Consider the following 228,102-nt stretch of genomic DNA (forward strand, 5'->3'; position numbering starts at 1 on the left):
GTATTCGCCGTCCTGGATGCGCTTCAGAGCGTTGCGCATGGCCTGACGGGATTCGGCGTTGATGACCTCCGGACCGGTTACGTATTCACCGTACTCGGCGTTGTTGGAGATCGAGTAGTTCATGTTGGCGATGCCGCCTTCGTACATCAGGTCGACGATCAGCTTCAGCTCGTGCAGGCACTCGAAGTAGGCCATTTCCGGCGCATAGCCAGCTTCGACCAGGGTTTCGAAACCGGCTTTCACCAGCTCGACGCAGCCACCGCACAGTACGGCCTGCTCACCGAACAGGTCGGTTTCGGTCTCGTCCTTGAAGGTAGTCTCGATGATGCCGGTACGGCCGCCGCCCACGCCGCAAGCGTAGGACAGGGCGACGTTCTTGGCGTTGCCGGAAGCGTCCTGGTAGATAGCGACCAGGTCAGGGATACCGCCGCCCTTGACGAACTCGGAGCGCACGGTGTGACCGGGAGCTTTCGGCGCGATCATGATCACGTCGAGGTCAGCGCGCGGTACGACCTGGTTGTAGTGGATGGCGAAGCCGTGGGCGAAGGCCAGGGTGGCACCCTTCTTCAGGTTCGGCTCGACTTCTTCCTTGTACAGCTTGGACTGGAACTCGTCCGGAGTCAGGATCATCACCAGGTCAGCAGCGGCAACAGCTTCCGGCACGCTCTTGACGGTCAGGCCGTGGGCCTGGGCCTTGGCAACAGTAGCAGAGCCCGCGCGCAGGCCGACGGTTACGTCGACACCGGAGTCTTTCAGGTTGCAGGCATGGGCATGGCCCTGGGAACCGTAACCGATGATGGCAACTTTCTTGCCCTGGATGATCGAGAGGTCACAGTCTTTGTCGTAATAAACTTTCATGTTCCTGACTCTTTTATAACGAAAGGGATGGGGTGCGCGCACCGCGACAAGGGCACATTAAGCGATCTGACACATTGCGTAAAATGATATATTCGCAACGCAATGTGCCGATATGCGAAATACTCATGGACAGCCACTCCCTCAAGCTCTTTCTTTCCCTGGCAGACAACCTGCACTTCGGCAAAACCAGCCGCGAGCAGCATGTCAGCCCCTCCGCGCTCAGTCGCAGCATCAAGCAACTCGAGGACGAACTCGGCGCACCACTGTTCGTGCGCGACAGTCGCTCGGTTCAGCTGACCCGCGAGGGGCAGCAGTTCCGCGAATACGCGAGCGAGGCCATGAGCGGCTGGCATGCCATCCGCCAACGACTCATGCAGGACCAATTGGACCTGCACGGCGAACTCTCCCTGTATTGCTCGGTGACGGCGAGCTACAGCTTCCTCTACGACATCCTGAGCAGCTTCCGCCTGGACTACCCCCGCATCGAAATGAAGCTGCACACCGGCGACCCCGCAAAGGCCGTCGAGCGGGTGCAACAAGGGCTGGAGGATCTTGCCATCGGTGCCCGACCCGACAACCTGCCAGCCGGCGTCGACTTCCAGTCGATTACCCGCTCGGAGCTGCGCTTCATCGGCCCACAGTCACCTCAACTGCTGACAGAAGAACAACTGAGGCAGCCCACGGCGCAGAACTGGAAGGACGTGCCGATGATTCTCTCGGAAGAAGGCCTGGCCCGAACCCGGACCGACCGCTGGCTGAAAAGCCACGGCATCAAGCCGCGCATCTATGCCCAGGTGAGCGGCAACGAGGCCATCGTCAGCATGGTGAGCCTGGGGTTCGGTATCGGCGTGGTTCCGCAGATCGTGCTCGACAACAGCCCACTGACCGCACGCATCCGCATCTACGATATCCAGCCGCCATTGGCCGCCTACGACATCGGCCTGTTCGCCCTGGAAAGACGCCTCAAGGCCCCGCTGATCGCAGCCTTCTGGAATCGCCGCCAGTAAAATCCGGGCAATAAAAAACCCCGCACCAGGCGGGGTTTTTCATGACTGCGATCAGATAGTCAGCACTTTGTCGCCACGGGAAATCCCGGTGACGCCACTGCGTACGGTTTCCAGGATCGAGCTGGTGCCGATAGCCTGGATGAAGCTGTCCAGCTTGTCACTGGTACCTGCCAGCTGGATCGTGTAGACGCTGGACGTCACGTCGACGATCTGGCCACGGAAGATGTCGGTGGTGCGCTTGACCTCGGCACGCTGGGCGCCGGTAGCCTTGACCTTGACCAGCATCAGTTCGCGCTCGATGTGGGCGCTCTCCGACAGGTTCACCAGCTTGACCACTTCAATCAGCTTGTTGAGGTTCTTGGTGATCTGCTCGATCACCTCATCGTGGCCGATTGTGGTGAGGGTCAGACGCGACAGGGTCGGGTCTTCGGTCGGCGCCACGGTCAGGCTTTCGATGTTGTAGTTGCGCTGGGAGAAGAGGCCGACCACGCGGGACAGGGCGCCCGGCTCGTTCTCCAGCAGCAGGGAAATGATGTGTCGCATGTTCAGGTCCGCTCCGTCTTGCTCAGCCACATGTCGCGCATGGCGCCATCCCGAATCTGCATCGGGTAGACGTGTTCGCTGGAGTCGACCTGGATATCGAGGAACACCAGACGGTTCTTCAGCGAGAACGCCTCTTCCATCTTCGCTTTCAGATCCTTCGGATCGGTCACGCGAATGCCGACGTGGCCATAGGCCTCGGCCAGCTTGACGAAGTCAGGCAGCGATTCCATGTAGGAGTGCGAGTAACGGCTGTTGTATTGCATGTCCTGCCATTGGCGGACCATGCCCAGCGTACCGTTGTTCAGGTTGACGATCTTCACCGGCAGATCGTACTGCAGGCAGGTAGACAGTTCCTGAATGTTCATCTGGATACTGCCCTCACCGGTCACGCAAGCGACGTCGATTTCCGGGAAGCTCAGTTTGATACCCATGGCAGCGGGGAAACCGAAGCCCATGGTCCCCAGGCCACCGGAGTTGATCCAGCGATTGGGCTTGTTGAAGCGGTAGTACTGCGCGGCGAACATCTGGTGCTGGCCCACGTCGGAGGTGATGTAGGCATCGCCCTTAGTCACTTCCCACAGGGTTTCGATCACGCTCTGCGGCTTGATGATGCTGCCGTCGCCCTTGTCGTAGGGGAACAGGTCGCCACCGGCGCGCCACTCGTCGATCTGCTTCCACCAGGCTGCAACGGTCTCCTTGTTCGGGGTCTCGCCGATTTCCTTGAGGATGGCGACCATCTCGGACAGCACGCTGTCCACCGGCCCCACGATCGGAATGTCGGCCTTGATGGTCTTGGAGATCGAAGCCGGGTCGATGTCGATGTGGATGACCTTGGCGTTCGGGCAGAACTTGGCAGCACCGTTGATGACGCGGTCATCGAAGCGCGCACCGACCGCCAGGATCACGTCGCAGTGGTGCATCGCCAGGTTAGCGGTGTAGCTACCATGCATGCCGAGCATGCCGACGAACTGGCGATCGGTACCCGGGAAGGCGCCCAACCCCATCAGGGTGTTGGTAACCGGCAGGTTGAGCATCTTGGCCAGCTCGGTGAGCTGCTCGGACGCGTTGCCCATGATCACGCCACCGCCGGAGTACAGGATCGGGCGTTTGGCGGCCAGCAGCATCTCGGCAGCCTTGCGGATCTGGCCGGAATGGCCACGAACAGCTGGGCTGTAGGAGCGCAGCTTGACCTTCTTCGGGTAGCTGTATTCGAACTTCTGGGTCGGATCGCCCATGTCCTTCGGGATGTCGACGACAACCGGGCCCGGGCGGCCGGATTGAGCGATGTAGAACGCCTTCTTGATCACCTCAGGGATTTCCGAGGGATGCTTGATGATGAAGCTGTGCTTCACGATCGGGCGGGAGATACCGACCATGTCGGTTTCCTGGAAGGCGTCGGTACCTACCATGTTGCTCGGCACCTGGCCGGACAGGATCACCATCGGGATGGAGTCCATGTAGGCAGTAGCGATACCGGTAACGGCGTTGGTCGCGCCAGGGCCGGAAGTCACCAGCACCACACCGGGCTTGCCGGTGGCGCGGGCGTAACCGTCTGCCATGTGGGTAGCAGCCTGTTCATGACGGACCAGGATGTGGGTCACTTCATTTTCTTTGAACAGGGCATCGTAGATATGCAGGAGGGCACCACCCGGGTACCCATAGATGTACTTAACGCCTTCGTCACGCAGCGAGCGGACGACCATTTCAGCGCCAGATAAAAGCTCCACGTTTTTCACCTCTAGAACGCCAGAAAACCGCCCGCGACCGGACGGCCTGAATAGGTTTGCTTGCAGGCAGCGCGTGAGCGACTGGTGGTCGCCGACTACGTCAGCTGCTGACTGAACAAGCATTGGGTCGGCCCCTGAGAGTTGTTGCGGGGCTTTCCCACCCAGCGCGAGGTAACGCGTTGCGGGTGAAACAGGTCGGCGCGGGTGTGCACCTCATCGACTGCTACAGCTTCCGACTTGCGGCCGGCCCACTGGAACAGCGAACCTTGGATTCTTCGGATTCAGGCGATGCAAGTCAAGTGATCCGTTGAGGAATCTTGCTTGGATTGCTGTGACGCGACGCAGGATCAAGCCTGGCGGCTTTTGGTTATAGTTACGCGAGGGTTCTCCGCCATCAAAAGGAAATCGCATGCATCGCATGATTCTCGCCGGCAGCCTGCTGCTGGCACTGAGCGCTTCCGCCCTGGGCGGCCAGGTCTACAAATGGGTGGATGCTCAGGGCGTCACCCATTTCGGCACACAACCGCCCGAAGGCCAGGAAGCCACCAGCGTGAATACCTCGGTGCCCAAGCCACGCCCGAGCCTGCCGCGTCTGGACAGCGAATTGAGCACACCTGGAACCGCCCTGCCCGAGCGCAAGCCGGTAGGCGACCAGAAGGCTATCGATGAGAAAGTGAAGGCGGAAGTGGCGACCCAGAATGCCGAGCGCAGCAAGTACTGCGACACCGTCCGCACCAACCTCGCCCAACTGCAGAACAACCCGCGACTGCGGGCAGACGTCAACGGCGAAACCCGTCGATTGAGCGAAGAAGAGCGGCAGTCCCGGATCAAGGAAGCCGAAAAGGCAATCAGCGATAATTGCGACTGAGGCCCTGCCTCAGTTCGCCTGCCCTATCAGCCGGTCGAAGGCGCCCAGCGCGTCCAGCAGCCTGCTCACGTCGGTGAGCCGCTCCCGGTAGACCTCCTCCGCCATGACGCGGATCCCCGATGCGTGAGGCAAGCCCAGATCATTCTCAAGAATGACCTTCATACGCGGCAGAAAAATCCACTGCAGCCACTCTTCGAACGCCAGGGTATCCACGCAGAATGGAGCCTGGCTGGCCAAGGCATCCGCACTTGGCGGCACCTCAGCCCACCAGCCAAGGCCACGCAACTCCCGTTCGATGAGCAGGAGCTGGTCAGCCACGTCAACGCAGCGCGGATCCATCAGAGATTGACCTTGGCCTTTTCACGGGCGAGCGCGGCGCCGGACGGATCGCCCTGCCCTTCGCGGGAGCGTGCGATCAGATCCCACAGGCTTGCCTGCATGGCCGGGCGGCCATTGGCGTAGGTCAGGGCGCGACGGGCGAACTGCTCGGCCTGGGCGGCATCGCCCTGGGCAAGGCGCACTTCGGCCAGGCGGTAGAGAACCTGCGGTTCACGCGGCGCAATTCGCTGGGCCCGTTCCAGGCTGGCCGCCGCGCCGTTGAGATCGCCACCGCCCTGCTGTTGCTGGGCGGTGGTCAGCAGCGCCAGCACCGGACCATCGAGTTGCTCGTCGGCGGCCAGGCCGCTGGTGTTGCCGGGAATGCCGCTCGGCGCGCTCGGAGTCGGAGCGCTGTAGCTCGGCGAAGCATAGCTGGGGGCGCCATAGGCCGGCGCGCTGGGCGCGGCTGCCGGGCCGCTTGTGATCGGGCCGGGAGTGATGCCGCCGCCGGTGATGCTTCCGCTGATCGGCGCACTGGAGGCCGGAGCCGCAATTGGTGCGCCGGAGCTGGCGCCCGGCACCATGACTACGACACCCGATTCTTCAGGCAGACTGCGCGGCGCTGCAGCAGGCGCCTGGTTGTAGCCACCACGACTGGAAGCACCCTGCTCCAGTTCGGACAAGGGGGCACCGGAGTCGACCACGGGAATGGCGCCGCGCTGCGGGGTCGCGCAGCCGGCCAGCAAAGTGAAGGCCGCAAGGGCGGGAATCCAGGCTTTACTCACGTTTCATCCTCTCGGTTCATTGCATCCAACCGCGAACCCAGTCCATCACCGAGTCCACGGGTGCGCCCAGGCCGCACGGTGCGCCAGGGACAGGTTCGCTACCACGAATGTAAGGCATCTGCATCGCACCCGGGCAGCTTGGGTCCGATCCCTGGCCACTGTGCGGATCGATCCACGCCTGCACCACGTTATCCGGCATCGGCATATCCAGCGGCAGCGGGTCAGCCTTGCGCATGAAGCTGGTCCAGACCTGTAGCGCGCCGGTAGCACCGGTCAGCGGCGTCTTGCCGTTATCATCGCGCCCCAGCCAGACCACTGCCAGCAGGTCCTGGCTGAAGCCGGCAAACCAGCTATCCCGCGAGTCGTTGGTGGTGCCGGTCTTGCCCGCCAGGGTCAGGGACGATGGCAGCTGGCTGTACACCGAGCGCGCGGTACCTTCGCGCATCACCCGTTGCATAGCGTTCTGCACCAGGTAGATGGCGCCAGGATCGAAGCGCTGCTGAATCTGGAAAGGATAGCGCTTGAGCGGTTCACCTTCACCCGTCAGCACGCTGCGAATCGCCCGCAACGGAGTATTGAAGCCGCCGTTGGCCAGGGTCTGGTACATGGTCGCCACCTCCATCGGGCTCAGCGCGCCAGCGCCAAGGAGCATCGAGGGGTAGGCCGGCCACTCGCGAGAAACGCCAAGTCTCTCAAGGGTTTTGAGCACATTGGGCACGCCCAGTTCCAGGCCCAGTTTGGCAGTCGACAAATTGTAGGAATTCGCCAGCCCCTGGTACAGGTAGATGGTTCCATGGGCCCGGCGGTCGTAGTTCTGCGGGCGCCAGACCTGGCCGTCCTGCCCTTTCACGGAGAAGGGCTCGTCGGCCACCCAACTGGTCAGGGTGTACTGGCTGGGACGCTCCAGCGCGGTGAGATAGACGGCTGGCTTGATCAGGGAACCAATGGGGCGTACCGCGTCCACAGCACGGTTGAAGCCCGCGAAGCGAGGCTGGCGGCTGCCGATGAGCGCCTGGATCTCACCGGTTTCCGGATTGCTCACGACCATGGCCGACTCCACCTGATCAACACCCTTGCGCCCAGACAGGCGTTTCAGGGTCTCGTTCAGGGCGGTTTCCGCCTTGGACTGCAGGATGGGGTCGAAGCTGGTGAAGATGCGCAGGCCTTCTTCGGTCAGGTCCTCTTCACGGTAGTCCTCCCGCAGCTGGCGCTTCACCAGATCAAGGAATGCCGGGTAGGAGCTGTCGGCCAGGCTGCCGCGCTGGGTCACCCCCAGGGGTTTCTGCTTGGCGGTCGCGGCCTCTTCGGGCGTGATGACGCTCTGCTCGGCCAGCAAGTCGATCACCAGGTTGCGGCGCTCAAGCGCGCGCTCGGGGAAACGACGCGGGTTGTAATACGAAGGCCCCTTCACCATGCCAACCAGGAGGGCGATCTGGTGAACCTTCAGCTCCGACAGCGGCTGGCTGAAGAAGTACTGGCTGGCCAGGCCGAAACCGTGGATGGCGCGTTGGCCGTCCTGGCCGAGGAACACCTCATTGAGGTAGGCCTCGAGGATCTCGCGCTTGTCGTAATGCAGCTCCAGCAGCACCGCCATCATGGCCTCGGTGGCCTTACGGGAAATGCTGCGCTCACTGGTCAGGTAGAAGTTCTTCACCAATTGCTGAGTCAGCGTACTACCGCCCTGGCGCAGCTCGCCGGCGGTCGCGTTGATCCAGAAGGCGCGGGCGATGGACTTCGGGGACACTCCGTGGTGATTGAAGAACTCACGATCTTCGGTGGCCACCAGGGTTTCGACGAGATAAGCCGGCACCTGATCCAGCTTGATCAGCACACGGTCTTCATGGTGCGCGGGATACAGGCCGCCGATCAGCAGCGGTTCCAGACGGGCCACAGCCAGGTCGGCACCGTTGGCCTGGGTCAGACCGGCAACATAGTCGCCCGAGAAGCGCACGCGAACGCGCTGGGCCGGTTCGGCACCTTCATAGAACTGGAAACCGCGGGTGTTCAGCTCGACGGTGCCGCCGGATACCGATGCTGCGCCAGGGCCATTGGACAGGCTTTCACGTCGATATCCCAGGGCATCCAGCTCCTTGAGGAAGTCGTCCTTGGACAGCTTCAGGCCGACGAACAGCTCCAGCGGCCGGGCATAGACCTTGGCGGGCACAGTCCAGCGCTTGCCGGAGAATTTCTCCTGCACCACGGCATCGAGATAGATAGCAAAACCGGCCAGCACCACCAGGCCTACCAGGCCCAGTTTTACGGCCCAGCCCAGCCATGGGCGAAAGCCACTGGAACGGCGTTTAGAGCGGGATTTGGGGGATCGGGGACGTGTCATGGCGGCGCATTATACGCACTTTATCCACAGCCAACAGGCACGCCCTGACGGTTTGCAGCCCGGCCCTCAGCGGCGATAATGCGGGCCTTCAATAGCGAGTGAACAAGGAACGCCCGTGAGCCAGCCCCTGATAGCCGCCCTGCAGAATCCCGCGCTCTACCCGCATCCGGTGGACCGGTTCCAGGTGATCGAGACGCACATATCCTGGGTGCTGCTGACCGGCAGTTATGCCTACAAGATCAAGAAGCCGGTGAACTTCGGCTTCCTCGATTTCACCAGCCTCGACTCGCGCCAGCATTTCTGCGGCGAAGAGCTGCGCCTCAACCAGCGCCTGACGCACGACCTTTATCTGGAAGTTCTGCCGATCACCGGCAGCTCCGAAGCGCCGCAGCTCGGCGGTGAAGGCCCGACCTTCGAGTACGTGCTGAAGATGCGTCAGTTCCCCCAGGACAACCTGCTCAGTGCCCTGCAGGCCCGTGGCGAGTTGACCCCCGCACACGTCGACGCCCTGGCAGGGCAGATCGCCAGTTTCCACCTTGCCGCTCCGCAAGTTGCGACCGAGCACCCGCTGGGCACGCCCGATTCCGTGATGATGCCCGTCCGCCAGAACTTCGAGCAGATCCGCCCGCTGCTCAACGACAAAGCCGACCTGCAGCAACTGGACGCCCTCGAAGCCTGGGCCGAAAGCAGCCACGAGCGCCTCAAGCCCCTGCTGGCACGACGCAAGCAGGAAGGGTTCATCCGCGAATGCCACGGCGACATCCACCTAGGTAACGCCACGCTGATCGATGGCCAGGTGGTGCTCTTCGACTGCATCGAGTTCAACGAGCCCTTCCGCTTCACCGACGTCTACGCCGACATCGCGTTCATTGCGATGGACCTGGAAGATCGCGGCCTCAAGTCCCTATCCCGCCGCCTTGTCAGCCAGTATCTGGAACACACCGGCGACTACGACGGCCTGGAGCTGCTCAACTTCTACAAGGCCTACCGCGCGCTGGTACGGGCGAAGATCGCTCTGTTCAGCCTGGCCCACCAAGCCGATGCCGTGCAGAAGGCCGCCACCGTCCGCCAATACCGCAACTACGCCGGCCTGGCTGAAAGCTACAGCGCCATTCCCTCGCCATTCCTCGCCATCACCCACGGCGTCTCGGGCTCGGGCAAGAGCCACGTGGCCCTGCGCCTGGTGGAAGCCCTCGGCGCCATTCGCCTGCGTTCGGACGTCGAGCGCAAGCGCCTGTTCGGCGAGCAGCAGAGCGAAGCTACCGGTCTGCAAAGCGGCATTTACAACGCCAACGCCAGCACGGCCACCTACGAACGCCTGAACCAATTGGCCAACGCCGCGCTGCACGCCGGCTTCCCGGTGGTCATCGATGCCACCTTCCTCAAGCACGACCAGCGCAAGGCAGCGTGCAAGGTCGCCGAGGAGACCGGCACGCCCTTCCTGATCCTCGACTGCCACGCCCCGGCGGCCGTGATTGAAGCCTGGCTGGCCCAGCGCCAGACCGAAGGTCGCGACCCGTCCGACGCCACGATGGACGTTGTGCGCTCCCAACTGGCCAACCGCGAGCCGCTGGATGGCCATGAGCTCACCCAAAGCAAGCGTATCGACACCGATCAGGCCTCAAGCCTCGACGGCCTGGTGGAGCTCATCCGCCAACACCTGCCGGGCGTCTGAGCCCAACCACGTCGCGCCGGGCAACATCCGGCGCGGCTTCTATACTGCCGGCAGAGTCACTCTCGGCCGCGTAGCCGGAGCCCGTTCCCAATCGCCAGCACGTTCTAGCGGCCAGGCAATACCTGCCCCCACAAGAAGCGACCAGGAACCAGCCCTATCGCATCAGCAATGATCGTTTTCCGCGCATGGAACGCACGAGGATGGAGCGATAGCACAAGGCCACACGACACGAATGGCCGCTACACTTATCCACAGCCCTGTCCCTCTCGTGCACTGTCCCAATGCAAGGAGGCTCGATGAACGACGAACTGCAACACATGAAGAATCTGGGGAAAACGTCAGCGCAATGGCTGCACGCCGTCGGTATCCACAGCGCCTCGGACCTGCGCAGGCTTGGTGCCGTGAGCGCTTACAAGGCCGTCCGCGCGCGGGGATTCAGAGCGTCCAAGGTACTGCTCTATGCGATCGAAGGTGCCCTGCTGGACGTGCACTGGAACGATCTGACGCCCGGCCACAAGGCAGAACTGAACCACCAGCTGGATACTCCAGTCGCCCACAACAAGAGCTAGCTCACAACCTCCACCGAGAGAGATTTACGGGCTTGGCCAAGGTCCCTATTGTTTCAGGGACCTTCGTGTGTCACGCCATTCCAGTCAGTTCAAGGAATTACTGCCATGTACCTACTCGGGGAGCAACCGGCCTACGCCGACCAGCTGATCAACAGACTGCAAAGCATCCCTGGGCAGCTGCTCGACGGACTGGAACCCGGCGGGCCAGCCGTACGTCTGGATCAAATCGATGACCTGTCGCCGCAGTTGCCAGGCAACCAGCTGTTCTTGATCGAGAACGGCCTGCTGCATGCCATCGTCGACGAACGCCCGCTCTTTTATCTGCAAGAAGGCGACCTGGTGGGCCTGCGCCAGGGCATCGACCTGCCCTCTTGCCGCTACAGCAGCGATGAACCCATCAGCCTTCTGCCGTTCAATCGCAGCGACGTGTTCAAGCACATCTACGGCAACGAGAAACGCCAGGAACTCTTCATCCAGTACCTGGTGGGCCATACCGCCCTGCTCTCGGATGTCGTGGCGCGCCTGAAACAGCCGGATGTGCGTCCATCCACCGGCTTCCAGCATTTCTCAGCGGGCGAAGAACTGATCCGCCAGGGCGACGAAGCCGACCATGTGTTCATCATCATCGAAGGACATGCCGAAGCCTTCGTCGATGGACAGAAGGTGGGCGACGTACAGAGGGACGAAATCTTCGGTGCCATGGCCGTGTTCACCCGCGAGCGCCGCAGCGCCACGGTGATCGCCAGCGAGGCCTGCACCGTGATGGTGATTCCCAAGGAGCAGTTCCTCAGCCTGATGCAGAGCAATCCGCGCATCGCCCACAGCCTGATCGAGAGCATGGCGCGGCGGATCGACCTGCTGAACAAGGAAGTCACCCAACTGCGCTTGTCACCCGACAGGGCCTGATCCGGAAAGCAGCGACCCCGGCCATGTGCCGGGGTTTCTGCTTTCCGGGGGCGATTACGGCTCACGAAAAAAATGTGGATCGACGCTTGACTCGAAAATGAGAATTGTTATTATTCGCACAACTGATCGCGAGATCAGCCGGTAAGCTGGGAGACCAAGCAGTCGGACTCTTCAGGTTATCTCCTCATCAGGCTAATCACGGTTTTTGACCCGGCAAATTGCCGGGTCTTTTTTTGCCTGCGATTTACCTCGTGCTGAACCTTCAGCGCGCCGGTGCCATCTGTTCGGGCATGCCGGCGCAGTGGTCGATCGGTGGCAGCGCCGCGGTGTACCAGACGTAATCAGCGGTGCCCTGCTCCACCGGCTTGCCCACCTCGGAAAGCATCAGCACCACATTGCCTTTGGCCTTGCCCAGATCAGCCAGGTGCAAAGGCACGCCCAAGTCGCGGCGCACATGGAAGGCTCCGGCGAACAGCAACGCGGGAGCAGGCGCGGCCAGCAGGCGCTCGGCCATGCGCCGGTCACGCTGCTGCTGCACGGCCAGCATGGCAGGCATCTGGGATTCCGGCAGCAGGCCACAGTGGGATTCGCGAATCTGCTCAAGCAATGGCCCACGCACTTTGTCAGCGGTAGACAGCGTGCCCTGCAGGGCCGGGCGCTCCTTGTAGATGCGCGTGATCTCGCTGCGGTCGAGGTTGGCGGCCAGCAGCGGGTAAGGTTGCGTCAGTGCATGCCGCACGATCGGGCCGTAGAGCGTCCAGTCCCAGTTTTTCTGCCAGGCCAGAGCGCCGGGCAGGTCCGCCGACAGTGGCGCCTTGCGCACTCCATCCACCTTGCCCTGCTGCCCAGGTTCGAGCATCTCAAGCAGCAAACTGCCCTGCTCGCGACGGGCCTCCAGCGCTTGCAACAGCCAGAGCTGCAGAGTGTGATGGTCCGGGTTGTCGTGCTGCTCTCCAATCAGCACTCGCGGCTGGGCGGCAAGCCGTTCCACCAGGTGCTCCGGGGTCAGCCGTTCACCACTGCGCAGATCGCGAATCACGCCCAGTTCAGGATGATCGCGGCCTTCTGGGCTCTGCCATTCGGGCAGCGGCGGCAGGCTCTGGCAGGCAGCCACCAGGCCGAAAAGAGAGAGCAAAAGAAGACGCATGGGAAATCCTTGTTCGAATCAACGGGCGACAATCAGGGGATGGCCCCGCTCCGGGTGACGTTGCACCAGCACTTCCAAGCCAAACACTGCCTTGAGCGGTCCAGCTTGCAGCACCACTTCCGGTGGCCCCAGCAAATGCGTCCGGCCATCGGCGAGCAGCAGCAAGCGGTCGCAGTAACGCGCGGCCAGGTTCAGATCATGGAGGATCACCAGCACCGCCACGCCCCGATCGGCAAAGGTACGCACGGTTTGCAGGGTGATGTGCTGGTGCAACGGATCGAGCGCCGAGGTCGGCTCGTCGAGCAGCAGAATCTGCCCGGCAGTTCCCGGCCAGAGCTGCGCCAGCACCCGAGCCAGGTGAACCCGCTGACGTTCACCCCCCGAGAGCGCCAGGTAGCTGCGCCCGGTCAGGTGGCCGGCATCGGCGGCCGCCAGCGCTTCGGCAACCACTTCGGCATCCCGTTCGCGCCCCGTGTCGTGGGGCATACGGCCCATGGCCACGACCTCCTCGACTCGAAAGGCGAAATTCAGGGTCGAGCTTTGCGGCAATACGGCCAGGCGTCGCGCCCGCTGCGGGCCATTCCAGCCCTTCAGGGCACGGCCATCCAGGCTGACCTCGCCTGCCGCTGCCGTAACTTCGCCACACAAGGCGCCCAGCAAGGTGCTCTTGCCAGCGCCGTTGGGGCCCAGCACGCCAAGCACCTCGCCGGGTTGCAGTTCCAGGTCGATGCCCGTCAGCACCTGCTTGCCGCCGCGCAGCACGTCCAGTTGTTCCACGCGCAGCATCAGGGACGACCTCGCACCAGGAGATAAAGGAAGAAGGGGGCCCCGATCAGCGCGGTGACGATGCCTATCGGCAGTTCAGCCGGCGCCAGCACCAGGCGCGCCAGCAGATCGGCCAGCAGCATCAGACTGGCCCCGGCCAGGGCCGACGCCGGCAACAGCACACGGTGATCCGGCCCTGCGACCAGGCGAACCAGATGCGGCACCACCAAGCCGATGAAACCGACAAGTCCAGCCGCGGCCACCGCCGCACCGACGCCAAGGGCGGTGCAGAACACCAACTCGCGCTTCAGCCGTTCGACATCGAAGCCCAGGTGGCGTGCCTCGGACTCGCCCAGCAGCAGCGCATTCAGGGCCTTGGCCCGGCGCGGCAGCCAGAAGACCACGACGAGGGTCACGATCAGCAGCGGCCAGAGTCGGGAGTAGCTGGCACCGTTGAGGCTGCCCATGTTCCAGAAGGTCAGGCTGCGCAGGGTGGCGTCGTCGGCCAGGTAGGTGAAGAGGCCGATCACGGCGCCAGCCAGTGCAGTCAGCGCAATGCCGGCTAGCAACATGGTCGCCACATTGGTCTGACCGTCGCGCCGCCCCAGGCGATAGACCAGCACGGTGACGCCCAGCCCGCCGACAAAGGCGCAAATGGAAAGCAGATACGGGGCGAAGACCTCCGGTAACCCGCCCAGCGCGGCCCCGCCGACAATCGCAACAGCCCCGCCCAATGCAGCACCGCTGGAAACGCCCACCAGTCCGGGGTCAGCCAGCGGATTGCGAAAGAGACCCTGCATGGCGACGCCAGATAACGCCAGCACCGCGCCGACTGCCAGCCCAAGCAGGGTACGGGGCAGGCGAATCTGCCCGACGATCAGCTCGGCCTGCTCCAGCCCTTCGCCGGAAAACGGCAGACCGGCCATGCGCAATGCTGCGCGCAGGGTTTCCCCCAGGGGCAGGCTGACCGGCCCCAGCGCCAGCGACAGCCACAGTGCCAGTAGCAAGAGAGCGCCCAGGGCAATGAACAATGGGCGGGAATGAACAGGCGCGATCATGGCTGGCTCGGGCTTTTCTCGGTCAGGGCCGGAGCCGAAGGATAGAAGCCCGCGGAGAGCGCAGCCATGCCATCAGGCAGGCGCGGCCCAAGCCCGCCCACCAACAGGGTCGGATCCAGGCTGAGCAGGCGACCTTCGCGCGCGGCGCGGGTGGTAGCCAGCGCCGGGTTCTGTTTGAGCAGTGCCGCGCGGGCGGCGTCGCCTTCCAGGCGGCGATCGGCGATCACCACCACGTCGGGATTGAGCGCGGCCAGGGCCTCGCTGGAGATAGCCTTGTAGCCCTGGTGGTCGGTCAGGTTTTGTCCGCCAGCGCGTTCGATTACCCAGGCGGCCGAGGTGTCCTTGCCGGCCGCCAGCGGGCTGCTGCCAGCATGGCCGAGCAGGAAGAGCACTTTCGGCGCCACCTGCGTCTGCTGCACCTTCGCCACCCAGTCAGACTGGCGCTGCAACCGTTGGCGGTAGTCCGTGAAGGCCTGGGTGGCACGCGCCTCATCGCCCAGCAGAGCGCCGATCAACTTGAGGTTTTTCTCCAGGGTGGAAAGGTCAGCGGTCGAGGCCAGGTGCTCGACGCGAACCCCCGTGGCACCGACCTGCGCCAGCACCGGCGGTGGCCCCATCTCTTCAGTTCCGACGAGGATGTCCGGACGCAACGAGAGAATGCCCTCTGCCGCCAACTGCCGCTGGTATCCGATGCTGGGCAGGGCCTTCAACGCCTCGGGGTGCTGGCTGGTGGTGTCCACGCCGACCAGCTTGCCTTGGCCGCCCAGGACCACGACCCACTCGCTTACAGAACCACCGGCACTGACCCATCGCTGGGGAAGCGCTTCGGCCGCAGCGGCCTGCTGAGAAAACACGATGCCCGCGCAAAGGCTGGCCAGACCGACAACTAGACGCATCGAAAACAACTCCATCGCTGAATGCGGGAAACGCCAACGCCCTGCGTTCGCAGGGCGTTGGCCTGCACCGGGGGCGTATCCCCCTGGCTGTTCGAACTCAGAGCGCCGATGCGCTTTCCGCCAGGGCTCGCCAGTCTTCCCGCTCAGGAATACCGGGTTTGCGGGCGCCGAACAATTGCACGACCAGTTGCCCTTCAGCGTCGAAGGCCTCCCAACTGGTGATCACGCCATCGGTGCTGGGCTTGCGCACACGCCAGAGCTCGACCACGCCGGCGGTCTGCAGGTGCAGGTTGAACTCTGGATCAAGCACATTGAACCAGGTATCCAGCCATTTCAGGTTGCTGACGGTGCCGCTATGGATCTGGATGCAGTGACGGTTGCCGACGAACACCATGATCGGCACGTTGCGCGCGCCTGCTTCCTCCATCAGGCGCGGCAGTTCGGCGGTGTCGAGTTGCTCGGCCCACTCACTCCCGGCCAGGCGCAGCGCCTGGATGCGTTCGGCGCCGTGTTTCTTCAGCAGGGCAAAGAAGTGGTGAGTGTCCTTAAGCGCCGCCCAGCCTTCGCGCAGGGCAGCCACATCGATCTCGGCATCGGGCTTGGCTACAGCGGGCTCAGGCTGCGGGCGAAGCTCCAGCCTGGTGCTCTGTTCCTCGGCGCGGAAGCGCTCCACCAGCGGCTCCCAGGCCGCCAGCTCACTGTCGTCGGTGAGGAACACCTTGTGCACGGCGTTACCTTGCTGGTCGAAGATCTGGATACTGCGCTGGGTGCCACGCGGTGTATCCTCGGCCACCGCGAATACGCTGGTCCAACCGCCCATGAACAGGCGCAAGTCGATATCCGCCGACACCACCAGGCCCATCTGGCCGTTGGCCGCAACCGACACCTCACGGTAGTAGCCCTTGCGCTCATGCACGCAGTGCTCGTTGCGGGTCAACGCCATGATGTAGCCCAGCTCGCCGAGGGCGGGCAGCAGGTCGGCCCAGTCAGGGCGCAGGCGCACGGCATCGACGCCGAGGCGGCTGGCGGTCAGCTCAGCCTCACTGACGAACAGGCGCCGGGCAGCATCCCGGGCGCGCAGGCGAGGCTGCTCGGAACGCAGCGTCTGCCAGGTCTGGTAGAGGGGGGAGACCGGGCTGGAGATCGAAGTTTGCAGGCTCATCTGAAGCTCCTTGTGATTCAGCGACACGAATTGCATGGCACCGCAGTCTGTCAGGTGACACTAGATAATTGATAATGATTTGCAATTATCCATCAGCGCTACTAGGGTCGGCACCCGACTCACAGACGCGTTCGTCCGTATGACCTGACGAATGAGCGCGGCAATCGCGGAAAAGTCGCTAGCACGGTGGAGCGGCCGGCTTCATGCCGAGATGATCCGCCTGACCTCTCAGCACAGGGATGTGCCCCTCTTGGCAAGCCACGGCGACGCGCGATAATGCGCGCCTGCCGTGGAGATGCCGATGATCCTGCTCTGCCGCCCCTTTGAACTGGCCGAAGGCCAGAGCCGGGGCTTTGTCGTTGATGGCCTGAAACTCTTGCTGGTGCGCCGGCATGGCGAGGTCCATGCCTATGAGAACCGCTGTCCGCATCGCGGCATCCCGCTGGAGTGGATGCCGGACCAGTTTCTCGACCACAGCGGCAGCCTGATCCAGTGCGCCACCCACGGCGCACTCTTTCTCATCGAATCCGGTGAATGCGTGACTGGCCCCTGCGTCGGCGATGCCTTGCAACCCGTGGGCTGCAAGGAAGATGTCGAGGGGATCTGGCTGCTGGGAGGCGCCTGAGCGTCAGAGTCTGACATCGAGGCGACGACAGACGCGGACCTCTTCCGGCCTCAGCTCAACCCCATAGGCCAGCACTTCGACACCGGCAGCAACGGCCTCACGCAGGGCCGCCGCATAGGCCGGATCGATTTCCTCGGCCGGACGCACGACCTCGATACCTGACAGGTTCACGCAGTAAAGCTGCACGGCGCGCACGCCATCACGGGCCAATGCGGCCAGCTCGCGCAAGTGCTTGCTACCACGCTGGGTGACGGCGTCGGGAAAGGCAGCGACGGGCGTGCCGTCGAACCCGAGGGTGACGCTCTTGACTTCGATGAAGGCCGGGCCGGCAGGAAATTCCAGACGGAAGTCGGCACGGCTGTTCTCCAGTCCATAAGCCACTTCACGCTTGAGGGCGCTGAAACCGGCCAGCTCACGGATGACGCCCGCCTGCAGCGCCTCTTCCACCAGCGCATTGGCGCGGGCGGTGTTCACGCACGCCAGCCGGCCCTGCGGGGTCTCGGCAATCTCCCAGGTACCGGGCAACTTGCGCTTGGGATCGTTGGAGCGGCTGAACCAGACCCGACAGCCTTCGCTCATGCAATTGAGCATCGAGCCCGTATTGGGGCAGTGAATCGTCAGCTGTTCGCCCGATGCCGTCTCGATATCAGCAAGGAACCGCTTGTAACGCCGGAGGAGCCTGCCCTCTTCCAGCGTCGGGACGAACCTCATTGCACCGCCCAGGTTTTCAGGCCACGGGCCAGACGCTGCACGGCTTCTTCGAGGCGCGGCAGGCTCTGTGTATAGGCGAAGCGCACGTGCTGCCCGGCCAGATGTCGGCCGAAGTCCAGTCCAGGAGTAAAGGCCAGGTACTCGGTCTCGATGAAGTGGCGGCAGAAGGCGTAGGCGTCGCCACCGAAGTTGGAAATATCCGCGTACAGATAAAAGGCGCCTTCAGGTTCCACGGCGATTCTAAAGCCCAGCTCGCGCAGCGCTGGCAGCAGGTAGTCGCGGCGATGGGCGAATGCATCCCGGCGCTGCTCGAGGATTGCCAGCGTGTGCGGCTGGAAGCAGGCCAGGGCGGCGTGCTGGGCCATCGACGGCGCGCTGATATAGAGGTTCTGCGCCAGCTTCTCCAGCTCGGGCACAGCGTTCAACGGCGCCACCAGCCAGCCGAGACGCCAGCCGGTCATGCCGAAATACTTGGAGAAGCTATTCAGCACGAAGGCATCATCATCCACCTCCAGCACACTGCTGGCGTCCATCCCGTAGGTCAGGCCATGGTAGATCTCGTCCACCACCAGGTGGCCGCCACGCGCCTTGAGCGTCTGCGACAGAGCCGCCAGTTCGTCGGCATGCAGGACCGTGCCGGTCGGGTTGGCCGGCGAAGCGACCAGGGCCCCCACGCTGTCGGCATCCCAGTACCGCTCGACCAGATGCGGCGTCAGCTGGTAGCGCGTTTCCGGCCCCACCGGCACCAGTTGCGCGCCACCCTCGACCAGCCGCAGGAAGTGGCGATTGCAGGGATAACCGGGGTCGGCCAGCAGCCAGTGCTTGCCCGGGTCCACCAGCAGACTGCTGGCCAGCAGCAAGGCGCCGGAACCGCCGGGGGTGATGAGAATGCGTTCAGGGTCTATGTTCAACCGATAGCGCGATGCGTAGAAGCCGGCGATGGCTTCGCGCAATTGCGGCAAGCCACGAGCAGCGGTGTAACGGGTATGCCCGGCGGCCAGGGCAGCCTGCCCGGCCTGGACGATAGGCTCGGCAGTGGTGAAGTCCGGCTCGCCGATTTCCAGGTGGATCACATCGTGACCAGCTGCTTGGAGTTCGTTGGCACGGGCCAGCAGAGCCATGACGTGGAAGGGTTCGATGGCGCGGCTGCGCGCACTGTAGGACTGAGCCATGGGCCTTCCTTTATTAAGGCAAAGAGAGGATTCTAACCAATGGTCCTTGGACGCTGCAGCATGCGTGATGTCGGGGAGTAGCGCACCCGGATTTGATCTGGTAAGTTCGCCCGCTTGCAGCCGCAGGGCCGGCATCGCCGGCGATGGACCATAATCCTGCGCAATGGATTAAGAAAGTGAGAGGCGGCCATCCATGCCCACCAATGCAAAACAACAGAACAGCCAGTTGATTCGTGGCTTCGTGCCCTACCAAGAGACCAAGGGCGAGGAGTACATGAGCGACCGCATGCGCGCTCACTTCACCAACATCCTCAACAAATGGAAGCAGGAGTTGATGGAAGAGGTGGACCGTACCGTGCACCACATGCAGGACGAAGCCGCGAACTTCCCCGACCCGGCCGATCGTGCCAGCCAGGAAGAAGAGTTCAGCCTGGAACTGCGTGCCCGTGATCGCGAACGCAAGCTGATCAAGAAGATCGACGAGACCCTCCAGCTGATCGAAGACAACGATTATGGCTGGTGCGACTCCTGCGGCGTCGAGATCGGCATCCGTCGTCTGGAAGCCCGCCCCACCGCCACCCTCTGCATTGATTGCAAGACCCTGGCGGAGATCAAGGAAAAGCAGCTCGGCTCCTGATACCGAAACGGGGCGCCAACGGCGCCCCGTTGCTTTAGGGCCCCGCCCCAATGACGTCCCCCGCCTACATCGGGCGCTTCGCCCCAACGCCCAGCGGCTACCTGCATTTTGGTTCGCTGGTCGCTGCCCTCGCCTCCTATCTCGACGCCCGCGCTAACGGCGGCCGCTGGCTGCTGCGCATGGAAGACCTCGACCCACCACGAGAGGTCGAAGGTGCCCAGACGGCAATCCTCCGCACACTTGAAAGCTACGGCTTCGAGTGGGACGGCGAAATGGTTCGCCAGAGCAGCCGCCATGACACCTATGCCGAGGTGATCGACCGCCTGTACGAAATGGGCCTGGCCTATGCCTGCACCTGCTCGCGCAAGCAGCTGGAGAGCCATCAGGGCATCTATCCCGGCTTCTGCCGCAACGCCCAGCACCCCCAGCACAACGCTGCCATCCGCATCCGCGTGCCGGAGCTCGAGTACCACTTCGTCGACCGCGTACAGGGCGAATACCGCCAGCATCTGGGCCGGGAAGTGGGAGACTTCGTTATTCGCCGCCGCGACGGCCTCTACGCTTACCAACTGGCTGTGGTGCTGGACGACGCCTGGCAAGGTATCAACCAGGTGGTGCGCGGCGCCGACCTGCTGGACTCCACGCCGCGCCAGCTCTACTTGCAGGAACTGCTGGGGTTGAGCCAGCCGCGTTACCTGCATGTGCCGCTCATCATCCAGCCGGACGGCCACAAGCTCGGCAAGTCGTATCGCTCACCGCCGCTCCCTGCCGACAGCGCCGGCCCGCTGCTCAATCGTGCGCTACGCGCGCTCGGCCAGAAGCCTCCCGCCGAACTGGCGGGCGCAAGTCCTCGCGAAGTGCTGGGATGGGGGATCGCACACTGGGATGCCGAGCTCATCCCGCGTAGCCGGACACTGGCCGAAGCGCAACTGCGCTAGGGGCACTCGCGGCGCCGTGGTGCTTTCGCTACCATCGCCGCAGACACGACGAGATTTGTGGCATGTACATCTATCGACTGGTCCTGCTCCTGGTGGTGGGAATCTACCTGTTCTCTCCCGCCATCATGGATTGGTGGATCGACCCCAATGGCGCCTGGTACCGTCCCTACCTGCTGTGGCTGATCCTGATCGTGGTGACCTTCATTCTGCAGAGTCAACGCGATGCTGATGAGCTTTAGCCTCACCCAGCTGATCCTGATCAGCGCGGCTTACCTTCTTGCTCTGTTCGGCGTGGCTTGGCTCAGTGACCGGGGCTTCGTGCCACGCTGGATCATTCGCCACCCGCTGACCTACACCTTGTCGCTCGGCGTTTATGCCAGCGCCTGGGCGTTCTATGGCACGGTGGGGCTGGCCTATCAGTATGGCTACGGATTCCTTGCCAGCTACCTGGGCGTCTCGGGCGCCTTCCTGCTCGCGCCGGTGCTGCTCTACCCCATCCTGCGCATCACCCGGACCTACCAGCTCTCATCGCTGGCCGACCTCTTCGCCTTCCGCTTCCGCAGTACCTGGGCCGGTGCCCTGACCACGGTGATCATGATCATCGGCGTATTGCCGCTGCTGGCCCTGCAGATCCAGGCCGTGGCCGACTCCATTGGCATCCTCACACGCGAGCCGGTACATAACCGCGTTGCCCTCAGCTTCTGCGCCCTGATCACCCTCTTCACCATCCTCTTCGGCGCGCGCCATATCGCCACCCGTGAGAAACACGCCGGCCTGGTGTTCGCCATCGCCTTCGAATCGGTGGTCAAGCTGGTGGCCCTGGGCAGCATCGGCCTCTATGCCCTGTATGGTGTGTTCGACGGTCCACGCGAGCTGGAGCTCTGGCTACTGCAGAACCAAGAAGCTCTCTCCACGCTGCACACACCGCTACAGGAAGGTCCCTGGCGCACCCTGCTGCTGGTGTTCTTCGCCTCGGCGATCGTCATGCCGCACATGTACCACATGACGTTCACCGAGAACCTCAATCCGCGCGCCATGGTCAGCGCCAGTTGGGGCCTGCCGCTGTTCCTGCTGCTGATGAGCCTGGCGATCCCACTGATCCTCTGGGCCGGCCTCAAACTGGGGGCCACCACCAACCCGGAATACTTCACCCTGGGCCTGGGCATCGCCGTCAATAATCCGGTGCTCGCGCTGCTCGCCTACGTCGGCGGCCTTTCCGCCGCCAGCGGTCTGATCATTGTCCTCACACTTGCCCTTTCCGGGATGGCACTCAACCACCTGGTGCTGCCGCTATATCAACCGCCGGCCGAGGGCAATATCTACCGCTGGCTTAAGTGGACCCGCCGCACGCTGATCGCCTTCATCATCATGGCCGGCTACGGCTTCTACCTGCTGCTGGGTGCCGAGCAGGATCTATCCAACCTCGGCATCGTCGCCTTCGTCGCCACCCTGCAGTTCCTCCCCGGCGCGCTCTCGGTGCTTTACTGGCCGACCGCCAACCGCCGCGGCTTCATCGCTGGCCTGCTGGCGGGCTTCATCGTCTGGCTGTTCGCCATGCTGCTGCCGCTGGTGGGCAACCTGCAGGGCGTCTACCTGCCGCTGTTCAACGCTATCTACGTGCTCGACGACACCAGTTGGCACATCGCAGCCATCGCCTCCCTCGCCGCCAACGTGCTGATCTTCACCCTGGTATCGCTCTTCACTGAAGCCAGCACCGAAGAACGCAGCGCCGCCGAGGCCTGCACCGTGGACAACGTCCGCCGACCGCAACGACGCGAACTGGTGGCCAGCTCACCCCAGGAATTCGCCACCCAACTGGCCAAGCCCCTGGGCGCGAAGACCGCACAAAAGGAAGTGGAACAGGCGCTGCGCGACCTGCACTTGCCCTTCGACGAGCGCCGGCCCTATGCCCTGCGCCGCCTGCGCGACCGCATCGAAGCCAACCTCTCCGGCCTGATGGGCCCCAGCGTGGCCCAGGACATGGTGGAAACCTTCCTGCCCTACAAATCCGGCAGCGAGGGTTACGTCACCGAAGACATTCACTTCATCGAAAGCCGGCTGGAGGATTACCACTCACGCCTCACCGGCCTTGCCGCCGAGCTGGACGCCCTGCGCCGCTATCACCGGCAGACCTTGCAGGAACTGCCCATGGGCGTCTGCTCCCTGGCCAAGGATCAGGAAATCCTCATGTGGAACCGCGCCATGGAAGAGCTGACCGAGATTCCGGCTCAGCGCGTGGTGGGGTCGCGCCTGTCCACCATCGCCGATCCCTGGAAGGGCCTGCTGGAAGGCTTCATCAACCTGCCCGATGAACACCTGCACAAACAGCGTCTGACCCTGGACGGTCAGGCCCGCGCACTGAACCTGCACAAGGCGGCGATCGAAGAGCCCCTGGCTCCAGGCAGCAGCGGCCTCGTACTGCTCGTGGAAGACGTGACCGATACGCAGTTGCTGGAAGACAAACTGGTGCACTCGGAGCGCCTGGCTTCCATCGGGCGCCTGGCGGCCGGTGTGGCCCATGAGATCGGCAACCCTATCACCGGCATCGCCTGCCTGGCGCAGAACCTGCGCGAAGAACGTGAGGGCGATGCCGAGATCAAGGAACTCAGCAGCCAGATCCTCGAACAGACCAAGCGCGTGACCCGCATCGTCCAGTCACTGATGAGCTTCGCCCATGCCGGCGGCCGCCAACAGGCCAGCGAACCGGTTTGCCTGGCGGAGGTGGCACAAGATGCAATCGGGCTGTTGTCGCTGAACAAGCGCAGCGTCGAGGTGAACTTCTTCAACCTCTGCGAGCCGCACCACATAGCCGAGGGCGATCCGCAGCGCCTCGCCCAGGTCCTCATCAACCTGCTGTCCAACGCCCGCGACGCCTCGCCTGTTGGCAGCGCCATCCGTGTGCGCAGCGAAGCTTCGGAGCACACCGTTGACCTCATCGTCGAAGACGAAGGCAGCGGGATTCCGAAGGCGATCATGGACCGCCTTTTCGAACCTTTCTTCACCACCAAGGACCCAGGGAAAGGGACCGGCCTTGGCCTTGCACTGGTCTATTCGATCGTGGAAGAGCATTATGGACAGATAACCATCGAAAGCCCGGCCGACTCCGAGCACCAGCGCGGCACCCGAATCAGGGTGACGCTGCCTCGTTTTGTCGAAGCGACATACGCCGTGAGCTGAGACCGTCTAGAGAGCCGAATTAATGCCACATATTCTGATCGTCGAAGACGAAACCATCATTCGCTCTGCCCTGCGACGCCTGCTGGAACGCAACCAGTACCAGGTCAGCGAGGCGGGCTCCGTTCAGGAAGCCCAGGAGCGATACAGCATTCCCGGTTTCGACCTGATCATCAGCGACCTTCGCCTGCCTGGCGCTCCCGGTACCGAACTCATCAAGCTGGCCCAAGGCACCCCGGTGCTGATCATGACCAGCTACGCCAGCCTGCGCTCGGCGGTGGATTCGATGAAGATGGGTGCGGTCGACTACATCGCCAAACCTTTCGACCATGACGAAATGCTCCAGGCCGTGGCGCGCATCCTCAAGGAGCGCCAGGACGCCAAGTCCGCCCCCGGCGATCGCCCGACCGCCAGCCGTGGCGGTGACAAGGCCGCAGCCGCCAACGCCGACGGCGAGATCGGCATCATCGGTTCCTGCCCGGCGATGCTCGAGCTCTATAGCAAGATCCGCAAAGTGGCCCCGACCGATTCCACCGTCCTGATCCAGGGCGAGTCGGGCACCGGCAAGGAGCTGGTGGCGCGCGCCCTGCACAACCTGTCCCGCCGCGCCAAGGCTCCGCTGATTTCGGTGAACTGCGCAGCGATTCCGGAAACCCTCATCGAGTCCGAGCTCTTCGGTCACGAGAAAGGCGCCTTCACGGGGGCCACTGCCGGTCGTGCCGGCTTGGTAGAAGCGGCCGACGGCGGCACCCTGTTCCTCGACGAGATCGGCGAACTGCCCCTGGAAGCCCAGGCGCGCCTGCTGCGTGTCCTGCAGGAGGGCGAGATCCGCCGTGTCGGTTCCGTGCAGTCGCAGAAGGTGGATGTCCGCCTGATCGCCGCGACCCACCGCGACCTCAAGACTCTGGCCAAGACTGGCCAGTTCCGCGAAGACCTCTACTACCGCCTGCACGTAATTTCCCTGAAGCTGCCCGCCCTGCGCGAGCGCGGAAACGACGTGCTGGAAATCGCCCGCTCTTTCCTCACGCGCCAGTGCACGCAGATGGGCCGCGACAACCTGCGCTTCGCCTCTGACGCGGAACAGGCCATCCGGCACTACAGCTGGCCGGGTAACGTGCGTGAACTGGAAAACGCCATCGAGCGCGCGGTGATCCTCTGCGAGAGCCCCGATATTTCGGCGGACCTGCTGGGTATCGATATCGAGCTGGATGACCTGGACGACGAAGACTTCAGCGACGGCCTTCCACAGGCCCAGGCCAACAACACCGCCCACGAGCCCACCGAAGACCTGTCCCTGGAAGACTACTTCCAGCACTTCGTGCTCGAGCACCAGGACCACATGACCGAAACCGAGCTGGCCCGCAAGCTGGGCATCAGCCGCAAATGCCTGTGGGAACGCCGCCAACGCCTGGGCATTCCGCGCCGTAAATCGGGTGCTGCCGCCAGCCCTTGAGCGGCCGGCGCAGGTGACAACCGGGGAACACCTCAAGTTCCCCACATTGTTACCCCGCCTAACATCACGTAACAAAGCCGGGTTCAAAGGTAACGGAAACCCGGCTTTTTTTTGCCCATCGCTCAGGCCGACAACCTCGCAAACCATTGATTTACAAGGAAACGCAAAAGTTGGCACGGCATCTGCTTTATATCTGGCACAACAACAATAACAACTGCTGAACCCACAATAAAAACAAGACGTATCGACTCCAGCACAATAAAAACAAGACAGCGGAGGCGCAGCTAACTGATTCTTTTGGAGAGGAGTTGCCTTTGGGGCTCGCCCCACAGCCAGACCGAGAACAATAAAACTGTCCTGAGACAGCACCTGTACTGGTTGGGTCATGGAATGATCACGGCACCATCAGCGTCCAAAGCAATCCGTTTGCTATTAACCCTCGGTTGGAGGGCATTTCCAGAGGCAGAAAGCCTGCTGGAGCGGGTCGAACAACAAAAACACCAAGCCCGACACAATAAAAACAAAGCACGCACCAATTTGGGGGGGAGCTTCGGCTCCCCCAGTAGCTTTGACACCTGTCAGACCTTTCCTTCAACATCCCCCCTCTCAGTGCTAGAATCCGCGGCCATCGTGCGCCCATATCCTTTTCTGGCCGACCATCCCGCAAAACAGTGCATCCCATGCTGAAGAAGCTGTTCCAGTCTTTCCGTTCTCCCCTTCGCCGCGCGCAACATCCGCGCAGCACTCCCGAAGTACTGGGTAACAATCAGCATTCGCTGCGCCGTTCGGACATCAGCCGCAACGCCGTCATGGTCGTCGAGCGCCTGCAGAAGGCCGGCTACCAGGCATATCTGGTGGGGGGCTGCGTTCGCGACCTGCTGCTGAACCTGCGCCCGAAAGATTTCGACGTGGCCACCAACGCCACCCCGGAACAGGTCCGCGCCGAGTTCCGCAACGCACGGGTAATTGGCCGCCGCTTCAAACTGGCCCACGTGCAGTTCGGCCGAGAGATCATCGAGGTCGCCACCTTCCGCGCCAACCACCCGCAAGGCGAAGAAGACGAAGACAGCAGCCAGGCGTCACGCAACGAAAGCGGGCGCATCCTCCGCGACAATGTCTATGGCAGCCTGGAAGACGACGCCCAGCGTCGCGACTTCACCATCAACGCGCTGTATTACGACCCGACCACCGAGCGCATCCTCGACTACGCCCACGGTGTGCACGACATCCGCAACCGCCTGGTGCGCCTGATCGGCATTCCTGAGCAACGTTACCAGGAAGACCCGGTGCGCATGCTGCGTGCCGCGCGCTTCGCCGCCAAGCTGGACTTCGAGATCGAGAAACACAGCGCCGCACCCATTCGCCGCCTGGCCCCGATGCTGCGCGAAATCCCCTCCGCACGCCTGTTCGATGAAGTGCTCAAGCTGTTCCTGGCCGGCAAGGCCGAACGCACGTTCGAGTTGCTGGTGGAGTTCGACCTCTTCGCGCCTCTGTTCCCGGCCAGCGCTGCCGCGCTGGAGCGCAACCCCGAATACACCGGGCGACTGATCCGTCAGGCACTGATCAATACCGACGAGCGTATCCGCCAGGGCAAGCCCGTTACCCCGGCCTTCCTGTTCGCCGCGCTGCTCTGGCCCGCCCTGCCCACCCGCGCCGCGCAACTGCAGGAGCGCGGCATGCCGCCGATCCCGGCCATGCAGGAAGCCGCTCATGGACTGATCATGGAACAGGTCCAGCGCACTGCGATTCCAAAGCGCTTCAGCATTCCGATCCGCGAAATCTGGGACATGCAGGAACGCCTGCCACGACGCAGTGGCAAGCGCGCCGACCTGCTGCTGGAAAACCCGCGTTTCCGCGCTGGCTACGACTTCCTACTGCTGCGCGAAAGCGCTGGCGAGAAGACCGATGGCCTGGGCGACTGGTGGACCGACTACCAGGACGCCAGCGACAGCCAGCGCCGCACCATGATTCGTGACCTCAACGCCAAGGACGACCAACAGCCCTCCGGCCAGCGTCGTCGTCGCGGTGGCAGCCGCCGCCGTCGCGGACCACGCGGCGATGGCGCCCCCAGCACCTCGGGCGATTGATCATGGATCGCGTATACATCGGCCTCGGCAGCAATCTCGCCGAACCTGTTTCCCAGCTGCGTGGTGCCTTGGCATCGCTGGGCGAGCTACCGCATACCCGGCTCGCAACGGTTTCATCGCTCTACACGAGCGACCCGCTCGGCCCGCCGGACCAGCCGCGCTACGTCAACGCCGTCGCCGCCCTGGATACCGAACTGGAGCCGCTCCAGTTGCTGGATGCCCTGCAAGCCATCGAGCTGTCCCAGGGACGCGTACGCAAGGACGAGCGCTGGGGCCCGCGGACCCTGGACCTGGATATCCTCCTGTTCGGCCAGCGCCAGATCGAAGAGCCTCGCCTGCAGGTGCCGCATTACCACATGCACGCCCGCGCTTTCGTGCTCTACCCCCTGGCGGAGATCGCCGGCGACCTGCAACTGCCCGATGGGCGCCCGCTGCAAGCCCTGCTGGACGCCTGCCCGTTTGAAGGCCTCGAGCGTCTGCCCAACCTGGCGGTAACGCCGTAACAGGTCGGTAACACCTGCAATTGACTTCATGCCCCCCCATCGGGACTATAAGCGTCCCGTTGCCCCGCGCCGGTGCAAACCGGCGCCGATGAGGACGTTTTCATGCCTGATGTGACCCTGACCACCTTGCAAGAGCTCAAGCTGAAAGGCGAGAAGATCGCCATGCTGACAGCCTACGACGCCACCTTCGCTCAGGCGGCCTGCCAGGCCGGCGCGGATGTGCTGCTGGTGGGTGATTCCCTTGGCATGGTCCTGCAAGGCCATGACAGCACACTGCCGGTCAGCATGGCCGATATGGCCTATCACACGGCTTCCGTGAAGCGCGGTAACCAGGGCGCGCTGATCATCAGCGACCTGCCGTTCATGGCCTACGCCAACCTCGAGCAGACCTTCGCCAATTGCGCCGCCCTGATGCAGGCTGGCGCCCATGTGGTCAAGCTGGAAGGCGCGGCCTGGCTGGCCGAGCCGATCCGCCTGCTGGCCGAGCGCGGTGTTCCGGTCTGCGCCCACTTGGGCCTGACCCCGCAAGCCGTGAACATCCTCGGTGGCTACAAGGTCCAGGGCCGCCAGGAAGCCCAGGCGCGCCAGCTGCGCGCCGACGCCATGGCCCTGGAGCAGGCGGGCGCCGCCATGCTGCTGCTGGAGTGCGTCCCCAGTGAACTGGCCGCCGAAATCACCCAGTCGGTGAAGATCCCGGTCATCGGTATCGGCGCCGGCAGCGCCACCGACGGCCAGGTACTGGTCCTGCACGACATGCTGGGCCTCTCCCTCACCGGTCGCGCCCCCAAGTTCGTGAAGAACTTCATGGAAGGCCAGACCAGCATCCAGGCTGCCCTGGCGGCCTACGTCAACGCCGTCAAGAACGTTACCTTCCCTGCTGCTGAACACGGATTCTCCGCATGATCACCGTCAAGACCGTCCGCGAACTGCGTGCCGCCGTTGCCCGTGCACGCAGCGAAGACAAGCGCATCGGCTTCGTGCCCACCATGGGCAACCTCCACGCCGGGCATGTGGCCCTGGTGGAGAAGGCCAGCCAGCGCGCCGATTTCGTGGTCGCCAGCATTTTCGTCAACCCGCTACAGTTCGGCCCCAGCGAAGACCTTGCCAAGTACCCGCGTACCCTCGTCGCCGACCAGGAGAAACTGGTCGCTGCCGGCTGCCAACTGTTATTCCACCCGGACGTGGAGGAGATGTACCCGGACGGCATGGAAGGTCAGACCCGCGTCAATGTCCCACTGGTCTCCGATGGTCTCTGCGGCGGTAGTCGTCCCGGTCACTTCGAAGGCGTCGCGACGGTCGTCAGCAAGTTGTTCAACATGGTCCAGCCCGACCTCGCGGTGTTTGGCGAGAAGGACTTCCAGCAACTGGCGGTGATTCGCAAGCTGGCTCGCGACCTGAACATGCCCATCCAGATCATGGGCGAACCCACCGTTCGAGCCGACGACGGCCTGGCGCTCTCCTCGCGCAACGGTTACCTGGACGAGGCCCAACGCGCGGCAGCGCCTGCGCTCTACCGCACCCTGCAGCAACTGGCCGTGGCCATCCGCCAGGGCCGCCGCGATTTCGCCGCGCTGGAGCAGGAAGGCCAGGCCGAACTGGCCAAGGCCGGTTTCCGCCCTGACTACCTGGAAGTCCGCGAAGCGCTGAACCTGCGCCCCGCAGGCAGCCAGGACCAGCACCTGGTCATTCTGGGCGCCGCCTTCATGGGTAACACCCGCCTGATCGACAACCTTGCCTTCAACCTCGAAGCGCAAGCCTGATCCGCCGCCTGCCGCAGCCTTGAACCCCCACGGGGGTTCGGGCAAACTCAGCCGCCGCCCGCATCCCGACGAGGAAAAGCCATGCACGCCATCATGCTCAAGGCCAAACTGCACCGTGCCGAAGTCACCCACGCCGTGCTCGATTACGAAGGCTCCTGCGCCATCGATGGTGAATGGCTGGACCTCTCCGGCATCCGCGAATACGAGCAGATCCAGATCTACAACGTCGACAACGGCGAACGCTTCACCACCTATGCCATCCGCGCCGAAAACGGCTCGCGGATGATTTCGGTCAACGGCGCGGCAGCGCACAAGGCCAAGGTTGGTGATCGTGTGATCATCTGCGCCTACGCCCACTACAGCGAAGCCGAACTGGCCAATTTCAAACCGCGTATGCTGTACATGGCTCCGGGCAACGAACTCAGCCACACCAGCAACGCGATTCCGGTACAGGTTGCCTGAAACCGGAACACTGCCTGACCCGAAGCCCGGACCCTTCCGGGCTTTTTCATACGTCGCACACAGGTACGCCATGGATCACCACCTGACGCCGCTCGATGTCACCCAACTGCCCAGCTGGACCGCACTTCACCAGCACCGCCAAGACCTTGCCGGCTTCAGCCTGCGCGAGGCCTTCGCCGAGGATTCCGAGCGCTTCAAGCAATTCAGCCTCAGCGCCAGCGGCCTGCTGCTGGACTTCTCGAAGAACCTGATCCGCACCGACACCCTTGCCCTGCTGGTCAAGCTGGCCGAGGAAGCGCAACTGGGCGATGCCATCAAGGCCATGTTCCGGGGTGACGTCATCAACACCTCCGAACGCCGCCCGGCCCTGCACACGGCCCTGCGCCGCCCGATCGGCGACAAGGTGAAAGTGGATGGCATCGACGTGATGCCCGAAGTGCACCGCGTGCTGCACCAGATGACCGAACTGGTGGGCTACGTGCACAACGGCCTGTGGCGGGGCTACACCGAAAAACCCATCACGGACGTGGTGAACATCGGCATCGGCGGTTCCTTCCTTGGCCCGCAGCTGGTCTCCGAAGCGTTGCTGCCGTTCGCCCAGAAAGGCGTACGCTGCCATTACCTGGCCAATATCGACGGCAGCGAATTCCGCGAACTGGCCTGCCGCCTGAACGCGGAAACCACCCTCTTCATCGTTTCCAGCAAATCCTTCGGCACCCTGGAAACCCTGAAGAATGCCCAGGCCGCCCGCGCCTGGTACCTGGCCCAGGGTGGCAGCGAGGAAGAGCTGTACCGCCACTTCATTGCCGTTTCCAGCAACAAGGAAGCGGCGGTGGCCTTCGGCATCCGCGAAGAGAACATCTTCCCCATGTGGGACTGGGTCGGGGGACGCTACTCGCTCTGGTCCGCCATCGGTCTGCCGATCGCCATGTCCATCGGCATCTCCAACTTCAAGGAACTGCTGTCCGGCGCCTACAGCATGGACCAGCACTTCCAGAGCACCCCGTTCGATCGCAACATTCCGGTCGTCCTGGGCCTGCTCGGGGTCTGGTACGGCGACTTCTGGGGCGCCCGCAGCCACGCGATCCTGCCCTACGACTACTACCTGCGTAACTTCACCGACCACCTGCAGCAGCTGGACATGGAGTCCAACGGCAAGAGCGTGCGTCAGGACGGCGCGCCGCTCAGCGCCGGCACGGGCCCGGTGATCTGGGGCGGCGTCGGCTGCAACGGCCAGCACGCCTACCACCAACTGCTGCACCAGGGCACACAGCTGATCCCCGCAGACTTCATCGTTCCGGTTTCCAGCTACAACCCGGTGGCCGACCACCATCAATGGCTGTTCGCCAACTGCCTGTCCCAGAGCCAGGCGCTGATGCTGGGTAAGTCACGCGCGGAAGCCGAGGCCGAACTGCGCGCCAAAGGCCTGCCGGAGGAAGAAGTGCAACGCCTGGTGCCGCACAAGATGGTGCCCGGCAACCGTCCGAGCAACACCTTGGTGATGGAGCGCATCAGCCCGCGCCGCCTGGGCGCGCTGATCGCCATGTACGAGCACAAGGTCTATGTGCAGAGCGTGCTCTGGGGCATCAACGCCTTCGACCAGTGGGGCGTGGAACTGGGCAAGGAACTCGGCAAGGGCATCTACTCGCGCCTGACCGGCCAGGACGACGCCCCGGCCGAAGATGGCTCAACCCAGGGCCTGATCGACTTCTTCCGCGCCCGGCATCGCGGCTGACCCAAATCGCTCCCACAGGCCAGTTCGTGCCTTGTGGGAGCGAATTCATTCGCGAATCCCGACCTACCGACAGAATCACTGACGTTGCTCGCTCGGTGTCAGCGCCAGTGCCTGCACGAACGCCCGGCGCAGGTTGTATTCGTTGCCGAACCCTGCCCTTTGCGCCTTTGCGCCTTGCGCTCGAGCGACGACGCCCGACTAGTCGCGACACAGCTGGAGTACCCACGACGCTGAACGATTCGGCGGGGTCGGCGCTCAAAACTCCATGGACAACCCTTGAACCCGGCAGCGGCTTGGATGCACCCTTGTCGCCATCTCGGCTTTACAACAACAAGGACCCGCCATGTACGAGATCAGCCTTCACCCCGTGCCAGACGCTGTGCGCAAGCACGCCCTCATCGACAACGATGCCTACCAACGCCTGTACCAGCAGTCCATCGAACAGCCCGAGCTGTTCTGGGGCGAGCAGGCCACCAGTTTCCTCACCTGGTTCAAGCCCTGGGACCAGGTGCACCGCAGTGACCTCGCGAAAGGCGAGGCCGAGTGGTTCAAGGGCGGCAAGCTGAACGTCGCCTACAACTGCATCGACCGCCACCTGGAGCAACGTGGCGAACAGGTAGCCATCATCTGGGAAGGCGACAACCCCGGCGAATCCGCGCAGATCACCTACCGCAAACTGCATAGCCACGTCGCGCGTCTGGCCAACGTGCTGAAGAGCCGTGGCGTGAAGAAAGGCGACCGGGTCTGTATCTATATGCCGATGATCCCCGAAGCGGCCTATGCCATGCTGGCCTGCGCACGCATCGGTGCCGTGCATTCGGTGGTGTTCGGCGGTTTCTCCCCGGACGCCCTGCGCGACCGCATCCTCGATGCCGACTGCCGCACCGTGATCACCGCGGATGAAGGCGTACGCGGTGGCAAGTACGTGCCGCTGAAGCAGAACGTCGACAAGGCGCTGAAGGACTGCCCTAACGTGTCTTCGGTGGTGGTGGTGCAGCGCACCCAGGGCACGATCGACTGGGCCGAAGGGCGCGACCTCTGGTACCACGAGGCCCTGCATGACGCCAGCGAGGACTGCCCGCCGGAGTGGATGGACGCCGAAGACCCGCTGTTCATCCTCTACACCTCAGGCTCCACGGGCAAACCCAAGGGCGTGCTGCACACCACCGGCGGCTACCTGCTGGGCGCAGCGATGACCCACAAGTACGTGTTCGATTACCACGAGGGCGATATCTACTGGTGCACCGCGGACGTGGGCTGGGTCACCGGCCACAGCTACATCGTCTATGGCCCGCTGGCCAACGCCGCCACCACCCTGATATTCGAAGGCGTGCCCAACTACCCGGACACCTCGCGCTTCTGGCAGGTGATCGACAAGCACCAGGTAAACATCTTCTACACCGCCCCCACCGCACTCCGCGCGCTCATGCGTGAAGGCGAAGAGCCGGTGAGGAAGACCTCGCGCAGCAGCCTGCGCCTGCTCGGCAGCGTCGGCGAGCCGATCAACCCGGAAGCCTGGGAGTGGTACTACAACGTGGTGGGCGACCGCCGCTGCCCCATCGTCGACACCTGGTGGCAGACCGAAACCGGCAGCATCCTCATCACCCCGCTGCCCGGCGCCACTGCACTCAAGCCGGGTTCAGCCACCCGCCCCTTCTTCGGCGTGCAGCCGGTGCTACTGGATGAGAAGGGCATGGAAATCGACGGTGCTGGCTCGGGCGTACTGGCGATCAAGGCCAGTTGGCCGAGCCAGATCCGCAGCGTCTACGGTGATCACAAGCGGATGATCGACACCTACTTCTCCGCCTACCCCGGCTACTACTTCACCGGCGACGGCGCCCGCCGCGACGAGGACGGCTACTACTGGATCACCGGCCGCGTCGATGACGTGATCAACGTATCCGGCCACCGCATCGGCACCGCCGAGGTAGAGAGCGCCCTGGTGCTGCACGACGCGGTGGCCGAAGCCGCCGTGGTGGGCTACCCGCACGACCTCAAGGGCCAGGGCATCTATGCCTTCGTTACACCGATGAAGGGCCTGGAGCCCACCGAGGAACTGAAGAAGGAATTGCTGGCCATGGTCAGCAAGGAGATCGGCAGCTTCGCCAAACCCGAGTTGATCCAGTGGGCACCGGGCCTGCCCAAGACCCGCTCCGGCAAGATCATGCGCCGCATCCTGCGCAAGATCGCCTGCAACGAACTGGATAACCTCGGCGACACCTCCACCCTGGCCGACCCGTCGGTGGTGCAGAACCTCATCGACAAACGCCTCAATCAGTAAGACCCGCCAAGGCGCCAGCCCCCCTCGGGAGCTGGCGCCTTTCGCCTGGAAGCGCTCCCCCATGGAATTCATCCGCCGCCGCATAGAAAGCCAGATCATCGGCCTCACCGGTCTCGCCCTTGGCCAACTCGACTTCGAAAACCCCAAGGGAGACCCCGGCCTGTTCGGCCCGGACTCGCTGACCTGGAAGGTCCACGGCGATTTCACCTCGATGATGATCGGCGGCATCAGCGCCCTGCTCCTGCAAATGCTGCATCCCCTGGCACTCTCCGGCGTCTGGGACCACTCCAATTTCCGCCAGGACATGCTCGGCCGCCTGCGCCGCACCGGCCAGTTCATCTCCGGCACCACCTATGGCACCCGCAAGGACGCCGACTGGCTGATCGACAAGGTACGCACCATTCACTCGCACGTGACGGGCACCGCTGCCGACGGCCGCCCCTATGCCGCCAGTGACCCGGACCTGCTGACTTGGGTACACGTGGCCGAGGTCAGTTGCTTCCTCAAGGCCCACCTGCGTTACCTCAACCCGCACCTGTCCGGCGAAGACCAGGACCGTTACTACGCCGAGATCGCCCGGGTGGCCGAGCGCCTGGGGGCCCGCAATGTGCCGAAATCCCGCCAGGAAGTGGCGGACTATCTCGACGCCATGCGCCCGCAGCTGCGCTGTGACGAGCGCAGCCTGGAGGTGGTGCGCATCCTCCTCGGCGCACCAGCCCCCAGCGCCATGGCCAGGCCCTTCAGCATCCTGATGATGCAGGCCGGCATCGACCTGCTGCCGGACTGGGCCAGCGCCATGCTCGGCCTGCACCAGCGCCCCTGGCAACGTCGTGTCGTGCGGGACCTGGTCTGGCGCGTGGCACCGCTGCTGCGCTGGGCCATGCGCAATGGTGCCGTCCATCGCGCGCGCCGCCGCATGGGCCTGCCGCCCCGCTGAACACTTGGCCGGAGGGCGGTCCGCTTCTGCCGACGCCCCCACGACAGATTCGCTTTGTTAAACTGCGCGCCCCTTTTTACGAGACGCCGCGCATGTCCTCCGCTCTCCTCCAGGCGCTGCGCGCCGCGCTCGATAACCGCCACACGCTGCTGGCCGCGCTCCATGCCCAGGGCACCGACTGCTACCGGTTGTTCCATGGCAGCCAGGAAGGCGCTCCGGGCCTGACCATCGACCGCTATGGCCCGCAGCTGATGGTGCAAAGCTTCCACCAGCCACTGGAGCGCGAGTCCCTGCTGGCACTGGTCGCCGCCGTGGAGGTGTTCCTCGGCGAGAAACTGCTGCTGGTCTACAACGACCGCTCACAGGGCAATTCGCGGATCGATCGCCGCGACCCGGTCTATCAGGCCGAAGACGCTGCCCTGGAAGACCTGGTGGGCCACGAGTGGGGCCTGAGCTACCGGGTGCGCGGACGCCACGCCGGCCAGGACCCGCTGCTCTTCCTCGATCTGCGCAACGCCCGCGGCTGGGTGAAAGACCACAGCGCCGGCAAGTCGGTGCTCAATCTCTTCGCCTACACCTGCGGCATTGGCCTTTGTGCCGCCGCTGGCGGCGCCAGCGAGGTCTGGAACCTGGACTTCGCCGAAGGCAACCTGGCGGCCGGCCGCGAAAATGGGGCCCTTAACCCGGAGCTGCCGCCCATGCACTTCGTGCAGTCCGACTACTTCCCAGCCATTCGCCAGTTGGCCGGTCTGCCCATCGCGCGCCGCCACGGCCAGAAGCTGCCCAGTTACCCGCGCCTGGAACAGCGCCAGTTCGACCTGGTGTTCCTCGATCCGCCGGCCTGGGCCAAAAGTGCCTTCGGCACCGTGGACCTCCTGCGCGACTACCAGAGCCTGCTCAAGCCGGCCCTGCTGGCAACCGCAGACGACGGCGTGCTGATATGCAACAACAACCTGGCCAAGGTGCCCATGGAGGAGTGGCGCGAGCAGGTGCTGCGCTGCGCGCACAAGCTGGGCCGCCCCGTGCGTGACTGCCAGCAACTGGCGCCCGCCACCGACTTCCCCTCCCAGGATGCGCGCCCACCGCTCAAGACCCTGGTCCTGCAGCTTTGAAGGCCGCTCAATAACGAGAGCCACCCGTCAGGCGGAACCCTGAGGCCGTGCCATAATCCAAGGCACTCTTTGCCGGGATAGTTGACGCCTCATGTACAAAGGATTGAAACGGGCCGCCTGCGCCCTGCTGATCGTCGTAGCCCTCTACAGCCTGCTTGGTTTTCTGATCATCCCCGGGGTCGCCCTGCGGGTGGCCAACCAGCAGTTGGCCCAGTACGCCACAGTCCCCGCGCACCTGGAACGCATCCAGCTCAATCCCTTCAGCCTGGAGCTGACGCTCTGGGGCCTGCACATCGGTGACGACAAGACCGAGCAGGCCGGTTTCGAACGCCTCTATGCCAACCTGCAGCTGGACAGCCTCTGGTCCGGCGCCCTGCACCTGGCGGACGTGGAACTGGACAAGTCGACCACCCAGGTGCTGTTCGCCAAGGACGGCACGCTCAACCTGACCCAGCTGTTCAAGCTGCCACCCAGCGAGCCCAAGCCGGAAGAGCCGGCGAGCGAGCCGTTCCCCCTGCGCATCGATCGCTTCAAGCTGAGCGAAGGTGGCCTGCACTTCGAGGATCTGCGCCCCAGCGAGGCCATCGAATTCGTCTACGACTCCCTGAACCTTGAGTTGCACAACCTCAGCACCTTGCCCGACGACAATGCCGAGATGTCGCTGGTGGCGACCGGGCCGTACGGCGGGCGCATCGACTGGGAAGGCCAGATCAGCCTGGTGCCATTCAGCTCCAGCGGTCAGTTAAAGCTCACCGACGGCCAGATGAAAGGCTTTTGGCCCTATGTCCGCGATGCCGTGCCGCTGGTCCTTGAGAAGGGCGTGGTGAGCCTGTCCACCGACTACAGGCTGAACCTGGCCGAGGGCACCCAGCTCAACCTGGAAAAGATCTGGATCAAGGTCGCGCCGTTCGCCATCAAGGCGCCGGACAACCGGCCCCTGGTAAACCTGGAGGTGCTGGAGGTCAGCGACAGCTCCCTGGACCTGGTCAAGCAGGAGGTGGTGATCGGCAAGATCCACAGCCAGAACCTGGAGACCTGGGCTGCCCGCGAGACGGACGGCCAGCTGGACTGGCAGAAGCTCTTCGCCAGCGAAGCCAAGCCGGCCACCAAGGCCGAAGAGAAGCTGGCCACCGAGCCAACCGATGCCAAGGCCGTGCCCGGCAACCCCTGGGTGGTCCTGCTGCGTGATGCCCAGCTACGCGGCTACAAGGTGCATCTGGCCGACCGGGTGCCGAAAGACCCGGTGCAACTCGAACTCGGTCCGCTGAACCTGGACCTCAAGGATTTCGACAGTCGCGGTGAATCGCCCTTCAACCTGAGCCTCGACACCGGTCTGGGCAAGCAGGGCAAGATACAGGCCGTGGGCCAGGTCCAGCTCAAGCCCACCACCGCCAAGCTGCAAGTGCAGACCCGCGACATCGACCTGCGTGTGGCCCAAGCCTATCTCAGCCCGCTCGTGCACCTGGAATTGCGCAGTGGCATGCTCGACAGCGACCTCAACGTCGACCTCAAGAGCACCGAGCCGCTGGCGATTGGTATCACGGGCCGCGCCCTGGTGAACCAGTTGCACACCCTGGACACCATCAAGGAACGTGACTTCGTCAAATGGCAGCAGTTGCTGGCCGACGGCCTCAACTACCAGCATGGCGACAGCCTGAACATCGACAAGCTGAGCCTGAGCCAGCCTTATGCTCGCTTCATCATCAACGAAGACCTGACCACCAATGCCAGTGACCTGGTGATCAAGCAGCCGGCGGACGCGACCGCCCACACGGCCGCCAAACCGGCTGAACCGGCCGGCAAGCCCTTGGGTATCCGCATTGGCGGAATCGAGATCAAGGACGGCTCGGCCAACTTCGCGGACTTCAGCCTGACGCCGAACTTCGCCACCGCCATCCAGCAGCTCAACGGCGAGATCGGCACCCTGGACAACCGCAATCCCAAGCCGGCCAAGGTGGCGGTGAACGGCAAGGTGGACCGCTATGCGCCGGTGACCATCAAGGGCAGCCTGAACCCCTTCGATCCGCTGGACAGCCTGGACATCGCCACCAGCTTCAAGCGCGTCGAGCTGACCACCCTGACGCCCTACTCCGGCAAATTCGCTGGCTACCGCATTCGCAAAGGCCGTCTGAATCTGGACCTGCACTACCAGATCGAGAAAGGCCAGCTGAAGGCGGACAACCACCTGGTGCTGGAGCAACTGCAGCTCGGCGAACAGGTTTCCAGCCCCGACGCCGTAGACCTGCCGGTGCGCCTGGCAGTGGCCCTGCTGAAGGACACCGAAGGCAAGATCGACATCCAACTGCCGGTGGCCGGCAACCTCAATGATCCGCAGTTCAGCGTGGCGCCCATCGTCTGGCAGACCCTGCGCAACCTGGTGCTCCGTGCCGTACAGGCGCCCTTCAATTTCGTGGCCGGCCTGGTCGGCGGTAGCAGCGAGGATCTTGGCCAGGTGCCCTTCCCGGCCGGTAGCAGCGAACTGGACGCGGAAGCACAGAAGTCCCTGGACACCCTGGCGGAAGCGCTGAAGAAGCGCCCGACCCTGCGCCTGGAGGTGGAAGGCGCCAGTGCCAAGGCCGCCGACGGCCCGCTGCTGGCCGAGCAACGCCTGCAGCGCGAGTACCAGAGCACCTATTACAAGATCGCCCAGCGCCGTGGCGACAAGGTGCCAGCCGAAGCCGGGCAGATCGAGGTTCCGGAGGACGAGAAGGCGCCAATGCTGGAAGGCATCTACCGCACCCGCCTGAAACAGCAGCCACCCGCTGAGTGGAAGGAACTGGACAGCGAGCAGCGCACGGCCAAGCTGCGCGACGCGGTACTGGTTTCCTGGGCCCAGAGCGACCTGCTGCTGCGCCAGTTGGGCCAGGCCCGCGCCGCCACCATCAAAGACTATCTGGTGGACCGTGGCGGCCTTGCCGATGACCGTATCTTCCTGCTCGACGTCAGCCTGGTGGACCCCAACCAGGCCGGTGAAGTCATCACTCCGCTGCACCTGGACAGCGAGTAGGAGCCCCTCATGCGCATGCTGCCGTTCGCCCTGCTCGCGCTCACCCTGGCCACCCCGGCCGGGGCCGAGACCCTGCGCTGCGGCAGCAAGCTGATCAGCATTGGTGACCGGACCTTCGAAGTCCTGCAGAAGTGCGGCGAACCGGTGCACCGCGATCAGGTCGGCTATACCCTGGGCTCCTACGACCGCCGCGAGTTCACGGTCGAGGAATGGGTGTACGGACCCAACAACGGCATGCTCAGCATCCTCACTTTCGAAGGCAATCGGCTGGTACGCATCGAAACCCGGCGCAGCCGCTGACGCCCCGGAACGCCCGGTGTAGGCTGTAGCCTTCTCCCCGCACTTCGGAATCCCCCGTGAAACTCCGCGCGTTCCTATGCCTGTTCCTGCTCCTGGGTCTGGTCGATGCCCAGGCTTCCTCGACCCTGCGCTGCAACAGCAACCTGATCAGCCTCGATGACACCACCAGTGAAGTGCTGGACAAGTGCGGAGAGCCAGTGAGTCGCGCCGATCTGGGCTACAAGGAAGTGGTCGACGAGTACTACCGGCGCAACGAAGTGCGCGTCGAGGAATGGGTCTACGGCCCGCGCAACGGCATGTACCAGTTCCTCCGTTTCGAGGGCAATCGACTGCGCAATATCGACAGCAAACGCGGCAACTGACAGCTTCTCGGGCGGAATGCTAGGCTCTGCGCCTTGTATACCCCCGGACAGGATGCCCGCCCCATGAAAGCCCTTGCTTGCGCCTTCGCAGCCTCCCTTCTCCTGGCCTCCCAGGCCAATGCCAGCACCTTCCGCTGTGAAAGCAAGCTGGTCAGCCTGGGGGACCGCAGTGTCGAAGTGCAGCGCAAGTGCGGTGACCCCGCCTCCCGCGACTTCATCGGCTACTCGGAAACCGCCAGCGGCCGCCAGGAGATGCAGGTAGAAGAATGGGTCTACGGCCCCACCAACGGCATGTATCACTACCTGAGATTCGTGGGCGGCCGCCTCAGCGAAATCGACAGCAAGCGCAACTGAGCCGCTGGCCATGATCATCCTGCCTGCCGATCAACCCCTGGACTGGCGACGCCCGCCCGTCATCACCCTGCTGCTGATCCTGCTCAACACCCTGATCTACATCGTCTACCAGGGTGGCGACCAGGTGCGGGTCGAGGAGGCCCGGCAGTTTTATCTGGATGGCGGCCTGCTCAACCGCGAGCGCGCGCTGTTCATCGATCATCGTGCCGAACGCGAGAAGTACGATGCCGACCACCGTCGCGCACTCGACGGCCTGCGCCGCCAGGACCTGGCAACGATCATTCTCCATGACCTCGAATTCGAAGACTGGCTGCACCGTTCACCGGCCTACCAGGCCGATCCCGCCTGGCAGCAGGCGCGGCAGAAGGCTGAAGAAGCGCGGGACAGGATCAGCGCCCAACGCTTCGGCTTCATCCCCAACAAGTTCAGCGTCCAGGGGCTGTTCGGCGCCATGTTCCTGCATGGCAGCTTCGACCACCTGCTGGGCAACATGGTGTTCCTGTTCATCTGCGGCTTTGCCCTGGAGGCGGCCCTGGGGCGCTGGGTCTACCTCGGCCTCTATCTGGCCAGCGGCCTCGCCTCGCACCTGCTCTGGTGGGCACTGGACCCGGTCTGGGTGTCTGGCGTCGGCGCCTCGGGAGCGGTTTCCGGCCTGATGGGCATGACCATCGGTGTCTATGGCCTGCGCAAGATCAAGTTCTTCTACTGGCTTGGCCCGCTGATTGGCTACTTCAAGGCACCCGCCCTGTGGATATTCCCCGCGTGGCTCGGCAAAGAGCTGTATGGCGTCCTGCTGGCCGATGATCACGTCAACTACTACGCCCACCTGGGTGGGCTCGCCTTCGGTTTCCTCGCCACATGGCTACTGCATCGGGTGGGCTTCATCAAGGTCGACAAGGCCTACCTGAACAAAGAAGACCCCGACGCTCCCTTCAAACGTGAACTAGCAGCCCTGGACCAATTGATAGGTCGTTTCACCCTCGATCAGGCCGCTCCGCGCGGGCTCGACCTGCTGCAACGCTATCCTGGCCGGCTGGAGCTGTTGGAGCGATGCTATCCACTGGCCAAAAGCCGGCAGGACAAAGCCCTGCTGGGCGCGGTTTTGAAACAGTTGTTCAGCCTGCCGGAACAGACCGCATCACTTCCTCTGCTGCAGAAGCTCGCCGATGATGTCGCCGACCCGCAGCAACGGCTGCTGCAGCATCCGGCCGTGCTCCTGCACCTGCTGCAGCGCTTGCTCAAGGCCGGTGACAGCCCCCGTGCCCTGGCACCCTGGCGCCGTCTCTGCCAGACGAACCCTTTGCCGCCACAGCTCCCCGGATTGACCCTGCAGCTGGCCAAGCAATTGGGACAGCGCCAGGATCTGCGCGGGGTCGGCGAACTCCTTCAGTACCTGCGCCGGGCCTTCCCCGAGGCGGAGCAAACCCGCCAACTGGCGCTTTACCAGCAGCACCTGGCACGCTGACAAAGAAAAGCCCAGCGAATGCGGGTAATGCTTTCTCCTCTGCGCGACCGGGCCTCACCAGAGAGGCCCGGCCCGGGGGTTCACTCAGAGGACTTCAGGCCGTCGGCAGAAACCGCGTTAACGCCCTTGATGTTCTTGGCGGTTTCGATGGCCAGGTCACGCTCGGCATCGGTCTTCACCACGCCGGACAGTGCAACCACGCCCTTGTTGGTTTCGACCTTGATGTCCATGCCGCTGAGGTTCTTGTCAGCCAGGAAGGTGGATTTGACCTTGCTGGTGATCCAGGTGTCCGAGACAGCCTCTTCGGCCTTCTGAACGGTGTTGCTGGCGGCCAGCATGGGGTGTCCGCTGGTTTCTGCGTAGGCGCCAGTAGCGAACGGCAGGCTGATGGCGGCGGCAGTGACAGCGGCAAAGGTCCACTGGGTGAAAGACTGTTTCATGAGGTGGTTCTCCTCTCTACTTCGGAACATCTGCAGCAAGCTCCTGGCTGCAGGCTCACAAGGAATGGGGCAAGGCCTGTGCCAGCTTTTAGAAGAATGAAAAAACACCGGAAATCAGATAGTTAGCCGCAGAAAAACACCACCGTTTACGTGCAGTCTGCAAGTTCGCCCGCCGGCTCCCTTGCAGACTGCACGATGAAATCGCGCTCAACGGCCGGCGTCGCTCAACTTGGCGATGGTTCCCTCCAGCGCCGCGACCTGGTCCAGCAGTGGCGAAGCCGGGTATCGGGCGCGGATGTAGGCCAGCAGCTTCCGCGCCGAATCCAGCTGACCAAGGCCCTCGGTAAAACCGCGGGCGGCCAGCAGGTAGGCGCGGGGAATGTGGGGGTAGTCGGGGAAGCGCTGGTGCAGGTTGCGCAGCAGGCTCAGGGCTTCACGCACCTTGTGGCGATCCAGCAGGGCGGCAGCCACCTGCTCGCAGACCAGCGCTTCAGCCGGCAGAAAGTCGTCCTTGAACTGACGGGCATTGAGCAACGCGGTAGCGGCCAGAGCGGGGGTCTGGCGCGCGGCCAGCGGCAGGTAGTGATCCACGTGGCGCAGGCAACGCTCGCGAGCCCCCAGACCGAACAGCAATTGGTGGTAACGCTCGTTCAAGCGCAGATCATCGGGATCGCGCTGCAACGCGTTGGCGAGGGTTTCCAATGCGCCGTCACTCTGCCCTTCCTTGAGGCGAATCTCGGCTTCGGCCAGCGCCCTGCGGCGACGCCAGTCGTTCTCCGGCAATCCCTGCTGGGTTCCTTCTTCAGCAACGGCGAACCCCAGGGCGCCCTGATACTGGAAGACGGCGTAGCCCATCATGTTGCACATCACCACGCCGAAGTAGCCAAACAGGAAGGTGGCTATCGGTACCAGGACCACCTTGGGCAGGCCCCCGGAAAGCATCCAGGCCACGTAGCTGGGGGACTGCCAGAGGATGAACAGGAACGCACAGAGGATCAGGTAGCGCCAGCCCATGGCCTTGATCACTTCGCCCACCTGGTCAGGGCTGAGCGCCGCCCCCAGTTCCTTGCTCAGTGCCAGGCGAATGATGCTGGCGGGCAGCAACAGGACGATGGCGATGTTCACGCCCCAGAAGATCGTCTCGCTGTGGAAGTCCGCCGCCAGCCAGAGCGCGCCGAAGGCGATGATGAAAATCAGCATCTGCTTGAAGAACAGCGAGAGACCCTCGCCAGTAAAGGCGCTGACCAGGCCAGGTGCCTCCCGTGCGCCTTCACTGCTCGCTTCGATCACGCTGTGGAAGTACTTGGTGGCCACACTGAGCAGGGCGACCCAGAGAATCAGCGAGCGCGGCATGAACAGGCCGGCCAGGGCGAGCAGCGCGCAGAAGGCCAGCGGGTTGGCCTGCAGGCCATAGGCAAAGAACCGTGGTAAACGTTCCCAGAACGGTTGGGCGGTATTGGCCGCGCCAAGGAAGGTCAACTCGGAGCGGCACAGCGGACAGACCGGGCTGTCGTCCGGGGCGTCCGAGTTGAGCGGGATACAACAATCGCCAAAGTAGCGCTGGCACGGCACGCACTGCCAGGTCGAGGGTTGGGCGGGGTGGTACTGGCAGAGCGTCTTGTCCATGACTGTTCCAGGCACGATGGCGGTTCGCCATTGTCCAGGCAAAAAAAGAGGGCCCGCAAGGGGCCCTCTCTTTCATCGACTGGCGATTATCAGACGCCCGAAGCCTCGGCGGCTTCTACGTCCTTCATCGACAGCTTGATGCGGCCGCGGTTGTCCACGTCCAGAACCAGGACTTTGACTTCCTGGCCTTCCTGCAGCACGTCGGTGACCTTGTCGATGCGCTTGTCGCTGATCTGCGAGATGTGCACCAGACCATCCTTGCCCGGCAGGATGTTGACGAAGGCGCCGAAGTCGACGATGCGCTCGACCTTGCCCACGTATACCTTGCCGATTTCGGCTTCAGCGGTGATGCCCAGGACGCGCTGACGTGCAGCCTCGGCAGCTTCCTTGGTCTCGCCGAAGATCTTCACGCTGCCATCGTCTTCGATGTCGATGGAGGCCTTGGTCTCTTCGCAGATCGAGCGGATGGTGGCGCCGCCCTTGCCAATGACGTCGCGAATCTTATCGGTGTCGATCTTCATCGCGATCATGGTCGGAGCGTTGGCCGACAGCTCGCTACGGGACTGGGCGATGATCTGGTTCATCTGGCCAAGGATGTTCAGGCGCGCTTCCAGAGCCTGCTCCAGGGCGATTTCCATGATCTCTTCGGTGATGCCGTTGATCTTGATGTCCATCTGCAGCGCGGTCACACCCTTGGCGGTACCGGCTACCTTGAAGTCCATGTCGCCCAGGTGGTCTTCGTCACCCAGGATGTCAGTCAGGACGGCGAACTTGTCACCTTCCTTGACCAGGCCCATGGCGATACCAGCAACCGGCGCCTTCATCGGCACACCAGCGTCCATCAGGGCCAACGAGGCGCCGCAGACGGAAGCCATGGAGCTGGAACCGTTGGACTCGGTGATCTCCGACACAACGCGGATGGTGTAGGGGAACTCGTCGCCTTTCGGCAGCATGGCGGAAACGCCACGACGGGCCAGGCGACCGTGGCCGATTTCGCGGCGACCGGCGCTGCCCATACGGCCGCACTCACCCACCGAGTAGGGCGGGAAGTTGTAGTGCAGCATGAAGGCGTCCTTGCGCTCGCCTTCCAGGGTGTCCAGCAGCTGGGCGTCACGGGCGGTGCCGAGGGTGGCAACGACCAGGGCCTGGGTTTCGCCACGGGTGAACAGGGCGGAACCGTGGGTCTTGTCCAGCACGCCGACTTCGACCTTCAGCGGACGGACGGTACGGGTGTCACGGCCGTCGATACGCGGCTTGCCGTTAACAATGTTTTCGCGAACGGTGCGGTATTCCAGCAGACCGAAGGCGTCTTTCACTTCACCAGCCGGGAACTGACCTTCTTCCTCGCCAACGAAGCGGGCGATGACCTGGTCACGCAGCTCGTCCAGGCGGTTGTAGCGGTCCTGCTTGATGGTGATGGTGTAAGCCTGGGAGATGGCCTCGCCGAACTCGGCCTTGATAGCGCTGAGCAGAGCGGTGTTCTCGGCAGGCGCGCTCCAGTTCCAGCTCGGCTTGCCAGCTTCGGCAGCGAATTCCTTGACCGCATTGATCACGGACTGGAATTCCTGGTGGGCGAACAGAACGCCACCCAGCATCTGATCTTCGGTCAGCTCTTGAGCTTCGGATTCAACCATCAGCACGGCGTCTTCGGTACCGGCAACGACCATGTCCAGGGCGGAGGCTTTCAGCTGCTCGTAGTTCGGGTTCAGCAGGTAGCCGGTTTCTTCGTGGTAGGCCACGCGAGCGGCGCCGATCGGGCCATTGAACGGGATGCCGGAAATGGCCAGGGCGGCAGAGGTACCGATCATGGCAGCGATGTCCGGATCGGTCTTCTTGTTGGTGGATACCACGGTGCAGATGACCTGAACTTCGTTCAGGAAACCTTCCGGGAACAGCGGGCGGATCGGACGGTCGATCAGGCGCGAGGTCAGGGTTTCCTTCTCGGAAGGACGGCCTTCACGCTTGAAGAAGCCACCGGGGATGCGTCCGGCTGCGTAGGTTTTCTCCTGGTAGTGAACGGACAGCGGGAAGAAACCCTTGCCTGGGTCGGCCTGCTTGGCGCCAACCACGGTCACCAGTACGGTGACGTCTTCGTCCATGGTGACCAGAACGGCACCGGAAGCTTGACGGGCGATACGGCCAGTCTCGAGGGTAACGGTCGATTGACCGAACTGGAACTTCTTGATTACCGGGTTCACGGTGTTTTCCTTCTCTGTGTTGCCTTGGGGGAAATCGTGGGAGTGGCGGGAGTCGGACCCGAATCAATCCCTGAAAAAGCTTGAAGCCGGAAAGCCGAAAGCTGGAACGATGTCCAGCTTCCGGTTTCCAGCTTCAAGCGCGTCTGTGTCGCTTAGCGACGCAGACCCAGACGACCGATCAGGGCGCTGTAACGAGAGGTGTCCTTACCCTTCAGGTAGTCCAGCAGCTTGCGGCGCTGGTTAACCATGCGGATCAGACCACGACGGGAGTGGTGATCTTTACCGTTGGCCTTGAAGTGATCCTGCAGCTTGTTGATGTTGGCGGTCAGCAGGGCAACCTGCACTTCCGGAGAACCGGTATCGCCTTCAGCTTGCTTGTACTCGTTAACGATCTGGGCTTTTTCAGTAACGCTCAGTGCCATGATGGGCTTCCTCTGAGGTAATAGGCCGGGACCTTCGCCCCGCGTTCAAAAGAGAGGAGTGACCGTGCCTATTAACAGCCACCCTCGGATCGGTCATTCCGACCGAATCAGTCGACGCGGCGCTACGCGCCCGTCATCGCTCACTTCACCGATACCGATGAAGCGACCGGTGTGATCCTGTACTCGCATCATTCCGAACTTCGGCGCTTCCGGAGCCCGCACCGGCTGGCCGTGAAGCCAGTAGTAGGCGCTGTGCTCAGTCAGCTGAATCAGCGGCCAGTGCTCCAGGCCACTGTCGACCGGCAGGAGGAACTGGTCCAATGCCTCATTGCCGCCTTCGGCATGGGCCTTCTCCAGGGCTTCCAGGCTGATGGCCTGGGCCAGTGCGAAGGGGCCCGCCTGGGTCCGGCGCAGCTCCGCGACGTGCGCCCCACATCCCAGGACCTGACCGAGATCCTCGACCAGAGTGCGGATATAGGTGCCTTTGCTGCAGGCTACGGCCAATCTTGCCTGGCTGTTTTCACAGGCCAGCAATTCCAGGCGCGCAATAGTAACAGAACGCGCCTCACGCTCCACTACTTCACCAGCGCGCGCCAGCTTGTAGAGCGGTTGGCCATCCTTCTTCAGTGCCGAGTACATCGGCGGTATCTGTTTGATTTCGCCACGAAAACGCGGCAGCTGCGCCTCGATTTCCTCACGACCAACGGTCACTTCGCGACGCTCCAGCACCTCGCCCTCGGCGTCGCCGGTGGTGGTGGTGACACCCAACTGGGCCAGGGTTTCGTATCCCTTGTCGGCATCCAGCAGGTACTGGGAGAACTTGGTCGCCTCGCCAAAGCACAACGGCAGAACGCCTGTCGCCAGCGGATCGAGGCTGCCGGTGTGCCCCGCCTTCTCGGCATTGAGCAACCAGCGGACCTTCTGCAGCGCAGCGTTGGAGCTCATGCCGCGAGGCTTGTCGAGAATCAGCACGCCGCTGACATTGCGGCGAATACGTTTTACCTGGGCCACGCCATCACTCTCCGTCGCTGCCCGGGTGCTTGCGGTCTTCCGCAACCGCGCGCTCGATCAGCGCAGACAGCTCGGCACCCCGGCGAATACTGGCGTCGTAATGGAAATGCAGTTGCGGAACGCTGCGCAGCTTCATCGCCTTGCCCAGCTGCATACGCAGGAAACCGGCGGCATCCTGGAGGATGTCGAGGTTCAGTTTGACCTTCTCGACATTGTCGTCCTGGCCCATCACGGTGATGAACACCTTGGCGTGGGACAGGTCACGGCTCACATCGACCGCGGTGATGGTCACCAGACCCAGGCGCGGGTCCTTGATTTCACGCTGGATCAGCAGCGCCAGTTCGCGCTGCATCTGGTCGCCGATGCGCTGGGTACGGCTGTATTCTTTAGCCATTTCGTTTCACTCATGAACGCTAAAAGCCGAAAGCCAGGAGTGGAAAGCGATGGCTTCCAACTCCTGGCTCCCGGCTTGTGGCTAGCGCGGCACTTACAGCGTGCGCGCCACCTGGACCTTCTCGAAGACTTCGATCTTGTCGCCGACTTTGACGTCGTTGTAGCTCTTCACGCCGATACCGCACTCCATGCCGGCACGCACCTCGGACACGTCGTCCTTGAAGCGGCGCAGGGATTCCAGTTCGCCTTCGAAGATCACCACGTCGTCGCGCAGTACGCGGATCGGACGGTTGCGGTGTACCAGACCCTCGGTAACCATGCAGCCAGCGACCGCGCCGAACTTCGGCGAGCGGAACACGTCACGCACCTCGGCGATACCCAGGATGTTCTCCCGGACTTCGCTGCCCAGCATGCCGGACAGTGCTTTCTTAACGTCTTCGATGATGTCGTAGATGATGTTGTAGTAGCGCAGGTCCAGACCTTCCTGCTCGACGATCTTGCGCGCACCGGCATCGGCACGCACGTTGAAGCCGAACAGCACGGCGTTGGACGCCAGCGCCAGGTTGGCGTCGCTCTCGGTGATACCACCTACGCCGCCACCAACAACACGTACCTGGACTTCTTCGTTGCCGATGTCGGACAGGGCGCCCTGCAGGGCCTCGAGAGAACCACGCACATCGGACTTGAGCACGATGTTGAGGGTCTTCTTCTCGTCCTGGCCCATGCTTTCGAAGATGTTCTCCAGCTTCGAGGACTGCTGGCGAGCCAGCTTGACTTCGCGGAACTTGCCTTGACGGAACAGCGCGACTTCGCGGGCCTTCTTCTCGTCGGCAACCACGGTCAGGTCGTCACCGGCGTCCGGCGTACCGTCCAGGCCAAGGATCTCGACCGGGATCGACGGACCGGCTTCTTTCACCGGCTTGCCATTCTCGTCAAGCATGGCGCGAACGCGACCATAGTTGACGCCGCAGAGAACCATGTCGCCCTGACGCAGGGTACCGTCCTGTACCAGCACGGTAGCCACCGGGCCACGGCCCTTGTCCAGGCGGGATTCGACCACTACGCCACGGCCAGGGGCCGACGGAGTTGCGGTGAGTTCCAGTACTTCGGCCTGCAGCAGCACGGCCTCAAGCAGATCTTCAACACCGGTACCGGCCTTGGCCGACACAGGTACGAACTGGGTATCGCCGCCCCACTCTTCCGGAATCACATCCAGCGCGGCCAGGCCATTCTTGATGTTGTCCGGGTTGGCTTCGGGCTTGTCCATCTTGTTGACCGCAACCACGATCGGCACGCCGGCCGCTTTCGCGTGCTGCACGGCTTCGATGGTCTGCGGCATCACGCCGTCGTCAGCCGCCACCACCAGGATGACGATGTCGGTGGCCTTGGCACCACGGGCACGCATCGCGGTAAACGCGGCGTGGCCGGGGGTGTCGAGGAAGGTCACCATGCCGCGATCGGTTTCAACGTGGTAGGCACCGATGTGCTGGGTGATGCCGCCGGCTTCACCGCTGGCCACCTTGGTTCGGCGGATGTAGTCCAGCAGCGAGGTCTTGCCATGGTCGACGTGACCCATGACGGTCACGACCGGCGCACGCGTCAGAACCTCACCTTCGAACTTCAGGGATTCGGCCAGCTGATCTTCAAGGGCGTTCTCGTTGACCAGCTTGACCTTGTGGCCGAACTCTTCGGCGATCAACTGAGCGGTCTCGCGATCGAGCACCTGGTTGATGGTCACCGGAGTGCCCATCTTGAACATGAGCTTGACGACTTCGGCGCCCTTGACTGCCATCTGTGCGGCCAGTTCGGCCACGGTGATGGTCTCGCCAATGCTGACTTCACGCACGATAGGTCCTGTTGGGCTCTGGAACCCATGTTGGTTACGCTTTTTCAGCTTGGACTTGCCGCCACGCCCACCACGACGACCGAAGGAATCGCTTTCCTCTTCGGTGCTGCGCGGGGCAACGCGGGGAGCCGGAGCCTTTTCCTTTTCCTTGAGCGAAGGACGGTGCTGCGCGTGCTTGCGGTCGCGGCGATCATCTTCGTCGCGAGCGCGCTCAGGACGCGGCGCTTCCTTCTTGCGATCTGCGGCAGCTGCAGCTGCAGCCGGCGCAGCAGCACCGGCCTGAGCGGCTACCGGGGCACTTGCAGGAGCGGCTACAGGCTCGGCGGCCGCAACCGGGGCGTCGGCCCTGGCAGGCTCAACCGCCTCCTTCGCACGCGCATCCGCTTCGCGACGGGCAGCCTCTTCGGCGCGCTGACGCGCCTCTTCCTCGGCCTTCAGGCGAGCGGCTTCTTCCGTTGCGCGCTGCTCCTCGAGCTCACGCTGACGCTCAGCCTCGATCTCGTCGGGGCTGCGCTTGACGTAAGTCTTCTTCTTACGGACTTCAACGTTGATCGTCTTGCTGCCAGCAACCCTCAACGTGGTAGTGGTCTTGCGCTGCAGGGTAATCTTGCGCGGCTCTTCCAAGCGTTCGCCGTGGCTGCTCTTGAGATGGGCCAGCAGAGCCTGTTTCTCGTTGTCAGTCACAACTTGCTCGGAGCTGGTGTGCGGCAATCCCGCCTCGCGCATCTGCAGCAGCAGGCGCTCCACCGGTGTATCGACCACTTGGGCCAGTTCTTTCACCGTGACTTGCGTCATGCACTTCTCTCCTCAGGCCGCGAAACTTACTCGAACCAATGGGCTCGGGCGGCCATGATCAGCTTGCCGGCACGCTCTTCGTCCATGCCGTCGATGTCGAGCAGGTCGTCAATCGACTGCTCGGCCAGGTCTTCGCGGTTAATAACGCCACGTACAGCGAGTTCAACAGCCAGGTCCTTGTCCATGCCTTCAAGGGAAAGCAGGTCTTCGGCAGGCTGGGCATCCGCCAGTTTCTCTTCGGTCGCGATAGCCTTAGTCAGCAGGCGGTCCTTCGCACGCGCACGCAGCTCGTTGACGATTTCCTCGTCGAAACCATCGATGCTGAGCATTTCTTCCATAGGCACGTAGGCGATTTCTTCCAGGCTGGTGAAGCCTTCTTCTACCAGTACCTGAGCCAGCTCTTCGTCCACTTCCAGTTCTTCGACGAAAGCACGCAGGATGTCGCCGGTTTCGGCTTGCTGCTTGGCCTGGATGTCCGCTTCGGTCATCACATTCAGGGTCCAGCCAGTCAGCTGACTGGCCAGACGCACGTTCTGGCCGCCACGGCCGATGGCCTGGGCCAGGTTGTCCTCGGCAACGGCGATGTCCATTGCATGGGCATCTTCATCGACGATGATCGCCACCACCTCGGCCGGAGCCATGGCGTTGATCACGAACTGCGCGGGGTTGTCGTCCCACAGGACGATATCGACGCGCTCACCGCCCAGTTCGCCGGATACGGCCTGGACGCGGGAACCGCGCATACCGATGCAGGCGCCCTGCGGGTCGATACGCTTGTCCTTCGAACGGACGGCAATCTTGGCGCGGGAACCCGGATCACGGGAGGCAGCCATCACTTCGATCAGCTCTTCGGCGATTTCCGGCACTTCGATGCGGAAAAGCTCGATCAGCATCTGCGGCGCAGTGCGCGACAGGATCAGTTGCGGGCCACGGTTCTCGGTGCGAATTTCCTTCAGCAGGGCGCGTACACGAGCGCCGACGCGGAAGGTTTCACGGGCAATGATGTCTTCGCGGGCCAGCAAAGCTTCGGCGTTGTTGCCCAGGTCAACGATCACGTTGTCACGGGTGACCTTCTTCACGGTGCCGGAAATGATGTCGCCCAGCTTCTCGCGATAGGCTTCCACCACCTGCGCCCGCTCGGCTTCACGCACCTTCTGCACGATGACCTGCTTGGCGGTCTGCGCGGCAATGCGGCCGAACTCGATGGACTCGATCTTCTCTTCGATGATGTCGCCAATCTTGGCGTGCTCATCGCGTTCCTGGGCCTGGTCGAGGGTCAGCTGGATAGCCGGATCCTCGAAATCGTCCTCTTCGACCACAGTCCAGCGACGGAAAGTGTCGTAGATGCCGCTGTGACGATTGATCGCCACGCGCAGGTCGACCTCGTCCTCATAACGCTTCTTGGTAGCGGTGGCCAGGGCCAACTCCAGCGCCTCGAAAATCACGCCAGCCGGTACACCCTTTTCGTTGGATACCGACTCAACAACCAGCAGTACTTCTTTGCTCATCGTACGCCTCGCCTTTCGCAATCCATTGGATCCGCGGGATCCGCGTCTCAGTCAAAACGGGGAATGATGTTGGCCTTGTCGATCAACTCGATCGGCAGGAGGAACTCGCGGTCTTCGATGAGAACCACCACGTCCTGCTCCTCCACCCCGCGGAGAAGCCCCTGGAAATTGCGTCGACCTTCGAACGGAGAACGCAGCTTGATCTTGACCAGTTCACCGGCGTGGGCCGCAAACTGTTCAAGGGTGAACAGCGGACGATCCATGCCTGGCGACGATACTTCGAGGGTATATTCGCTGCTGATCGGGTCCTCGACATCGAGTACACCACTGATCTGCCGGCTGACCTTCTCGCAATCGTCGACCAGAATGCCGTTCTCGTGATCGATATAAATCCGTAGCAGCGAATGCCGCCCTTGAGACAGGAACTCGATGCCCCAGCACTGATAACCGAGCGCTTCGACTACCGGGGCCAACAAGGCCTGCAACTGTTCTAGCTTGCTCGACACCTGATCGCCTCTCGCATGCTGTGCAAATAAAAAATGGGCGAAACGCCCATCCCTTCAAACCGCCTGATCTGTGATCGGAGGTCAACTGTCCAGCTAGCAAAAAGCCCCTAAAAAGGGGCTTCGCGACTACTGGTTGCGGGGGCTGGATTTGAACCAACGACCTTCGGGTTATGAGCCCGACGAGCTACCAGACTGCTCCACCCCGCGTCAAAGCTGGTGCGAGAGTATACGGCCAGCACCTTGCGTGGTCAACCGAACATCCCGCCAAAAAGAAAGCCCGCATTGCTGCGGGCATCTCTTTATATGGTACCGAGGAGGGGACTCGAACCCCTACAGCCTATGGCCACTACCACCTCAAGGTAGCGTGTCTACCAATTCCACCACCTCGGCAAAACTTGCCTTACTTCTGCTCTGGAGCCTGAGGCACATCACTCGACTGAGTGGCCGGCTTCTGCTCTTCAAGCACCGGCACATCGTCAGCTGCCGGTTTTGCTGGCTGAACTTCGAGAGCCGCCGGATCCGGCAGACCTACATTGCTCAGCGCTTCAGCCTTTTCCTTAGCGAAATACGCTAAGCCCAAGCTGGTAATGAAAAAAACCGCGGCGAGTATACCAGTAAAGCGACTCAGAAAGGTAGCAGAACCCTGGCTTCCAAAAACAGTTGCCGAAGCACCCGCACCAAACGAGGCGCCAGCATCCGCGCCTTTACCCTGCTGAACCAGCACCAGACCTACAACGCCCAGAGCAACCAGCAAGTGAACAACAATAACGACAGTTTCCAGCATCTTGTCAGCTTCCTGCGGCGCGACAGATCGCACCGAACTCATCTGCATTCAGGGAGGCACCACCAATGAGCCCCCCATCGATATCCGGCATGCCGAACAAATCAGCCGCACTGGCTGCCTTCACACTGCCGCCGTACAGAATCCGTACACCGCGAGCCACCTCAGCATTCACCGCCGAAAGCTGCGCGCGAATCGCTGCATGAACCTCTTGCGCCTGCTGCGGTGAAGCTGTCAGCCCCGTACCTATCGCCCAAACAGGCTCATAGGCAATTACCGCTTGCGCAAACGCGCCCACACCAAGCCCTTCGATCACGCTTCCCAGCTGACGCCCCACAACCTCAAGCGTCTTGCCAGCCTCGCGCTCCTCACGGGTCTCACCGACACAAAGCACCGGGACCAGACCACAAGACTGAGCAGCAGCGAACTTGCGACTCACGATTTCGTCACTTTCGCCCAGAATCAGGCGACGCTCCGAATGACCAACCAGGACCAGCTTGCAACCCACATCCACCAACTGGCTCGCTGCGATCTCTCCAGTGAGGGCTCCCTGCACTGACTCTACCGCACAATTCTGCGCACCTACGGCAACTGACTTGCCGTCCAGGCCTTGAATGACCTGATTGATGTACAGACAGGGCGGCATTACCGCAACTTCAACACCAGAAGGCAAGGCCAATTGGCGCAAGCCCTTGATCAGCTCTGCGACGCTGGCGCGGGTACCGTGCATTTTCCAGTTACCGGCTACCAGAGGTCGGCGCATGCTTTATCTCGTCGATCAAAGTGGGCGCAGATATTACCCAAGAGATCTTCAACTAGCAAGACAAATCAAGCACATACCTCTTTCACGACCTTCGCCAGCTCCTCGGCATAGCCGCGCACGAGCTTCTCGTCGTCGCCCTCGACCATCACCCGCACCAACGGCTCAGTGCCCGACTTGCGCAGCAGTACCCGACCACGACCGGCCATCTGCTCGGTGACCCGCGCAGAAGCGTCCTTCACCGCCGGATGATTCACCGGATCCACGTCCCCACCGGCATAACGAACATTGATCAGCACTTGCGGGCACTTGCGCATCCCCTGCCGTGCTTCGGCAAGAGACTGACCACTGCGCTGCAGGGCAAGCAACACCTGGAGGGCGGAGACGATCGCGTCGCCCGTGGTCGTGAAATGATTGCAGACGATGTGACCGGAGTTTTCGCCGCCGAGGTTCCAGCCATGGGCCTGCAACTTACTCATCACATAGCGATCGCCGACCTTGGCTCGAACGAACGGAATATCGAGCGCCTTGAACGCCAGCTCCAGGCCCAGGTTACTCATCAGGGTGCCTACCACGCCGCCACTCAACTTGTCGCGACCATGAAGATCCCGGGCGATCAGGTAGATCAGTTCATCGCCATCCACCACGGCGCCGGTATGGTCGACCATCAGCACCCGATCGCCATCACCATCAAAGGCGATGCCAAGGTCCGCATTCTGGGCAACCACGGCTTCCTGCAGGCTACCCATGTGGGTGGAGCCGCAGTCGTCGTTGATGTTGAGGCCGTTGGGCTGCGCCGACAGCACACTCACCTGGGCGCCCAACTCGCGAAACACGCTGGGAGCGACCTTGTAGGTGGCGCCGTGGGCACAATCGACGACCAACTTGAGACCGGCGAAATCGGTATTGATCGGCGTCGTGCTCTTGCAGAACTCGATGTATCGGCCCGCCGCATCGTTGATCCGGGAAACCTTGCCCAGCTGAGCCGAGTCGACCACCGTCATCGGCTGATCCAGCAGCTCCTCGATCATCAGCTCGACTTCATCGGAGAGCTTGGTGCCCTTGCCGGAGAAGAACTTGATGCCGTTGTCGTGATGCGGGTTGTGCGAGGCACTGATGACAATGCCCGCATCAGCCAGGAAGGTACGGGTCAGATAGGCAATAGCCGGAGTCGGCATGGGACCAAGGAGCATGACGTCCGCGCCAGCGGCCAGCAAACCAGCTTCGAGGGCCGACTCGAACATATAGCCGGAAATCCGGGTGTCCTTGCCAATCAGAATGCGGCACTTGCCCTGCTTGCGGAACGCCATGCCCGCAGCCCATCCAAGCTTGAGCATGAAGTCCGGGGTAATCGGGAATTGCCCAACACGCCCGCGAATACCGTCGGTGCCAAAATACTTTCTGCTCATGAAATGCTCCGTGTTTTCTTATTCCGCCGCTTGCACCGCGGCGATCATGCGTACGGCGTCGACGGTTTCCGCCACATCGTGTACGCGCAAGATGCAGGCGCCCTTCGCCACGGCAAGGGCGGCCAGGGCCAGGCCGCCGTACAAGCGCTGATCAACCTCCCGCCCAAGCGTCTGGCCAATCATGCTTTTACGTGAAACCCCGACCAGCAACGGACGTCCCAGCTCGTGCAGGGCTTCCATATGCTTGAACAAGCTCAGATTGTGGGCCAGGGTCTTGGCAAAACCGAACCCCGGGTCCAGGACGATCCTGTCGACAGCCACACCCACGTCGGTACAGGCCTTCATACGCTCAGCGAGAAAGTCGCCCACTTCCCGCACGACGTCCTGATAGCGCGGGTCCTGCTGCATATTGCCGGGCTCTCCCTGCATGTGCATCAGGCACACCGCCAAACCGGTATCAGCCGCGGCATCCAGCGCGCCGTCCCGCCGCAAGGCACGGACATCGTTGATCATTCCAGCCCCCAGACGAGCGCCTTCGCGCATCACGGCTGGAGTAGAAGTATCGAGTGAAATTACAACGTCCAGTTCGCGAGCAATGAGCTCGACGACCGGGGCCACTCGCTCCAGCTCCTCGGTCGGAGAAACCACGCGAGCACCGGGCCGGGTCGACTCGCCCCCGACATCGATCAGGGTCGCCCCTGCGGCCACCATCTCGGCAGCATGCCGCAACGCAGCATCGCGACCGCTGAAACGGCCGCCGTCGGAAAAGGAATCAGGGGTGACGTTGAGGATGCCCATCACTTGCGGCTGGGCCAAATCAAGAACCCGGTTGCCGCAAGGCAACCGGGTCTGGTACTGCACTGACTTCATCAACAGGCCTTAGTGTTCGCCAGCTGGCCCGCCAATGGGGGTTTCAGGGCGCCTGGCGTCCTCACGCGGGGCCGGCGTGCCGGAGGAAGTACCCGAACCACCCTGCCAGTCCTTGGGCTCGCGAGCGACGCGGCCTGACATGATGTCATCGATCTGCTCGGAGTCGATGGTTTCGTACTTCATCAAGGCCTCGGCCATCATGTCGAGCTTGTCGCGGTTCTCCACCAGCAGGCTCTTCGCGGTGGAGTAGCACTCGTCGATGATGCGACGCACCTCCTGGTCAATCAGCTTCGCGGTCTCACCAGACAAGTTTGCGTGCTGGGAACCAGCACTGCGACCGAGGAATACTTCACCCTCCTCTTCCGCGTACATCAGCGGCCCGAGCTTTTCGGACAGGCCCCACTTGGTCACCATGTTCCGGGCGATCTGGGTGGCACGCATGATGTCGTTGGAGGCACCCGTGGTGACGCCGTCGAAGCCCAGGGTCATCTCTTCGGCGATACGGCCGCCGAACAGCGAGCAGATCTGACTGGTCAGCGCACGCTTGGACAGGCTGTAACGGTCTTCCTCAGGCAGGAACATGGTCACGCCGAGGGCGCGGCCGCGAGGAATGATCGACACCTTGTAGACCGGATCATGCTCAGGCACCAGCCGACCAACGATGGCATGGCCAGCCTCGTGGAACGCGGTGTTGAGCTTCTCTTTCTCGGACATGACCATGGACTTGCGCTCGGCGCCCATCATGATCTTGTCCTTCGCCAACTCGAACTCTTTCATTTCCACCACGCGCTTGTTGACGCGAGCGGCGAAGAGCGAAGCCTCGTTGACCAGGTTTGCCAGGTCGGCACCGGAGAAGCCCGGGGTACCCCGCGCGATGACCGCGGCATCGACGTCGTCACCCATCGGCACCTTGCGCATGTGCACCTTGAGGATCTGTTCGCGACCACGGATGTCCGGCAGACCGACCACCACCTGACGGTCGAAGCGGCCCGGACGCAGCAGGGCCGGGTCCAGAACGTCAGGACGGTTGGTAGCGGCGATGACGATGATGCCGTCATTCATTTCGAAGCCGTCCATCTCCACCAGCAACTGGTTGAGGGTTTGCTCGCGCTCGTCATGACCGCCGCCCAGGCCGGCACCACGATGGCGACCCACGGCGTCGATCTCGTCAATGAAGATGATGCAGGGCGCGTGCTTCTTCGCCTGATCGAACATGTCGCGGACGCGGGATGCACCCACACCGACGAACATTTCAACGAAGTCGGAACCGGAGATGGTGAAGAACGGCACTTTGGCTTCGCCAGCGATGGCCTTGGCCAGCAGAGTCTTGCCGGTACCGGGCGGGCCGACCATCAGGACGCCACGCGGGATACGACCCCCCAGGCGCTGGAATTTGCCCGGATCACGGAGGAACTCCACCAGCTCGCTGACCTCTTCCTTGGCCTCATCGCAACCCGCGACGTCGGCGAAGGTGGTCTTGACCTGGTCTTCAGACAGCAGGCGGGCCTTGCTCTTGCCGAAGCTCATCGGGCCACCGCGGCCACCGCCACCGCCCTGCATCTGTCGCATGAAGAACATGAACACGGCAATGATCACCAGGATCGGGAAGCTGGCCACCAGCAGCTGAGTCCAGATGCTCTGCTGCTCAGGCTGTTTGCCCTCGATGATGACGTTGTTATCGATCAGGTCGCCGATCAGGCCACCATCCTGAATTGCCGGACGAACGGTCTTGAAGGGCTCGCCATCGTTGCGCTTGCCGGTAATGACGAAGCCATCCACGGTCACGCGCTCGACCTTGCCTTCTTTAACCTGCTCGATGAATTCCGAGTAGTTAAGGGTCTGCGGTTCGCTCGGGCTGGAGAAATTGTTCATCACCGTGACAAGCACAGCGGCGATGATCAGCCACAGGATCAGATTTTTTGCCATATCGTTCAATTAGCTACCCTCTGGAACGGGCCCCTTCCTGGAGCGCACCCCGCATGACGGCTGGTGATTAACCGGCCTAACTTACTACACAACCCCTGCCCCTGGCAGGCGCCGTCTGTAACCCTTTATGAGGCCTTGCGGTCTCCATTCATCCGCCTGCCTCTTTGCAAGGGACCGACAAGTCAGGTCCCAATGCAGTCTATTCCCCGCGAAAGCCTCGCGCGAGCAAGTATTGCTCACGAGAGCGATCACGCGACGAAAGCGGCTTGCGCATCTGAACCCTGTCGAACTTCTCACGCACTTGCTTGTGGTAGACGTCGAAGCCTTCGCCCTGGAATATCTTGATCAAAAAATCGCCCCCCGGGCGCAGCGCACGCCCTGCGAGGTCAAGTGCCAACTCGCAGAGATACATGGCCCGCGGCTGGTCGGAAGCCCTCACCCCACTCATATTGGGGGCCATATCGGAAATCACAAGGTCTACCGGTTTCACCCCAATCGCTTCGAGGATGCGCGAGAAGACTGCATCATCCGTAAAGTCGCCCTGAATGAAGGTCACATCGGGGATGCTGTCCATTTCCAGGATGTCGGACGCTATTAGCCGGCCGCGGTCGCCGATCACCCGGCTGGTGACCTGGGACCAGCCGCCCGGCGCAGCGCCAAGATCGACCACCGTCATGCCAGGCCGCAAGATACGGTCCTTCTCCTGGATTTCGAGCAGCTTGTAGCTGGCACGGGAACGATAACCTTCCTTCTGCGCCATTTTGACGTAAGGGTCGTCGAAGTGTTCTTTCAGCCAACGCTGGCTACTCTTGGAACGGGCCACGGGATACCTCTTGTTCGGCTGTGCGCCCCGGAATCACTCGGGTAAACTAGCAGCCTTTTTTCGCAGGGGTCTGATTATGGCGCTCTCACAGGAGCACAAGAAGCAATACAAATCTATCGGTCACCATCTGAAACCGGTATTGACGGTGGCAGAAAACGGTCTGACCGAGGGCGTGCTGGCCGAGCTTGAGCGCGCGCTGAACGATCACGAACTGATCAAGGTCCAGTTCCGCATCACCGAACGCGACGATCGCCGCGCCCTGATCGAGGAACTCTGCGCCGCCGGCAACTGCGAGTTGGTCCAGGTCATCGGCAAGATGGCGCTGGTCTATCGTCGCAATCCCAAGCCGAACCGCAACCTGTCCAACATCAGCCGCTTCAGCGGTCTTTGAGTCTCCCGCCAAGGGCGCGCGCTCAGCGCGCCCGCCCCTCAACCAGCTTCGCCGGCATGGGCTGAATGACCAGCAGCAGGCCGCAGAAGGCCAGCGACAAATAGCTGAAGCTCAGCCAGTAAAACGCCTCCGGCCTCCAGAAGCGCACCAGCAGAAACACCGCCGCCAAGGCCAGCACCGCAGCCAGCAACTGCCCACGCCCGTCACGCCAGAAACGCGAAAGCCCCGCAGACTGGACCAGCAGCAGGGCCTGGAGCAATGCACAGAATCCAGCGAACGCCACCAGCAACGGCCGCAGGCTAGCGGCCACTTCCTCCACGAGCATCGGCGCCAGACCTATTCGGTCCAGCGCCGGCAGCATGACGAAGTGCAGCAACCAAAGGCCGCCGACCCAGAAGGTCTGGGCCAGCTGCCAGGCAATGGCGCCGGCCCGAAACGGTGGACGCTCAGACGTGGCGGACTTCGACAATCTCGTACTCGACGATGCCGCTCGGAGTCTTGACCGTCACCACGTCCCCTTCTTCCTTGCCCACCAGGGCGCGGGCGATGGGGGAGCTGACCGACAACTTGCCCTGTTTGATGTCCGCTTCGTCGTCACCCACGATCTGGTAGGTCACGGCCTCGTCGGTTTCGACGTTGGCGATATCCACGGTCACACCGAAGATCACCTTGCCGGTATGGGGCAGCGACGCGACATCGATCACTTGGGCGTTCTGCAAGCGCCCCTCGATGTCCCGAACACGTGCTTCGACCATGCCCTGCTGTTCGCGCGCGGCATGGTATTCGGCGTTTTCTTTCAGGTCGCCCAGTTCACGCGCTTCAGCGATGGCCTGGGTGATCTGCGGACGCATTACGGTTTTCAGGTGTTTCAGTTCGTCTTCCAGGGCTCGAGCGCCCTGGACGGTCATCGGAAATTTGGTCATGCCTTGATTCCTGCATGGAGATCCTGCAGCCGGCGCACGGTCTTCTCGGGACCGAACTTGAGCGCCTCACAGATCGCCTGACCAGCCGCGATTGTGGTGGTGCAGTAGATCTTGTGCTGCAGAGCGTTACGACGGATCGAGTAGGAGTCAGCAATGGACTGACGCCCCTCAGTGGTATTGATGATGAGGGTAACCTCATCGTTCTTGATCATGTCAACGACATGGGGACGGCCTTCCGTCACCTTATTCACTCGACGGACCGGCAGGCCGGCCGCCTCGATCACTTTGGCGGTGCCGGAGGTGGCGACCACTTCGAAGCCCAATTCGATCAGGTCGCGCGCGACCTGGGCCACCATGGGCTTGTCATCTTCACGCACGCTGATGAACACGGTACCCGTGTTCGGCAGGATTTCGCTGGCGCCCAACTGGGCCTTGGAGAAGGCTTCGCCGAAGGTATCGCCGACGCCCATCACCTCACCGGTGGACTTCATTTCCGGGCCGAGGATCGGGTCGACACCCGGGAACTTGGCGAACGGGAAGACCGCTTCCTTGACGCTGAAGAACGGCGGAATGATTTCAGTGGTGAAGCCGATTTCCTTGAGGCTCTTGCCAGCCATTACGCGGGCCGCGACCTTGGCCAGCGACTCGCCGACGCACTTGGAGACGAACGGCACGGTACGGGACGCACGCGGGTTGACCTCGATGACGAAGATATCTTCGCCCTGTACGGCCATCTGCACGTTCATCAGACCGACCACGCCGAGCTCCAGGGCCATTTTCTTGACCTGCTCGCGAATCTCGTCCTGGATGTGTGCCGGCAGGGAATACGGCGGCAGCGAGCACGCGGAGTCACCGGAGTGCACGCCGGCCTGCTCGATGTGCTGCATGATCGCGCCGATTACGACGGTCTCACCGTCACACACCGCATCGATGTCGACTTCGATCGCGCAATTGAGGAAGTGGTCCAGCAGCACCGGGCTGTCGTTGGACACCTTCACCGCCTCGCGCATGTAGCGCTTGAGCTCTTCTTCCTGATAGACGATTTCCATGGCGCGGCCACCCAGCACGTAGGACGGGCGAACCACCAGCGGGTAGCCGATGACCTTGGAGTGAGCCAGGGCCTCGTCTTCGCTGCGCGCGGTGGCGTTGGCCGGCTGGCGCAGGTTCAGGCGCTGGACCATCTGCTGGAAGCGCTCACGGTCTTCAGCGCGGTCGATGGCGTCCGGGCTGGTACCGATGATCGGTACGCCAGCCTCTTCCAGGGCACGGCAGAGTTTCAGCGGGGTCTGGCCGCCGTACTGGACGATCACACCTTTCGGCTGCTCGACGCGGACGATTTCCAGCACGTCCTCCAGGGTCACCGGCTCGAAGTACAGGCGATCGGAGGTGTCGTAGTCGGTGGAAACGGTTTCCGGGTTGCAGTTGACCATGATGGTCTCGTAACCGTCTTCACGCATGGCCAGCGCGGCGTGCACGCAGCAGTAGTCGAACTCGATGCCCTGGCCGATGCGATTGGGGCCGCCGCCAAGGATCATGATCTTCTCGCGGCTCGACGGGTTGGCCTCGCACTCTTCCTCGTAGGTCGAATACATGTAGGCGGTGTCGGTGGCGAATTCGGCCGCGCAGGTGTCAACGCGCTTGAAGACCGGCAGCACCTTCAGCTTGTGACGGTGGTTGCGCAGATTCTTCTCGGTGACGCCGAGCAGCTTGGCCAGGCGGGAGTCGGAGAAGCCCTTGCGCTTGAGCTTGCGCATCAGGTCAGCGTCGATCCCGGAGAGGCCGAGGGTCTTGACCTTCTCTTCGTCCTTGACCAGGTCCTCGATCTGCACCAGGAACCACTCGTCGATACGGGTCAGGTCGAAGACTTCTTCGATGGTCTTGCCGGCGCGGAAGGCGTCAGCCACGTACCAGATACGCTCGGCGCCCGGCACGGTCAGCTCGCGCTTGAGGATGCCTTCGGCTTCCGGATCGTTCAGATCCAGCTTGGGATCGAAGCCGGCAACGCCCACTTCCAGACCACGCAGGGCTTTCTGCACGGACTCTTGGAAGGTACGGCCGATGGCCATGACTTCGCCCACGGATTTCATCTGGGTGGTCAGGCGGGCGTCGGCTTTCGGGAATTTTTCGAAAGCGAAGCGCGGGACTTTGGTTACCACGTAGTCGATGGCCGGTTCGAACGAAGCCGGGGTGCGACCGCCGGTGATGTCGTTCTGCAGCTCGTCGAGGGTGTAGCCGACGGCCAGCTTGGCGGCGATCTTGGCGATCGGGAAGCCGGTGGCCTTGGAGGCCAGGGCCGAGGAACGCGATACGCGCGGGTTCATCTCGATTACGACCATGCGGCCGGTGTTCGGGCAGATGCCGAACTGCACGTTGGAACCGCCGGTTTCCACGCCGATCTCACGCAGCACCGCCAGGGAGGCGTTGCGCAGGATCTGGTATTCCTTGTCGGTCAGGGTCTGCGCCGGGGCCACGGTGATGGAGTCGCCAGTGTGCACGCCCATCGGGTCAAAGTTCTCGATGGAGCAGACGATGATGCAGTTGTCCTTCTTGTCGCGGACCACCTCCATCTCGTATTCCTTCCAGCCGATCAGCGACTCGTCGATCAGCAACTCGCTGGTTGGCGACAGGTCCAGGCCACGAGCGCAGATCTCTTCGAACTCTTCACGGTTGTAAGCGATGCCACCACCGGTGCCGCCCATGGTGAAGGAGGGACGGATGATGCAGGGGAAGCCGACCTTCTCCAGCACGCCGTAGGCTTCTTCCATGCTGTGGGCGATACCCGAAACCGGGCAGGCCAGGCCGATGTCCTTCATGGCCCGATCGAAGCGCGAGCGGTCTTCAGCCTTGTCGATGGTGTCGGCATTGGCGCCGATCATTTCCACACCGAACTTCGCCAGCACGCCATGGCGCTCCAGATCCAGCGCGCAGTTCAGCGCGGTCTGGCCACCCATGGTGGGCAGCAGGGCGTCAGGACGCTCTTTCTCGATGATCTTGGCGACAGTCGCCCACTTGATCGGCTCGATGTAAGTGGCGTCGGCCATGGCCGGGTCGGTCATGATGGTGGCCGGGTTGGAGTTCACCAGGATGACGCGGAAGCCTTCTTCCTTCAGGGCCTTGCAGGCCTGAGCGCCGGAATAGTCGAACTCGCAGGCCTGGCCGATCACGATGGGGCCGGCACCGAGGATCAGGATGCTCTTGATGTCTGTACGCTTGGGCATGGGACTCTCGTTGCAATAATCAGGACAGGGTTGCGGTGGCCAGCTTCACGCCAAAGCCGACGAACAGGGCGCCGACGCCGCTGGAAGCGCCGGCAGCCAACCGTTGCCGCCGGCGGAACCAGGCCGCCAGACGCACACCGGAAAAAATCAGGAAACTCAGGTAAAGGGCGCTGATGACTTCGAGGATCGCGCCCAGCACCAGGAACGACACCCCGGGGTAGGCGTATCCCGGGTCGACGAACTGGATGAAGAAGGACACGAAGAAGAGGATCGCCTTGGGATTGGACAGACTCAGCAGCAGCGCCTTGCGGAACGGCTGATTGACGTCCATTTCCTTCGCCGGAACAGCGTGCTCGACCGGCTGGCGCAACTTCTGCCAGCCACCCCGGAGCATGCCGACGCCCAGATAGAACAGGTAGGCCGCGCCAACGTACTTCAGGCCGAGAAACAGCATCGGTTCGGCCTTAAGCAGTGAGGCGATTCCCAGTGCCGACAGCAGCATCAGGATCGCATCACCGAGGAACACCGCGCTGGCCGCCCGGTAGCCGGCGCCCACGCCGCGCTGGGCGGCGGTGGCGAGCACGAACAGCGAGTTCGGCCCCGGCAGCAGGACGATGAACAGCGTACCCAGGACATAGGTCCAGAGGTCGGTGATCCCCAGAGTCGGCATCATCTTCGCAGGCCTCTTCAGCGGTCTCAGCGACGCTCAGCCATCGCCGCGATGAAGCGGTCGAACAGCGGCGCCACGTCGTTCGGGCCAGGACTGGCTTCCGGGTGACCCTGGAAGCTGAAGGCGACCTTGTCGGTACGCTCGATACCCTGCAGGGTGCCATCGAACAGCGACTTGTGGGTGGCACGCAGATTGGCCGGCAGGGTCGACTCATCCACAGCGAAACCGTGGTTCTGGCTGGTGATCATCACCACGCTGGAATCCAGGTCCTGCACCGGGTGGTTGGCGCCATGATGGCCATGGCCCATCTTCACGGTCTTGGCACCGGAGGCCAGGGCCAGCAACTGGTGACCGAGGCAGATGCCGAAAACCGGAGTCTCGGTGTCGAGGAACTCGCGGATAGCCTGGATGGCGTAATCGCACGGCTCGGGGTCGCCAGGGCCGTTGGACAGGAAGATACCGTCCGGATTCAGCGCAAGCACTTCACTGGCCGGGGTCTGGGCCGGCACCACGGTCAGGCGGCAGCCACGGGCCACCAGCATACGCAGGATGTTCAGCTTGACGCCGAAGTCGTAGGCCACCACGTGATACGGCAGGTCGCTGGCAGCAATTTCCGGATGGCTGTCGGTTTCCAGATTCCACACGCTGGAGCGCCACTCGTAACGCTCCTCGCAGGACACGACCTTGGCCAGGTCCATGCCTTTCAGGCCAGGGAAGCTGCGCGCCAGTTCCAGTGCTTTCTCTTCGGTGGCGTCATCACCCACGAGGATGCAGCCATTCTGCGAACCCTTTTCGCGCAGGATGCGGGTCAGGCGGCGAGTATCGATGCCGGCAATGGCAACGGTACCGTTTTCTTTCAGGTAATCCGGCAGCGACTGCTTGCTACGCCAGTTGCTTGCGAGCAGCGGCAGGTCGCGAATAATCAGGCCGGCGGCCCATACACGACTAGCCTCGGCGTCCTCCGGCGTGGTGCCGGTGTTGCCGATGTGCGGATAGGTCAGGGTGACGATTTGCTGGGCATAGGAAGGATCGGTAAGGATTTCCTGATAGCCGGTCATGGCAGTGTTGAACACTACCTCACCGATGGTATGGCCATCGGCCCCAATGGCGTCGCCGCGAAAAATGCTGCCGTCGGCAAGCGCGAGTATGGCTGGCTTAGTCAAGAAGACCTCCCGTAGATCAAGGCTGAAGCAAACGCAGGTTGTAAAAAAGCGGGATGACGTTGATACCGTCACCCCGCTTTTTTATCTGAGCCATTTCTGCGTAACTTTTAGTGGACACACTAAAGCTGCAGTTTATAGGAATGCGTCATTTCGGTCCACCCGAAAGACATCCCATCTAACAATCCAGCGATCGCGCGAGCTAGAGAGCAACAAGGCGGAAACAGCTGAGGAAGCGGAGTTTACGACTGTAAATGAGCATTCCGAAGCTGTTGCCAACGCCGTTACTCCGACGCGCAGCCGATCGCGCATCAGCGAAGACCGAGCACATCCTGCATGTCGTACAGGCCCGCGCCCTGCCCTTCAAGCCAGAGCGCAGCACGCACCGCGCCCCGAGCGAAGGTCATGCGACTGGAGGCCTTGTGGGTAATCTCGACGCGCTCACCGTCCGCAGCAAAGAGGACGGTGTGATCGCCCACCACGTCACCTGCACGCACGGTGGCAAAGCCGATGGTGTCCCGAGCCCGCGCACCGGTCTGACCTTCCCGACCGTACACAGCCACCTTGGACAGGTCGCGCCCCAGCGCGTCGGCCACCACCTCCCCCATGCGCAGCGCAGTGCCGGACGGCGCATCCACCTTGTGGCGGTGGTGCGCTTCGATGATCTCGATGTCCACCTCATCACCCAGCACGCGAGCGGCGGTATCCAGCAGCTTGAGGCACAGGTTCACGCCGACGCTGAAATTGGCCGCGAAGACGATCGGGATTTCCCTGGCGGCAGCCGCCAGCAGCGCCTTCTCTTCAGCAGAGAAACCGGTGGTGCCGATCACCATGGCCTTACCGGCCTGACGGCAAACCTCCAGATTTTTCAGGGTCACTGACGGATGGGTGAAATCGATCAGCACGTCGAACTCATCGGCCACCTTGGCCAGATCGCCCGACAGCGGCACACCGATTCGCCCCAACGCAGCCAGCTCACCGGCATCGGCGCCGACCAGGGTGCTGTCCGGACGATCGATGGCGGCAGTCAGACCGGCGCCCTGCGCCTGCTGAACCGCCTCGATCAGGTTCTTGCCCATGCGCCCAGCGGCGCCCATCACAGCAATACGTCGCATAAAAGTAAGCTCCAAGCTGGAAGCCCGAGACAGGAGGGCGCCCCCGAGATGCGCGACCCCGGCCTCCGCCCTCCAGCTCATCGTTTAGAGATCGCCGAAGAAGCGCTTCATGCCTTCGAACCAGCTGCTGGCCTTGGGCGAATGGGAGCCATCGTCCTGCAGCGACTTGCGGAACTCCTCAAGCAGTTCGCGCTGGCGCTTGTCCAAGTTGACCGGTGTTTCCACCACCACCCGGCACATCAGGTCGCCGGCACCGCCGCCACGAACCGGAGCCACGCCCTTACCACGCAAGCGAAACAGCTTGCCGGTCTGGGTCGCTTCCGGAATCTTCAGCTTGACCCGGCCATCCAGGGTCGGAACTTCAAGTTCGCCCCCCAAGGCAGCGTCTGCAAAGCTGATCGGCACTTCACAGTAGAGATGCTTGCCATCGCGCTGGAAGATCGGGTGCTCACGCACATTGACCACGACATAGAGGTCGCCGGCCGGCCCGCCCAGGGCGCCGGCTTCGCCTTCGCCGGTGAGGCGGATGCGATCCCCGGTATCGACACCGGCCGGCACCTTCACCGACAGCGTCTTGTGCTCTTCCACGCGCCCCTGGCCATGGCAACTGCCGCAAGGGTCGCTGATCATCTTGCCGCTACCGTGGCAGCGCGGGCAGGTCTGCTGCACTGAGAAGAAGCCCTGCTGCATGCGCACCTGACCAATACCGCCGCAGGTGGTGCAGGTGACCGGGCTGGTACCCTTCTTGGCCCCCGAGCCATCGCAGGTCTTGCAGTTGACCAGGGTGGGGACGCGAATGGTCACCGTGGTGCCGCGCACCGCCTCTTCCAGATCCAGCTCCAGGGTGTAGCGCAGGTCGCTGCCACGCTGCGGACCGCCACGCTGGCCTCCACGCTGTCCACCGAAGAAGTCGCTGAATACGTCACCGAAGATGTCGGAGAAGCTGGCGCCACCGAAGCCAGCACCGGCGCCCGCGCCCATCTGCGGGTCTACCCCCGCATGACCGTACTGGTCGTACGCCGCACGCTTGCTGGCGTCGGACAACACTTCGTAGGCCTCGTTGGCCTCTTTGAATTTATCCTCGGACTCCTTGTCCCCCGGATTACGGTCCGGGTGGTGCTTCATCGCCAGCCGGCGATAAGCCTTTTTCAGCTCGGCCTCGCTGGCGCCACGCTCAACACCGAGGATCTCGTAAAAGTCACGTTTAGCCATAGGTTTCCTGCACTCTCGAATTCACCAGCCCCAGACGCGCCAACGCGGGAGCAAGCTCCCGCGTGACGGATCAGGCGTACGGGGCGAAAGTCCCCGCACGCTGAGGCGGAAGCAAGCGTGACACTTACTTGTTTTCCTTGACCTCTTCGAACTCGGCGTCAACGGCATCGTCGCCAGCCTTGTCCGCGCCCGAGGCTTGCGGCTGTTCACCGGCCTGGGCCTGATCGGCGTACATCTTCTGTGCCAGCGGGGTGGAGGCCTGGGACAGTGCGTTCATCTTGGCTTCGATCTCAGCCTTGTCGTCGCCCTTCACAGCCACTTCCAGCTCACCCAATGCTTTCTCGATGGCAGCCTTCTCCTCGGCGGTGGCCTTGTCGCCAGCCTCGGTGATCATCTTGCGAGTGGCATGGACCAGCGCGTCCCCCTGGTTGCGGGCAGCGGCCAGCTCTTCGAACTTGCGGTCTTCCTCGGCGTTGGCCTCGGCATCACGCACCATCTGCTGGATTTCTTCCTCGGACAGGCCGGAGTTCGCCTTGATCACGATGGACTGTTGCTTGCCGGTGGCCTTGTCCTTGGCGGACACGTGCAGGATGCCGTTGGCGTCGATGTCGAAGGTCACTTCGATCTGCGGCACGCCACGCGGAGCTGGCGGAATCTCGGCCAGGTCGAACTTGCCCAGGGACTTGTTCTGAGTAGCCTGCTTGCGCTCACCTTGCAGCACGTGAATGGTCACGGCGGACTGGTTGTCATCGGCAGTGGAGAACACCTGCGACTTCTTGGTCGGGATGGTGGTGTTCTTCTCGATCAGCGCGGTCATCACGCCACCCAGGGTTTCGATACCGAGGGTCAGCGGGGATACGTCGAGCAGCAGTACGTCCTTGACGTCGCCGGCCAGCACCGCGCCCTGGATGGCAGCACCGATGGCGACAGCTTCGTCCGGGTTCACGTCCTTGCGCGGCTCTTTGCCGAAGAAGTCAGCGACTTGCTTCTGCACCTGCGGCATACGGGTCTGGCCGCCAACCAGGATCACTTCCTGGATGTCGGACACGTCCAGGCCGGCGTCTTTCAGGGCAATGCGGCAAGGCTCGATGGTGCGCGCAACCAGGTCTTCCACCAGGGCTTCCAGCTTGGCGCGGGAAATCTTCACGTTCAGGTGCTTCGGACCGGTCTGGTCTGCAGTGATGTACGGCAGGTTGACGTCGGTCTGCTGAGCGGAGGACAGCTCGATCTTCGCCTTCTCGGCAGCTTCCTTCAGACGCTGCATGGCCAGGGGATCGCCCTTCAAGTCCATGCCGGACTCTTTCTTGAACTCTTCAACGAGGTAGTCGATCAGGCGCAGGTCGAAGTCTTCACCACCGAGGAAGGTGTCGCCGTTGGTGGCCAGCACCTCGAACTGGTGCTCGCCGTCGACTTCGGCGATTTCGATCACCGACACGTCGAAGGTACCGCCGCCCAGGTCATAAACGATGACGGTGTGGTCACCCTTGGCCTTATCCATGCCATAGGCCAACGCAGCCGCGGTCGGCTCGTTGATGATGCGCTTGACGTCCAGACCGGCGATACGGCCGGCGTCCTTGGTGGCCTGGCGCTGGCTGTCGTTGAAGTAGGCCGGAACGGTAATCACTGCTTCGGTCACCGGCTCGCCGAGGTAGTCTTCGGCGGTCTTCTTCATCTTCTTCAGCACTTCCGCAGAGATTTGCGGTGGCGCCATTTTCTGGCCCTTCACCTCGACCCAGGCGTCACCGTTGTCGGCCTTGGCGATCTTGTAAGGAACCATCTTGATGTCTTTCTGTACGACGTCTTCTTCGAAGCGACGACCGATCAGACGCTTCACCGCGTACAGGGTGTTCTGCGGGTTGGTCACCGCCTGACGCTTGGCGGACTGGCCCACCAGGGTCTCGCCGTCGTTGGTGTAGGCGATGATGGACGGCGTGGTGCGAGCGCCTTCAGCGTTCTCGATCACCTTGACGTTGCCGTTCTCCAGGATGGCCACGCAAGAGTTGGTGGTCCCCAGGTCGATACCAATGATTTTGCCCATATTCTCTCTCCCGAAACTTTGGATTCTCCGCGGCCTCGTTTTACGGACCGCGGCAGCACATAAACGCTTGATCTAACAGATGGGGGCCCGAAGCCGGATTTCAAGCCTGCTCGTCAATCGACGGCGGCGTGGCACTCGGTGCCTTGCTGACCACCACCATGGCGGGGCGCAGCAGGCGACCATTGAGCAGGTAGCCCTTCTGGAACACCTTGAGCACGCTACCCGGTTCGACATGAGTGCTTTCTTCCATGGCCATGGCCTGGTGGTGCTCAGGATTGAAGGGCACACCGTGGGGGTCCACAGCTTCCAGCTGGTGACGCTTAAGTGTGTCGTGGAGCAGCTTGAGGGTCAGCTCCATGCCTTCGCGCACCGCCTTGACCGTCTCGTCGGTAGCACTGGACAGCTCCAGGCCGCGCTCCAGGCTGTCGACGACCGGCAGCAGGTCGTTGGCGAACTTTTCCAAGGCGAACTTGTGCGCCTTCTCCACATCCTGCTCGGCACGGCGGCGGATGTTCTGCAGCTCGGCGGCAACGCGCAGCGACTGATCCTGGGCCGCAGCCAACTGCTCTTCCAGCACCTGCACGCGGGTGGCGAGATCTTCGCCGGATGCGGCTTCAGCAGCAGGATTCGCTTCGGGGGTCTGGGTATCCAGGGTCTGTTCGTCGGCCATGCTTTCCTCCTCATACAAGACAGCTGCGGGCAATGACCCGCCGATATGTCCGCCTATATGGGGGCCGCAATTTGTCGGTTCAAGGGGTAAAGGCAATTGTCAGCCAGAAAACAAACACTGTATAAATAGCCAGCCATCTCAGCGCGGGAGTCGCACCATGCTGGTACACCTGTCGATCCACAACTACGCCATCGTCGAACACCTGGACCTGGAGCTCGAAGGCGGCATGTCCGTGATCACCGGCGAAACCGGCGCCGGCAAGTCGATCATGCTCGACGCACTCGGCCTGACGCTGGGCGATCGCGCCGACAGCGGCGTGGTGCGCCCCGGCGCCGACAAGGCCGACATCCTCGCCAGCTTTGATGTCAGCAGCATTGCCGAGGCCCGCGACTGGCTTGCCGAACGCGATCTCGAACAGGATGGCCCGTGCATCTTGCGTCGCGTAATCACCGCCGAAGGCCGCTCCCGCGCCTACATCAATGGCACCCCTTGCCCGCTCGGCGACCTGAAGAGCCTCGGCGAACTGCTGATTGATATCCATGGCCAGCACGAACACCAGTCCCTGCTCAAAGCCGACACCCATCGCCGCCTGCTGGACGAATTCGCCGGTTCCAGCGACCTCGCCCGCCAGGTGCAGTTGGCCGCCCAGCGCTGGCGGCAAACCCGCCAGGAGCTGGAACGCCTTTCCCGCGCCGGCGATGAACAGCGCGCCCGCCACCAACTGCTGAGCTACCAGCTGGACGAACTGGAGAACCTCGCCCTGGGCGAGAACGAGCTGGAACAGTTGGAGCAAGAGCACAAGAACCTAACCAACGCGGAGAGCCTGCTGGCCGCTTGCCGGCAGGTCACCGACATGTGCAGCGAGAGCGATGCCGGCAACGTGCTCAGCGCCCTGACCGCCAGCCTCAATCGCCTCACCGCCTTCCACGCCCAGCCCGGCGCACTGGCAGAGGCGGTCAATTTGCTCTCCAGCGCACAGATCCAGGTCGAGGAAGCCATGGGCGAGCTCAATCGCTTCCTCGATCATTTCGACGCCGATCCGGAACGCCAGCAGACACTGGAAGAACGCCTCGACAGCATCTACACCCTGGCGCGCAAACACCGGGTCCAGCCGGGCGAGCTGGCAGAGCTTCAACAGAAACTGCTGGATGAACTGGAAGCCCTCAACGCCGACGATGAGGCCGCCGAGCGTCTGGCCGAGGAATTGGCCGCCTATGAGCGTCACTACCGGGAGAAGGCCGGCGAATTGAGTCAGCTGCGCGCAAATGCAGCCGGACGACTGGCCGGAGCAGTGGAGGCGGAAATGCAGCGCCTGGGCATGCCCGGCGGGCGCTTCAGCATCCAGCTGCACGCCGGCCAATCGGAAGAGCCCCAGCAACACGGCCTGGAACAACTGGAATTCCTGGTCAGCGCCAACCCCGGCCAGCCGCTCAAGGCCCTGGCCAAAGTGGCTTCCGGTGGCGAGCTGTCGCGTATCAGCCTCGCCATTCAGGTCATCACTGCACAGACCTCCCGCGTGCCTACCCTGGTCTTCGACGAAGTGGACGTAGGCATCGGCGGCCCCACCGCCGAGGTAGTGGGCCAGCTGCTTCGCCGCCTTGGCGAGCGAGGCCAGGTGCTCACCGTCACCCACCTGCCACAAGTGGCCGCCCAAGGCCACCACCACCTTTTCGTGCACAAGGAGCGCGGCACCGAAGAAACTCGCACCGCAGTGGCCAAGCTTCAGGAGGCTCTCCGCATCGAAGAGATCGCCCGGATGCTGGGTGGCGTCGACCTTACCGAGGAGTCCCTGGCCCACGCCAGAAAGATGGTGACCAGCGCCCAGCACTGATCACCCGTAAAGAAAAAGGCGACCTGAAGGTCGCCTTTTTTGTACGCAATGCGCTTACTTCTTCTTGCGCACGTAAAGCACCAGGTTGTGGTCGACCAACTCGAAGCCACGCTCCTTGACGATCTCCTTCTGGCGCTTCTCGATTTCCGGATCGAAAAACTCGATCACTTCACCACTGTCCACGCACACCATATGGTCGTGGTGACCGCTGTCGGCCAGCTCAAATACAGCATGGCCGCCGTCGAAGTTGTGGCGCACCACCAGGCCCGCCGCTTCGAACTGGGTCAGAACCCGGTAGACAGTGGCCAGGCCGACATCTTCACCGGCTTCCATCAGGGCCTTGTAAACGTCCTCCGCGCTCATGTGGCGTTGCTCGGTGGAATCGAGCATCTGGAGGATCTTGACCCGAGGCAAGGTCACCTTCAGGCCGGCTTTACGCAGTTCGTTGTTTTCAACCATGGTCGGCTTTCTCGAGGAATGCGGCTTTCGCAGCTTCCCTTAATGCAGGTATGATCGGGACTTTTGATGCCCAGCCAAGATAGTGGAAGTCTCCCCTTGATGCAAAACACCAAGCTCCTGCTGACCAGCCTCTCATTCGCAGGCTTGCTCGCACTCGCCGGTTGCTCGTTTCCCGGGGTCTACAAAATCGACATCCAGCAGGGCAACGTCGTTACGCAGGACATGATAGACCAGTTGAAGCCCGGAATGACCCGGCGTCAAGTGCGGTTTATCATGGGCAATCCCCTGATCACCGACACCTTCCACGCCAATCGCTGGGATTATCTCTACAGCATCCAGCCGGGCGGCGGTCAGCGCCTGCAGGAACGCGTCAGCCTGATGTTCGACGGCAACGACCAACTCATCGGCCTGGCCGGCGACTTCATGCCCGGCGTGAGCCGTGACGAAGCGATCCTCGGCAGCGAAAGCACCACCACCCAGGCCAAGCCGGAACAACCGGCCGAGCAGCCCAAGGCCGAAGAGCCGGCCGCACCGGGCTCGCTGCTGGAGAAGATCCAGAAGGAAGTGGACAGCGCAGAACCTGTACCCGTCCCGATTCCGGAACCGCTGGAAACTTCGCCGCAATAACACGCGGCAACAAAAAAGCCCGGGCCTTGGTCCCGGGCTTTTTCATGGGCGGGAATCAGGCGTCCCGCTCGCCAGCACGAACCTGGGCCGCCTTGGCCGCGCGCTGCTTGCGCACTTCCTTGGGATCGGCAATCAGCGGCCGGTAGATTTCGAGCCGATCCCCCTCCTCCAACAACCGCTCTTCCGGCCTGGGCAGCGCCTTGCCGAAAATCCCGAGCGGGCAGCCGGCCAGATCCACATCCGGAAACTTCGCATCCAGACCCGAGCGCAGGACCGCTTCGCGAGCATTGATCCCCCTGGGCAACGCCAGGCGCATCAACTCCTGACGTCCGGCCAGCGCGTAGACCACCTCGACCCAGATCACGCCCTCAACCATAAAGCTGCTTCGCCCGCTGACAGAAGGCATCCACCATGGTGTTGGCAGCTTGAGTGAACAACGGCCCCAGGGTGGCCTTAATGATCGGGCCGGCGTAGTCGAACCGCAGGTCCAGGCTGATCTTGCAGGCCGTGTCGCCCAGAGCCTTGAAATGCCAGACACCGTGCAACTGGCTGAAAGGGCCCTCCTCCAGGTTCATCTCGATGGTCTTGCCATTGTGCAGCTTGTTACGCGTCACGAAGCGCTGGCTGAGACTGCCCTTGGAGACTTCGAGGCGGGCGAGCATATGGCTCTCGCTCTCCTCCATCACGCTGGCGGCGGAACACCAGGGCAGGAATTCCGGGTAGCGCACCACATCGTTGACCAGGTTGTAGAGCGCCTGTGCGGGGTATGGCAGCAGGGCGGAGCGCTGGATATGGGTGGTCATCTTGGCCTCGAACGGGGTTCCGGGCCACGTCGCGCGGGCAGGCGCAGGGCCGGGCTGATCAAAAAAGTGCCGCATTGTCGGGGATTCAACGACATCGCTCAAGCCTACGCCGCCGTAGCCGCGCCGTCTGCGACTCCCTATAATGCGCCGCCTATGGCTAAGCAAAAGAAACATCCGGAAGGCACCATCGCCCTCAACAAGAAGGCGCTGCACGACTATTCCATCGAACAGAAATTCGAAGCCGGGCTGGCACTCGCCGGCTGGGAAGTGAAGAGTCTGCGCGCCGGAAAGGCACAGCTGGTGGACAGTTATGTGCTGCTCAAGGACGGCGAAGCCTGGCTGCTCGGCAGCCACATCACCCCACTGAAGACGGCCAGCACTCACGTGATTGCCGACCCGGTGCGCACCCGCAAGCTGCTGTTGCACAAGCGCGAGCTGGGCAAACTGTTCGGCGCGGTGCAGCAGAAGGGCTACGCCTGCGTGGCGCTGTCGATCTACTGGAAGAAGCACCTGATCAAGTGCGAGATCGCCCTGGCCAAGGGCAAGAAGGAATTCGACAAGCGCGCCACGGAGAAGGAGCGCGATTCCGACCGCGAAATTGCGCGGGCCATGCGCACCAAGGGCAAGGAATAAGCCCTACCCAGAAGAACGCCGGGCACTGCCCGGCGTTTTTGTTTGCCTCAGATACCCTGCCGCCGCTGCGCGCGAGCCAGCCGCTGGGCTTCCAGCTGCGACTCTTCCAGCACTTCCTGCACGTACTGGATGTGCTGATGGGATATCTCCCGCGCCTCCTCGGCACGCCCCGTTATGATCGCCTCGTAAAGCGCACGGTGCTGCGCGGTCAACATTCCGCGAGTCTCGCCTCGCTGCAGGTACATCCCGCCGATGTTGGTCACCACATTGTGCTTTAGCAGGTCGAACAGCCCGCGAATGGTGTGCAGCAGCACAGCGTTGTGGCTGGCCTCGGCAATCGCCAGGTGGAAGCGCGCATCCGCCGCCCCCTCATCCGCCCGGGTCGCCTTGCTGCCCGGCGCATAACAGGCCTGCAGCGTCTCAAAGGCCTCGGTCAGCCGCTCGTGGTCCACCGGCGTCGCCCGTTGAGCCGCGTAGTAGGCACAGGAACCCTCCAGCGTATGACGAAACTCCAGCAGGTCGCGCTGGGCTTCCGGGTTGCTTTCCAGTAGCTGCAGCAACGGATCGCTGAAGGTCGCTCCCAGCTCGGCCGTCACATAGTTGCCACCACCCTGACGACTGACCAGCAACCCCCTGGCCACCAGTTTCTGGATCGCTTCACGCAGCGAAGGACGCGACACGCCGAACTGCTCGGCCAATGCGCGCTCAGCCGGCAGGCGCTCACCCGCCTTCAAGGTGCCTTCGAGGATCATCGCCTCGAGCTGGCTGACGATATCGTCCGACAAACGGCGCTGACGTACCTGACCGAATCCCATTGCTCTACCCACCCTTCCACGCCACCACGGGCGGCCTTCTGACACGGCGCCTGCGGCGCGCGACGCGGCAGCCTAACCAGCCCGCCTGCCCCGCACAAGAAGCGCACATTCCAGCCGCCGCTCGACCAAAGTCGCAACGCGGCAAATTGACACAAGGATAGCTCGGCTTTTACTCTGAGCCGTCGATTTTGTAAATTGGTCTTACCAATTTAACCGACATACAGCGCCGACTCGGTCTTCGCCTGCCGCAGCGCCACAAGCGCAACGGTCTCCGCCCGATCCGGCTAACAGGCACTCCAAAAAATAATTAGGGAGCCACCCCACGATGCAAACCTGGCAGCAGATCTATACCCCCCTCGGCAGCCTCGGGCTGTCGGCGCTCGTTGCACTGATTCCGATCATCTTCTTCTTCCTGGCCCTGGCGGTGTTCCGCATGAAGGGCTACATCGCCGGCACCATCACCCTGGCGCTGTCCCTGGCAGTGGCCATCTTCGCCTTCCAGATGCCGGTGGACATGGCCTTCGCCGCCGCAGGCTACGGCTTCGCCTACGGCCTCTGGCCGATTGCCTGGATCATCGTCGCGGCGGTGTTCCTCTACAAACTCACGGTCAAGAGCGGCCAGTTCGAGGTGATCCGCAGCTCGGTGCTGTCCATCACCGATGACCAGCGTCTGCAGGTTCTGCTGATCGGCTTCTCCTTCGGCGCCTTCCTCGAAGGCGCGGCCGGCTTCGGCGCCCCGGTGGCCATCACCGCCGCACTGCTCGTGGGCCTCGGCTTCAACCCGCTCTATGCGGCCGGGCTTTGCCTGATCGCCAACACCGCGCCGGTGGCCTTCGGCGCCCTGGGCATCCCGATCATCGTCGCGGGCCAGGTCACCGGCATCGACGCCTTCAAGATCGGCGCCATGACGGGTCGCCAGCTGCCGCTACTGTCGATCATCGTGCCCTTCTGGCTGGTCGCCATGATGGACGGCTGGCGCGGCATCAAGGAAACCTGGCCAGCAGCCCTGGTGGCCGGCGCCAGCTTCGCCATCACCCAGTACTTCACCTCCAACTTCATCGGCCCGGAGCTTCCCGACATCACCTCCGCCCTGGTGAGCCTGGTGTCCCTGACCCTGTTCCTCAAGGTGTGGCAGCCCACGCGCGCCGAAGACCGCGAGGTGGTTGGCGTGTCCGGCGGCGCAGCCGTAATGGGCGGCTTCGGCGGCCCGCGCAGCACCACCCCGTCGCCCTACAGCTTCGGCGAGATCCTCAAGGCCTGGTCGCCCTTCCTGGTACTGACCGTGCTGGTGACCATCTGGACCCTGAAACCCTTCAAGGCCATGTTCGCCCCGGGCGGCGCACTAGAGCAGTTCGTCTTCCTGATCGCCATTCCGCACCTGGACCAACTGGTGATGAAAGGCGCACCAATCGTGGCCGCCGCCACCGCCATTCCGGCCGTATACAAGTTCGACCCGGTATCCGCCACCGGCACCGCGATCTTCTTCTCGGCCCTGATCTCCATGGGCATCCTCGGGATCCACATCAAAAATGGTCTGACCACTCTCAAGGAAACCTTCGTCGAGCTGAAATGGCCGATCCTGTCCATCGGCATGGTGCTGGCCTTCGCCTTCGTCACCAACTTCTCCGGCATGTCCACCACCCTGGCGCTGGTACTGGCCGGCACCGGCGCGGCCTTCCCATTCTTCTCGCCGTTCCTCGGCTGGCTGGGCGTGTTCCTGACCGGCTCGGACACCTCGTCCAACGCGCTGTTCGGCTCCCTGCAGGCCACCACCGCGCACCAGATCGGCGTCAACGACACCCTGCTGGTAGCCGCCAACACCAGTGGCGGCGTGACCGGCAAGATGATCTCGCCGCAATCCATCGCCGTGGCCTGCGCCGCCACCGGCATGGTCGGCAAGGAATCCGACCTGTTCCGCTTCACCCTGAAGCACAGCCTGATGTTCGCCGCCATGGTCGGCCTGATCACCCTGGCACAGGCGTACGTGTTCACTGGCATGCTCGTTCACTGACGGTGCGTCCGGGCTGCGCACCGACGCAGCCCGGTTCCTTTTCACTGCCCTGAAGCCAAGAATCGGATCGAATTCATGATCATTTCCGCCTCCACCGACTACCGCGCCGCCGCCCAGCGCAGGCTCCCGCCCTTCCTGTTCCACTACATCGACGGCGGCGCCTACGCCGAGTACACCCTGCGCCGCAACGTCGAAGACCTGGCCAGCATCGCCCTGCGCCAGCGCGTGCTGCGGAACATGTCCGAGCTGAGCCTGCAGACCCAGCTGTTCGACGAAACCCTGTCCATGCCGGTGGCGCTGGCCCCGGTGGGCCTGACCGGCATGTACGCCCGCCGTGGCGAAGTACAGGCGGCCAAGGCGGCGGCAGCCAAGGGCATCCCCTTCACCCTCTCCACCGTTTCGGTCTGCCCGATTGAGGAAGTGGCGCCGGCCATCGACCGGCCCATGTGGTTCCAGCTCTACGTGCTGAAAGACCGTGGCTTCATGAAGAACGCCCTGGAGCGCGCCAAGGCAGCCGGCGTGACCACCCTGGTGTTCACCGTCGACATGCCGGTGCCCGGCGCCCGTTACCGTGACGCCCACTCCGGCATGAGCGGCCCCAACGCGCCGCTGCGCCGCATGCTGCAGGCCATGACCCACCCCAACTGGGCCTGGGACGTGGGCCTTTTGGGTAAGCCCCACGACCTGGGCAATATCTCCGCCTACCGTGGCAACCCCACGGGCCTGGCCGACTACATCGGCTGGCTGGGTGCCAACTTCGACCCATCGATCTCCTGGAAAGACCTGGAGTGGATTCGCGACTTCTGGCAAGGCCCGATGGTGATCAAGGGCATCCTCGACCCCGAAGACGCGAAAGACGCGGTGAAGTTCGGCGCCGACGGCATCGTCGTCTCCAACCACGGCGGCCGCCAGCTCGACGGCGTACTCTCCAGCGCCCGCGCCCTGCCGGCCATCGCTGATGCCGTCAAAGGCGACCTGAAAATCCTCGCCGACTCCGGCATCCGCACCGGCCTGGATGTAGTGCGCATGCTCGCCCTCGGCGCCGACACCGTGATGCTCGGCCGTGCCTTCGTCTACGCTCTGGCCGCAGCAGGCGGCGCGGGTGTGAGCAACTTGCTGGACCTGATCGAAAAGGAAATGCGCGTGGCCATGGTGCTCACCGGCGCCAAATCCATCGGCGAGATCAGCGCCGACTCGCTGGTACGCGAACTCGGCCGCTGACCGGCCACCCAACTCCGGCGGGCCGCCCGCGGCCCGCGACAAATAGACGGGACACCGCATGAGCCTGCCGATTCCTTTCCTCAACACCGTCGAACGCCTGATTCCCCACGAGCGGCGTTTCGACGACCCGCTATCCACCCTGGCCTTCGGCACCGATGCCAGCTTCTACCGACTGATCCCCAAGCTGGTGATCCGCGTCGAGAGCGAAGCGGAAATCATCGCCCTGTTGAAAGCCGCCCACGCCGAACTGGTCCCGGTCACCTTCCGCGCTGCCGGCACCAGCCTCTCCGGCCAGGCCATCAGCGACTCGGTGCTGCTGGTGCTGGGCGACAACTGGAATGGCCGCGATATCCGTCAGAACGGCGCGCAGATCCGCCTGCAACCCGGCGTCATAGGCGCCCAGGCCAACGCCTGGCTCGCCCCCTTCGGCCGCAAGATCGGCCCCGATCCAGCCTCGATCAACGCCTGCAAGATCGGCGGCATCGTCGCCAACAACGCCAGCGGCATGTGCTGCGGCACTGCCCAGAACAGCTACCACACCCTGGCCGGCCTGCGCCTGATCCTGGCCGACGGCACCCTGCTGGATACCGAGGACGCCGCCAGCGTCGCTGCCTTCCGCCAGAGTCATGGCCCGCTACTGGCGGAACTGGCCGAACTGGGCCGGCGGACCCGCGCCAACACCGAACTGGCCGCGAAGATTCGCCACAAATACCGCCTGAAGAACACCACTGGCCTGTCACTCAATGCGCTGGTCGACTTCGACGAGCCGCTGGATATCCTCAGCCGCCTGCTGGTGGGCTCCGAAGGCACCCTTGGCTTCATCAGCGCAGTCACCTACAACACCGTGCCCGACCACCCGCACAAGGCCAGCGCGCTGATCGTCTTCCCCGACGTGGAAAGCTGCTGCAAGGCCGTGACCCTGCTGAAGAGCCAGCCCGTCTCCGCGGTGGAGCTGCTGGACCGCCGCAGCCTGCGTTCGGTCCAGAACAAGCCCGGCATGCCCGAATGGGTGAAAGGGCTTTCGGCCAACGCCTGCGCGCTGCTGATCGAATCCCGCGCCGCCAGCCAGAGCCTGCTGCACGAACAACTGGCGCAGATCATGGCGTCCATTGCGCACTTCCCGCTGGAGCAGAAGGTCGATTTCAGCGAAGACCCTGCGGTCTATAACCTGCTGTGGAAAATCCGCAAGGACACCTTCCCCGCCGTTGGCGCCGTGCGTCAAACCGGCACCACGGTGATCATCGAGGACGTCACCTTCCCCATCGAGCTGCTGGCCGAGGGCGTCAATCGCCTGCTGGCCCTGTTCGACAAGCACGGCTACGACGAAGCGATCATTTTCGGCCACGCCCTGGAAGGCAACCTGCACTTCGTCTTCACCCAGGGCTTCGACAGCCCCGAACAGGTCGCCCGCTACGCAGCCTTCATGCAGGACGTGGCGCAACTGGTGGCGGTGGAATTCGGTGGCTCGCTCAAGGCCGAACACGGCACCGGGCGCAACATGGCGCCTTTCGTCGAGCTGGAATGGGGCCACGACGCCTACCAGTTGATGTGGCAGATCAAACGCCTGCTGGACCCGCGCGGCATCCTCAACCCGGACGTGATCCTCAGCGAAGACCGCGACATTCACCTCAAGCACCTCAAGCCGCTGCCAGCAGCCGACGAGATCGTCGACAAGTGCATCGAATGCGGCTTCTGCGAACCGGTGTGCCCGTCGAAGGGACTGACCCTGAGCCCGCGCCAACGCATCGTGATCTGGCGAGACATCCAGGCGAGGCAACGGGCCGGCGTCGATACCACGGAGCTGGAGCGGGCCTACCAGTACCACGGCATCGACACCTGCGCCGCCACCGGCCTCTGCGCCCAGCGCTGTCCGGTCGGCATCAACACCGGCGACCTGGTGCGTAAGCTGCGTGCGAAAGAGGCCCATCACACCGGCAGCGCCAGCTGGCTGGCCGGCCATTTTGCCGCGGCCCTCCAGGTCGCGCGCCTGACCCTGCGGGTCGCCAACGGTGCGCGCCGCGTGCTGGGCACACCGCTGCTGGAAAAGACCTCCGGTGCTCTGCGCCAGCTCTCCGGCAATCGCCTGCCGCAGTGGACACCCGCCCTGCCCCAGGTGGCGGCGCCCATCCACTTCACCCCGCCAACCGCCGACAACCGCCCCCGCGTGGTCTACCTCGCAGCCTGCGTGTCCCGCGTCATGGGCCCGGCCGCTGGCGATCGCGAGCAGATGCCGCTGATCGACAAGACCCGCATGCTGCTAGAGAAGGCCGGCTACCAGGTGGTGTTCCCGGAAAACCTGGACAGCCTCTGCTGTGGCCAGCCCTTCGCTTCCAAGGGTTACGCCGAACAGGCCGAAGCCAAGCGTCGCGAACTGGTGGACGCCCTGCTCGCCGCCAGCCGCGGTGGCCTTGACCCCATCTACTGCGATACCAGCCCCTGCACGCTGCGTCTGGTACAGGACGGCCTGGATGCGCGACTGCAACTGTTCGACCCGGTTCGCTTCATCCGCAGCCACCTGCTGGAACGGCTGGAATTCACGCCACAGGAGAAGCCCGTCGCCGTCCATGTCACCTGCAGCACCCAGCATCTGGGGGAGGCGCAGGGGCTGATCGACATCGTCAAACGCTGCACCCGTGAAGTGGTCGTGCCAGAAGGCATCCACTGTTGCGGCTTCGCCGGCGACAAGGGCTTTACCACCCCGGAGCTGAACGCCCATTCACTGCGCTCACTGAAGGACGCCGTGCAGATCTGCGACGAAGGCATCTCCACCAGCCGAACCTGCGAAATCGGCCTGACCCAGCACGGCGGTATCGACTACCACGGACTGGTCTACCTGGTGGATCGCGTCACCCGCCCCCGCGCCGGCCTCTAGTCGCACACTCTCGTAGCTCTGCGGTGGCCGCCCGGCCCAACCTAGGAAAGCCGGTAGACACTTCCCTAATCCGAACGCTGCCCGCCCCGGCGGGCAATAAACCTGTAGGAGCGAATTCATTCGCGAATTACCGCTCCGCTACCCCAGCCCCAGCAGCCCGGCACAACCCCGGGGCTTACCTATACTGCTTAGCGGTCAAACCGAAAAGGAGGTCCGACATGCGTCGAATTGCCGTTTTGCTTGCTGCCGCCCTGCTCAGTGCACCGGTTTTCGCTTCACATTGCCCTGCGGACATGGCGAAGATCGACCAGATACTGAAGAGCGATCCACCTGCAGACACCGCCGTACTCGATCAAGTGAAAAAGCTCCGCGCCGAAGGCGAAGAGCTGCACAAGTCCGGCGATCATGCGGAATCCGAGAAAGTGCTGGGCGAAGCCCTGAACCTGCTGCAATCCAGCGAGTAACGCGTTGCTCAGGATCTGGCGCGAGCCAGATCCTGATACTCAGGCCTCCTGCCCCAACAGGGACATCGCCATCCGGCGAACCTGCTTGAGATCCACCGGTTTGCTCAGGCAGGCGTCGGCGCCTCGGCGGCGAGCTTCGGCCAGAAGCTTCTCATCCACCGCAGCGCTCACCACCAGTACCGGCGTCATCGCCAGGCGCGGGCTGGAACGCACGAAGTCGAGCACATCCAGGCCGTCGCCATCGGGCAGGTCCAGGTCCAGCAACAGCAGCGACGGCGTGATATCCGCCAGCAACCCGAGCGCCTTGCCCACCGACCCCGCGCCGCGCACCTCGGCCATATCCCGCAGCCCTTCCTGCAACACCTTGAGGCAGGCTGGGTGATCTTCCACGCAGAGCACTTTGGGTAACGTTGGCGGCTCCGCCTCCTCCGGATTGGCCAGCGCGGGCGGTTCGAAGTCATCGGGCGCGGCGAGGCTGGGCAGGTCGATCCAGAAGCGGCTGCCGATATCCGGGGCACTGCTGAAGCCCATTTCGCCCCCCATCAGCTCCGCCAGCTCGCGGCACAACACCAGGCCGATGCCCGTGCCGGGAATGGTGGAGTTCTCGCGTCCCAGACGCTGGAACGGCTGGAACAGCATGGCCTGCTGTTCCTGACTGAGCCCCGGCCCGCTATCGGCCACCCAGAGGCGCACGGCAGCCGGGCGCACTTCGTAGCCCATGTTCACCATGCCCTGCGGGCTGTTGTATTTCACCGCATTGGACAGCAGGTTCAATATCACCTGGCGCAGGCGCCGGGCATCGGCCATCACATGCAGCGACGGCACCGGCGGCGGCATCTGCTGCAATTGCAGGTGGCGAGCCTGCAGCTCGGGCTGGATCAGCTCGGCGCAACTGGCCAGCAACGGGCCGACATCCACCGGCTTGAGCTGCAGTTTCTGGCGACGGTTCTCGATGCTCGACAGGTCGAGGATGTCATCCACCAACGACGTGAGGTGGCGGCTGGCATTGACGATCTCCTGGGCGTAATCGCCCTCCACCTTCCGGTCTTCCTGCCCTTCCGCCTCCAGGGCGATCAACTGGGCGAAACCGTTGATGGCATTGAGCGGCGTGCGCAGCTCATGGCTCATGCTGGAAAGGAAGCGGCTCTTGGCCTGGCTAGCCGCCTGGGCTTCGCGACTGGCGACGCGCAGCTCCTCTTCCACCTGTTTGAGCCGGGTAATGTCCACATGGGTGCCGGCCACCCGCAGCGCGCGGCCGTCAGAGTCGCGTTCCAGCACTTTGCCGCGGCTGAGCAGCCAGGCGTAGCGGCCCTCGACATCGGCAAAGCGGTACTCGGCGTCGAAGTTATCCTGGTCACTGATCGAGAACAGCATGCGCAGGCGGCGAACGCGCTCTACGTCATCCGGATGCACGCGGGCGTTGAACTCAGCGAAGCTGATGGTTTCGCTGCGTAGGCCGAAGCGCTTCACGAAGCGCCCGCTCATCTTGATCGAGAGCGTGATGGCGTCCACTTCCCAGAGGCTTTCCGTGGTGCTTTCCAGGACCAGGTCGAGGTTGCGGCGCGCCTCCAGCCGTTCCTCTTCGCTGGCCTGCAACTGCGCACCGCTGAGCTGCACCGCTTCCGCCAACGCCTGCAGCTCGGCTATCCGGCTGTTGGGCGCCGGCGGGCGGAAGTCGCCCTGGCCTATGCGCTTCATCATCCCCATGATCCCGGCCATGGGCGTGGCCAGCTCGCCACTGAGTCGCCGCGAGCGCGACCACATCCAGGCGAAGAACAGCGCATAGAAGAAGCCCAGGCCGGCGATCAGCAGGTAACCGATCTGCTGGTAACGCTCGGCGAGGCGGTTGGTTTCCTTGAAGATATTGGCCTCGTCCACCACCATCATCAGCCGCCAGCCGGTCTGCGGAATCTCAGCCCAGGCCACCAGCTGCTTGCGCCCCCCCAGCTCCACTTCCTGCACATTGCCCTTGCCGGCGGCCATAGCCTCCAGCAGCGGCTGCATCTCGCGGTGGCGGGCCAGGTTGAAGTCCTCGGGCTTGAGCACTTCGCGGCGCACGGCCTCGTCGTAGGAGAAGCGGGTCAGCTCGCGCAAGCCGAAGTCCCGCTCGCCCGCTTCCGGCAGCGCCATGATGCTGTGGTCGCGGCTCACCAGCATGGCGTAGCCCTGCCACGGCACCTTCAGGCTGCCGATCTCACCCAGCATCTGCCCCACGGTGATATCCAGCCCCACCACCCCTTCGAGGAAGTCGCCGCGGTACACCGGGGTAATCGCCGACATCATCCAGCCAAGGCCGGCCGGGTCGAGGTAAACGTCTGTCCAGACCGTCTTGCGTTGCGGGTTGTGCTTGGCGTCAGCGAGGTAATAGAAGTTGTAGTTGGGTATCACCATGTCATGGGGATACTGCTCGGGGGTCATGAAGAAGGGAAAGATGCGGTTGTAGCTGTCCCAACTGTTGAAATAGACCGCCGCCACCAGCGGGTTGGCCTCGCGGATGGAGCGCATCAGCGGATCTACCTGGGACAGCCGCATGACCTTTTCGTGGTCCTGCTTCTCCAGCGGCGTGCTGCTGGCGTAGAAGGATGCGGCACGGCCATCGTCGGTGCGGGTATAGAAGACGCCGTCCGAACTCATCACGTGGCGCCGGCGCTCCACTTCATCGGGCGCGAAGTTACGGTCCTGGAGCGCACGGCCCACCGCATCGCGGAACAGCCGGGTGGGCATCTCGATGCCCTGCAGGCGCATGTCGATAACCTTGCCTTCGCGCACCACTGCGCTGCTCAGGTCCTCCAGAGCGCTCTGCTGCAGGTAATCCACCTGCGCATCGCGGATCGCACTGTTGGTCAACAGATAAGCCGTGATCAGCACCGATTCGACCAGAATCAGCGGGATCAGGGCACTCTGTACGAAGGCGCGCCAGATCCACTGGCGCAAGGGAGTTCGGGCAGAACGCGGCATGGCGACGTCTCGGCTCAAAGGTCTTCCTGACAATAGCCTGCAATCATATAGCAAGCACCCATGACATTAGGTTCAGTACCAAAACTCGTCGAGCGAAGGTCCAGCAAGGCGAGCTCGGCCGAAGACACGCAGTTTACGCATTGTAACTGAGCAGTCTGAGCTCGATTTCAACGCGGCATCACCGATGCACAGACAGTTCACGTGCCGAACCTGGGGCAAATGCGTGGTCGACGCTGCCCGCCTTATGCCGTAGAATCGGCCCTGTTGTACACCCTGCAGTTCTTGGGGCCGATTAGGATTCGACGCCGGTAACAAAACTCTAGGGGCATGCCGAGCTGGTAGCAGACCTCGTAAATTAGCTGCTGCAAACTATTAGTTGCCAACGACGACAACTACGGGGCGGCCCTCGCGGCCTAACCCTTCTGGCGGCCTCGGCTGCCAGCAGTCATGAGGGGATGCCTGTAAACCCGAAATGACTGTCAGATAGAACAGGATCGCCGCCAAGTTCGCTGTAGACGTAACGGCTAAAACTCATACAGCTCGCTCTGAGCACCCTGCCAGTCGGGCCGCAAAGAGCTAACTCAGTAGACTTGGCTAAGCATGTAGTCCCGAAAGCGGAGAGCTGGCGGACGGGGGTTCAAATCCCCCCGGCTCCACCAAAAACCACGACTAAGCCCCTGATTTTCCTAGCGAATTTCAGGGGCTTTTTCGTTTCTGTCTTGATGTGTCGAAGAAGTGTCGAACTCAGCCGTGGCGCTCATCGAGGTCCGCGAAATTGCTGATCTTCACGGCACCGTCAGGAAAGCGTGCGATCACCTCCAGCTGCCCGCCCATTGCCTCGATGTGGCTGCGCAGGGTGGAGATGTACATATCGGTGCGTTTCTCCATCTTGGCGATGGCAGGCTGCTGCACATGCAACACCTCGGACAGCATCTTCTGCGACAAGCCCCGCGCCTGGCGAAGCTCGTTCAAGGGCATCTCGGCCAGCATCTCCTGAGCCCTGGCTTCAACCCGCGCCCTGGCTTCAGGCGACATCTTCTCGCGCAGTGCATCAAATTTCTTAGCCATCGATCAGGCCCTCCTTTCGAAGCTGTTCCAGGTGCTCGTCGTACAGGCGGTCAGCAACAGGAACATTCACGTCGTACCAGCGATCGTCTCCGGTCTCGTCTCCAGCGATCAACAGAATCGCCGAGCGTCTTGGGTCGAACGCTTAGAACGTCCTCAGCGGGCGCCCATCGTACTGTGTTCTCAACGCTCTCATGTGGCTATGCCGTGAGCTGTTGATGCCGCTGCTATGGGGAAGCCCAGCGATAGGCGACGACCGAGCATCGTACCCCCGGGACGAACTGGCGTTGTGTTTGTTCACGCGTAGACGCCGGCGTCTTGCCATCAATATCGATACCTTCAACGTCGCTCAGGGCCGCGATCGACTCCACACCAAGTGCCGTACGCTTCGGGCAAAGCCGAGCACTTTGACAATGACCGGGTCATCGAAATACAAATTGAGGCCTGACTCTATTTTCCTCATGCTCATGCCCCTCAGGATCATTGGAGATTCCGCTTGATGGATGCCTCTACGCTCTTCCTTTACGTCATCGCGGTTAGCGCGGTGATGATGACGCCCGGACCGTCGATGCTGCTGGCGCTTAGCAATGGCGCGTCCCATGGGATGCGCGTTGCGTCCTTCGGCATGGCGGGCGCGGCGTTGTCGGACCTTCTCCTGATCGGCGCCGTCGGCTGTGGCCTGGGGGCCTTGCTTCAAGCCTCCGAGCAGTTGTTCTCACTGGTCAAGTGGGCGGGCGCCGCCTACCTGCTTTACCTGGCCTGGGTGCTCTGGCGTGCGCCGACTCGGTCGCTGTCCGAGGCGTCAGTACCGAGTGCGGCGAGGGGGCGGTCGGCCTTTCTGCGGGCGCTCTCCGTTGGGCTGTCCAACCCTAAGGGCCTGCTGTTCTTCTCGGCCTTCCTGCCGCAGTTCATCCGGCCCGCGGAGCCGGTCGCCCAGCAGTATGTAATCCTGGCCGTGACCAGCGCCCTGATCGACTGCGTGATGATGAGCCTTTACGCCCTTGGCGGGCGTCATGCGATGCGCCGGTTTTCCGCAAGGGTGATGCAGTGGATCAACCGCAGCTGCGCCGGCATCCTGGCAATGCTTTCCCTGGGCCTGGCCCTGTATCGCCGCAGCGAGTCGCGCTGACGCCCCGAGATCGAGCTGCCAGGACAAGCTGGCGCAGGCGCGCTCCAGCTGTTCGGCGCTCTTGCACTCGGCGAAGAGCGTCCGCGTTCGACCCAGGCGGCGTTTCCCAAAAACAGCCTAGGGGCCAAGATTCAGCGCGGACGAGACATGCCAGCAGCCAGAAGACGCTCGCCAGCCCCAATCTTTGCACGCTGAAAAATAGGCCGCGGCCAGCGGGTGCCCGGCCGACCGAGCCGCCGAAGCAGCCCAGGCCCGTGTGAAAGATGAAAGTCAGCAACGTCCACACCCCGCTCAACAGCAGGATTTGTTCCGCGATCATGCCTTTGGCTGGCACTGACGCCTCACCCTACCAAGGAAGCATCGAGCAAGGAGTTACGGGTTGAGCGAGCCCTCGAACAGTTCGGCTCGGGCGTCCTGAGCGCTCGCGAACTGGAAATCGCCCGCCTGGTTCTGCGAGGAAACTCTTCCAAGGCCATTTCTGCCGAACTGAAGATCTCAACCGACATGGTCAAGGCGCACCGGCGCCACCTGTACCCGAAGCTCGGCATCAGCTCGTAATCCGAACTGTGCAGCCTCTTCCTGAAAGCGCTCGGGTAGGCATCAACATTCGTCGAACGCGGATGTGCTTCTTGTCGCCTGGAACTCCTGCACCTGGTCGACGGTGCACACGGCGCACCCTACCGATTCAGCCCCGTCGCTCTATCCAGTTTCGTAGGGTGATCACGCTTCACCGATCCACCATTCGTACCCCAGGCAGCGCCGGGCTAGGGACGATAGAGCTTGAGGCTCTCGACCCGTGCCCGATAGGCCACCAGGCGCTCCTTGAGTTGCCCCTTGTGCTCGGCCGCCACGCAGTGCAGCAGCACGTTGAGGGCACTGGTCAGGCCGCCGGTGGACTCGAGAATCAGCCCGGTCTTGGTCTTCATGGTGACGATATGCGGCGTGTCGATGTGCCGGGCGATGCCGTATTCGTCGGTGAACACCACCAGGTCCGTGCCCTGTTTCAGGCAGTTGTTGGCAAAGGCGATTCCCGCGTCGGCATAGGGTGCGATGTCGACCAGGATCACGCAGCAGCGCTGGCCGTGGCTGTCGATCCACTGGCCGAGCACGCCGCTGTACAAATCGAGGAATTCCACCCCGGAACGCACCAGGGCAAGCCGATTGGCGAAGTCCTCGGCCAGTCCGCGGATGGTCTGGAAACCGCAGACGAACACCCGCTCGGCCTGACTGACGCGCGCGACGATGTCACGCCAGTGCTGGCTGCCGAGCTGGGCGGCGAACTCGCGCAGCGCCGCCATCTCTTCGTTGAGGTGGGCCAGCAGATCTTCCGATTGCTCGACCCGCTCGATCAGCGCGGTGTTGAGCAGCGACTGCACACGCACCTCATCACGCAGTTCCTCCTTCAGGCTCTTCAATCCCTTGTAGCCGAGACGACGCAGGAAGCGGCTGACCGTGTTCGGGCTGACGCCGCTCTTAGCCGCCAGGGTGGCGCCGTTCTCAAAGGCGAGGGTCTCCAGATTGGCCTGGATGTAGGCCCACAGCGTGCGCTCGGCCGGCGTCAGCTTGCCTTCAACGTGTTCCATCTTGCTATCGAGCATCCCCGTCCCTCAGCTGTGAAAGAAATTTTCTGACATTAAAATGTCAGAGTATTGACCTTTGGAAGAAATATACTCTACCCTCAAGCCGCAACACAAAGAGACGCCGGGCTGCGGCTGGTGGGGTCAAGCAACGCCTCCCACAAGACGAGCGACCTCGCCGCTAGCCTGTCTCGACTTTCCTGCCGCAACAACAACTACAGCCATCGCGCTCCACGGGCGCGACCAGGTCAACGGAGAACAGGAACATGCCCACCCTGCGTCAGATCCCCTTGTACACCGCGTTCAGCGCGCTTCTCGCCGCCAGCGGCGCCCAGGCCGCCGAAGAACTTCACCTGTACAACTGGGGCGACTACATCAACCCCGAAGTACTGACCCGTTTCACCGCCGAGACCGGTATCAAGGTGACGCTCGACACCTACGGCAGCAACGAGGAAATGCTCGCCAAGCTGCAAGCCGGCGCCGCGGGTTATGACATCGTCTTCCCCTCGGTACACATGCACGACACCATGGCCGCCCTCGGCTTGCTGGAGAAGACCTCCATCAACCAGAGCCCGGCGTTCGCCAACATCGACCCGTCGTTCCTTCGTGCCAAGTCAGACCCCAAGGGCGAGTACTGCACGCCCTACGCCTGGGGCACCGTGGGCATTTTCTACAACAAGACCAAGGTTTCCAAACCCATCGAGAGCTGGAACGACTTTTTCGCTGAGGCCAAGGCCGGCAATAAAGTCATCATGCTCGACGACATGCGTGAGGCTCTGGGCATCGGCTTGATCAAGAACGGAAAGTCGGTCAACACCACCGACCCGGCGGACCTCAAGCAGGCCTCCGACTGGCTGCTGGAACGCAAGCCCCTGATCGCCGCCTTCACCTACGACAGCGTGCCGATAGTCCAGTCCGGCGACGCGGTTGCCGCCCACTATTTCGTCGGCGCGATGATGTTCGTGAACCAGGCCCCGGAGAACCTGGCCTACGTGATTCCCAAGGAAGGCGCGACCATGTACCAGGAAGACATGTGCGTGCTCAAGAGCGCACCGAACAAGGCCAACGCCAAGCGCTTCATGGAGTTCTTCCTGAAGCCGGAGATCGCCGTCCTCAACGCCCAGCAACAGATGAACGGCACCCCGAACCTGGAAGCGCGCAAGTTGCTTCCGGACGAGCTGCGCAACAACCCGCAGATCAACCCGCCTGCCGACGTCATGGCCAAGCTGCAGATCTTCGAGGATCTCGGCAAGGGCCTGAAGCAGTACGACCGCGCCTGGACCCGGGTGCGCACCGCGAACTGACCCCGACCTTCAACGTTACAAGTCCCGGCCGCCCGCTGCGACCGGGCTGGAGTTGTCCATGAGCGTTTTCACCCGCACTGCGCCGGTCGTCGAAATCCGTGGCGCAGTGAAGCACTATCGCGCCCCGGAAGGGCACCTGGTACGCGCCCTCGATGGCCTCGACCTGGCCGTCGGCGCCAACGAGTTCGTCACCCTGCTGGGGCCCTCGGGCTGCGGCAAGACCACCCTGCTGCGCGTCATCAGCGGCTTCGAGCAACTGGACGGCGGCGAACTGCTGATCCAGGGCCGGCCGATGAATGACGCACCTGCGCATCGCCGCCCCGTGCATACGGTGTTCCAGAGCTACGCGCTGTTCCCGCACATGAGCGTCGGCGACAACGTCGGCTATGCGCTGGAGGTACGCGGCGTAGGCAAGGCCGAGCGCCGCCAGCGGATTGGCGAGGCACTGGAGCTGGTCGGTCTGGCCGGCCTCGAACGCCGTCGCCCGGCGCAGCTCTCCGGCGGCCAGCAACAGCGCGTGGCGCTGGCCCGCGCACTGGTGGACCGGCCGGCGTTGCTGCTGCTCGATGAGCCGCTCTCCGCGCTCGACCGCCAGCTGCGCCAGAACATGCAGCGGGAACTGAAGAAGCTGCAGCACGAACTGGGCATCGCCTTCGTCTTCGTCACCCACGACCAGGAAGAGGCACTGACCATGTCCGACCGCATCGTCGTACTCAACGGCGGGCATATCCAGCAAGTCGGCTCACCGGCGGATATCTACGACCGCCCCGCCAATGCCTTCGTCGCCGGCTTCATCGGCGAGAGCAACCTGTTCGACGCCCAGGTGCAAGCCTGCAGCGGCGGGGTTGCCGAGTTGCGTGACCGCCAGGGCGACCGCCTGTGGGTGCGCGATGCCAGCCTGCGGGCCGGCCAGGCGCTGCAGGTGCTGCTGCGACCGGAACAGTTCCACCTCGACAGCCCCGGAGCCGACGGCGTTGCACTGGAGGGGCAGGTGGAGCAGACCCTGTTCATCGGCAAGGACTTCGAGGTCAGCCTGCGCACAGCCCATGGCCGCCAGGTCAAGGCGGTGATCCGTGACGCCGGCCGCGAGGCGCTGCACCGCCTGCATCCGGGCAGCCCCCTGAAGCTGTGGTACGCGCAGGGCACCGCCCACCTCATCCGCGAGGCAGGGCAATGAACGGCCTGGCGGCGCGCCGGCGCCTGCAACTGGTCGGCCTGCTGACCCCGGCCACGGCGGTGATCGGGCTGTTCTTCCTCGCCCCGCTGGCCATCATGGCGGTGTACAGCCTGCTCGAGCCGGGGCTGTACGGCGGTGTGGAGTGGACGCTGTATCCGGATAACTTCGGCCGTGTGCTGGGCTGGGCCGATGGCACAAATGAGGAGTTCGACCCGGTCTACCTGGCGATCATCCTGCGCTCGTTCAAGCTGGCCGGCCTGACCGTGCTGATGACCCTGGCCGTGTGCTATCCGGCCGCCTTCTGGGTCGCGCGGCAACCGGAACGGATGCGCAACTTCTGCCTGTTCCTGATCACCCTGCCGTTCTTCACCAGCCTGATCGTGCGCCTCTACGCCTGGGTGCTGATCCTGCGGCCAAGCGGCTTCATCAACACCGCGCTGCTGGCGCTGGGCATACACAACCCGGTGGACCTGATCTACACCGAAACGGCGGTGCTGATCGGCATGACCTACATCTTCATCCCGTTCATGTTCATGCCGGTCTACGCCAGCGTGGAGAAACTCGACCGAAGACTGCTGGAGGCCTCCGCCGACCTCGGCGCCAGTCGCTGGCAGAGCTTCTGGAAGGTGATCTTCCCGATGACCCTGCCGGGCATCGCGGCCGGCTCGATCATTGTGTTCATCCCGAGCCTCGGCAACTTCATCGTGCCCTCGCTGCTGGGCGGAGCGCGGGTGCTGATGATCGGCAGCCTGGTCGAACAGCAGTTCCTGGCCGCACGCAACTGGCCCTTCGGCGCCGCCCTGGCGATGCTGCTGATGGTCGTGGTGCTGGTATGCCTGGTTCTCCAAGTCCTTGCCCAGGGACGTAACGCCGACAAGGAGGGTGCCCGATGAACGCACTGCTCGCCGGCCTCGGCCGCCGCCTACTGGGCGGCTACAGCCTGGCCTTCTTCGTCTTTCTCTACCTGCCAATCGCGCTGATCGTGGTCTACTCGTTCAACGCCAACCCGATCAACATGATGATCTGGAGCGGCGCGTCACTGGATTGGTACCGCTCGCTGTTCGGCCTGTCCAACAGCCTCGGCTCGAGCACGCTGTACGTCGAGTCCACCGACCAGTTGCTCAGCGCCCTGCGCACCAGCCTGGCGGTGGCCCTGACCACCACCCTCCTCTCCACCGTGGCCGGCACGCTCACCGCGCTGGCGCTGGCGCGCTACCGCTTCCGCCTGGCGCGCTTCTACCGGGTACTGCTGTTCATGCCGATGCTGATGCCGGACATCGTCCTCGGCATCGCCCTGCTGATCTTCTTCATCGGCGCCGGCGTACCGCTGGGCAAGACCTCGATCATCATCGGCCACTGCACCTTCCTGATCAGCTACGTGTTCCTCGTGGTCAGCGCACGCCTGGCCGGCATGGATACCCGTCTGGAGGAAGCTTCGGCGGACCTCGGTGCCTCACCCTGGAAAACCTTCCGCCGCATCACGCTGCCGCAGATCCTGCCCGGCGTCATCGGCGGAGCCCTGCTGGCGTTCATCATCTCGATGGACGACCTGGTGATCACCTACTTCATCGCCGGCGTCGACTCGACCACGCTGCCGGTCTACATCTACGGCATGATCCGCCGCGGCATCAAACCCGAGATCAATGCCATCGCCACCCTGCTGCTGCTCGCCTCGCTGATCATCGCCGCACTCGGCCTGTATCTGCGCAGCCGCCAGCCAGCCACCGCAAAGGAAAGCACCCATGGCTAAACTCCGCGCCCGCGAACTCGGTCTGCCCATGCCCGGCACCACCGGCCCGAACAATGCCATCACCGATGTACCCGGCGTTCTGGTCGGCTACCGCACCCTCGACCATGTGGCCGACAACGGCAAACGCGTGAAGACTGGCGTCACCGCCATCCTGCCGCGCGGCACGGCGCCCGAACCGCAGCCGGTGTGGGCCGGTTTTCACGCGCTCAACGGCAACGGTGAAATGACCGGCACCCACTGGATCGAGCACGGCGGCTACTTCGTCGGCCCGCTGTGCATCACCAACTCGCACAGCGTCGGCATCGTCCACCATGCGGCGACCCGCTGGACCATCCGCCAGTACGCCGACGCCTGGCAGGCCGAGCACCTCTGGGCCATGCCGGTGGTGGCCGAGACCTACGACGGCGTGATCAACGACATCAACGGCCAGCACGTGACCGAGGCCGATGCCCTGGCGGCAATCGACACGGCGCATGCGGGCCCCATCGCCGAGGGCAATGTCGGCGGCGGCAACGGCATGATCTGCTACGGCTTCAAGGGTGGCACCGGTACCGCTTCACGCCGCCTGTTGATCGACGGCCAGCTCTACACCCTGGGCGCCCTGGTGCAGGCCAACCACGGGCAGCGCGCCTGGTTCAAGGTGCTCGGTATGCCGGTCGGCGAGCGCTGGGGCGAGGACGCCCCGAACGGCCTGGACCGCGAGCGCGGTTCGATCATCGTGATACTCGCCACGGACGCGCCGCTGCTGCCCCATCAGCTCAAGCGCATGGCCCAACGCGCCGGGCTCGGCATCGCGCTGGGCGGCACACCCGGTGGCAACAATTCAGGTGACATCTTCCTCGCCTTCAGCGTGGCCAATCCGCGTCCCTTGCCACAGCTGTCGCCGACCCGGCAGCAGCTCGACTACCTCAACGACGAATGCTTCGACGACCTCTACCTGGCCGCCGTGCAAGCCACCGAGGAAGCGGTGCTCAATGCCATGCTGGCGGCCGAGGACGCGCCGATGCAGAAGCCCCAGGGCATGTGCCGGGCCCTCGATGGCGAGCGGCTGATGGCGCTGTTCAAGCCTGGGGCGTGACGGGAGGCCGGCCACCCCTCGCGGCCGGCCTCGCCCTCAGGGAATATTCAGCTGGCGGCGCAGCGGCGCCAGTCGCGAATCGTCCGGCGCCGCGTCGCCAGTAGGTAATGGCAGCCTCGCGCTGGCCGGCAGTGCCATGCAGGTAGATCCGCGCATAGAGCAGATCGGCATCCTTCGGCGCTCGCTCCAGCCCAGCTTCCAGCGCAGTCCGGGCGGCGTCCCGTAGCTGCAACTGGAGCAGCAGCAACCCCTGGTTGTAGCGGATACCTGGCCATTTGCAGCCTCGACCAGCTGAACATGACAGTCGGGAATTGCGCTGAGACCGCAGGCTGGTGTGCCCCGTAACGACCGACCGCGGTTCGCGCGTTCAAACGCCCTTAACCGCAAGATTGCCCCCCCTGAGGATAGGGACGCAAACTCGCATCGCCGCTTATGCTGGCGGCGCTTTCGGGCATGCAGGCTCGCGGTCTGGAACTGCCTCGGCGTCCTCCTCCGGAGCGGGGAACGAATAGAGTTCCGACCGGGAAAAGGCCGGCAAACGCTGTGACCTTTTGTGGGGGACTGGTGGGTCGCGGGGCGTGCGGGGGGTAGCCGGCTTATCGCAACAACTTGAGACTTCCATGGGGTTCTCGATAACGCCCGACAGGTTGCGGGCTGGTTCGCTAAGCATGTCCGGGCGCATGACAGTCGTCAGTGCGCTACAGCACTGATGCTCTGCAGCGCGCCAGGCCCAGGGCGTGAACCCTGGTGCGGCGCCAGTTCGTCATTTTGCGGTACGCGTGCCGCTTCGTTCGCCTCCTCGGCACGCTGCAGCAGCAACTGGCCGGACGTCTTTACGAGTGGCAACTTCCTCGAATGGGGCTTGCGAAGTTTGCGCGGCAGATTGGGATCAATGTAGGTATGCATGGCGACCTCGGGGCTGATGGCGCTGCAGTGTGCAGTCTCTCCTTTCGAGCATTGCAGGTCGGGCGGGCCATCTCGGTGCGCCACCCCACAGACGGCGACTAAGTGCTCCAGCGCACCGACTGCGAGCGGCAAGCCTGACACCCTCCTTGAAGCACGCCACTCCGCGTGCCGTGCAAGGAACCGACATGACAGACGAAGCCAATAGCCATACGACCGACACCGTCGGTCCCCTTGCGCAGAAGCCGGACTGCCCCACCACTCGCCTGCAGCGAACACACGCCCTGTATCACTTCCTCGACAAGGTCGACGTCATCATCAAGAAACGATGCGCGCTGCTGGAGCGACAAACCAAGGACAAGGGCATCAGCGATAAGCTTCAGCGCCAAGAGTTGCAGGAGCCCACGCCCTACAACCAGTCCATCACCCCGCGCGGCGATGACGAACTCACCGACCTTGGCCCTGCCGAGGTTCCCAAGCGCTGATCCGCTGGGGGCCCTGCAGCCTAAGCGCGGTGGCGCACCGACCGATTGCTTCCCACCTGACCATGATGTCGTTGATGAGCGCTCGCCAATCCGCGCGTAACGCCATCTGATGACTGAGGCCAGACAATGAGCAGGGTTCTTGCAGACATTATCAAGAGCAAATGGAGAGAGCTGGTGGGTACCGCCAGGATCCTCTGGGACGAGTTGACCGTGGCCGAACTGATCAACTCTGAAGGGGACGCGCAAAAGCTGGCGAACCTAATCCAGGAACGCTACGAGATGACCCATGAAGAGGCTGAAAAACAAGTGATCAGCTTTTTCGAGAGAAGCCGCACCCTGTAGCTGCACGCGCAGCCGGGGCCAGAGCCAGCAGGGGAACAGCCCATGATCACTGCATACTTCGTCGTTTCGAAAAGCTCCGGCAACATCATCCGGATCACCCGGCGCGAGAGCCCCCCGGACGATACGCCCTCCGTATTCAATGTCCCCATGTCGACCGCCAACCAGATGCGCTACGACAGCCTGTACGCCAATGGCGAGGACCTGATCAGCCTGCAACGCGTCACCCGGCTGGCCAAGGCCGACAACGCAGAGCCCCAGCATTCGTGCCGGATAGACTGAATCGCGAATTCCATCCTCCCGGCGCCGCCTGTATCCACCCGACCGGCTTGCCTATGTGCGATGTCAGACAGACGCTCCTGGCCGGCACGTCGAGACTCGACAAGGCAACTCTGCACAGCAACTGGCCGGGGAAACCCACGATGAATCTGCTCTGGCTCAAGCGCGACCGGCTGGCGAATCGGGTCCTGCTGGACGATGGCCGGGCTCACCTGGTCGAAGTCCACTGTCCACCCTGTGGGCCAGCGCAACCGCGAACCGGGTCCAAGGACAGGATGGCGAAGCTGCCGAGGCGCGGAGACGGCACCGTCTGAGCGCACAGAATCCTGACCATTGCGGGCCATGCCGCCGGCGCCAGAGAAAGAAGGGGGATGTGAGGGGAAGTGCGCGACAACCCTGCGGCCTGGGGCAGGATGGATAGCGCGTCACCGATGCCGCTATCTGGATGGAGTCCTGGCTGCCAGGAGGGATAGCCCCGGTAAACCCCGGCAGCCGAACTGCACACGCTCACTGGCAAGAGGCTTGCTGGGCCTCCTGCTCCACGCTTACGAACGACGTCCCTGAATGAACTGGAGCAGGAACAGCATGATCGCTACCACCAGGAGGATATGGATAAACCCGCCCATGGAGTAGGACGTGATCAGTCCCAGCCCCCACAGAACCAACAGCACGACCACCAGTGCCTGGAGCATTTCTGTTCTCCTTTTGCAGCGCGAAGCAACTGCCTGCTCACAGGTTGCATCCGGAGTGAAAAACCCGTCTGTATGGCAGTGCACTCAAGGAAAAATACTCGCGGCCCAACCAGCGCGCTGTGCATAGGTCAGCGAACAGCCTGTAGCCCGGATGAAATCCGGGGGCTCGCCGGCCATTTCCCGGATGGCATCCGGGCTACCCTGGCCTGACGCCTCTGCGCGAGACATCACGCGACGCGCTGTGGATGCTTCACCCTGACAGGCGAAGCCGGTAACTCATGTCACGCGTACCCGGCGGGCGATGCCCAGGGCAGCAGGCGGTCGGTCTCTTTCTTCACCACGGCATAGCACTCGCAGCTCAGCGCCTCGAGCTTGGCACGGTCAAGCACCGTGATGTGCCCGCGGCTGTACTCGATCACGCCAAGCTTCTGCAACTTGCCGGCGGCGTCCGTCACCCCTTCGCGGCGCACACCAAGCATGTTGGCGATCAACTCCTGGGTCATCGTCAGGTGATTGCTCGGCAAGCGATCCAGCGACAGCAACAACCAGCGACACAGCTGCTGGTCGATCGAATGGTGCCGGTTGCAGACCGCCGTTTGCGCCATCTGGGTAATCAGGGCCTGCGTATAGCGCAGCATCAGCTGTAGCAGATCGCCATGGCGATTGATTTCGGACTTCAATCGCTGTCCCTGCAACCGATAAGCGTGGCCAGCGCTCTGCACGATGGCACGGCTTGGCGTACTTTCCCCGCCCATGAACACCGCCAGACCAATCATCCCCTCATTGCCGACCACCGAGATTTCCGCCGAGGCTCCGTTCTCCATCACATAAAGGAGGGAAACGATCGAGTCGGTGGGGAAGTACACATGGCGCAGGGTAGCCCCCGACTCGTACAGAACCTTGCCAAGGGGTAACGACACCAGGTCGAGTTGCGGAATCAGGCGTTGCTGGACCTCTTCTGGCAAGGCGGCAAGCAGGTGACTCTGCAAGGGTGATGGCGTATCCGGCATAGGGGGCACCATTGAACCGAGTACCTGGAAAAGGCCTTGTCTTTGTAACAATAGGCCAACGGGACAGCACTGGCTGCACCATCGGACGCAGGGTGCGCGATGGGCAGTTTTCTTGCTTTGAGCAAGCAGCCTGGACCGCCCTGGCCTCTACTCTTCCCAATCCGCCGGAGGCTGTTTCCAGGTGTAAGCGAAGGTCCGTCGAGCGAACACACTTCACACCTCGGACGTTCTGCGTGAACTCGATCGCCAGGTGACGCTCAGCAGCACTGTCGACCGGCGTCGGTTTCGAGGCGCCGACCGGGTGTTCACAGCACCTGGGCGTTATTGGCCATTTCATCACCGCCTCCAAACCAGGCACCCCGCTCTACAGCGGGACACTGGAAGCAAATGATGGCCACTGGCCCTGGCAGCGTCAGTGCCATAGCGCTCATAGAACGCCTCCAACCAAGGAAGTGCCAGAGGGTGCGATGGCGTACATACCGGTACGTGCAGACAGCACAGAATAGGACAAAGGCAGAGCAGCACCGGCTGCAGGAGGCACAGAAAATGAACAGGACGTACGACTCGACCCTGTTCCAGCGCATCGATGCGCGGTGCCAACCGCTGCTGCGCTACCTGCACAAGCTCACGGGCATCCGCTACGCGGCAGTCTCCGAGGCGGGCGGGATCTATGAACTCAGCCCCATCCATGGCGAGCGCAAGCATGCCAGCCAGGAACAGCTAGCCAATGCCGAAGTTTGGCAAAAGCTGGTTTGAGCAACGGGAATCCGACTGAGGGCAAGCCAACTTTTCTGCCATTGGAGGTACCCATGAACCATCAGAAAAAAAACGCCGGCAACGAAGACCATGAAGCCGGCCCCGCCACTCGAACAGGGCCTGGACCTGAACTGATGGGCACGGACACGCTCATCGGCAACGATGTCTACAACCTCGCGGGAGATGACCTCGGGGAAATCAAGGAAATCATGCTGGATATGCGCAGCGGCCGAGTCATCTATGCGGTGCTGTCCTTCAAGTCTTTCCTTGGCCTGGGTGAAAAACTCTTCGCCGTGCCCTGGAGGGCGTTGACGCTGGACACCGAGCACAAGCGTTTCACGCTCGACGTCGACAGGTATCGGCTCAAGGACGCGCCTGGATTCGACAAGAGCCATTGGCCTGATATGGCTGACCAGCGCTGGCAAATGCAGATCAGCCGTTTCTACGGAAATACGGGTTGGGAGTGAACGGCATGGGCACGGATGCCTGTGGTTCACTCGCGCCGTCCCAGCCTGGACCGGAACATGACCAGCGCGATCGACAGAAACAGAAGGATATGGATGAGTCCCCCCATGTAGAAGGATGTGAGCAATCCCAGCGCCCACAGAGCCAACAATCCGATCACGACAATTTCGAACATTTCCGTCTCCTGCTGCGGCATGGCAATGACCTGCCTCCTTGCAGGTTGCATCCGAGCTGAAGGGACGGTCTGTACGGTAACGCACTCAAGACAGGCAGCTCATCACCCCAGATGGCCGGACGGACCACTTCCCTGTAGCGCTCGACCCGGCAGCGCCCTCGACTGCAATCAATCCGGCTTGCGTGCACTAACGAACAGACCGCCACCACCACTGAGAGCAAGAGTGCAGCATGAGAAAACTCAGCAGCCTTCTTACACCGCCCAGAACCTGCGCGTGCCGCAGGGAAAAAGGGAGGCGACCACAGTGGCCAACCATCTTCTAAATGGCATCCCGAGCAGAGAGCGCAACAGGGTTCTCAATCATTGCGAATCGGTAGATCTGGTCTTTGGCAGCATTCTTTGTGATACAGACCAGCCATACAGCCATGCCTACTTCCCGCTTACCGGCTTCATCTCCCTGGTGACACATCTGGATGCACATCGGCCGCTGGAAATGGGCCTGATCGGCAGCGAAGGCATGCTGGGCGTAACGCTCATACTGGGGGTTCGCAAGGCGCCAATCCGAGCGGTGGTGCAAGGCGCCGGAAACGCCCTGCGCATCACCTCCGCCCACCTTCTGCGCGAATTGCACGAGTGCCCCGAACTGCAGCGCAGCTTGAATCGCTACCTCTACGTATTGATGGCGCAACTGTCGCAAGCGGCCGCCTGCATCCATTTTCATGAGATCCAGCCACGGCTGGCGCGCTGGCTGCTGATGACCCACGACCGGGCGCAGGCCGATCATTTCCACCTCACCCATGAGTTTCTTGCTGACATGCTCGGTGTGCGTCGGAGTGGCATCACCGTAGCCGCGGGGGAGTTGCAGCAAAAACACCTCATCCGCTACACCCGCGGTGAGATCACCATTCTCGATCGCGCCGGGCTCGAAGCAGTTGCCTGCGAATGCTACGGCGCAGTGACGGACTGCTACAGCAAACTGCTTGGCTGAATAGCCCTCCAGCCTCTCGCAGCGTGGCTGCGGCTAAGCGGCCCAGTGAAACAACAGGGCCAGAAGATGAGACCAATGTGGACTACCCACTACTCCGGGCTCGATCAAGCGAAAGACTCGAGGCCCGCAAGCGGAACACACCACCACATCAATGGAGTCACCTCATGCTTACCAAATCGAACGGCCTCAGATCGAACTGCCAGATGATCCGGCGATAGCTACGCATACCGCATCGTCATCACACTGAGTCGACTGACAGGCCGTAACCCTTGGTCCGGTTTACCAATAAAGGCAAGCAATTGCCGGTCAGTGGGTAGATAGTGGATTTCTAACCAGGTTCACAGTCAGGCCGAGGCCACCATGAAACGAGACTTCCCCGAGCACGTTGCATGGAGCCAAGCCCAGATGAATGGTGACCATGCGCTGGCATTCGTTGCCTTCAAGTCGCGCAGCAAAAATACCGAAGTGCGCTTTCACCTGGTCTATGACGGAACCACCTTTGCCCGCCTCTCGGAAGCGATCACCGCAGCTGAGCGTGCGCTGAACAAGGTCCTGGGCTTCGATGCTCGAGGCACGCCGCTATTCAGTTCACCAGAGTGCTGAACAGCAACAGCGTCCAAGATGAGTGCCACCCTGAGGTTCCCATGGCCGCCCCTGACGCGCTCCCGCTCCTGATCCATCGTATACACATGAATCAGATCATGCTGGCTGCCGTCCTTGCAGAACTGGCGATCTGGATCGACCAATGCGGCTCCCCGGACACTTCGGAGCTGATCTGCCGCCGCCTGGAAACCTTAGAGGCCAACGCCGATTTCATCAGCGAGGCTATTGTGGACCTCATGGCTGACTCATAGCTGCCGAGGCCACGTTTCCACAGCCCGCTCACGCGGGCTTTTTTATAGGTGGGTTGAATGCCACGGCCCGCGTGACGCCGTCGAATCAGTAACGAAGCTCAGTGGAGTGGACGCTCTTCACACCTCGCACGTTCTGCGCCAGTTCAATGGCCAGGTCACGTTCCAGCCCACTGGCAACGAGTCCGCTCAGGGTGACGATGCCGCCGTTGGTGCTCACTGAAATATCGGAGCCGCTGACGTTGCTCGAGTACATCAGGGTGGACTTCACCTTGGTCGTGATCCAACTGTCGGCAACATCATCCTGCGCATCCTTCACCGCGACCTTGGCATCATCGGCAGGCTCCGGTTTCAGTGCATCGACCACGAGCTGGTTGTCCACCGCCAACACACCCACGGTATTCAGGGCCATGCGACCGGCAATATCCTTGTCCGCCTGGCTATCGGCGTTGCCGGTCAGCATCACCGTGCCAGAGTGGGTAACAACGCGCATGACCTTGCCTCCGGGCAGTTTGCTTCCCTCCAGCTTCGACTTGATCGCAGCGGTAGTCATCGCTTCGTCGATCATGGCCCCATAGCTGCGCTCAAAACCCGGTTTCGGCTTTGGCGGGACGTAGTCGGACGTGACCACGATCTGGTTGTCCACCACGTCGACGCCGCTGACAGCCCGTGCGATATCTCCGGCCAGATCCTTGTGGGCCTCATCCGCGACCTTGCCAATCAGGATGGCCTTGCCATTCCTTACCGACACATTGAGGTTGTTGGCCCGCAGATGGGGATTCAGTGCATAGGTCGTCCATATCTGGGTTTCCTGGCGAGTATCGGTGTAGCTCTGCGGCTCTGCCGCGACGGCACCGCTCATGGCTCCCAATGCCATGGCGATGCTGGCCGCGAGGATCAGCTTGCGGGGTTGTACGTGCATCGGGTTTCACCACTGAGGAGAGGGAATGAATTGGGCTTCGCCGTGCACGGATGCGGGTTCAGCCATCAGAAGGCGCTGTCACGGCGCCGAACCCGTCCAGGTCCGGTGCGTGGGTTGCCGCAAGGGCTCATCGTGGTAGGTGGGCAGTTCAAGACTTAGCCAGCGAACGTCTGGCGAACCGTCGTTCAGTTTGAGGTCCCGCGCAACCTGTCTGATTACTTTGGCGGCTATCACCGGGCTGGACAGAGCCTGGGCATCGATGACCTTGCATGAAGGACCGGCTCCCGGTCGCATGAGCGTCATCAGTACCCGGCCATCGGGGCGTGATGCCAGCGACACCTCGTACCCCGGGAAAGCGCCCGCTAAAAGCGATGACGTGAGATTCATCTGCCCCTCCCTTGCGCCCGACAAGGGCAGCCGTGGTAATCCACCAAAAGACCAGATTGAGCGCATTCAAGGGCCACGTCTGTGCGGCAACGAACGGAGCAATCAGGACACCTCAGAACGAGCGGTCTGTGCGGCTGCGCACTGAAGAAGCCGGCGCGCCCTCCTCAGCCCGCGCTCAGGGTCATGAGGATGTCGGCATACCAGGTGCAATTGAGTCCCAGCGCTTCGTCCTGCACGAGGTCGCGGCTGCCAAGATCGAGGCGGGCCGAGTGAACGCCGAGCAACATCCAGGGCAGGTCTCCAAGGCTCCTGCACTCGCCCGGTGCCCGCATCACCACCGGCGCGCCGCTTGTGCCGCGGTGGGTGCGCGCGTCGGTGAGGAAGTAGCCCTGCCCCTGGAAACGCAAGCCGAATGAGGACGCGACAATGGCATGCCGTACCACTGGCATGTGATGCAGGCTATCGTGGAACCCCAGGGGAAACCCCACCACCAACAGCGCCGTACCCACCTCGATCAAGTTGCTGGGCGCCTGCAGGTGCTCCGGTGTGAATGCGTGGTACACCATCGCGCTCGGCAATGCCGAACGCTCGAGTTCGATCAGCGCCACATCGACGCCACCTGCCGTATCCCGTCCCTGGCGCCACAGGCTCTTGCCGTCGCGGTACAGCGGCACGGAAAAGCCGCAGGAGCGCGCCATATCGTGCCGATCGGTATGCAGCTCGATTTCCAGGCGATCAGGGAAATGCCGGCTGGGCGTATCCACCACCACATGCCGGCTGGTGACCAGGAACAGGCGCTCATCCCGCGCGAAGAAGAAGCCGCTGGCATTGGTCAGCAGGCGTGCCCCGGCAAAGGTGCAGATGCGCACGGTGCTGAGGAGCAGTGGTTCAATGACCGGCATTGCGTAAGCTCCATCCGCTCGCGTCCCAGGGGGCGCGGTTCATTGGAAAACAGGTGCGCTCCGGGGAGCATCCGCCTAGTCGAACCGTTTGACCACGCCTTTCTCCCCTGCCCTCCGCCACTGCCCGGATGTGCGCCATGACTGACTACCGCACGCCCACCACCTTCCGCCGCTTTCGCCTGCCCCTGCGCGCCCTGTTGATCGACGACCGCGCCTGATGCACTGGCAAGGACACGAGCTGAACCTGATGGAGTGGCAGGGCGCGCTCTGGATTCGCTACGACGACATGCCGCGCATCCAGGGGCAGATGCCAGAAAGGAAAGCCCTGCTCTGAAGTGGCGGAGTTGCAGAGGCCAGGAGCCTGGGGGCCCTTTCATGGTTGGCGCCTCAGGCTTCAGCCATAGGTCTGAATGAATGGCCTGGCACTTTGCCGGATCGCCTCTTCCACATGGGGCGCTTGCTCGCAGAGATCGTGGGACCGAGCCAGTACGGTCTCAAATGCTGTCAGCAACCGCTGAATGCGTGCTTTCGGCTGCTCGACTTCGCAGGTTTTCGCGAATTCGAGCAGCCCTTGGCGGGAGGCGAACAGTGACTTGTTGCCTGTCAGATCCAGTGCAAGGACATCTTCGGGTATGTAAGCGGTGGTATTGACGATGTCATAGGCCGGAGCCAGCCGGGCATCACGCTGCGCGGGGTCCGAATAGAGCAGGCCAAAGTTCTTCAGATGGGCATCGCCATTGCCGACGATGCAGCTCAGCGCAACGCTGTCGAAGAGCTGGCCGAGTGAGTCACGGACATGCTCTGCCGGGCAGAACAGCCTTACTGCCTTGGCGATCGCGGCGTAGCTCTTGCTGTATTTCTGCTCGGATGCAAGCCCCATCAAGGCGGCCATGTCCTCGAAGCCAATCGGATTCAGATGCTCGTCCCGGTCAAAGCGGCGCATGATGAACAGCCTGGCGTTGTCCGACAGATAGAACTCCGGCACCGGCATTCCCGCCTCCCTGGCGATGGACATGCAAAGAAACTCGTTGATGGCCAGGCCCGGAAACTCGTCCCGACCGCTCTTGATGATCAGGTCCGAAGTCTTGGAGGTGAACTTCTGCGGCGCTTCCTCCCGTCGCTCGGGTACCAGCACCTTGGGCTGGATGCCTGAGATCCCCGCACGCAGGATGTAGCGATCAACGAGTTCGACGAAGAGGTCCTCGGCGCCATCCCAGGAAAGAATCTCCTCGAGCCTCTCCCCCGGAGCCTGCGGCTGGTCGCCAAGCAGCGTATCCACAGCCTCCGAGCGTACGAACACCCGACCGATCGGCGAACTGCTGCCAGAGAGCGCCAGTAACAGCAGAGGGTCCACCGTGGCGATCTTCGCCAAGCGATTGCGCAGTTGCTCCAGCACATAGCCTTCAGGAAGGTTCATCTGGAAGATCGGATGAAGCTCCCTGCGCCGATACTCTTCTGCGCGTACAGGCATCAGCAGACTGACCGCGACGTTGGAGACAGCGTCATCCGGGTAGCGAAAGAGGTAGTCCTCACCACTGCGCAGGATGCGACCGCTATCCCCCTCCGGCGTCCGGACCTTGAGCGTGGCCATCTTCATTCGAACAGGCCCTGAACGTCGTCCAGGGTCGGCATGGCCGCTACAACCATGGCGAGCTCACAGTCGAGTGCGCCGATTGCCCGCGCGTATGCCCCCATGTTCACGGCACTGCTGCCTTTTTCCACGGCCACTATCTTCTGCCGCGTCAGCCCGGCAATACGCCCAAGCTCCGCCTGGGTGAAACCGCGACTCAGGCGTTTTTCACGAATCTGCTGCCCCAGCCGCTGGATGATGAGCTGATGGTCCATGTCACGCCTTCGATACATAAAACAATAAATGAATCGTATACGTGACACTTAAATCCGTCAAAGGGGCCGTTTAACCCGACGCTATCCTGCGGCCAAGGATTCCAAACAAACGGCTATACCAAATGGGACCGGGCGATCTACCGTTACCCATTGAAGTCCCTGGCAAATGACAAGGGGAGTTATGGCTTGGCAACAATGCCCCGTCTGTCACGGTCGACGCTCCATCCTCAAGGACGGTCGCTCGGTGGAGTGCCGCTACTGCCGTGGTTTGGGGAAAGTGTACGACTGCCCTCCGAAGCCATTCGCCGGCGGGCTTTTGCTGGCGACACTCCTGCATATATCAGCGGCCCTGGCCGCTGGATACTTCGCGGCGACCTACAACAAGCACTGGGAGCCGACGCACAACCTGATACTCGGCGCCATGGTGGCCGTTGCCGTCTATTGGGTGCTGATGCTCAAGGGGGTTCGGGAGTTGGTACTTTGGGGAATGGCTCTGGCAATTCTCTATCACCTGTACCAAGCCTGGCTTCAGCACTGAATCACGGGCCGCTACGACTTCGATAGATGGGCAAGGCGCGCAAGCAGGATGTGTAGGGTGCGCCGCGCGCACCAGCGATGACTGTCCCCTTCTGACGCCGAACCGGTGCGCATGGCGCACCCTACGTTGGGTCGTTGCACCGCCATATTGCCAACCTTGAGCAGTGCGCCATGCGCTCATTCCCGAACGAAATGGGTAGCGCGCCCCTTCGCTTCCACTCGTCGCCTCCCCAGCCCCAATAGTCCGAAACTCCTACGTCGCCTGGGAGTAGCGGGCGATGTGCACCTCCCGTCACGTCCTCATAGTTGGGGCCTGCAACACAGCAAGGTCCACGGTCAGGCCTCGGTGACCGTAACTGCTCGGGAGGAAATCATGGCTATCACTATCACAGGAACACTGATCGTCGACGAGACATTGGGTACGCAGGACAACGACGTTTTAGCGGGTCTGGGAGCCCTCATCACCGGCGTATCTGCATTCGACACGCTTCTGAATGCCGTGGTGGTGCAGGATCTCACCGGGGTCAACGTCACTGTAGCCGTAAGCAACGGCAGCTCTGCCGACCTTGATGGCAGTTCCATGCTCAGCGGTTTCGGGGCCGATGTCACCGATCTGGCCTTCACCAATTCCTCGGGTGGTCCGCTGCTTGGGGAAGAGGCACAGTCTGCGCCTGGCGTCCCCCTGCTGACCGTCGACGGCACGAAAATTTTCCTCTACAGCTATACGGGCGCCGACCTGGGCATTGATGAGAACAACGTCGTTTTCGGCCGCAAAGGCGTTTGGAATGGCAGTGAGTATGTGGCGGACCCGTCGGGCGACGTCGTCTTCGCCGCGTACCTGCAACCCACGGACGCTTCCGGTGCCGTCCAGGCCTCCGATCTGAACGCCGTGGGTTCCAAGGTCTGGCTGGTGCAGTACGAGGAAATCAAGCACCCGATCACCACCAACCCCGACGACGCCTTGAGCCTGTTCAACCTCCATGTCACGGTCAGCAATCGCAGCGACTTCTCGCTGCAAGGCGCGCCTTCAGGCCAGAACCTGTTCCTGATGTACGGCGACGGAACCCCCAGCGCGACCGACACGGTGATCATTGTCACCGGCAAGAACCCGATCAACCAGTCCAGCGATCCCTCTGCCATCACCAGTGGCGACACCGTCAACACCGGCCAGGGCGGCGGCCCCACCACCCTGGGCACCAACAGCCAGCAAATCGTGGAAGGCACCGGCTTGTACTTCACCTTCGCGACGGGGGCCAACCCCAACTTCACGGTTCCAAACCTGGACCAGAACGAGGCGGACGTGGAGGCCAACATCGCCTTCACCGAGCTCTACGGCACCAATGGGGCCAGTTTTTCCGTTGTCCAATCGGCATCGGGCGATAAATCCACACTGGAGATCAGCGCCTACACAACGCCTTTCAATCCAGGTACTGCTTTCATCGACAACCTGCACAACAACACGCTGGTTGAGGTCACCAAGGTCACCATCACCACCCCGCCCAGCGGCAACGGCAAGAAGGCGGTTCCGGGTGAGACCCTGGTGTTTGACAAGGGCAGTATTGGAACGACCCCCACCACGCTGAGCGGCATCACGGTCACCTTCTCCGGAAAAACCGTGGAGATCAAAGGCCTGGAAGCCAACGACCTGATCGCCTACAACACCAACGGCCTACACAACCGGGTGCTGATCGACAACATCGGCTCGACCGACACCAACTTCGACGCCCCCTTCGACATTGGCGGCTTCGCCCTGGTCAACTCCAATGTCACACCGAATCAGTTCTCGGCGCTGACGTTCCACGACGACGGACCGAGCGCGGACGTCGCGGACGGCGGCGGGGCGGTGACGATCGACGAGACGGCCGGCAATCAGGATAACGACAGCGACGCGGCGGCGGTTCTGGCGCTGTTCGACACGGAAGTGACGAACAAGGGCACGGACTTGAGTCCGGCGGAGTTCGCGATCAGCACCACACCCCTGGCCACCACGGCGCTCAGCAGCTTTGGCCAGGATCAGGAGGGTGCGACGAAAGTGCTGTCGCTGGCGATTGAGGGCGGCGACGGCACCGACTCTCTGCTCGACACCACCGACGGCAAGAACATCAAGCTGTTCAAGGAAGGCAATCTGATTGTCGGCCGCTATGACGTGGCCAATGGCACGGTCACGGGAGACGATCCGGCGGCGTTCGCGATTGCGCTGCTGCAGGACGGCAACGTGGCGGTGGCGCAGTATGTCTCGCTCACGCACCCCATCGCCGGCAACTCGGCGGCGGCCCACGACGACCGGATAAATCTGGCCGGCCTGGTCAACGCGGTGGTGACGGTGACCGACGGCGACGGCGACAGCAGCACCGACAGCTTCGGCATCGGCGACGACATCAACTTCGACGACGACGGACCGAGCGCAGACGTCGCGGACGGCGGCGGGGCGGTGACGATCGACGAGACGGCCGGCAATCAGGATAACGACAGCGACGCGGCGGCGGTTCTGGCGCTGTTCGACACGGAAGTGACGAACAAGGGCACGGACTTGAGTCCGGCGGAGTTCGCGATCAGCACCACCCCCCTGGCCACCACGGCGCTCAGCAGCTTTGGTCAGGATCAGGAGGGTGCGACGAAAGTGCTGTCGCTGGCGATTGAGGGCGGCGACGGCACCGACTCTCTGCTCGACACCACCGACGGCAAGAACATCAAGCTGTTCAAGGAAGGCAATCTGATTGTCGGCCGCTATGACGTGGCCAATGGCACGGTCACGGGAGACGATCCGGCGGCGTTCGCGATTGCGCTGCTGCAGGACGGCAACGTGGCGGTGGCGCAGTATGTCTCGCTCACGCACCCCATCGCCGGCAGCTCGGCGGCGGCCCACGACGACCGGGTCAATCTGGCCGGCCTGGTCAACGCGGTGGTGACGGTGACCGACGGCGACGGCGACAGCAGCACCGACAGCTTCGGCATCGGCGACGACATCAACTTCGACGACGACGGACCGACGGTGTCAGCCAACAACACGGTGCTGCTCGACGACGACGTACTCACGGGCGGCAACCCGGGCGGCACGGGCGACGATGCAGACTCGGCTAACGTGAGCGGCACTCTGGGTCACGCCTTTGGGCAGGACGGCGCAGGCACGGTAGCCTATCTGACCAGCGGAGCGCCCACAGGCTTCACCTATGTGGCCGATGGCACCAGTCTGTTGGTCAAGCAGGGCACGACCACGGTGCTGACGCTGACGATGGTCGCGGCATCGGGCGCCTACACGGTGGTGCAAAACAACCCGATCCTCCATGCGGCGGGCCTGACCGAGAACAACCAGGTGTTCACCATTAACTACCGGGTGACCGATGGTGATGGCGACACGGCCGATGGCACGCTCTCCATCAACGTCGATGACGACACGCCGGTCGTGACGGCCAAGTCGAATCTGGTGTACGCGAACACCAGCAACGAGCCACCTGCGACGGACGTTGGTGGAGCGGGCGTCTTTGCATACGCCATCGGCGCGGACAAGCACACCGGTATCTATTCCGCGTTGAACTCTGACTTCTTGTCCGTGAGCCTGACCGGCGTCACGGTGGGCGCGAACGCCATCACCAACAAGGTGGTGAGTTGGGCCTCGGAGACTGATAGCCAGGCGGAGTTCAACGTAGGCTTCACCTACGTGTCCAACCCCGTACAGCAAACGACCACCAATGCAACCGGCACGCTGACCTTCAACAAGGTGGCCGGCACCTATACCTTGAAACTGGATCAGGAGATTGAGAGCTTCAGCATCCTGAATACCTCGACTCCTGGAAACCCCCTTCAGGGCTATGCGCTCAACTCAGCCACGCCCGTTGGATCGAATCCGCCGGTCTCGGTGATGACGCTTGCCAGCAACTTCTTTGTGCAGTTCGAGGGATTCGGCGTGATTAATGGGACGCCCCAAACCTTCGCTTACGACACCGTCGCAGGCTTGTTCTCGAATGATCGGCGGTATGTCACGGTCTCATCGGCTTCGATTGGCGCTGCCAGCGACACGCTCCAATCGGACGAGGTGATTGATCTGGACTTTTTCACCGAAAATCCAAAGGGGTTTGCAACGTCGGCAGACCCCGACAACCCGGTCAACCCCAGGGCCACGAGCAAGGCGATCTTTATCGAGTTCACACAGGCCGGCCCTGGCGCCGGCAAAGACATGCTGGTGGTATTGAAGCTGGTTGATGACATTACCGGGGCAACAATCAATCGGACCTTCATTGTTGGAAACTCAACCGGTAATGACGACGTGTTCAACGCCAATCTGCCCGCCTACGGATTCGTGGCCAAGGCACAAAACGGCATCGTGGTCTTCGAGAGCAATGACTACAACTTTGACCTCGGCGGCGGAGTTTTTGAAAACCACTCGATCCAGGGCGCGCAAGTGGTGACATCGACCCAAGGTGTAAGCGGAACCGGGTACCAGCTCAATGGGGCCATCGACGATCCCGCGACACCGGGGGGTGAGGGCGCAACAACCAATGCCCAGATAGCTTTCGGCGGCGACACGACGGAGGGCAATAACGAGCCCATCAAGATCGTCAACATCGGCTTCGTGGCCTCGACAACACCGGACGCCCACCTGACCTTCGATGTGGTGCTGGCGGATGCCGACGGTGACGCGACGGCCACGCAGACCCTGGACGTGACGATTGTTGGCGGCGACGACGTGACGGCCTCAGCGAATGCGGACACGTTCGTGATCGGCGACGCCGACGTCGACGGGCTGCTCTCCATGATCATGACTGTCATCGATGGAGGATTTGCCAGCGGCATTGACAGGTTCGACTTCACGGCGGCGGGTTCCGGAACGAACTACACCGAAGTGCTGGCACCGGTCACCAACCTGGCGGCGTTCACAGCCGCCGCCGATGCCGCGCTGAACGGCACGACGCAGTACTACTTCGGCGTGGTTGGAGGTAATGGCTACCTGGCCCAGGACATCGATGGGGCGGGTATCACCAACATCATCCAATTGGTTGGCGTCAACAACATGGCCAGTACGGACATTGTCTGAACATCGCTCCACGTCAACGGCCGGGCTCCCTCACGGGGGCCCGGCCGTATTCATTGGGGCGGGGGTTTCGTGAACCCGCGCAGGCCAGGATGGCCAATCAATCCATTTCCACCCAGGTGGACTCGGGCGGATCTTCGTTACCGGTGAGCCCGTGCTTCAGCGCATACATCAACAAGTCGACGCGATTGATGAGGTTGAGCTTGTGATAAATGCTGCTGAGGTGGTTGTGCACCGTGTGCTCGCTGATACCCAGGCGCGCGGCGATGCTCATGTACTTGGCGGACGGGTCCCCCACTATGGCGCGAATCAGCTCCCTCTCGCGCGACGTCAGTTGCGCGTGCTTCGCGTGGTACGGATCGGTATTCAGGTGGACATGCCCGCTCGCGGCACAGCCTGAAAGCCCGCCAGCCCAGGCCCTGTCCAGTCCAACGTCACGGTGGTGGACGTTAATGATGGCTCGGACGATCGACTCCGTCGGGTCTTCCGCCAGCACGACGCCACGGGCGCCTGCGTCTATCGCCCGACCGACGGGGACGGCCTCGTACAGGCCCTTGAGCAGCAGCACCTTCATTTCCGCGCTACGGGTGAGAAGCGAGATCACTTCCAGCGGGTCCAGTGCATCGGGAAAGAAGCTGAAGACAATGACATTGGGGCGCAACTGATCGGCAAGATCCAGCGCATGGGCATAGGTGGTGGCCTGCCCGCTTACTTCCATCCGTGGTTTCCTGCCATTGATCAAGTCGTGGAGGCCCATCAGGACGAGGGGACGACAATCGATCAGCATCACGCGTATCGGTTTCGTGCGGGATGGCATCTACATTTTTCGCCCCCCTGACAGATGAACTAGTCGTGCGGGTCGCGCGAGTGGACAGCCTTGTTTGTTTACGGGGAAGCAGCGCGGATTGCCAGCAACATCGGACGTCATGCGCAGTTACCGGGATAAATGGCTAGCCGCGCAGGTCGTCGCTGAACTTGTAGCTGAGGCTGAACAGCCCGGATGGCGCAGCGACGCCATCGGCCTGTCTACCCATGACGCGGTGAGCGCCAGCAGGTTGGTCTGGTCTGCGATGCTGCTGGCGATTGCCGGCGCCACTGGAATGGGGCGGCGCCCTCCTGCCTGGAACGGCAGGTAAGAGGAAAATGGGTGACGTCCATGTCGCTTGATTCCATTCTGCCACTAGCCCATCAGGCCGCGCCACAACCAAAAAAATCTCGTTCATCCACGATGGGAATGCCGGAAGGTTTCGGCATCGTCCAGGGTGGGATCGAACAACGGGTCCTCCGGGTCGCGCTCCAGAATCAGATCGACGTAATCGGGGTCGATCAGCCAGCGCGGGATGTCCCGTTGCCCAGTTTTGTCATTGCCAGAAATGCCGCTTCTTCGCTCACTACTCATTGCTGCACCTCTTCAGACCGAAAGGGTCCTTATCCCTTTGAGTCGGCCGCGCACTGCCGTGTTCAAGGCCATCTGTCGCCCAGACCGGCACCCGCCTTATCGGTGGTGCCGCATCCTGTGGGGGCGGATTCATTCGCGATGGGCCGCGCAGCGCCATCCCCCCAAACAAAGGCGCCAGCCTCTTGCGAGGCTGGCGCCTGAAATAAGCCTGTGGTTATTTACGGCTCTCTCGTTATATCAACCCCTACCGCAACAACGAAAAATCCGTAGCACAACTGTCACCCTGACAATTTTTCCATATCAACTGGAATTTCTTTACCCACTATGAAGTCCTGAAAAAGATATACTAGGGCGACACACATCACTTAACAAGATTGCGTCCCACTTTAGAACCTAGTGATCTTTTAATCTTTATCAACCCATTAGAAACACACAACCCCAAAATTATAAAAGCACCACCAACGAGCAAGTTATTACTTGGACTTTCCCCGATCACCACGAACGCCAACAACCCTGCAAATATAGGCTCGGTTAGTTCAGTTGCTTGCACCTGCGGTGGACTTAGGCAGTCTATGGCCTTAGTAGTACAATAAAACCCTAATATAGTAGGCAAAACAGCCAAACCTAATAGGGAAAATGCGGCCAAGGGTGTGATCTCTCCAAAAACAAACCCATCTGCACTAGCAGGAACCAGCAAACAAATTGAACCGTACAATAGTAGTTGCCTTGTGAAGATCAGACCGCCATTCAGCTTCATTTTCTTCATCACCACCGAAAATGCGCCATAACCGGAACCGGCTATAGCGGCTAAGCCTCCCCCTGTCAGAGTTAACCTATCACCTAGACTATTGCCAAACACCAGAACAACTCCAAAAATAGCAATAGCAGCACCAAGAGTGGAGTTGATCGTAATTGGCTCCTTTAACAGAGCCCTACTGATAATAATTGAGGAAACACTAGCGGACGCCATCAAAATAACAACCACTGTCGCCGCCGATACGGCGCCATATGCAGATGTTTCAAAATAAAACAAGACAAATATCCCCAGAAAAGCACAGAGAGCGGCCTGATAGGCTCTGACTTGAGAAACCCCCGACTTCAAGAAAGGCGTAAGTAAGCACAAAATAAAAAACCAAGCAATGTCTTAAGGAAGGCTATGCTACTTGCCACAAACCCAGACATCATTAAAGTTTTGCTTAAAATTCCTATAGTGGCATTTAAAGCAGCGGCGCATAAGGCAAAAAATATTCCTTTAGCCATTATTTTACTAGCTTGCATATTCTTGATAGTCCGTATTGTTTTGGTGATTTTTGATGATCACACCCCACATAGAAGGGGCGAAATTTGAAGATATGAATATACCTCCAAAACTTGCATTAGCGGCCGCGTAATTTCTGTCCTTCAGTAGAACTTGGCGTGCCCTTTTAAGATTCCAATATGGCACCGCTGGAAATAAGTGATGTATCAGATGAAAATTTTCACCATGCATCCCAGTGAAAAAGCTCTCGACAGGATGGCTGAATCTGTTGCGAGTAGCACATAGGTCTGTCTTTGCAGTAGCGATCATAGGGTAGTGCTCTGCCAACTCTATAAACCAAGTTAAAGCCTGGAAAGTTGTGAGATAGGGAATCATCCAGAACAAGAAATAGCCTTCAACACCAACACTAAAATAAAAAACCAGAAACAAACATACTTGCGATAAAACGACCCCAACAAGCTCTTTTGGATTTTTAGCACGCAAAAACCTGTTATTTATAAGATACTTGAGGCTTTTGAATACATTCAAAAACAGTGCCGGCTTGACTAGATGCTTATAAATGAAACCAGCCCTAGTTTCTACTTCAAAAACCCCAGAGTCTTGGTAATATTTGAAATCGGGATCTTTTCCAGAATCACCAAGCTTGTGATGATGATCAAGGGTATGCGATTTTTTATAGCTCCCCCATGTTTGAAAAATCAGGTACCCAGAAAAAAACGTACCTAGAACTAACTCTAACTTTTTGTTTTTGGCTAGGATGCCATGAGATGCTTCGTGCAAAACAGTCGCCAACGCTCTCTGTCGCGACCCAATAACCAACAGCGATATCGGATAACATAACGCGACAAACTGAACGGCCAAGATCGCCAGAATAATCCAGCTGAAAGTCTTAAAAACAGCAAGAGGACCATGGTAATTATCATATTCATATAGAGCTTTAATTTGATTCTTTATTTCTCGTGAAAACCTATATTTTTCAATCATTGTCAATTCCTTTGAGAGGCACAATCCAAGCGAACTAACATAACAGACTTACCTAAGATAAAGTCTCGCCCCTAGCGCTTTTAGCTTGCCACACGCCAACTTAAAATCTGACAAGACAAACATTCACGACCAATGCTTTCCATTTACCCCCTCTTCCAGTAGATTTTTCCTAAGTTCTGCTCCAGCACCTAGCTCCACCCAGATCAAGAAACATTCATTTTCTGCCCAGTTCTATTTTTAATTGGCAGGTCTGGTTAAAAGTTTCACGCCCCTCGAACGAGAGCACCTACAGGTTGCACTCGACGTCCTAAATGCTCAGCCTGGAGTGGAACTTGTAGACGGGGTTGTACATGGGGCAACTCCACTGACTGTGGAGAAGAGAGCCTAGAAATTACGCTCGAGGTCTGTCGATGAGATATATCTGAAAGTTTTGTGTGAAGTGTCGCCTCTGTTTCTAGTGAGGTGCGGCGAGCAACGACAGTAAAGATCCACGTTCGTAGAGCGTGGATCTTGTTTTTGGCCCCCTATAAGGGGGCATCTTGGATCTGACTGGCAAATCGAGGAAGGTCGGCCCAAGGGCCAATCAGCCATTGAAATCGCACACACACAAATAAAGGCGCCAGTCCCGTGCGGAACTGACGCCTGGAATAAGAAAGCGGGGCCGGTGTGAGGGCACCGGCCCCGGTGGACGATGCAGCGATGCGAGCAGGATCGCAGCCCGGCCAGAAGGATCTCCTCCTCCCGTATGGGCGAGAGGGAGTGCTAGGGAACTGTGGCGCCCGCAGGCGCCGGATCCTGGTGGCGGATCAGTGACGACGATCCGGCCGGACCAGGCCCAGTTTTTCGATTCGGTAGCGCAGCATGTCCCGCGTCAGGCCCAGCAGGCGGGCGGACTTGGTGACGTTCCAGTCGGTCTTGTCGAGCATCTTGATGACCATGTCCCGCTCGGCCTCGGGCTCACCGGCGTTGTCATTGCCATTGCCATTGGCATGGGTGCGGTAGTGGCCGGTGGCGTCTTCCACCAGGCTCGGGCAGATGTGCAGCTGGGCGGCGGTCACCAGGCTGTTCTGGGCCAGCAGCACGGTCTGCTCCAGCATATTGCGCAGCTCGCGCACGTTGCCCGGCCAGCTGTAGCTCTGCAGCAGGTGTTCGGCTTCGGCGGAGAACTGCAGCCCCGTCTTGCCGTAACGCTTGCCGTGCTGTTTGAGAAAGTGCCGGGCGAGCAGCAGGACGTCGTCGCCACGGGCGTACAGGCGCGGCACGCAAATGGAGATGATGCGCAAGCGGAAGAACAGGTCCCGGCGGAACTTGCCCTGCTGCACCATCTGTTCGAGGTTGCAGTTGGTGGCGCTGATGATGCGCAGGTTGACCTTGCGCTCCTTCACCGAGCCGATACGGCGAATGGTGCGGTCTTCCAGCAGCTTGAGCAGCTTGGCCTGCAACGCCAGGTCCATCTCGCCCACTTCGTCGAGGAACAGGGTGCCGCCATCGGCCGCTTCCACCAGACCCAGGCGACGGTCCTTGGCATCGGTGAAGGCGCCCTTCTCGTGGCCGAAGAGTTCGGCCTCCAGCAGGTGTGCGGGAATCGACGCGCAGTTGAATTCGACAAAGGGCCCACGGCACCGCGCGCCATCGAAGTGAAGGGCGCGGGCGATGAGTTCCTTGCCGGTGCCGGTTTCGCCCTCCACCAGCACGGCAGGCAGTTCGGCATTGGCCATGCGGCTTTCGGCATCCAGCAACTGGCGCACCATGGATTTGACTTCGAGCATGGCCGTCGACTCGCCGATCAGCGCCGCCAGCCCGGCATCCTGCGCCGCGCGGGTCTGGTAGAAGTCCAGCTTGTGCTCCAGGCGCTGGGCCTCCAGAGCCTTGTCCAGCAGCAGCTTGAGCTCGGCCAGGGCAACCGGCTTGGTCAGGTAGTGGAAGGCGCCCGCCTTCATCGCCTGCACCGCGTCTTCGATGTTGCCGTAGCCGGTCATCATGATCGGCTTGATCTGCGGCGCGCGGGCGCTGACCTGGCGGATCAGCTCATGGCCACTCATGCCGGGCAGGGAGTTGTCGGTGAGCAGCACGTCGGGCACCTGCTGCTCCAGCAGTTCCAGGGCCTCTTCCGCCGAGTGGCACACCATGGCCTCGATGTTCTTGCGCACGAGGTAGGTCTGGATGTTGCCGGCCAGCAACTCGTCGTCTTCGACGATCAGGACGCTATGTTCCATCAGCCTCGCCCTCCCGCGACCTTGAAGTTCAGGCAGATGCGCGTGCCTTCGCGCTCGCGGCTGGTCAGGCTGACCTTGCCGCCGAAGCGCTCCATGATCCGCTTGACCATGACCAGGCCCACGCCCAGCCCACCCTGCTTGGTGGTGTAGTAGGGCTTGAACGCCATGGTTTCCTGCTTGCGCGACATGCCCTGGCCGGTATCGGTAATGGCCAGCAGCAGGCGCCTGCCACTGCTGTCCGGACGCAGTTCGACGCGCAGCAAGCCACCACCGGGCATGGCTTCGATGGCATTGGCGAACAGGCTGTTGAGCACCTGGGCCAGCAGCACCCGATGGCTGACCACCGCCGGTGCGGCTTCGGCCTGGAATTCCACGCGTATGCCGGAATGGCGGATCTGCTGTTCGAAGCCGCGCAGCGTCTCGTTGATCACCGCCACCGGCTCCACCACTTCGGAATCACCGGACAGCGGGCGGGCCGAAATGAGCAGCTCACGTACCCACTTCGACATGCGGTCGACCTGGCTGATGATGTCGTCGACGTTCTTGCGCACCGGGGGCTCCACCAGCTCCCGGGCCAGCTCGGCACTGGAACGGATCGCGGCCAGCGGGTTGCGCAGGCTGTGGGCCACCGCCGAGGACATTTCCCCCAGGGCGACGAAGGTTTCGTTGGCGATCAGCAGGTTCTGCTGCTTGGCCAGCAGTCCCGAGGCGCGCCGCACGATCCAGTACAGGCCGAAGTAGATCACCCCGCCGCCTAACGCCGTGGCCAGCCAGATCAACACGAAGCCGCGCTGGATGCGCTGCACCAGGTCGCGGGGCTCCTTGTAGATTTCCACCACCGAGGCGACGTTGCCGTTGTCGTCCAGCAGCGGGATGTAGTTCTCGATGAACAGGGTGCGTGGCGCGCGGAGGAACTTCTGCTCGCTGCGCCCGCCGGTCACTTCGTCATAGCTGGACGCCACCTGCCGGGGCGAGGAGAAGGCCGTCTCCAGGTCGTCGTTGCCCGTCATGTCCTTGCCCACCAGCGCCGGGTTGGTGGACCAGACGATGACCCGGTCGGCGCCGTAGATATTGGCCAGCAGGGCATCGGGCAGCATGGTGAGGTGGTCGAGGAATTCGTTGCGTGCCCGCTGCCGCGCTTCCAGCATACTTTGCGGGTGGTGGCCATCCTGGCGGGCATCGAGCAGCTCGCCCATGGTCATGCTCGCCGGCAGCGCCACATGACGAGTCTCGGCCTGGGCGATGGACTGGATGAATTGCGAGCTGAGCATGGCATCACGCTCGATGCTCTCGGTCACCACGAAGCGCGTGGAGATAATCCCGAGACCGATGGCCACGCTGGCGATCACCACCAGGCTGACCAGAGAGAACCAACGCAACAGGTTGAACTGTGAGGGCGGTGAGTCGCCGGTCTTGCCGGTGGTGTACTTATCCCAGATCACAGACAGAGCGCTCATGGAAGCTTTCCTATGCGTTGCGTGATGGGTTGGACCCGTCGTGCCAACCGGGCAGCCTGGACGTCAGTACCTCTGCATAAAACAGGCCTGTTTCCCTGAATGGCCTGAAAGGCCCTGGCTACATGGCCTCTCCCAGATTCCCCAACCGTTCCCCAGCGTCCCCGCTCCCCCCAAATTCACCCAGTTATGGGGGACTCCCCCACCTTCCCGGCCGGGTTCGCGGATTTTTTCGCCAGCCACGCAAGCGTTGCACCACGCGGCTTCCAAGCATGATTTCGAAACACTGGCACGGTCGTTGCGAAGGGCCGGTCAGCCAGCCTGTGGCGCAGAACATCCGCAGGGAGGGCCCCAACATTGCAAGAGGGAATGCTCATGCAACGCACAATCGCCAAGGCCACCACGTCGTTCTTCTTCGTCGTCGCAGCCGAACAAGTACCCGCCGCCCTGTACGCCGTTGACCCCGGTCCCTACAACCCCGATATCGGCTCGTTTGCAGCCTGGTACCAGGACACCCATGGCCGCACCCTCGACCTGTGCCTGTCCAAGGCCCAGAGCACTCGAGTACCGGGCGCGCCGGGTGCCCCCAGCTACATGTGCTCGCTGCTGCCGGAACCGGGCGTGTACGACGACGCGCAGCCGCTGGTGTTCCCCACCAACTTCCCGCCGGAGGCCTTCTGGTTCACCGCTGACGCCGCCATCACCGATGCGACCAGTGGCATCGACCTGTCCTACGGCGCCGCCATCGAAGCCGCCTTCGCCGTTGAAGAACCCGCCGAAGGCGACCAGATCAGCTTCGCCCGTATCCGCATCCGGGTGGATGTCCCCACCATCGGCACCTACACCGTCACCCACCCCTATGGCGTGGAGGTTTTCGAAGTCACTGCGGACGACTTCGGCACCGACGGCGGCGGCGCGATCAACATGACCCGCGACATCGGCATCGGAGCGCCCAAGACCTACACCGGCGCCCTGGGCGGCGACATCGGCCCGTTCCTGCGCAGCGTCAACGGCCCGTACCTGGAAGTGAACCCGGAAACTTCGGCGACGGAGCGCTTCATCGGCGACCCCAACCTGGCAGAAGCGGTGACCGGCAGCCCCTTCAACACCAACTACCTGCGCATCCAGGGCCCAGACGGCATCGACCTGCGCACCAACCTGTTCACCGTATCCGGCAAGTTGTCCGACGTGGTCCGCCCGACTCCGGTGATCGTGCAACGCTCCACCTACTCGCGCAGTGCCGGCGAAGCAGGGGCCAGCGCCCAGCAGGACGTCTTCGTCATGGCCCCGCCGCCCTCCGGCACCGCCAGTTATGAAGACAGTGCCGACGCCGCCGTGGCCATGACCGAAGCGAACGCCACCGGCAACTGGTACGGCCAGTCGGCCAGCAACCCCACGCTGCCGGCCAGCGTTTCGATCACCGCTGATAACAGCGTGGCCATTCCGGAAAGCACTCCCACCACGCTGGCTGCCCCGCTGGTGGACCTGGTGCAGATCCAGCGCGCCGAGTACAGCCTGTCCTCCGGCCAGCTCACCGTGGTCGCCAGCAGCAGCGACGAAACCTCGCCGCCGGCGCTCACCGCCACCGCCAGCAGCGGCGCCGCCATCGGTGCGCTCAGTGGCGACGGCGCGATCAAGTCGCTCACCACCGGCATCACGCCAACCCCGCCGGCGAAGGTGACCGTCACCTCGGGCGGTGGCGGCAGTGATACCGAAGAAGTGGTCATTCTTCCCTAAGCGAACCCAGAGCCGAGCGCTCAAGCGCCAGGAGGCAACATGAACAAGTGGCCCTGCCTGCTTCTCACCACCCTGGGTCTCGCCGTCGAGGGTATCGATGCGGCCGAGGCCGCCCTCAAGGCGGTCGACGCCGGTCCCTACACGGCCTCCACAGGCCAATTCCCCCACTGGTACCAGGACAACGACGACCTCAGCCTGGAGCTTTGCCAGTCCAAGGCCCAGAGCCCCCTCGTGCCGGGCTCGTACATGTGCACCCTGATCCTGGAGCCGGGCGTGTTCGACGACGCCCAGCCGATGGTCTTCCCCAACAACTGGCCCAGCGAACTCTTCTGGTTCATGGCCGAAGCCAATATTCCAGCAGTGGGCAACAGCACCTATGGGCTGGAGGTGTACACCGCTGCCATTGAGGCTGCGTTCGCCCTGGAACTGCCCCGTGCCGGCGACCAGCAGAGCTTCGCGCGCATCCGGATTCGCGCCAACGTCCCGCAGCCGGGCACCTACACGGTCACCCACCCCTACGGCGTGGAAACCTTCGAGGTGACGGCTGCCCAGGCCGCCGACGGCGGTGGCCGCCGCGCCATCAACATGACCCGCGACATCGGCATCGGCGCGCAGGGGGTCTTCAACGGCGCCCTCACCGGCGACGTTGGTCCGTTCCTGAAGGGCCCCGGTGCGCCCTACCCGGCCACCAACCCGGAAACGGGTGAAGAGGAGCTGTTCATCGGCGACCCCAATATCCCCTCGACGGTGACCGGCAGCCCCTTGGGCACTAACTACGTCGAGATTTCCGGCCCGGCGGGGACCATCCGCACCGAGCTGTTCTCGGTCTCCGGCAAGATCTTCGACTCCCGCAGCGCCACCCCGGTGGACATCGAACGGGCCAGCTACCGCCGCACCAGCCAGGGCACGCGCCTGGAAGTGTTCGCCAATGGCCCGGCGAACGCCGAGTTCTGCTACCGGGAAACCCTGGAGCTGGTAGAAGGCGGAACCCCGCCGGCCTGCCTGGCGGAGATGGTCAACGACGGCTCCGGTTACTTCTTCGCCCAGAACCCGGCTCCGGCCGTGCTGCCGCCCTTCGTGGTGGTCACGGGCACCGACCCATCGGGTCTCACCAAGCCCACGTCGACCTCCCGCGAAGTCACGGACGTGGTGAAGATCACCAGCGCCCGCTACGCCTGGGCCGATCGCTCGCTGACCATCGAGGCCAGCTCCAGCGATGAGGTGCAGATCCCCGATCTTGCCGCCCAGGGCTTTGGCCGCATGACCAAGGCCGGCCCCCTGCAGATCCTGCGGGTCACCGACCTGGCGCAGCCGCCGGCCGTGGTCACAGTGAAATCCGCCGCAGGCGGTGCCGACACCGAGGCCGTCGCGGTGGTCGGCAGCGCACCGGAAGAAGTACCCAACCAGGCACCGGTGGCCAGCGAGGACAGCGCCAGCACCAGCTTTGGCGTGCCGGTGACCATCAGCGTGCTGACCAACGACAGTGACGCGGACGGCGAGCGTGACCTGCCGCTCACCATCACCGGGCTCACCCAGCCCGACGCCGGACTCGGCAGCGTGACCCTGAACGGCAGCACCACGGTGGTCTACACCCCGCCGCCGGTGGTCAACAGCCCGCTCACCGCCACCTTCACCTACCGCGCCCTGGACGTTCGCGGCGAGGCATCGGCGCCGGCCACGGTCACCGTCAGCGTCAGCCCCAACCAGCCGCCGGTCGGGATCGCCGATAACGGCGCCACCCTGGGCGTACCGCTGACCCTGAACGTGCTGGCCAACGACAGTGATCCGGAAGGCAACGTGCCGCTGACCGTGGTCAACCTGACCCAGCCGGCCACTGGCCAGGGCAGCGCGAGCACCGATGGCACCACCATCACCTACACGCCGCCAGCCTCGGTCACCGCCACCTTCACCGCCATCTTCGCCTACCAGGCGCGGGACGCCTTCGGCGCCCTCTCCGCCCCGGTCGAGGTGAGGGTGACAGTGTCACCACCGCCGGCCACTGCCGAGAACCTGACGGTGGGCACCGCCGAGTTCACCCTCCGTTCCGGCAACCGTGTGACCTGGAGCCTGGACGGCCAAAGCTCGGTGACCACCGGCAACAGCGTCCGGGTCCGGGTGACCACCACCAACGGCCCGCAGGACCTGGGCACCGTGGTGGTGCCGCTGAGCGGGCGCTGGCGGCTGTCGGTGACCACCACCAACGTGGTCCCGAGTGCTAACCCGACGGCGACCATCACCTCGTCCCAGGGCACGGTGCGTACCGTCCCCCTGGTCACCCGCTAGGAGCCGGCCATGAATACCGCCACCGTGCTGCGCATCACCACCCTGCTCGCCTTCGGGCTGGGCAGCGGTGCGCTGCCGGCGGCGGACCTGATGGAGAACTTCGACCTGGCCGGCGGCAATGCCGACCTCGCCAGCCCACAAAGCGTGTCCCTGGACCAACAGGCCCTGATACGCCAGGTGGGTGAAGCGAACGTCGCGCTGCTGAGCCAAAGCGGCCAGTCGTTGCTGGGGCAGATCGTGCAGAACGGCAGCGACCAGGAGGCCTACATCCTCCAGGAGGGCGTGGCGAACCTGGCTTCCATCACTCAACAAGGCGTGGGCAACCAGGCCTACATCTCTCAGAGCGGCGCCTACAACCAGGCCCAGATCGACCAGGTTGGCGCCTACAACAGCGCATCCATCGCTCAGTCCGGGGAGGGACTGAACAGCAGCATTACCCAACATGGCAACGGCCTGAGCGTGCAGGTGATCCAGCACTGAAGGCGACGAACTCAAGACCCGAACGATTCGCAGGGAATCACTCCCAGGAGGCAATACCATGTTCCAGTACAAACCCCTTGCTGCCGCTATCCTGACCCTGGTCAGCATCCAGGCTCTCGCCGACGACAGCACTTCGACCCAGCTCCAGAGCGGCATCGAGAACGTCGCCGAGGTACTGCAGACCACTGCAGGCTTCAGCACCGCGACCCAGGACCAGACCGGCGACGACAACGATGCGTTCGCCGACCAGCAGGACGGAGTCGGCACCGTCACCCAGACCCAGAATGGCGAGTACAACGCCTCCACCGGCATCCAGGGCACGGAAACCGAAAGCCAGGTCACCCACAACCAGACCGGTGAGTGGAACGGCGCCCACAGCGAACAGTGGTTCAACCAGAACAGCCATGCCAACGTCACCCAGAACGGTAACGACAACCGCGCGTTCAGCATCCAGGACACCCAGACCGCCAGCACCGTCAACATCACCCAGGCGGACTCGGAGAACATCGCCGATGCCGAGCAGCTCTTCGGCACCGGCAACACCACCACCATCGACCAAAGCGGCACCCTGAATGAGGCTGGCACCTGGCAGGTGGACCAGACCGGCAGCACCATCAGCATCCTGCAATCGGGCGGGGCCAATATCGCCTACGTCGACCAGAGCCAAGGCACCGGCAACCAGGTGGAGGTGTTCCAGAGCGGCGAAACCGGCTACATCGAGGTCTGGCAGACCGAGCAGGAAAGCAGCCGGGCCAACGTCGACCAGGGCGGCGGCGAACTCAACGAACTGGTCGTCGACCAGAGCTTCGGCTCGGGCAATGAGGCCAGCGTGACCCAGATCGGCAACACCAACGCCGCATGGGCGGACCAGTACGAAACCACCGACTCGACCACAGCCGTCACCCAGGCCGGCGACAGCAACCTCGCCCTGACCTACCAGGAAGGTGAAAACCTGAGCCTCACCGTCAACCAGACCGGCAACGACAACAACGTCTATGCCAGCAACTGGCAGGGTGCGCAGGAGGGTGGCCAGTTCGGCAACGACCAGGTCGTGGAACTGAGCCAGAACGGCAACGGCAACACCGCCAACTTCACCCAGGAGGGCAACTTCAACGAGCTGTACTTCGACCAGGAAGGCGACGGCAACACCCTGGTGGTCGCCCAGCGTGACGGCGGCAACCTCGCTGAGGGCTACAGCGAAGGCACCGGCAACAGCGTCGAGATCGACCAGTCCGGCAGCGGCAACCTGAGCCAGACCTACCAGAGCGCTGGCGGCGGCAACTCGGCCACCATCATCCAGGCCGACATGAACAACCTCTCCGTCGTCAGCCAGGCGGGCTGGAGCAACCAGGCCACGGTCACCCAGAGCAATTTCCGCATGACCGCCACCGTCGACCAGAACGGCACCGGCAACACCGCCACCGTCGTCCAGCAGTAATCCCCCCGAAGCCGCCGCCCACTGTGGGCGGCGGCTTTTTTCCCATGCTCCTCGCCGCCCTGCTGGCCAGCGCCAGCCTCCAGCTCACCCCCCAGGCCCCCGGCCTGGCCGAACTGCGCCTGTGCTTCGACCCGCCCACGCCCGCCATCCGCTACGAACTCCTGGTCATCGCCCAGGGCCCCGCCGGCCGCAGCCAGTCACGCCAGCGCGGAATGGCCGATGAGATATGCCCGGTGCGCAATAGCCTGCACATGCCCGCCTCCACCCGAGTGGAAGCCCACCTGCGCTGGTGGGTGGATGAGGTGGAGCAGGAGCCAGTGGTGACCGCGATCTCCATGTAGGGAGAGGACCACGCTTTTCTGTCCACCAGCCGGACTCCGGCAATGCACCGATGGTGGATAAAAAGAGCGTTATTCACCCTACGCACTGAACGTGCCTGGCCGGGGCTAACCCTGTGGGAGCGAATTCATTCGCGATGGGCCGCGCAGCGGCCCCGTAGGTTGGCGCAGAGCGAAGCGAAGCCCAACATGCCCATGTCTCGCCCCTGCACGTTGGGCTGCGCACCCTCAGTTTGTAGCGTGGGCTTTCAGCCCACCAGTGGAAGTCAGCACGGGCTGAATGATGGGTATCGCTTCGCTCCACGCCATCCTACGAGTCCGGCAGCCGCATGGTGGGAGCGAATTTATTCGAGAAAGGGCCGCGCAGCGGCCCCGTATGGCGGCGCTGTCGATCTACTGGATCGAAGCCTGCGCCCCGCCCAGGTATTTCTTCAGCGAGGTCTGCTCCAGCGGCTTTTCCCCTGCGGCCGACCACAGCCGGCGTTCCACGCCCTGGGCAATGAGGTGGGCCACGGCGGATTCGATGGCCGACAGCACGCACAGCTGCGCCGGTTCGTTGGTGGTGTAACCGGCCTCAGCCTCCAGCAGTTCCTTGAACTCGATGAACTTGAACACGCTGGCGCTCTGGCCCACCGAGTAGATGGTCTTGGTGGTCATCACGTTGGCCAGCACCATGCCGCTGCGCACGTCCACCGCGCGCAGGTTCACCGAGACCTGGTCGACGCGGTACTCGTGGGACGCACCGATACCCAGGTAGCGCGCGCCTTCGCCACCGCTGCGGACGTTGGTGTCGTAGGCGATGATGCCGCCTTCCAGCAGCAGGTTGGCGGCCTGCAAGGGCGGCAGTTGGGTCTGGATGTTCGCCGGGGTGTTGGGCTTGTTCTGCGACGCGCGGATGATCTTGCGTTCGGTCAGCACGTTCTGCAGGCCTTCACGTTCCAGCACCATGAACCAGCCGCTGGCCTGCAGTGCATCCACCAGCATGCTGGCGGCGCCCTGGGTGACGCTGGTGGAAAAGGAGCTGGCCGGCGTCGGCTTGTACTGGCCGGTCTGGTCGCGGAACCCGTACACCGCGGCCACCAGGCGCCCCTTGGGCCGAGGCAGGTTGATCAGGTCGTAATAGGTCGAGGCGCGCGGCGTCAGGGTTGGGGTCTGGCCCTCGGTGTCGGCCGGCATCGGCTCGCGCAGACCGCAGCCTTGCAAGGTGGCGAGTAGCAGGACCAGCATCAGCACTCTGTTCATGGTCGTGGCTTCCTGTCGATGCCGGAGTTAGGGGAGCAGGCCGTTGACGACCACTTCCGAGACTTCGCCCGTGGCCCGGTCGGTGATGACGATCGACAGCTCGCCACCGTCATCGATCATGTTGATGATGAAAGAGTCGGTGGTGAGGCTGCCGGTGTTGCCGTCCTCGATATTGGTCAGCAGTTGCGAGAGCAGGCGCGACTCCAGTGAGCTGGTGAAGCGCTGCAGGGCCGACTGGCGACTGGCCGCAGAGCTGCTGGCGTCCGGGTCGTCATGGTCGTTCTGTGCCTGGGCGTTGTTCAGCAGCCAGGTGCCATTCAGCGGGTTGCCGCCGAACGACGGGTTGACCGGGGTGTACACCAGCTCGGTGGCCTGGACCGAACCGATCAGGCCGAATCCGAGCAGCAGCAGGGAAAGTCTGTTCTTGTTCATAGTTCATCCCTCTCCAGGTCGTGGGTGTCTTGCAGGAGGCGCTGCAGCTTCTGCTGCGCAATGGCCTCCAACACCAGGTCCGCCGCCGCGTAGGCAGTGGGTTTCAGTTCTGCGGTGTTAGGTGGCAGAAATTGCCGGTAGAGCACGCGCTGTTCGTACTCCACCCAGATCAGGCTGCCCCAGCGGGCATCGGGGCGTTCGCGTACCACCAGGTTGAAGTCCAGCTTGCTGGTGTCGCGCAGGCGCTCGCTGAAGGAGCGGTAGAAGTCGTGGCCGATGTGGGAAATCGTGTAGTCGACGATGAAGCCCATGATCTCGTCTTCGTCGGCGCGCGCCGTACCCAGTGCGCATAGCAGCACCAGGACGGCCAGCAATGGGGTGCGCTTCATGGCGTGGCCCTCGTCGGCGTGCCTTCCATGAAGGCTTTCTCGGCCACGAAGCGCCAATCGGCGTAGCTGCCCAAGCCTTCGAATTCAATCCACTGCGCGGGGAAGTGCGCCTGCTTCAGGGGCCGCTGCCGGGATTGGCTGTAGATGCCGGCGATACGCCCGTCGAAGGAGCGGATCAACCCCCAATCGGCGGTGCCCGTGACCGGGTCGGGGTAGAGCCTTCTCAGGTGGCGCTGGGGTTGGGGGAAGCGGTTGTCTTCCAGCAGGTCCTCCAGCGCCGCCGGGTACTGGGCCACGCCTGGAGAAGCCCGGTAGTAGCTGCGCAGGGCCTGGGCGTACTGGCTGCCGACCCAGAGCAGGTCGCGCTCGCGGGCACGCTGGCTGGCGGTGGACCAGAGCTGCCCCGCGCCGGCCAGCGACATCCCCATCAGCAGGATGAGGAAGAGCGCGCCGAGGTAGGTGAAACCCTGCTCACCAGTCCGCATAGAGACTCCCGTCCCGCGCCCGTCCCGGGGCGCCGCTCTTGACGTCATAAACGCTGCCCGGTGCGCCGTCCGGGGGCGGCAGGAGCACCCACAGGTCCGTGCGCTCGGCGATCGGGTCCAGTGGCAGGGCGCGCAGGTAGCGCTGGGCAACCAGTTCCTCTATCGAATCAGGATAGCGCCCGGTGTCGCCGTAGAACTGGTCGAGGGCCTCGCGCATCACCGCCAGGCTCTGGCGCAGGGTGGTCTCCTTCGAGTTCTCCAGGCTGGAGAAATAGCGCGGCACGGCAATGGTCATCAGGGTGGCGATGATGGCCATGACCACCAGCAGTTCGATGAGGGTGAAGCCCTTTTGCCGTGCCATGTTCACCACTCCCGGTAAGGCGTGCCGTTGAGGCCGTTGCCGGCGGCCAGGGAGTACACGTCGAACACGTCCACACCGGGCCGCGGGTCGTCCGCGGGGCTGGAGTAGGCACGCAGGCCCCAGCTTTCCCGCGGGTCCAGGCGCGCGTCGGCGAAGGGGTCGCGGGGGATGCGCCGCAGGAAGTACAGGCGCTCGCCCTTGATGCTGCGCAGGTCGCGCACACCATCCACCAGGGCCTGCAGCGACGGCGGATAACCGGAGCTGGTCGCGGACTTCTCGATATGCCCGGCATCGGCCGCCAGCTTGTAGGTATCGATGGCATCGCGAATCTGGTGCAGCGCGGTCTTGAGGTCCTGCTCCTTGCCGCGACGGATGACCGTTTCGGCCAACGGCGCGGCGATGCTGGCGAGCAGGCCGATGATGGCCATGGCGATCACCAGTTCGATCAGCGAGAACGCAGCCTGGCGCTTCATGGTTCAGTGTCTCCCGTTGATGGGCGTGGGGTTGACCACCACCGCCGGCGCATCCGGCAGTTCCACGCCCAGCGCCTCCACCGGCCCGCGCACGGTGGGGACACGCATGCTGCTTTCGGTGCCGGACGGGAATTCCATGTCGTAGGGGCTCTGGTACGGCAGGTTGCGCACGATACGCGGGGTGATGGACAGCACCAGCTCGGATTTACCGACCGTGTCCTTGTTGCTGCCGAACAGCCGGCCGAGGCCGGGAATGTCACCCAGGCCCGGGATCTTGTTGCCGGAGTTGGCCTGGTCGTTGCGCACCAGGCCCGCCAGCACCTGGGTTTCGCCGTCACGCAGGCGCAGGGTGGTCTGGGCGTTGCGGGTGTCCACCTGGACCGGAATGGTGCCCTGCTGGGTCGGGGTCAGCGGCGTGGCGTTACTCACCTCCAGGGCGATCTTGATGGCCACCTCGTTGTTCAGGTGCACCGTGGGCTGCACCTCCAGCTTCAGGCCGACATCGAGGTAGGTGATGCTCTCGGTGATCACCGGCCCCTGGGTGGACGGTACCGAGGTGGCGCTGACGATGGGCACCCGCTGGCCGATGTGGATACGCGCCTGCTCGCGGTTGCTGACGCGGATCACCGGGCTGGCCAGGGTGTTCACGTCGTTGTCCTGGGCGTTGATCTTCAACTGCGGCGACGGCGAGATGCTGATGCGCCCGGAATCGATGCCCTTGAGCTGGTCGAGGATGCTCACCGGCTGGCCATCGTCGCTGAGTATCCCGAAGGTGTTCGGCCACTGCAGGCCGAGGTCGAGGATGCGCTGGCGGGCCACTTCCATCACTTCCACTTCCAGCACCACTTCGGGGTTGGACTGGTCCTGGGCCTGGAACAGCTTCTCGGCCATGCGCACCGCGTCCGGGGTGTCGCGCATGGTCAGGGTGTTGAGGCGCTCGTCGATGAACACATCGCGGGTTTTCAGCAGCGTCTTGACCAGGTTCATCGCCGTCGCGGCATCGGTGTTGGTCAGGTAGAAGGTGCGCATCACCAGGTCCTGATAGTCCTTCAGCTTCTGCGGCGAGTCGGGGTAGATGACGATGGTGTTGTCGTTCACCACCCGCTGGTGCAACTGGTTCTGTTGCAGCAGCAGCTCCACCGCATCCTCGATCGGCACCTCGCGCACGAAGATGGTCGCCTTCAGTTGCGGCGGCACGTCCTTGTCGAAGATGAAGTTCAGCCCCGAGGTCTGCGCCAGCACTTCGAAGATGACCTTGAGGTTGGCGTCGCGGAATTCCAGGGTCACCGGCCGGTCCAGCCGCGAACGCAGCTGCGGGTAGGGCACGGCGGCGCGGGCCTGGACGACTTCGATGCTGCGTTGCAGCTCACGCGCGCCTTCGTGTTCCGGGTCCAGGGCGAAGATGCCGCGCGCCTGCCGCGACGCGCCCACCACATCACCCCGGCGCAGGTCGGTCTGGCCCTGGCGCAGCATGTCCTGGATGTTGCGCTGCTGCTCGATCATGTGCAGCCCATCCAGCGCCCGCTGGTTGTGCGGCTCGATGCGCAGCGCGCGCTGGTAGCCGAGGGTCGCGGTGGCGAAATCCCGCTGGCTGCGGGCCAGGTCGGCATTGCTCAGCAGGGCCCTCACGGCCCGCTCACGCTGAGTGGTCAGCGCCATCTGCGCGCCGGCGTCGCGAGGCGCTTCACGGGCAGCCTGTTCCAGCTTGGCCAGGCCTTCCTCGAACTGGCCCGCATCGATCAGGTCCAGCCCTTCTCGCTGGGCCAGGTTGGCGGCGCAGCCTGCCAGCAGCACCAGGACAAAACAGCACGCCAGGCGGTTCATAGTGCGCTCCCTACGGCCAGGGTCTGGGCGATGTCCAGGGGCAGGTAGACCAGGGTCATGCGCTCGGGGTCGATGCGCTTGACCTTGTAGGTCTTGTCGATCAGGTCGCCTTCACGCACCACCAGCACCTGTTCGCCGCGCAGCAGGAACACCTGCAATTGCTGGCGATCATCCAGCTTGCCGATGAACGTGAAGGGCAGCGGCGGCGCCGTGGGCCGGACGGGTGGGGGAGGTGGCGCAGCGGCCATTGCCGGAGGTGGCGGCGGGGCGACGTACCAGCTCTGCGAGGCAAACAGGTCCGCAGCCGGTACCGCGGCCTCGGGCAGCGCCGTCGGCACCGGAGCGGTGTCCGGCGTGGATCGGGCCACCGCCGCCGGCAGCGGACTGCGCGGCATGGCCAGGGGCTCGGCCTGTTCGCCGAAGAATTCGGGGACCACCGCCAGGGTGGCGGCCGCGCCGAGGAATGCCAACCAGAACAGACTGCGTGCCATGGTCACCTCGCCAGATACAGGGTCATGCGGATGCGCCCCTCGAGTTCCGAGTCGGCAATCTGCTTGCGTTGCAGGTCCACCTCTTCCAGGGCCAGGGCCGGCAGTTGCGCCTGCAGGCCATGGAGGAAGCGGCGCAGTTGCGGGTAGCTGCCACGCACCGGCAGCAGCACCTGGTAGCGCGCCAGGCGGGTCCTGGGATCGAGCCCGAGGGCGTACTCGCCTCGCGCCAGGGCAATGCCCTCCTGTTGCGCCAGGACGTAGATGCGGTCGATGGCGCCGGTAGCGTCCAGCTGGGCCGGCAGGTTGCGGCGAAAGTCGTCCAGTTGCGCGGACGCGGGAACGCTCACGCGTTGTCCGGACGGGATGGCGTCGGCGGCTGCCAGTTGGGCGCGGTCCTCGGCCAGTTGGCGGGTCATCGCGGCCAGTGCCTGGCGCGCCGGCAGCAGGCCCAGCAGGCCGTAGCCCAGGGCGAGCGCCAGCAGCACGCCACCGGCCAGCCCCGGCCAACCCAGGCGCCGAGCCTGCTCGATGAGGATCAGCCTAGGGACGCGCATCCTTCACCTCCCAGGTCGCCAGCAGGTTGAAGCGGATGGGCCGCTCGGCCTGTTCGGCCACCATCTCGTGATTGAGCAGCGAGACATCGCTCAGGGCATCGCTGGCTTCCAGCTCGCGGTGGAAGGCCAGCATCGCCGGCAGGTCGCGGGCCTCGGCAGCGATGCGCAACTGACCCTTGCGCGCGTCCGGGGCCAGGGCCAGCAGAGCGACGTCCTGGCGCGGCTGGGCCTCGAGCATGGCGAACAGACCGTCCCACGGCAGGTTCATCTGCGCGGTAATGCGGCGCATCTCCGTCACGCTGGCGGCGTGGGCTTTCTCGTCGGTGGCCGACAGCGGCGCCTGGCGCAGGCCCCGCTTCTGCAAGTGCTGCTCGACGCGTTGCAGGTCCGCCTGGCGGGCTTCGGTCTCGCGGCCGGTTTCCAGATGTGCGACGAGCATCAGCACGCCCATCAGCATGCCGCCACCCAGGAGTATCCAGCCGGGGGCGCTGGAAACGGGCCTGTGCTGGAAGTCGAGATCGATCGGTCGCATGTCAGTTCACCGTCATCGCCATGGCGTACAGGGGATCGCCAACCGGCCCTTCACCCAGGTCGGCATCCAGGTAAGCGATGCCGGGAGCAGGCAGGCCGGCGCGGCCGGGAGCGTGCAGGTAAAGCGCGGTCGGGGCGTCCTGCTCCAGGCCCTGGAGTTCGCCCTCGCGGGCAATCAGGTCGTTCAAGGCGGACTCGCTATCGTCCAGCGCCACCGAGCGCACCGCGACCCAGTGGCAGCCACGGGCCAGAAGCAGGCTGCCGCGACCGGGTTCGGCCACCAGGAAGAGGAAGTCGTCCATCGCCAGCGCGGCGCGGTAGTGGTTGAACGCGGCCATCAGGTAGGGCTGCACCGAGGCCAGGCGCAGGCCCTTGGCCTTGGCCAGCGCCCGCAGCTGCACCAGCAGTTCGTCGGGCAGTGCGGCGGCCAGGCGCGGCCGGCCGGCGGCCTCTGGCGACAGGCGCAGGCTCCAGCCTTCGCCCAGGGCGCCGTAGATGTCCTCGAAGCACAGCCGCGCGTAGCCGGCCAGCTCCTCGGGGCTGTTGATGGCCTCGCTCCAGGGCACCAGGCAGAAGCGCGTGTAATGACTGGATAGCACCACCCGCAGGGTTGCCCGGCGTGCCTTGCCGCCTGCCAGCAGCGATTCCAGGGCCGCCATTGCACCCGGCCAGGCCAGGCCGCCGACCCGGTCGAAGTCGACGCTGCCGAGCCACTGGCGGTCGCGGCACCGGTACAGGCCCACGCTGCGCGGGCCAAGGACGGCGGTATAGGCCTCAGGCCACGAAAGTGACACGGTTGATCTCCTCCAGCGTGGTGCGGCCTTCGCGGACCAGGTCCAGGGCCGAGGTGCGCAGCAGGCGCAGGCCGCGCTTGAGCGCCAGTTCCTTGATGCGGCTGATAGGCTGGCGCTCGATGATGAGTTGGCGGATGTCGTCGTCCAGGCGCAGCAGTTCGGCGATGGCGGTCCGTCCGCGGTAGCCGGTGCCCCGGCAACGTCCGCAGCCCGGGCAGGTGACGAAGCGGTAGTCGCCCGCGCTGGCCGGGTCGATGCCCGAGGCCAGCAGTTCGTCTTCGCTGGGCTGCACGGCCTCGGCGCAGCTCGGGCAGGCCAGGCGGATCAGGCGCTGGGCCAGTACGGCGTTGAGGGCCGAGACGAAGCTATAGGGGTCCACTTCCATCTGGGTGAAGCGGCCGATCACGTCGAACACGTTGTTGGCGTGGATGGTGGTGAACACCAGGTGGCCGGTGAGCGCCGACTGCACGGCGATCTGCGCGGTGTCGGGGTCGCGGATCTCGCCGACCATGATCTTGTCGGGGTCATGACGCAGGATGGAGCGCAGGCCCCGGGCGAAGGTCAGGCCCTTCTTCTCGTTCACCGGAATCTGCAGCACGCCCGGCAACTGGTACTCCACCGGGTCTTCGATGGTGATGATCTTGTCCACGCCGTGGTTGATCTCGGTGATCATCGCGTAGAGCGTGGTGGTCTTGCCGCTGCCCGTGGGGCCGGTGACCAGCACCATGCCGTAAGGCTCGGCGGCCAGACGCCGCAGGCTGCGCAGGGTGCCAGCCTCGAAGCCCAGCGCCTCCAGGCGCACGCCATTGACCTGGTCGGCGAGGTCCTGTTTGTCCAGCACCCGCAGCACCGCATCCTCACCGAAGATGCTCGGCATGATGGACACGCGGAAATCGATCTGCCGGCCATTGATGCCGATCTTGAAGCGGCCGTCCTGGGGCACGCGCTTCTCGCCGATGTCCAGCTCGGCCATCACCTTCACCCGCGAGATCACCTGCTCGGCGAGTTCCACGCCGGGCACCCGGCTGCCGCCACCCAGCACACCGTCGATGCGGTACTTGATGGTCAGGCCGCTACCGGTCATGCCCAGGTGGATGTCGCTGGCATGTAGCTTGAGGGCGTCGTAGAGGGTGGAGTTGACCAGTTTGACCACCACGCTGGCGTCTTCGCTGATGCGCGCCAGGGACAGGGTTTCCAGGGCCTCATGTTCCTGCACGGCGCCGGCTTCGGCCTGCAAGGAATCGACGGCGTGGAAGCTCTCTTCATGGCGTTCGAGAAAAGCCGCCAGCTCGCGCGGATGGACCAGGTACAACGGCGCCCCCTGGCGCTGCTCCTCGATCCAGGCCAGGCGGGCCTCATCGAAGGGGTCGGCGAACACCGCGAGGGTTTCCCCCTCCAGCTCCAGCAGCACGAATTCGCGCTTGAGAGCCAGCGCCAGGGGAATCCGCTCGAAGGCGGGGGTGCTGCGGCCCAGGGCCTCGAAGGCCAGCACGGGGTAATGCAGGGTGTTGCCCAGGCGATGGGCGAAGGCATCGGGAGGCAGGTCGGCCAACTCGTCCAGGGCATCCACCAGGCGAAGCCCCAGCTCGGCCGAACGTTTGCGCGCATCGCGCATCAGCTCGGTTTCGAAGCGCTCCGGTGCAGGCTGCGCGGCGTGGAGATGGCTGTCCATCGATGTACCTCCAGGGGCCCTGGCGATCCGGCCATGCCGGCATCCGCCCTTGCCTGGACATACGCACGCATCGTGCCAGCCGTACCCGACTCTGGAGGGGGCTCTAAGTCACTGATTTGCAATGGGGGCATTTCACCCGCTGGTGGGGGCTCCCCCAAAACCGGGGGAATGCTCGATGTTGGCCAGTGGCTATACCCAGAAGTGGGGGATGGCCTTTTCGGGGAAGCCCTACGGGCTCCTTGGCGAATGAATTCGCCCCCACAGCGCAAGGGTGGATGTCGCTCTTTACATCCACCAACGGCGCCCGATCGAGGCTCCGATGGTGGACCGGTGAAGCGTGGTCCACCCTTGGGGCCGCTGCGCGGCCCTTGGCGAATGAATTCGCCCCTACAACGCCACCAGCACTTCCACCCTGCCCTTCTCGCGCAACTTCTCCAGCGCCAGCTCGCGGCCCTGGGCTACCCGCTGACCGGTGAGGTACTGGCGCACCAGCGCCAGGGCGTGGGCTTCTTCCATGGCCGGGTCGAGCTGCGGCTTGAGGCTCTCGAAGGCCGCGCGCACGTCGGCGTCGCTCGGTTGGTCCACCTGGGCGATCTTGTCGAGGACGCGGCTGGCAACCAGCTCGTGGCGCAAGTAGTCACGGTACGAGGCCTCGTCGAAACCGGCCTCATCCAATGCCCGGGCAAAGCCCTGGGAATCGGCGAAGGCGGCCTTCATCTCGGCCAGGCTGGCGGTGATTTCCTCATCCGACACCGCCACGCCCAGGCGCTCCGCCTCCTGCCAGAGCAGTTCCTTGTCGATCAGCTGTTGCAGCGCTTCACGCTTGAGGCGCTTGTAGGCCGCCGGGCTGCGGATGGCGCCCACCTGGCGGCCCTGGATCTTCAGGTAGTCGGCGAAGTGCCGCTCCAGGCGGAAGTTGCTGATGTCGGTGCCGTTGACCCGCGCGGCGATGCCGGTTTCCCCGGCCAGCACCAGGGGCGTGAGCAGGCCGATGACCAGACCGAGCCAGGGGTTTGCGTTCATGACCTAAAGCCTCGTGTCGACTTTGACGAATTTGCCCAGCGGACGAAAACGCTGCCCGCCCAGGTCCACCGTGACGATATGCGCACCGGCCAGGCCCACCCGCTGCCCCGGCCCGAAACTCAGCGCCAGGGTCAGGCCGGTGTGGAAGCCATGCAGGCCCTCCAGGGCACTGACCAGCTTCTCGCGGCTGGCCTCGCGGCCGGCACGCTTAAGCCCTTCGCCGAGCAGCGCGGCGGCACAATAGGCGCCCACCTGCAGCACCGCATGCTGGCCGCCCAGCCCCTGGCTGCGACGAATGACCAACAGCGTCGCCTTGCCCTCCGGGGTCCAGTCGGCGGGCATGAAGGGATAGGCCAGGAACAGCCGCCCGGAGAAGCGCGACGGAATCCGCAGGGCGCTGCTGGCCACCTGGGCCGAGGCGGCGAACAGGTAAGGCGAAAGGTCCTCGGCCTGGAGTTGGTCGGCGAGCCGGGCGAACGCCTCCGACTGGCCGAGGAAGAACACCCCCTGGGCGCCTTTTGCCGCATGCCCGAGCGACGCATCGCGATTCGCGGCGTCATAGCCCAGCAAGCGCACGCGTGCCCAGCCCTGATCCATCAGGCGCAGGGCCAGGGCCTCGGCCAGCGCGTGCTGGCGGGCGTCGTCGGGATAGGCCACGAGCGCTTCCGGCCGATCCAGGCCAAGGTCGCTGCTGGCGTAGCCGGCCAGGGCAAACATCTGCTCGCGCAGGCCCGGCAGGGCGTTGAACACCAGCGGATTGGCCGTGGCTTCGTCGAACAGCGTCAGGGGGCCGACCAGCGGTACACGGGCCTTCTCGACCAGGGTCGGCAGGTCGCCATCCAGCGCAGGGGCTAGGGGCGCCAGCAAGGCAAACACCTGGTCCTCCTCCAGCAGCTGGTGCAGTGCCCGTTCCGTGCTCTGCCGGTCCATGCCGGGATCGCGCACCACCAGCGAGAGCTGGCGGCCGTGAATCCCCCCGGCCTGGTTGACCAGGGCCAGGGCGCCGCGCAGCACCGCTTCCACCGTGTGGCCCAGATCGGCCAGCGGGCCCTGCCGGGGCAGCAGGGTGCCCAGGCGCAGCTCGGCATCCTGCACGCCAGGGTCGCGGTCATCCTCCAGGCGTTTGAGGTAGGCGGTGAGGTTGGCCATGTCACGCAGGGACATCACGAACCGCGGCATCGCCGGGTCCAGCCGGTTGCCTGCGGGGTCGCGGCCCTCACCCACCGCGCGGGCCAGGGCGCCGTCGTCATAGGGCCCATGGCTGCGGCCGTTGGCCTGCAACTGACCGTAGGGCAGCGAGAGGCGTCGCCAGGTGATGTCCGGCGGGCGCACGCCGCCCTCCGGACGGCCCCGGCCATCGGCGCCGTGGCAGTTGGCGCAGGGCATCACCGCTGCCGGCACCAGGGTATCGGCGGCACCGACCCGCGCACTGATCTCGCCATTGGCCGCGCCCACGCCTTCCAGGTAGATGCGCCGCCCGGCCGCTTCGGCGGGGCTCAGCTCCAGCGCAACGGCCAGGGGCGCCTGGATCACCAGCGCCACCAGCAGCAGGGCTCGCCACATGGCCACCGGTCTCAGCGCCCAGCCACGGGCAGAGTCATGAATTGAAGGCGCTGGGCAATGGCGGCCACCGGCGCGTCGGGGCGGATCTTGCTCCAGCGCTTGTTCGGCACATCGCCGGCAATCAGCAGGGTGGAATGGGCCTCGGCGCTTTCGCCCAACTGGCCGAGGCGTGCAAGCACCAGGTCCATGCTGGCCTTATCGCCAGTGAGGAAGATCCAGTTCGGCGAATCCACGCCGTGTTTGGCAGCGAAAGCCTTGAGCACTTCAGGGGTGTCGTTCTCGGCGTCGCTGGACAGGGAGATGAAATACACCTGCTTCGCCATTTCCTCGCCCATGGCTTCGCGCACCTCCTTGAGCTTGCGGGTGATCAGCGGGCAGGCGTCGTTGCAGTGGGTGAAGATCACGTTGAGCATCACCATCCGCCCCTTGAGCACGTCGCTGTAGAAGCGCACTTCCTGGCCGTTCTGGTCGCGCAGCAGCGAGTCGGTGAAGTAGGTCTGGGCATCCCGGGTGCCACCGGCGGCCAGGGGCTGGGCGGCCGGCGCACTGGACGGCGCCGCTTCGTGGTTTTCATGCCCCTCATGGGCGAAGGCGCTGCTAGCAAGGCCCAGGGCCAGCGCGAGCGGGATCAGGCGCTTCATGGGTGACTCTCCTGAGCAATGGCGGTGGGACCGTGGCCGTCGTGCCCGCGAACGGCGCTGAGCTCGTTGACGCGCGCCATCAGGACGGCCGGATCGGTGAAGCCATAGAAGCGGGTCCACGTCTGGGTACGACCGTCACCGACCATGATCAGCGGCGGGTGATCTTGGTAGTTCGCGGTCCAGGTGCCGAGCCCCTTGAGGGTGTCGGCCACCGCCTCGCTGCTGCCGGTGACCCAGCGCCAGCCGGCGCCGGCCTCATAGCGCCCAGCGTACTCACGCAGGCGTTCGGGGGTATCGCGCAACGGGTCGATGCTCAGGGAGATCAACTGCACCTCGGTGCCGGCGCGCTCGCCCAACTGCTTCTGCAGCTTCTGCATGATCGCCGAGACCACCGGGCAGACCGTGGTGCAGCTGGTGTAGACGAAGCCCATGACAACGATGCGATCCCCCACCAGGTCGTCCTTCAGGCGCAGTTCGCGACCCTCCTGGTCCAGCAGGGGAACATCGGCGAAGGCCACCTCGGCGCCCGGCTCCACGCCGCCCTGCGCCTGGTGCTGGGCATGGGGGTTGGCGGCCTGCTGGGCCATGTGGGCGGCGTGCTCTTCCGGGCTGTGTGCGGTGGCCGATCCGGCGGTGAGGCCCAGGCCGAGCAGGGCGATAGCGATGCCTGACTTCATAAGGTCCATGGCGTGCTCCTCAGGGGGTCATGCGGGCCTGGGCCGGAACCGCGCGCAGGCTGGCATAGGGTTGCGAACCGAAGGCCATGCCCAGGGAGGCCGAGCCCACGTGCAGGTAGTAGGCACCGGCTTTGTCCAGCGCCAGCGGTGCTTCGTAGATGCCCTCGCCCACTTCCACGGCGGCGACCTCCCGGGGGCGCGAGGCCGGGGCCTGGAAGTAACGCACCCGCAGGTCGGCGATCCCGGCCCGTGGCTGGCCGCTGCTGCCCTGCACGATGCGGAACCGCGCCTTGGCCGCATGGCCAGCGGTGACCGGCGCGCTGTCGAGCAGGAACTCGACACGGGGCTTGCTGCGCTGGGCGGCCAGGGCCTTGTTGGGCTGCACCTCGGCAGTGAAGCAGTGGGCGATCTGCGGCTGGTTGAGCATCACCGCAAGGTCGAAGGTGCCCGGCGCCGGCAGCTTGATCCGGCTGCTGAACACACCCGGCTCCACCTCGCGCATGCTGCGGTCGATGACCCGCGCGGCGCGGGATGTATGGCCACGGTTGAGGTAGCCGGTCATGGGGGCGTTCATGCCTTCCATGTAGAAGTAGGTGGTGTTGTCCACCGGGTTGACCACGAACACCGCGCCTTCGTCGCGTGCCTGGCTGAGGCTGTCGGCGAGCGGCAGGTCGCCGGCGAGCTTGGGCGCCGCCGGCCCCGCCTCGAAGGCCTGGACGATGATCGGCTTGCCTTTGCCCAGGGACTCCAGGTTGATCATGCTCACCTTGGGTGATGCCAGGCCGCGCACGTAGGCGTAGTTGCGGGTGAACACCAGTTGGTAGGGCTCGGCGGTGACTTCGGTGCGCTGGACGATTTCGTCGCTGCCGGCGTCCAGCACCAGCACCTGGTCGTCCAGGCTGTTCAGGGCCAGGCCGAAGCGGCCGTCCTGGGTGAAGCGCAGCGGCCCCAGGCCGGGACCGGTTTCGATCACTTTGCGCACCTTGAGGCTCTGGGTGTCGATCACGGTGATGCTGCCGGCCTTGCCGTCGCTGACGTAGAGCGCGCCGGAAAGCGGCGACACCGCCAGCGACAGCGGGCTCGGTCCGGTTTCGATGTCCTTCAGCACCTTCAGGCTGGCAACGTCGATCACCGTCACGCGACCGGCATCGCGGCTGCTGACGAAGGCATGGCGCGAGTCGGCGCTGAAGGCGATTTCGTGGTGGCCGCCGCCGGTGGCCAGGGTCGCCACGGTCTTGCGGGTCTGGGTGTCGATCACAGTGACGCCCCCCTCCTCGCCCCGGCCAGCGTTGTTGCCGACCCAGAGGTAGCGCCCGTCGGGCTGCAGGGCCACGCGCACCGGCTCAGGCCCGGCCGGCAGGTTGCCCAGCACCTTGAACTGGTCGGTATCCACCACGGCCACTTCTCCAGCGCTGGGCATGGACACGTAGAGCAGGCGGTCGTCGGCGCTGGCCGCCCAGTCCATCGGCGGGCGCCTCAGGGCAACGCGGCTCAGTGTGCTGGTGATACCGCCCACCGAGGTGATCGGGTCGATCACGGTCAGCGCGGAGTCCTTGTTCATCACCACCAGGTAATAGCTGTTCAGGTCAACCATCGGCCGCGCACTGAGCACACCCTTGAGGTAGGTGCCGATGCGCGCCTTGCATTGGTTGCCGTCGTCGGTCTTCTGGTTCTCCGGCAAGGCCTGGTCCAGCCAGGCCCCCGGCACCTGCCCGGCCAGGGGCTGGCCGGTGGTGGCGTCGGTGATGCGCAGGCGGATGTCGGCGAACATCCCTTCGGTCAGCACCCCGTCGCTACCCAGCGGCCGGGCCTCGAACTCGATGGCGACGCCGTCGCGCACCAGGCGCTCGGAAACACCGGCAGGTGCGTCTGCCGCAGGCGCCTGGACGGCCCACAAGCCGGTGAACAACAGCAGGCTGGAAGCTTTCTGTAGGGCATTCACCTTGGCATCCCTCCCCTCGTCTGAACCTCGCCCTGAAAGGCGAGCAATGGCTATGCCAGGCGCGGTAGGGCAGTGGAATCAATGGGTTGCGACAGATGACGGGCCGGGCCGGCGGATTTTCCCCACCCATTTCCCCTTTATTGGGGGCAATCCAGCGCAAGCCCGGAAAAAGAAAATCGCAAGCCAGACCTAGCCTGCGATTTTCAGTGTCACGGTCGGTCCCGATCGATGGGTATCGCTTCGCTCCACACCATCCTACGAATCTGCCCACCGTAGGATGGGTTGAGGCACGAAACCCATCACCGGGGTTTCACCGAGCACAACGCTATCCTGTGCCCTCACTACTCGTTGGTCACCCGCAGCAGGCCCCAGACCCCGCCGACGTTGCCGAAGGCGGCGTAGTCCCGGTACAGGTAGTCGCCCGGTACTGCATTGGCGCCCCCGGCGCTGGGAATTGACAGGCTGAAGTGCGCCGCCGGCAACACGCTCTCCTGAGCGCCGATGTAGAGCGCCGCCGGGTTGATGCCGAAGCGCAACGAGCCGATACCCGCGTCCTTCTGCGGATAGCCCCACTGGTCGATCTTCTCCGAGAGGTAAGGGTTGAACGCCCACACATGGCCATCGAGCTGGAAGGTCATGCCACGGCTGCCGCCCGAAGGCATGGTCACGTGGGTACGGAACGGCTGGCCGGGCTTGACCTTCATGATCGGGGTCATCGGATCGCCGCCCACCAGTTCGTTGCTGTAGGCCATGTGCGCGTTGGGCACGTCACCCCAGCCCTGGCCCTGGGCGTGGCCGAAGGGCGCATCCGGCGCCTTGGCGAAGCGGTACCACAGCGGCTCGCTCCTGTAGTTCACGGCCATGCCGGAGTTGTCCTTCGGATCGGCCGGGATGCCGAAGCCTTCGGACGCCATGTTTTCCACCGGCCGGCCATTGGCCCAGCGCATGTTCAGCGACTTGTGCAGCACCAGCGAGAAGTCGCGGTACGGCGTGCCGGACAGCGGAGTCACGGTGGCGGCGGCACGCATGCCGGCGTCCTCGACCCAGGTGGCGCCTTGCGGGGCGATGCTCATGGCGCCGGACAGGCCTTTCTGGCCCTGCTTGATCGGGTCGGCTGCCAGCAGGTTGAAGCCGCCGAACTCCACGGGTGTCGCGGTGATGTTGTCGACGCTGCGGCCAAGCTGGGTCACCGGCTTGCCCTCACGCTCCAGGTGGCCGACGTAGAACTTGTAGCTTTTCGACGGCCAGGCGCCGCCCGCAGCGCCACGCGGCTCGACGGTCTGCACCGGGTTGATGCCGACGTTGAAGCCATCCGCCCTGGTGATGTCGTAGGCCAGCAACTGGGTGTGCAGGCCTACGTGGCTGGAGGGCCGCATCATGTTGTTGTTGAAGGTGGTGGAGCCCTGCGCGCTGTTGCGGTCGCGTTTCACCAGGCCCTGCACCACCGCGTAGGTGGGCAGGTCGGGCATGACCAGCGGCAGGCGGTTTTCCAGGGTGATGTTCACGCAGTCGCCCGCGGCGGCGCGCAGCACCAGGGGTTCCACCGGCACGCCCGGCTTCAGCTTGCCGGTCAGCGGGTCCAGGTCGGCCTTGCGCACATAGAGGATGGCGGTCGGGTCATGCAGCGGGCCGCTCTGGCCGCCGATGGTGAACACTTCGCCGTCTTCCTCGTCTATCACCGTGGCCTGCGGAATGGTCACCGGCCGCGAGTTGAAAACCAGGGTGCCACCCTGCGGGTTCAGCGGGCCGCCGGCATGCATCCCCACCCCGGCCGGATCGCCGATGGCCAGGCCCAGCGGGTTGCTGAAGACATCGTTGGCCAGGACCGCGACCACCTCGTAGTTGCGCTGCACCGTGGTACGGGTGCCGATGCCGTTCGGGTTCGGGCTGTAGCGCGGGCACACACCGTCGAACTGGGTGGTGTTGCGCGAAGACACCGGCCGCGGGTTGTTGGGCAGGGCGTACAGGTCGGTGCGCGGCTGGGTGTAGTTGCGCATCACGCCCCAGATACCGTTCCAGTAACCCTCGATGGACGCATCCATGTTGTACAGGTAGTCGGCGGCTTCATAGGTGATGTTGCCGGACATCATGGTCACCGGGGCGACAAAGCCGAACTGTTCGGAGATGCCGACCATCTGCGAGGCCTTCCACCCGGAGTTGCCGCTATTGCCGAAGCCGGTCCCCCCGTGCAGCCACTTCACGCCGTGGATGGTGACGTTGTGTTCCTCTTCATGGCCGCCGGCATGCATGCGCAAGCGCACATTGTCGCCGGAGTAAGCCCGCAACAGCGGCGTGAAGGGGTCGCCGGGCAGGTCGCCGGCCACGTTGATGTGCGGCGGGAAGGTAGTGCTGGCGCCGGTGGGCCCGGTGGCCGAGGTGATGGCGCGCGGTGCCAGGTTCAGGGCCGGGATGGCGCGGTCGGTACGACTCTGCAGGGCATAGGCGAGGTCGCCCGCCAGGCCGTCGGCCTGCATGCCCGGCTTGCCGTCCGGCGCGGCCTTGTTGGGGTCGAAGATACGCAAGCCCACCGGCTCGTTGCGGTAGTTCACGACGAACATGCCGGGGTCATCCACCGAGATGGCCTGCGGGCAGGGCCGGCTGGGGCAGCCAAGGACCTGGCCACCGGCAGCCTCGCGCACCGACTCGAAGAGGTTCGAGCCGGACTGGCGCACGGGCGGGTTGATGGCGTAGCGGAAGCTGTCCATGGAGGTCGGATAGGCACCGGCATCCGGGATGCCGTCAGGGCCGGCACCGACATAGACGCCCGCCTCGTAGGCATGCTGGAAGTCGCTGTACTCCAGGAAGAACTCACGGAAGCTGTCGTTCTTGCCGTCGCCATCCAGGTCGCCGGTGGCGATCACCGCTTGCCAGGAGGTCGGGCCGCCGTCCTGCCGTACACCACTGGCGAGCGGCTGGCCGGTTTCGGCGTGGTACCAGCTGGAGCCGGCCGGCTCGGTGAGCACGGTGGCATAGAGGCCGAGCTGCTGGTGGGTCGACGGGCCGAAGTGGTCGTGGGTGAAAATGTTCCCCAGGCCACGGTCGACGTTGTAGGTGTTGATCAGCGGATCGGCGAACCAGCGCTGCAGCGTGGTGCGGGCGCCCAGCCAGTCGGTGCGGCCGAACTGGCCAAAGTACGGGTGCTGCTTGGCCACCGGGCACGCCTCGGAGCCGTCGCGGGCATCACCCTCGGTGCAGCGGTTGTACTCGCGAATGGCATGGATGCGCTCCACCACGCTGGCAGGCGACAGGGTGCCGTCCTCGTAGTTCCAGCCGTTGGCCGAGCCGTCGGAGGCGGTCAGGTCCCACTTCGGCAGGTGGATGTGCTGGCCGATGATGTCGGTCGGCGTGCGCACCTGGTAGTCATCCAGCTCGTACACCGCCGGGATCAGGTTGGTGTGCTGGTACAGGGTGCAGTCGAAGGTGTTCATCCGCATCACCAGCGGCTCCGGCGGCTGCTGCTTGTTGATCACCGGCCAGGCGTCTTCCCAGAGGGCGAGGATGCGGGTCTGCGGGAAGTGGTAGCCGACCTTGTTGAACACCGCGTCGAACTGGATGTTGGCGCCTTTGTAGACACGCGGGCGGTCGGCGGTAAAGGCCGAGCTGCCAGTGAAGGACATGCCGTTGAGGGTGTCGCCGCTGTTGTAGCGCCCCACGGCGGAGGCCTGGGTCAGGCGCTTGCCGGTGTCGTCCATGCACGGCTCGTAGTACGGCGCGCCGCCCACCGGCAAGGCGCCGTTGGTGCGGAAGTCCTTGGCCTGCACGGTGCCGCCGGGCAGCACGGCGAAGCTCGGATGGCTGGCTTTGGCGTGGTAGGCCATGGCCGATTGTTCGACATCGGTGCCCTCTTCAGGCAGGAACACCGCCTTGGCGCGACGGACCGCCTTGGACAGGTCAAGTGCGCTGGTGACCACGTCGGCCTTACCACCGGCGGACACACCGTCGAGGGTGTGGCGCGGCAGGCCACCATCCCAGCCACCGGCCTGGGCCGGGTCGATGTTCGCCCACAGGGCCTTGCCGGAATCACGCAGGGCCTGGGCCTTGGCCGTGTCGAGCATGTCCAGCGGCGGCGTGCTGGGGCGTTGGCCAACGGTGTTCTCGATACCGCCGATCCAGAACGGGAAGCCGGGGTTCTTCAGGGTGCCGTCGGCGTTGCGGTTGGCTCCGCTGCGATCCACCAGGGCCACGGAGCCGACCACACGGCGCGCAGGCTCGTGACTGGAATTATCGCTGCCTTCCTCCGGCGCGCTGCCGTCATGGGCGGCGACCAGTTCTTCGCCGTACTTGGGCACCACGGCGACCTTGCCCGGCATGGGTGGCATGGCCTTGCCCGGCAGCGGGATGATGGCGGGAATCGGCGTACCGGCGACTATCTCGCCATCCGGCAGAGCGCGGGCTCCCGCGGCCGGCAGGCCGCTGCGCAGTTCGAAGGGTTGGTTGTGGAAGCCGCTCTCGCCTTCCCCGGACACGGCCAGGCGCGTACCTTCCTCGAACACGTCGTGGATGCGCCACATGGCCCACATGCCTTGGGCGAAGTGCGGGTAGAAGTGGCAGTGGTAGACAGCGTCACCCGCGGTGCGGTTGCGGTTGCCGGATCCACCGTTGGCGATTTCGTAGGTGTAGCCCGAACCCGGCCCGATGCCCTGGGCATCCATGTAGTCGGAGTTGTCGTCGTTGGGGTTGAACAGCCACTGGTGGCCGTGCAGGTGGAACACGTGCTGCTCGTAGCCGTTGTGCGTATTGCGGATGCGCACCGCATCGCCGATGTAGCTGTGGGCGACGTTAGACGGCTCGGCCGGGAACAGGGCCATGGTGGCCTTGACCCCGGTGGTGCCTTCCGGCGGTACCTGGCCGGGAAGGATGTTCTCCAGGCCGACGTTGGCCGGCACATCCACCTGCATGGCGCTGTCGCCCACGGTATGGGCACTGAGGAAGAACTCCTCGTAGGCGCAGGACAGGCAATCGTGCATGGGGCCGACGCCCAGGCGGTTGGCGACCACTTCAGCGCCGATACCACCGGCGCCGTAGTTGATCATGAAGGCGTCGCGGGTCGGTTCCAGCATGTGGCCGAACACCGGGTCGCTCCAGTAACCGGGGAATGCCTGGGCCACGGCGTTCTCGTCATGGAACACCGAGGAGAAATCGCGGAAAGGCTCCAGGCGGTTGGGCAATGCCGGGTTGCGCTTGCCGTAGCTTTCCAGCGGGTAGGTGTTCTGCGGGAAGGTGCCGTCGGCGTTGGGGCCCATGACCACGGCGTCGGTATCGCTGGAGATAATCTCGCCGTTGTCCATCATCGCGATGACCGGCAACCCGGCCTTGCCCTCCTCGTTCCAGGGAGCGACCTGCGGGTAGCGCGCTTCGTAGTCGATGATCGGCTGCCCGGCCGGGGTACGGCCAGTGGTGGCCAGGCGCATTTCTTCCTCGGTGACCACGTTGCGGTAAGTGCGCGCGCCCTTGGGCAGCACCACCACCTGGGCGAAGAGGCCGTTGGCCGTGTTGCCGCCGGTGCCCTCGCCGCCAAAGGTGGCACCGTAGCTGGTGGCGGCAAAGGCGCCCTCACGCTCGGCGTACAGGGTGTAGGTGCGGCTGCCGCCGGGCGGGACCAGGGTGTTCTGGTTGCGGCCAGCGTTGGTGGCGATGTCGCCGATGTCGTTCACCGCCTGCATGCCGTTGACCTGGAAGCCCACGTGACGATCCGCCACCTGCTCGTCCTTCTTGAACAGCGGGTCGTCCGGATTGTTCGGGTTGGCCTGGTGGGCCAGCAGGTTTTGCAGGTTGATGGTCAGGCAGTCGCCAGCGGCAACCCGCAGCACCAGCGGCCGCGGGCGCTTGTCCGGGCGCAGCGCCACTTCGCCGGGCACCGCCGCGCCCCCCTGGGTGAGCGGCACCTCATTGGCGTCCACCACATCGCGGCGCAAGGCGAACATCATGCCGTTGATGTTCTGCGCACCCAGGCGGTTGAACATCAGCGGCTGGTCCAGGGCCACGACATTGGCCACCAGATTCCGCTCGCAGCGGACGGCGGCCTGCGCGTCCTCGGTGGAAAAGAGCACGCCCAGCATCAGGAGGGCGCCACCCAGGTAGAGGGATGCCCCCTGAGTACCCAGGTGTTTTGGGGTTGCACTGCTCGAAGGATTAGTCCGTTTCATCTTGGCTGACCTCGGTATCAGGTGCGCGGATGCCAATAGAGGGCAGGACTGTCTGAGCAATGCCTGTGCCATCACTGAAAGCAAATTAAATTCAGTAAGTTAGAAAGTAAGCGGAGAGAATAGCCAGCATTTTCCCCACCCGATTCCCACCCAATTCCCCGGTTTCTGGGGGTGGAAAAAGATGGGGAACGTTGAGCCCTGTGGGAGCGATTTCAATCGCGAGTAAAGATCCACGTTCGTAGAACGTGGACTTGAGGTAGCCCCCTGGAAGGGGGCGAGTCCGTACCTTGCACAAGGTCGATCTCTTTAGCTCGGTCTGGACCGTAGGGTGCGCTGTGCGCACCGATTCCAGGATCCGCCTCGGCACCCTGTCAAAACGCCGGTGCGCACGGCGCACCCTACCCCATCGGCCTCATCCTGCTAGCCCGAGCATTCGTATCGTCACAGGCAGATCCGATGACTCAGGACGTGGTTTCCCACGTTCAAATGAATTGGCTCCCACAGGATGGGGCCATAGCACCTTCATTCGCGAAGAAATCGCCCCCGCATCTGGGGAATTTCCCCACTAGCGGGGTCGTTTTGCGTCGGCCTGGAGGCGCTGGTAATGACCCAGCACGCTGGGTACATAGCGCTGGGTTTCCGGGTAGGGGGGAATGGCGCGGTCGTAGGCGAGCACAGCTCCGGGACCCGCGTTGTAGGCGGCCAGGGCCAGGGAAACATCGTTGCCGAACATCTTCATCATGCGCTTGAGGTAGCGCGCGCCAGCCCGGACATTCGCGGTCGGGTCAAATACGTCCTGCAGGCCCAGGTCCCGCGCGGTATCAGGCATCAGCTGCATCAGGCCGGCAGCGCCCTTGGGCGAAACCGCCGTGTGGTCATAGTTGGATTCGGTCTTGATCACCGCATGCAGCAGCTCCGCGGGAAGGTCGTAATCAAAGGCCGCCTGGGCCACGATCAGCGAATAGCGCGGCGCCTTGAGCAGCCCCTTGCGTACCGGCTTGACCAGGCGTGGCGCCTTGGCCTGCACGGGTCTCTCGCGGGCCACGCGAACCAGTTTGCGGTCGGTTCGGTGGATGTTGGTCAGGGTGATGGTGCCGTTGGCAGAGACCACCTGGTAGATATCGGCCTCGGCGCAGAACGCGCTGGCTGCAAGGATGCCGGACAGCACCAGGACGGGCATTTTCATGGTGTTTCTCCCCTGTCAGGGCCAACGCCCGTGGAGTGGCTGGGTGCTGTACCGTCAGCAAAGCACGTGCCGGATAATTTCAGCGGTGACGTGTCGCCCCCTTCGCCCGCTCGTCGTGCACAGCTCTTGCATAGCCGCTTCCACTGACTCGCCGTGGAGGTTCCCATGAAGATGCATCGTCGCCCCGAACGAGGATTCACCCTCCTCGAACTCCTGGTCGTGCTGGTGGTGCTTGGCCTTCTGGCCGGCATTGTGGCGCCCAAGTACTTCAATCAGTTGGGCCGTTCCGAGACCAAGGTGGCCCGTGCGCAGATCGAGGGGCTGGTGAAGGCGCTGGATATCTATCGCCTGGAAGTGGGCCGCTACCCCAGCACCGAGCAAGGCCTGACGGCGCTGGTAAGCGCGCCGTCCGACGAGCCGCGCTGGGCCGGTCCCTACTTGCAGAAAGAAGTCCCGCAGGACCCCTGGGGGCGCGCCTACGTGTACCGCGCCCCAGGTGAGAATGGCGATTTCGACCTGCTTACCCTGGGCAAGGATGGCCAGCCCGGTGGCGACGGCGACAACGCCGAAGTCACCAGTTGGCAGTGACCGCCATGCGCTTCCAGGTCAAAGCGGTACGTGCCCAGGCCGGGGTGGTGGCACTGGTGGTGGAGGCCGCGAACCAGGACGACGCCCGACGCCAGGCCGAGGCGCAGGGATTGCGTGTGCTGGCCCTGCAGGCCGAGCGCGGCTGGTCGCTGCAGAACTGGCGGCGGCGCGAGGGGTTCCCGCTGCTGCTGTTCAGCCAGGAGCTGACGACCTTGCTGAACGCCGGCCTGGCGTTGATCGACGCCCTGGAAAGCCTGGCCGAGAAGGAAGCCGACCCGCAGGCACGCAAGGTGCTGGATGGCCTGGTGCGCCTGCTTTACGAGGGCAAGTCGTTGTCCCAGGCATTGGCGCAGTTCCCGGCCGTGTTCCCCGCACTCTATGTGGCGCTGGTGCAGTCCAGCGAAAGGACCGGGGCGGTGGGCGATGCCCTGGGCCGCTACGTGGCCTATCGCATGCGAATGGACGAGGTACGGCAGAAGATCATCAGCGCATCGGTCTATCCGGTGCTGCTGTTCATGGTGGGCTGCGGGGTGCTGCTGTTTCTGGTGGGCTACGTGGTGCCGCGCTTCAGCCTGGTGTTCGAGGGGCTGGGCTCGAACCTGCCCTGGCTGTCGCAGGTGCTGCTGCACAGCGGGCTGTTCCTCCACTCGCATCAGGCGGAGGTTTTCGGCGGCGCCGCATTGGCCCTGCTGGCCACCGTGGCGCTGCTTCGCCAGGAAGGCGTGAGACGCTCCCTGGGACGCCAGCTGGAACGGCTACCGACAATCCGCGAACGCATCCAGGTCTATGAGCTGGCACGGTTCTATCGCTCGCTGGGCATCCTGCTGCAGGGTGGCATTCCCATCCTCACCGCCATCGCCATGGTCCGCGGCCTGCTCGGCGCCGCCTCGCGACCTCGCCTGGACCAGGCCGCCGCCCGCATCCGCGAAGGCCTGGCACTGTCTCGCGCGCTGGAAGAACAGGGGCTGGCGACGCCGGTGTCGCTGCGCATGCTTCGGGCGGGCGAACAGTCCGGCAACCTGGGCGCGATGATGGAGCGCACGGCCGACTTCCATGACGAGGAAACCAGCCGCTGGATCGAATGGTTCGTGCGCCTGTTCGAGCCGCTGCTGATGACCTTCATCGGGCTGATCATCGGGGTGATCGTGATCCTGATGTACATCCCGATCTTCGAGCTGGCGTCCAGCATCCAGTAGGAGCGAATTCATTCGCGAAGGAGGACGTAGTCCTCCGCCATCCAGTCCGGCGCCGGAGAGTTTTTCGAGAGTAAACATCCACGTTCGTAGAACGTGGACTTGTGTTTGCCCCCTATCCTCATTCGCAGCACTCGGCTGATCTGCGCCACCGTGCCCAGCAGCAGGGTGCGCCATGTGCACCGCGGCGATGGTGGCGACTCCGAGTCTGTCTCCCGGTGCGCGCAGCGCACCCTACGGGACCAGCAGCATCCTGCTGCTTCGCTGACTCGAATCGGCACAGGCAGAGCCGGTGACTCATGACCACGTCCTAAGGACGTGGTTTCCCACGTTCAAATGAATTCGCACGGGCAGACGTGGTTTGGGCCGAGGCTCGATGGGTTTCGCTCCGCTCTACGCCATCCTACGGACCTGCCCGCTCAGCGGTCGGAGGCAGCGTCAGGTGCCTTTCTTGGCCTGCTTCTTTGGTTCTTCGGTGCCGACAGCAGGTTGGCGGCGGTCGGAGAGCACCCAGGCGCCATCGTAGAGCTTCAGCGGGAAGTTCACCTCACCGCCCCGGCGCCGCTCAGCCTGTACCGATGGTTGCTCTGATGCCGCCTGCTGCTCGCGCAGGGCACCGGTGGGCAGGCCGTGGAGCACCACGTTGCCCAGCTCGTGCAGGGGGAAAGGCTTGAGCAGGATGATGTCGATGTTGCGCTCGATGGCGCGGTTGCAGACCTCGATGCTCGGGTGCGCGGTCATCAGCACCGCTTCGCAGCTGTGCAGCGTTCGCATGGCATCGAAGACGTCGAAACCGGTCATGTCCGGCAAGCGATAGTCGAGCACCAGCAGGTCGGGCTTGAAGCTCACCACGACCTCCAGGGCGATGGCACCGTTGGCGGCGGTACGCACTTCGCAACCGAGCATTTCCAGGTAGGTCTGGAAGTTACTGGCGAGAATGTCTTCGTCGTCGACTATCAGTACTTTCTTCGACACTGCGGCTGCTCCCCTCTCAGGAGATCGGACGGCGGCCCACTCGACCGCTGCTTGCATCCTTGCACGTTCCGAGCCAAGGCTGCATCGACCCCCACGGGTCGATGATTTCTAGAGTCTAGGACGGATGAAAAGTTTCACCAGCGCCCAAATGTAGGGGAAAGCCCCGGGATCGGGGCCTGATCAGTGCTGTTGGCGGTCGGGGCGTTCCAGGCCCAGCTTGTCGATGCGGTAGCGCAGCATGTCGCGGGTGAGGCCGAGCATGCGGGCGGATTTGGAGATGTTCCAGTCGGTCTTGCCCAGCACCTTCACCACCAGGTCGCGCTCGGCATCGGACAGGCTCATGTTCTCGTCTTCGAGGCCGAGGCTGCCGCCGCCCATCACCGGGCCGGCCGCCTCGGTGACACCTGCGCCGGCCAGCAGGCCACGGCAGATGGTCAGTTGGTCCGGGCCAACGACGTTGCCCGATGCCAACAGCACGGTCTGCTCCAGCATGTTGCGCAGTTCGCGCACGTTGCCGGGCCAGCTGTAGCCCTTGAGCACTGCCCTGGCCTCGGGGCTGAAGCGCAATCCCGGCTTGCCGTAGCGCTTGCCGTGCTGGGCGATGAAGTGCTCGGCGAGGGTCAGGACATCATCGCCACGGGCGCGCAGCGGCGGCACCTTGATGGTGATGATGCGCAGACGGAAGAACAGGTCGCGGCGGAACTTGCCCTCCTGGACCATCTGTTCGAGGTTGCAGTTGGTGGCGCTGATGATGCGCAGGTTGACCTTGCGCTCGCGCACCGAGCCCAGGCGACGGATGGTACGGTCTTCCAGCAGTTTGAGCAGTTTGGCCTGGAGCAACAGGTCGATCTCGCCCACTTCGTCGAGGAACAGGGTGCCACCATCAGCCGCTTCGACCAGGCCCACGCGGCGATCCTTGGCGTCGGTGAAGGCGCCCTTCTCGTGGCCGAACAGTTCCGCTTCCAGCAGGTGGGACGGAATCGATGCACAGTTGAACTCGACGAATGGCCCCTTGCTGCGCGCGCCGTCGAAGTGAAGCGCACGCGCCACCAGCTCCTTGCCGGTTCCGGTTTCGCCCTCGATCAGCACCACGGGCAGGTCCTCGCCGGCCATGCGTTCTTCGGCGGCTAGCACCTGACACACCATGTCCTTCATGGTGCGCATGGGCTGGGAGTCGCCAATCAGCCCGGTGAGCCCGGAATCCTGCGCCTCGCGCTGCTGGTAGAACGTCAGGCGCTGCTCCTGGCGCCGCGCCTCCAGCACTTTGTCCACCACCAGCTTGAGCTCAGCCAGGGCCACCGGCTTGGTCAGGTAGTCGCTGGCGCCGGCCTTCATCGCCTCCACCGCGCCCTGCACGTTGCCATGGCCGGTGATCATGATGATCTTGAGCTGCTCGTCCATGGCCCGCGCCCGGCTGATCAGGTCACAGCCGCTCATGCCGGGCAGGCAGTAGTCGGTGAGTACCAGGTCCGGGTGCTGCGCCTCGATGATCGGCAGGGCTTCTTCGGCCGAGCTGCAAACCATGACGTCGAACTGGCGCCGCTGCAGGTAAGTGCAGAAGTTGTCGGCCAGGATTTCGTCGTCTTCGACAATCAGAATGCTGTTTCCCATTTGTAGTTATCCCCCTGCCGTGGCCCTGAAGGTCAGGTGCACGTTGGTGCCGGCGTTTTCCCGGCTGTCGATGCTGACTGCGCCACCAAAGCGTTCCACGATCTTGCGGACCAGCACCAGGCCGACGCCCAGGCCGCCACGCTTGGTGGTATGGAAGGGTTTGAAGGCCATCTCCAGCATGGCGGGCGACATGCCGCCGCCGGTGTCGCTGATGGTCAGGGTGAGCCACTGCCGGCGCACATCCGGTTCCAGGCAGATCGCCAGGCGGCCACCGCGCGGCATCGCTTCGATGGCGTTGGAGAGGACGCTGCCCAACAGTTGCTGCAGCAGCACCGGGTGGCTGACCACCTTGGGCGCCTGTCGCGTCTGCCAGTCCACTTCGATCCCCGCATGGCGGATCTGCGGTTCGTAGGCAGCCAGGGTTTCCTCCAGGGCATTGGTGAGGTCAACTGGCTCCTGGTCACCGGCAAGCGGGCGGGCCGACAGCAAGAGCTCGCGCACCCACTTCGACATGCGGTCCACCTGGGTAATGATGTCGCCGAGGTTCTTGTGCAGCGGCCCCGGGTCCACCTCCAGCGCCAGTTCGGCACTGGAGCGGATGGACGCCAGCGGGTTGCGCAAGCTGTGGGCGACGGCGGTGGACATCTCGCCGAGCAGGGCGAGGGTTTCGTTTTCCACCAGTTGCCGTTGCTGGTCGTCCACCAGGTGCGAAGCGTGGCGCACGAACCAGAACAGGCTGAGGTAGATGGCAGCACCGCCCAGGGCGGTGGCAGCCCAGAGGAGGATGAAGCCGCGCTTCATGCGGGCAATCAGGTCCACCGGCTCCTTGTAGATCTCGATGACGGAAAGTACTTCACCCTGGCTGTCCTGCAGCGGGATGAAGCTTTCCAGGTAGAGCCCGTGGGGAGCCCGCAGGAAGTAGCGCTCCACCGGGTGCTCGCCGTCGCGGTGGTCGACAGTCACGGTGCTGCGCGACTGGATGGCATCCTTGAGCCGGCTGTCGCTGGCAGCATGGCGCCCCACCAGCTCCGGGCGGGTGGACCAGATCACCACGCCATCGGGCGCGTAGACGTTGGCCAGGAGCACATCGGGCAGACGCACGATGTGGTCGAAGAACTCTTCGTGAGACTTCACCAGTTGCTCGTGGGACACCCCGAGACGGGCGCCATCCACGCGTTTGTCGAGGAACTCGCCCAGGGTCAGGCCGGGGGAGAAGTTGCCGTGGATGACCTCGACGTCGGCAATGGACTTGATGAACTGCGCGCTGAGCATGGCATCGCGATCGATGCTCTCGCTCATGAGAAAGCGGGTTGCCGCCAGACCGAGCAGGATGGCGACCACCAGGATGATCACCAGGCTTACGAGGGAAAACCAGCGGAACAGATTGAAGGGCTTTGTAGCCAGCGCCATCTTCATCGAAACCTCCCCATGTGTGACCGACGGTTCGCGCGCAAGGCGAGCGTCAAAAGGGACCGCCGGTCGGGCCGGCAGCTCCTGCGCCGGCTCCGGGTAGTTATAGCGCAAGCGCCTCTATTCGCGGCCCTACCGTTCAGCGGCTGCCAAACAGAAGGGCCGGGAACCCCCCAATTCTCCACCCACTTTTTCCCCAGTTCTGGGGTGACAGTCCCCAGCTCCGGCACAGGCCGCTGACGAGCCTTTTCAAAATGTTTCAGGTCCCGGCCGCGAACCAGAGCGGCCGGCACGCTCTGGCATGGGAGTTGCGCCCTCACCCTGTCAACGACGGGCCTCCCGCCCATCGGAGCCGGACAAACGGCGAAGTTAATCGACTGGAAGGGCGACACCATGCACAACGCACTGCCGAAATACGTGCTCCCGCTTCTGCTCGGACTCACGGTCGCCCCGGCCAAGGCCGGTCTCTACGCGGTCGACCAGACTACCTTCACCCAGGCCAACGGCTTCTTCCCGGCCTGGTACCAGGACACCCATGGCCGCGCCCTCGACCTCTGCCTGTCCAAGGCGCTGAGTTCCCGCGTGGCGGGCGCCTTCATGTGCAACCTGTTGCCGAACCCCGGCGTGTTCGACGACACCCAGCCGGTTGCCTTCCCCACCAACTTCCCTGACGAAGCCTTCTGGTTCACCGGCGATGCCGCTATCACCGATGCGGCCACGGGCATCAACCTGCTCTATGTTTCTGCCGTCGAGGCGGCCTTCGGGGGCGGCCTGCCAGCGGCCGGCGACCAAGTCAGCTTCGCGCGCATCCGTATCCGCGTGACGGTGCCGGTAGCAGGCACCTACACCATTACCCACCCCTACGGCGTGGACGTGTTCGACGTCGACACACCCGGGACCCGCGCCATCAACCTGACCCGCGACATCGGCATCGGCGCGCCGGGGGATTTCAGCGGCGCGCTGACTGGCAACATTGGCCCCTTCCTGCGCTCGGTGAACGGCCCCTATATAGAAACCGACCCGGTCAGCAACCTACCGGAAACCTTCATCGGCGACCCCAACGTGCTAGAGGAAGTCACCGGCAGCCCCTTCGGGACCAACTTCGTGCGCGTGGAGGGCCCCAACGGCCTGCGCGTCGAGACCCGCTTGTTCGCCATCTCCGGCAAGCTTTCGCAGGTCCCGCTGGCAACGCCGCTGCTGGTCGAGCGCGCCACATACTCGCGCGGCGGCACCGCCAGCGCACCAGGAGCCACCCAGCAGGACTTCTTCGTACTCGCCCCGCCGGCACCTGGCACCGTGACCTACAGCGCCGGCACCAGCGGCACCATGCTGGGCAGTGCCACAGGCTCGTGGTACGGCCAGTCGCCCAGCACCCCGGTGCCCAACGGCAGCGTGTCGTTCACGGCGGAGAACGCGACGGCCATTCCCAGCAGCACGGCCACCACCAAGACCGTCCCGCTGGTCGACCTGGTCACCATCAGCCGCGCCGAATACAGCATGGGAACCGCAACCCTGACGGTCGAAGCCAGCTCCAGCGACCAGGCCGGCACGCCGGTGCTGACCGCCGAGGGCCTGGGCACACTGGCCAACGGTCGCTTGCAGCTTCCGGCGCAGCCCCTTCCACCGGCAACCGTGCATGTGCTCTCGAGCAACGGTGGTTCCGATACCGAAGAAGTCCTGATTCTCCCCTGAGAACAACAATCACCTGCCGCAGGCAGGTGAACGGAGGCAGTCATGTTCAAATGGCCAGGAATACTCACGATGGCCCTGGGCCTGCTCATCGGCATCCCGATGGCCGAGGCCCAACTGGCGGCGGTGGCGCCCAGTCCGCATACCGCAGCCAGCGGCTATTTCCCGCGCTGGTACCAGGACGCGCAGGGCGTTCCGCTGGAGCTCTGCCTGTCCAAGGCCGTCAGCTCGCGGGTACCCGGCGGCTTCATGTGCACCCTGCTGCCGAACCCCGGCATCTTCGACGAAACCAAGCCCATCGCCTTCCCGGGAAACTTCCCGGATGAGAGCTTCTGGATGCTCGCCGAAACGAGCATCGACGACCCCGGCAACGGCCTGCAACTGGATGTGTACGTGGCCGGTGTCGAGGCCGCCTTCGCCGGAGGCGTGCCGCGGCAGGGCGACCAGCAGGGCTTCGCGCGCATCCGCATCCGGGCCAGCGTGCCGGTCGCCGGCACCTACAAGGTCATTCACCCCTACGGCGTGGACACCTTCAATGTCACCGCGCCCGGCCGCCGCGCCATCAACATGACCCGCGATATCGGCATCGGCGCGCCGGGCGACTTCTCCGGCGCCCTGGCTGGCAACATCGGCCCGTTCCTCACCCGTAACGGCCCGCTGTATACCGAAACCAACCCGGAAACCGGCGAGCTGGAAACCTTCGTCGGCGACCCCAACATTGCCGAATCCGTGACCGGCAGCCCCTTCGGGACCAACTTCGTGCGCATCGAAGGCCCGAACGGCCTGTTCATCCAGTCCAACCTGTTCAACCTGTCCGGCAAGGTGTTCTCCGGCGGCGTGGCCAGCGAGATCGGTGTGGACCGTGCCACCTACAGCCGTGATGCCCAGCGCACCTGGATCTCGGTGTTCGCCAGCTCCAGCCCGAACGCCACCCTGTGCTTCCGCGAAAGTCTCGACCTGGTAGGCGACCCGCCGTCACCCTGCCAGTTCACCATGGCCGGCGATGGCAGCGGGCGTTTCTTCGGCCAGGACGTGGCTCCGGCCAGCCTGCCGCCCTTCGTACTGATCACCGCCAGGGACGACATCACCAACACCGCGGCAACCACCCAGACCCAGCCCCTCACCGACATCGTCAAGATCGGCCAGGCCCGCTATTCCTGGCCGAACAAGACGCTGACAGTAGAAGCCAGCTCCAGTGACGAGGTGCAGGTGCCGGTGCTGGTGGCCGAGGGCTTCGGTCGGCTGCTGTCAGTCAGCGGCGCGACCCAGCGCCTGGTGGCCGCGAACATCGAGCACCCGCCGACAAAGGTCACGGTGAAATCCGCTGCCGGCGGCAGCGACACGGAATTCGTGGTGATCGAAGGTTCCCCCGCAACCCAACCGGCCAACCAGCCGCCCGTGGCCAACCCGGATGGCACCAGCACCACCGCCGGCGTACCAGTGACCCTGAGCCTGTCGGCCAATGACACCGACCCGGACGGCAACCTGCCGCTCGCCATCGCCAACCTCGGCACCGTCACCCTCGGCACCCTGGCGCAAAGCGGCAATGGCGCGGTGATCTACACACCTCCGCCCCAGGTGGCCGCCACCCAGGTGGTGACCTTCAGCTACCAGGTGCGCGATAACCTGGGCGCCCTCTCCGCGCCCACTACCGTGAGCATCACGGTACGGCCGAACCTGCCGCCCAACGTGACCGCCGACACCGCCACCACCCGCGCAGGCGCACCCGTGGTGATCAACGTGCTGGCCAACGACCTGGACCCGGAAGGCAACGCCATGACGGTGGTCAATCTGACCCCACCGGCCGCCGGGTTCGGCACCGTGGCCACCAACGGCACGACGGTGACCTACACCCCGCCGGCCACCGTGACCACCAGGTTCACCACCACCTTTACCTACCAAGCGCGGGACTCCATCGGCGCGACCTCCACCACGGCAACGGTGACCGTCACGGTGAACCCGGCCGTGGCCGCCGATACCCTGACCGTCACCAACGCCCAGGTGCAGGCACGTTCCAATAACCGCTTCTCCTGGAACTTCGAAGGCACCACCTCGCGGCCCCAGGGCAACCAGATCCGCATCGAGGTCACCGGCACCCAGGGCACCGTCCTGCTGGGTACCGCCGCCCCGGCGGCGAACGGACGCTGGCGGCTGTCGGTGAACAACTCCACTGCCGTGGTGCCCACGGCCAACCCCCGCGTCACGGTGCGCTCCACCTTCGGCGGCGTCAGGACCTCCGCCATCACCGTCCGCTGATCGCTGCGCTCCAGTTGCCCCCCGGCCGAGGTCTGGCCGGGGGATTTTTTTGCCTGAAAGGCGCGATATCCCCTGTGCGAATTCATTCGCGAAGGGCCGCGCTTTCTATCCGCCAGGCGGAGCCCAGTCAAACACCGATGGTGGATAAAAGAGCGTTGTCCACCCTTGTATCTCGACTTGAGCCTCCTCAGAGGCGATAGTCCCCGACTGATCATCGGGGGAGGAACCGCAAGCCGTGTCCACCCTAAAGCCTCGAGCTTGTAACGTAGATTGCGCTGCGCTCCTCCGCACTCATCCAGTAAGTCCGAACGGTATCCAGAGCTTTGAGCTCGCATCAACAAGGTAGGACGGATGCAGTGACGATCAGCCCTTCACAGGAGAACATGATGGGAGTTGTTGTCGGCATTGATATTGCCAAGCACACATTCGATATCGCCACCTTGCAAGCCAACGGCAAGTACCGCACCAAGGCCAAGCTGGGCAATGACCAGGGCGGCTTCGAAGTTTTGCAGCAGTGGTTGAGCAAGTACGCAGAGCCGCAGGCCTGGGTCGTGATGGAAGCGACAGGTATTTACCACGAGGCCCTTGCCCAATGGCTGTACGGACGGGGTTACAAGGTCTGCGTGCTAAACCCTAGCCAGACGGCGCGTTACGCCAGTAGCCAGTTGCAGCGCGTGAAGACCGACAAGGTCGATGCCAAGATGATTGCAGAGTACGGCCGCAGGCATCAGGACAAGCTGCGTGCCTGGGAGCCTGAAAAGCCGAAGATTCGCCGCCTCAGAGCACTTACGCACCGCCTGAAAGATCTTCAGGAGCTGGAGCAGATGGAGCAAAACCGTCTGGATGTGACGCATGATGACAAAGCTATTGAATTGATTCAGTCGATGCTCAAGCACATCCGCCAACAGATCCAGGACACGCTGGCGGCGATCGAAAAACACTTCGACGACAACGATGATCTCAAGGGGCAGCGGAACCTGCTCAAGAGCATCGATGGCATTGCAGACCGAACCGCGGGACTCTTGCTGGCCGAGCTTGGCGATATCCAGCGCTTTGAGGACAGTCGAGCGGTCACCGCCTTTGCAGGACTGAACCCGAAGTTGCAAGACTCAGGCACGCTCAAGGGCCATGTTCGTATCTCGCGGATGGGCTCTGCCAGGTTGCGCGCAGGACTCTATCTGCCAGCCGTCGTATCCCTGACCTACAACCCAGCTATCCGCGCGCTGGCCGAGCGCATGCGCGGCGCCGGTAAGGCCGGCAAACAGATCGTCTGCGCAGCCATGCGCAAGCTGCTATGCATCGCTTATGGCGTGCTTAAATCAGGCGAGCCGTTTGATCCCAAACTGGCTATTGCGAAGTAAAAAACAAGACGGTATCTACATATGGCCTCGTCCCGAGCCGCCGGCCGCCCCAAATCAGGGCATTCTCGGTGGTACCGACCAGAACACCTTCAGCCTGCTGGCCAAGGTGCACTTCTGATGCCTGCGGGGCCCGTCGCAACGACGGGTCCCGCTGTCTTGCGCCGTGCCGAACGCGAGTAGAGAATGCGCAGCAGTCTCCGCCTGCAGTCAGATAAGGAATCTTCGGATGGCCAGCGACAGCGCTCTAGCAGCCCCGCGCACCCGGGGTGAGAAAGTGGTCACCGGTGGCTGGATCGCCCTCGGCATCATCATCCCCATCAGCTGCCTCTTCTCCGACGAATCCTTCGACTTCTCCGCCAGCCTGGCGCTCCTTTCCCTGATCACCCTCTGCGCCGCCTTCGCCTGCTGGCCGAAGCTCTTCATCACCCCAATCAACTGCCGCAAGCTCTGCGACGAAGTGCCCCGTAGCAGCTCCATCGCCATGGCCGTGTTCGTCGGCCTCACGGTACTGCGCGGCTTTGTCGAACTGGTGGCCTGATTACCGCAGCGCGGGAGCCTCGTAGGTTGGTGCAGAGCGCAGCGAAGCCCAACATTCGGGGGCGCCCCTTGCGTTGGGCTTCGCGTAGTTCAGCCACAACCTACACGGCCATGGCCCATCGTTTCCATTTCCGGCGCACATGAAAAAGCCCCGCGCAGGGCGGGGCTTCTTCATGGGTGGATCGATCAGGCGCCGGCCGGAGCCACACCAATGATCTCGGCACGGCTGCGCACGAATTGCGGCAGCAGCGAACCCACGACCATGCCGAGGAAGCTGAACAGCAGGCCAGCCAGTTGTGGCGGCCAGAAATCGGTTTCCTGGTAGGTCATTTCCAGCAGGCCCCAGGAACCCAGACCGGCAGCGATGGCCAGCAGCGCACCCTGGGTGGTGGCGCGCTTCCAGAACAGACCGGCGAACAGCGGCACGGCCGCGGCAACCAGGGTCACCTTGTAGGCGTTGCCAACCATCTCGTAGATGCTGGAAGTGGAATTCAGCGCGAACAGACCGGTGGCGAAGGTCATCGCCAGCACGCTGCAACGCATGGCCAGCAGCGCCTGGCGGTCGGTCATGTTCGGGATGAAGCGCTTGAGGATGTTCTCGGTGAAGGTCACCGACGGCGCCAGCAGGGTGCCGGAGGCCGTGGACATGATCGCCGAGAGGATGGCGCCGAAGAACATGATCTGGGCGAACAGCGGCGTACGCTCCAGGATCAGGCGCGGCAGGATCATCTGCGAGTCTTCGGCCAGCCAGTGCTGGACCATCGCCGGGTCGATCATCTTGGCCGAGTAGGCGAGGAAAATCGGCAGCATGCAGAAGCACAGGTAGAAGCAGGCACCGGTCATCGAGGCGCGGGCAGCGATGTTTTCGGTCTTGGCCGACATTACGCGGGCATACACGTCCTGCTGCGGAATAGAGCCGAACATCATGGTCACTGCTGCCGCGAGGAAGGCGACGATATCCTTGGCCGACGTGCCATGGATGAAGGTGAACTTCCCTTCAGAAGCGGCTTGGCTGATCACCGCCGCAGGGCCGCCAGCCATGTCGCCGACCAGCCAGGTCAGGTAGAACAGGCCAACCACGATAATCATCATCTGCAGGAAGTCAGTCATCGCCACCGACCACATGCCGCCGAACAGCGTGTGCAGCAGGACGATGAAGGTGCCGATCATCATGCCTTGGGTGGTCGTCAGGGCACCGTCGGACAGCACGCTGAACACCACGCCCAGGGCGGTGAGCTGAGCAGCGACCCAACCGAGGTAGGAGGCAATGATGACCAGGCTGGTGAGCAGTTCCACGTTCGGGCCGAAGCGCTTGCGGAAGAAGTCACCGATGGTCAGCAGGTTCAGGCGGTAAAGCGGACGGGCAAATACCAGGCCCACCAACATCAGGCAACCGAACGAACCGAAGGGGTCTTCAATAATCCCGGCAAAGCCTTCTTCCAGGAAGGTCGCGGGAATGCCCAGCACGGCTTCCGAACCGAACCAGGTGGCGAACACCATCGCCACAACCAAGGGGAAGGACATGCTCCGTCCGCCGGAGGCGAAGTCCTTGGAGTTCTTGACGCGGGTGGAGGCGTAGAAGCCGACAGCGACAGTGATCAGCAGGTAGATCGCAACAAACCAGATCAGCATTTGTTCTTGTTCCAGAGGCACGCCCGTCGGGCCGGGAACCTGAGGGGCAGGCGCCTCGACTGACGGAGTTTTTGTTATTGACGGCGAAGTCCGGCACGGGGCGAACCAGGCGGTTACCACGGAGGCGAAGTCTGCCAAAGACGTAAAATATGTCAAACAATTAAGATGTAGATGAGCAAAAAAAGCGACAGAACGCTTCTGACCACACGGACAAGACTCGCCGCAATACCCTGATTTGAAGCGCTTTTCAACGTCACCTTGTGACTAGCCAGTATTTTATTTTTTACATGGTCCGTTGATTAAGAACGACACCACACTACCGTTCATCGCCAGTTGACAGGCATCTGCTAGCATCCAGGCCTCATCGCCATGGAGCCGACCCGCATGTACGCGCTGAACCACCAGCAGACCGAGGCTTACCTGCACCACCTGGACACCGCCGCGCCGCAGCAGCCTGACCTCGCCAACCTCGACCGGCTGATCGTCGCCCACCAGCGCCGGGTGGCCTTCGAGAACGTCGACGTGCTGCTCGACTGCCCCATCCACATCGATGCCGATTCGGTATTCACCAAGGTCGTGGAGCGCCAGCGCGGTGGCTACTGCTACGAACTGAACAACCTCTTCGCCCGCCTGCTGCTCGCCCTCGGCTACCAGGTCGAACTGCTGGGCGGCCGCGTACGCTGGGGCCTGCCGCTGGATGCGCCGCAAACCATGCTGTCCCACCTGATGCTGCGCGTGCAGCTGCCCGAAGGCCCGCACTTGGCAGACGTCGGCTTCGGCTCCGCCACGCCCTGGCGCGCCGTGCCCCTGGAAGGCCCGATGCTCCCCGATTTCCCTTACCGCCTGCGCCCGCAGGACGACGACACGGGCGAGGTGCAACTGGAAAACTTTCGCGCCGAAACGGGCTGGGCGGCCTGCTACCGATTCGGCCCGGACGTGCACGCCTGGGTCGATTGCATCCCGCGCAACTGGTACACCTCCACCCACCCCAACAGCGTGTTCCGCCAGATGCTGATGACCGCACGCAGCGAAGGCGAGTGGCGTCTGACCCTGGCCAACGGCACCTTCAACAAGCGCCACCGCGATGGCCGGGTGGAAAGCCGCAAGATCGAGCACGCCGCCGAACTGGTCGATGTGTTGCAGAACGACTTCCTGCTGAATCTCACGGACGACGAGATCGAGCCGTTGCGACAAAGACTGGAAAGCCTGCTCAACGGCTGAGGGTAGGGTGCGCTGTGCGCACCGCTGTTCCGTGCCGAACGGCTGGTGCGCGCGGCGCACCCTACGGTGGAGCCTTGGGTTTGATTGGTGGACCGGTGAAGCGTGGTCCACCCTTGGTAGCTCCACCCGCGCAAGAGGACATGCCCATGTCCACCGCTGACCACCTTCGTGCCCTGCACGAGCAGGGCTTCACCCTCCTCCCCGGCGTGCTCGACGCACCCGCCATCGCGACTCTGCGTTCCCTGATGGACCCGCTCCAGCCCATCCACTGGGATTACACGGGCCTGGTGGATGACCACTTCAAATGCGTGTTCAACCGGGGGCCGGAATGGCTGCCCTACCTGGACCTGCCCGGCGTGATCGAACTGGCCGAAGCCGCACTGGGCGAAGATTGCCATGTGATCGGCCAGACCGCCTGGCGCTGCCACCCAGGCTTTGTCGGCGCCGACCTGCACCTGGATTACCTGGCGCTGGAACTGCCGGAAAGCCTGCTGGCCGACCCGGCTTTCTCGCTGCCGATGCAGATATGCACGGCGCACCTCTACCTCGACGACATCGATGCCGACCTCTGCCCCACCCTGGTCATTCCCGGCAGCCATCGATCCGGCCGCAAACCCCGGCCCGGTGAAAGCGATTGGCGCGGCAAAGTGCCCGAAGCCGTGCTGTGCCGGGCAGGCGATGTGCTGATGTTTCGCAGCGAGCTCTGGCACGCCGGCAGCCGCAACCGCACCACCGAACGCAGCCGCTACCTGCTGCAGATGCACTACGGAAGGCGCATGGTGGCGCAGAAGTTCTCACCCTACCTGCGCTTCCACTTCAACCCCGACGTAGTCGCCGCCTGCACCCCGCGCCAGCGCCGCCTGCTGGGTGATCACGAGGCGGCCGAATACGACTGACGACGAAAAACCGAGCAAGCGCTTCCAGCCCAGACGCCATGGGCCATCCACGCGCTTATCCCAAAGATACCCACAGAGCCGCCCACAGTTTTTGTGAGCATCAGCCTACGGCGCGAGCGACTCTATCTTTCCCTTGTGGGAGCGAATTCATTCGCGAAATGGCACTCCATCGCAACCGGCCGGCCTGCAGTCGAAACCTTCTGAACAAAATCCAACCACCCTCCTGAAAGCCACGAAAACCGAGCCCTACAGCCATCCACCCCAAAGCTATCCACAGCTTGCCCCACAGATTCCGTGGGTATCTGCAACGGGCAATCGGGCGCCCTGGGTTGCACCCCGAGCGTGCATGAAATGTGCAACCCAACACAGCCCACCTGGCTCGGGCCCTGGCGTCATCCATCCAGAAGATATCCACAACCCTTTCCACAGAAAATGTGGGCACGCCCGCATCAGCCTGATCTTTACTCAACACAGACCCCGGAGCAGGAAGCCTTCCATGTGCCCCACCCGCCTCACCGCCTTGTTGCTCCCGCTGATGCTCCTGGCCGGTTGCTCCGGTTTCGGCACACGCGACCCGTTGCAGGTCGACCTCGCCGGTATGGAGCCCATCCCCGGCGAAGGCCTGGAAATGCGCTTCAACCTCAAGCTGCGGGTGCAGAACCCCAATGAAAGTGCCATCCGCTACAGCGGCGTTGCGCTGGAGCTGGATCTCAACGACCTGCCGCTGGCCAGCGGCGTCAGCAGCCAGAGCGGCACGGTGGCGGGTTTTGGTGAAAAGCTGATCGAAGTGCCGGTGACCCTCTCGGCCTTCTCGGTGCTGCGCCAGGCCTGGAACCTCACCGGCGGTAGCCCGATCCAGAATGTGCCCTACGCCCTGCGCGGCAAGCTGGGTGGCGGCTTCTGGGGCACCCGGCGCTTCACCGATGCAGGTGTACTGAGGATTCCCGAGCCCATGGATACGCCCTGAGCTGCAGCCGGCGAACTATCGCTGCAGGCACACCAACAGCCGGTTCGCCGCGGAAGATTCAGACAGGTAAAGCGCTCGATGCACGTGCTTACGAAACCGCATAAGCGGCAAAGCGATGGCAAAACCTTATATAATCTGCGGTTTTTCGTAACACCGAAGACGAGGTACGCCGTGAGCACCCTGCCGCCCTGCCCCAAATGCAACTCCGAATACACCTACGAAGACGGCGCGCTGCTGATCTGCCCCGAGTGCGCCCACGAGTGGCCCGCCGATGCCAGCAGCGAAGCGGCCAGCGATGACAAGGTGATCAAGGATTCCGTCGGCAACGTCCTGCAGGACGGCGACACCATCACCGTAATCAAGGACCTCAAGGTCAAGGGCTCCTCCCTGGTGGTCAAGGTCGGCACGAAGGTGAAGAACATCCGCCTGGTCGACGGCGACCACGACATCGACTGCAAGATCGACGGCATCGGCGCGATGAAGCTGAAGTCGGAGTTCGTGCGCAAGGTGTGACGAACCTCTCCAGCCTCCGATGGTGGACTGGTGAAGTACGTAGGTTGGGCTGAGCGCAGCGAGGCCCAACAAAGCGCCTGCCGACGCTACTCAAGGCTCCTGCAATACCCGCAACGCCGCAGCCGCCAGAAAGCCCGAACGGCTCTTCTGCTCCGGGTGGTTCCTCACGTAATCATCGATGCGATTGAGCAGATAGCCCGGTAGCGTGATGTTCAGTTTCTCCGCCTTGCCCATGTAGCGGGTCACGTCTATATCCACCAGTGCCCAGGTGCAGCCGGCGTACTCCGGATTCGCCGCATGGAAGGTCACCTTCCGCGCCACCGGAATCGGCGCGCCCTCCTCCGCCAGAATTTCCAGATGCCCCTCGATGGCCTCGCGCGCCATGGCCATCGCGTCGTCCAGATCATCGCCAGCAGAGAAGCAGCCGGGCAGGTCCGGCACCTCCACTCCCCAGGCGTGCCCATCGTCACCGGGAAGAATCGCGATTGGGTAAAGCATGAGGTAGCTCCTCCGGGAGAGATGAAACGGACTCACTTGAGTCCGGCCTGTTTGAGAATGCTCGCCGCCGTTCGCGGCAGCAGGTCCTTCTTCGGGTGGGGAATCGTCACCAGGCCCGGCTTCGTCGGGTGTTTGAAGTGGTGGTGACTGCCCCGAGTCCTGACCAGAAACCATCCATCGGCCTCGATCAGCTCCATGAGTTGTCGGCTATTCACGTCCGGTCCTTGGCGCGGAATTAGTGGTTATAGTAACCACCAATCACAAAACTGCAATTCTCTGGTCGATAGATTGCCACTGGCCGCCCGCTTCGCAGTATGGTCAGGCATCCACACCCCCAGGGACGAACCATGGCCGTCAAGCAGCAAGCACCCCGCCAGCAAAAGCACCTGGCCGTCCTGATCGACGCCGACAACGCGCCGGCCGCCATCATCGGCGGACTGTTCGAGGAGATCGCCAAATACGGCGTGGCCAGCGTCAAGCGCATCTACGGCGACTGGACCGGCCCGCAGTTGGGCAGCTGGAAGAAGGTGCTGCTCGACCACTCCATCCAGCCCATCCAGCAGTTCGCCTACACCAAGGGCAAGAACGCCACCGACAGCGCGTTGATCATCGACGCCATGGACCTGCTCTACACCCGACGCTTCGACGGTTTCTGCCTGGTCTCCAGCGACAGTGACTTCACCCGCCTTGCCGCGCGCCTGCGGGAAGAAGGCCTCAGCGTCTACGGCTTCGGCGAAGAGAAAACGCCCAAGCCGTTCGTTGCTGCGTGCGACAAGTTCATCTACACCGAGATCCTTCGGGAAGACGCTGCCGAGCCCGCCAATGGCGGCAACGACAAAGCCCAGCCGGAACCTGCCGACACTTCCACCAGAGCCGCCAAGCCCAAGGCTCAGAAGGTGCCGGTGGACTTCATCGCCAAGCTCATCGACGACCTCTCTGATGAGGACGGCTGGATTCAGCTCGGCGCCCTCGGCCAGAACATCACGAAGCTGCGCCCGGAGTTCGACGCCCGCCTTTACGGCTTCCGCAAACTCAGCGACCTGATCAAGGGCCAGAACAAGCGCTTCGAACTCCAGGTGCGCGGCAGCAGTGCCAGCGGCGGCGAATCGCTCTACGTGCGCAATCGCAAGGCCGGGAAGTAGCCGTAGGCGCCAGCTTGCTCGCGAATGAAGCGGTACGTTCGCGAACAAGCTCGCTCCTGCGGATCGAAGCCGCGACGGTCATTCCGCCAGGGACTGACATGCGGAGGATAATTCGGTTGCCCTCCCTCCCACGGCCAAGCTAAACAGTCGTTCAACAAGCAACAGGATGCCACCGAGCGGAATGACTGATGAACACCAACTTCCTCAAGACCTACTACGAAGCCACGGTCACAAGGGCCGCCTACCCCATCCATTCCGGCCGGACCGACGCCCGGGTATGCATCCTCGGCGGGGGCCTGGCTGGCCTGTCGACGGCGCTCGGGCTGGCCGAGCGCGGCGTCTCCGATGTGGTGGTGCTGGAATCCCACAGCGTCGGCCACGGAGCCTCGGGGCGTAATGGCGGCTTCGTCTTCGGCGGCTACAGCCTGGGCAATGCCGACCTCCTCGCCACCCTGGGAGCCCAGGAAGCACGCCGGCTCTACCAACTGACGATCGATGCCGTCGAGCTGATCCGCACCCGAGTCAGGCTGTACGGCATCGACTGCGACCTGATAGACAAGGGCGTGATCCTCGCCAACTGGTTCAACGACCCGGCCCGCCTTGAAACGCCCCGTGCGTTGATGAAAGAAGCCTATGGGGTGGACTGGGAATACCTTCCGCCCGGCCAGCTGAGAGAGATGCTCAGGACCGAGCGCTATTTCGGTGGCCTGCTGGAGCGCAACGCCTTCCACTTCCATCCGCTCAAATACGTCGGCGGCGTTGCCCGTACTGTGGCCGGGTTCGGTGTGCGCATCCACGAGCACTCCCCTGCCCTGGCCATTGAAAAGCGTGGCGGCAAATACGTCGTGAAAACCCAAGGCGGTGAAGTGCATGCCGAGCATGTCGTCTTCTCGGGCGGCGGTTACGCGCGCGGCGTCTATCGCCCTGTCGAACGGGCCGTGCTGCCCATCGCCACCTATGTGGTCGCCACCGAGCCATTGGGCTCAAGACTGAAAGACGCCGTCGGCTGCGAGTCGGCGGTCTACGACACGCGCTTCGCCTTCGACTACTACCGGCCGCTGCAGGACAGCCGGATTCTCTGGGGCGGGCGCATCTCGGTGCTCGATCGCGGCCCGGAGGCCATTGCCAGCCTGCTCAAGGCAGACCTCGTGTCGGTCTATCCCCAACTGGAAGACGTTGAAATCCAGTACGCCTGGGGTGGACTGATGAGCTATGGCCGTCACCAGATGGCGCAGATCGGCCAGGACGATGACGGCATCTGGCACGCCATCGGCTTCGGCGGCCATGGCATGGCGCCGACCACGGTGGCCGGCGAGGTCCTGGCGGACGCCATCGCCCGATCCATCCCGATTCCTGGCGGCTTCAAGCGGTTCGGCCTGACCCGCACCTTCGGCCTCGCCGGACTGCTCGCCGCGCAGATGACCTACAGCGCCTTCCAGGCCCGCGACGCCTTCGACGCCCGGCGCCTGAACAGGTAACCGCGTGTCACCGCCCGTGATGGGTTTCGCTTCGCTCTAGCGGAACGCCGCCCGCGCCATCCTACGACGCGAGCACCTGTATTTCAGGACAAGTCAGGCGAGGCTCCACGGCCCAACCGGGAGACACAGTTCGTAGGATGCGGTGGAGCGACGCGATACCCATCATTGCCCACGCAAGGGCACTCAAGGAGAACACCATGACCGACAAGGACATCGCCGGCTTTCCCGTAGAAACCCGCGCCCAACTAGTGAAGCTGAAAGGCGTCGGCCCGACGGTGGTGAACCGGCTTGAGCAGATCGGCTTCCGCTCCCTGGAGCAACTGGCCAGCTTTGAAGCGGCCGACCTGACGAAACAGATATCGCAGATGATGGGGTCGACCTGTTGGCACAACAGTCCCCAGGCCCGTGGGGCGATCCAGGCGATCATCGACTTCGCCCGTACAAGCCAGTCCGCATGAGGCGCTCAGACGAAAAAGCCCCGGCAATCGCCGGGGCTCTTCATATCAACGCATCACTCAACCATTGCTCGGGAAGGCGAACTGCGCCGCCTCGTGGCTGGCGCGCTGCGGCCAGCGCTGGGTGATGGCCTTGCGACGGGTGTAGAAGCGCACGCCGTCCGGGCCGTAGGCGTGCAGGTCGCCGAACAGCGAGCGCTTCCAGCCGCCGAAGCTGTGGTAGCTGACCGGCACCGGCAGCGGCACGTTGACGCCGACCATGCCCACTTCGATCTCGTCGCAGAACAGGCGAGCGGCTTCACCGTCGCGGGTGAAGATGCAGGTGCCGTTGCCGTATTCGTGGTCGTTGATCAGCTGCATGGCGTCTTCCAGGCTGCCGACGCGGACGATGCAGAGCACCGGGCCGAAGATTTCTTCCTGGTAGATGCGCATGTCGGCGGTGACGTTGTCGAACAGGGTGCCGCCGACGAAGTAGCCGTCTTCATGACCGGCCACGCGGTAGCCACGGCCGTCCACCACCAGCTTGGCACCAGCGGCCACGCCGTCGTCGATGTAGCCGACCACCTTGTCACGGGCGGCGGCGGTGACCAGCGGGCCCATGTCCAGGCCGCAGTTGGTGCCGGCACCAATCTTCAGGGCCTTGATCTGCGGAACGATCTTGTCCACCAGGGCATCGGCGATCTGGTCGCCCACGCACACGGCCACGGAGATGGCCATGCAGCGCTCGCCGCAGGAGCCGTAGGCGGCGCCCATCAGCGCGCTGACGGCGTTGTCGAGGTCCGCGTCGGGCATCAGCACGGCGTGGTTCTTCGCACCGCCCAGGGCCTGCACGCGCTTACCGCGCTTGGTGCCTTCGGCATAGATGTACTCGGCGATCGGCGTCGAGCCGACGAAGCTGAGCGCCTTCACTTCCGGCGCTTCGATCAGCGCGTCCACGGCTTCCTTGTCGCCGTGCACCACGTTCAGTACGCCCTTGGGCAGGCCGGCCTGTTGGAAGAGTTCGGCAATCAGCAGTGTGGAGCTCGGGTCGCGCTCGGAGGGCTTGAGGATGAAGGTGTTGCCGCAGGCGATGGCCAGCGGGTACATCCACAGCGGCACCATGGCCGGGAAGTTGAACGGGGTGATGCCGGCCACCACGCCCAGCGGCTGGAAGTCGCTCCAGGCGTCGATGTTCGGGCCGACGTTGCGGCTGTATTCGCCCTTGAGGATTTCCGGGGCGGCGCAGGCGTACTCGACGTTCTCGATGCCGCGCTTGAGTTCACCGGCAGCGTCTTCCAGGGTTTTGCCGTGCTCTTCGCTGATCAGCTTGGAAATGACGGCTTCATTCTGCTCCAGCAGTTGCTTGAAGCGGAACAGCACCTGGGCACGCTTGGCCGGCGGGGTATTGCGCCAGGCCGGGAAGGCCGCCTTGGCTGCGTCGATGGCCTGCTGCACGGTGGCGCGGCTGGCCAGGCCCACCTTGCGGGTGGATTCGCCGGTGGACGGGTTGAACACGTCTGCGCTGCGCTCATCCTGGGAAATGCGCTCGCCGTTGATCAGGTGCGGGATAAGGGTCATGGGTGGGGTCTCTTGTAGGGCTATTGTCTGGTGACTCCCGGGAAGAGCGTTACCCTCTCCCCGGCCCTCTCCCTGAAAGGAGAGGGGGGAAAATCATTTGATTTCGGTTTCCACGAAAACCACTTCGTGGTCGCTGGCGTTGATCACGTTGTGTTCGACGCCAGCCTTGCGGAAGTAGCTCTGGCCGGCCACCAGGGGGGCGTGTTTATCGCCCTCCGAGGTTTCCAGCAGCAGGGTGCCGTTGGTCATCGGCACCACCACATAGTCATAACCGTGGCGGTGGCGGCCGGTTTCGGCACCGGGGGCGAAGCGCCACTCGGTGACGATCACCTCGTCGTTGTCCACTTGTACGGTCGGGACGGCCTGTGGTCGCTGGCTCATCAAGCCACGCCTTGCAGGGCCTGGCCGACAGCGTCGAACAGGCGGTCCAGTTCTTCCGGCTTGGCGTTGAAGGTCGGGCCGAACTGCAGGGTGTCGCCACCGAAGCGCACGTAGAAGCCAGCCTTCCACAGGGCCATGCCGGCTTCGAACGGACGCACGATGGCGTCGCCGTCACGCGGGGCCAGTTGCAGGGCACCGGCCAGGCCGCAGTTGCGGATGTCGATGATGTGCTTGGCACCCTTCAGGCCGTGGATGGCCTTCTCGAAGTGCGGGGCCAGTTCGGCGGATTGCTGTACCAGGTTTTCCTTCTCCAGCAGGTCCAAGGCGGCCAGGCCGGCGGCGCAGGCGACCGGGTGCGCGGAGTAGGTGTAGCCGTGGGTGAACTCGACGGCGTACTCGGGCGTCGCCTGGCCCATGAAGGTCTGGTAGATCTCGCGGCTGGCGATCACCGCGCCCATCGGGATGGCGCCGTTGGTGATCTGCTTGGCCACGTTCATCAGGTCCGGGGTTACGCCGAAGTACTCGGCGCCGGTCATCGTGCCCATGCGGCCGAAGGCGGTGATCACTTCGTCGAAGATCAGCAGGATGTTGTTGGCATCGCAGATTTCGCGCAGGCGCTGCAGGTAACCCGCCGGCGGCACGATCACGCCAGCGGAGCCGGACATCGGCTCGACAATCACGGCGGCGATGTTGGAGGCGTCATGCAGTTCGATCAGCTTCAGCAGCTCATTGGCCAGTTCCACGCCGCCGGTTTCGGCTGCGCCCTTAGTGAAGGCCAGGCCCGGCTGCAGGGTGTGCGGCAGGTGGTCGACGTCCATCAGTTGGCCGAACATCTTACGGTTGCCGCCGATGCCGCCGAGCGCGGTGCCGGCAACGTTCACGCCGTGGTAGCCACGGGCGCGGCCGATCAGCTTGGTCTTCTGCGGCTGGCCTTTCAGGCGCCAGTAGGCACGGGCCATCTTGATGGCGGTGTCGGCGCACTCGGAGCCGGAGCCGGTGAAGAACACATGGTTCAGTTCACCGGGAGTCAGGTTGGCGATCTTCTCGGCCAGCTGGAAGGACAGCGGGTGGCCGTACTGGAATGCCGGGGAGTAATCGAGGGTGCCGAGCTGCTTGGCCACGGCTTCCTGGATTTCCTTGCGGGAGTGGCCGGCGCCGCAGGTCCACAGGCCGGAGAGGCTGTCGTACACGCGACGGCCCTGTTCATCGATCAGCCAGCTGCCTTCGGCGCCGACGATGAAACGCGGGTCGCGCTGGAAGTTGCGGTTGGCGGAGAAAGGCATCCAGTGGGCGTCGAGCTTGAGCTGGCTGGCCAGGGGAAGTTGGGCGGTCTGCGGCATATTCATGTATGGCCTCGGATTGGTCTTGTTCTGAGGAACGACGAGCGACTTGCTGCGGACATTGCCACGGGCATAAAGTCACGAAAATCCAACTTTTCGAATCTTTAGGTTAGAGGCCGCTAAACCATGAGTACCCGTCGCCCCGAGCCGCTGGCGCAAGTCAGCGATTTCGATATCCGTCTGCTGCGCATCTTCCGCAGCGTGGTGGAATGTGGCGGTTTCTCCGCCGCCGAGAACGTGCTGGGCATCGGCCGTTCGGCCATCAGCCAGCAGATGAGCGATCTGGAGCAACGCCTCGGCCTGCGCCTGTGCCAACGCGGGCGCGCCGGTTTCGCCCTGACCGAGGAAGGCCGCGAGGTGTTCCAGTCGTCCATGCAGTTGCTGGCGGCATTGGAAACCTTCCGCACCGAGGTCAACGGCCTGCACCAGCACTTGCGCGGCGAGCTGAACATCGGCCTCACCGACAATCTGGTGACCTTGCCGCACATGCGCATCACCCACGCGCTGTCGCGGCTGAAGGAACGTGGGCCGGATGTGCAGATCAACATCCGCATGACGCCCCCCAGCGAAGTGGAGCAAGGCGTGCTCGATGGCCGCGTGCACGTCGGCGTGGTGCCGCAGACCGCGGCCCTCTCCGGCCTGGAGTACCAGCCGCTGTACAGCGAACGGTCGCTGCTCTACTGCGCCGTGGGCCACCCCCTGTTCTATGCCGATGACACCCAGCTCAGCGACGAGCGCCTGAACGAGCAAGACGCCATCGCCCCCACCTTCCGCCTGCCCGCGGAGATCCAGGCCCACTATCAGGTGCTGAACAACACGGCCAGCGCCTCGGACCGCGAGGGCATGGCCTTCCTGATCCTCACCGGGCGCTACATCGGCTACCTGCCGGACCACTACGCCAGCTTCTGGGTGCAGCAGGGACGGCTGCGGGCATTGAAGCCGGCGAGCCGTTTCTATGACTTGTCCCTGGCCTCGGTGACCCGCAAGGGACGACGGCCGCACCTGGTGCTGGAGAGCTTCCTGGAAGCACTGGCCGCCACCAGTTGATAAACGGCGCGTCGCCCAGAGCGGCCCCTGCGTAGGGTGCGCTGCGCGCACCGGAACCTGCGCGCGAGACTTCTGAACACATGGCGCACCCTACGGCACTCATGCGATACCTGACCGCCAGCAGTGCGAAACGCTGCATTCCAGCCCCATACGGGTGCAGCCCTGGAAAATCCCGCGAAAAACCTGACCAGCGCTACAGTTTTGGCTTGTCGGACACGCCAACCTGAGTTATCAGTGCAGTCGCCAACCCCTCTCAGAATCTGGAAGCCTATGACCTCACTGGTGCCCGCCCATAGCCTGAACCCTTCCGCGAAACCCGCTGGCCGTATCCGTCAGAAAAATGAAGAGCTGATACTCGCCGCTGCGGAAGAAGAGTTCGCCCGCCACGGATTCAAGGGCACCAGCATGAACACCATCGCTCTGCGCGCGGGGTTGCCCAAGGCCAATCTGCACTACTACTTCAGCAACAAGCTGGGGCTGTACATCGCGGTGCTGAGCAACCACCTGGAACTCTGGGACAGCACCTTCAACACCCTGACCGCCGAGGACGACCCGGCCGAAGCGCTGGCGCGCTACATCCGCGCCAAGATGGAGTTCTCCCGCCGCCACCCGCTGGCGTCGAAGATCTTCGCCATGGAGATCATCAGCGGCGGCGGTTGCCTGGAGGCCCACTTCGATCAGGACTACCGCACCTGGTTCAAGGGCCGTGCGGGCGTGTTCGAAGCCTGGATCGCTGCCGGCAAGATGGACCCGGTGGACCCGGTCAATCTGATCTTCCTGCTCTGGGGCAGCACCCAGCACTATGCCGACTTCAATACCCAGATCTGCCGCGTCACCGGCCGCAAGCGCCTGACGAAGGACGACTTCGAAGCGGCGACGCAGAACCTCATCCAGATCATCCTCAAAGGCTGCGGCCTGACGCCGCCCGTGACCACCTGATGCCATTCACGCTGTCCGCTCCCGCCGAATACCGCGAGGAAATCAAGAAGAGCCGCTTCGTCGCCCACGCCGCGCCAGTGACCAGCGTGGAGGAAGCGCAAGCCTTCATCGCACGCCTGTCCGAAGCGGGCGCCTCCCATAACTGCTGGGCCTGGAAGCTGGGCAACCAGTACCGCTTCAGCGACAACGGCGAGCCCGGCGGCACGGCCGGCCGCCCGATACTTGCCGCCATTGAAGGCCAGGACTGTGATCAGGTGGCCGTTCTGGTGATCCGCTATTACGGCGGCATCCAGCTCGGCACCGGCGGCCTCGCCCGCGCCTACGGCGGCAGCGCCGCCAAATGCCTGCAAGGCGGCGAGCGCGTGGAACTGGTGGCGCGCAGCCGCATCAGCTGCCATCCCGGTTTCGCCGAACTGCCCCTGCTCAAGGCACGCCTCGCCGAGTTCGAAGCGTTGGTGGAAAGTGAAAGCTTCGATGCCGAAGGTGCCGAGCTGGTCCTGGCCCTGCCCGATGACCGCATCGCCGGGCTGGAACAGGCCCTGCGGGACATCAGCCGGGGACGGCTGGAAGTGAAAAGGCTGTAAGGCGACGTAGTCATGCCGTGGGGTGCGCCATGCGCACCAAGCCCTGGCCCGGAATCCCTGGTGCGCGCAGCGCACCCTACAGAATGGACCCGCTCCGAATCCCACCCACAATTTCTGTGGAGCCGGCTGTGGATAACTCGTGGACTCCTCGCTGGAGTTCCGCTGCGGCGCGGCTTAGCGAGAATTGTTCGCTTTTTGCCCAATCCCCTGGTTGTCTCCTGCACCAAAGATAAGCAACTGATTTGCGGTGCTTTCCAACGCGCACCAAGGCTGCGCAGTTGGCCATCGCCGTGGCCACCCTTGTCCACGTCCAGCGGGGAAAAAACTGTGGATAAGCTTGGGAATATCCGCCGCAGCCCATAAGCCACGGCACTTGCAGGCGAGTGATCAATAAACAGCCAAAAACTTCCCTGATGAACCTGTGGGGGCGAATTCATTCGCCCCCACAAAGAGCCGGCGCGGCAGCCGCTCAGCACTTTCCCATCCAGCCAGTTAAACTTTCCGACATCCCCGCCTGATGACGAGAAACCACCATGTACGACTGGCTCAATGCCCTGCCCAAGGCTGAACTGCACCTGCACCTTGAGGGCTCGCTGGAACCCGAACTGCTGTTCGCCCTGGCCGAACGCAACAAGGTCACCCTGCCCTGGGCCGACGTGGAAACCCTGCGCAAGGCGTACGCCTTCAACAACCTGCAGGAATTCCTCGACCTCTACTACGCCGGTGCCGACGTGCTGCGCACCGAGCAGGATTTCTACGACCTGACCTGGGCCTACCTGCAACGCTGCAAGGCGCAGAACGTGATCCACACCGAGCCCTTCTTCGACCCGCAGACCCACACCGACCGGGGCATCCCCTTCGAGGTGGTGCTGTCCGGCATCCGCCAGGCCCTGGAAGACGGCCGCGAGCAGCTCGGCATCAGCTCCGGGCTGATCCTCAGTTTCCTGCGCCACCTTTCCGAGGAAGAGGCGCAGAAAACCCTCGACCAGGCCCTGCCCTACCGCGACGCCTTTATCGCCGTAGGCCTGGACAGTTCGGAGAAAGGCCACCCGCCGAGCAAGTTCCAGCGCGTGTTCGACCGTGCCCGCGCCGAGGGCTTCTTCACCGTTGCCCACGCAGGCGAAGAAGGCCCGCCGGAATACATCTGGGAAGCCCTGGACCTGCTCAAGATCGAGCGTATCGACCACGGCGTGCGCGCCATCGAGGACGAGCGCCTGATGCAGCGCATTATCGACGAGCAGATCCCGCTGACCGTCTGCCCGCTGTCCAACATCAAGCTCTGCGTGTTCGAGCACATGCGCCAGCACAACATCCTCGAGATGCTGGAACGCGGCGTGAAGGTGACAGTGAACTCCGACGACCCGGCCTATTTCGGCGGCTACGTCACCGAGAACTTCACCGCCCTGCACGAGCACCTGGGCATGACCGAGGACCAGGCGAAGCGCCTGGCGCAGAACAGCCTGGATGCGCGCCTGGTGAAGTAAGAACCTGTTTACGATCTGCTGTGCGTCGGAGTAACTGCGTTGAAAATGGCTTCGTAAAGCCGCTTGCGGCTAACGCGCTTTAGCGCGGCCCGAAGGGCGAGCGGAGCGAGTAATGCTCATTTACAACTCGTAAACTCGAGTGCGAGCCCAGTCCGCTTCCTCAGCCATTTGATTCGCTGGCGCTCCCCCTTCGGGCCAGCCTGCGGCTGTTACTCCCGTTGGTCGTTGCGCCTTGTTCTTCTCTAGCTCGCGAGATCGTAAACAGGTTCTAAGAGGCGCGCAGCGGCTACGTAGTTTCTATCCACCATCGGTGTCATGGCGGGTTCCGTCTGGTGGACAGAAAAGCGCTGTCCACCCTTGTATCTCGACTTGAGCCTCCTCAGAGGCGATAGTCCCCGACTGATCATCGGGGGAGGAACCGCAAGCCGTGTCCACCCTAAAGCCTCGAGCTTGTAACGTAGATTGCGCTGCGCTCCTCCGCACTCATCCAGTAAGTCCGAACGGTATCCAGAGCTTTGAGCTCGCATCAACAAGGTAGGACGGATGCAGTGACGATCAGCCCTTCACAGGAGAACATGATGGGAGTTGTTGTCGGCATTGATATTGCCAAGCACACATTCGATATCGCCACCTTGCAAGCCAACGGCAAGTACCGCACCAAGGCCAAGCTGGGCAATGACCAGGGCGGCTTCGAAGTTTTGCAGCAGTGGTTGAGCAAGTACGCAGAGCCGCAGGCCTGGGTCGTGATGGAAGCGACAGGTATTTACCACGAGGCCCTTGCCCAATGGCTGTACGGACGGGGTTACAAGGTCTGCGTGCTAAACCCTAGCCAGACGGCGCGTTACGCCAGTAGCCAGTTGCAGCGCGTGAAGACCGACAAGGTCGATGCCAAGATGATTGCAGAGTACGGCCGCAGGCATCAGGACAAGCTGCGTGCCTGGGAGCCTGAAAAGCCGAAGATTCGCCGCCTCAGAGCACTTACGCACCGCCTGAAAGATCTTCAGGAGCTGGAGCAGATGGAGCAAAACCGTCTGGATGTGACGCATGATGACAAAGCTATTGAATTGATTCAGTCGATGCTCAAGCACATCCGCCAACAGATCCAGGACACGCTGGCGGCGATCGAAAAACACTTCGACGACAACGATGATCTCAAGGGGCAGCGGAACCTGCTCAAGAGCATCGATGGCATTGCAGACCGAACCGCGGGACTCTTGCTGGCCGAGCTTGGCGATATCCAGCGCTTTGAGGACAGTCGAGCGGTCACCGCCTTTGCAGGACTGAACCCGAAGTTGCAAGACTCAGGCACGCTCAAGGGCCATGTTCGTATCTCGCGGATGGGCTCTGCCAGGTTGCGCGCAGGACTCTATCTGCCAGCCGTCGTATCCCTGACCTACAACCCAGCTATCCGCGCGCTGGCCGAGCGCATGCGCGGCGCCGGTAAGGCCGGCAAACAGATCGTCTGCGCAGCCATGCGCAAGCTGCTATGCATCGCTTATGGCGTGCTTAAATCAGGCGAGCCGTTTGATCCCAAACTGGCTATTGCGAAGTAAAAAACAAGACGGTATCTACAACAGCGCTCGCAGCCATCTGCCTCGGTTCGCCAAATGTAGGAAATTTCCCAGAGCAGAGTAGTCCGGGATGGACGCCCCACCAGACCGACTTCCGGCGCCCCTTAAGATGCCTCCCATCGCCTGCGAGACCGCCCCTGCGCGGTCTTCGCCGCAAAGCTACTTCTCGATGGATACCGAGGCGCTCCCTTCATGCAGACCCGAATCGTCATTGTCGATGACCACCCCATCACACTGATCGGCATGCGTGCCCTGCTCAGCACCTGCGACGACCTCGCAGTGGTGGGCGAGGCGCAGTGTGTCGACGGTTTGTTCGAACAACTCGACCGCCAGCCCTGTGACCTGCTGGTGACCGACCTGATGATGCCCGACAGCGGCCAGGTCGACGGCCTGCACCTGATCCAGCGGCTCCGTCGGCACTATCCGGCGCTGAAGATCATCGTCGTCACCATGCTCAACAACCCGGCGCTGATCGCCTCGGTGCTGCGCCAGGGCGTGCAGGGGCTGGTGAGCAAGCGCGGGCTGCTCAACGACCTGCCGCGGGCCATTCGTGCCCGCCCCGGCGCGACCTACCTGTCACCCTCGATCCGCCACCTGCTGGACATCGGCGAGGCAGGATGCGGCAAGCCCCTGGCGCAGCCGGAACAGCTCTCGCCCCGCGAGGTGGAGGTGCTGCGCCTCTACGGCGCCGGCCTCGGCGTCGGTGAGATCGCCCAGCGCCTGATGCGCACCAAGCAGACCATCAGCGCCCAGAAGACCAGCGCCATGCGCAAGCTCGGCCTGGACACCAACGCCGCCCTGTTCCTCTACATCCAGGAACACGGCCTCGCCTGACGCCCCCCGCCGGAGACCGACATGCCCAATCACCACAGGCTGCTCGCGCGCCTGGTGCTTTGCTGCGCCTGCCTGCTGCCAATCCCGGCGACCGCACTGGCCAGCGATGCCGTGCCGTCCTACGACGCGGCGCAATTGCAGCTGGACCCGGCCCATCCGCTGGTGGCGCCCGGACAGGACGACAGCCCGCCATCGCACCCCTTCTGGCATGCCTTTCTGCTGGTGTCCTGGATCGTCGTGCCGTCGCTGCTGTGGAACTGGCGCCTGCAGGTCCAGGTCAGCGAGCGCCGGACCGCCCAGGACCAGCTGTGCGACCAGCTGGCTTTCCAGTTCTCCCTGCTCAATGGCCTGCCGACGCCGCTCTACGTCCGCGACCTGGACGGGTGTCTAATTACCTGCAACCGCGCCTACGAGAACTTTTTCGGCAGTTCCCTGGAAGAGTTACGCGGCACTCGCGTCCAGCAACTGCCCTTCGCCCCTCCCGAACTGGTGGAGCTGCTGGCGACGGAATACCAGCAGCTGCTGCAGCATCGCCAGCCGCGCTACTTCGACTGCCGCATCGAGAGCGCCGGGCAATCCTTCCACGTCTACCACTGGCTGGTGCCCTTCTACAGCGCCAGAGGTTCCCTGCAGGGCCTGCTCGGCGGCTGGATCGACATCAGCGACCGCAAGCACCTGGAAGACCGCCTGCGCGAGGCGCAGCAGGCGGCGCTCGACGCCAGTGCCGCCAAAGGCCGGTTCCTCGCCACCATGAGCCACGAACTGCGCACTCCACTCAATGCCCTGGTCGGACTGCTGGAACTGGAAACCACGCGCTGCGCCACGCCCTCGGAGAACCTGCTTATCGCCCAGCAGTCGGCCCATTCGATGATTGACCTGATCGGCAACATCCTCGACCTGGACAAGATCGAGTCCGGGCAGATGCAGCCGGCGCCGCAGCCCACCGACCTCGAAACGCTGCTCAGGGGCAGCCTCGACCTGTTCGCCGCCCAGGCGCGGGAAAAAGGTCTGGACCTCAGGCTGCACTGCGCGCTCCCACCCGCCCGGCATGGACTGCTGGACCCGCTGCGCCTGCGCCAGGTGCTGCACAACCTGCTCGGCAACGCGCTCAAGTTCACCCACCAGGGTCACGTGACCCTGCGTGCCGAAGCGCTTGAACAACCACCGGGCAGGAGCCTGCTGAGGGTCCAGGTCAGCGACAGCGGCATCGGCATCCCGGCACAGATCCAGCCGCGCATTTTCGACGCCTACCGGCAGGCGCACGCCGAGGCCCCCAACGAGTACGGCGGCTCAGGGCTGGGCCTGAGCATCTGCCGTCACCTGACCGACCTCATGGGGGGACGCATCTGGCTGGAAAGCCAACCTGGCCAGGGCTGCCGGATGAACCTGGAACTGCCGCTGGACTGGATTCCCGCTGGTCACGATGCGACACCGCCGCCTGTCCAGCCGGCGGCAACGGGCACAACCGGGCTCGAAGTATTGATCGTCGACGACGTGCCCACAAACGGCCTGGTCCTCCAGCAACAACTGGCCAGCCTCGGCCATCGCGGAACCTTCGTCAGCGACGGCGAAGCGGCGCTGCGCGCCTGCCAGGAACGCCACTTCGACGTGCTGATCAGCGACTGCAACATGCCGCGCATGGACGGCTATACGCTGACCCGCACGGTACGCGCCCGCGAAGCGGCGCACGGCACGACGCCGATGCGGATCATCGGCTACACCGCCAGCGCCCTGAGCGGGGAAGAGTCGCGCTGCCGGGAGGCTGGCATGGACGAGCTGATGATCAAGCCAGTGACTCTCGCCCGCCTGCGCGGCGCGCTGGGCGGCGCGCTGCCGATGATCGACCGGGAACCGGCCGGGGCAAGCGCCGGCCAGGGCTTCGACCTGTCCCACCTCGAAGGCCTGCAGGGCATCGAACCGGCGCTGCTCGACAGGCTGCTCAGCGAACTGCGCAGCAGCCTGACCCAGGAGCGGCAGCGCCTGCGAACGCCGCTGCCGGCGGACGACCCCGAGGCCGTGGGGCAGGTGGCGCATCGCTTGAGCGGTCTGGCCTGCACCATCGATGCGCCGGGGCTCATGCATGCCTGCCAGGGCTTGCAGCCGGCCCTGGAACGCGGTCCCGCCGCCCTTCATGCGCAGCAGTCGCAGGTCCTGGCGAGCCTCGAAGCGCTGCTGCAGCAACTCGGCCAGGAGCCAGGGTCGGCCGTCTGACACCCGCCTGGCCCGCCCATCCCCGCGTTTTCTGACTCGTCCAATGGGGCCGCACAGGCCGCACGGGCATTCTGCGCCAGCCCGGAACGACCCCATCAGCGGTAGCCCCATCTGCCGCCGACAAGGCACCCAGGGCACCCCAATGGACATTTCCAACTCCAAAAAAGGTAATTCGATGAACCACTCCACCCGCCCCCTGGCAGCGCGCATGCTGCCGCTGGCAGCCGCCCTCGGGCTCGCCGCACTCGGCGCCCAGCAGGCCTCCGCCCACGGCTACATCGACAGCCCGAAATCCCGTGCCTACATGTGTGCCGCGTCCGGCGGCAACCTGAACAAGGACTGCGGTTCCGTAGCATGGGAACCACAAAGCATCGAGTACTCGCCGAGCGTCAGCCATCACTACAAGGGCCGCTTCTGCGCAGACGATTTCACCAAATGCGGTCCGGCTGACGGCACCATCCCCTCCGGTGGCATCAAGGGCTTCGCCAAGCTGAACGAGCAGTCGGCGACCCGCTGGCAGAAAACCACCATCAAACCGGGCATGAACGACTTCACCTGGCGCTACACCGCCGGCCATGCCACCGCCTACTACCAGTTCTACATCACCAAGAAAGACTGGAACCCGAACCAGCCGCTGACCCGCGATTCCTTCGAGTCCAAGCCCCTGCTGCACGAGAATGCCAACGGCGCGCGGCCGTCGTCCGGCACCCGCACCACGCACAAGGTGAATATCCCGGCCGACCGCAGCGGCTACCACGTGATCCTGGCCACCTGGAAAATCGCCGACACCGCGGCGACCTTCTACCAGGCCATCGACGTGAACATCGACAACAAGGGCGCGCCGCCGACCGAATGGAACACCATCGGCGCCGTCCAGCCGGAAGCCCTGAGCATCGGCGACAAGGTGATGACCCGCGTCTTCACCAACGCCGGTGAGCAGGCCAACCGCAAGACCGTGCTGAGCATCGACAACGCCCAGCAGGCCCAGGCCAACACCTGGCCCTACCTGCTGGCGCAGAAGGCCAACCTGGCCAACGCCGGCTACCTGATGGGCCAGCTCAACGCCGACGGCAAGGTGGTACCGAACTACGGCACCAACAACATCTACACCAAAGCCGGTAGCGATGTGGTCCGCGTGGAAATCCAGAAGGAGCAGCCGAGCATTCCGGCCGCACTCAGCCTGTCCAGCCTCAACGACAGCTACACCCTGAAAAACGGTGCCACCGAACTGCACTTCAATGCCATCGCTCAGGGCGGCAAGTACACCATCGACGCCACTGTGTTCAACGCCAAGGGTGAGAGCATCGCCTACCAGCAGGGCGAGGCCGGCAACAACATGCCGCACTTCAGCCTGCCGCTGAAGAACGTCCAGGCCGGTGAATACGACCTGGTGGTGGTGGCCAAGCCGGAGAAAGGCGAACTGCTGCAGAAGACCCACCACTTCACCCTCAAGGAAGAAGGCGGTAACGGCGGCGGTGCAGCCAAGTACGACTACGTATTCCCCGACGGAGTGAAGAGCTACCGCGCTGGTGTCCGCGTCCTGGCCAAGGACGGCAACATCTACGAGTGCAAACCGTTCCCGCAAGGCAGCTACTGCCCGCAGTGGAGCCCGAGCGCCAACCACTTCGAACCCGGCGTAGGCCAGTTCTGGTCGCAGGCCTGGATCCGCAAGTAACCCCTCCCGCAACCTGAACGAGCGTGGCGCCCCGGCGCCACGCTCCCGCCGGGGAACCGACATGACTTCCGAACGCTATTCGAAGCCGCGCCGGCTGCTGCACTGGTGCTTCGCCGTGGTGATCATCTGGGCCACAGCCAGTGGCTTCCTCAATTCGATGACGCACCTGCCCGAGCCAGTCAAGAACGCCATCGCCTTCATCAATGTCTCGCTGACCACACTGCTGATCCCCCTCTTCGGCCTGCGCCTGTTCTACCTCCTGGCCCACCCGGCGCCCCATGGACAAGCCCACGACAGCCGGCTCGCCCATCTGCTGGCCCAAGCCGGACACCTGGCGCTCTATGTGACCATCGCCGTCGTGCTGCTGACCGGCGTACTGATGATGGACCGTCCCATCAGCGTCTTCGACCTGCTGGTGCTGCCGCAGCCTCTCAGTGAGCCGGTATTGATCGAATTCTTCGACACAACCCACCGCTACAGCTGCATCGCCCTGGCCCTGCTGGTGATCGGCCACGTTGCCGCCGTGGCAGTGCACCAGTGGCGTGGACACGGCGTGCTGCAACGCATGGCCGTGTGATCACCATGCCGCGCATTCTTCCCCTACTGGCGCAGCGAGGCCTGATTCCCGTTGGCATCATTGCGCTGAGTGCCTGGCTGGCCTGGCTCGGTGTGCAGGGCTGGAACTACTGGCAGGCAATGGATACACCACCCGACCCAGCGATCGCATCGGTAGACCGATCAGCTCCGACTCACCATGCGCTGGACCAGTACACCATCGCCGAACTGTTCGGCGCGGTACCGTCGGAACCGCTGGATGCCAGCCCGCACGCGGTCGCGCTGACCCTGCTGGCCAGCCTCAGTGACGACCACGCGGTGCTGTCCCGCGCGCTGATCGAGTCGCCCGAGGGTAGCGCCTTCTACCGCCTCGGCGACCGCCTGCCCGGCGGTGCGCGGCTCAAGGCGGTGCATCCCGACCATGTACTGATCCAACTGGGCGGTCGCGAACAACGGCTGTCCTTTCCCCGTGTCCCGGAGCGCCTGCTGGCGCCGCGCGCCGCGCCCTGACCTACCCGGTAGAGACCAACGCCATGAACCTGACCCGACTCACGGGCGCCCTGCTGATGCTCGGCACCCTGCTCACCCCGCTGCCAACACTGGCCGCCAAGGGCGATGAACGCCAGTGGACCCTGAACATGAAGGATGCGGAACTGCGCGACCTGGTCAGCGAGGTGGGCGACATCACCGGTAAAACCATGGTGCTCGACCCACGCATGAGTGGGCGGGTGACGGTGCAGTCCTCCACCGCCATGGACCAGGCCGGCATCTACTCGCTGTTCCTCACCGTGCTGCGCAGCCAGGGTTTCGCAGCCCTGGACCAGGGTGACCGGGTGCTGATCGTCCCGGTCGCCGACGCCAAGACCCGCGCCAGCGACAAGGCCGGCGACGAGTTCGTCACCGAAGTGCTGACCCTGCACAACGCCACCTCCAGCGAGGTCGCCGCCGTGGTGCGCCCGCTGGTGGCACCGGACGCCTACGTGGCGCCCTCGGCCAGCTCCAATGCCCTGGTGGTGACCGACAGTGCCAGCAACGTCGAACGCATCCGCCAGGTGGTGCGCGAGCTGGACGGCGCCGGCAACCCGGCCTTCAGCACCCTTGAACTCAAGCACGCCTGGGCCGTCGACGTCGCCAAGACCCTGACCGACAGCGTCACCCAGAACGGCAACGGCCCGAGCAACACCAAGGCCATCGGCGATGCGCGCAGCAACCGGGTGATCCTCATCGGCCCGTCCCAGGCTCGCCAGCGCATGGCCGAACTGGCCCGCTCCCTCGACGTGCCGGGCAGCGCGAACGACAGTGCCCGCGTCGTGCGCCTGCACCACAGCGACGCCAAGCAACTGGAAGAGCTGCTCAACGGCATCGGCAAGCATCTGGACAATGGCCGCGGCAGCGAGGGTGGCAGCGCCGCCGGCAGCGTGCTGGTCAGCGCCGACAAGAGCCAGAACGCCCTGGTGCTGATGGCCGAGCCAGCACAGCTGGCAATGCTCGACAAGGTCATCGGCGAGCTCGACCGGCCGCGCGCCCAGGTGCTGGTGGAAGCGGCCATCGTCGAAGTCAGCGGCGACATCAGCGACGCCCTCGGCGTGCAGTGGGCCGGAAGCGGGGAGCACGGGTTCGGCGCCAGCAACTTCCCCGGCACGGGCCTGGCTATCGGCACCCTCGCCAAAGCCAATCAGGACAAGCTGCCGAACCTGCCGGAGGGCGCCATCATCGGCCTGGGCAGCCGCAACTTCGGCGCGCTGGTCACCGCGCTGTCCAGCAACTCCAACAACAACCTGCTATCCACCCCGAGCCTGCTGACCCTGGACAACGAAACGGCGGAAATCCTCGTCGGCCAGAACGTGCCCTTCCAAACCGGCTCCTACACCACCGACACCGCCGGAGCCAGCAACCCCTTCACCACCGTCGAGCGCAAGGACGTCGGCATCACCCTCAAGGTGACTCCGCACATCAACGAAGGCGACTCGCTGCGGCTGAAGGTGGAACAGGAAAGCTCCGAGCTGGCCACCACGCCGGCCGGCATCAGCACCAGCGATGTGGTCACCAACAAGCGCGCGGTGAAAAGCACCATCCTCGCCGACGACGGGCAGATCATCGTGCTCGGTGGCCTGATCAAGGACAACCTCAAGACCCAGGTGAGCAAGGTGCCGCTGCTCGGCGACATCCCGCTGCTGGGCAGGCTGTTCCGCAGCACCCGCGAGGTCAACGAAAAGACCAACCTGATGGTCTTCCTGCGCCCGACCCTGCTGCGCGACAGCGCCGCCGGCAGCCAGGCCAGCGCACGCAAGTACAACGACCTGCGCCAGTTGCGCCCAGCCAATCGCGGCGACAACCGCCTGCTGCTGCCCAAGGACAGCCATGGCCTGTTCGACGCATCAAAGAAAGATCCGGTGCTGGACCTGCGCCAGCCGGAACCGCGCCCATGAGCGCCCTGCCCCCCCTGCCGTTCAGCTATGCCCGGCGTCACGGCGTACTGCTGGAGCCGGGCGCGGATGGCCCGCTGCTGGTGTGCCGGACGGACACGCCACTGGAGATCCTCGCCGAGGTGCGCCGGCACGTCGCCATCGTCGGCCGCAGCCTGGTACTCGACATGGACGCCTTTGCCCAGCGTCTGGCGGAGCGTTATCGCGATGGTCGCGGCGATGCCATGCAGGTGGCCGAGGGCCTGGGCGCCGAGATCGCCAGCCAGGACGACCTCGCCAGCCTCGCCGAGCAACTGCCACAGACCACCGACCTGCTGGAGCAGGAAGACGACGCGCCGATCATCCGCCTGATCAACGCCATCCTCGGCGAGGCGGTGAAGGCCAAGGCCTCGGACATCCACCTGGAAACCTTCGAGCAGCACCTTTCCGTCCGCCTGCGGGTGGACGGCCTGTTGCGCGAAGTCCTGCGCCCCCGCCGCGAACTGGCGGGGCTGCTGGTGTCGCGGATCAAGGTGATGGCCAAACTCGACATCGCCGAGAAGCGCATCCCCCAGGACGGCCGCATCGCCCTGCGCATCGCCGGCCACGAGGTGGACGTGCGTGTCTCCACCCTGCCCTCGGCCCACGGCGAACGGGTGGTGATGCGCCTCTTGGACAAGCAGGCCGGGCGCCTGGACCTTAGCCGCCTGGGCATGGCAACGGGAACCCGCGAACGGCTGGAGGGCGCCCTGCACCGGCCCCACGGCATCCTGCTGGTCACCGGCCCCACCGGCTCGGGCAAGACCACCACCCTTTATGCGGGCCTGGCCAGCCTCAACAGCCTGAGCCGCAACATCCTCACCATCGAAGACCCGGTGGAGTACCACCTGCCGGGCATCGGCCAGACCCAGGTCAACACCAAGGTGGACATGACCTTCGCCCGTGGCCTGCGCGCCATCCTGCGCCAGGACCCGGACGTGGTGATGGTCGGCGAGATCCGCGACCGGGAAACCGCGGAGATCGCCGTTCAGGCCTCGCTGACCGGCCACCTGGTGCTCTCCACCCTGCACACCAACAGCGCCGTGGGCGCCGTCACCCGCCTGGTGGACATGGGCATCGAACCCTTCCTGCTCAGCACTTCGCTGCTGGGCGTCCTGGCCCAACGCCTGGTGCGCCTGCTCTGCCCCCGGTGCAAGACGCAAGCCACGGCGGACGCCACAGCCTGCGCCCACCTCGGGCTGGACCCGGCGAGCCCACCGACATTGTGGCAACCCGTAGGGTGCGATGCCTGCCAGCACAGCGGCTACCGCGGCCGCCAGGGCATCTACGAGCTGGTGTTGCTGGATGAAGCCCTGCGCCAGCTGATCCACCAGTGTGCCGGCGAAGCCGAGCTGGCCCGCCACGCCCGCCAGCAGGGCACCCGCCTGTTCGCCGATGGCCGCGCCAAGGTGCTGGCCGGCGTCACCAGCCTGGAAGAACTGCTGCGCGTGACCCGCGAGGACTGAGCATGGCCGCCTACGAATACCTCGCCATGGACCCGGCCGGACGCAAGCTGCGCGGCGTGCAGGAAGCCGACAGCGAACGCCAGGCCCGCCAGTTGCTGCGCGAGCGCCACCTGGTGCCGCTGCGCCTGCGCACTGCCCGCGACGGCCAGCGCTCCACGGGCAGCAGCCGGCGCGGCCTCGGCGCCGCCGAGCTGGCGCTGGTCACCCGCCAGCTCGCCACACTGGTGCAGGCGGCACTGCCGCTGGAGGAGGTGCTTGCCGCAGTGGCGGCTCAATGCGAGAAGCGCAGTCACCAGAGCATGCTGCTGGCCATTCGCGCGCGGGTACTCGAAGGCCACGGCCTGGCCCGCGCCATGGCCGAGTTCCCCCGCGCCTTCCCAGCGCTGTACCGCGCCACGGTGGCGGCGGGTGAACGCGCTGGCCATCTGGGCCAGGTGCTGCTGCAGCTGGCCGACTACACCGAAGCACGCCAGGCCGCGCGCCAGCAGATCCAGTTGGCCCTGCTCTACCCGAGCATCCTGCTGCTGGCGGCTTTCGGCATCGTTGGTTTCCTGCTCGGCTTCGTGGTGCCGGATGTGGTCAAGGTGTTCATCGACAGTGGCCAGGAACTGCCGACGCTGACCCGTGGCCTGATCGCCGCCAGCGCCATCTTGCGCGACCACGGCCTGCTGATGCTGGCCCTGCTTGCCGGCCTCGTCGGCGCGGCCCGCTTGACGCAACAACGACCGGTCGCACGCCTGCGCTGGCACGCCGCGCAGTTGCGTCTGCCAGTACTGGGCAAGGTCCTGCGCGCCAGCAATTGCAGCCGTTTCATCAGCACCCTGGCAATCCTTGGGCGCAGCGGCGTGCCGCTGGTGGACGCCCTGGAAATCGCCGCCGAAGTGGTGGCCAACCAGCAGATTCGGACCGGTCTGAAAGACGTGGCGCGCGCCGTGCGCGAAGGTGGCGGCCTGACCCGGGCACTGGAACGCAGCGGCCACTTCCCGCCGATGATGCTCTACATGATCGCCAGCGGCGAACGCTCCGGTGAGCTGGACGCCATGCTTGAGCGCGCCGCGCGCCAGCAGGAAGCACACCTGGCCAACCGCATCGCCCTGCTGGTTGGCCTGTTCGAGCCGGCCATGCTGGTGTTCATGGGCGCCAGCGTGCTGCTCATCGTGCTGGCGATCCTGATGCCCATCCTCAGCCTCAATCAACTCGTTACCTGACAGATAGGCACAACCATGCCCACGCAATCGCAACAACGGGGTTTCACCCTGATCGAAATCATGGTGGTGGTGGTCATCCTCGGGGTGCTCGCCGCCCTGGTGGTCCCGCAACTCATGAGCCGTCCCGACCAGGCCAAGGTCACCGCCGCGCAGAGCGACATCAAGGCCATTGCCATGGCCCTGGATATCTACAAGCTCGACAACCACATCTACCCCAGCACCCAGCAGGGGCTAGATGCCCTGGTGAGCCGCCCTTCCGGCACCCCGCCCGCGCGCAACTGGAACCCCGACGGCTACCTCAAGCGCCTGCCCGTCGACCCTTGGGGCAACGCCTACCAGTACCTCGCCCCCGGCAGCGACGGCAACGCTTTCGATCTGTTCTCCTTCGGCGCCGATGGCCGCGCGGGCGGCGACGGGCTGAACGCCGATATCGGCAACTGGGACCTCTGACGTGCGACGCGGCAGCGCGGGCTTCACCCTGCTGGAAGTGCTGGTGGTGATCGTCGTGATCGGCCTGCTGGCCGGCCTGGTGACTCTGGTGCAGCGCGACAATGGCGCCCAGCAGGCTCAGCGCGAGGCCGATCGCCTGCGCAGCCTGATCAGTCTGCTGCGCGAGGAGTCGGTGCTGAGCCACCAGGACTTCGGTCTGCGCATCGAGGCCGACAGCTATGCGGTGCAGCGCCTCGACCTCGACGGCCACTGGCAAGCGGCCCCCGGCTTCCGCGTGCAGCACCTGCCGGAGTCGCTACGCCTGCACCTGCAACGGGACGACGAAGTGCCTGCCCCTGGCGAAGCGCCCCAGCTACTGGTGCTCTCCAGCGATGAGGTGTCGCCCTTCACCCTGCGCCTGGAATACCGCCTGGTACCCATGCTGGCGTTATCCAGCGACGGTCTGGAGGAAGTTCGCCTTGAACGCCTCGCACCCTGAGCAGGGCTTCACTCTGCTGGAGGTAATGGTCGCCCTGGCCATCTTCGCCACGCTCTCCATCGCTTTGTTCAACGCAGCCAGCCATGTGGCCGTCACCAGCGCCGCCCTGGCCGAGCGCAGCCTGGCCCAGTGGCTGGCGGACAACCGCTTGAATGAGCTGCGCGCCCATATGCGCCCGGCCAGCGCCGGAAATGACGAGGAACGCCTCGCCTTCGCCGGACGAGACTGGCGGCTGGCCAGCGAGATCGGCCCGGCCCCTGACCCACGGCTGCTCAAGGTCAGCCTGGAAGTCCTGACGGACGGCCCCCGGCCGATACGTCGTGCGCACCTGGTGGGTTTCATCGAGGCGCAGCGATGAAGCAGCGCGGTTTCACCCTGCTGGAAGTGCTGATCGCCGTGGCGCTGTTCAGCCTGCTGGGCCTGGCCTGCTACCGCCTGCTGGAGCGGGTGATGCACAGCGACCAGCGCATCGCCGCCCACGAAGTCCAGTTGCGCCAGTTGCAGCGTGCCCTCGGCCTGTTCGAGCGTGACCTGACACAGGCCATTGCCTACCCACTCAGCGACGACCCCAGCCGGCGCCAGGCGCTGATAGGCCAGGCGGACAACCTGCGGCTGGTGCGTGGCGGCTGGAGCAACCCGCTGCAGCAGCGGCGCAGCGAGGTGCAGGAAGTCAGCCATACCTGGCGCGATGGCGAGTGGCTGCGCCAGTACCGCAGCCCGCCGGAACGCGAGCTGGAGACCCCACCCCTGCACAGCCAGCGGCTGCTTGACGGCATCCGCCTGATTCGCCTGCGCTACCTCGACAGCCAGGGCGAGGGCCACGACAACTGGCCGGCGGGCAGCTCGCCCCTGAGCCTGCCCCAGGCTCTGGAGCTGGAACTGGACGCCCCCGGTTATCCCGCTATCCGCCGGGTCATCCTGCTGCCCGGCTACGAAGGGGACGGCGATGCCTGAACACCGCCCGCAGCGGGGCGTGGCCCTGATCAGCGTGCTGCTGGTCACCGCCCTGGTCACCCTGATCGTCAGCGACATGCTCGCCCGCCAGCGCCTGAGCCTGGCCAGCAGCGCCAACCAGCTGCACCAGCAGCAGCTCTGGCAACTGGCCCTGAGTGGCGAGGCGTGGGCGCGCCAGCAGTTGCGCGCGGACCTGGCCGACGCGGACGAACTGCGGCGCGTGCACCTCGCCCAGCGCTGGGCCCAGGGCGTGCAGCAGTTCGACATCGAAGGCGGGCACATCCGCATCCGCCTGGACGACCTCGGCGGCCGCCTCGACCTCAACACCCAGCGCGGCGACAGCGACCCCGTTCTGCGCGCCCGCTACCAGCGCCTGCTGGCGCTGCTCGGCCTCCCCATTCACGACCCGGCCAGCCTGCCGCCGCGCCTCGGACGTGACGGCAAACCGCTGCCGTTCGCCGACAGCAGCGAATTGCAACGCCTGGCGCAAGTGGATGAAACCAGCCTGCGCCGGCTGCGGCCCTGGGTCCGTACCACGGCAGGCGCACTGAACCTCAACACCGCCCCGGCCGAAGTGCTGGCCGCCCTCGAAAGCCTTGACCTGGCCGTGGCCCGCGCCATCGTCCAGGCCCGCCCTGCCAACGGCTATGCCAGCGTCCAGGCGTTCCTCGAACAACCGCTGCTACAAGACCGCCAGGTCCGCTCACTGGGACTTGGCGTCAGCAGCGACTACTTCCGCGCCACCCTGGATGTCGAGCTGGGCGAGCGCCGACTGCGTCTGGTCAGCGACCTGCACACCCGCGCCGATGGTCGGGTGGAAGTGCTGCGCCGCCGACTCGCCCGCCCCGACACCCGCCTTTCGGAGTAATCAACGTGCAAGCCTGGCTTCATCTCAGCTCCCCTGCCCCGGCGGACGGCGACTGGTCGCTGACCTGGTGGCGCGCCGACGGCGAGGCCGTCCAGGGAGGTCTCGAACAGGCCGCCCGAGACCTCGCCCGCCTCGACCTGACCCTGCTGCTGCCGGCCGAAGCCGCCAGCCATCACACCATCGAGGTGCCCGCCCGCAGCGGGCGCTGGCTGCGCCAGGCGATCCATTCGGCACTGGAAGAACGCCTGCTGGACGACCTCGACGCGCTGCTGCTTGCACGCGGTCCGTTGCTGCAACGACGCCACTGCCGGCTGTTCGTAGTGCGCCGCGACTGGCTGCGCCAGGTCCTGGCCCGGCTTGCCCGGCACGGCCTGGTGCCCGGACGCATCCACATCGACGCCGACTGCCTGCCAGGCGAGGGCGCCCTGGCCCTGCGCTGCGCCGGCCGCTGGCTGATCGGCGGCGGCGCGCCCCTGCGTCTGGCGTTGAGCGACCAGGCGCGAGCCGACCTCGAGGCACGCCTGCCGGACGCGCTCGAGTGGCGCGACGAGGCGCCCTGGCCACTGCTGGCGGAAGGTTCGCGTAGTGCTATCGACCTGCGCCAGGATGAATTCGCCCGCGACTCCGGGCGCCGCCTGCCCTGGCGCACCCTGGCGCTGCTGGCGGCACTGGGCTTGGCCGCGCAACTGGGGCTGAACATCGGCCAGCGCCTGCTACTGGAACAACGCGCCGATGCCCTGGCCCAGGCCAACCTGGCCGCCTGGCAACAGCGTTACCCCGACCAGGACCGCGTGGTCGACCTGGCCCGCCAGGTGCGTGCGCGCATGCAGCAGGCCGGCCAGCCCCACCTCGGCCTGGCCCACAGCCTGGACAGCCTGGCGCGCCTATGGAAAAGCAGCGGCGGCGTCATCGCCCAGGTCGGGCGGCTCGACTACCAGGCGGGCGAAGGCTGGACCCTGCGCGTCCGCGCGCCCGCCTTCGCCGATCTCGAACGCCTGCGCGAAGGCCTGGTCCGCCAAGGCCTGATCGTTCTTTCCGACTCCGCCGTGCGCGATCCCGATGGGGTCAGCGCGCGCCTGCAAATCAAGGACTGACGCATGCCCCCTTTACTGACCCCGCTGCACCCGCACTGGCAGCGCCTGCCCACTCGCGAGCGCCGCGCCTTGCTGGCGCTGGCTCTGTTCGTCGGCCTGGTGCTGGCCTGGCGACTGGTCTGGCAGCCCCAGCAACAGGCCCTGCAGCACGCCGAACGCCGTTACCAGGAGGAACTCCAATTGCAGATCGACCTCGCCAACCTGCCTGCCAATCCCACCCCGCCGGGAGAGCGCGTCGACAATGCGGCCCTGCCCGGCTTCCTGGCCAGGACCACGGCCAATGCCGACATCACCCTCGAACGCATGGACGGCGACGGTGCCGGCCGCATGAACCTGAACCTGGCAGGCACGCTGGGCAGCGTGCTCGCCTGGATGGAACGGCTGGAAGAAAGTGGCGTGGAGGTGGTGTCGCTGGGGATGGACGTCAGCCGCGAGGCGGACGTGAAGGCGCGGATGGTAGTAGAAGCGCCTCAGGAAACCCGCGCCGGGCTGGGCGCCAGCAGGCGCAGGATGCCGCCAAGCAGCACGCCGTAAAGCGGCACGAAGAGCACCAGGCTGATGGCCAGCTTGACGCCGTAGTCCACGGTGGCGATTTCCACCCAGTTCGCCGCCATGAAGGGGTTGTCGCTGCGCCAGAAGGCCACAGAGAAGAAGGCGAAGGTGTCCAGCAGGTTGCCGAAGATGGTGGAGGCGGTGGGCGCGATCCACCACTGGCGCATTTTCCGCAGACGGTCGAAAACCTGGATATCCAGCACCTGGCCCAGCACATAGGCAAGGAAACTGGCCAGGGAGATGCGGGCGACGAAGAGGTTGAATTCGCCGAGGGCGGCGAAGCCCTGGAAGGCCGCCTCCTGGAACAGCACCGAGACCACATAGGACGCAGCAAGCGCCGGCACCATGACCCGCGCGATGACCCTACGCGCCGCCGCCTTGCCCATCAGGCGAACGGTCAGGTCGGTGGCCAGGAAGATGAACGGAAAGCTGAACGCGCCCCAGGTGGTGTGCCAGCCGAACAGGGTAATGGGCAGCTGCACCAGGTAGTTGCTGGCGATGATGATGAGGATGTGGAAGACGATCAGGCCGGTCAGTGCCGGACGCCAGACCGTGGGAAAGGTAGCGGGCATGATGATTTGCATCCTTTTTGCCGATGGGGTGAGGGAACCCATGTCGCGGCCCCCTGGCCGGCGACGGCGCGCATTCTAACTTGACCCGCGCATCAGGAAAAGACGCTTAGTCCGGCGGGCCGTATCGGAGCGTCTTATAGAGCCCATGGAATAGCAGGATGAAACCGATCTAGTAGGGTGCGCCGTGCGCACCGGGTGCATGACGAGGCGCTGGAGCCGCCCACCGAAATTGGTGCGCATGGTGCACCCTACATCTGGCCCGGTGGAAGATTTCTGCCAAGTGCCCGGGGTGGCGTGAAAAAGGGCCGCGATGCGGCCCTCTCTTCATTCTGTCCGTACCTTGCGCCGCCCGGTCACCATGGACCAGGGCAGGTTCTCGCGCATGCGCACGCTTTCCACCAGCGCAGCAGCGACATGCAGGCAGGCCAGCCAGAACAGGCTGTCGGCCAAGAAGACATGGATATCCCGGGGCAGGTCCTCGCCCCAGAAGTAGTCGACTTCTTCCATCAGGAAACCGGTGACGCCCAGCCCCACCATCAGCAGGAGCATGAGGATCATTACCAGCCCCCCCAGGGGCGAGTGGCCCATGTGGTGCAAGTAGCCACCGGAAAGCAGCGCCTTGGCATGGGTCACCAGGCGCGCCGGGCGGGGCCAGAAGTCCGCCCAGCGCGCCGACCGGGGGCCGACGAAGCCCCAGGCCACGCGCACCAGCACCACTGCCACGGCGTAGTAACCGAGCCAGCGGTGCCAGCCGTCACCCGCCTCGTTGAGGAAGTAGTCACCGATGAAGGCGGCCACCAGCGACCAGTGGCCGATCCGTATCACCGGGTCCCAGAGGCGAACAGTGTCAGTGCTCACGGATCAGTCCTCGATCTCCTGTTTGACCACCTTGCCGTCGACCGGGTCGAAGTAGATCTCGACCTTGCGCTTGTCCTTGTCCCAGCCGTAGATCTCGTAGCAGTTGCCGGCGGTCACCTTGAACTTCTTGATGTCGTAACCCTGGGCCTTGAGGTCGTCCTGGAACTTGGTCTGGTCTTGCCACGTGGCCTTGTCGGCGGTGGTGCATTCGGTCTGGGCAAAGGTCAGGGGGCTGACGAGGGCCAGGGAAAGAAGCAGGAGCTTACGCATGGTATCGACCTCGATTGTGCGTTGTTTGGCTAAAGGCAATGCAAGGCTTTCTCATTCACTGCCATGACGATGGAGATTAGGCCAGGCCTGGGAGGCTGTCATTTCCCGGCCTGCCGGTCTCAGCGATGTTCGACAGCGAATTGCCCCCGACCTGCGTGCTTGGCCCGGTAGCAAGCTGTATCAGCCTGTTTCAAGAGCTCCGCAGGCTGCGCGTTAGCGCTGTGGATGCAGGCCATGCCGACGCTGGCGCCGACGCGGTACGCCTGCCCTTCCCACGTCAGTTCCACCCCCTGGATCTGCGCGATCAGCCGCGCCGCCAGGAGCTCCGCCTGGGTCAGCGGGCAACTGCGCAGGATCAGCCCGAACTCGTCGCCGCCCAAGCGTGCCAGCTGGTCCCCCGCGCGTACCTGGGCCTGCATCAGCTTCGCCAGCTGGCGCAACAATTCGTCGCCGGCGGCGTGGCCGGCGCTGTCGTTGACCTGTTTGAAGCGGTCCAGGTCGATGAAGCAGAGCACGCTGTTGCCATCGTTCTGCAACGCCTCGCGGCAGCTTTCGGCAAGGGCGTCCTCGAAGGCCGCGCGGTTGAGCAGGCCGGTCAGGGCATCGTGGGTGGCGGCATAGCGCAGGTGCTTCTGCATGGCCCGCGCCTCACTGACGTCGGTGAGCACCAGCACGCTGCCCAGCAGGGTGCCGTCGCCACTGCGCATGGGGGCTGCCTGGCCCCGCAGGGCGATGGCGCCGCCCGCCGGGTGGCGCAGCGAGGCCAGTCCCTGGAGGCTGGCGACACTGCGCTGCTCCAGGCAATCGCGCACCGGGTTAGGCACCAGTTGGCCATCCTCGCCTTCCAGCAACAGGACCTGCTCGATGGGCAGCCCCTGGGCCTCGTCGCTGTGCCAGCCACTCAGGCGCTCGGCCACCGGGTTGAGGAAGCTGACCCGGCCGTCCAGGTCGGTGGTGATGACGCCGTCGCCGATGGCGTCGAGGGTCACCTGCAGCCGCTCGCGCTCGTCGCGCAGGCGCTCGGCCAACTGCCGCAGTTCGCTGACGTCCCAGTTGGTGCCGACCATGCGCAGCGGTTTGCCGTCGGCATCGCAGACCAGGCGCGCATGCCCCTTGAGCACCCGCTGGTCGCCATCGGAGCGGCGGATACGGAACTCGATGTCCAGGCGCCTGGTACCCTCCCGCGCGGCCAGCACCTCGCGCTCTGCACGGACGGCGTCGTCCGGATGCAGGTGGGCACGCCAATCGGCATAGGACAGCTCGCCGCCTTCAGTGCGGCCGTAGAGGCGGCACATGCCGTCATCCCAGAGCATGCGGTCGCTGGCCAGGTCCCACTCCCAGACGCCAACGCCGCTGGCTTCGGTGGCCACCGAATAGCGACGCGCCAATACCGCTTCGCGTTCTTCCGCGCGCTTGCGCCGGTCGATGTCCTCGATCTGGGAGATGAAATACAGCGGCTCGCCCTCGTGGTCGCGCACCAGGGATACCGCCAGCAGCCCCCAGATCACCCTCCCGCTCTTGTGCAGGTAGCGTTTCTCCAGCCGGTAGCTGTGGCGCCGTCCGGCGAGGGTTTCCCGTACCAGTTCGAGGTCATCGGCCAGATCGTCGGGGTAGGTGAGATCCTGGAAGCTCAGCGTGGCGAATTCATCCTCGCTGTAGCCGAGCATGTCGCAGAGGGCTCGGTTGACCCGCTGCCAGCGCCCGTCCAGTCCCACCAGGGCCATGCCGATGGCGGAATGGTCCATGGCGTCGCGAAAGCGCGTTTCGCTGGCCGCCAGTTCGCGACGGCGCTTGCGCAATTGCTCCACCGCCGACGCCAGCAGCAACGCGGGCAACAGGGCCAGCAGCAGGGGCAGGTACACCAGCAGGTCGCGCCAGCCCTTTTCCAGGTACGTGGCATCGAGCAGGCCGAGGGCGATGATCAGGCCGCCGCTGACCGAGGCCAGGGCCACCAGCAGCGCCGTGCTGGCAAAAGTCAGACGCACGGCGGCGAACATCAGCGGCAAGGACACATAAACGAAGGGGAACGGCAGGAACAGCAAGACGAACGGCGTGCCGGCCAGCACCAGCCCGACGAACAGCAAGCGCTCATGCCGACGGCGCTCGCTGCGGAACTCCCACCAGCCATGCTGGCGCAGCCAGACCGCCAGGGGCAGCACCGAAACGGCCCCGAGCATGGTGCCCTCGACCCAGAACATCCAGCTGCGCTCGAACGAATCCAACCCTTGCCAGGCGAGGATGCTCGCGCCGAGGCTGGCCCCCATCAGCGGCGGCAGCAAGGCGCCGAAGAAGATGAACTGGAGGAAGGCTCCGGGGCTTTCGTTCATCCGCAGGGCGGCCCCGCTGACCCGCAACAGGGCCGCTGCCAGGGCCATTTCCAGCAGGTTGGGGGCAAGGAAGCTCGTCGCGCGCAGCAGACCGTCACCAACGGCCATGTTGGCCAGGAGATCGGCCAACATGGCTGCCGCCAGCATGGGCGCCCAGCGGCGCAACGGCTGGTCCCAGAGCAGCGCCACGGTAAAGGCGTTGGCGTACCAGAGCGTGGCGATGCTGCCGGGCTGGCGCGAAAGCCAGACAGCCCCAAGGGCCAACAGCAGGTAGCCGGCAAAGACCAGCAACACGGTGGGCAGCAGAGTGCCTGGCTCAGGGGTACGGGGCATCAGCCGAATCTCCCACGGCAGGCGGCGGGCACGGCCCCGGTGGGTTTCAGGCAAGTCGGAAGCAAGTCAGCCACAGCGATCTCCACGCAGGCCTCGGCTTCTCCAGACAATAGCGGAACACCGGGCCTGAGCAATTCGACAGTCAGACGCCGACTATGCCGCGACCGACACTCAACGCCAGGGCGCGCCGACGAGCAGCGTGGCGCAGCGCGTCTGGACGAACTCGCGGAGCAGGCGAACCGGTTTGCTGAGCTGGGCGCGATGGGCGCAGATCAGGTTCAGCGGCGTGGCCTCGCCAAGGTATTGCGACAAGGCCAGCTCCAGGCGCCCGGCCTGGATGTCGCCGGCCACATCCAGCCAGGACTTGTAGGTCAGCCCCTGCCCGGCCAGGGCCCAACGCCGCACCACGTCGGCATCGTCGCAGGCGCGATTGCCGGCCACGGTCACCGCCTGCTCGCGGCGGCCTTCGCTGAAACGCCAGCGATCGTGCACGCGGCCACTCAACTGGTAGAGCAGGCAGTTGTGCCCCGCCAGGTCCTCCGGCTGACGCGGGCAGCCGTGCCGGGCGAAATACTCGGGAGAGCCACAGAGTACCCGGCGGTTTTCGGCGGCCAGGGGCAGCGCCACCAGGCTGGAGTCCTCCGGTTCGCCGTAGCGGATGGCGATGTCCACCGACTGGCGGAACAGGTCGGCTATCCGGTCGCTCAGGTGCAGGCGCAGGCTGAGGCGGGGATGCTCGCGCTGGAACTCATCCAGCCAGGGCAGCAGCGTGTTGCGGCCGAAATCGGAGGGCGCCGACAGCTGCAGCACACCGGCAATGTCTTCGCGGCCTCCGGCCAACTGTCGCTGTCCCTCGTCCAGGCTGGCCAGGGCACTGCGCGCATGCACGAGAAACTGTTCGCCCTCGGGGGTCAGGCGCAGGCTGCGGGTAGAGCGCACGAACAGACGGGCCTCCAGCTGCTGCTCCAAGCGCTTGAGTGCGGCGCTGGCCACGGCGGGCGAAACATCCAGCTTGCGCGCAGCCGCCGAGAGGCTGCCGTGGTCGGCGGTGTTCACGAACAGGGCAAGATCGTCGAAGCGCAACATTTTCAAAGTTCCATTGAAAGACTGTCGTTTTCTAGCCGATTTTTCTCACCTGCGAAACAGCCAGCCATGCGGCCCTCCCCGCCCTCTGACCGGCGAGCGGCTGCTCGGGCGAACGGTCCAGTACGCCAGAACGAAGAGGCTAGACTTTCCCGGGTCTCGCCAGCGGCCGGCTGCTCCGCATAGCTGCTGTTTCGCCGGGGTCCAGGATGCATCCCAGCCTTCAGGTGGAACTCTATTGCGTGGACGTCGACTTCAGCGCGCTGACCTCCGCGCGGGACGCGCTCAGGCAGAGTGAAAATCGTTACCAGCAATTGCTCGAAAGCCTTGGCTAGCGAGCGCCGAAGCCCCCATCAAGCCGCAGCGAGCAGGGCTAGGACGAACGGCGTCGACCACCAGTCGGCTGCTTGATCCACGTCATTTTCTGCCGTCTGGGTGGGTCTACACTCTGATTCCCCGCCACATGATTGGAGATGACTGAGGTGAAAATTCTCGTTCGTCCGACCACCACCCCGCAGGGTGCCGGCTGGCAAGTCTGCCTGGACCAGCATGCTGTGAGCTTCCGCAGCGAGGCCGAAGCACGCCGCTTCGTCACGGTTCTCGAGGAGCGGTTGAGAGCCCCTCATACGTTGCCGGACGGGGCCAGGCGAATAGCGAGTTAGCCCAGGGGCGCCTGACCGTTGCGGTCGAGGCGCCAGGTCAGCAGTGCACAGGCGACTGCCGCGCAGCCGCACAGGCTGATGACCAGGGCCAGGGGCATGGCGCTGCCGTCGTGCAGCCACCCCACCAGGGCGGCGGCCCCCGCCGCCACACCAAACTGCAGACTGCCCATCAGCGCCGAGGCACTACCGGCGTGCTGGCCCTGGCCAGCCATGGCACAGGCCGACGCGTTGGGCAGGATGCATCCCAGGCTGGCGATGCAGCCGAACAGCGGCAACAGCAACGGCCAGAGCGTTTCGGTACGCAGGCTGGAAACCAGCAACAGCGCCAGTGCGCACACCAGGTAGACCCAGATCACTCGCCGCATCCAGAACGCCGGGCCACGGTGGCGCAGCAGGATGGCGTTGATCTGCGCCACCAGGATGAAGCCCGCCGCATTGGCACCGAACAACCAGCCGTAATGCTCGGGTGGTACGCCGTAAAGCTGGATGAAGACGAAGGGTGAACCGGCGATGTAGGCAAACATACCGGCAATCGCCAGGCCACCGGTCATGCCGTAGGCGAGGAACTGCCAGTTGCCGAACAACCGGCGGTACTGCCCGAGGGCGCCTCGTAGCGGAGCGCGCGGAGTGACGTTGGAAAGGGTTTCCGGCAACCAGGTGGCGACCCCCAGCAACACCAGCGCGCTGAACAGCGTCAGCCCCCAGAAGATCGACTGCCAGCCGAACAGTTCCAGCAGCAGGCCACCACCCAGCGGCGCGAGAATCGGCGCCAGCCCCATGACCAGCATCAATTGCGAGAATGCCTTGGCCGACGCGATGGGATCGCACAGGTCACGCACCACCGCACGCGACACCACCATGCCGGCGCAGCCGCCCAGGGCCTGGATGAAGCGCGCGCCGATCAGCCATTCCAGGCTGGGTGCCAGGGCGCAAGCCACCGAGGCCAGGGTGAAGATGGTCACACCCAGCAGCAGCGGCGGGCGCCGGCCGAATCGGTCGGCCAGCGGGCCGTAGAGCAACTGACCGAACGCCAGGCCGACGAAGTAGGACGCCAGCGTCAGCTGCACATGCTCCACATCGGTGGCAAAGGCCGTGGCCAGGGCCGGGAAGCTGGGCAGGTAAAAGTCGATGGCCATGGGGCCGAAGGCGCTGAGCGCACCAAGCAGCAGGAGGATGCGGAAGGTCATGGTTGAGGCTGGCGCCATCCGTTGCGGGCAAGGCGCCAGATACTAACAGGGGATTTCACTGGCCTGTGGGAGCGAATTCATTCGCGAATGAATTCGCACAACCTTTCGTAGCTGGGTGCGGGCGGCGTTCCGCTAGAGCGCAGAGAAACTCAACGCAGCGGCGCCTGTGACTGACCACGTTGGGCCTCGCAGGCTCGGACCAACCTACGGGGCCGCTGCACGGCTGATTGACATGGAATCTCCCACAGACTCAACAGCCGGTGCCTACCCCTCGTGCGCCTGCTCGGCCTTGGACGCCTTCCTGCGTTCGATCCAGTCCGACGCCTTCTCCACCAGCATGAAGAACATGGGGATGAAGAAGGTGGCCAGCACGGTGGCGGCGAGCATCCCGCCGATTACACCAGTGCCGATGGAGTGACGACTTGCTGAACCGGCGCCGGAGCTGATGGCCAGCGGCACGCAGCCCAGGATGAACGCTAGCGAGGTCATCACGATCGGGCGGAAACGCAGCTTGGCCGCTTCCAGCGCCGCCTCCACCGGGCCCATACCCTGCTCGCGGCAGAGCACGGCGAACTCGACGATGAGGATCGCGTTCTTCGCCCCCAGACCGATCAGGGTCACCAGGCCGACCTGGAAGTACACGTCGTTCTGGATACCCCGCAGCCACACGGCGAGGATGGCACCAAACACCGCGAACGGCACCGCGGTGACGACCGCCAGCGGCAGGGTCCAGCGCTCGTACTGGGCGGCGAGGATGAGGAACACCATGATCAGGCCGAACACGAACGCCGTGCTGCCCGAACCCTGGGTCGCCAGCTCCTGGTAGGCCGAGCCGATCCAGCCGAGGCTGTAGTCCTCGCCCAGCACCTCGTTGGCCACTTCCTGCATGGCCGCCAGTGCCTGGCCGGAGCTGTAGCCCGGCGCCGGGCCGCCAAGCACCTTGGCCGCCGGGTAGACGTTGAAACGGGCGTAGGAGTCCGGCCCGAGGATACGTTCCACACGCACCAGGGACGACAGCGGAACCAGGTCGTCAGTGGTGGAGCGCACGTAGACCTGGCTCAGGTCATCCGGCTTGCGACGGAACTCCGGCTCCGACTGCAGGCTCACCTGCCAGGTACGCCCGTAGAGGGTGAAGTCGTTGACGTAGTAGCTGCCGAAGGTGGCCTGCATGGCGGTGAATACATCGTTGATCGCCACGCCCAGGGCCCGGGCCTTGGTGCGGTCGAGGTCGATGTAGTACTGCGGCACGTTGGCGTTGAAGGTGGTGTTGACCCCCGCCAGTTCGGGCCGCTTGGATGCCGCTGCGACGAACTTCTGCACCACCGTTTCCAGTTGCTGCACGGTGCCGCCGCTGCGGTCCTGGATATAGGACTCGAAGCCGCCGGTGGTACTCATGCCAGTGATCGGCGGCGGGTTGAAGGACAGCACGATGCCGTCCTTCTGCCCGGCGCCCATGCCCATGAAGGTGCGCGTGAGGTTGCGCGCATCGAGTTCCGGCGTGGTGCGCTCGCTCCAGTCCTTGAGCGGCACGAAGGACACCCCGGCGTTGCTGCGGGTCCCGAACGTCAGGATGTCAAAGCCGGCGAAGGTGACCACGTCCTCCACCGCCGGGTGCTTCATCAGTTGCTCGCCGACGGCGCTGGTGAGTTCTTCGGTGCGGGTCAGCGAGGCCGCCGGTGGCAGGAAGTAGGCGTTGAGCACGTAGCCCTGGTCCTCGTCCGGCACGAGGGCGCCGGGCACCCGGCCGAAGAGCACGACCATCAGCGCGATCATGCCGCCGAACAGCAGCAGGCCGACCATCGCGCGCTTGAGGAAGAACTGCACGCCCGCGCCGTAGCCAGCGGTCATGCGGTCGAAGAAGGCATTGAACCAGCGGAACGGCGCCGCCGGCTGGCCGTGTCCGGGCTTGAGCATCAGGGCACAGAGCGCCGGCGACAGGGTCAGAGCGACTATGCCGGAAATCACCACCGATACGGCGATGGTGATCGCGAACTGCTGGTACATCTGCCCCGCCAGGCCACCGAGGAAGCCCACCGGGATGAACACCGCACAGAGCACCAGGACGATGGCGATGATGGGCCCGGTCACCTCCTCCATAGCCTCGATCGCAGCCTCACGCGGGCCGATCTTCTTCGTTGCCATCACCCGCTCGACGTTCTCGATCACCACGATGGCGTCGTCGACCACGATGCCGATGGCCAGCACCATGCCGAAGAGGGTGAGCAGGTTGATGGAGAAACCGAGCATGTACATGCCGGCGAAGGTGCCGATCAGCGACACCGGGATCGCCAGCACCGGAATCAGGGTGGCGCGCCAGTTCTGCAGGAAGATGAAGACCACCAGCACCACCAGCAGCAGGGCTTCGAAGAAGGTGTGGATCACTTCTTCGATGGAGACTTCCACGAACTTGGTGGTGTCGTAGGGGATCTTGTAGGTGATGCCCTCAGGGAAGCGCTTGGCCAACCGTTCCATGGTCGACTTCACCGCTTCGGCGGTCTCCAGGGCGTTGGCGCCCGGTTGCAGGTAGATACCGAAGGCGGCGTTCTGCTGGCCGTTGAGGGAGGTCATCAGGGAGTAGTCCTGGGCCCCCAGTTCGACCCGCGCCACATCCTTGAGCAACAGGCTGGCGCCGGTGGCGTCGGAACGCAGGATGACGCTCTCGAACTCCTTGGGATCGGTGAAGCGGCCTTGGGTGGTCACCGTGTAGGTGAAGTCCTGGGGCTGGTCCAGCGGCTGCTGGCCGAAGCTGCCGGCGGCGAACTGGGAGTTCTGCTCGCGGATGGCGTTGACCACGTCGCTGGGCGTGAGGTCGTACTGCGCCAGCTTGTCCGGGCGCAGCCAGATGCGCATGGAGTAGTCCTTGGAGCCGAACTGGCTGGCGTCACCCACGCCGGGAATCCGCTTCAGCTCGTCGATCACGTTGATCAACGCATAGTTGCTGATGAAGATCGGATCGCGGGAGTTGTCCGGTGAATAGAGGGTGACCACCTGAAGGATGTCGGAAGACTTCTTCTCCACCTTCACACCCTGCCGACGGACCTCTTCCGGCAACTTGGCGAGGGCGGCCTGGACCCGGTTGTTGACGTCGATGGTGGCCTGGTCGGCGTCCGTGCCCACCTCGAAGTACACGGTCAGGCTCATGGCGCCGCTGCTGTCGGAGTTGGACAGCTGGTAGATCATGCCTTCCACGCCGTTGATCTGCTGCTCCAGCGGCGCGGCGACGGTTTCCGCGATCACCTGGGAGCTGGCGCCGGGGTAGCGCGCGGACACCGACACCTGCGGCGGAAGGATTTCCGGGTACTGGGCGATGGGCAGCGCGCGCATGGCTGCGAGGCCGGCGAGCACGATGACGATAGAGATGACCGCAGCGAAAACCGGTCTGTCGATAAAGAAGCGCGAGATCACGGCGGGCGCTCCTTACGATTGTTTAGCGGATTGTTCAGCGGGTGCCTTGCTGGCCTCCACCGCCTTCACCGGCGAGTCGGGGCGCACCTTGGGCAGGCCTTCGACTATCACCTGGTCGCCCGCGCTGACGCCGGACTCGATGACCCAGCGGCCATCGCGGGTATCACCGGTTTTCACCTGGCGCACCCGCGCCATACCGTCCTTGTCGACCACATAGACGAAGGTGCCGCGCGGCCCCTGGGCCAGGGCGCGTTCCGGCAGGGTGATGGCCTGCGGACGAGTGAAGCCCTTCACCAGGACGCGAACGAACATGCCGGGCAGCAGCTTCTGTTCGGGGTTGGGCACCACGGCGCGAGCACTGACGGTGCCGGTGCCGGTATTGACGAAGCTGTCGGTGAAGTCCACCCGGCCCGCCAGCGGATAGGTGGAGCCATCACCGAACTTCAGCTCTGCGCTGAGCAGGCCATCGGGCGGCAACTCGACCTTGCCGACCTTCACCCCCTCGCGCAGACGCTCGGCCTCGGTGTCCGGGTAGGCGAAGTTGACGTAGATGGGGTCTAGCTGGGTCAGTTGGGTGAGCAAGCTGGAGTTGGGGTCGGTGGCCACCACCAGGCTGCCCTCGGAGCGGGTTTCCTTGCTGGTCATGCCGGAGATGGGCGCCTCGACGGTGGTGTAGTCGAGGTCGATCTGCCGGGCTTTCACTTCGGCCTGGGCGGCTTCGACATTGGCCTTGCTCTGCTCGAAGTTGGAAATCGCGTTATCCAGCTCGCTCTCGCTGGCGTAGCCCTTCTTCTGCAACTCGCGGGTACGCTTCAGATCACGGTCGGTCTGGCGGTAGCGCGCCTGTTCCTGGGCCAGCGCGCCCTTGGCCCGAGCCAGGGCCGCCTCGTAGGTACGCGGATCGATGCGGAACAGCACCTGGCCCTGCTTCACCCGGCTGCCCTCGGTGTAGGTACGCTGCTGGAGTATCCCGCTGACCTGGGCCCGGACCTCCACCTCGCGATAGCCCGCAGTGCGCCCGGCGTATTCCAGGATCAGTGGCAGCGGGGCTGCCTTGGCGGTCTCCACCACTACCTCAGGGGCCGACGGAGCACCGTCAGCGGCACCAGCAAGGCCGGTGAAACTGGCGCTTGCGGCGAAAAGAGCAAGGCTGATGGGCAGACTGCGAGCGAGCGGCATAAGGTGTCTCCATACGGTGCCGAATCGGCAAATGAAGCCGGCATTGAGCTATACATTCATCTGTGTCTGTAAGCGGTTGTGCACCGAGTAAATCGGTACACTCCGTCCCCCAAACAAGAAGCCTAGACACTATTGGCCCAACTGCTATGCGCAGAACGAAAGAAGAAGCAGAGAAAACCCGAGGCGCGATCCTCGAAGCCGCCGAACACCTGTTCCTGGAAAACGGCGTGGCGCACACGTCCCTGGAACAGATCGCCCGAGCCGCCGGCGTGACCCGCGGCGCCGTCTACTGGCATTTCCAGAACAAAGCACACCTGTTCCACGAGATGCTGTCCCAGGTGCGCCTGCCCCAGGAACAGATGATCGACCGCCTGTGCGGCTGCAATGATCAGGACCCGATGCTGTCCCTGCGCGACCTTTGCCTGGAGGCCATCGTCAATCTGGCGCGGGATGAGCAACGCCAGCGCATTTTCAACATCCTGCTGCACCGCTGTGAATTCACTGAAGAACTGCGCGAAGCCGAAGAGCGCCATTACGCCTTCGTCGACCAGTTCATCCAGCTCTGCGAAAACCTCTTCGCCCGCCCCGCCTGCCTCGAGCGGCTGCGCCCGGGCATCACGCCGTTGCAGGCGTCCCGGGCTGTTCACGGCCTGGTTGTCGGGCTGTTCAGCGACTGGACCCGCGACCCGAAGCTGTTCGATCCGCTGCGGGATGCCGAACCCATGGTGAACGCGCTGTTCCGGGGGCTGGTGAAGGATTGGGATTGAAAACCGAGATGTGGGAGCGAATTCGTTCGCGAATGAATTCGCTCCCACCTCAGGGGGCCGGTTTCAAGCCGCCTCGGCCTGATAACCCTCTTCGCGAATGGCCTCCAACACCTGCTCTTCCGCCAGGCGGCTGGCGACACGAACCTCCCCGGCCGCCAGGTCCACCTGAACTTCGGCGGCCTGGTCACGGGCCTGCACAGCCTGGGTGATGGCGCGGACGCAATGCCCGCAGGACATGCCTTGAACCTTGAATACCTGCATGGTCGTTCTCCTGGTGAGTGAAATCGGCGTTCAGTCTCATCCTTGCCCCCATGGCAAGGTCAAGTGCTGCTCCTACACTGACTCTGTCCACCCTGCAGGAGTCTTTCGCCATGTACGGCCTCCGCCCGGCCCTGCTCGCACTCCTCCTCGCACCGCTACTGGCCCAGGCGCAGCCGCCGGTCGACTACGGCGTGCTGATCATTTCCCGCGAACGCCTGGAACTCGCCACCGCCTGTGACGTCGGCCTCTATCTGGAAAACCAGTTGGCCGCGCGCCTGGTGCAAGGCCAGGTGGTGTCCTTCAACCTGCCACCGGGCCCCTTGTCGATCCGGCTCAGCCTGCTCGGCCCGGGGCGCTGCAAACCGGGCATCGAGCAACTGCGCCACCAGACCATCACCCTGGTGGCCGGCGAGGTGCGCAAGTACCGTCTGGCGCAGAGCACGGAAGGCCTCTACCTGGTACCGACCACCGCCATGCAATGACTGCTTGACCTTTCCCTTGTGTCAAGGTTGATCCTTATGGCCAGTTAAGGAGGATTACCCATGACCCAGTCAATTTCCTTTGACCTGCCCATCTCAGGAATGACCTGCGCCAGCTGTGCGGGCCGCGTCGAGCGTGCGCTGGCCAAGGTGCCGGGCGTGCAACAGGCCAGCGTCAACCTGGCCACCGAGCAGGCCCGCATCCAGGCCCCCGGCGACAGCCTGTCGGCCCTGGTGGCGGCCGTGGAAGCCGCGGGCTACCAGGTTCCGGCCCAGCGCCTGGAACTGGCCATCGGCGGCATGACCTGCGCCAGCTGCGTGGGTCGCGTCGAACGCGCCCTGCGCAAGGTGCCGGGTGTCGCTGACGTGACAGTGAACCTGGCCAGCGAGCGCGCCCATCTGGAACTGTTCGGCCAGCCCGACAGCACCCGCCTGATCCAGGCCGTGGAGAACGCCGGCTACAGCGCCCGGCTGGTGGACGAAACCCGGCCTCCCGTGGATGACGCCGAAACCCGCCTGCGCCGTGAACGCTGGGCCGTGTTGCTGGCCCTCGCCCTGGCCCTGCCACTGGTCGTCCCCATGCTGCTGGAAGCGTTCGGCCGGCACTGGATGCTGCCCACCTGGGTGCAATTCGCCCTGGCGACGCCCGTGCAATTCATCCTCGGCGCACGCTTCTACCGCGCGGCCTGGAAGGCAGTGAAAGCCGGCGCCGGGAACATGGACCTGCTGGTGGCCATCGGCACCAGCGCCGGTTACGGCCTCAGCGTCTACCAATGGTGGGCCACACAGCCCGGCCAGATGCCGCATTTGTATTTCGAGGCCTCGGCCGTGGTGATCGCCCTGGTATTGCTGGGCAAGTATCTGGAAAGCCGCGCCAAACGCCAGACCAGCTCGGCCATCCGCGCGCTGGAGGCCCTGCGCCCGGAACGCGCCACCCGCCTTGTGGACGGTCGCGAGGAAGACGTCGCCATCAGCGCACTCCAGCTGGGTGATCTGCTGGTGGTGAAGCCCGGCGAGCGCTTCCCGGCCGACGGCGAGGTGAACGATGGACAGAGCCACGCCGACGAAGCCCTGATCAGCGGCGAAAGCCTGCCGGTGCCCAAGCAGCCCGGCGACCGGGTAACGGCTGGCGCCATCAACGGCGAAGGCCGGTTGCTGGTGCGCACCACGGCGCTCGGCGGCGAGACCGTGCTGGCCCGCATCATCCGCCTGGTGGAGGACGCCCAGGCAGCCAAGGCGCCGATCCAGAAACTGGTGGACCGGGTCAGCCAGGTGTTCGTCCCGGCAGTGCTGCTGATCGCGTTCGCCACCCTGGTCGGTTGGCTGCTGGCCGGCGCCGGCATTGAAACCGCGCTGATCAATGCCGTGGCCGTACTGGTCATCGCCTGCCCTTGCGCCCTGGGCCTGGCCACGCCGACCGCGATCATGGCAGGCACCGGCGTGGCAGCGCGCCACGGCATCCTGATCAAGGACGCCGAAGCGCTGGAAGTCGCCCACGCGGTGCAGGCGGTAGCGTTCGACAAGACCGGCACCCTGACCTCCGGCAGCCCACGCATCGCCCACCTGGCGGCAGTGAATGGCAACGAGGACGAACTGCTGCAGCTGGCCGGTGCCCTGCAGCGCGGTAGTGAACACCCACTGGCCAAGGCCGTGCTGGACGCCTGCGCCGAACGCCACCTCGAAGCCCCGGCGGTGGACGCCAGCCAGGCCCTGGCCGGGCGCGGCATCCAGGGGCGGGTGGACGGTCGCCTGCTGGCCCTCGGTAATCGTCGATTGCTGGACGAGCAGAATCTCCCGGCCGGTGACCTGGCCAATCGCGCCAAGGCGTGGGAAGCCGAAGGCCGTACCCTTTCCTGGCTGCTGGAGCTGGAACCCGAGCGCCGCGTGCTGGGCCTCTTCGCCTTTGGCGACACGCTGAAAGACGGTGCCGCGGACGCAGTCGCTGCACTGCGCGGACGGGATATCCACAGCCACCTGATCACCGGCGACAACCGCGGCAGCGCAGGGGTGGTCGCCGAGGCGCTGGGCATCGCGTCGGTACACGCCGAAGTGCTGCCGGCGGACAAGGCCGCCACCGTCGCCGCGCTCAAGGCCAGCGGCCAGGTGGTCGCCATGGTCGGCGACGGCATCAACGACGCCCCAGCCCTGGCCGCCGCCGACGTCGGCATCGCCATGGGCGGTGGTACCGACGTGGCCATGCACGCCGCCGGCATCACCCTGATGCGCGGCGACCCGCGCCTGGTGCCGGCGGCCCTGGATATCTCCCGTCGCACCTATGCGAAGATCCGCCAGAACCTGTTCTGGGCCTTCATCTACAACCTGATCGGCATCCCCCTGGCCGCCGCCGGCCTGCTCAACCCCGTAGTGGCGGGCGCGGCCATGGCCCTGTCCAGCGTCAGCGTGGTGAGCAACGCGCTGCTGCTGAAGACCTGGAAACCGGACGAATGAGGAGCAACGCATGAACATCGGCCAAGCCGCAAAGAAGAGCGGGCTGACCGCGAAGATGATCCGCTACTACGAAGGCATCGGCCTGCTGCCGGAGGCCGGGCGTACCGACAACGGTTATCGCCAGTACAGCAGCCAGGACCTGCACAGCCTGGCCTTCATCAAGCGTTCGCGGGACCTGGGCTTCTCATTGGAGGAAGTCGGCCGGCTGCTGGAGCTCTGGCAGGACCACCAGCGCGCCAGTGCCGACGTGAAATCCCTGGCGCTTGGGCATATCGAGTCACTGAACCGCAAGATCGCCGAACTTGCCAGCCTGCGCGACACCCTGCAGGAACTGGTGGATCACTGCCAGGGCGACCATCGCCCCGACTGCCCGATCCTCAAGGGCCTGGAGTCAGGCGGCTGTTGCCACTGACGACGCGGTCGAGTGCGCCCTTGGGCAGCACGGTGACCGCCAGGCCGACGACCACCAGCACACAGGCCAGCCAGCCCGCCGTGCTGAGCTGCTCGCCCAGCAGGAGCCAGCCGGACAGCAGGCCCGATACCGGCACCGCCAGGGCGAAGGGCGTCACCAGGCTGGCCGGGTAGCGCTGCAACAGGAAGCTCCACAAACCGAAGCCCACGGTGGTGGCCAGGAACGCGATATACACCAGCGCGCCGATGCCGCCCCAGCTCGGATGACTCAGGGCAGCCGCGATGGCTTCCGGACCTTCGAACACGTACGACAGCACCAGCAAGGGCAACGGCGGAATCAGGCTCACCCAGCAGATCAGCCGCAGCATGTCCTTGGCCCCGCTGCGCTTGGTGGCGATATTGGCAAAGGCCCAGGCCAGTGCGGCGGCGATGACCAGCATGAAGGCCAGCAGGCTGTCGCCCAGCGGCCGGCCAAGGCCGATCAGCACCAGCCCCAATGCCGCCAGCAACAGCCCCAGCAAGCCACGGCGACTGGGCCGCTCGCCAAGGAACAGGGCGGCGATCAGGATGGTGAAGAACACTTGGCTCTGCAGCACCAGCGAAGACAAGCCTGCCGGCATTCCCAGGTGCATGCCAACGAAGAGCAGCCCGAACTTGATCACCCCGAGCAACAGGCCGATCTGCACGATGCGCCAGAACGGCGCCGGCATGGGGCCGCGCAGGAACAGCAGCGGCAGGGCTGCCAGTGCAAAGCGCAAGGCGCAGAACAGCAGCGGCGGGAAGTCTTCCAGACCGACCTTGATCACCACGAAATTGACGCCCCAGATCAGGGTGACCAGCAGGGCCAGGAGAATGTGCGGGAGAGGCATGGCAGGGGCTCCGGGAGTTCAGACACACGCTAGCAGCCAGGCGGGCGGATGTAAGGACACAGATGGATGGGAAAACTGTGGGGTCTGTATGGGGATATCCGCGTGTGCCCGACCTCCCTCACCCCCGGCCCCCGCCCTGCGCCCCGGCCACAACGCTTCGCGTTCTGGCGCTCACAGGCATCGGAAGCAGTGCTTCCTAAAACGTGCCTGATTCGCCCCAAAGGTAGAGGGGTGACTCACGCCAGCAACTCCGTGCTTACCGGTGACGCCTTACCCTGTAGGAGCGAATTCATTCGCGAAAGGCGGCGGAACGACACCCAAACAAAAAGGGCCGCAAGCGGCCCTCTCGTTCAATCCACGACCATCACGCCTGGGATTGCAGGTAATTCTGCAGGCCAACACGGTCGATCAAGCCGAGCTGCTGCTCCAGCCAGTAGGCATGGTCTTCCTCGGTGTCCTTGAGCTGGGCGGCGAGGATGTCGCGGCTCGTGTAGTCCTTGTGCTTCTCACACAGGGTGATGCCCTTGCTCAGCGCGGCACGCACTTCGTACTCCAGCTTGAGGTCGGCGCGCAGCATGTCCGGCACGGTGTGGCCCGGATGGATGGTCTTCGGGCGCATGTCCGGAGTGGCTTCCAGGAAGAGGATGCGCTGCAGCAAGGCGTCGGCGTGCTGGGTTTCTTCTTCCATCTCGTGATTGATGCGTTCGAACAGCTTGTTGAAGCCCCAGTCCTGGTACATCCGCGAATGCAGGAAGTACTGGTCCCGGGCGGCCAGTTCGCCACGCAACAGGTCCTTGAGGTATTCCACCACTTCGGCTTGGCCTTGCATCTGCCCATCTCCTGAAAAAAAGCAATGAGCAAGGATCGTGCGCCGATCCGATCAGGTCAAGTCGGCCTCAGCCTTGCATCCACGGTGGCGTCGGTTCCTCCCGCCCGACTGGCGCGTCCTGCTCGGCCAGGGCAGCCTGGCGGCGAGCCTCGTCGGCCAGGGCGGCCTTGATTTCACGCATCACGGCATCCAGGTCGGCGGAATCCTCGGACTCGGCGAACTCGCCGGTGAGCGGGGTTTCCGGGGTCAGTTTGCCTTCCTCGAACAGCGCCCACATTTCCTTCGCATAGCGGGTGTACGTCAGTTCAGGAGCGAACTGCCCAAAATAGGCGGACATGTTGCCGACATCACGCTCGAGCATGCGGAAAGCATGGTTGTTGCCCGCGGCATCCACCGCCTGGGGCAGGTCGATGATCACCGGGCCGTAAGGGTCGAGGAGAACGTTGAACTCGGACAAGTCGCCATGGATCAGGCCCGCGCAGAGCATCTTGACGATCTCGCTGATCATGAACCCATGGAATTCGCGGGCATCCTCGGGCGTCAGGTCGACATCGTTGAGGCGCGGTGCGGCATCGCCCTCGCCGTCGCCGACCAGTTCCATCAACAGCACGCCATCGAGGAAGTCGTAAGGCTTGGGCACCCGAACCCCGGCATTGGCGAGGCGGAACAGCGCGGCCACCTCGGCGTTCTGCCAGGCATCTTCACGCTCGCGGCGGCCGTACTTCGAGCCCTTGGCCATGGCCCGGGCATCGCGGCTGTTGCGAACCTTGCGCCCCTCCTGGTACTCGGCGGCCTGGCGGAAGCCACGCTTGTTGGCCTCCTTGTAGACCTTGGCGCAACGCAGCTCACTGCCACAGCGAACCACATAGACGGAGGCTTCCTTGCCGCTCATCAGCGGGCGCAGGACTTCATCGATCAGGCCATCTTCCAGCAGTGGCTCAAGGCGTTTCGGGGTTTTCATGCGGGTGTAACGGGTCGCCTGTAAAGAATGGGAACACTGGGCCGACGTTATACGGCATGCCCTCGCTCACGGCTATCCACGACGCGATAGACCGTGACGCAAGGCTTCGATGGCGTAGCGTACTTTGGCCGGCAGGGCATCGCGGCGCGGGGTGACGATATAGAGTCCGACCGGCGGCAATTGCCACTCCGGCAACAGCGCCAACAGGCGGCCGCTGGCCAGTTCTTCGCGAACTTCCGGTTCCGGCTGCAACGACAGGCCCATGCCTGACAGGGTGAAGCTGCGCACGCCAAGGATGTTGTTGCAGCCCACCCGGCACTCCAGGCGCAAGCGCTGCTGTTCCCCGTCGGGACCGGTGAAGGTCAGTTGATGCTGCTGGCGCTCGCCGTTGAGGCTGATCCAGTCCAGCGCGAGCAACTGCTCGGGGCGGCGGATCGGCCCGCTGCGAGCCAGATAAGCCGGTGCGCAGCAGAGCACCGCCGGCCAGTCGGCGAGGTGTCGTGCCACCAGGCTGGAATCTTCCTGGCGACCGACGCGAATGGCCAGGTCGATGCGCTGCTCCACCAGGTCGATCTGCTCGTCATGGAAGAACAACTGCAGGCTCAGCCCGGGATGGGCCTCCAGCAGCGGAGCCAGGGCCTCGGTCAGCATGCCGGTGGAGAAGCCCACCGGCGCGGCAATCCGCAGTTCGCCCACCGGCGCATCGCGTAGCTCGGCCAGGCGCTGCTCGGCCTGCTGCGCCAACGCCAGCACCTGGGCGCAGCTCTTGTAGAACACCGCGCCCGCCTCGGTCAGGGTCAGCTTGCGGGTCGTGCGGTGCAGCAGGCTGACCTGGGTTTCCTCCTCCAGCTTGCGAATCTGCTGGCTGACCGCCGAAGCCGTCATGCCCAGCACCTCGGCCGCCCCCACCATGCTGCCGCGCTCCACCACCGTGGCGAACACCGCCATGCGCTTGAGCTGCTCCATTCGTAAGCTCCGCTTAATTGTTAAAGCACCTGATGGCACTTTTTCCGCCTATTATCCAGCAGCGATTATGCAGCACCTCGCAACCCACCTTGGAGATGCACATGAACATCGCCCTGATCGGCGCCACCGGATTCGTCGGCGCCGCCGTACTGACCGAAGCCCTGCAGCGCGGCCACCAGGTGACCGCCATCGTTCGCCATCCGGAAAAGCTGCCGCAACACACCCTCCTCACCGCCGTGAAAGGCGACGCCTATGACGCTGCGGCCATCGCCCAGGCCGTGGCCGGGCATGACGCGGTGGTGCACGCCTTCAACCCGGGCTGGGGCGAGGCGAAGATTCGCGAGCTGTTCATCAAGGGCACACGGGCCATCTTCGCCGGTGTCAGGCAGGCAGGCATCAGGCGCCTGCTGGTGGTGGGCGGCGCGGGCAGCCTGTACGTCGCGCCCAACCTGCAACTGATCGACACGCCCGACTTCCCAGCCGAGTACAAGGAAGGCGCCGAAGGCGCGCGCCAGGCGCTCAACCTGATCCGCGAAGAAAGCAGCCTGGACTGGAGTTTCATTTCCCCGCCCGCGTTGTTGCAGCCTGGCGAGCGCACCGGCCGCTTCCGCGTCGGCGGCGACCAGCTACTGATGGACGGCGAGCACCCGGCCCGCATCTCGGTGGCGGACCTGGCCGTGGCGATCATCGACGAGCTGGAACAGCCCCAACACATCCGCCAACGTTTCACCGTCGGCTACTGAGGAGACTGCCCATGACCCTGAGCGCATCCGCCCACGTCGCCACCCCTACCCCCGCACGCTACATCACCCGCCTGTGCAAGCACTTCGCCCACCGGGTTCCCGTCAGCTACGACGACGTGCAGGGCCGCATCGAGTTCGACCTCGGCCTCGGCCTGCTGCGCGCCGAAGGCGACGGCCTGACCCTGGCCGTGGAAGGCCAGACTCCGGAGGGCCTGGAACGCCTGAAAGATATCGTCGGCAGCCACTTCGTCCGCGTGGCGTGGCAGGAGGAGCTGACACTCGAGTGGCGATGACCACGGGGCACCTGCCTGTAGGTTGGTCTGAGCTCGGCGAAGCCCAACAGTCCCAGCGCCTTCGTTGGGTTTCGCTTCGCTCTAGCGGAACGCCGCCCGCACCAATCTACGAACTGAACCTATACAGCTCCCCTACCCCGCCCGGAACAGCTCCCCCGGCGTCACCCCGAACAACCCCTTGAAGGCCGCAATGAAGGCCGACGGTGATTCGTACCCGCTCGCCAGGGCCACCTCGGTGACGCTGGTACCGCCCTCCAGGGGCTGCAAGGCGGCGAGCAGGCGCAGGCGTTGACGCCACTGCCGGAAACTCAGCCCGGTTTCCCGCTGGAAGGCACGGGTCAGGGTCTTTTCCGACGTGTTCAGCCGCGCCGCCCACTCCCCCAGGCCGTGGCCCAGGTCAGGCTGCGCCACCAGCGCGCTGCACAGCCGCAACAGGCGTGCCTCCGCCGGCATCGGCAACGAGAACCCGGCCTCGGGCAGGGCCCGGAGCTGGTCCAGCAGCACCGCCACCAGCCGCGTCTCGGGGCCTTCAGCCTCGGGGTATTCCACCGGCAGCTCACAGAACGCCTTGATCAGCTCCCGCGCCAGCGGCGTCACCTCCAGCACCCGGCAACGCTCCGGTGCCCAGTCGCTGGCATCGCGGCGCACATAGAGGCTGCGCATTTCGGCGTTCATCGAGGTCACCACCTCGTGCTCCAGCCCGGAGGGCACCCAGATCGCCCAATGCGGCGGTGCGTAGTAGCTGCCCTCAGCCGTATGCACCCCCAGCACGCCGCTGATGGCGTAGGAGAGCTGCACCCAGTCGTGGCTGTGGCGGGCGGTCCAGGAACCGGCGCGCAGGCTTTCGGCACGGGCATAAAGGGGGCGCGGCAACTGCTCGAGCCGGGGAATCTGGCGCTGCAGATCATGTTGTCCGTTTGGCGACATCTGTTGATCCCATGTCGTTAGACGGTCGGATTCTGCGCCCGCTAGTCTCCGGCCTCAAGTTCGCACAAGAAACGGAGGCCCCATGTCGGCACTCAAACCCCTGAAACGCCTGGTCACCGACTGGTTCCTCGGCGGCATGCTCCTGGCGGTCACCCTGGCCTGCCTGTTCCCCAACGTCGGCAAGCACGGCGGTACCCTGCATGCCGGCAGCCTGATCAACGCCGGGGTCTTCCTGGTGTTCTTCCTCCACGGCATCAACCTCTCCACCGAGCAGATCCGCAAGGGCCTGGGCAACTGGCGCCTGCATGTGATGGTGCAACTCTTCACCTTCGCCATCTTCCCGCTGCTCTGGCTGGCGGCTGACAAACTTCTGGGCACGCAGATCCCGCCGATGCTGATGCTCGGCTTCTTCTACCTCTGTGCCCTGCCCTCGACCATTTCGTCCTCCGTGGCACTGACCGGCAGCGCTGGCGGTAACGTGCCGGCGGCCATTCTCAATGCGAGCCTGTCGAGCCTGCTGGGGGTATTCCTGACGCCTTGGCTGATCAGCCTGGTGGCCGACGCCAACGGCGGCATCGACCTCGGTGAGACGCTGCTCGACCTCAGCCTGCTGCTGCTACTGCCGCTGGTACTGGGCCAGGCGCTGCGCCCGCTGTGGGGCCGGTTCTTCACCCGCTACAAGCGATACACCGGGGTGTTCGACAAGCTGGTGATCCTGCTGCTGGTGTTCGCCTCCTTCAGCGACTCGGTGGCCGGCGGCGTCTGGCAGCAGCAAGGCCCGGAAACCCTGGTGCTGGCCTTCGTCGGTTGCGCCCTGCTGCTGGCCCTGATGCTCTGGCTGACCACCCGTTCGGCGCGCAGCCTCGGCTTCAACCATGAAGACGAAATCGCCGCAGTGTTCTGCGCCACCAAGAAATCCCTGGCTGCCGGCGCGCCCATGGCCGCCATCATCTTCGGCGCCAGCCCCGCCCTGGGCCTGATCCTGCTGCCGATCATGCTCTACCACCAGATGCAGCTGATCGTCTGCGCGGTGATGGCCGAGCGCCACTCCCTTCGCGGCCACGCCCTGGCAGCCGGCACCGCCTCAGGCATTCCCCCCACCCCCAACGGGCGGTGAGGGTTGCCCCCATTCTTGAGTCCGAATCCCCACTCGCTTCCCTCGCAAACGCCCCATCCCGCCCAAAAAGTCCGCCCCAGAGCGTCTTCACACTTGTGGCACAGCCATTGCTCAAGCTGTGTTGCAACGGTGAAACACCCGGTGCAGGCCGGGACGGCTGCATGCGTCCGAACGCAATCGTGCGATAGGGAGGTTCATTCGAATGACTGACTCCAGGCTGCTGTACGAACCCGAGCAGAGCGTTAACGAGTTGCTGTTTCCCGAAGAGGGCCTTGAAGCCGCCTTCAAGAACAGACTGCCGCCCAGGGCCGACCTCAAGGAGCCGCCCCAGGCGCCCTGGATCGAGTACGTGGCCGGCCAGTGGGTGGTGGTCAAGCACCGCCGGGATGTGCCGAAGGAAAGGCGCGGCTTCCACGCCATGCGCAAACACATCGACAAGTTGCTGGACCAGGGCTGGAGCATCACTGGCCGCGACCCGGTGCGCCTGGAGCGCCACCAGTGGGTGAAGATCGTCAAAGGTGGCGCGCTGATCGATGGCTGAGGGCTTCCGCCTGGCCGCTGCCCGCCGCAGATACGGAGCGCCGCGCGCGACCGGACAAAAAAAAGGTTCTTCGCGGATTCTGGGGAAAGAGCGAGTTGACAGTCAGGAAAGTGGGTAGATTGGCAGTCGCCAAACGAACCAACCCCCACTCCCTGCTGCCGCCGTGCATCCTATTGATCTTGCTGCTTTCTGGCCAGGCTACGCGGTCGTCGCCTGTCGCCAAGCCACTCACGACACCCTGCTAATCAGTCTTGAGCCCCTGGCCGAGCACTTACCGATTTGCAGCCGGTGTGCCAAGCCCAGTCCGTTGATCCACGAGCGGCGAATTCGTCAGGTGCGTGACCGTGACCTGCTGGATCAGCGTGTGCTGCTCCAACTGCCGGTGCGCCGCGTCGACTGCCTGGATTGTGGGCGGGTGACCGAACGGATTGACTGGTTGGAGCCAGCCTCCCGCCTGACCCAGCGCTTGCGAGTCTGGCTCGAGGGCTTGCTGCAACTGTTGCCGATCAGCCACGTCAGCCGCCTCACCGGCCTGCACTGGCACACCCTCAAGACACTCGACAAGCGCCGCCTGGAAGCCTCGGTTGGCGCGTTTGAGCCAGGCGAGGTGCGTCGGCTGGTGATGGACGAGTTCGCCCTGCACAAAGGCCATCGCTACGCCACGGTGATCATGGATGCCGAGCGCACGCGGGTGCTGTGGGTGGGGCACGGCAACAGCCGTGAGGCGATCCGCCCGTTCTTCGAATTACTCGGCGAGCACTGCCAGCAGATTGAGGCGGTGGCCATGGACATGAACACCGCTTTCGACCTGGAAGTGCGGCAGCACTGCCCGCAGGCCGAAGTGGTATACGACCTGTTTCATGTGGTGGCGCGCTACGGTCGTGACGTGATCGACCGTATCCGGGTCGACCAAGCCAACCTCCTGCGCGAAGACAAACCGGCGCGCAAGGTGGTCAAGCAAAGCCGCTGGCTGTTGCTGCGCAATCGCGAAAACCTCAAGGACGGACAGGCCGTGCAGTTGCAGGAGCTCCTCGACGCCAACCAGCCATTGGCTACTGTCTATGTGCTCAAGGATGCTCTGAAGGAAGTCTGGTACGCCCCCTGCGTGCGGGAAGGCTGGCGGCGCTGGCGGGCCTGGCTGCGACATGCCCAGGAAAGCGGCCTCGCACCGCTACAGCGCTTTGCGCGCAACCTGCGCAAATACGCTCGGGGCATCCTCGCCAGTGCTCGCTTCCCCATGCACACCAGTGTTCTGGAGGGGGTGAACAACCGCATCAAGGTGATCAAACGCATGGCCTATGGCTTCCGGGACTCGGCCTACTTCTTCCTGAAAATCAAGGCCGCCTTCCCCGGGAAAGCGCGATGAACCAAAAAAAAGGGCGGCCCCGACATTGCGGGCCGCCCTAAATCACGGAGTTGCTTACATCGCGTGGCCGCGATGACTTGCAGCCACGGGTATTGGATTACTTTTCCAGGATCGCGGTCACACCTTGTCCGCCGGCCGCGCAAATCGAGATGAGCCCGCGCCCCTCTCCGGCCACCGACAGCAGCTTGGCCAGGTTGGCGACAATGCGCCCCCCGGTGGCGGCGAAGGGGTGGCCGGCGGCCAGGGAGCTGCCCTTGACGTTCATCCGGCTGCGCTCGATGGCCCCCAGCGGCTTGTCCAGGCCGAGGCGAGTCTTGCAGTAGTCGGCGTCCTCCCAGGCCTTGAGGGTGCAGAGCACCTGGGCAGCGAAGGCTTCGTGGATCTCGTAGTAGTCGAAGTCCTGCAGGCACAGGTTGTTGCGTGCGAGCAGGCGCGGCACTGCATAGGCCGGCGCCATCAGCAACCCCTCTTCGCCGCTGACGAAATCCACCGCCGCCGCTTCGCCGTCCTTGAAGTAGGCGAGGATCGGCAGCCCGCGCGCCCTGGCCCAGTCCTCGCTGGCCAGCAACACCACCGAAGCGCCATCGGTGAGCGGCGTGGAGTTGGCCGCCGTCAGCGTGCCGCGCGGGCCAGGCTCGAACACCGGCTTCAGGCTCGCCAGCTTCTCGGCATTGATGTCCGGGCGCAGGTTCTGGTCGCGGTTCAGGCCACGGAAAGGGCTCATCAGGTCGTTCTGCCAGCCTTCGGCATAGGCCGCGGCCAGCTTCTGGTGGCTGGCGATGGCGAGCTGGTCCTGCTCGTCGCGGGGGATGGCCCAGGTCTGCGCCATCAGCTCGCAGTGCTCGCCCATGGACAGCCCCGTGCGCGGCTCGCCATTGCGCGGAATGTGCGGCGCCAGGTGGCGCGGGCGCACCTTCAACAGGCTCTTGATCTTGTCGCCGGTGGTCTTGCCGCGATTGGCTTCCAGCAGGATCTTGCGCAGCTCCTCATGCACGCCGATGGGCGCGTCGGACGTAGTGTCCACGCCGCCGGCGATGCCGCTGTCGATCTGCCCCAGGGCGATCTTGTTGGCCACCAGTATCGCCGCCTCCAGGCCGGTGCCGCAGGCCTGCTGGATGTCATAGGCCGGGGTTTCCGGGGCCAGACGCGAGCCCAGCACGCACTCGCGCGCCAGGTTGAAGTCGCGGGAATGCTTGAGCACCGCGCCCGCAGCGAACTCGCCAACCCGCACGCCGTGGAGGTTGAAGCGCTCCACCAGCCCTTCGAGGGCGCTGGTCAGCATGTCCTGGTTGCTCGCCGTGGCGTAGACGGTGTTGGAGCGGGCGAAGGGGATGCGGTTGCCGCCGACGATGGCGACCCGGCGAAGCTGGGCCATGGTGACTCCTTGCGGGTGAGGGTTGGCAGGTTGCAGTGTCGGGTACAAGACTAGACGCCTGGATTGGCCGCCTTGCCGGCCGACGGGTCAGCGCGGTCAATTGCGCGAAACCTGCGCCTGCGTAGAGTGGACTCACTTTCGATTGACCAGCCGGAGCGCTACCCCATGAACGACCGTTACCTCGCTTTCGCCAACTCCGACACCGGTCGGCGCCTGGTTGGGGCCCTCGGGCTGCCGGCGCCGGTGCGCCTGGAGCGCTGGATGGCGGGCCGCGCACGGCCGGTGGAGGGTGCCCTGCTGCTGGGCGGCTCCGGTCCCCTGGCCGAGGCCGCCAGCGCCGTCCTTCACAAGCTCACCGACCAGAACTTCGCCGATCAGGACGACCGCTTCGGCCTGCCGCGCTGGACCGCCGAGCACGGTCCGAAGCTCAAGGCGCTGATATTCGACGCCAGCCACATCACCCGTTTCGAGCAACTGATCGAACTGCGCGACTTCTTCCAGCCGACCATCAAGGGCCTGGGCACGTGCCCGAAGGTGGTCGTCCTGGCCCGCGCGCCGGAATCCACCAAGGACCTGGTGGCCGCCAGCGTGCAGCGTTCCCTGGAAGGCTTCACCCGCTCCCTGGGCAAGGAAATCCGCCGGGGCGGCACTGTGCAGCTGATTTACGTGGGCAAGGGTGCGGAAGATCAGCTTGAGGGCGCTTTGCGCTTCTTCCTCTCGCCCAAGAGCGCCTACGTCTCGGCCCAGGTGCTGCGCCTGACGGCCTGCGCCGAGAACGTGCAGGACTGGACCCGCCCGCTGGCCGGCAAGCGCGCCCTGGTCACCGGCGCCTCGCGCGGCATCGGTGCCGCCATCGCGGAAACCCTGGCCCGCGACGGCGCCGATGTGGTGCTGCTGGACGTGCCCCAGGCCAGGGACGCCCTCGACGGCCTCGCCGCGCGCTTGGGCGGCCGCGGCGTGGCCATGGACATCACCGCCGAGGACGCCGCCAGCCAACTGGTGGAGGCGCTGAGCGAAGGCGTGGACATCCTGGTGCACAATGCCGGCATCACCCGCGACAAGACGCTCGCCAAGATGAGCGACGACTTCTGGAACTCGGTGATCAACGTCAACCTGCGCGCCCCCCAGGTACTCACCCAGGCCCTGCTGGACGCCGGCAAGCTGCACGACAACGGCCGCGTGGTGCTGATCGCCTCCATCAGCGGCATCGCCGGCAACTTGGGCCAGACCAACTACGCAGTAAGCAAGGCCGGGGTGATCGGCCTGGCGCAGAACTGGGCGCCGCTGCTGGGCAAGCGTGGCATCAGCATCAACGCCGTGGCACCGGGCTTCATCGAAACCCAGATGACTGCCGCCATCCCCTTCACCATCCGCGAAGCCGGCCGGCGCATGAACGCCATGAACCAGGGCGGCCTGCCCCAGGACGTGGCCGAAGCCGTGGCGTGGTTCGCCCAACCCGGCTCCGGCGCCTTGACCGGCCAAGTGATGCGGGTGTGCGGGCAGAGTTTGCTGGGGGCTTGAGATGGCACCTCTGTGGGGGCGAATTTATTCGCCAAGCAGGCCGAAGGTCTGCCGTAGGTTGGTGCAGAGCGAAGCGAAGCCCAACATGGCCATGCCCCGATCCTGACTGACTGATGGGTATCGCTTCGCTCCACGCCATCCTACGGGTTCGGCAGGCGCATTGTGGGGGCCGCTGCGCTGTCCATCGCGATTGAAATCGCTCCCACAGGTATGCGTTTTCAGCCCTTGCCCTTGCGCCGGAACTCCACCGGCGTCTCCCCCATCCAGCGCTTGAACGCCCGGTAGAACGTGCTGGGCTCGGAGAAGCCCGTGCGCTCGACGATCACCTCGATGCGCTCGTCGGTCTTCAGCAGCAGCTCCTTGGCCAGCCGGCAGCGGTAGTCGGTGACCAGGTCGTTGAAACGCACGCCGGCCATGGCCAGGCGCTCGCGCAGGCGACGAGCCGGCATGTTCAGGCGGGCCGCCACCTGCTCCAGGGTCGCGCCACCATCCACCAGCAGTTCGCCGATCAGCTCACGCACCTGGCGTACCAGGTCCAGGCGTTCCACTTCGGCCAATTGCCGACGGGCCAGGGACTCATGCATGCGCAACAGGTCCGGCGCGGCATGGCGCGAGGGCTTGTCCAGCACGTCCGCATCGAAAATCAGCGCATAGCGGTTGGCGCCCAGGGTTGCCGGGCAGCCATAGACCGCCTGGTAACGCTCGGCGGGCGCGCCTTCGGCATGCATCAGCTGCACTTCATGGGGTTTGAACTGGCCCTCGGTCAGGGCATGGAACAAGCGGATTACCGCGCCGGCGAGCATTTCCGGGAAGTGCCGGCTGCTGCCTGAGTGCTGGCCGAAGGAAAGCACGGCGCGCTCGCCCTCCACGTCCAGCTTCGCGCTCAGGGTGTCGGAGAGCAGTCGCACATAGCGCAGGGCGTGGTGCAGCCCCTCGCCAAAGGTGCCGCTGGAAAGGAACAGGTACTCGAGCAGCAGTCCGTGGAACGCCGGCAAGTGTCCGGCCAGATAGAGGCCCACATGCTCCTCGCCACACTCGGCGGCGGCGGCCTTCCAGAACTGGCCTTGCGCGGCATGGGGGAAACGACCTGCGGGCAGTCCGCCAGGCGGCAGGCCCACACGAACCAGAACCTTGTCCGGGTCGGTGCCACTGGCACGCAGGGCGTCGATCACCGGGCGCATCAGCGCCACATCGTCGGTCAGATCACGCATCATTGTCAGGGATTTCTTATTGTCTGCGAGGCGCGGCCATCTTATGCAGCTTTGCCGCCGGCACTCAAGGCTCCACGATTGACTGCCCTGCCGCAGTCCCGGGACGGTCGGCCAATGCACGCCCGACGCCGGTGGCTATGCTGAGCCCCATTCGCCTCAAGGAGATCCCGCATGGCCACCGAATGGCTCGACCTGTCCGCTCCCCCCGCCCTTCCCGGCCTGTTCGCCCGCGCGGCCGTGCGCCGTGGCGCACGCGGCAAGGCCTTGCCCGAGCTGGGCATCCGCTGCCCGGTGAGTGTCGACCCCGGCCATCTGGCGCGCTACCGGAGTGTCTGCGGCTTCAGTGACAAGGGCCTGCTGCCGGCGACCTACCCCCATATCCTCGCCTTCCCGCTGCAGATGCGCCTGCTCACCGACCCGCGCTTCCCCCTCCCCCTGCTGGGCCTGGTGCACCTGGAAAACCGCATCCGCGTGCTGCGCCCCCTCGGCGGCCTCGGCCCCTTCACGGCCAGCGTGCAGGTGGAGAACCTGCAGCCCCACGAGAAGGGCGCCACCTTCAGCCTGATTACTCGCCTGGAGGACCAGCTCGGCCTGGTCTGGGAAGGTGACAGCCGTATCCTGTTCCGTGGTCTTCGCCTGCCCGGCGGGCCTGAACCTCGCGCCGTCGTGGAGAGCCTGCCGCTGGAGCATCTGGACCAGTGGTACGCCGACGCCAACATCGGCCGGCGCTACGCCCGCGTGGCCGGCGACTACAACCCCATTCACCTTTCAGCGGCCAGCGCCAGGCTGTTCGGCTTCCCCCGCGCCATCGCCCATGGGCTGTGGAACAAGGCCCGCTGCCTGGCCGCCCTGGAAATCCACCTCCCCGCCGCCGGCTACGAGCTGGACGTGCGCTTCCAGAAGCCCGTGCTGCTGCCTGGCGAAGTCACCCTGTACGCCAGCGCCGCCGCGCCGGAAGGCCAGCTTGCCTTGCGCGGCAAGGGCGACACCCCGCACATGGCCGGAAGCTGGCGCCCACTCGCCTGACCCTTGCACCGGCGGGCGGGCGGCGGGACCATTAGCGGCTCCAAGGAGAGCCCCATGAACCTCGACGAAATCACTGCCCGCCTGCATGCCATCCGCGACCACAACGACTGGCGGCAATTCCACAGTCCAAAGAACCTGGCCATGGCCGCCAGCGTGGAAATGGCCGAGCTGGTGGAAATCTTCCAGTGGCTGACCGAAGAGCAGTCGCACCAGTTGCCCCCCGAAAAACTCGCCCACGCGGGCCAGGAAGTGGGCGACATCGTTCTCTACCTCCTGCTGCTCTGCGCAGAACTTGGCCTGGACATGGACGCCGTGGTGCGCGCCAAGCTCGCCGACAGCGAAAGGCGCTTCACATGAGCGACCGCCACTTCGATGAACTGGCGACCCGTTTCGCCGAAAAGATCTATGGCGGCGCCAAGGGCGCCATCCGACTCGCGGTACTCCAGGCCGACCTGGCCGAAGTCCTGCCCGACCGTCCGTTGCGCGTCCTGGATGTCGGCGCCGGCCTGGGCCACATGGCCCTCTGGCTGGCCGAGCGCGGTCACCAGGTGACCCTCGCCGAACCGGCTGACCCCATGCTCGAAGGCGCCCGCCAGCGCTTCGCCGAAGCCGGCCAGGCAGCCACCTTCATCCAGGCGCCCTGGCAGGACCTCCTCGGCCAGCTCACCGAGCCCTACGACCTGGTGCTCTGCCACGCCGTGCTGGAGTGGCTGGCCGACCCGCACGCTATCCTGCCCGTCCTGCACCAGCTCACCGCCGAGGACGGGCTGCTGTCGCTGGCCTTCTACAACAAGGACGCACTGATCTACCGCAACCTGCTCAAAGGCCATTTCCGCAAGCTGCGCAAGCACAAGTTCGCCGGTGAGGGGCAGAGCCTGACCCCGCAGCAACCGCTGGACCCGCGCGACCTGGCGGCGCAACTCCAAGGCCACTGGCAGGTCGAAAAGCAGAGCGGCGTGCGGGTATTCCACGACTACATGCCCCAGGAGTTCCAGGCCAAGGCCGAGCTGGTGGACCTGCTGGAAATGGAACTCGCCTACCGCCGCCACCCCAGCTACCAGGGACTTGGCCGCTATCTGCACTGGATCTGTCGGCCGCTCTGAACGGAGGCCCCATGAAACTGCCCGCCCTGCTCGCCGTCGCACTGCTGCTTGGCGCCTGCCAGAGCCCCAACCCGTACACGGCCGAATCCCGCCCGCTGCCGCCCGCCCCGCCGGGCGCGGCGACCGCCTTCGACAGCAGCGCCTACCCCGCGCCACCGCGCGATTTCGGCCGCTACCGCAGCTGGACCTGGCTCGACGGCCAGATGCCCGCCGGCAACAACTGGGCAACCCCCGAACAGATGGCCGACATGGTCAACGCAGGCCTCGACCAGCACGGCCTGCGCCAGGCCCGCAGCCCTGGCCAGGCCGACCTCAAGGTGAGCGCCAGCCTGCGCTACGAACGGCGCCTGCGGCAGTACGACGACTACGGCGGCGCCTACTACGGCAGCGGACCCTGGCGCGACCAATACGGCGCCTGGGCCACCGTGCCCGTCGTGCGCACCTACGAAGAACAAGTAGCGGTGGTTTACCTGCAGCTCTATGACGCCCGCGACAACCAACCAGTGTGGAGCGGCAGCGGCGAAACCTATGCCAACGGCGAGCGCTCCGATGGCGCGGCGGCGCTGCGGCAGGCGGTGAAAGAAGCCCTGGACGACTATCCGCCGTATTGAAGTCCCAGACGGGTCCAACATCCCTCACCCCCACCCCATCTCTCTCTGGGAGAGGGGGTGGGGGTGAGGGCAAAACGCCCCGCGCAAATGCCCCAAGAATCCCCTTGCCGACCGCTCTGGCTTGCGCTTGGATAGGACATCCGGCAGAGGAGATTCAACCATGATCCGCCGCACGCTACTCCTGTCCACCGCCCTGTTCCTGGCCGCCTGCCAGAGCTACGACGTGACCCGCGACTACGACCGTACCCGCGACTTCGGCGCCTACCGCAGCTGGAGCTGGAAGGAACCTGCCCTGCAGTACCGCCCGGACGATCCGCGTATCAAGAGCGACCTCACCGAGCAACGCATCCGCGAGGCCGTTGGCCAGCAGCTCGACCAGCGCGGCCTGCGCCCGGCCGCCAACGGCAAGGCCGACCTTAACGTCCAGTCCTGGCTGATCGTCGACGAACGCCAGCAGCAGACCAGCTACAACTACGGCGGCTACTGGGGCGGCTATTGGGGAGGCGGCTACATGGGCGGCCCGGCCTATACCGAAACCCGCACCTACAACTACAAGGTGGCCACCATCCAGGTGGACCTCTACGACGGCAAGGACGGCAAACTGGTCTGGCGCGGCAGCGCCGAACAGGTCATGCAAAGCGCGCCGCCGAGCCCCGCCGAGCGTGAAGCCGCCATCCGCGAAACGGTCGCCAAGGTGATCGCCCAATACCCGCCGCACTGAGGACCCCATGCCCGTCTTGAATGCCCATTTGCAACACCGCCCCGCCAGTGCCGAAGACCTCCACGAAGTCGTCCGCTTCCCCCAGGATGCGGACGAGCTCTTCTTCGCCTACCCCAAGGCGAGCTGGCCGCTCACCGTGGGCCAACTCGCCGCCGCCATGGCCGAACGCCGCGGCAGCACCGTCGCCCTGCTGGACGGCAAGGTCGCAGGCTTCGCCAACTTCTACCAATGGCAACACGGCGACTCCTGCGCCCTGGGCAACATGATGGTGGCGCCCTGGGCACGCGGCCAGGGCGTGGCCCGGTACCTGATCGAAGCGATGGAGCACCAGGCCCGCACGCAGTACAAGGCCAAAGTGATGAAGGTGTCCTGCTTCAACGCCAACGCTGGCGGCCTGCTGCTCTACACCCACCTCGGCTACCAGCCGCGCGCCATCGTCGAACGCCAGGCCCAGGACGGCCGCCGCGTCGCTCTGGTGCAGATGGACAAACCCCTCATGGATTGAGCCGGTCGGCACCTTGCAACCACGCCGCACATCCCGCCACTAAACTTATCCACAAGGCACCGATTCGCACCGGTGCCGGGTGGGGAGCGGGAGGCTCCTCCTTGTGTGCCGGCACCGCAGGCTTACCGGGAGCGACAAGCCAGCGCCTGGCAGGAGGTGTCCCATGACCATGATCACCCAGCTGCAAAACAGCCTGATGCAACACCAGACCCGCTTCGACGTGCTCAACCACGCCGCCTCCATGACCACCCGCGAAGCCGCCCGCCGCGCCGGCGTGCCGCCACAGCAGATGGCCAAGCCCGTAATCCTCGACGACTTCCAGGGCCACTGGCTGATGGCCGTGGTACCTGCCTCGCGCCATGTCGACCTGGAAAAAGTCCGCAGACTCACCCACCGCCACTGGCGCCTGGTCCACGAACGGGACTTCGGCCAACGCTTCGCCAACTGCGACGTCGGCGCCATTCCCGCCGTCGGCAACCTCTTCGGCCTGGACACCCTGGTTGACCAGTCGCTCACCGAACAGCCGGACATCTACTTCGAATCCGGCCGCCACGACGAACTCGTGCACATGAGCGGCACGCAGTACATGGCACTGATGCCCGACGCGAAAAAAGGGAAGTTTTGCGAGTAGCTGCACAAGGTGAAGCAAATTTGGTGGGGGCGATTTCAATCGCCAAACAGGCCGAAGGCCTGCCCTTAGCCCCAATGAAAAATGCCCCGCATTGCGGGGCATTTTCCAAATAACCGTAAGTCGTGAGATCCGGGCCGGCTTCTCCCCTTACAGCTCAAGCCATCATGGCTTGTACTGGCTCTGCGCGACGCACCACTTGCTGGCCGGGTTTTTCGACTGGGTGCAGGAGTTGCGAAACACCACCTGGGCGTGCTTCTGGCAGTTGCGGAACTGCGAAGAACCTTTCTCGTTCTTGCTGCAGACAGTGTCCAGGGCAATGGCGCCGTTGCGCTCCTGCCAGTTCAGGAAGTAGTTGTTACTTTCCTGCTTGGCCTTGGCCGCAGGGGTGGCGGCGAATGAAACGCTTGCCATGAGAACCAGCGCGCTACCCAGTGCGAATCGGATGGTCATATCAACTCCTAATAGACGCTTGTGCGTAAGTGCACCTTCTAGGAGGCGCTATTTCTGATGCGGAATCGCCCAACTCGGCGAAAGAGCCTTTTCCCGGGTGAACTGCTGCGCATAGTGCTGAGCGCCCCTAGACGCCGCAAGGCCCCGAAGCCCAGTTGGTATGACCGTCCGTCGTCATGTCCTCAAGGTGTGCCGCGACTGCGGAATCGGACATGCCATTTCGGGAAAGTTCGTGCCAGTAAAGATCCACGTTCGTAGAACGTGGACTTGTGTTTGCCCCCTATAAGGGGGCCATCCTCACACGCAGCACCCAGCTGACCTCCGCCACCGTGCCCAACAGTAGGGTGCGCCATGCGCACCGCGGCGATGGTGGCGACTCCGAGTCTGTCTCCCGGTGCGCGCGGCGCACCCTTGTATCTCGACTACCACCCTCTCAAGGGGTGATAGTCCCCGACTGATCATCGGGGGAGAGCCAGGAAGCCGTGTCCACCCTTAGGCCTCGAGCCCGACCCGTAGATAGTGCCCTGGCCCTCCACACTCACTCAGATAGCTCGAACGGTATCTAGAGCCCACTTCAAGTGAGAGCTCGCATTCACAAGGCCGGGCCGGGTGCAGTGATGATCACTCTGGATGGATTGAGGAGGTTGCATGTCCAGCATCGTCGGCATTGACATTGCCAAGCACAGTTTCGATATCGCCACCCTGCAGGCCAACGGCAAGTACCGCAGCAAGGCCAAGCTGATCAACGCCGCAGAGGGCTTTCAGGTGTTGCAGGAGTGGTTGAACAAGCACAGCGAACCTGGGGCCTGGATCGTGATGGAGGCGACGGGTACCTACCACGAGGCGCTGGCTGAGCACTTTTACGCGCTGGGCTACCGGATTTGCGTGATGAATCCTGCGCAGATTGCCTATTACGCGCGAAGCCAGTTGCAACGGGTCAAGACGGATCAGGTCGACGCCAAGCTGATTGCCAGCTACGGCGAGCACCATCAAGATGAGCTGCGCGCCTGGCAACCCGAGCCTGCCGCGATCCGCCGTCTGCGTGCCCTGGTGCGGCGCCTGCAGGATCTCAAGGAGATCGAGCAGATGGAGCGCAATCGTCTGGGGGTGGCCGATGCCAGCGTGCAAGAGTCGATTCACTCAGTGCTGCAGCGTGTCGAAGAGCAGATTGCCGAGACCCTGAAAACCATCCGCGACCATATCGATGATGATCCAGACCTGCGGGGTAAACGCGATCTGCTGACCAGCATCGATGGTATCGGCGAGCAGACTGCCGCCCTGCTCCTGGCGGAACTGGGTGATCCGCTGCAGTTCGAGAGCGCGCGAGCGATCACTGCCTTTGCCGGGCTGAATCCGAAGCTACAGGATTCGGGTAAGCATAAAGGGCACGTACGCATTTCCCGTGTGGGCTCAGCGCGGCTACGCGCGGGCCTGTACATGCCGGCGATCACCTCGATGACCCACAACCCCGCGATCAATGCCCTGGCACAGCGCCTGCGCGCCCGCGGTAAGGCCGGAAAGCAGATCGTCTGCGCGGCCATGCGCAAGCTGTTGCATATCGCCTATGGCGTACTGAAATCCGGCCAGCCATTCGATGCCCAACTGGCCCTTGCCCGGGGCTAAACAAGACGGTATCTACGGGACTGGCAGCATCCTGCTGGTTCGCTGACTCGAATCGTCACAGGCAAAGCCGGTGACTCATCACCACGTCCTCAGGCCGTGGTTTCCCAAGTTCAAATGAACTCGACACTTCTTCGACACCTTGGCCAAGCCGGGGACGAGGAATGCGCTGAGAGCCCCGTGAACCGGGGCCTCCAGCGAGGGGTTTGGCGGAAGGCAGTGGGAGTCGAACCCACCCAGGAACGGCTGCCGTCCCCCACCGGGTTTGAAGCCCGGCCACGCCACCGGGCGTGCTTGCCTTCCATGTTGATTTATAAGGCTTTTTCCCTGCCGTCTTGCTCTGCAAGCGGGGAGGTGTCGATGAACTGTCGAGAATCTCTGGCTTGGCCGTATTCACAGACGTACTGGAGTGTCCCGGCGCCAGGTGAGCGTAGCGCATGCTCATCGACAACGAAGAGTACCCCAAGAGCCGAAGGTTTATGGAAGTAGCTTGCGCGACATTTCATCAATGATGATCGAAACAATACTTCGCAACGCTCTCATCTCCCCTGGGAATGTTTGTCTGACCTCGGGCTGCAACTTGGCAATCTCTTCGTTTTCACGTTGCACCTGGTCAATCAACTCCGGAGCACCTTTCCATACTGCCGTAACCAACTGGTTGACCAGCGTTCTCGCAGTGGTCGGTTTGATGGCAAGTATCCCGGCCGCCTCGACGAGCAGTTCCGGGCTCATACGCTCCAAGCGATCTTCACCCGCAATTGGCCAGGCCATGGTCACTGCCCCCGGCCAATGGTCCTTGCCAAAAGCCTTGGTGGTCCAGACGGCAGTACTCAGCAGATCATAGAAGGGTGCCAGCTCCAGCCCCCGAGGACTCATGAGAAAGCTCAGGTTTTTCAGATGGGCATCGGTGTTGCCAAGCAGGACGTTGAACGTCAGCCATTGGAAAAGTTGGAGTCTGGCCCTGGCCGGAATGCGGCACATCGCGCTCAACTCACGCAGGCGCTCAACACTGCCCGCGTGGTACTTGGTCGATCTATCAAGATTGAGGGCCTGGCAGGCATCCACGCAGTGAAGCCTTGTCCACCCGGTAGCGGTAAGAGTCCTATCGAACCGCTCGACCAGATAGACCGGCATGGGAATGTATTTTCGGGTCACGGCCGGAACAGGCAGGCCCACCTTCCTGGCGAGCGACATCACGAACCATTCGTTGATCACCGAATGCGCAAAGTCCTCGCTCGGGTGATCCGGCTTGAGGATGTGTGTCGAGGGCTCGTTACCGCCTGGTTCCCGAAACTGATCATCCTCGAAGCGGAGTGCGACTTTGTGTTGCGCCCCCGCCAGAGACATTCTCTTGAGGGACTGCTCGGCCAAAGGAATATGAGGCATTTCCCGTATGCGCTCGGCCATCGCATTAAACGAGAGCGCTCGCAGCTCGCCTTGCGCGGGAACCTGATCGGGAGGCAGCAAGGTGATGGACCCGGCCGACTCGGCACCGAAGTGCTGCAGCATCCCAAATGCATCCTCAACACCGACGCCGGCACTTGAGGCAATGAGCAGGCGTTGCCCCTCTTCCGGGAGCAGGTTGTCGAAGAACCACTGAACG

The 228,102-nt window shown here is 64.0% G+C and carries 211 protein-coding genes, 3 tRNA genes, 1 other RNA gene and 2 pseudogenes (2 of these 217 running past the window's edge); 109 read left to right on the forward strand and 108 right to left on the reverse strand.

The features are described from left to right. Window positions 1-900: the 5' portion of a ketol-acid reductoisomerase gene (ilvC, locus tag THL1_RS24180; RefSeq protein ID WP_257785000.1), read on the reverse strand. Its footprint begins 159 nt before the window's first position; the window shows 900 of its 1,059 coding nt (coding positions 1-900); the start codon lies at window positions 898-900; its stop codon lies beyond the left edge, outside the window. A gap of 83 nt (window positions 901-983) precedes the next feature. Here ilvC and ilvY point away from each other — a divergent pair, with 83 nt between their 5' ends. After that, entirely contained in the window at window positions 984-1,865 is an 882-nt protein-coding gene (ilvY, locus tag THL1_RS24185) for an HTH-type transcriptional activator IlvY (protein ID WP_069085608.1), read from the forward strand. 51 nt (window positions 1,866-1,916) lie between these two features. Here the strand turns inward: ilvY and ilvN are convergent, their stop codons facing one another. Both ilvN and THL1_RS24195 read right to left on the reverse strand, forming a co-directional pair. Continuing rightward, window positions 1,917-2,408 (reverse strand): acetolactate synthase small subunit, encoded by a 492-nt coding sequence (gene ilvN, locus THL1_RS24190; RefSeq protein WP_028630051.1) that lies wholly within the window; start codon window positions 2,406-2,408, stop codon window positions 1,917-1,919. Between the two features lie 2 nt (window positions 2,409-2,410). Further along, complete coding sequence (locus tag THL1_RS24195) at window positions 2,411-4,135, reverse strand: acetolactate synthase 3 large subunit (protein WP_069085609.1); 1,725 nt, start codon at window positions 4,133-4,135, stop codon at window positions 2,411-2,413. A 409-nt stretch (window positions 4,136-4,544) separates the two neighbouring features. Here THL1_RS24195 and THL1_RS24200 point away from each other — a divergent pair, with 409 nt between their 5' ends. Further along, window positions 4,545-5,003, forward strand: coding sequence for a DUF4124 domain-containing protein (locus THL1_RS24200; RefSeq protein WP_069085610.1), 459 nt, complete (start codon window positions 4,545-4,547; stop codon window positions 5,001-5,003). Window positions 5,004-5,012: 9 nt separating this feature from the next. Here THL1_RS24200 and THL1_RS24205 read toward each other — a convergent pair whose 3' ends face one another. From THL1_RS24205 to mrcB, 3 genes are read right to left on the reverse strand one after another with little or no spacing between them, the layout of a single operon-like run. Next, window positions 5,013-5,342 carry a YqcC family protein gene (locus THL1_RS24205; RefSeq protein WP_069085611.1) on the reverse strand — a complete coding sequence of 110 codons (330 nt, stop codon included), beginning with the start codon at window positions 5,340-5,342 and terminating at the stop codon, window positions 5,013-5,015. After that, window positions 5,342-6,106, reverse strand: coding sequence for a tetratricopeptide repeat protein (locus THL1_RS24210; protein ID WP_069085612.1), 765 nt, complete (start codon window positions 6,104-6,106; stop codon window positions 5,342-5,344). Before THL1_RS24210 ends, THL1_RS24205 begins: the two co-directional genes overlap by 1 nt. A gap of 16 nt (window positions 6,107-6,122) precedes the next feature. Next, window positions 6,123-8,441 carry a penicillin-binding protein 1B gene (gene mrcB / locus THL1_RS24215; RefSeq protein WP_069085613.1) on the reverse strand — a complete coding sequence of 773 codons (2,319 nt, stop codon included), beginning with the start codon at window positions 8,439-8,441 and terminating at the stop codon, window positions 6,123-6,125. A gap of 115 nt (window positions 8,442-8,556) precedes the next feature. Between mrcB and THL1_RS24220 the strand changes: the two genes are divergently transcribed. The 3 genes from THL1_RS24220 (at window position 8,557) to THL1_RS24230 (ending at window position 11,591) form a co-directional block, all read left to right on the forward strand. Continuing rightward, window positions 8,557-10,116: an AAA family ATPase gene (locus THL1_RS24220; protein ID WP_069085614.1), complete on the forward strand. Its 1,560-nt coding sequence runs from the start codon at window positions 8,557-8,559 to the stop codon at window positions 10,114-10,116. A 296-nt stretch (window positions 10,117-10,412) separates the two neighbouring features. Beyond that, window positions 10,413-10,685 (forward strand): TfoX/Sxy family protein, encoded by a 273-nt coding sequence (locus tag THL1_RS24225; protein ID WP_069085615.1) that lies wholly within the window; start codon window positions 10,413-10,415, stop codon window positions 10,683-10,685. Between the two features lie 105 nt (window positions 10,686-10,790). Beyond that, entirely contained in the window at window positions 10,791-11,591 is an 801-nt protein-coding gene (locus THL1_RS24230) for a Crp/Fnr family transcriptional regulator (protein WP_069085616.1), read from the forward strand. A 262-nt stretch (window positions 11,592-11,853) separates the two neighbouring features. Here THL1_RS24230 and THL1_RS24235 read toward each other — a convergent pair whose 3' ends face one another. From THL1_RS24235 to THL1_RS24255, 5 genes are all read right to left on the reverse strand, one after another. Continuing rightward, window positions 11,854-12,738 (reverse strand): ChaN family lipoprotein, encoded by an 885-nt coding sequence (locus tag THL1_RS24235; protein ID WP_069085617.1) that lies wholly within the window; start codon window positions 12,736-12,738, stop codon window positions 11,854-11,856. A gap of 18 nt (window positions 12,739-12,756) precedes the next feature. Continuing rightward, window positions 12,757-13,524 (reverse strand): heme ABC transporter ATP-binding protein, encoded by a 768-nt coding sequence (locus tag THL1_RS24240; protein WP_069085618.1) that lies wholly within the window; start codon window positions 13,522-13,524, stop codon window positions 12,757-12,759. Further along, the gene (locus THL1_RS24245) at window positions 13,524-14,561 is read right to left on the reverse strand and encodes a FecCD family ABC transporter permease (RefSeq protein ID WP_069085619.1); all 1,038 of its coding nucleotides are present in this window, start codon (window positions 14,559-14,561) and stop codon (window positions 13,524-13,526) included. The genes THL1_RS24240 and THL1_RS24245 overlap by 1 nt, the downstream gene beginning before the upstream one ends. Continuing rightward, entirely contained in the window at window positions 14,558-15,457 is a 900-nt protein-coding gene (locus THL1_RS24250) for a heme/hemin ABC transporter substrate-binding protein (protein WP_069085620.1), read from the reverse strand. The genes THL1_RS24245 and THL1_RS24250 overlap by 4 nt, the downstream gene beginning before the upstream one ends. Before the next feature lie 97 nt (window positions 15,458-15,554). Continuing rightward, window positions 15,555-16,619, reverse strand: coding sequence for a hemin-degrading factor (locus THL1_RS24255; protein WP_069085621.1), 1,065 nt, complete (start codon window positions 16,617-16,619; stop codon window positions 15,555-15,557). A gap of 301 nt (window positions 16,620-16,920) precedes the next feature. Between THL1_RS24255 and THL1_RS24260 the strand changes: the two genes are divergently transcribed. Continuing rightward, the gene (locus tag THL1_RS24260; protein WP_069085622.1) at window positions 16,921-17,244 is read left to right on the forward strand and encodes a Rieske (2Fe-2S) protein; all 324 of its coding nucleotides are present in this window, start codon (window positions 16,921-16,923) and stop codon (window positions 17,242-17,244) included. A 3-nt stretch (window positions 17,245-17,247) separates the two neighbouring features. Here THL1_RS24260 and sfsA read toward each other — a convergent pair whose 3' ends face one another. Together sfsA and THL1_RS24270 are read right to left on the reverse strand one after the other, a co-directional pair. Beyond that, complete coding sequence (sfsA, locus tag THL1_RS24265) at window positions 17,248-17,955, reverse strand: DNA/RNA nuclease SfsA (RefSeq protein WP_069085623.1); 708 nt, start codon at window positions 17,953-17,955, stop codon at window positions 17,248-17,250. Continuing rightward, the gene (locus THL1_RS24270; protein ID WP_069085624.1) at window positions 17,952-19,127 is read right to left on the reverse strand and encodes a pyridoxal phosphate-dependent aminotransferase; all 1,176 of its coding nucleotides are present in this window, start codon (window positions 19,125-19,127) and stop codon (window positions 17,952-17,954) included. Before THL1_RS24270 ends, sfsA begins: the two co-directional genes overlap by 4 nt. A gap of 193 nt (window positions 19,128-19,320) precedes the next feature. Here THL1_RS24270 and dksA point away from each other — a divergent pair, with 193 nt between their 5' ends. The 19 genes from dksA to THL1_RS24360 all read left to right on the forward strand — a co-directional run bounded on the left by dksA (window position 19,321) and on the right by THL1_RS24360 (window position 41,694). Continuing rightward, window positions 19,321-19,764, forward strand: a complete 444-nt coding sequence (gene dksA / locus THL1_RS24275) for an RNA polymerase-binding protein DksA (RefSeq protein WP_028630036.1) — start codon at window positions 19,321-19,323, stop codon at window positions 19,762-19,764. Between the two features lie 50 nt (window positions 19,765-19,814). Further along, complete coding sequence (gluQRS, locus tag THL1_RS24280) at window positions 19,815-20,702, forward strand: tRNA glutamyl-Q(34) synthetase GluQRS (RefSeq protein ID WP_069085625.1); 888 nt, start codon at window positions 19,815-19,817, stop codon at window positions 20,700-20,702. Window positions 20,703-20,764: 62 nt separating this feature from the next. After that, window positions 20,765-20,941: a hypothetical protein gene (locus THL1_RS29915; RefSeq protein ID WP_003095129.1), complete on the forward strand. Its 177-nt coding sequence runs from the start codon at window positions 20,765-20,767 to the stop codon at window positions 20,939-20,941. Then, a complete protein-coding gene (locus tag THL1_RS24285) occupies window positions 20,925-23,879 on the forward strand; it encodes a sensor histidine kinase (protein WP_162493738.1) in 2,955 nt (984 codons plus the stop codon). Before THL1_RS29915 ends, THL1_RS24285 begins: the two co-directional genes overlap by 17 nt. Before the next feature lie 22 nt (window positions 23,880-23,901). Beyond that, a complete protein-coding gene (locus THL1_RS24290; RefSeq protein ID WP_069085627.1) occupies window positions 23,902-25,329 on the forward strand; it encodes a sigma-54-dependent transcriptional regulator in 1,428 nt (475 codons plus the stop codon). Window positions 25,330-26,009: 680 nt separating this feature from the next. Next, a complete protein-coding gene (locus tag THL1_RS24295) occupies window positions 26,010-27,416 on the forward strand; it encodes a polynucleotide adenylyltransferase PcnB (protein ID WP_069085628.1) in 1,407 nt (468 codons plus the stop codon). Window positions 27,417-27,418: 2 nt separating this feature from the next. Beyond that, window positions 27,419-27,919, forward strand: a complete 501-nt coding sequence (gene folK, locus THL1_RS24300; RefSeq protein WP_069085629.1) for a 2-amino-4-hydroxy-6-hydroxymethyldihydropteridine diphosphokinase — start codon at window positions 27,419-27,421, stop codon at window positions 27,917-27,919. A gap of 102 nt (window positions 27,920-28,021) precedes the next feature. Further along, entirely contained in the window at window positions 28,022-28,822 is an 801-nt protein-coding gene (panB, locus tag THL1_RS24305; RefSeq protein WP_069085630.1) for a 3-methyl-2-oxobutanoate hydroxymethyltransferase, read from the forward strand. Beyond that, window positions 28,819-29,679, forward strand: coding sequence for a pantoate--beta-alanine ligase (panC, locus tag THL1_RS24310; RefSeq protein ID WP_069085631.1), 861 nt, complete (start codon window positions 28,819-28,821; stop codon window positions 29,677-29,679). The genes panB and panC overlap by 4 nt, the downstream gene beginning before the upstream one ends. An 81-nt stretch (window positions 29,680-29,760) precedes the next feature. After that, on the forward strand, window positions 29,761-30,141 hold the full coding sequence (gene panD / locus THL1_RS24315) for an aspartate 1-decarboxylase (RefSeq protein WP_028630028.1): 381 nt from the start codon (window positions 29,761-29,763) through the stop codon (window positions 30,139-30,141). 70 nt (window positions 30,142-30,211) lie between these two features. Next, window positions 30,212-31,876, forward strand: coding sequence for a glucose-6-phosphate isomerase (gene pgi / locus THL1_RS24320; protein WP_069085632.1), 1,665 nt, complete (start codon window positions 30,212-30,214; stop codon window positions 31,874-31,876). Between the two features lie 343 nt (window positions 31,877-32,219). Then, window positions 32,220-34,157: an acetate--CoA ligase gene (gene acs, locus THL1_RS24325; protein WP_069085633.1), complete on the forward strand. Its 1,938-nt coding sequence runs from the start codon at window positions 32,220-32,222 to the stop codon at window positions 34,155-34,157. 61 nt (window positions 34,158-34,218) lie between these two features. Beyond that, entirely contained in the window at window positions 34,219-35,094 is an 876-nt protein-coding gene (locus THL1_RS24330) for an oxygenase MpaB family protein (protein ID WP_069085634.1), read from the forward strand. Between the two features lie 92 nt (window positions 35,095-35,186). Further along, window positions 35,187-36,206, forward strand: coding sequence for a class I SAM-dependent rRNA methyltransferase (locus tag THL1_RS24335; protein WP_069085635.1), 1,020 nt, complete (start codon window positions 35,187-35,189; stop codon window positions 36,204-36,206). Between the two features lie 91 nt (window positions 36,207-36,297). Beyond that, complete coding sequence (locus tag THL1_RS24340) at window positions 36,298-39,213, forward strand: DUF748 domain-containing protein (RefSeq protein WP_069085636.1); 2,916 nt, start codon at window positions 36,298-36,300, stop codon at window positions 39,211-39,213. A gap of 9 nt (window positions 39,214-39,222) precedes the next feature. Continuing rightward, window positions 39,223-39,513, forward strand: a complete 291-nt coding sequence (locus tag THL1_RS24345) for a DUF2845 domain-containing protein (RefSeq protein WP_069085637.1) — start codon at window positions 39,223-39,225, stop codon at window positions 39,511-39,513. A gap of 56 nt (window positions 39,514-39,569) precedes the next feature. Then, window positions 39,570-39,875 (forward strand): DUF2845 domain-containing protein, encoded by a 306-nt coding sequence (locus THL1_RS24350; protein ID WP_069085638.1) that lies wholly within the window; start codon window positions 39,570-39,572, stop codon window positions 39,873-39,875. A gap of 63 nt (window positions 39,876-39,938) precedes the next feature. Then, the gene (locus tag THL1_RS24355) at window positions 39,939-40,229 is read left to right on the forward strand and encodes a DUF2845 domain-containing protein (RefSeq protein ID WP_069085639.1); all 291 of its coding nucleotides are present in this window, start codon (window positions 39,939-39,941) and stop codon (window positions 40,227-40,229) included. A gap of 10 nt (window positions 40,230-40,239) precedes the next feature. Then, entirely contained in the window at window positions 40,240-41,694 is a 1,455-nt protein-coding gene (locus THL1_RS24360; RefSeq protein WP_069085640.1) for a rhomboid family intramembrane serine protease, read from the forward strand. 80 nt (window positions 41,695-41,774) lie between these two features. Here THL1_RS24360 and THL1_RS24365 read toward each other — a convergent pair whose 3' ends face one another. The 17 genes from THL1_RS24365 to rlmE form a co-directional block, all read right to left on the reverse strand. Beyond that, window positions 41,775-42,134, reverse strand: a complete 360-nt coding sequence (locus THL1_RS24365) for a BON domain-containing protein (protein WP_069085641.1) — start codon at window positions 42,132-42,134, stop codon at window positions 41,775-41,777. 207 nt (window positions 42,135-42,341) lie between these two features. Further along, window positions 42,342-43,760, reverse strand: a complete 1,419-nt coding sequence (locus THL1_RS24370) for a hypothetical protein (protein WP_069085642.1) — start codon at window positions 43,758-43,760, stop codon at window positions 42,342-42,344. An 89-nt stretch (window positions 43,761-43,849) separates the two neighbouring features. Beyond that, window positions 43,850-45,958, reverse strand: a complete 2,109-nt coding sequence (gene pnp, locus THL1_RS24375; protein ID WP_069085643.1) for a polyribonucleotide nucleotidyltransferase — start codon at window positions 45,956-45,958, stop codon at window positions 43,850-43,852. A 152-nt stretch (window positions 45,959-46,110) separates the two neighbouring features. After that, window positions 46,111-46,380 (reverse strand): 30S ribosomal protein S15, encoded by a 270-nt coding sequence (rpsO, locus tag THL1_RS24380; RefSeq protein ID WP_016494768.1) that lies wholly within the window; start codon window positions 46,378-46,380, stop codon window positions 46,111-46,113. Between the two features lie 93 nt (window positions 46,381-46,473). Continuing rightward, window positions 46,474-47,391: a tRNA pseudouridine(55) synthase TruB gene (truB, locus tag THL1_RS24385; protein ID WP_069085644.1), complete on the reverse strand. Its 918-nt coding sequence runs from the start codon at window positions 47,389-47,391 to the stop codon at window positions 46,474-46,476. A gap of 4 nt (window positions 47,392-47,395) precedes the next feature. After that, entirely contained in the window at window positions 47,396-47,785 is a 390-nt protein-coding gene (gene rbfA / locus THL1_RS24390; protein ID WP_069085645.1) for a 30S ribosome-binding factor RbfA, read from the reverse strand. A 93-nt stretch (window positions 47,786-47,878) separates the two neighbouring features. After that, window positions 47,879-50,425, reverse strand: a complete 2,547-nt coding sequence (gene infB, locus THL1_RS24395) for a translation initiation factor IF-2 (protein WP_069085646.1) — start codon at window positions 50,423-50,425, stop codon at window positions 47,879-47,881. Between the two features lie 26 nt (window positions 50,426-50,451). Beyond that, window positions 50,452-51,933: a transcription termination factor NusA gene (gene nusA, locus THL1_RS24400; protein WP_069085647.1), complete on the reverse strand. Its 1,482-nt coding sequence runs from the start codon at window positions 51,931-51,933 to the stop codon at window positions 50,452-50,454. Between the two features lie 47 nt (window positions 51,934-51,980). Further along, a complete protein-coding gene (gene rimP / locus THL1_RS24405) occupies window positions 51,981-52,439 on the reverse strand; it encodes a ribosome maturation factor RimP (protein ID WP_028630011.1) in 459 nt (152 codons plus the stop codon). A gap of 130 nt (window positions 52,440-52,569) precedes the next feature. Further along, window positions 52,570-52,646 (reverse strand) — tRNA-Met (locus THL1_RS24410). Between the two features lie 97 nt (window positions 52,647-52,743). Then, window positions 52,744-52,829: transfer RNA gene (locus tag THL1_RS24415), tRNA-Leu, on the reverse strand. Window positions 52,830-52,839: 10 nt separating this feature from the next. Next, window positions 52,840-53,223, reverse strand: a complete 384-nt coding sequence (gene secG, locus THL1_RS24420) for a preprotein translocase subunit SecG (RefSeq protein WP_069085648.1) — start codon at window positions 53,221-53,223, stop codon at window positions 52,840-52,842. 4 nt (window positions 53,224-53,227) lie between these two features. Further along, window positions 53,228-53,983: a triose-phosphate isomerase gene (gene tpiA, locus THL1_RS24425; protein WP_069085649.1), complete on the reverse strand. Its 756-nt coding sequence runs from the start codon at window positions 53,981-53,983 to the stop codon at window positions 53,228-53,230. Window positions 53,984-54,048: 65 nt separating this feature from the next. Continuing rightward, window positions 54,049-55,389 (reverse strand): phosphoglucosamine mutase, encoded by a 1,341-nt coding sequence (gene glmM, locus THL1_RS24430; RefSeq protein WP_069085650.1) that lies wholly within the window; start codon window positions 55,387-55,389, stop codon window positions 54,049-54,051. Window positions 55,390-55,407: 18 nt separating this feature from the next. Then, window positions 55,408-56,259, reverse strand: a complete 852-nt coding sequence (gene folP, locus THL1_RS24435) for a dihydropteroate synthase (protein ID WP_069085651.1) — start codon at window positions 56,257-56,259, stop codon at window positions 55,408-55,410. A gap of 9 nt (window positions 56,260-56,268) precedes the next feature. Beyond that, window positions 56,269-58,185, reverse strand: coding sequence for an ATP-dependent zinc metalloprotease FtsH (gene ftsH / locus THL1_RS24440; protein ID WP_069085652.1), 1,917 nt, complete (start codon window positions 58,183-58,185; stop codon window positions 56,269-56,271). A 199-nt stretch (window positions 58,186-58,384) separates the two neighbouring features. Beyond that, window positions 58,385-59,008: a 23S rRNA (uridine(2552)-2'-O)-methyltransferase RlmE gene (gene rlmE, locus THL1_RS24445; RefSeq protein WP_069085653.1), complete on the reverse strand. Its 624-nt coding sequence runs from the start codon at window positions 59,006-59,008 to the stop codon at window positions 58,385-58,387. Window positions 59,009-59,084: 76 nt separating this feature from the next. Between rlmE and THL1_RS24450 the strand changes: the two genes are divergently transcribed. Then, complete coding sequence (locus THL1_RS24450; RefSeq protein WP_069085654.1) at window positions 59,085-59,399, forward strand: YhbY family RNA-binding protein; 315 nt, start codon at window positions 59,085-59,087, stop codon at window positions 59,397-59,399. 22 nt (window positions 59,400-59,421) lie between these two features. Here THL1_RS24450 and THL1_RS24455 read toward each other — a convergent pair whose 3' ends face one another. The 9 genes from THL1_RS24455 to grpE form a co-directional block, all read right to left on the reverse strand. After that, window positions 59,422-59,868, reverse strand: coding sequence for a DUF4149 domain-containing protein (locus tag THL1_RS24455; protein WP_069085655.1), 447 nt, complete (start codon window positions 59,866-59,868; stop codon window positions 59,422-59,424). Further along, window positions 59,846-60,322 (reverse strand): transcription elongation factor GreA, encoded by a 477-nt coding sequence (gene greA / locus THL1_RS24460; protein ID WP_069085656.1) that lies wholly within the window; start codon window positions 60,320-60,322, stop codon window positions 59,846-59,848. Before greA ends, THL1_RS24455 begins: the two co-directional genes overlap by 23 nt. Beyond that, the gene (carB, locus tag THL1_RS24465) at window positions 60,319-63,540 is read right to left on the reverse strand and encodes a carbamoyl-phosphate synthase large subunit (protein ID WP_069085657.1); all 3,222 of its coding nucleotides are present in this window, start codon (window positions 63,538-63,540) and stop codon (window positions 60,319-60,321) included. Before carB ends, greA begins: the two co-directional genes overlap by 4 nt. 19 nt (window positions 63,541-63,559) lie before the next feature. After that, the gene (leuE, locus tag THL1_RS24470; RefSeq protein WP_145928442.1) at window positions 63,560-64,210 is read right to left on the reverse strand and encodes a leucine efflux protein LeuE; all 651 of its coding nucleotides are present in this window, start codon (window positions 64,208-64,210) and stop codon (window positions 63,560-63,562) included. A gap of 26 nt (window positions 64,211-64,236) precedes the next feature. Further along, complete coding sequence (carA, locus tag THL1_RS24475; RefSeq protein WP_069085659.1) at window positions 64,237-65,373, reverse strand: glutamine-hydrolyzing carbamoyl-phosphate synthase small subunit; 1,137 nt, start codon at window positions 65,371-65,373, stop codon at window positions 64,237-64,239. A 308-nt stretch (window positions 65,374-65,681) separates the two neighbouring features. Further along, the gene (gene dapB / locus THL1_RS24480) at window positions 65,682-66,485 is read right to left on the reverse strand and encodes a 4-hydroxy-tetrahydrodipicolinate reductase (RefSeq protein ID WP_069085660.1); all 804 of its coding nucleotides are present in this window, start codon (window positions 66,483-66,485) and stop codon (window positions 65,682-65,684) included. Between the two features lie 84 nt (window positions 66,486-66,569). Then, entirely contained in the window at window positions 66,570-67,697 is a 1,128-nt protein-coding gene (dnaJ, locus tag THL1_RS24485; protein ID WP_069085661.1) for a molecular chaperone DnaJ, read from the reverse strand. Between the two features lie 124 nt (window positions 67,698-67,821). After that, on the reverse strand, window positions 67,822-69,735 hold the full coding sequence (dnaK, locus tag THL1_RS24490; RefSeq protein WP_069085662.1) for a molecular chaperone DnaK: 1,914 nt from the start codon (window positions 69,733-69,735) through the stop codon (window positions 67,822-67,824). 100 nt (window positions 69,736-69,835) lie between these two features. Next, window positions 69,836-70,405 (reverse strand): nucleotide exchange factor GrpE, encoded by a 570-nt coding sequence (grpE, locus tag THL1_RS24495; RefSeq protein ID WP_069085663.1) that lies wholly within the window; start codon window positions 70,403-70,405, stop codon window positions 69,836-69,838. Between the two features lie 157 nt (window positions 70,406-70,562). Here grpE and recN point away from each other — a divergent pair, with 157 nt between their 5' ends. Continuing rightward, window positions 70,563-72,236, forward strand: a complete 1,674-nt coding sequence (gene recN / locus THL1_RS24500; RefSeq protein ID WP_069085664.1) for a DNA repair protein RecN — start codon at window positions 70,563-70,565, stop codon at window positions 72,234-72,236. Between the two features lie 54 nt (window positions 72,237-72,290). Here recN and fur read toward each other — a convergent pair whose 3' ends face one another. Then, on the reverse strand, window positions 72,291-72,695 hold the full coding sequence (gene fur / locus THL1_RS24505) for a ferric iron uptake transcriptional regulator (RefSeq protein ID WP_028629993.1): 405 nt from the start codon (window positions 72,693-72,695) through the stop codon (window positions 72,291-72,293). Window positions 72,696-72,794: 99 nt separating this feature from the next. Here fur and bamE point away from each other — a divergent pair, with 99 nt between their 5' ends. Beyond that, complete coding sequence (gene bamE, locus THL1_RS24510) at window positions 72,795-73,322, forward strand: outer membrane protein assembly factor BamE (protein WP_069085665.1); 528 nt, start codon at window positions 72,795-72,797, stop codon at window positions 73,320-73,322. Window positions 73,323-73,377: 55 nt separating this feature from the next. Here the strand turns inward: bamE and THL1_RS24515 are convergent, their stop codons facing one another. Together THL1_RS24515 and THL1_RS24520 are read right to left on the reverse strand one after the other, a co-directional pair. After that, the gene (locus THL1_RS24515; RefSeq protein WP_069085666.1) at window positions 73,378-73,698 is read right to left on the reverse strand and encodes an RnfH family protein; all 321 of its coding nucleotides are present in this window, start codon (window positions 73,696-73,698) and stop codon (window positions 73,378-73,380) included. Next, the gene (locus THL1_RS24520) at window positions 73,691-74,125 is read right to left on the reverse strand and encodes a type II toxin-antitoxin system RatA family toxin (protein ID WP_069085667.1); all 435 of its coding nucleotides are present in this window, start codon (window positions 74,123-74,125) and stop codon (window positions 73,691-73,693) included. Before THL1_RS24520 ends, THL1_RS24515 begins: the two co-directional genes overlap by 8 nt. 153 nt (window positions 74,126-74,278) lie before the next feature. On the opposite strand from THL1_RS24520, the gene smpB reads away from it, so the two are divergent. Then, on the forward strand, window positions 74,279-74,758 hold the full coding sequence (smpB, locus tag THL1_RS24525; protein WP_028629989.1) for an SsrA-binding protein SmpB: 480 nt from the start codon (window positions 74,279-74,281) through the stop codon (window positions 74,756-74,758). 47 nt (window positions 74,759-74,805) lie between these two features. Here smpB and THL1_RS24530 read toward each other — a convergent pair whose 3' ends face one another. Further along, window positions 74,806-75,573: an FCD domain-containing protein gene (locus tag THL1_RS24530; protein WP_069085668.1), complete on the reverse strand. Its 768-nt coding sequence runs from the start codon at window positions 75,571-75,573 to the stop codon at window positions 74,806-74,808. A gap of 325 nt (window positions 75,574-75,898) precedes the next feature. Here THL1_RS24530 and THL1_RS24535 point away from each other — a divergent pair, with 325 nt between their 5' ends. From THL1_RS24535 to THL1_RS24550, 4 genes are all read left to right on the forward strand, one after another. Continuing rightward, complete coding sequence (locus THL1_RS24535; protein WP_069085669.1) at window positions 75,899-77,584, forward strand: lactate permease LctP family transporter; 1,686 nt, start codon at window positions 75,899-75,901, stop codon at window positions 77,582-77,584. 75 nt (window positions 77,585-77,659) lie between these two features. After that, a complete protein-coding gene (gene lldD, locus THL1_RS24540; RefSeq protein ID WP_069085670.1) occupies window positions 77,660-78,805 on the forward strand; it encodes an FMN-dependent L-lactate dehydrogenase LldD in 1,146 nt (381 codons plus the stop codon). A gap of 58 nt (window positions 78,806-78,863) precedes the next feature. Then, window positions 78,864-81,677 (forward strand): FAD-binding and (Fe-S)-binding domain-containing protein, encoded by a 2,814-nt coding sequence (locus THL1_RS24545; protein ID WP_069085671.1) that lies wholly within the window; start codon window positions 78,864-78,866, stop codon window positions 81,675-81,677. Between the two features lie 218 nt (window positions 81,678-81,895). Then, window positions 81,896-82,141: a hypothetical protein gene (locus tag THL1_RS24550; protein WP_069085672.1), complete on the forward strand. Its 246-nt coding sequence runs from the start codon at window positions 81,896-81,898 to the stop codon at window positions 82,139-82,141. Between the two features lie 39 nt (window positions 82,142-82,180). Here THL1_RS24550 and THL1_RS24555 read toward each other — a convergent pair whose 3' ends face one another. After that, on the reverse strand, window positions 82,181-85,099 hold the full coding sequence (locus tag THL1_RS24555; protein ID WP_069085673.1) for an ATP-binding protein: 2,919 nt from the start codon (window positions 85,097-85,099) through the stop codon (window positions 82,181-82,183). Between the two features lie 284 nt (window positions 85,100-85,383). Between THL1_RS24555 and ssrA the strand changes: the two genes are divergently transcribed. Further along, window positions 85,384-85,758, forward strand: a transfer-messenger RNA (tmRNA) gene (gene ssrA / locus THL1_RS24560). Between the two features lie 85 nt (window positions 85,759-85,843). On the opposite strand, the gene THL1_RS24565 is transcribed toward ssrA, so the two are convergent. Further along, window positions 85,844-86,167, reverse strand: coding sequence for an XRE family transcriptional regulator (locus THL1_RS24565; RefSeq protein WP_069085674.1), 324 nt, complete (start codon window positions 86,165-86,167; stop codon window positions 85,844-85,846). Between the two features lie 496 nt (window positions 86,168-86,663). Between THL1_RS24565 and THL1_RS24570 the strand changes: the two genes are divergently transcribed. Together THL1_RS24570 and THL1_RS29280 are read left to right on the forward strand one after the other, a co-directional pair. Beyond that, window positions 86,664-87,293, forward strand: a complete 630-nt coding sequence (locus tag THL1_RS24570; protein WP_069085675.1) for a LysE family translocator — start codon at window positions 86,664-86,666, stop codon at window positions 87,291-87,293. A 387-nt stretch (window positions 87,294-87,680) separates the two neighbouring features. Further along, window positions 87,681-87,851: pseudogene (locus tag THL1_RS29280) on the forward strand (response regulator transcription factor); the annotation flags it as partial. 206 nt (window positions 87,852-88,057) lie between these two features. On the opposite strand, the gene THL1_RS24575 reads toward THL1_RS29280, so the two are convergent. Next, a complete protein-coding gene (locus THL1_RS24575; protein ID WP_069085676.1) occupies window positions 88,058-88,891 on the reverse strand; it encodes a MurR/RpiR family transcriptional regulator in 834 nt (277 codons plus the stop codon). Window positions 88,892-89,136: 245 nt separating this feature from the next. Between THL1_RS24575 and THL1_RS24580 the strand changes: the two genes are divergently transcribed. From THL1_RS24580 to THL1_RS24600, 5 genes are read left to right on the forward strand one after another with little or no spacing between them, the layout of a single operon-like run. Next, complete coding sequence (locus THL1_RS24580; RefSeq protein ID WP_069085677.1) at window positions 89,137-90,174, forward strand: polyamine ABC transporter substrate-binding protein; 1,038 nt, start codon at window positions 89,137-89,139, stop codon at window positions 90,172-90,174. Window positions 90,175-90,232: 58 nt separating this feature from the next. Then, window positions 90,233-91,351, forward strand: coding sequence for an ABC transporter ATP-binding protein (locus tag THL1_RS24585; protein ID WP_069085678.1), 1,119 nt, complete (start codon window positions 90,233-90,235; stop codon window positions 91,349-91,351). Further along, entirely contained in the window at window positions 91,348-92,244 is an 897-nt protein-coding gene (locus THL1_RS24590; RefSeq protein ID WP_069085679.1) for an ABC transporter permease, read from the forward strand. Before THL1_RS24585 ends, THL1_RS24590 begins: the two co-directional genes overlap by 4 nt. Continuing rightward, the gene (locus THL1_RS24595) at window positions 92,241-93,101 is read left to right on the forward strand and encodes an ABC transporter permease (RefSeq protein WP_069085680.1); all 861 of its coding nucleotides are present in this window, start codon (window positions 92,241-92,243) and stop codon (window positions 93,099-93,101) included. Before THL1_RS24590 ends, THL1_RS24595 begins: the two co-directional genes overlap by 4 nt. After that, window positions 93,094-94,179, forward strand: a complete 1,086-nt coding sequence (locus THL1_RS24600; RefSeq protein WP_069085681.1) for a P1 family peptidase — start codon at window positions 93,094-93,096, stop codon at window positions 94,177-94,179. Before THL1_RS24595 ends, THL1_RS24600 begins: the two co-directional genes overlap by 8 nt. A 690-nt stretch (window positions 94,180-94,869) precedes the next feature. On the opposite strand, the gene THL1_RS29920 is transcribed toward THL1_RS24600, so the two are convergent. After that, window positions 94,870-95,085, reverse strand: a complete 216-nt coding sequence (locus tag THL1_RS29920; protein ID WP_145928380.1) for a hypothetical protein — start codon at window positions 95,083-95,085, stop codon at window positions 94,870-94,872. Window positions 95,086-95,270: 185 nt separating this feature from the next. Here THL1_RS29920 and THL1_RS24610 point away from each other — a divergent pair, with 185 nt between their 5' ends. From THL1_RS24610 to THL1_RS24620, 3 genes are all read left to right on the forward strand, one after another. Then, window positions 95,271-95,567: a hypothetical protein gene (locus tag THL1_RS24610; RefSeq protein ID WP_069085683.1), complete on the forward strand. Its 297-nt coding sequence runs from the start codon at window positions 95,271-95,273 to the stop codon at window positions 95,565-95,567. A 126-nt stretch (window positions 95,568-95,693) separates the two neighbouring features. Then, on the forward strand, window positions 95,694-95,909 hold the full coding sequence (locus THL1_RS24615) for a CsbD family protein (protein WP_069085684.1): 216 nt from the start codon (window positions 95,694-95,696) through the stop codon (window positions 95,907-95,909). A 42-nt stretch (window positions 95,910-95,951) separates the two neighbouring features. Beyond that, window positions 95,952-96,188: a hypothetical protein gene (locus THL1_RS24620; RefSeq protein WP_069085685.1), complete on the forward strand. Its 237-nt coding sequence runs from the start codon at window positions 95,952-95,954 to the stop codon at window positions 96,186-96,188. A 542-nt stretch (window positions 96,189-96,730) separates the two neighbouring features. Here THL1_RS24620 and THL1_RS29925 read toward each other — a convergent pair. Continuing rightward, window positions 96,731-96,877 (reverse strand): lmo0937 family membrane protein, encoded by a 147-nt coding sequence (locus tag THL1_RS29925; protein WP_145928381.1) that lies wholly within the window; start codon window positions 96,875-96,877, stop codon window positions 96,731-96,733. 281 nt (window positions 96,878-97,158) lie between these two features. Beyond that, a complete protein-coding gene (locus THL1_RS24625) occupies window positions 97,159-97,887 on the reverse strand; it encodes a Crp/Fnr family transcriptional regulator (protein WP_069085686.1) in 729 nt (242 codons plus the stop codon). A 546-nt stretch (window positions 97,888-98,433) separates the two neighbouring features. Here THL1_RS24625 and THL1_RS24630 point away from each other — a divergent pair. Together THL1_RS24630 and THL1_RS24635 are read left to right on the forward strand one after the other, a co-directional pair. Continuing rightward, on the forward strand, window positions 98,434-98,643 hold the full coding sequence (locus THL1_RS24630) for a hypothetical protein (protein WP_069085687.1): 210 nt from the start codon (window positions 98,434-98,436) through the stop codon (window positions 98,641-98,643). Between the two features lie 53 nt (window positions 98,644-98,696). Then, window positions 98,697-99,110, forward strand: a complete 414-nt coding sequence (locus THL1_RS24635) for a PRC-barrel domain-containing protein (protein ID WP_069085688.1) — start codon at window positions 98,697-98,699, stop codon at window positions 99,108-99,110. Between the two features lie 26 nt (window positions 99,111-99,136). On the opposite strand, the gene THL1_RS29935 is transcribed toward THL1_RS24635, so the two are convergent. Then, window positions 99,137-99,283, reverse strand: coding sequence for a lmo0937 family membrane protein (locus THL1_RS29935; RefSeq protein ID WP_145928382.1), 147 nt, complete (start codon window positions 99,281-99,283; stop codon window positions 99,137-99,139). Window positions 99,284-99,506: 223 nt separating this feature from the next. On the opposite strand from THL1_RS29935, the gene THL1_RS24640 reads away from it, so the two are divergent. The 3 genes from THL1_RS24640 (at window position 99,507) to THL1_RS24650 (ending at window position 101,125) form a co-directional block, all read left to right on the forward strand. Further along, complete coding sequence (locus tag THL1_RS24640; protein ID WP_237234744.1) at window positions 99,507-100,271, forward strand: Crp/Fnr family transcriptional regulator; 765 nt, start codon at window positions 99,507-99,509, stop codon at window positions 100,269-100,271. Window positions 100,272-100,631: 360 nt separating this feature from the next. Then, window positions 100,632-100,874, forward strand: a complete 243-nt coding sequence (locus tag THL1_RS24645; protein ID WP_083246002.1) for a hypothetical protein — start codon at window positions 100,632-100,634, stop codon at window positions 100,872-100,874. Window positions 100,875-100,915: 41 nt separating this feature from the next. Beyond that, window positions 100,916-101,125: a hypothetical protein gene (locus THL1_RS24650; RefSeq protein WP_069085691.1), complete on the forward strand. Its 210-nt coding sequence runs from the start codon at window positions 100,916-100,918 to the stop codon at window positions 101,123-101,125. A gap of 85 nt (window positions 101,126-101,210) precedes the next feature. Here the strand turns inward: THL1_RS24650 and THL1_RS24655 are convergent, their stop codons facing one another. From THL1_RS24655 to THL1_RS24675, 5 genes are all read right to left on the reverse strand, one after another. Continuing rightward, on the reverse strand, window positions 101,211-102,044 hold the full coding sequence (locus tag THL1_RS24655; RefSeq protein WP_069085692.1) for a BON domain-containing protein: 834 nt from the start codon (window positions 102,042-102,044) through the stop codon (window positions 101,211-101,213). A 78-nt stretch (window positions 102,045-102,122) separates the two neighbouring features. After that, window positions 102,123-102,497, reverse strand: coding sequence for a DUF3509 domain-containing protein (locus tag THL1_RS31480; RefSeq protein ID WP_083246003.1), 375 nt, complete (start codon window positions 102,495-102,497; stop codon window positions 102,123-102,125). 98 nt (window positions 102,498-102,595) lie between these two features. Then, the gene (locus THL1_RS24665) at window positions 102,596-103,333 is read right to left on the reverse strand and encodes a S1 family peptidase (protein WP_069085694.1); all 738 of its coding nucleotides are present in this window, start codon (window positions 103,331-103,333) and stop codon (window positions 102,596-102,598) included. A gap of 394 nt (window positions 103,334-103,727) precedes the next feature. Further along, on the reverse strand, window positions 103,728-104,930 hold the full coding sequence (locus tag THL1_RS24670; protein ID WP_069085695.1) for a type II toxin-antitoxin system HipA family toxin: 1,203 nt from the start codon (window positions 104,928-104,930) through the stop codon (window positions 103,728-103,730). Continuing rightward, the gene (locus THL1_RS24675) at window positions 104,927-105,178 is read right to left on the reverse strand and encodes a helix-turn-helix domain-containing protein (RefSeq protein ID WP_069085696.1); all 252 of its coding nucleotides are present in this window, start codon (window positions 105,176-105,178) and stop codon (window positions 104,927-104,929) included. Before THL1_RS24675 ends, THL1_RS24670 begins: the two co-directional genes overlap by 4 nt. Before the next feature lie 181 nt (window positions 105,179-105,359). On the opposite strand from THL1_RS24675, the gene THL1_RS24680 reads away from it, so the two are divergent. Further along, window positions 105,360-105,716 carry a hypothetical protein gene (locus tag THL1_RS24680; RefSeq protein WP_145928383.1) on the forward strand — a complete coding sequence of 119 codons (357 nt, stop codon included), beginning with the start codon at window positions 105,360-105,362 and terminating at the stop codon, window positions 105,714-105,716. Window positions 105,717-106,088: 372 nt separating this feature from the next. Beyond that, entirely contained in the window at window positions 106,089-110,747 is a 4,659-nt protein-coding gene (locus tag THL1_RS24685) for a beta strand repeat-containing protein (RefSeq protein WP_069085698.1), read from the forward strand. Window positions 110,748-110,844: 97 nt separating this feature from the next. Here THL1_RS24685 and THL1_RS24690 read toward each other — a convergent pair whose 3' ends face one another. The 6 genes and pseudogenes from THL1_RS24690 to THL1_RS24710 all read right to left on the reverse strand — a co-directional run bounded on the left by THL1_RS24690 (window position 110,845) and on the right by THL1_RS24710 (window position 118,058). Further along, window positions 110,845-111,561 carry a response regulator transcription factor gene (locus tag THL1_RS24690; RefSeq protein ID WP_069085699.1) on the reverse strand — a complete coding sequence of 239 codons (717 nt, stop codon included), beginning with the start codon at window positions 111,559-111,561 and terminating at the stop codon, window positions 110,845-110,847. A gap of 402 nt (window positions 111,562-111,963) precedes the next feature. Next, complete coding sequence (locus tag THL1_RS24700) at window positions 111,964-112,143, reverse strand: hypothetical protein (protein ID WP_069085701.1); 180 nt, start codon at window positions 112,141-112,143, stop codon at window positions 111,964-111,966. A gap of 361 nt (window positions 112,144-112,504) precedes the next feature. Further along, window positions 112,505-113,421 (reverse strand): annotated as a pseudogene (locus tag THL1_RS29290) (DMT family transporter). Beyond that, entirely contained in the window at window positions 113,411-114,385 is a 975-nt protein-coding gene (gene gntB, locus THL1_RS29295) for a guanitoxin biosynthesis L-arginine gamma (S) hydroxylase (protein ID WP_083246004.1), read from the reverse strand. Before gntB ends, THL1_RS29290 begins: the two are co-directional and overlap by 11 nt. An 806-nt stretch (window positions 114,386-115,191) precedes the next feature. Further along, a complete protein-coding gene (locus THL1_RS24705) occupies window positions 115,192-116,601 on the reverse strand; it encodes a sigma-54-dependent transcriptional regulator (RefSeq protein ID WP_069085702.1) in 1,410 nt (469 codons plus the stop codon). Beyond that, window positions 116,601-118,058, reverse strand: a complete 1,458-nt coding sequence (locus THL1_RS24710; RefSeq protein WP_069085703.1) for a sensor histidine kinase — start codon at window positions 118,056-118,058, stop codon at window positions 116,601-116,603. The genes THL1_RS24705 and THL1_RS24710 overlap by 1 nt, the downstream gene beginning before the upstream one ends. Window positions 118,059-118,430: 372 nt before the next feature. Between THL1_RS24710 and THL1_RS24715 the strand changes: the two genes are divergently transcribed. From THL1_RS24715 to THL1_RS24735, 5 genes are read left to right on the forward strand one after another with little or no spacing between them, the layout of a single operon-like run. Continuing rightward, window positions 118,431-119,792 carry a hypothetical protein gene (locus THL1_RS24715; protein WP_069085704.1) on the forward strand — a complete coding sequence of 454 codons (1,362 nt, stop codon included), beginning with the start codon at window positions 118,431-118,433 and terminating at the stop codon, window positions 119,790-119,792. A 39-nt stretch (window positions 119,793-119,831) separates the two neighbouring features. Beyond that, the gene (locus THL1_RS24720) at window positions 119,832-122,075 is read left to right on the forward strand and encodes an Ig-like domain-containing protein (protein ID WP_069085705.1); all 2,244 of its coding nucleotides are present in this window, start codon (window positions 119,832-119,834) and stop codon (window positions 122,073-122,075) included. A 9-nt stretch (window positions 122,076-122,084) separates the two neighbouring features. Next, complete coding sequence (locus THL1_RS24725) at window positions 122,085-122,555, forward strand: curlin (RefSeq protein ID WP_069085706.1); 471 nt, start codon at window positions 122,085-122,087, stop codon at window positions 122,553-122,555. A gap of 58 nt (window positions 122,556-122,613) precedes the next feature. Further along, on the forward strand, window positions 122,614-123,993 hold the full coding sequence (locus THL1_RS24730; RefSeq protein WP_069085707.1) for a curlin: 1,380 nt from the start codon (window positions 122,614-122,616) through the stop codon (window positions 123,991-123,993). A 44-nt stretch (window positions 123,994-124,037) separates the two neighbouring features. Next, window positions 124,038-124,334, forward strand: coding sequence for a hypothetical protein (locus tag THL1_RS24735; RefSeq protein ID WP_069085708.1), 297 nt, complete (start codon window positions 124,038-124,040; stop codon window positions 124,332-124,334). Between the two features lie 390 nt (window positions 124,335-124,724). On the opposite strand, the gene THL1_RS24740 is transcribed toward THL1_RS24735, so the two are convergent. From THL1_RS24740 to THL1_RS24830, 19 genes are all read right to left on the reverse strand, one after another. Further along, the gene (locus THL1_RS24740; protein ID WP_069085709.1) at window positions 124,725-125,573 is read right to left on the reverse strand and encodes a CsgG/HfaB family protein; all 849 of its coding nucleotides are present in this window, start codon (window positions 125,571-125,573) and stop codon (window positions 124,725-124,727) included. Between the two features lie 27 nt (window positions 125,574-125,600). Then, complete coding sequence (locus THL1_RS24745) at window positions 125,601-126,005, reverse strand: curli assembly protein CsgF (RefSeq protein ID WP_069085710.1); 405 nt, start codon at window positions 126,003-126,005, stop codon at window positions 125,601-125,603. Further along, window positions 126,002-126,394: a curli production assembly/transport protein CsgE gene (gene csgE / locus THL1_RS24750; protein WP_069085711.1), complete on the reverse strand. Its 393-nt coding sequence runs from the start codon at window positions 126,392-126,394 to the stop codon at window positions 126,002-126,004. The genes THL1_RS24745 and csgE overlap by 4 nt, the downstream gene beginning before the upstream one ends. Further along, window positions 126,391-126,879: a type II secretion system protein gene (locus tag THL1_RS24755; protein WP_083246005.1), complete on the reverse strand. Its 489-nt coding sequence runs from the start codon at window positions 126,877-126,879 to the stop codon at window positions 126,391-126,393. The genes csgE and THL1_RS24755 overlap by 4 nt, the downstream gene beginning before the upstream one ends. Then, window positions 126,866-127,240, reverse strand: coding sequence for a type II secretion system protein (locus THL1_RS24760; RefSeq protein WP_069085713.1), 375 nt, complete (start codon window positions 127,238-127,240; stop codon window positions 126,866-126,868). Before THL1_RS24760 ends, THL1_RS24755 begins: the two co-directional genes overlap by 14 nt. 2 nt (window positions 127,241-127,242) lie before the next feature. Next, complete coding sequence (locus tag THL1_RS24765) at window positions 127,243-127,713, reverse strand: type II secretion system protein (RefSeq protein ID WP_069085714.1); 471 nt, start codon at window positions 127,711-127,713, stop codon at window positions 127,243-127,245. Window positions 127,714-127,716: 3 nt separating this feature from the next. Continuing rightward, window positions 127,717-129,537: a secretin N-terminal domain-containing protein gene (locus THL1_RS24770; RefSeq protein ID WP_069085715.1), complete on the reverse strand. Its 1,821-nt coding sequence runs from the start codon at window positions 129,535-129,537 to the stop codon at window positions 127,717-127,719. Next, a complete protein-coding gene (locus tag THL1_RS24775; protein WP_069085716.1) occupies window positions 129,534-130,028 on the reverse strand; it encodes a secretion system X translation initiation factor in 495 nt (164 codons plus the stop codon). Before THL1_RS24775 ends, THL1_RS24770 begins: the two co-directional genes overlap by 4 nt. A gap of 2 nt (window positions 130,029-130,030) precedes the next feature. After that, window positions 130,031-130,582, reverse strand: a complete 552-nt coding sequence (locus THL1_RS24780) for a GspMb/PilO family protein (RefSeq protein ID WP_069085717.1) — start codon at window positions 130,580-130,582, stop codon at window positions 130,031-130,033. After that, window positions 130,569-131,114, reverse strand: coding sequence for a pilus assembly protein (locus THL1_RS24785; protein WP_069085718.1), 546 nt, complete (start codon window positions 131,112-131,114; stop codon window positions 130,569-130,571). Before THL1_RS24785 ends, THL1_RS24780 begins: the two co-directional genes overlap by 14 nt. Before the next feature lies 1 nt (window position 131,115). Next, entirely contained in the window at window positions 131,116-131,907 is a 792-nt protein-coding gene (locus tag THL1_RS24790) for a hypothetical protein (protein ID WP_069085719.1), read from the reverse strand. After that, window positions 131,888-133,579 carry a GspE/PulE family protein gene (locus THL1_RS24795; protein WP_069085720.1) on the reverse strand — a complete coding sequence of 564 codons (1,692 nt, stop codon included), beginning with the start codon at window positions 133,577-133,579 and terminating at the stop codon, window positions 131,888-131,890. Before THL1_RS24795 ends, THL1_RS24790 begins: the two co-directional genes overlap by 20 nt. A 387-nt stretch (window positions 133,580-133,966) precedes the next feature. Continuing rightward, window positions 133,967-134,602, reverse strand: a complete 636-nt coding sequence (locus THL1_RS24800) for a SurA N-terminal domain-containing protein (protein WP_069085721.1) — start codon at window positions 134,600-134,602, stop codon at window positions 133,967-133,969. Between the two features lie 3 nt (window positions 134,603-134,605). After that, on the reverse strand, window positions 134,606-136,165 hold the full coding sequence (locus tag THL1_RS24805) for an ABC transporter substrate-binding protein (RefSeq protein ID WP_083246006.1): 1,560 nt from the start codon (window positions 136,163-136,165) through the stop codon (window positions 134,606-134,608). Between the two features lie 11 nt (window positions 136,166-136,176). Further along, the gene (locus tag THL1_RS24810) at window positions 136,177-136,806 is read right to left on the reverse strand and encodes an SCO family protein (RefSeq protein ID WP_069085723.1); all 630 of its coding nucleotides are present in this window, start codon (window positions 136,804-136,806) and stop codon (window positions 136,177-136,179) included. After that, a complete protein-coding gene (locus tag THL1_RS24815; RefSeq protein WP_083246083.1) occupies window positions 136,803-137,483 on the reverse strand; it encodes an SCO family protein in 681 nt (226 codons plus the stop codon). The genes THL1_RS24810 and THL1_RS24815 overlap by 4 nt, the downstream gene beginning before the upstream one ends. 19 nt (window positions 137,484-137,502) lie before the next feature. Then, window positions 137,503-139,425: a YncE family protein gene (locus tag THL1_RS24820; RefSeq protein WP_069085725.1), complete on the reverse strand. Its 1,923-nt coding sequence runs from the start codon at window positions 139,423-139,425 to the stop codon at window positions 137,503-137,505. Between the two features lie 341 nt (window positions 139,426-139,766). Continuing rightward, complete coding sequence (gene mnxG, locus THL1_RS24825; RefSeq protein ID WP_069085726.1) at window positions 139,767-145,484, reverse strand: manganese-oxidizing multicopper oxidase MnxG; 5,718 nt, start codon at window positions 145,482-145,484, stop codon at window positions 139,767-139,769. 652 nt (window positions 145,485-146,136) lie between these two features. Beyond that, entirely contained in the window at window positions 146,137-146,757 is a 621-nt protein-coding gene (locus tag THL1_RS24830; protein ID WP_083246007.1) for a lytic transglycosylase domain-containing protein, read from the reverse strand. A gap of 165 nt (window positions 146,758-146,922) precedes the next feature. Between THL1_RS24830 and gspG (THL1_RS24835) the strand changes: the two genes are divergently transcribed. Both gspG (THL1_RS24835) and THL1_RS24840 read left to right on the forward strand, forming a co-directional pair. Further along, window positions 146,923-147,345 carry a type II secretion system major pseudopilin GspG gene (gspG, locus tag THL1_RS24835; protein WP_069085727.1) on the forward strand — a complete coding sequence of 141 codons (423 nt, stop codon included), beginning with the start codon at window positions 146,923-146,925 and terminating at the stop codon, window positions 147,343-147,345. 5 nt (window positions 147,346-147,350) lie between these two features. Continuing rightward, a complete protein-coding gene (locus THL1_RS24840) occupies window positions 147,351-148,541 on the forward strand; it encodes a type II secretion system F family protein (RefSeq protein ID WP_069086626.1) in 1,191 nt (396 codons plus the stop codon). A gap of 435 nt (window positions 148,542-148,976) precedes the next feature. Here the strand turns inward: THL1_RS24840 and THL1_RS24845 are convergent, their stop codons facing one another. The 3 genes from THL1_RS24845 to THL1_RS24855 form a co-directional block, all read right to left on the reverse strand. After that, window positions 148,977-149,513 carry a response regulator gene (locus THL1_RS24845; protein WP_069085728.1) on the reverse strand — a complete coding sequence of 179 codons (537 nt, stop codon included), beginning with the start codon at window positions 149,511-149,513 and terminating at the stop codon, window positions 148,977-148,979. A 180-nt stretch (window positions 149,514-149,693) separates the two neighbouring features. Continuing rightward, complete coding sequence (locus THL1_RS24850) at window positions 149,694-151,124, reverse strand: sigma-54-dependent transcriptional regulator (protein ID WP_069085729.1); 1,431 nt, start codon at window positions 151,122-151,124, stop codon at window positions 149,694-149,696. A 6-nt stretch (window positions 151,125-151,130) separates the two neighbouring features. Further along, window positions 151,131-152,540: a sensor histidine kinase gene (locus THL1_RS24855; RefSeq protein WP_069085730.1), complete on the reverse strand. Its 1,410-nt coding sequence runs from the start codon at window positions 152,538-152,540 to the stop codon at window positions 151,131-151,133. Between the two features lie 387 nt (window positions 152,541-152,927). On the opposite strand from THL1_RS24855, the gene THL1_RS24860 reads away from it, so the two are divergent. From THL1_RS24860 to THL1_RS24875, 4 genes are all read left to right on the forward strand, one after another. Continuing rightward, window positions 152,928-154,226, forward strand: a complete 1,299-nt coding sequence (locus tag THL1_RS24860) for a hypothetical protein (protein WP_069085731.1) — start codon at window positions 152,928-152,930, stop codon at window positions 154,224-154,226. A gap of 42 nt (window positions 154,227-154,268) precedes the next feature. Further along, complete coding sequence (locus THL1_RS24865; RefSeq protein WP_069085732.1) at window positions 154,269-156,479, forward strand: Ig-like domain-containing protein; 2,211 nt, start codon at window positions 154,269-154,271, stop codon at window positions 156,477-156,479. Between the two features lie 356 nt (window positions 156,480-156,835). Further along, window positions 156,836-157,840, forward strand: a complete 1,005-nt coding sequence (locus THL1_RS24870; RefSeq protein ID WP_237234745.1) for an IS110 family transposase — start codon at window positions 156,836-156,838, stop codon at window positions 157,838-157,840. Between the two features lie 226 nt (window positions 157,841-158,066). Further along, window positions 158,067-158,378 (forward strand): hypothetical protein, encoded by a 312-nt coding sequence (locus THL1_RS24875; RefSeq protein WP_069085733.1) that lies wholly within the window; start codon window positions 158,067-158,069, stop codon window positions 158,376-158,378. Between the two features lie 185 nt (window positions 158,379-158,563). On the opposite strand, the gene THL1_RS24880 is transcribed toward THL1_RS24875, so the two are convergent. Next, window positions 158,564-160,009, reverse strand: a complete 1,446-nt coding sequence (locus THL1_RS24880; protein ID WP_069085734.1) for a sodium:solute symporter family protein — start codon at window positions 160,007-160,009, stop codon at window positions 158,564-158,566. Between the two features lie 384 nt (window positions 160,010-160,393). On the opposite strand from THL1_RS24880, the gene THL1_RS24885 reads away from it, so the two are divergent. From THL1_RS24885 to THL1_RS24900, 4 genes are all read left to right on the forward strand, one after another. After that, entirely contained in the window at window positions 160,394-161,230 is an 837-nt protein-coding gene (locus THL1_RS24885) for an arylamine N-acetyltransferase family protein (protein WP_069085735.1), read from the forward strand. A 146-nt stretch (window positions 161,231-161,376) separates the two neighbouring features. Next, window positions 161,377-162,126, forward strand: a complete 750-nt coding sequence (locus THL1_RS24890) for a phytanoyl-CoA dioxygenase family protein (RefSeq protein WP_414703710.1) — start codon at window positions 161,377-161,379, stop codon at window positions 162,124-162,126. Between the two features lie 496 nt (window positions 162,127-162,622). After that, entirely contained in the window at window positions 162,623-163,093 is a 471-nt protein-coding gene (locus tag THL1_RS24895) for an LEA type 2 family protein (RefSeq protein ID WP_069085737.1), read from the forward strand. A gap of 171 nt (window positions 163,094-163,264) precedes the next feature. Further along, the gene (locus tag THL1_RS24900; protein ID WP_069085738.1) at window positions 163,265-163,606 is read left to right on the forward strand and encodes a zinc ribbon domain-containing protein YjdM; all 342 of its coding nucleotides are present in this window, start codon (window positions 163,265-163,267) and stop codon (window positions 163,604-163,606) included. Window positions 163,607-163,696: 90 nt separating this feature from the next. Here THL1_RS24900 and THL1_RS24905 read toward each other — a convergent pair whose 3' ends face one another. Both THL1_RS24905 and THL1_RS24910 read right to left on the reverse strand, forming a co-directional pair. Further along, the gene (locus THL1_RS24905) at window positions 163,697-164,104 is read right to left on the reverse strand and encodes a type II toxin-antitoxin system HicB family antitoxin (protein WP_069085739.1); all 408 of its coding nucleotides are present in this window, start codon (window positions 164,102-164,104) and stop codon (window positions 163,697-163,699) included. A gap of 32 nt (window positions 164,105-164,136) precedes the next feature. After that, window positions 164,137-164,319 carry a type II toxin-antitoxin system HicA family toxin gene (locus THL1_RS24910; RefSeq protein ID WP_069085740.1) on the reverse strand — a complete coding sequence of 61 codons (183 nt, stop codon included), beginning with the start codon at window positions 164,317-164,319 and terminating at the stop codon, window positions 164,137-164,139. Between the two features lie 132 nt (window positions 164,320-164,451). Here THL1_RS24910 and THL1_RS24915 point away from each other — a divergent pair, with 132 nt between their 5' ends. The 3 genes from THL1_RS24915 (at window position 164,452) to THL1_RS24925 (ending at window position 167,182) form a co-directional block, all read left to right on the forward strand. After that, window positions 164,452-165,246 carry an NYN domain-containing protein gene (locus THL1_RS24915; RefSeq protein WP_069085741.1) on the forward strand — a complete coding sequence of 265 codons (795 nt, stop codon included), beginning with the start codon at window positions 164,452-164,454 and terminating at the stop codon, window positions 165,244-165,246. A 188-nt stretch (window positions 165,247-165,434) separates the two neighbouring features. Continuing rightward, on the forward strand, window positions 165,435-166,724 hold the full coding sequence (locus THL1_RS24920) for an NAD(P)/FAD-dependent oxidoreductase (RefSeq protein ID WP_069085742.1): 1,290 nt from the start codon (window positions 165,435-165,437) through the stop codon (window positions 166,722-166,724). A gap of 197 nt (window positions 166,725-166,921) precedes the next feature. Continuing rightward, window positions 166,922-167,182 carry a DUF4332 domain-containing protein gene (locus THL1_RS24925; RefSeq protein ID WP_069086627.1) on the forward strand — a complete coding sequence of 87 codons (261 nt, stop codon included), beginning with the start codon at window positions 166,922-166,924 and terminating at the stop codon, window positions 167,180-167,182. Between the two features lie 57 nt (window positions 167,183-167,239). On the opposite strand, the gene THL1_RS24930 is transcribed toward THL1_RS24925, so the two are convergent. The 3 genes from THL1_RS24930 to THL1_RS24940 all read right to left on the reverse strand — a co-directional run bounded on the left by THL1_RS24930 (window position 167,240) and on the right by THL1_RS24940 (window position 170,463). Then, a complete protein-coding gene (locus tag THL1_RS24930; RefSeq protein ID WP_069085743.1) occupies window positions 167,240-168,736 on the reverse strand; it encodes a CoA-acylating methylmalonate-semialdehyde dehydrogenase in 1,497 nt (498 codons plus the stop codon). Between the two features lie 93 nt (window positions 168,737-168,829). Continuing rightward, a complete protein-coding gene (locus THL1_RS24935) occupies window positions 168,830-169,117 on the reverse strand; it encodes a cupin domain-containing protein (RefSeq protein ID WP_069085744.1) in 288 nt (95 codons plus the stop codon). Beyond that, complete coding sequence (locus THL1_RS24940) at window positions 169,117-170,463, reverse strand: aspartate aminotransferase family protein (RefSeq protein WP_069085745.1); 1,347 nt, start codon at window positions 170,461-170,463, stop codon at window positions 169,117-169,119. The genes THL1_RS24935 and THL1_RS24940 overlap by 1 nt, the downstream gene beginning before the upstream one ends. Window positions 170,464-170,583: 120 nt before the next feature. Here THL1_RS24940 and THL1_RS24945 point away from each other — a divergent pair, with 120 nt between their 5' ends. The 20 genes from THL1_RS24945 to gspM all read left to right on the forward strand — a co-directional run bounded on the left by THL1_RS24945 (window position 170,584) and on the right by gspM (window position 190,853). Next, entirely contained in the window at window positions 170,584-171,504 is a 921-nt protein-coding gene (locus tag THL1_RS24945) for a LysR family transcriptional regulator (RefSeq protein ID WP_069085746.1), read from the forward strand. Window positions 171,505-171,774: 270 nt separating this feature from the next. After that, on the forward strand, window positions 171,775-172,443 hold the full coding sequence (locus tag THL1_RS24950; RefSeq protein ID WP_069085747.1) for a TetR/AcrR family transcriptional regulator: 669 nt from the start codon (window positions 171,775-171,777) through the stop codon (window positions 172,441-172,443). Next, window positions 172,443-173,027: an IMPACT family protein gene (locus THL1_RS24955; RefSeq protein ID WP_069085748.1), complete on the forward strand. Its 585-nt coding sequence runs from the start codon at window positions 172,443-172,445 to the stop codon at window positions 173,025-173,027. Before THL1_RS24950 ends, THL1_RS24955 begins: the two co-directional genes overlap by 1 nt. Window positions 173,028-173,560: 533 nt before the next feature. Next, on the forward strand, window positions 173,561-174,511 hold the full coding sequence (locus tag THL1_RS24960) for an adenosine deaminase (RefSeq protein WP_069085749.1): 951 nt from the start codon (window positions 173,561-173,563) through the stop codon (window positions 174,509-174,511). 548 nt (window positions 174,512-175,059) lie between these two features. Next, window positions 175,060-176,064, forward strand: coding sequence for an IS110 family transposase (locus THL1_RS24965; RefSeq protein WP_237234745.1), 1,005 nt, complete (start codon window positions 175,060-175,062; stop codon window positions 176,062-176,064). A 210-nt stretch (window positions 176,065-176,274) separates the two neighbouring features. Then, on the forward strand, window positions 176,275-176,916 hold the full coding sequence (locus THL1_RS24970; RefSeq protein WP_069085750.1) for a response regulator transcription factor: 642 nt from the start codon (window positions 176,275-176,277) through the stop codon (window positions 176,914-176,916). A gap of 21 nt (window positions 176,917-176,937) precedes the next feature. Continuing rightward, window positions 176,938-179,127, forward strand: coding sequence for an ATP-binding protein (locus tag THL1_RS24975; protein ID WP_069085751.1), 2,190 nt, complete (start codon window positions 176,938-176,940; stop codon window positions 179,125-179,127). 175 nt (window positions 179,128-179,302) lie between these two features. Beyond that, window positions 179,303-180,802, forward strand: coding sequence for an N-acetylglucosamine-binding protein GbpA (gene gbpA / locus THL1_RS24980; protein ID WP_069085752.1), 1,500 nt, complete (start codon window positions 179,303-179,305; stop codon window positions 180,800-180,802). Window positions 180,803-180,863: 61 nt separating this feature from the next. Continuing rightward, window positions 180,864-181,379: a cytochrome b gene (locus THL1_RS24985; protein WP_069085753.1), complete on the forward strand. Its 516-nt coding sequence runs from the start codon at window positions 180,864-180,866 to the stop codon at window positions 181,377-181,379. Window positions 181,380-181,384: 5 nt separating this feature from the next. Then, a complete protein-coding gene (locus THL1_RS24990; protein ID WP_145928385.1) occupies window positions 181,385-181,867 on the forward strand; it encodes a type II secretion system protein N in 483 nt (160 codons plus the stop codon). A 23-nt stretch (window positions 181,868-181,890) separates the two neighbouring features. Continuing rightward, complete coding sequence (gspD, locus tag THL1_RS24995; protein WP_069085755.1) at window positions 181,891-183,786, forward strand: type II secretion system secretin GspD; 1,896 nt, start codon at window positions 181,891-181,893, stop codon at window positions 183,784-183,786. Next, entirely contained in the window at window positions 183,783-185,267 is a 1,485-nt protein-coding gene (gene gspE, locus THL1_RS25000; protein ID WP_069085756.1) for a type II secretion system ATPase GspE, read from the forward strand. The genes gspD and gspE overlap by 4 nt, the downstream gene beginning before the upstream one ends. A 2-nt stretch (window positions 185,268-185,269) precedes the next feature. Further along, on the forward strand, window positions 185,270-186,475 hold the full coding sequence (gene gspF, locus THL1_RS25005; RefSeq protein ID WP_069085757.1) for a type II secretion system inner membrane protein GspF: 1,206 nt from the start codon (window positions 185,270-185,272) through the stop codon (window positions 186,473-186,475). Window positions 186,476-186,490: 15 nt separating this feature from the next. Beyond that, window positions 186,491-186,925 carry a type II secretion system major pseudopilin GspG gene (gene gspG, locus THL1_RS25010; protein ID WP_069085758.1) on the forward strand — a complete coding sequence of 145 codons (435 nt, stop codon included), beginning with the start codon at window positions 186,491-186,493 and terminating at the stop codon, window positions 186,923-186,925. Between the two features lies 1 nt (window position 186,926). Next, window positions 186,927-187,403 carry a type II secretion system minor pseudopilin GspH gene (gspH, locus tag THL1_RS25015; protein ID WP_069085759.1) on the forward strand — a complete coding sequence of 159 codons (477 nt, stop codon included), beginning with the start codon at window positions 186,927-186,929 and terminating at the stop codon, window positions 187,401-187,403. Then, entirely contained in the window at window positions 187,384-187,761 is a 378-nt protein-coding gene (gene gspI / locus THL1_RS25020; RefSeq protein WP_145928386.1) for a type II secretion system minor pseudopilin GspI, read from the forward strand. Before gspH ends, gspI begins: the two co-directional genes overlap by 20 nt. Beyond that, complete coding sequence (gene gspJ / locus THL1_RS25025; protein ID WP_069085760.1) at window positions 187,758-188,357, forward strand: type II secretion system minor pseudopilin GspJ; 600 nt, start codon at window positions 187,758-187,760, stop codon at window positions 188,355-188,357. Before gspI ends, gspJ begins: the two co-directional genes overlap by 4 nt. After that, window positions 188,350-189,225 (forward strand): type II secretion system minor pseudopilin GspK, encoded by an 876-nt coding sequence (gspK, locus tag THL1_RS25030; protein ID WP_069085761.1) that lies wholly within the window; start codon window positions 188,350-188,352, stop codon window positions 189,223-189,225. The genes gspJ and gspK overlap by 8 nt, the downstream gene beginning before the upstream one ends. Window positions 189,226-189,230: 5 nt before the next feature. Continuing rightward, the gene (gspL, locus tag THL1_RS25035; RefSeq protein ID WP_069085762.1) at window positions 189,231-190,319 is read left to right on the forward strand and encodes a type II secretion system protein GspL; all 1,089 of its coding nucleotides are present in this window, start codon (window positions 189,231-189,233) and stop codon (window positions 190,317-190,319) included. A gap of 3 nt (window positions 190,320-190,322) precedes the next feature. Further along, the gene (gspM, locus tag THL1_RS25040; protein WP_069085763.1) at window positions 190,323-190,853 is read left to right on the forward strand and encodes a type II secretion system protein GspM; all 531 of its coding nucleotides are present in this window, start codon (window positions 190,323-190,325) and stop codon (window positions 190,851-190,853) included. On the opposite strand, the gene THL1_RS25045 is transcribed toward gspM, so the two are convergent. From THL1_RS25045 to THL1_RS25065, 5 genes are all read right to left on the reverse strand, one after another. Continuing rightward, window positions 190,790-191,443, reverse strand: coding sequence for a 7-cyano-7-deazaguanine/7-aminomethyl-7-deazaguanine transporter (locus THL1_RS25045; RefSeq protein WP_069085764.1), 654 nt, complete (start codon window positions 191,441-191,443; stop codon window positions 190,790-190,792). The two genes, gspM and THL1_RS25045, sit on opposite strands and share 64 nt — an antisense overlap. Window positions 191,444-191,767: 324 nt before the next feature. Then, a complete protein-coding gene (locus THL1_RS25050) occupies window positions 191,768-192,301 on the reverse strand; it encodes a cytochrome b/b6 domain-containing protein (RefSeq protein WP_069085765.1) in 534 nt (177 codons plus the stop codon). A 3-nt stretch (window positions 192,302-192,304) separates the two neighbouring features. Beyond that, a complete protein-coding gene (locus THL1_RS25055; RefSeq protein ID WP_069085766.1) occupies window positions 192,305-192,571 on the reverse strand; it encodes a PepSY domain-containing protein in 267 nt (88 codons plus the stop codon). A gap of 119 nt (window positions 192,572-192,690) precedes the next feature. Beyond that, a complete protein-coding gene (locus THL1_RS25060) occupies window positions 192,691-195,231 on the reverse strand; it encodes a PAS domain S-box protein (RefSeq protein ID WP_069085767.1) in 2,541 nt (846 codons plus the stop codon). A 171-nt stretch (window positions 195,232-195,402) separates the two neighbouring features. Beyond that, window positions 195,403-196,317 (reverse strand): LysR family transcriptional regulator, encoded by a 915-nt coding sequence (locus THL1_RS25065; protein WP_069085768.1) that lies wholly within the window; start codon window positions 196,315-196,317, stop codon window positions 195,403-195,405. Between the two features lie 206 nt (window positions 196,318-196,523). On the opposite strand from THL1_RS25065, the gene THL1_RS31060 reads away from it, so the two are divergent. Both THL1_RS31060 and THL1_RS25070 read left to right on the forward strand, forming a co-directional pair. Continuing rightward, window positions 196,524-196,649 (forward strand): hypothetical protein, encoded by a 126-nt coding sequence (locus tag THL1_RS31060; RefSeq protein WP_257785001.1) that lies wholly within the window; start codon window positions 196,524-196,526, stop codon window positions 196,647-196,649. 147 nt (window positions 196,650-196,796) lie between these two features. Beyond that, entirely contained in the window at window positions 196,797-196,976 is a 180-nt protein-coding gene (locus tag THL1_RS25070; RefSeq protein WP_069086629.1) for a hypothetical protein, read from the forward strand. On the opposite strand, the gene THL1_RS25075 is transcribed toward THL1_RS25070, so the two are convergent. The 3 genes from THL1_RS25075 to THL1_RS25085 form a co-directional block, all read right to left on the reverse strand. Next, window positions 196,973-198,163: a Bcr/CflA family multidrug efflux MFS transporter gene (locus THL1_RS25075; protein WP_069085769.1), complete on the reverse strand. Its 1,191-nt coding sequence runs from the start codon at window positions 198,161-198,163 to the stop codon at window positions 196,973-196,975. The two genes, THL1_RS25070 and THL1_RS25075, sit on opposite strands and share 4 nt — an antisense overlap. A 264-nt stretch (window positions 198,164-198,427) precedes the next feature. Then, entirely contained in the window at window positions 198,428-201,568 is a 3,141-nt protein-coding gene (locus THL1_RS25080; protein ID WP_069085770.1) for an efflux RND transporter permease subunit, read from the reverse strand. Window positions 201,569-201,580: 12 nt separating this feature from the next. Continuing rightward, window positions 201,581-202,747: an efflux RND transporter periplasmic adaptor subunit gene (locus THL1_RS25085; RefSeq protein ID WP_069085771.1), complete on the reverse strand. Its 1,167-nt coding sequence runs from the start codon at window positions 202,745-202,747 to the stop codon at window positions 201,581-201,583. 146 nt (window positions 202,748-202,893) lie between these two features. Between THL1_RS25085 and THL1_RS25090 the strand changes: the two genes are divergently transcribed. Further along, a complete protein-coding gene (locus tag THL1_RS25090) occupies window positions 202,894-203,514 on the forward strand; it encodes a TetR family transcriptional regulator (protein ID WP_069085772.1) in 621 nt (206 codons plus the stop codon). Between the two features lie 63 nt (window positions 203,515-203,577). Here the strand turns inward: THL1_RS25090 and THL1_RS25095 are convergent, their stop codons facing one another. Further along, window positions 203,578-203,775, reverse strand: a complete 198-nt coding sequence (locus THL1_RS25095) for a heavy-metal-associated domain-containing protein (protein WP_069085773.1) — start codon at window positions 203,773-203,775, stop codon at window positions 203,578-203,580. Window positions 203,776-203,885: 110 nt separating this feature from the next. On the opposite strand from THL1_RS25095, the gene THL1_RS25100 reads away from it, so the two are divergent. The 3 genes from THL1_RS25100 to cueR are packed head-to-tail and all read left to right on the forward strand — an operon-like array spanning window position 203,886 to window position 207,114. Then, on the forward strand, window positions 203,886-204,257 hold the full coding sequence (locus THL1_RS25100; protein ID WP_069085774.1) for a hypothetical protein: 372 nt from the start codon (window positions 203,886-203,888) through the stop codon (window positions 204,255-204,257). Between the two features lie 60 nt (window positions 204,258-204,317). Next, on the forward strand, window positions 204,318-206,702 hold the full coding sequence (locus THL1_RS25105) for a heavy metal translocating P-type ATPase (protein ID WP_069085775.1): 2,385 nt from the start codon (window positions 204,318-204,320) through the stop codon (window positions 206,700-206,702). A 10-nt stretch (window positions 206,703-206,712) separates the two neighbouring features. Further along, window positions 206,713-207,114, forward strand: coding sequence for a Cu(I)-responsive transcriptional regulator (cueR, locus tag THL1_RS25110; protein ID WP_069085776.1), 402 nt, complete (start codon window positions 206,713-206,715; stop codon window positions 207,112-207,114). Here cueR and THL1_RS25115 read toward each other — a convergent pair. From THL1_RS25115 to THL1_RS25130, 4 genes are all read right to left on the reverse strand, one after another. Beyond that, window positions 207,080-207,982, reverse strand: coding sequence for an EamA family transporter (locus THL1_RS25115; RefSeq protein WP_069085777.1), 903 nt, complete (start codon window positions 207,980-207,982; stop codon window positions 207,080-207,082). The genes cueR and THL1_RS25115 overlap by 35 nt on opposite strands. Before the next feature lie 364 nt (window positions 207,983-208,346). Next, window positions 208,347-208,811 (reverse strand): bacterioferritin, encoded by a 465-nt coding sequence (gene bfr, locus THL1_RS25120; protein WP_069085778.1) that lies wholly within the window; start codon window positions 208,809-208,811, stop codon window positions 208,347-208,349. 67 nt (window positions 208,812-208,878) lie between these two features. Further along, window positions 208,879-209,772 (reverse strand): PA4780 family RIO1-like protein kinase, encoded by an 894-nt coding sequence (locus THL1_RS25125; protein WP_069085779.1) that lies wholly within the window; start codon window positions 209,770-209,772, stop codon window positions 208,879-208,881. A 72-nt stretch (window positions 209,773-209,844) separates the two neighbouring features. Continuing rightward, window positions 209,845-210,738 carry a LysR family transcriptional regulator gene (locus tag THL1_RS25130; protein WP_069085780.1) on the reverse strand — a complete coding sequence of 298 codons (894 nt, stop codon included), beginning with the start codon at window positions 210,736-210,738 and terminating at the stop codon, window positions 209,845-209,847. 101 nt (window positions 210,739-210,839) lie between these two features. Between THL1_RS25130 and THL1_RS25135 the strand changes: the two genes are divergently transcribed. After that, window positions 210,840-211,481, forward strand: coding sequence for an NAD(P)-dependent oxidoreductase (locus tag THL1_RS25135; RefSeq protein WP_069085781.1), 642 nt, complete (start codon window positions 210,840-210,842; stop codon window positions 211,479-211,481). Between the two features lie 11 nt (window positions 211,482-211,492). Continuing rightward, the gene (locus THL1_RS25140) at window positions 211,493-211,774 is read left to right on the forward strand and encodes a DUF2218 domain-containing protein (protein ID WP_069085782.1); all 282 of its coding nucleotides are present in this window, start codon (window positions 211,493-211,495) and stop codon (window positions 211,772-211,774) included. Between the two features lie 132 nt (window positions 211,775-211,906). Here the strand turns inward: THL1_RS25140 and THL1_RS25145 are convergent, their stop codons facing one another. Then, window positions 211,907-212,701, reverse strand: coding sequence for an AraC family transcriptional regulator (locus THL1_RS25145; RefSeq protein WP_069085783.1), 795 nt, complete (start codon window positions 212,699-212,701; stop codon window positions 211,907-211,909). 82 nt (window positions 212,702-212,783) lie between these two features. On the opposite strand from THL1_RS25145, the gene THL1_RS25150 reads away from it, so the two are divergent. The 3 genes from THL1_RS25150 (at window position 212,784) to THL1_RS25160 (ending at window position 215,725) form a co-directional block, all read left to right on the forward strand. Beyond that, window positions 212,784-213,818 carry a bile acid:sodium symporter family protein gene (locus tag THL1_RS25150; RefSeq protein ID WP_069085784.1) on the forward strand — a complete coding sequence of 345 codons (1,035 nt, stop codon included), beginning with the start codon at window positions 212,784-212,786 and terminating at the stop codon, window positions 213,816-213,818. A gap of 202 nt (window positions 213,819-214,020) precedes the next feature. Continuing rightward, window positions 214,021-214,359: a hypothetical protein gene (locus THL1_RS25155; RefSeq protein WP_069085785.1), complete on the forward strand. Its 339-nt coding sequence runs from the start codon at window positions 214,021-214,023 to the stop codon at window positions 214,357-214,359. A gap of 163 nt (window positions 214,360-214,522) precedes the next feature. Next, complete coding sequence (locus THL1_RS25160) at window positions 214,523-215,725, forward strand: ISL3 family transposase (RefSeq protein WP_145928262.1); 1,203 nt, start codon at window positions 214,523-214,525, stop codon at window positions 215,723-215,725. A 97-nt stretch (window positions 215,726-215,822) separates the two neighbouring features. Here the strand turns inward: THL1_RS25160 and THL1_RS25165 are convergent, their stop codons facing one another. Continuing rightward, window positions 215,823-217,100 (reverse strand): acetyl-CoA C-acetyltransferase, encoded by a 1,278-nt coding sequence (locus tag THL1_RS25165; RefSeq protein WP_069085786.1) that lies wholly within the window; start codon window positions 217,098-217,100, stop codon window positions 215,823-215,825. Between the two features lie 165 nt (window positions 217,101-217,265). Here THL1_RS25165 and THL1_RS25170 point away from each other — a divergent pair, with 165 nt between their 5' ends. Further along, the gene (locus THL1_RS25170) at window positions 217,266-218,621 is read left to right on the forward strand and encodes a 3-oxoacyl-ACP reductase (RefSeq protein ID WP_069085787.1); all 1,356 of its coding nucleotides are present in this window, start codon (window positions 217,266-217,268) and stop codon (window positions 218,619-218,621) included. A gap of 218 nt (window positions 218,622-218,839) precedes the next feature. On the opposite strand, the gene THL1_RS25175 is transcribed toward THL1_RS25170, so the two are convergent. Further along, window positions 218,840-219,832, reverse strand: coding sequence for an AraC family transcriptional regulator (locus tag THL1_RS25175; protein WP_069086630.1), 993 nt, complete (start codon window positions 219,830-219,832; stop codon window positions 218,840-218,842). 171 nt (window positions 219,833-220,003) lie between these two features. Between THL1_RS25175 and THL1_RS25180 the strand changes: the two genes are divergently transcribed. The 7 genes from THL1_RS25180 to THL1_RS25210 all read left to right on the forward strand — a co-directional run bounded on the left by THL1_RS25180 (window position 220,004) and on the right by THL1_RS25210 (window position 224,429). Beyond that, the gene (locus THL1_RS25180; RefSeq protein WP_069085788.1) at window positions 220,004-220,858 is read left to right on the forward strand and encodes a MaoC family dehydratase; all 855 of its coding nucleotides are present in this window, start codon (window positions 220,004-220,006) and stop codon (window positions 220,856-220,858) included. A gap of 54 nt (window positions 220,859-220,912) precedes the next feature. Continuing rightward, complete coding sequence (locus THL1_RS25185) at window positions 220,913-221,215, forward strand: MazG-like family protein (RefSeq protein WP_069085789.1); 303 nt, start codon at window positions 220,913-220,915, stop codon at window positions 221,213-221,215. Further along, entirely contained in the window at window positions 221,212-221,961 is a 750-nt protein-coding gene (locus tag THL1_RS25190; protein WP_069085790.1) for a methyltransferase domain-containing protein, read from the forward strand. The genes THL1_RS25185 and THL1_RS25190 overlap by 4 nt, the downstream gene beginning before the upstream one ends. Before the next feature lie 11 nt (window positions 221,962-221,972). Beyond that, window positions 221,973-222,572: a DUF4136 domain-containing protein gene (locus THL1_RS25195; RefSeq protein ID WP_069085791.1), complete on the forward strand. Its 600-nt coding sequence runs from the start codon at window positions 221,973-221,975 to the stop codon at window positions 222,570-222,572. Between the two features lie 160 nt (window positions 222,573-222,732). After that, window positions 222,733-223,293 (forward strand): DUF4136 domain-containing protein, encoded by a 561-nt coding sequence (locus THL1_RS25200; protein ID WP_069085792.1) that lies wholly within the window; start codon window positions 222,733-222,735, stop codon window positions 223,291-223,293. A 7-nt stretch (window positions 223,294-223,300) separates the two neighbouring features. Beyond that, window positions 223,301-223,798 carry a GNAT family N-acetyltransferase gene (locus tag THL1_RS25205; protein ID WP_083246009.1) on the forward strand — a complete coding sequence of 166 codons (498 nt, stop codon included), beginning with the start codon at window positions 223,301-223,303 and terminating at the stop codon, window positions 223,796-223,798. 163 nt (window positions 223,799-223,961) lie between these two features. Beyond that, window positions 223,962-224,429 (forward strand): aminoacyl-tRNA deacylase, encoded by a 468-nt coding sequence (locus THL1_RS25210; RefSeq protein WP_069085793.1) that lies wholly within the window; start codon window positions 223,962-223,964, stop codon window positions 224,427-224,429. A gap of 162 nt (window positions 224,430-224,591) precedes the next feature. Here the strand turns inward: THL1_RS25210 and THL1_RS25215 are convergent, their stop codons facing one another. Continuing rightward, window positions 224,592-224,879 (reverse strand): hypothetical protein, encoded by a 288-nt coding sequence (locus tag THL1_RS25215; RefSeq protein ID WP_069085794.1) that lies wholly within the window; start codon window positions 224,877-224,879, stop codon window positions 224,592-224,594. A gap of 648 nt (window positions 224,880-225,527) precedes the next feature. On the opposite strand from THL1_RS25215, the gene THL1_RS25220 reads away from it, so the two are divergent. Then, window positions 225,528-226,502, forward strand: coding sequence for an IS110 family transposase (locus tag THL1_RS25220; protein WP_069081544.1), 975 nt, complete (start codon window positions 225,528-225,530; stop codon window positions 226,500-226,502). Between the two features lie 204 nt (window positions 226,503-226,706). Here THL1_RS25220 and THL1_RS25225 read toward each other — a convergent pair. Then, window positions 226,707-226,802 (reverse strand) — tRNA-Sec (locus THL1_RS25225). Between the two features lie 174 nt (window positions 226,803-226,976). After that, window positions 226,977-228,102, reverse strand: the 3' portion of a protein-coding gene (locus THL1_RS25230; RefSeq protein WP_069085795.1) for a HipA domain-containing protein. Its footprint extends 179 nt past the window's final position; only the last 1,126 of its 1,305 coding nucleotides appear in the window; its start codon lies off the right edge, out of view; it ends in the stop codon at window positions 226,977-226,979.

Origin of the sequence: Pseudomonas sp. TCU-HL1, assembly GCF_001708505.1 — a bacterium.
Lineage (GTDB): Bacteria > Pseudomonadota > Gammaproteobacteria > Pseudomonadales > Pseudomonadaceae > Metapseudomonas.

Bases quoted from the DNA above. Each gene is read 5' to 3' on its own strand.
- ilvY (WP_069085608.1), top strand. From the start codon at position 984: ATGGACAGCCACTCCCTCAAGCTCTTTCTTTCCCTGGCAGACAACCTG.
- ilvN (WP_028630051.1), bottom strand. From the start codon at position 2,408: ATGCGACACATCATTTCCCTGCTGCTGGAGAACGAGCCGGGCGCCCTG.
- THL1_RS24200 (WP_069085610.1), top strand. From the start codon at position 4,545: ATGCATCGCATGATTCTCGCCGGCAGCCTGCTGCTGGCACTGAGCGCT.
- THL1_RS24205 (WP_069085611.1), bottom strand. From the start codon at position 5,342: ATGGATCCGCGCTGCGTTGACGTGGCTGACCAGCTCCTGCTCATCGAA.
- mrcB (WP_069085613.1), bottom strand. From the start codon at position 8,441: ATGACACGTCCCCGATCCCCCAAATCCCGCTCTAAACGCCGTTCCAGT.
- THL1_RS24225 (WP_069085615.1), top strand. From the start codon at position 10,413: ATGAACGACGAACTGCAACACATGAAGAATCTGGGGAAAACGTCAGCG.
- THL1_RS24230 (WP_069085616.1), top strand. From the start codon at position 10,791: ATGTACCTACTCGGGGAGCAACCGGCCTACGCCGACCAGCTGATCAAC.
- THL1_RS24235 (WP_069085617.1), bottom strand. From the start codon at position 12,738: ATGCGTCTTCTTTTGCTCTCTCTTTTCGGCCTGGTGGCTGCCTGCCAG.
- THL1_RS24240 (WP_069085618.1), bottom strand. From the start codon at position 13,524: ATGCTGCGCGTGGAACAACTGGACGTGCTGCGCGGCGGCAAGCAGGTG.
- THL1_RS24245 (WP_069085619.1), bottom strand. From the start codon at position 14,561: ATGATCGCGCCTGTTCATTCCCGCCCATTGTTCATTGCCCTGGGCGCT.
- THL1_RS24250 (WP_069085620.1), bottom strand. From the start codon at position 15,457: ATGCGTCTAGTTGTCGGTCTGGCCAGCCTTTGCGCGGGCATCGTGTTT.
- THL1_RS24255 (WP_069085621.1), bottom strand. From the start codon at position 16,619: ATGAGCCTGCAAACTTCGATCTCCAGCCCGGTCTCCCCCCTCTACCAG.
- THL1_RS24260 (WP_069085622.1), top strand. From the start codon at position 16,921: ATGATCCTGCTCTGCCGCCCCTTTGAACTGGCCGAAGGCCAGAGCCGG.
- sfsA (WP_069085623.1), bottom strand. From the start codon at position 17,955: ATGAGGTTCGTCCCGACGCTGGAAGAGGGCAGGCTCCTCCGGCGTTAC.
- THL1_RS24270 (WP_069085624.1), bottom strand. From the start codon at position 19,127: ATGGCTCAGTCCTACAGTGCGCGCAGCCGCGCCATCGAACCCTTCCAC.
- dksA (WP_028630036.1), top strand. From the start codon at position 19,321: ATGCCCACCAATGCAAAACAACAGAACAGCCAGTTGATTCGTGGCTTC.
- gluQRS (WP_069085625.1), top strand. From the start codon at position 19,815: ATGACGTCCCCCGCCTACATCGGGCGCTTCGCCCCAACGCCCAGCGGC.
- THL1_RS29915 (WP_003095129.1), top strand. From the start codon at position 20,765: ATGTACATCTATCGACTGGTCCTGCTCCTGGTGGTGGGAATCTACCTG.
- THL1_RS24285 (WP_162493738.1), top strand. From the start codon at position 20,925: ATGCTGATGAGCTTTAGCCTCACCCAGCTGATCCTGATCAGCGCGGCT.
- THL1_RS24290 (WP_069085627.1), top strand. From the start codon at position 23,902: ATGCCACATATTCTGATCGTCGAAGACGAAACCATCATTCGCTCTGCC.
- THL1_RS24295 (WP_069085628.1), top strand. From the start codon at position 26,010: ATGCTGAAGAAGCTGTTCCAGTCTTTCCGTTCTCCCCTTCGCCGCGCG.
- folK (WP_069085629.1), top strand. From the start codon at position 27,419: ATGGATCGCGTATACATCGGCCTCGGCAGCAATCTCGCCGAACCTGTT.
- panB (WP_069085630.1), top strand. From the start codon at position 28,022: ATGCCTGATGTGACCCTGACCACCTTGCAAGAGCTCAAGCTGAAAGGC.
- panC (WP_069085631.1), top strand. From the start codon at position 28,819: ATGATCACCGTCAAGACCGTCCGCGAACTGCGTGCCGCCGTTGCCCGT.
- panD (WP_028630028.1), top strand. From the start codon at position 29,761: ATGCACGCCATCATGCTCAAGGCCAAACTGCACCGTGCCGAAGTCACC.
- pgi (WP_069085632.1), top strand. From the start codon at position 30,212: ATGGATCACCACCTGACGCCGCTCGATGTCACCCAACTGCCCAGCTGG.
- acs (WP_069085633.1), top strand. From the start codon at position 32,220: ATGTACGAGATCAGCCTTCACCCCGTGCCAGACGCTGTGCGCAAGCAC.
- THL1_RS24330 (WP_069085634.1), top strand. From the start codon at position 34,219: ATGGAATTCATCCGCCGCCGCATAGAAAGCCAGATCATCGGCCTCACC.
- THL1_RS24335 (WP_069085635.1), top strand. From the start codon at position 35,187: ATGTCCTCCGCTCTCCTCCAGGCGCTGCGCGCCGCGCTCGATAACCGC.
- THL1_RS24340 (WP_069085636.1), top strand. From the start codon at position 36,298: ATGTACAAAGGATTGAAACGGGCCGCCTGCGCCCTGCTGATCGTCGTA.
- THL1_RS24345 (WP_069085637.1), top strand. From the start codon at position 39,223: ATGCGCATGCTGCCGTTCGCCCTGCTCGCGCTCACCCTGGCCACCCCG.
- THL1_RS24355 (WP_069085639.1), top strand. From the start codon at position 39,939: ATGAAAGCCCTTGCTTGCGCCTTCGCAGCCTCCCTTCTCCTGGCCTCC.
- THL1_RS24360 (WP_069085640.1), top strand. From the start codon at position 40,240: ATGATCATCCTGCCTGCCGATCAACCCCTGGACTGGCGACGCCCGCCC.
- THL1_RS24365 (WP_069085641.1), bottom strand. From the start codon at position 42,134: ATGAAACAGTCTTTCACCCAGTGGACCTTTGCCGCTGTCACTGCCGCC.
- THL1_RS24370 (WP_069085642.1), bottom strand. From the start codon at position 43,760: ATGGACAAGACGCTCTGCCAGTACCACCCCGCCCAACCCTCGACCTGG.
- rpsO (WP_016494768.1), bottom strand. From the start codon at position 46,380: ATGGCACTGAGCGTTACTGAAAAAGCCCAGATCGTTAACGAGTACAAG.
- rbfA (WP_069085645.1), bottom strand. From the start codon at position 47,785: ATGGCTAAAGAATACAGCCGTACCCAGCGCATCGGCGACCAGATGCAG.
- infB (WP_069085646.1), bottom strand. From the start codon at position 50,425: ATGACGCAAGTCACGGTGAAAGAACTGGCCCAAGTGGTCGATACACCG.
- nusA (WP_069085647.1), bottom strand. From the start codon at position 51,933: ATGAGCAAAGAAGTACTGCTGGTTGTTGAGTCGGTATCCAACGAAAAG.
- secG (WP_069085648.1), bottom strand. From the start codon at position 53,223: ATGCTGGAAACTGTCGTTATTGTTGTTCACTTGCTGGTTGCTCTGGGC.
- tpiA (WP_069085649.1), bottom strand. From the start codon at position 53,983: ATGCGCCGACCTCTGGTAGCCGGTAACTGGAAAATGCACGGTACCCGC.
- glmM (WP_069085650.1), bottom strand. From the start codon at position 55,389: ATGAGCAGAAAGTATTTTGGCACCGACGGTATTCGCGGGCGTGTTGGG.
- folP (WP_069085651.1), bottom strand. From the start codon at position 56,259: ATGAAGTCAGTGCAGTACCAGACCCGGTTGCCTTGCGGCAACCGGGTT.
- ftsH (WP_069085652.1), bottom strand. From the start codon at position 58,185: ATGGCAAAAAATCTGATCCTGTGGCTGATCATCGCCGCTGTGCTTGTC.
- THL1_RS24450 (WP_069085654.1), top strand. From the start codon at position 59,085: ATGGCGCTCTCACAGGAGCACAAGAAGCAATACAAATCTATCGGTCAC.
- greA (WP_069085656.1), bottom strand. From the start codon at position 60,322: ATGACCAAATTTCCGATGACCGTCCAGGGCGCTCGAGCCCTGGAAGAC.
- carB (WP_069085657.1), bottom strand. From the start codon at position 63,540: ATGCCCAAGCGTACAGACATCAAGAGCATCCTGATCCTCGGTGCCGGC.
- leuE (WP_145928442.1), bottom strand. From the start codon at position 64,210: ATGCCGACTCTGGGGATCACCGACCTCTGGACCTATGTCCTGGGTACG.
- dapB (WP_069085660.1), bottom strand. From the start codon at position 66,485: ATGCGACGTATTGCTGTGATGGGCGCCGCTGGGCGCATGGGCAAGAAC.
- dnaJ (WP_069085661.1), bottom strand. From the start codon at position 67,697: ATGGCTAAACGTGACTTTTACGAGATCCTCGGTGTTGAGCGTGGCGCC.
- dnaK (WP_069085662.1), bottom strand. From the start codon at position 69,735: ATGGGCAAAATCATTGGTATCGACCTGGGGACCACCAACTCTTGCGTG.
- grpE (WP_069085663.1), bottom strand. From the start codon at position 70,405: ATGGCCGACGAACAGACCCTGGATACCCAGACCCCCGAAGCGAATCCT.
- recN (WP_069085664.1), top strand. From the start codon at position 70,563: ATGCTGGTACACCTGTCGATCCACAACTACGCCATCGTCGAACACCTG.
- fur (WP_028629993.1), bottom strand. From the start codon at position 72,695: ATGGTTGAAAACAACGAACTGCGTAAAGCCGGCCTGAAGGTGACCTTG.
- bamE (WP_069085665.1), top strand. From the start codon at position 72,795: ATGCAAAACACCAAGCTCCTGCTGACCAGCCTCTCATTCGCAGGCTTG.
- THL1_RS24515 (WP_069085666.1), bottom strand. From the start codon at position 73,698: ATGGTTGAGGGCGTGATCTGGGTCGAGGTGGTCTACGCGCTGGCCGGA.
- THL1_RS24520 (WP_069085667.1), bottom strand. From the start codon at position 74,125: ATGACCACCCATATCCAGCGCTCCGCCCTGCTGCCATACCCCGCACAG.
- smpB (WP_028629989.1), top strand. From the start codon at position 74,279: ATGGCTAAGCAAAAGAAACATCCGGAAGGCACCATCGCCCTCAACAAG.
- THL1_RS24530 (WP_069085668.1), bottom strand. From the start codon at position 75,573: ATGGGATTCGGTCAGGTACGTCAGCGCCGTTTGTCGGACGATATCGTC.
- THL1_RS24535 (WP_069085669.1), top strand. From the start codon at position 75,899: ATGCAAACCTGGCAGCAGATCTATACCCCCCTCGGCAGCCTCGGGCTG.
- lldD (WP_069085670.1), top strand. From the start codon at position 77,660: ATGATCATTTCCGCCTCCACCGACTACCGCGCCGCCGCCCAGCGCAGG.
- THL1_RS24545 (WP_069085671.1), top strand. From the start codon at position 78,864: ATGAGCCTGCCGATTCCTTTCCTCAACACCGTCGAACGCCTGATTCCC.
- THL1_RS24550 (WP_069085672.1), top strand. From the start codon at position 81,896: ATGCGTCGAATTGCCGTTTTGCTTGCTGCCGCCCTGCTCAGTGCACCG.
- THL1_RS24555 (WP_069085673.1), bottom strand. From the start codon at position 85,099: ATGCCGCGTTCTGCCCGAACTCCCTTGCGCCAGTGGATCTGGCGCGCC.
- THL1_RS24565 (WP_069085674.1), bottom strand. From the start codon at position 86,167: ATGGCTAAGAAATTTGATGCACTGCGCGAGAAGATGTCGCCTGAAGCC.
- THL1_RS24570 (WP_069085675.1), top strand. From the start codon at position 86,664: ATGGATGCCTCTACGCTCTTCCTTTACGTCATCGCGGTTAGCGCGGTG.
- THL1_RS24575 (WP_069085676.1), bottom strand. From the start codon at position 88,891: ATGCTCGATAGCAAGATGGAACACGTTGAAGGCAAGCTGACGCCGGCC.
- THL1_RS24580 (WP_069085677.1), top strand. From the start codon at position 89,137: ATGCCCACCCTGCGTCAGATCCCCTTGTACACCGCGTTCAGCGCGCTT.
- THL1_RS24585 (WP_069085678.1), top strand. From the start codon at position 90,233: ATGAGCGTTTTCACCCGCACTGCGCCGGTCGTCGAAATCCGTGGCGCA.
- THL1_RS24590 (WP_069085679.1), top strand. From the start codon at position 91,348: ATGAACGGCCTGGCGGCGCGCCGGCGCCTGCAACTGGTCGGCCTGCTG.
- THL1_RS24595 (WP_069085680.1), top strand. From the start codon at position 92,241: ATGAACGCACTGCTCGCCGGCCTCGGCCGCCGCCTACTGGGCGGCTAC.
- THL1_RS24600 (WP_069085681.1), top strand. From the start codon at position 93,094: ATGGCTAAACTCCGCGCCCGCGAACTCGGTCTGCCCATGCCCGGCACC.
- THL1_RS29920 (WP_145928380.1), bottom strand. From the start codon at position 95,085: ATGCATACCTACATTGATCCCAATCTGCCGCGCAAACTTCGCAAGCCC.
- THL1_RS24610 (WP_069085683.1), top strand. From the start codon at position 95,271: ATGACAGACGAAGCCAATAGCCATACGACCGACACCGTCGGTCCCCTT.
- THL1_RS24615 (WP_069085684.1), top strand. From the start codon at position 95,694: ATGAGCAGGGTTCTTGCAGACATTATCAAGAGCAAATGGAGAGAGCTG.
- THL1_RS24620 (WP_069085685.1), top strand. From the start codon at position 95,952: ATGATCACTGCATACTTCGTCGTTTCGAAAAGCTCCGGCAACATCATC.
- THL1_RS29925 (WP_145928381.1), bottom strand. From the start codon at position 96,877: ATGCTCCAGGCACTGGTGGTCGTGCTGTTGGTTCTGTGGGGGCTGGGA.
- THL1_RS24625 (WP_069085686.1), bottom strand. From the start codon at position 97,887: ATGCCGGATACGCCATCACCCTTGCAGAGTCACCTGCTTGCCGCCTTG.
- THL1_RS24630 (WP_069085687.1), top strand. From the start codon at position 98,434: ATGAACAGGACGTACGACTCGACCCTGTTCCAGCGCATCGATGCGCGG.
- THL1_RS24635 (WP_069085688.1), top strand. From the start codon at position 98,697: ATGAACCATCAGAAAAAAAACGCCGGCAACGAAGACCATGAAGCCGGC.
- THL1_RS29935 (WP_145928382.1), bottom strand. From the start codon at position 99,283: ATGTTCGAAATTGTCGTGATCGGATTGTTGGCTCTGTGGGCGCTGGGA.
- THL1_RS24645 (WP_083246002.1), top strand. From the start codon at position 100,632: ATGAAACGAGACTTCCCCGAGCACGTTGCATGGAGCCAAGCCCAGATG.
- THL1_RS24650 (WP_069085691.1), top strand. From the start codon at position 100,916: ATGGCCGCCCCTGACGCGCTCCCGCTCCTGATCCATCGTATACACATG.
- THL1_RS24655 (WP_069085692.1), bottom strand. From the start codon at position 102,044: ATGCACGTACAACCCCGCAAGCTGATCCTCGCGGCCAGCATCGCCATG.
- THL1_RS31480 (WP_083246003.1), bottom strand. From the start codon at position 102,497: ATGCGCTCAATCTGGTCTTTTGGTGGATTACCACGGCTGCCCTTGTCG.
- THL1_RS24665 (WP_069085694.1), bottom strand. From the start codon at position 103,333: ATGCCGGTCATTGAACCACTGCTCCTCAGCACCGTGCGCATCTGCACC.
- THL1_RS24670 (WP_069085695.1), bottom strand. From the start codon at position 104,930: ATGAAGATGGCCACGCTCAAGGTCCGGACGCCGGAGGGGGATAGCGGT.
- THL1_RS24675 (WP_069085696.1), bottom strand. From the start codon at position 105,178: ATGGACCATCAGCTCATCATCCAGCGGCTGGGGCAGCAGATTCGTGAA.
- THL1_RS24680 (WP_145928383.1), top strand. From the start codon at position 105,360: ATGGCTTGGCAACAATGCCCCGTCTGTCACGGTCGACGCTCCATCCTC.
- THL1_RS24685 (WP_069085698.1), top strand. From the start codon at position 106,089: ATGGCTATCACTATCACAGGAACACTGATCGTCGACGAGACATTGGGT.
- THL1_RS24690 (WP_069085699.1), bottom strand. From the start codon at position 111,561: ATGCCATCCCGCACGAAACCGATACGCGTGATGCTGATCGATTGTCGT.
- THL1_RS24700 (WP_069085701.1), bottom strand. From the start codon at position 112,143: ATGAGTAGTGAGCGAAGAAGCGGCATTTCTGGCAATGACAAAACTGGG.
- gntB (WP_083246004.1), bottom strand. From the start codon at position 114,385: ATGATTGAAAAATATAGGTTTTCACGAGAAATAAAGAATCAAATTAAA.
- THL1_RS24705 (WP_069085702.1), bottom strand. From the start codon at position 116,601: ATGGAACATAGCGTCCTGATCGTCGAAGACGACGAGTTGCTGGCCGGC.
- THL1_RS24710 (WP_069085703.1), bottom strand. From the start codon at position 118,058: ATGAGCGCTCTGTCTGTGATCTGGGATAAGTACACCACCGGCAAGACC.
- THL1_RS24715 (WP_069085704.1), top strand. From the start codon at position 118,431: ATGCAACGCACAATCGCCAAGGCCACCACGTCGTTCTTCTTCGTCGTC.
- THL1_RS24720 (WP_069085705.1), top strand. From the start codon at position 119,832: ATGAACAAGTGGCCCTGCCTGCTTCTCACCACCCTGGGTCTCGCCGTC.
- THL1_RS24725 (WP_069085706.1), top strand. From the start codon at position 122,085: ATGAATACCGCCACCGTGCTGCGCATCACCACCCTGCTCGCCTTCGGG.
- THL1_RS24730 (WP_069085707.1), top strand. From the start codon at position 122,614: ATGTTCCAGTACAAACCCCTTGCTGCCGCTATCCTGACCCTGGTCAGC.
- THL1_RS24735 (WP_069085708.1), top strand. From the start codon at position 124,038: ATGCTCCTCGCCGCCCTGCTGGCCAGCGCCAGCCTCCAGCTCACCCCC.
- THL1_RS24740 (WP_069085709.1), bottom strand. From the start codon at position 125,573: ATGAACAGAGTGCTGATGCTGGTCCTGCTACTCGCCACCTTGCAAGGC.
- THL1_RS24745 (WP_069085710.1), bottom strand. From the start codon at position 126,005: ATGAACAAGAACAGACTTTCCCTGCTGCTGCTCGGATTCGGCCTGATC.
- csgE (WP_069085711.1), bottom strand. From the start codon at position 126,394: ATGAAGCGCACCCCATTGCTGGCCGTCCTGGTGCTGCTATGCGCACTG.
- THL1_RS24755 (WP_083246005.1), bottom strand. From the start codon at position 126,879: ATGCGGACTGGTGAGCAGGGTTTCACCTACCTCGGCGCGCTCTTCCTC.
- THL1_RS24760 (WP_069085713.1), bottom strand. From the start codon at position 127,240: ATGGCACGGCAAAAGGGCTTCACCCTCATCGAACTGCTGGTGGTCATG.
- THL1_RS24765 (WP_069085714.1), bottom strand. From the start codon at position 127,713: ATGAAGCGCCAGGCTGCGTTCTCGCTGATCGAACTGGTGATCGCCATG.
- THL1_RS24770 (WP_069085715.1), bottom strand. From the start codon at position 129,537: ATGAACCGCCTGGCGTGCTGTTTTGTCCTGGTGCTGCTGGCAGGCTGC.
- THL1_RS24775 (WP_069085716.1), bottom strand. From the start codon at position 130,028: ATGGCACGCAGTCTGTTCTGGTTGGCATTCCTCGGCGCGGCCGCCACC.
- THL1_RS24780 (WP_069085717.1), bottom strand. From the start codon at position 130,582: ATGCGCGTCCCTAGGCTGATCCTCATCGAGCAGGCTCGGCGCCTGGGT.
- THL1_RS24785 (WP_069085718.1), bottom strand. From the start codon at position 131,114: ATGCGACCGATCGATCTCGACTTCCAGCACAGGCCCGTTTCCAGCGCC.
- THL1_RS24795 (WP_069085720.1), bottom strand. From the start codon at position 133,579: ATGGACAGCCATCTCCACGCCGCGCAGCCTGCACCGGAGCGCTTCGAA.
- THL1_RS24800 (WP_069085721.1), bottom strand. From the start codon at position 134,602: ATGAACGCAAACCCCTGGCTCGGTCTGGTCATCGGCCTGCTCACGCCC.
- THL1_RS24805 (WP_083246006.1), bottom strand. From the start codon at position 136,165: ATGTGGCGAGCCCTGCTGCTGGTGGCGCTGGTGATCCAGGCGCCCCTG.
- THL1_RS24810 (WP_069085723.1), bottom strand. From the start codon at position 136,806: ATGAAGCGCCTGATCCCGCTCGCGCTGGCCCTGGGCCTTGCTAGCAGC.
- THL1_RS24815 (WP_083246083.1), bottom strand. From the start codon at position 137,483: ATGAAGTCAGGCATCGCTATCGCCCTGCTCGGCCTGGGCCTCACCGCC.
- mnxG (WP_069085726.1), bottom strand. From the start codon at position 145,484: ATGCTGGGCGTGCTCTTTTCCACCGAGGACGCGCAGGCCGCCGTCCGC.
- THL1_RS24830 (WP_083246007.1), bottom strand. From the start codon at position 146,757: ATGAAAATGCCCGTCCTGGTGCTGTCCGGCATCCTTGCAGCCAGCGCG.
- gspG (WP_069085727.1), top strand. From the start codon at position 146,923: ATGAAGATGCATCGTCGCCCCGAACGAGGATTCACCCTCCTCGAACTC.
- THL1_RS24840 (WP_069086626.1), top strand. From the start codon at position 147,351: ATGCGCTTCCAGGTCAAAGCGGTACGTGCCCAGGCCGGGGTGGTGGCA.
- THL1_RS24850 (WP_069085729.1), bottom strand. From the start codon at position 151,124: ATGGGAAACAGCATTCTGATTGTCGAAGACGACGAAATCCTGGCCGAC.
- THL1_RS24855 (WP_069085730.1), bottom strand. From the start codon at position 152,540: ATGAAGATGGCGCTGGCTACAAAGCCCTTCAATCTGTTCCGCTGGTTT.
- THL1_RS24860 (WP_069085731.1), top strand. From the start codon at position 152,928: ATGCACAACGCACTGCCGAAATACGTGCTCCCGCTTCTGCTCGGACTC.
- THL1_RS24865 (WP_069085732.1), top strand. From the start codon at position 154,269: ATGTTCAAATGGCCAGGAATACTCACGATGGCCCTGGGCCTGCTCATC.
- THL1_RS24875 (WP_069085733.1), top strand. From the start codon at position 158,067: ATGGCCAGCGACAGCGCTCTAGCAGCCCCGCGCACCCGGGGTGAGAAA.
- THL1_RS24880 (WP_069085734.1), bottom strand. From the start codon at position 160,009: ATGCTGATCTGGTTTGTTGCGATCTACCTGCTGATCACTGTCGCTGTC.
- THL1_RS24885 (WP_069085735.1), top strand. From the start codon at position 160,394: ATGTACGCGCTGAACCACCAGCAGACCGAGGCTTACCTGCACCACCTG.
- THL1_RS24890 (WP_414703710.1), top strand. From the start codon at position 161,377: ATGTCCACCGCTGACCACCTTCGTGCCCTGCACGAGCAGGGCTTCACC.
- THL1_RS24895 (WP_069085737.1), top strand. From the start codon at position 162,623: ATGTGCCCCACCCGCCTCACCGCCTTGTTGCTCCCGCTGATGCTCCTG.
- THL1_RS24905 (WP_069085739.1), bottom strand. From the start codon at position 164,104: ATGCTTTACCCAATCGCGATTCTTCCCGGTGACGATGGGCACGCCTGG.
- THL1_RS24915 (WP_069085741.1), top strand. From the start codon at position 164,452: ATGGCCGTCAAGCAGCAAGCACCCCGCCAGCAAAAGCACCTGGCCGTC.
- THL1_RS24920 (WP_069085742.1), top strand. From the start codon at position 165,435: ATGAACACCAACTTCCTCAAGACCTACTACGAAGCCACGGTCACAAGG.
- THL1_RS24925 (WP_069086627.1), top strand. From the start codon at position 166,922: ATGACCGACAAGGACATCGCCGGCTTTCCCGTAGAAACCCGCGCCCAA.
- THL1_RS24930 (WP_069085743.1), bottom strand. From the start codon at position 168,736: ATGACCCTTATCCCGCACCTGATCAACGGCGAGCGCATTTCCCAGGAT.
- THL1_RS24935 (WP_069085744.1), bottom strand. From the start codon at position 169,117: ATGAGCCAGCGACCACAGGCCGTCCCGACCGTACAAGTGGACAACGAC.
- THL1_RS24940 (WP_069085745.1), bottom strand. From the start codon at position 170,463: ATGAATATGCCGCAGACCGCCCAACTTCCCCTGGCCAGCCAGCTCAAG.
- THL1_RS24945 (WP_069085746.1), top strand. From the start codon at position 170,584: ATGAGTACCCGTCGCCCCGAGCCGCTGGCGCAAGTCAGCGATTTCGAT.
- THL1_RS24950 (WP_069085747.1), top strand. From the start codon at position 171,775: ATGACCTCACTGGTGCCCGCCCATAGCCTGAACCCTTCCGCGAAACCC.
- THL1_RS24955 (WP_069085748.1), top strand. From the start codon at position 172,443: ATGCCATTCACGCTGTCCGCTCCCGCCGAATACCGCGAGGAAATCAAG.
- THL1_RS24960 (WP_069085749.1), top strand. From the start codon at position 173,561: ATGTACGACTGGCTCAATGCCCTGCCCAAGGCTGAACTGCACCTGCAC.
- THL1_RS24970 (WP_069085750.1), top strand. From the start codon at position 176,275: ATGCAGACCCGAATCGTCATTGTCGATGACCACCCCATCACACTGATC.
- THL1_RS24975 (WP_069085751.1), top strand. From the start codon at position 176,938: ATGCCCAATCACCACAGGCTGCTCGCGCGCCTGGTGCTTTGCTGCGCC.
- gbpA (WP_069085752.1), top strand. From the start codon at position 179,303: ATGAACCACTCCACCCGCCCCCTGGCAGCGCGCATGCTGCCGCTGGCA.
- THL1_RS24985 (WP_069085753.1), top strand. From the start codon at position 180,864: ATGACTTCCGAACGCTATTCGAAGCCGCGCCGGCTGCTGCACTGGTGC.
- THL1_RS24990 (WP_145928385.1), top strand. From the start codon at position 181,385: ATGCCGCGCATTCTTCCCCTACTGGCGCAGCGAGGCCTGATTCCCGTT.
- gspD (WP_069085755.1), top strand. From the start codon at position 181,891: ATGAACCTGACCCGACTCACGGGCGCCCTGCTGATGCTCGGCACCCTG.
- gspE (WP_069085756.1), top strand. From the start codon at position 183,783: ATGAGCGCCCTGCCCCCCCTGCCGTTCAGCTATGCCCGGCGTCACGGC.
- gspF (WP_069085757.1), top strand. From the start codon at position 185,270: ATGGCCGCCTACGAATACCTCGCCATGGACCCGGCCGGACGCAAGCTG.
- gspG (WP_069085758.1), top strand. From the start codon at position 186,491: ATGCCCACGCAATCGCAACAACGGGGTTTCACCCTGATCGAAATCATG.
- gspJ (WP_069085760.1), top strand. From the start codon at position 187,758: ATGAAGCAGCGCGGTTTCACCCTGCTGGAAGTGCTGATCGCCGTGGCG.
- gspK (WP_069085761.1), top strand. From the start codon at position 188,350: ATGCCTGAACACCGCCCGCAGCGGGGCGTGGCCCTGATCAGCGTGCTG.
- gspM (WP_069085763.1), top strand. From the start codon at position 190,323: ATGCCCCCTTTACTGACCCCGCTGCACCCGCACTGGCAGCGCCTGCCC.
- THL1_RS25045 (WP_069085764.1), bottom strand. From the start codon at position 191,443: ATGCCCGCTACCTTTCCCACGGTCTGGCGTCCGGCACTGACCGGCCTG.
- THL1_RS25055 (WP_069085766.1), bottom strand. From the start codon at position 192,571: ATGCGTAAGCTCCTGCTTCTTTCCCTGGCCCTCGTCAGCCCCCTGACC.
- THL1_RS25060 (WP_069085767.1), bottom strand. From the start codon at position 195,231: ATGCCCCGTACCCCTGAGCCAGGCACTCTGCTGCCCACCGTGTTGCTG.
- THL1_RS25065 (WP_069085768.1), bottom strand. From the start codon at position 196,317: ATGTTGCGCTTCGACGATCTTGCCCTGTTCGTGAACACCGCCGACCAC.
- THL1_RS31060 (WP_257785001.1), top strand. From the start codon at position 196,524: ATGCATCCCAGCCTTCAGGTGGAACTCTATTGCGTGGACGTCGACTTC.
- THL1_RS25075 (WP_069085769.1), bottom strand. From the start codon at position 198,163: ATGACCTTCCGCATCCTCCTGCTGCTTGGTGCGCTCAGCGCCTTCGGC.
- THL1_RS25085 (WP_069085771.1), bottom strand. From the start codon at position 202,747: ATGCCGCTCGCTCGCAGTCTGCCCATCAGCCTTGCTCTTTTCGCCGCA.
- THL1_RS25090 (WP_069085772.1), top strand. From the start codon at position 202,894: ATGCGCAGAACGAAAGAAGAAGCAGAGAAAACCCGAGGCGCGATCCTC.
- THL1_RS25095 (WP_069085773.1), bottom strand. From the start codon at position 203,775: ATGCAGGTATTCAAGGTTCAAGGCATGTCCTGCGGGCATTGCGTCCGC.
- THL1_RS25100 (WP_069085774.1), top strand. From the start codon at position 203,886: ATGTACGGCCTCCGCCCGGCCCTGCTCGCACTCCTCCTCGCACCGCTA.
- THL1_RS25105 (WP_069085775.1), top strand. From the start codon at position 204,318: ATGACCCAGTCAATTTCCTTTGACCTGCCCATCTCAGGAATGACCTGC.
- cueR (WP_069085776.1), top strand. From the start codon at position 206,713: ATGAACATCGGCCAAGCCGCAAAGAAGAGCGGGCTGACCGCGAAGATG.
- THL1_RS25115 (WP_069085777.1), bottom strand. From the start codon at position 207,982: ATGCCTCTCCCGCACATTCTCCTGGCCCTGCTGGTCACCCTGATCTGG.
- bfr (WP_069085778.1), bottom strand. From the start codon at position 208,811: ATGCAAGGCCAAGCCGAAGTGGTGGAATACCTCAAGGACCTGTTGCGT.
- THL1_RS25125 (WP_069085779.1), bottom strand. From the start codon at position 209,772: ATGAAAACCCCGAAACGCCTTGAGCCACTGCTGGAAGATGGCCTGATC.
- THL1_RS25130 (WP_069085780.1), bottom strand. From the start codon at position 210,738: ATGGAGCAGCTCAAGCGCATGGCGGTGTTCGCCACGGTGGTGGAGCGC.
- THL1_RS25135 (WP_069085781.1), top strand. From the start codon at position 210,840: ATGAACATCGCCCTGATCGGCGCCACCGGATTCGTCGGCGCCGCCGTA.
- THL1_RS25140 (WP_069085782.1), top strand. From the start codon at position 211,493: ATGACCCTGAGCGCATCCGCCCACGTCGCCACCCCTACCCCCGCACGC.
- THL1_RS25145 (WP_069085783.1), bottom strand. From the start codon at position 212,701: ATGTCGCCAAACGGACAACATGATCTGCAGCGCCAGATTCCCCGGCTC.
- THL1_RS25150 (WP_069085784.1), top strand. From the start codon at position 212,784: ATGTCGGCACTCAAACCCCTGAAACGCCTGGTCACCGACTGGTTCCTC.
- THL1_RS25155 (WP_069085785.1), top strand. From the start codon at position 214,021: ATGACTGACTCCAGGCTGCTGTACGAACCCGAGCAGAGCGTTAACGAG.
- THL1_RS25165 (WP_069085786.1), bottom strand. From the start codon at position 217,100: ATGGCCCAGCTTCGCCGGGTCGCCATCGTCGGCGGCAACCGCATCCCC.
- THL1_RS25170 (WP_069085787.1), top strand. From the start codon at position 217,266: ATGAACGACCGTTACCTCGCTTTCGCCAACTCCGACACCGGTCGGCGC.
- THL1_RS25175 (WP_069086630.1), bottom strand. From the start codon at position 219,832: ATGCGTGATCTGACCGACGATGTGGCGCTGATGCGCCCGGTGATCGAC.
- THL1_RS25180 (WP_069085788.1), top strand. From the start codon at position 220,004: ATGGCCACCGAATGGCTCGACCTGTCCGCTCCCCCCGCCCTTCCCGGC.
- THL1_RS25185 (WP_069085789.1), top strand. From the start codon at position 220,913: ATGAACCTCGACGAAATCACTGCCCGCCTGCATGCCATCCGCGACCAC.
- THL1_RS25190 (WP_069085790.1), top strand. From the start codon at position 221,212: ATGAGCGACCGCCACTTCGATGAACTGGCGACCCGTTTCGCCGAAAAG.
- THL1_RS25195 (WP_069085791.1), top strand. From the start codon at position 221,973: ATGAAACTGCCCGCCCTGCTCGCCGTCGCACTGCTGCTTGGCGCCTGC.
- THL1_RS25200 (WP_069085792.1), top strand. From the start codon at position 222,733: ATGATCCGCCGCACGCTACTCCTGTCCACCGCCCTGTTCCTGGCCGCC.
- THL1_RS25205 (WP_083246009.1), top strand. From the start codon at position 223,301: ATGCCCGTCTTGAATGCCCATTTGCAACACCGCCCCGCCAGTGCCGAA.
- THL1_RS25210 (WP_069085793.1), top strand. From the start codon at position 223,962: ATGACCATGATCACCCAGCTGCAAAACAGCCTGATGCAACACCAGACC.
- THL1_RS25215 (WP_069085794.1), bottom strand. From the start codon at position 224,879: ATGACCATCCGATTCGCACTGGGTAGCGCGCTGGTTCTCATGGCAAGC.
- THL1_RS25220 (WP_069081544.1), top strand. From the start codon at position 225,528: ATGTCCAGCATCGTCGGCATTGACATTGCCAAGCACAGTTTCGATATC.